The 214,348-nt window shown below is 48.1% G+C and carries 208 protein-coding genes, 6 tRNA genes and 2 riboswitches (1 of these 216 cut by a window edge); of the genes, 146 read left to right on the forward strand and 68 right to left on the reverse strand.

Annotated elements, in window-relative coordinates; genetic code table 11:
• Window positions 1–207, forward strand: partial view of an alginate O-acetyltransferase AlgX-related protein gene (locus tag ACO0K2_RS03390; RefSeq protein ID WP_423015731.1) — the final stretch only. Its footprint begins 939 nt before the window's first position; only the last 207 of its 1,146 coding nucleotides appear in the window; the start codon falls outside the window, past its left edge; the stop codon is at window positions 205–207.
• A gap of 107 nt (window positions 208–314) precedes the next feature.
• Here the strand turns inward: ACO0K2_RS03390 and rsgA are convergent, their stop codons facing one another.
• From rsgA to ACO0K2_RS03405, 3 genes are read right to left on the reverse strand one after another with little or no spacing between them, the layout of a single operon-like run.
• Complete coding sequence (rsgA, locus tag ACO0K2_RS03395; RefSeq protein ID WP_423015733.1) at window positions 315–1,229, reverse strand: ribosome small subunit-dependent GTPase A; 915 nt, start codon at window positions 1,227–1,229, stop codon at window positions 315–317.
• The gene (locus ACO0K2_RS03400) at window positions 1,229–1,579 is read right to left on the reverse strand and encodes a 4a-hydroxytetrahydrobiopterin dehydratase (RefSeq protein ID WP_423015735.1); all 351 of its coding nucleotides are present in this window, start codon (window positions 1,577–1,579) and stop codon (window positions 1,229–1,231) included. Before ACO0K2_RS03400 ends, rsgA begins: the two co-directional genes overlap by 1 nt.
• A gap of 23 nt (window positions 1,580–1,602) precedes the next feature.
• Complete coding sequence (locus ACO0K2_RS03405; RefSeq protein ID WP_423015737.1) at window positions 1,603–2,871, reverse strand: M48 family metallopeptidase; 1,269 nt, start codon at window positions 2,869–2,871, stop codon at window positions 1,603–1,605.
• Window positions 2,872–2,910: 39 nt separating this feature from the next.
• Between ACO0K2_RS03405 and orn the strand changes: the two genes are divergently transcribed.
• Window positions 2,911–3,498 (forward strand): oligoribonuclease, encoded by a 588-nt coding sequence (gene orn / locus ACO0K2_RS03410; protein WP_423015739.1) that lies wholly within the window; start codon window positions 2,911–2,913, stop codon window positions 3,496–3,498.
• Between the two features lie 112 nt (window positions 3,499–3,610).
• Here orn and ACO0K2_RS03415 read toward each other — a convergent pair whose 3' ends face one another.
• A complete protein-coding gene (locus tag ACO0K2_RS03415) occupies window positions 3,611–3,967 on the reverse strand; it encodes an FKBP-type peptidyl-prolyl cis-trans isomerase (RefSeq protein ID WP_162021193.1) in 357 nt (118 codons plus the stop codon).
• A gap of 249 nt (window positions 3,968–4,216) precedes the next feature.
• Here ACO0K2_RS03415 and ACO0K2_RS03420 point away from each other — a divergent pair, with 249 nt between their 5' ends.
• Genes ACO0K2_RS03420 through ACO0K2_RS03445 form a run of 6 tightly spaced genes read left to right on the forward strand, consistent with a single transcriptional unit; the run spans window position 4,217 to window position 10,035 of the window.
• Window positions 4,217–5,188, forward strand: a complete 972-nt coding sequence (locus ACO0K2_RS03420) for a cytochrome D1 domain-containing protein (protein WP_423015741.1) — start codon at window positions 4,217–4,219, stop codon at window positions 5,186–5,188.
• Window positions 5,151–6,011 (forward strand): polysaccharide deacetylase family protein, encoded by an 861-nt coding sequence (locus tag ACO0K2_RS03425; RefSeq protein ID WP_423015743.1) that lies wholly within the window; start codon window positions 5,151–5,153, stop codon window positions 6,009–6,011. The genes ACO0K2_RS03420 and ACO0K2_RS03425 overlap by 38 nt, the downstream gene beginning before the upstream one ends.
• Window positions 6,012–6,063: 52 nt before the next feature.
• On the forward strand, window positions 6,064–7,017 hold the full coding sequence (locus tag ACO0K2_RS03430; RefSeq protein ID WP_423015745.1) for a sterol desaturase family protein: 954 nt from the start codon (window positions 6,064–6,066) through the stop codon (window positions 7,015–7,017).
• Complete coding sequence (locus ACO0K2_RS03435) at window positions 7,014–7,826, forward strand: EI24 domain-containing protein (RefSeq protein ID WP_423015747.1); 813 nt, start codon at window positions 7,014–7,016, stop codon at window positions 7,824–7,826. Before ACO0K2_RS03430 ends, ACO0K2_RS03435 begins: the two co-directional genes overlap by 4 nt.
• A 42-nt stretch (window positions 7,827–7,868) precedes the next feature.
• Window positions 7,869–8,663: a competence/damage-inducible protein A gene (locus ACO0K2_RS03440; RefSeq protein WP_423015749.1), complete on the forward strand. Its 795-nt coding sequence runs from the start codon at window positions 7,869–7,871 to the stop codon at window positions 8,661–8,663.
• 25 nt (window positions 8,664–8,688) lie between these two features.
• The gene (locus ACO0K2_RS03445) at window positions 8,689–10,035 is read left to right on the forward strand and encodes a TAXI family TRAP transporter solute-binding subunit (RefSeq protein WP_423015751.1); all 1,347 of its coding nucleotides are present in this window, start codon (window positions 8,689–8,691) and stop codon (window positions 10,033–10,035) included.
• 64 nt (window positions 10,036–10,099) lie between these two features.
• Here the strand turns inward: ACO0K2_RS03445 and ACO0K2_RS03450 are convergent, their stop codons facing one another.
• Window positions 10,100–11,209 carry a threonine aldolase family protein gene (locus tag ACO0K2_RS03450; RefSeq protein ID WP_423015753.1) on the reverse strand — a complete coding sequence of 370 codons (1,110 nt, stop codon included), beginning with the start codon at window positions 11,207–11,209 and terminating at the stop codon, window positions 10,100–10,102.
• Between the two features lie 120 nt (window positions 11,210–11,329).
• Here ACO0K2_RS03450 and ACO0K2_RS03455 point away from each other — a divergent pair, with 120 nt between their 5' ends.
• The 5 genes from ACO0K2_RS03455 (at window position 11,330) to ACO0K2_RS03475 (ending at window position 16,610) form a co-directional block, all read left to right on the forward strand.
• Window positions 11,330–13,036, forward strand: coding sequence for a M14 family zinc carboxypeptidase (locus ACO0K2_RS03455; RefSeq protein ID WP_423015755.1), 1,707 nt, complete (start codon window positions 11,330–11,332; stop codon window positions 13,034–13,036).
• Window positions 13,037–13,132: 96 nt separating this feature from the next.
• Entirely contained in the window at window positions 13,133–13,351 is a 219-nt protein-coding gene (locus ACO0K2_RS03460; RefSeq protein WP_423015757.1) for a hypothetical protein, read from the forward strand.
• A gap of 4 nt (window positions 13,352–13,355) precedes the next feature.
• A complete protein-coding gene (locus ACO0K2_RS03465) occupies window positions 13,356–15,179 on the forward strand; it encodes a diguanylate cyclase (RefSeq protein ID WP_423015759.1) in 1,824 nt (607 codons plus the stop codon).
• A gap of 33 nt (window positions 15,180–15,212) precedes the next feature.
• On the forward strand, window positions 15,213–16,025 hold the full coding sequence (locus ACO0K2_RS03470) for an SAM-dependent methyltransferase (protein WP_423015761.1): 813 nt from the start codon (window positions 15,213–15,215) through the stop codon (window positions 16,023–16,025).
• Between the two features lie 180 nt (window positions 16,026–16,205).
• A complete protein-coding gene (locus ACO0K2_RS03475; RefSeq protein ID WP_423015763.1) occupies window positions 16,206–16,610 on the forward strand; it encodes a hypothetical protein in 405 nt (134 codons plus the stop codon).
• 184 nt (window positions 16,611–16,794) lie between these two features.
• Here the strand turns inward: ACO0K2_RS03475 and ACO0K2_RS03480 are convergent, their stop codons facing one another.
• From ACO0K2_RS03480 to hutC, 4 genes are all read right to left on the reverse strand, one after another.
• Entirely contained in the window at window positions 16,795–17,004 is a 210-nt protein-coding gene (locus tag ACO0K2_RS03480) for a DUF3820 family protein (RefSeq protein WP_186911909.1), read from the reverse strand.
• 17 nt (window positions 17,005–17,021) lie between these two features.
• A complete protein-coding gene (locus ACO0K2_RS03485; RefSeq protein ID WP_423015765.1) occupies window positions 17,022–17,726 on the reverse strand; it encodes a DUF2242 domain-containing protein in 705 nt (234 codons plus the stop codon).
• 74 nt (window positions 17,727–17,800) lie between these two features.
• Window positions 17,801–17,998 (reverse strand): hypothetical protein, encoded by a 198-nt coding sequence (locus ACO0K2_RS03490; RefSeq protein ID WP_422991286.1) that lies wholly within the window; start codon window positions 17,996–17,998, stop codon window positions 17,801–17,803.
• 204 nt (window positions 17,999–18,202) lie between these two features.
• Window positions 18,203–18,916, reverse strand: coding sequence for a histidine utilization repressor (gene hutC / locus ACO0K2_RS03495; RefSeq protein ID WP_423016157.1), 714 nt, complete (start codon window positions 18,914–18,916; stop codon window positions 18,203–18,205).
• Between the two features lie 210 nt (window positions 18,917–19,126).
• Between hutC and hutU the strand changes: the two genes are divergently transcribed.
• The 7 genes from hutU to ACO0K2_RS03530 all read left to right on the forward strand — a co-directional run bounded on the left by hutU (window position 19,127) and on the right by ACO0K2_RS03530 (window position 30,380).
• On the forward strand, window positions 19,127–20,830 hold the full coding sequence (gene hutU / locus ACO0K2_RS03500; protein WP_423015767.1) for a urocanate hydratase: 1,704 nt from the start codon (window positions 19,127–19,129) through the stop codon (window positions 20,828–20,830).
• 78 nt (window positions 20,831–20,908) lie between these two features.
• The gene (hutH, locus tag ACO0K2_RS03505; protein ID WP_423015769.1) at window positions 20,909–22,450 is read left to right on the forward strand and encodes a histidine ammonia-lyase; all 1,542 of its coding nucleotides are present in this window, start codon (window positions 20,909–20,911) and stop codon (window positions 22,448–22,450) included.
• A 30-nt stretch (window positions 22,451–22,480) separates the two neighbouring features.
• A complete protein-coding gene (locus ACO0K2_RS03510) occupies window positions 22,481–23,086 on the forward strand; it encodes a HutD family protein (protein WP_423015771.1) in 606 nt (201 codons plus the stop codon).
• A 5-nt stretch (window positions 23,087–23,091) separates the two neighbouring features.
• Window positions 23,092–24,303 carry an imidazolonepropionase gene (gene hutI, locus ACO0K2_RS03515; protein WP_423016159.1) on the forward strand — a complete coding sequence of 404 codons (1,212 nt, stop codon included), beginning with the start codon at window positions 23,092–23,094 and terminating at the stop codon, window positions 24,301–24,303.
• 150 nt (window positions 24,304–24,453) lie between these two features.
• Window positions 24,454–28,140: a DUF748 domain-containing protein gene (locus ACO0K2_RS03520; RefSeq protein WP_423015773.1), complete on the forward strand. Its 3,687-nt coding sequence runs from the start codon at window positions 24,454–24,456 to the stop codon at window positions 28,138–28,140.
• A gap of 194 nt (window positions 28,141–28,334) precedes the next feature.
• Window positions 28,335–28,727 (forward strand): response regulator, encoded by a 393-nt coding sequence (locus ACO0K2_RS03525; RefSeq protein WP_423015775.1) that lies wholly within the window; start codon window positions 28,335–28,337, stop codon window positions 28,725–28,727.
• Window positions 28,728–30,380 (forward strand): diguanylate cyclase, encoded by a 1,653-nt coding sequence (locus ACO0K2_RS03530; protein ID WP_423015777.1) that lies wholly within the window; start codon window positions 28,728–28,730, stop codon window positions 30,378–30,380.
• A gap of 124 nt (window positions 30,381–30,504) precedes the next feature.
• Here ACO0K2_RS03530 and parC read toward each other — a convergent pair whose 3' ends face one another.
• Complete coding sequence (parC, locus tag ACO0K2_RS03535; protein WP_423015779.1) at window positions 30,505–32,820, reverse strand: DNA topoisomerase IV subunit A; 2,316 nt, start codon at window positions 32,818–32,820, stop codon at window positions 30,505–30,507.
• A gap of 81 nt (window positions 32,821–32,901) precedes the next feature.
• Window positions 32,902–34,893 (reverse strand): DNA topoisomerase IV subunit B, encoded by a 1,992-nt coding sequence (locus ACO0K2_RS03540; RefSeq protein WP_423015781.1) that lies wholly within the window; start codon window positions 34,891–34,893, stop codon window positions 32,902–32,904.
• A 154-nt stretch (window positions 34,894–35,047) separates the two neighbouring features.
• Between ACO0K2_RS03540 and ACO0K2_RS03545 the strand changes: the two genes are divergently transcribed.
• Window positions 35,048–35,878, forward strand: a complete 831-nt coding sequence (locus tag ACO0K2_RS03545; RefSeq protein ID WP_423015783.1) for a response regulator — start codon at window positions 35,048–35,050, stop codon at window positions 35,876–35,878.
• Between the two features lie 104 nt (window positions 35,879–35,982).
• On the opposite strand, the gene ACO0K2_RS03550 is transcribed toward ACO0K2_RS03545, so the two are convergent.
• Both ACO0K2_RS03550 and ACO0K2_RS03555 read right to left on the reverse strand, forming a co-directional pair.
• Complete coding sequence (locus ACO0K2_RS03550; RefSeq protein WP_423015785.1) at window positions 35,983–37,152, reverse strand: vWA domain-containing protein; 1,170 nt, start codon at window positions 37,150–37,152, stop codon at window positions 35,983–35,985.
• Between the two features lie 94 nt (window positions 37,153–37,246).
• Window positions 37,247–37,840: a GNAT family N-acetyltransferase gene (locus ACO0K2_RS03555; RefSeq protein WP_423015787.1), complete on the reverse strand. Its 594-nt coding sequence runs from the start codon at window positions 37,838–37,840 to the stop codon at window positions 37,247–37,249.
• A 285-nt stretch (window positions 37,841–38,125) separates the two neighbouring features.
• On the opposite strand from ACO0K2_RS03555, the gene rpsT reads away from it, so the two are divergent.
• Window positions 38,126–38,389 (forward strand): 30S ribosomal protein S20, encoded by a 264-nt coding sequence (gene rpsT / locus ACO0K2_RS03560; RefSeq protein WP_186883248.1) that lies wholly within the window; start codon window positions 38,126–38,128, stop codon window positions 38,387–38,389.
• A gap of 297 nt (window positions 38,390–38,686) precedes the next feature.
• On the opposite strand, the gene ACO0K2_RS03565 is transcribed toward rpsT, so the two are convergent.
• From ACO0K2_RS03565 to ACO0K2_RS03575, 3 genes are all read right to left on the reverse strand, one after another.
• Entirely contained in the window at window positions 38,687–39,142 is a 456-nt protein-coding gene (locus tag ACO0K2_RS03565) for a DUF192 domain-containing protein (RefSeq protein WP_423015789.1), read from the reverse strand.
• A 95-nt stretch (window positions 39,143–39,237) separates the two neighbouring features.
• Window positions 39,238–39,426, reverse strand: coding sequence for a hypothetical protein (locus ACO0K2_RS03570; RefSeq protein WP_423015791.1), 189 nt, complete (start codon window positions 39,424–39,426; stop codon window positions 39,238–39,240).
• Between the two features lie 137 nt (window positions 39,427–39,563).
• Window positions 39,564–40,139, reverse strand: coding sequence for a pseudouridine synthase (locus tag ACO0K2_RS03575; protein WP_423015793.1), 576 nt, complete (start codon window positions 40,137–40,139; stop codon window positions 39,564–39,566).
• 263 nt (window positions 40,140–40,402) lie between these two features.
• On the opposite strand from ACO0K2_RS03575, the gene icd reads away from it, so the two are divergent.
• Window positions 40,403–41,656: an NADP-dependent isocitrate dehydrogenase gene (gene icd, locus ACO0K2_RS03580; protein WP_423015795.1), complete on the forward strand. Its 1,254-nt coding sequence runs from the start codon at window positions 40,403–40,405 to the stop codon at window positions 41,654–41,656.
• Between the two features lie 83 nt (window positions 41,657–41,739).
• Here icd and ACO0K2_RS03585 read toward each other — a convergent pair whose 3' ends face one another.
• The 3 genes from ACO0K2_RS03585 to ACO0K2_RS03595 form a co-directional block, all read right to left on the reverse strand.
• A complete protein-coding gene (locus ACO0K2_RS03585; protein WP_423015797.1) occupies window positions 41,740–42,384 on the reverse strand; it encodes a response regulator in 645 nt (214 codons plus the stop codon).
• Window positions 42,384–43,745 (reverse strand): cache domain-containing protein, encoded by a 1,362-nt coding sequence (locus ACO0K2_RS03590; RefSeq protein WP_423015799.1) that lies wholly within the window; start codon window positions 43,743–43,745, stop codon window positions 42,384–42,386. The genes ACO0K2_RS03585 and ACO0K2_RS03590 overlap by 1 nt, the downstream gene beginning before the upstream one ends.
• 129 nt (window positions 43,746–43,874) lie before the next feature.
• A complete protein-coding gene (locus ACO0K2_RS03595) occupies window positions 43,875–44,078 on the reverse strand; it encodes a cold-shock protein (RefSeq protein WP_110257373.1) in 204 nt (67 codons plus the stop codon).
• Window positions 44,079–44,465: 387 nt separating this feature from the next.
• Here ACO0K2_RS03595 and clpS point away from each other — a divergent pair, with 387 nt between their 5' ends.
• From clpS to ACO0K2_RS03610, 3 genes are all read left to right on the forward strand, one after another.
• Window positions 44,466–44,774: an ATP-dependent Clp protease adapter ClpS gene (clpS, locus tag ACO0K2_RS03600; RefSeq protein WP_186862136.1), complete on the forward strand. Its 309-nt coding sequence runs from the start codon at window positions 44,466–44,468 to the stop codon at window positions 44,772–44,774.
• Window positions 44,771–47,071, forward strand: coding sequence for an ATP-dependent Clp protease ATP-binding subunit ClpA (clpA, locus tag ACO0K2_RS03605; RefSeq protein WP_423015801.1), 2,301 nt, complete (start codon window positions 44,771–44,773; stop codon window positions 47,069–47,071). The genes clpS and clpA overlap by 4 nt, the downstream gene beginning before the upstream one ends.
• 75 nt (window positions 47,072–47,146) lie before the next feature.
• Entirely contained in the window at window positions 47,147–47,425 is a 279-nt protein-coding gene (locus ACO0K2_RS03610; RefSeq protein ID WP_423015803.1) for a hypothetical protein, read from the forward strand.
• A gap of 136 nt (window positions 47,426–47,561) precedes the next feature.
• On the opposite strand, the gene ACO0K2_RS03615 is transcribed toward ACO0K2_RS03610, so the two are convergent.
• The 8 genes from ACO0K2_RS03615 to ACO0K2_RS03650 form a co-directional block, all read right to left on the reverse strand.
• Window positions 47,562–49,211: a SulP family inorganic anion transporter gene (locus ACO0K2_RS03615; protein WP_423015805.1), complete on the reverse strand. Its 1,650-nt coding sequence runs from the start codon at window positions 49,209–49,211 to the stop codon at window positions 47,562–47,564.
• 188 nt (window positions 49,212–49,399) lie between these two features.
• Window positions 49,400–49,849 (reverse strand): dUTP diphosphatase, encoded by a 450-nt coding sequence (dut, locus tag ACO0K2_RS03620; protein WP_423015807.1) that lies wholly within the window; start codon window positions 49,847–49,849, stop codon window positions 49,400–49,402.
• Between the two features lie 56 nt (window positions 49,850–49,905).
• On the reverse strand, window positions 49,906–51,120 hold the full coding sequence (gene coaBC / locus ACO0K2_RS03625; RefSeq protein ID WP_423016161.1) for a bifunctional phosphopantothenoylcysteine decarboxylase/phosphopantothenate--cysteine ligase CoaBC: 1,215 nt from the start codon (window positions 51,118–51,120) through the stop codon (window positions 49,906–49,908).
• Between the two features lie 18 nt (window positions 51,121–51,138).
• Window positions 51,139–51,675 carry a signal peptidase II gene (lspA, locus tag ACO0K2_RS03630; protein ID WP_423015809.1) on the reverse strand — a complete coding sequence of 179 codons (537 nt, stop codon included), beginning with the start codon at window positions 51,673–51,675 and terminating at the stop codon, window positions 51,139–51,141.
• A gap of 162 nt (window positions 51,676–51,837) precedes the next feature.
• Entirely contained in the window at window positions 51,838–54,702 is a 2,865-nt protein-coding gene (gene ileS / locus ACO0K2_RS03635) for an isoleucine--tRNA ligase (RefSeq protein WP_423015811.1), read from the reverse strand.
• Window positions 54,703–54,753: 51 nt separating this feature from the next.
• Window positions 54,754–55,734: a bifunctional riboflavin kinase/FAD synthetase gene (locus ACO0K2_RS03640; RefSeq protein WP_423015813.1), complete on the reverse strand. Its 981-nt coding sequence runs from the start codon at window positions 55,732–55,734 to the stop codon at window positions 54,754–54,756.
• Window positions 55,735–55,985: 251 nt separating this feature from the next.
• Window positions 55,986–56,198 (reverse strand): hypothetical protein, encoded by a 213-nt coding sequence (locus ACO0K2_RS03645; RefSeq protein WP_423015815.1) that lies wholly within the window; start codon window positions 56,196–56,198, stop codon window positions 55,986–55,988.
• A 134-nt stretch (window positions 56,199–56,332) separates the two neighbouring features.
• Window positions 56,333–57,466: a methyltransferase gene (locus tag ACO0K2_RS03650; RefSeq protein WP_423015817.1), complete on the reverse strand. Its 1,134-nt coding sequence runs from the start codon at window positions 57,464–57,466 to the stop codon at window positions 56,333–56,335.
• A gap of 264 nt (window positions 57,467–57,730) precedes the next feature.
• Between ACO0K2_RS03650 and ACO0K2_RS03655 the strand changes: the two genes are divergently transcribed.
• Window positions 57,731–59,530, forward strand: a complete 1,800-nt coding sequence (locus tag ACO0K2_RS03655; protein WP_423015819.1) for a DUF885 domain-containing protein — start codon at window positions 57,731–57,733, stop codon at window positions 59,528–59,530.
• 109 nt (window positions 59,531–59,639) lie between these two features.
• Here ACO0K2_RS03655 and ACO0K2_RS03660 read toward each other — a convergent pair whose 3' ends face one another.
• The gene (locus tag ACO0K2_RS03660) at window positions 59,640–60,365 is read right to left on the reverse strand and encodes a 16S rRNA (uracil(1498)-N(3))-methyltransferase (protein ID WP_423015821.1); all 726 of its coding nucleotides are present in this window, start codon (window positions 60,363–60,365) and stop codon (window positions 59,640–59,642) included.
• A gap of 134 nt (window positions 60,366–60,499) precedes the next feature.
• Between ACO0K2_RS03660 and ACO0K2_RS03665 the strand changes: the two genes are divergently transcribed.
• The 5 genes from ACO0K2_RS03665 (at window position 60,500) to lepB (ending at window position 65,554) form a co-directional block, all read left to right on the forward strand.
• A complete protein-coding gene (locus ACO0K2_RS03665; protein ID WP_423015823.1) occupies window positions 60,500–60,664 on the forward strand; it encodes a hypothetical protein in 165 nt (54 codons plus the stop codon).
• A gap of 237 nt (window positions 60,665–60,901) precedes the next feature.
• Complete coding sequence (gene tkt, locus ACO0K2_RS03670; RefSeq protein WP_423016163.1) at window positions 60,902–62,938, forward strand: transketolase; 2,037 nt, start codon at window positions 60,902–60,904, stop codon at window positions 62,936–62,938.
• A 14-nt stretch (window positions 62,939–62,952) separates the two neighbouring features.
• Window positions 62,953–63,540: a GNAT family N-acetyltransferase gene (locus ACO0K2_RS03675; RefSeq protein WP_423015825.1), complete on the forward strand. Its 588-nt coding sequence runs from the start codon at window positions 62,953–62,955 to the stop codon at window positions 63,538–63,540.
• A gap of 146 nt (window positions 63,541–63,686) precedes the next feature.
• Window positions 63,687–64,700 (forward strand): type I glyceraldehyde-3-phosphate dehydrogenase, encoded by a 1,014-nt coding sequence (gene gap / locus ACO0K2_RS03680; RefSeq protein ID WP_212674224.1) that lies wholly within the window; start codon window positions 63,687–63,689, stop codon window positions 64,698–64,700.
• 173 nt (window positions 64,701–64,873) lie between these two features.
• A complete protein-coding gene (gene lepB, locus ACO0K2_RS03685; RefSeq protein WP_423015827.1) occupies window positions 64,874–65,554 on the forward strand; it encodes a signal peptidase I in 681 nt (226 codons plus the stop codon).
• Between the two features lie 110 nt (window positions 65,555–65,664).
• On the opposite strand, the gene ACO0K2_RS03690 is transcribed toward lepB, so the two are convergent.
• Window positions 65,665–66,441, reverse strand: a complete 777-nt coding sequence (locus tag ACO0K2_RS03690) for an IclR family transcriptional regulator (protein WP_423015829.1) — start codon at window positions 66,439–66,441, stop codon at window positions 65,665–65,667.
• Window positions 66,442–66,900: 459 nt separating this feature from the next.
• Here ACO0K2_RS03690 and ACO0K2_RS03695 point away from each other — a divergent pair, with 459 nt between their 5' ends.
• The 27 genes from ACO0K2_RS03695 to ACO0K2_RS03825 all read left to right on the forward strand — a co-directional run bounded on the left by ACO0K2_RS03695 (window position 66,901) and on the right by ACO0K2_RS03825 (window position 95,917).
• Window positions 66,901–67,299, forward strand: coding sequence for a diacylglycerol kinase (locus ACO0K2_RS03695; RefSeq protein WP_423015831.1), 399 nt, complete (start codon window positions 66,901–66,903; stop codon window positions 67,297–67,299).
• Between the two features lie 16 nt (window positions 67,300–67,315).
• Window positions 67,316–68,347: a nicotinate-nucleotide--dimethylbenzimidazole phosphoribosyltransferase gene (gene cobT, locus ACO0K2_RS03700; RefSeq protein ID WP_423015833.1), complete on the forward strand. Its 1,032-nt coding sequence runs from the start codon at window positions 67,316–67,318 to the stop codon at window positions 68,345–68,347.
• 9 nt (window positions 68,348–68,356) lie between these two features.
• Window positions 68,357–69,151, forward strand: a complete 795-nt coding sequence (locus ACO0K2_RS03705; protein ID WP_423015835.1) for an adenosylcobinamide-GDP ribazoletransferase — start codon at window positions 68,357–68,359, stop codon at window positions 69,149–69,151.
• A gap of 14 nt (window positions 69,152–69,165) precedes the next feature.
• Entirely contained in the window at window positions 69,166–69,699 is a 534-nt protein-coding gene (locus ACO0K2_RS03710; protein WP_423015837.1) for a histidine phosphatase family protein, read from the forward strand.
• A 162-nt stretch (window positions 69,700–69,861) separates the two neighbouring features.
• On the forward strand, window positions 69,862–70,215 hold the full coding sequence (locus tag ACO0K2_RS03715; protein ID WP_423015839.1) for a PilZ domain-containing protein: 354 nt from the start codon (window positions 69,862–69,864) through the stop codon (window positions 70,213–70,215).
• Between the two features lie 155 nt (window positions 70,216–70,370).
• Window positions 70,371–70,646, forward strand: a riboswitch (cobalamin riboswitch).
• Window positions 70,647–70,791: 145 nt separating this feature from the next.
• Complete coding sequence (locus tag ACO0K2_RS03720) at window positions 70,792–72,654, forward strand: TonB-dependent receptor domain-containing protein (protein ID WP_423015841.1); 1,863 nt, start codon at window positions 70,792–70,794, stop codon at window positions 72,652–72,654.
• 267 nt (window positions 72,655–72,921) lie between these two features.
• Complete coding sequence (locus tag ACO0K2_RS03725) at window positions 72,922–73,974, forward strand: FecCD family ABC transporter permease (RefSeq protein ID WP_423015843.1); 1,053 nt, start codon at window positions 72,922–72,924, stop codon at window positions 73,972–73,974.
• Window positions 73,974–74,735 (forward strand): ABC transporter ATP-binding protein, encoded by a 762-nt coding sequence (locus ACO0K2_RS03730; RefSeq protein WP_423015845.1) that lies wholly within the window; start codon window positions 73,974–73,976, stop codon window positions 74,733–74,735. Before ACO0K2_RS03725 ends, ACO0K2_RS03730 begins: the two co-directional genes overlap by 1 nt.
• A 92-nt stretch (window positions 74,736–74,827) precedes the next feature.
• Entirely contained in the window at window positions 74,828–75,487 is a 660-nt protein-coding gene (cobO, locus tag ACO0K2_RS03735; RefSeq protein ID WP_423015847.1) for a cob(I)yrinic acid a,c-diamide adenosyltransferase, read from the forward strand.
• A 20-nt stretch (window positions 75,488–75,507) separates the two neighbouring features.
• Window positions 75,508–76,812, forward strand: a complete 1,305-nt coding sequence (locus ACO0K2_RS03740) for a cobyrinate a,c-diamide synthase (RefSeq protein ID WP_423016165.1) — start codon at window positions 75,508–75,510, stop codon at window positions 76,810–76,812.
• The gene (gene cobU, locus ACO0K2_RS03745; RefSeq protein WP_423015849.1) at window positions 76,809–77,378 is read left to right on the forward strand and encodes a bifunctional adenosylcobinamide kinase/adenosylcobinamide-phosphate guanylyltransferase; all 570 of its coding nucleotides are present in this window, start codon (window positions 76,809–76,811) and stop codon (window positions 77,376–77,378) included. Before ACO0K2_RS03740 ends, cobU begins: the two co-directional genes overlap by 4 nt.
• Window positions 77,378–78,328 (forward strand): adenosylcobinamide-phosphate synthase CbiB, encoded by a 951-nt coding sequence (gene cbiB / locus ACO0K2_RS03750; protein WP_423016167.1) that lies wholly within the window; start codon window positions 77,378–77,380, stop codon window positions 78,326–78,328. The genes cobU and cbiB overlap by 1 nt, the downstream gene beginning before the upstream one ends.
• 1 nt (window position 78,329) lies before the next feature.
• Complete coding sequence (cobD, locus tag ACO0K2_RS03755) at window positions 78,330–79,355, forward strand: threonine-phosphate decarboxylase CobD (RefSeq protein WP_423016169.1); 1,026 nt, start codon at window positions 78,330–78,332, stop codon at window positions 79,353–79,355.
• Window positions 79,348–80,268, forward strand: a complete 921-nt coding sequence (locus ACO0K2_RS03760; protein WP_423015851.1) for a cobalamin-binding protein — start codon at window positions 79,348–79,350, stop codon at window positions 80,266–80,268. Before cobD ends, ACO0K2_RS03760 begins: the two co-directional genes overlap by 8 nt.
• A complete protein-coding gene (locus tag ACO0K2_RS03765) occupies window positions 80,265–80,921 on the forward strand; it encodes an ABC transporter substrate-binding protein (protein ID WP_423015853.1) in 657 nt (218 codons plus the stop codon). The genes ACO0K2_RS03760 and ACO0K2_RS03765 overlap by 4 nt, the downstream gene beginning before the upstream one ends.
• Before the next feature lie 414 nt (window positions 80,922–81,335).
• Window positions 81,336–84,572, forward strand: coding sequence for an efflux RND transporter permease subunit (locus ACO0K2_RS03770; protein ID WP_423015855.1), 3,237 nt, complete (start codon window positions 81,336–81,338; stop codon window positions 84,570–84,572).
• A 1-nt stretch (window position 84,573) separates the two neighbouring features.
• Complete coding sequence (locus tag ACO0K2_RS03775) at window positions 84,574–85,836, forward strand: efflux RND transporter periplasmic adaptor subunit (RefSeq protein WP_423015857.1); 1,263 nt, start codon at window positions 84,574–84,576, stop codon at window positions 85,834–85,836.
• A complete protein-coding gene (locus ACO0K2_RS03780) occupies window positions 85,833–87,281 on the forward strand; it encodes an efflux transporter outer membrane subunit (RefSeq protein WP_423015859.1) in 1,449 nt (482 codons plus the stop codon). The genes ACO0K2_RS03775 and ACO0K2_RS03780 overlap by 4 nt, the downstream gene beginning before the upstream one ends.
• Before the next feature lie 188 nt (window positions 87,282–87,469).
• On the forward strand, window positions 87,470–88,909 hold the full coding sequence (locus tag ACO0K2_RS03785) for a cobyric acid synthase (RefSeq protein ID WP_423015861.1): 1,440 nt from the start codon (window positions 87,470–87,472) through the stop codon (window positions 88,907–88,909).
• A 240-nt stretch (window positions 88,910–89,149) separates the two neighbouring features.
• Window positions 89,150–90,121 (forward strand): cell envelope integrity protein TolA, encoded by a 972-nt coding sequence (gene tolA, locus ACO0K2_RS03790; RefSeq protein WP_423015863.1) that lies wholly within the window; start codon window positions 89,150–89,152, stop codon window positions 90,119–90,121.
• Between the two features lie 6 nt (window positions 90,122–90,127).
• The gene (tolB, locus tag ACO0K2_RS03795; protein ID WP_423015865.1) at window positions 90,128–91,414 is read left to right on the forward strand and encodes a Tol-Pal system beta propeller repeat protein TolB; all 1,287 of its coding nucleotides are present in this window, start codon (window positions 90,128–90,130) and stop codon (window positions 91,412–91,414) included.
• Window positions 91,415–91,441: 27 nt separating this feature from the next.
• Window positions 91,442–91,981, forward strand: coding sequence for a peptidoglycan-associated lipoprotein Pal (gene pal / locus ACO0K2_RS03800; protein WP_423015867.1), 540 nt, complete (start codon window positions 91,442–91,444; stop codon window positions 91,979–91,981).
• A 176-nt stretch (window positions 91,982–92,157) separates the two neighbouring features.
• Window positions 92,158–92,919 (forward strand): tol-pal system protein YbgF, encoded by a 762-nt coding sequence (ybgF, locus tag ACO0K2_RS03805; RefSeq protein ID WP_423015868.1) that lies wholly within the window; start codon window positions 92,158–92,160, stop codon window positions 92,917–92,919.
• Window positions 92,920–92,990: 71 nt separating this feature from the next.
• Window positions 92,991–93,066, forward strand: a tRNA-Lys gene (locus ACO0K2_RS03810).
• Window positions 93,067–93,122: 56 nt separating this feature from the next.
• Window positions 93,123–93,198: transfer RNA gene (locus ACO0K2_RS03815), tRNA-Lys, on the forward strand.
• Window positions 93,199–93,443: 245 nt separating this feature from the next.
• Window positions 93,444–94,325: a class I SAM-dependent methyltransferase gene (locus ACO0K2_RS03820; protein WP_423015870.1), complete on the forward strand. Its 882-nt coding sequence runs from the start codon at window positions 93,444–93,446 to the stop codon at window positions 94,323–94,325.
• 134 nt (window positions 94,326–94,459) lie between these two features.
• Window positions 94,460–95,917: a Ppx/GppA family phosphatase gene (locus ACO0K2_RS03825; RefSeq protein ID WP_423015872.1), complete on the forward strand. Its 1,458-nt coding sequence runs from the start codon at window positions 94,460–94,462 to the stop codon at window positions 95,915–95,917.
• Between the two features lie 53 nt (window positions 95,918–95,970).
• On the opposite strand, the gene ACO0K2_RS03830 is transcribed toward ACO0K2_RS03825, so the two are convergent.
• From ACO0K2_RS03830 to ACO0K2_RS03885, 12 genes are all read right to left on the reverse strand, one after another.
• Complete coding sequence (locus ACO0K2_RS03830; protein WP_423015874.1) at window positions 95,971–98,154, reverse strand: TonB-dependent siderophore receptor; 2,184 nt, start codon at window positions 98,152–98,154, stop codon at window positions 95,971–95,973.
• Window positions 98,155–98,230: 76 nt separating this feature from the next.
• Window positions 98,231–98,327, reverse strand: a riboswitch (TPP riboswitch).
• Between the two features lie 246 nt (window positions 98,328–98,573).
• Entirely contained in the window at window positions 98,574–99,461 is an 888-nt protein-coding gene (gene rarD, locus ACO0K2_RS03835) for an EamA family transporter RarD (RefSeq protein WP_423016171.1), read from the reverse strand.
• Between the two features lie 147 nt (window positions 99,462–99,608).
• Window positions 99,609–100,487 carry a cobalamin-binding protein gene (locus tag ACO0K2_RS03840; protein ID WP_423015876.1) on the reverse strand — a complete coding sequence of 293 codons (879 nt, stop codon included), beginning with the start codon at window positions 100,485–100,487 and terminating at the stop codon, window positions 99,609–99,611.
• 3 nt (window positions 100,488–100,490) lie between these two features.
• Window positions 100,491–101,330 (reverse strand): pantoate--beta-alanine ligase, encoded by an 840-nt coding sequence (panC, locus tag ACO0K2_RS03845; RefSeq protein WP_423015878.1) that lies wholly within the window; start codon window positions 101,328–101,330, stop codon window positions 100,491–100,493.
• A 65-nt stretch (window positions 101,331–101,395) separates the two neighbouring features.
• Entirely contained in the window at window positions 101,396–102,250 is an 855-nt protein-coding gene (locus ACO0K2_RS03850; RefSeq protein WP_423015880.1) for a segregation and condensation protein A, read from the reverse strand.
• A gap of 21 nt (window positions 102,251–102,271) precedes the next feature.
• Complete coding sequence (locus ACO0K2_RS03855; RefSeq protein ID WP_423015882.1) at window positions 102,272–102,481, reverse strand: DUF3460 family protein; 210 nt, start codon at window positions 102,479–102,481, stop codon at window positions 102,272–102,274.
• 147 nt (window positions 102,482–102,628) lie between these two features.
• Window positions 102,629–103,210 (reverse strand): TIGR00730 family Rossman fold protein, encoded by a 582-nt coding sequence (locus ACO0K2_RS03860; protein WP_423015884.1) that lies wholly within the window; start codon window positions 103,208–103,210, stop codon window positions 102,629–102,631.
• Window positions 103,207–103,878 carry a TetR/AcrR family transcriptional regulator gene (locus ACO0K2_RS03865; RefSeq protein ID WP_423015886.1) on the reverse strand — a complete coding sequence of 224 codons (672 nt, stop codon included), beginning with the start codon at window positions 103,876–103,878 and terminating at the stop codon, window positions 103,207–103,209. The genes ACO0K2_RS03860 and ACO0K2_RS03865 overlap by 4 nt, the downstream gene beginning before the upstream one ends.
• 168 nt (window positions 103,879–104,046) lie before the next feature.
• Window positions 104,047–104,559, reverse strand: coding sequence for an RDD family protein (locus tag ACO0K2_RS03870; protein WP_423015888.1), 513 nt, complete (start codon window positions 104,557–104,559; stop codon window positions 104,047–104,049).
• Between the two features lie 4 nt (window positions 104,560–104,563).
• Window positions 104,564–105,301, reverse strand: a complete 738-nt coding sequence (locus ACO0K2_RS03875) for a DUF3106 domain-containing protein (protein WP_423015890.1) — start codon at window positions 105,299–105,301, stop codon at window positions 104,564–104,566.
• A gap of 2 nt (window positions 105,302–105,303) precedes the next feature.
• A complete protein-coding gene (locus tag ACO0K2_RS03880; RefSeq protein WP_423015892.1) occupies window positions 105,304–105,720 on the reverse strand; it encodes a DUF3619 family protein in 417 nt (138 codons plus the stop codon).
• Window positions 105,717–106,289: an RNA polymerase sigma factor gene (locus ACO0K2_RS03885; RefSeq protein WP_423015894.1), complete on the reverse strand. Its 573-nt coding sequence runs from the start codon at window positions 106,287–106,289 to the stop codon at window positions 105,717–105,719. The genes ACO0K2_RS03880 and ACO0K2_RS03885 overlap by 4 nt, the downstream gene beginning before the upstream one ends.
• 696 nt (window positions 106,290–106,985) lie before the next feature.
• Between ACO0K2_RS03885 and ACO0K2_RS03890 the strand changes: the two genes are divergently transcribed.
• From ACO0K2_RS03890 to ACO0K2_RS04025, 28 genes are all read left to right on the forward strand, one after another.
• Window positions 106,986–108,701, forward strand: a complete 1,716-nt coding sequence (locus tag ACO0K2_RS03890) for an acetolactate synthase 3 catalytic subunit (RefSeq protein WP_423015896.1) — start codon at window positions 106,986–106,988, stop codon at window positions 108,699–108,701.
• Complete coding sequence (gene ilvN / locus ACO0K2_RS03895) at window positions 108,701–109,192, forward strand: acetolactate synthase small subunit (protein ID WP_423015898.1); 492 nt, start codon at window positions 108,701–108,703, stop codon at window positions 109,190–109,192. The genes ACO0K2_RS03890 and ilvN overlap by 1 nt, the downstream gene beginning before the upstream one ends.
• 82 nt (window positions 109,193–109,274) lie before the next feature.
• A complete protein-coding gene (ilvC, locus tag ACO0K2_RS03900) occupies window positions 109,275–110,291 on the forward strand; it encodes a ketol-acid reductoisomerase (protein WP_423015900.1) in 1,017 nt (338 codons plus the stop codon).
• 276 nt (window positions 110,292–110,567) lie between these two features.
• Window positions 110,568–111,296, forward strand: a complete 729-nt coding sequence (locus ACO0K2_RS03905) for an SIMPL domain-containing protein (RefSeq protein WP_423015902.1) — start codon at window positions 110,568–110,570, stop codon at window positions 111,294–111,296.
• Between the two features lie 135 nt (window positions 111,297–111,431).
• On the forward strand, window positions 111,432–112,298 hold the full coding sequence (gene pssA, locus ACO0K2_RS03910; RefSeq protein WP_423015904.1) for a CDP-diacylglycerol--serine O-phosphatidyltransferase: 867 nt from the start codon (window positions 111,432–111,434) through the stop codon (window positions 112,296–112,298).
• A 365-nt stretch (window positions 112,299–112,663) separates the two neighbouring features.
• Complete coding sequence (locus ACO0K2_RS03915; protein WP_423015906.1) at window positions 112,664–114,202, forward strand: 2-isopropylmalate synthase; 1,539 nt, start codon at window positions 112,664–112,666, stop codon at window positions 114,200–114,202.
• A gap of 129 nt (window positions 114,203–114,331) precedes the next feature.
• On the forward strand, window positions 114,332–114,601 hold the full coding sequence (gene rpsO, locus ACO0K2_RS03920) for a 30S ribosomal protein S15 (protein ID WP_186885114.1): 270 nt from the start codon (window positions 114,332–114,334) through the stop codon (window positions 114,599–114,601).
• Between the two features lie 244 nt (window positions 114,602–114,845).
• Complete coding sequence (pnp, locus tag ACO0K2_RS03925; protein ID WP_423015908.1) at window positions 114,846–116,984, forward strand: polyribonucleotide nucleotidyltransferase; 2,139 nt, start codon at window positions 114,846–114,848, stop codon at window positions 116,982–116,984.
• A gap of 136 nt (window positions 116,985–117,120) precedes the next feature.
• Window positions 117,121–118,101, forward strand: a complete 981-nt coding sequence (locus tag ACO0K2_RS03930) for an NAD(P)H-quinone oxidoreductase (RefSeq protein ID WP_423015911.1) — start codon at window positions 117,121–117,123, stop codon at window positions 118,099–118,101.
• Window positions 118,102–118,233: 132 nt separating this feature from the next.
• Window positions 118,234–118,983, forward strand: coding sequence for a triose-phosphate isomerase (gene tpiA, locus ACO0K2_RS03935; RefSeq protein WP_423015913.1), 750 nt, complete (start codon window positions 118,234–118,236; stop codon window positions 118,981–118,983).
• 56 nt (window positions 118,984–119,039) lie between these two features.
• Window positions 119,040–119,399 (forward strand): preprotein translocase subunit SecG, encoded by a 360-nt coding sequence (gene secG, locus ACO0K2_RS03940; protein WP_423015915.1) that lies wholly within the window; start codon window positions 119,040–119,042, stop codon window positions 119,397–119,399.
• Between the two features lie 86 nt (window positions 119,400–119,485).
• Window positions 119,486–119,570, forward strand: a tRNA-Leu gene (locus tag ACO0K2_RS03945).
• A 113-nt stretch (window positions 119,571–119,683) separates the two neighbouring features.
• Window positions 119,684–120,043, forward strand: coding sequence for an NADH-quinone oxidoreductase subunit A (locus tag ACO0K2_RS03950; protein WP_423015917.1), 360 nt, complete (start codon window positions 119,684–119,686; stop codon window positions 120,041–120,043).
• Window positions 120,044–120,049: 6 nt separating this feature from the next.
• Window positions 120,050–120,526 carry a NuoB/complex I 20 kDa subunit family protein gene (locus ACO0K2_RS03955; protein WP_186911854.1) on the forward strand — a complete coding sequence of 159 codons (477 nt, stop codon included), beginning with the start codon at window positions 120,050–120,052 and terminating at the stop codon, window positions 120,524–120,526.
• 29 nt (window positions 120,527–120,555) lie between these two features.
• A complete protein-coding gene (locus ACO0K2_RS03960; protein WP_423015919.1) occupies window positions 120,556–121,152 on the forward strand; it encodes an NADH-quinone oxidoreductase subunit C in 597 nt (198 codons plus the stop codon).
• Window positions 121,152–122,405, forward strand: coding sequence for an NADH-quinone oxidoreductase subunit D (locus ACO0K2_RS03965; protein WP_423015921.1), 1,254 nt, complete (start codon window positions 121,152–121,154; stop codon window positions 122,403–122,405). The genes ACO0K2_RS03960 and ACO0K2_RS03965 overlap by 1 nt, the downstream gene beginning before the upstream one ends.
• A gap of 35 nt (window positions 122,406–122,440) precedes the next feature.
• Window positions 122,441–122,929: an NADH-quinone oxidoreductase subunit NuoE gene (gene nuoE, locus ACO0K2_RS03970; protein ID WP_423015923.1), complete on the forward strand. Its 489-nt coding sequence runs from the start codon at window positions 122,441–122,443 to the stop codon at window positions 122,927–122,929.
• Complete coding sequence (gene nuoF, locus ACO0K2_RS03975) at window positions 122,929–124,224, forward strand: NADH-quinone oxidoreductase subunit NuoF (RefSeq protein ID WP_423015925.1); 1,296 nt, start codon at window positions 122,929–122,931, stop codon at window positions 124,222–124,224. Before nuoE ends, nuoF begins: the two co-directional genes overlap by 1 nt.
• 32 nt (window positions 124,225–124,256) lie before the next feature.
• Window positions 124,257–126,560, forward strand: coding sequence for an NADH-quinone oxidoreductase subunit NuoG (nuoG, locus tag ACO0K2_RS03980; protein ID WP_423015927.1), 2,304 nt, complete (start codon window positions 124,257–124,259; stop codon window positions 126,558–126,560).
• Window positions 126,560–127,624 carry an NADH-quinone oxidoreductase subunit NuoH gene (gene nuoH, locus ACO0K2_RS03985; RefSeq protein WP_423015929.1) on the forward strand — a complete coding sequence of 355 codons (1,065 nt, stop codon included), beginning with the start codon at window positions 126,560–126,562 and terminating at the stop codon, window positions 127,622–127,624. The genes nuoG and nuoH overlap by 1 nt, the downstream gene beginning before the upstream one ends.
• A gap of 13 nt (window positions 127,625–127,637) precedes the next feature.
• Entirely contained in the window at window positions 127,638–128,126 is a 489-nt protein-coding gene (nuoI, locus tag ACO0K2_RS03990) for an NADH-quinone oxidoreductase subunit NuoI (protein WP_423015931.1), read from the forward strand.
• 16 nt (window positions 128,127–128,142) lie between these two features.
• A complete protein-coding gene (locus tag ACO0K2_RS03995; RefSeq protein ID WP_423015933.1) occupies window positions 128,143–128,775 on the forward strand; it encodes an NADH-quinone oxidoreductase subunit J in 633 nt (210 codons plus the stop codon).
• Between the two features lies 1 nt (window position 128,776).
• Window positions 128,777–129,085: an NADH-quinone oxidoreductase subunit NuoK gene (gene nuoK, locus ACO0K2_RS04000; protein WP_423015935.1), complete on the forward strand. Its 309-nt coding sequence runs from the start codon at window positions 128,777–128,779 to the stop codon at window positions 129,083–129,085.
• Between the two features lie 81 nt (window positions 129,086–129,166).
• Entirely contained in the window at window positions 129,167–131,230 is a 2,064-nt protein-coding gene (gene nuoL / locus ACO0K2_RS04005; RefSeq protein WP_423015937.1) for an NADH-quinone oxidoreductase subunit L, read from the forward strand.
• Between the two features lie 26 nt (window positions 131,231–131,256).
• Window positions 131,257–132,750, forward strand: a complete 1,494-nt coding sequence (locus tag ACO0K2_RS04010) for an NADH-quinone oxidoreductase subunit M (protein ID WP_423015939.1) — start codon at window positions 131,257–131,259, stop codon at window positions 132,748–132,750.
• Between the two features lie 78 nt (window positions 132,751–132,828).
• Window positions 132,829–134,313: an NADH-quinone oxidoreductase subunit NuoN gene (gene nuoN / locus ACO0K2_RS04015; RefSeq protein ID WP_423016173.1), complete on the forward strand. Its 1,485-nt coding sequence runs from the start codon at window positions 132,829–132,831 to the stop codon at window positions 134,311–134,313.
• 11 nt (window positions 134,314–134,324) lie between these two features.
• Window positions 134,325–134,636: a DUF2818 family protein gene (locus ACO0K2_RS04020; RefSeq protein WP_423015941.1), complete on the forward strand. Its 312-nt coding sequence runs from the start codon at window positions 134,325–134,327 to the stop codon at window positions 134,634–134,636.
• A complete protein-coding gene (locus tag ACO0K2_RS04025; RefSeq protein WP_423015943.1) occupies window positions 134,629–135,207 on the forward strand; it encodes an NUDIX domain-containing protein in 579 nt (192 codons plus the stop codon). The genes ACO0K2_RS04020 and ACO0K2_RS04025 overlap by 8 nt, the downstream gene beginning before the upstream one ends.
• A gap of 142 nt (window positions 135,208–135,349) precedes the next feature.
• On the opposite strand, the gene ACO0K2_RS04030 is transcribed toward ACO0K2_RS04025, so the two are convergent.
• Window positions 135,350–136,978, reverse strand: a complete 1,629-nt coding sequence (locus ACO0K2_RS04030; protein WP_423016175.1) for an electron transfer flavoprotein-ubiquinone oxidoreductase — start codon at window positions 136,976–136,978, stop codon at window positions 135,350–135,352.
• A 343-nt stretch (window positions 136,979–137,321) separates the two neighbouring features.
• On the opposite strand from ACO0K2_RS04030, the gene ACO0K2_RS04035 reads away from it, so the two are divergent.
• Together ACO0K2_RS04035 and ACO0K2_RS04040 are read left to right on the forward strand one after the other, a co-directional pair.
• Window positions 137,322–138,098: an SDR family oxidoreductase gene (locus ACO0K2_RS04035; RefSeq protein ID WP_423015944.1), complete on the forward strand. Its 777-nt coding sequence runs from the start codon at window positions 137,322–137,324 to the stop codon at window positions 138,096–138,098.
• Window positions 138,098–138,538, forward strand: a complete 441-nt coding sequence (locus ACO0K2_RS04040) for an acyl-CoA thioesterase (RefSeq protein ID WP_423015946.1) — start codon at window positions 138,098–138,100, stop codon at window positions 138,536–138,538. Before ACO0K2_RS04035 ends, ACO0K2_RS04040 begins: the two co-directional genes overlap by 1 nt.
• A gap of 21 nt (window positions 138,539–138,559) precedes the next feature.
• Here the strand turns inward: ACO0K2_RS04040 and ACO0K2_RS04045 are convergent, their stop codons facing one another.
• Window positions 138,560–139,120: a LuxR C-terminal-related transcriptional regulator gene (locus ACO0K2_RS04045; protein ID WP_423015948.1), complete on the reverse strand. Its 561-nt coding sequence runs from the start codon at window positions 139,118–139,120 to the stop codon at window positions 138,560–138,562.
• 255 nt (window positions 139,121–139,375) lie between these two features.
• Here ACO0K2_RS04045 and ACO0K2_RS04050 point away from each other — a divergent pair, with 255 nt between their 5' ends.
• From ACO0K2_RS04050 to ACO0K2_RS04115, 14 genes are all read left to right on the forward strand, one after another.
• The gene (locus tag ACO0K2_RS04050; protein ID WP_423015950.1) at window positions 139,376–140,077 is read left to right on the forward strand and encodes a CoA transferase subunit A; all 702 of its coding nucleotides are present in this window, start codon (window positions 139,376–139,378) and stop codon (window positions 140,075–140,077) included.
• 16 nt (window positions 140,078–140,093) lie between these two features.
• Window positions 140,094–140,735, forward strand: a complete 642-nt coding sequence (locus ACO0K2_RS04055) for a CoA transferase subunit B (protein ID WP_423015952.1) — start codon at window positions 140,094–140,096, stop codon at window positions 140,733–140,735.
• A 249-nt stretch (window positions 140,736–140,984) separates the two neighbouring features.
• Window positions 140,985–141,854 (forward strand): alpha/beta fold hydrolase, encoded by an 870-nt coding sequence (locus tag ACO0K2_RS04060; RefSeq protein ID WP_423015954.1) that lies wholly within the window; start codon window positions 140,985–140,987, stop codon window positions 141,852–141,854.
• A 138-nt stretch (window positions 141,855–141,992) separates the two neighbouring features.
• On the forward strand, window positions 141,993–142,343 hold the full coding sequence (locus tag ACO0K2_RS04065) for a RidA family protein (RefSeq protein ID WP_423015956.1): 351 nt from the start codon (window positions 141,993–141,995) through the stop codon (window positions 142,341–142,343).
• Between the two features lie 8 nt (window positions 142,344–142,351).
• The gene (locus ACO0K2_RS04070; RefSeq protein ID WP_423015958.1) at window positions 142,352–144,586 is read left to right on the forward strand and encodes a RelA/SpoT family protein; all 2,235 of its coding nucleotides are present in this window, start codon (window positions 142,352–142,354) and stop codon (window positions 144,584–144,586) included.
• A gap of 117 nt (window positions 144,587–144,703) precedes the next feature.
• A tRNA-Val gene (locus ACO0K2_RS04075) sits at window positions 144,704–144,780 on the forward strand.
• Window positions 144,781–144,988: 208 nt separating this feature from the next.
• A complete protein-coding gene (thrS, locus tag ACO0K2_RS04080; RefSeq protein ID WP_423015960.1) occupies window positions 144,989–146,899 on the forward strand; it encodes a threonine--tRNA ligase in 1,911 nt (636 codons plus the stop codon).
• Between the two features lie 74 nt (window positions 146,900–146,973).
• Window positions 146,974–147,495, forward strand: coding sequence for a translation initiation factor IF-3 (gene infC / locus ACO0K2_RS04085; protein WP_186911918.1), 522 nt, complete (start codon window positions 146,974–146,976; stop codon window positions 147,493–147,495).
• 168 nt (window positions 147,496–147,663) lie between these two features.
• The gene (gene rpmI / locus ACO0K2_RS04090; RefSeq protein ID WP_110253942.1) at window positions 147,664–147,861 is read left to right on the forward strand and encodes a 50S ribosomal protein L35; all 198 of its coding nucleotides are present in this window, start codon (window positions 147,664–147,666) and stop codon (window positions 147,859–147,861) included.
• Window positions 147,862–147,888: 27 nt separating this feature from the next.
• The gene (gene rplT, locus ACO0K2_RS04095; RefSeq protein WP_186885142.1) at window positions 147,889–148,248 is read left to right on the forward strand and encodes a 50S ribosomal protein L20; all 360 of its coding nucleotides are present in this window, start codon (window positions 147,889–147,891) and stop codon (window positions 148,246–148,248) included.
• 225 nt (window positions 148,249–148,473) lie between these two features.
• The gene (gene pheS / locus ACO0K2_RS04100) at window positions 148,474–149,490 is read left to right on the forward strand and encodes a phenylalanine--tRNA ligase subunit alpha (RefSeq protein WP_423015963.1); all 1,017 of its coding nucleotides are present in this window, start codon (window positions 148,474–148,476) and stop codon (window positions 149,488–149,490) included.
• Window positions 149,491–149,539: 49 nt separating this feature from the next.
• Window positions 149,540–151,966 (forward strand): phenylalanine--tRNA ligase subunit beta, encoded by a 2,427-nt coding sequence (gene pheT / locus ACO0K2_RS04105; RefSeq protein WP_423015965.1) that lies wholly within the window; start codon window positions 149,540–149,542, stop codon window positions 151,964–151,966.
• Window positions 151,967–152,010: 44 nt separating this feature from the next.
• Window positions 152,011–152,424: an integration host factor subunit alpha gene (locus ACO0K2_RS04110; protein WP_423015967.1), complete on the forward strand. Its 414-nt coding sequence runs from the start codon at window positions 152,011–152,013 to the stop codon at window positions 152,422–152,424.
• Between the two features lie 6 nt (window positions 152,425–152,430).
• Window positions 152,431–152,805, forward strand: coding sequence for a MerR family transcriptional regulator (locus ACO0K2_RS04115; protein WP_423015969.1), 375 nt, complete (start codon window positions 152,431–152,433; stop codon window positions 152,803–152,805).
• A gap of 55 nt (window positions 152,806–152,860) precedes the next feature.
• Here ACO0K2_RS04115 and ACO0K2_RS04120 read toward each other — a convergent pair whose 3' ends face one another.
• The 4 genes from ACO0K2_RS04120 to ACO0K2_RS04135 all read right to left on the reverse strand — a co-directional run bounded on the left by ACO0K2_RS04120 (window position 152,861) and on the right by ACO0K2_RS04135 (window position 156,852).
• Window positions 152,861–154,864, reverse strand: a complete 2,004-nt coding sequence (locus ACO0K2_RS04120) for a methyl-accepting chemotaxis protein (protein WP_423015971.1) — start codon at window positions 154,862–154,864, stop codon at window positions 152,861–152,863.
• A gap of 488 nt (window positions 154,865–155,352) precedes the next feature.
• A tRNA-Asn gene (locus tag ACO0K2_RS04125) sits at window positions 155,353–155,428 on the reverse strand.
• Between the two features lie 73 nt (window positions 155,429–155,501).
• Window positions 155,502–155,577, reverse strand: a tRNA-Asn gene (locus ACO0K2_RS04130).
• Between the two features lie 60 nt (window positions 155,578–155,637).
• The gene (locus tag ACO0K2_RS04135) at window positions 155,638–156,852 is read right to left on the reverse strand and encodes an aromatic amino acid transaminase (RefSeq protein WP_423015973.1); all 1,215 of its coding nucleotides are present in this window, start codon (window positions 156,850–156,852) and stop codon (window positions 155,638–155,640) included.
• 236 nt (window positions 156,853–157,088) lie between these two features.
• On the opposite strand from ACO0K2_RS04135, the gene uvrB reads away from it, so the two are divergent.
• Window positions 157,089–159,194 (forward strand): excinuclease ABC subunit UvrB, encoded by a 2,106-nt coding sequence (gene uvrB / locus ACO0K2_RS04140; RefSeq protein WP_423016177.1) that lies wholly within the window; start codon window positions 157,089–157,091, stop codon window positions 159,192–159,194.
• Window positions 159,195–159,308: 114 nt separating this feature from the next.
• On the opposite strand, the gene ACO0K2_RS04145 is transcribed toward uvrB, so the two are convergent.
• Window positions 159,309–160,640, reverse strand: coding sequence for a diguanylate cyclase (locus ACO0K2_RS04145; protein ID WP_423015975.1), 1,332 nt, complete (start codon window positions 160,638–160,640; stop codon window positions 159,309–159,311).
• 394 nt (window positions 160,641–161,034) lie between these two features.
• Here ACO0K2_RS04145 and ACO0K2_RS04150 point away from each other — a divergent pair, with 394 nt between their 5' ends.
• The 4 genes from ACO0K2_RS04150 to ACO0K2_RS04165 all read left to right on the forward strand — a co-directional run bounded on the left by ACO0K2_RS04150 (window position 161,035) and on the right by ACO0K2_RS04165 (window position 163,445).
• Entirely contained in the window at window positions 161,035–161,604 is a 570-nt protein-coding gene (locus tag ACO0K2_RS04150; RefSeq protein ID WP_423015977.1) for a DJ-1/PfpI family protein, read from the forward strand.
• A gap of 223 nt (window positions 161,605–161,827) precedes the next feature.
• Complete coding sequence (locus ACO0K2_RS04155) at window positions 161,828–162,172, forward strand: ribbon-helix-helix domain-containing protein (RefSeq protein ID WP_423015979.1); 345 nt, start codon at window positions 161,828–161,830, stop codon at window positions 162,170–162,172.
• Window positions 162,173–162,269: 97 nt separating this feature from the next.
• Entirely contained in the window at window positions 162,270–162,815 is a 546-nt protein-coding gene (locus tag ACO0K2_RS04160; protein WP_423015981.1) for a cysteine hydrolase family protein, read from the forward strand.
• 183 nt (window positions 162,816–162,998) lie between these two features.
• The gene (locus tag ACO0K2_RS04165) at window positions 162,999–163,445 is read left to right on the forward strand and encodes a hypothetical protein (protein ID WP_423015983.1); all 447 of its coding nucleotides are present in this window, start codon (window positions 162,999–163,001) and stop codon (window positions 163,443–163,445) included.
• 95 nt (window positions 163,446–163,540) lie between these two features.
• Here the strand turns inward: ACO0K2_RS04165 and cphA (ACO0K2_RS04170) are convergent, their stop codons facing one another.
• A complete protein-coding gene (cphA, locus tag ACO0K2_RS04170) occupies window positions 163,541–166,111 on the reverse strand; it encodes a cyanophycin synthetase (protein ID WP_423015985.1) in 2,571 nt (856 codons plus the stop codon).
• Window positions 166,112–166,312: 201 nt separating this feature from the next.
• Window positions 166,313–168,496: a cyanophycin synthetase gene (cphA, locus tag ACO0K2_RS04175; RefSeq protein ID WP_423015987.1), complete on the reverse strand. Its 2,184-nt coding sequence runs from the start codon at window positions 168,494–168,496 to the stop codon at window positions 166,313–166,315.
• Between the two features lie 376 nt (window positions 168,497–168,872).
• On the opposite strand from cphA (ACO0K2_RS04175), the gene ACO0K2_RS04180 reads away from it, so the two are divergent.
• Together ACO0K2_RS04180 and ACO0K2_RS04185 are read left to right on the forward strand one after the other, a co-directional pair.
• Complete coding sequence (locus ACO0K2_RS04180; RefSeq protein WP_423015989.1) at window positions 168,873–171,134, forward strand: ABC transporter transmembrane domain-containing protein; 2,262 nt, start codon at window positions 168,873–168,875, stop codon at window positions 171,132–171,134.
• The gene (locus tag ACO0K2_RS04185) at window positions 171,131–171,601 is read left to right on the forward strand and encodes a DUF1854 domain-containing protein (protein WP_423015991.1); all 471 of its coding nucleotides are present in this window, start codon (window positions 171,131–171,133) and stop codon (window positions 171,599–171,601) included. The genes ACO0K2_RS04180 and ACO0K2_RS04185 overlap by 4 nt, the downstream gene beginning before the upstream one ends.
• Before the next feature lie 112 nt (window positions 171,602–171,713).
• Here ACO0K2_RS04185 and ACO0K2_RS04190 read toward each other — a convergent pair whose 3' ends face one another.
• On the reverse strand, window positions 171,714–172,238 hold the full coding sequence (locus tag ACO0K2_RS04190) for a GNAT family N-acetyltransferase (protein ID WP_423015993.1): 525 nt from the start codon (window positions 172,236–172,238) through the stop codon (window positions 171,714–171,716).
• A gap of 252 nt (window positions 172,239–172,490) precedes the next feature.
• Between ACO0K2_RS04190 and ACO0K2_RS04195 the strand changes: the two genes are divergently transcribed.
• On the forward strand, window positions 172,491–174,371 hold the full coding sequence (locus ACO0K2_RS04195; RefSeq protein ID WP_423015995.1) for a methyl-accepting chemotaxis protein: 1,881 nt from the start codon (window positions 172,491–172,493) through the stop codon (window positions 174,369–174,371).
• A 19-nt stretch (window positions 174,372–174,390) separates the two neighbouring features.
• Here the strand turns inward: ACO0K2_RS04195 and xth are convergent, their stop codons facing one another.
• The 12 genes from xth to ACO0K2_RS04255 form a co-directional block, all read right to left on the reverse strand.
• Window positions 174,391–175,155: an exodeoxyribonuclease III gene (gene xth / locus ACO0K2_RS04200; protein WP_423015997.1), complete on the reverse strand. Its 765-nt coding sequence runs from the start codon at window positions 175,153–175,155 to the stop codon at window positions 174,391–174,393.
• 193 nt (window positions 175,156–175,348) lie between these two features.
• The gene (locus ACO0K2_RS04205; protein ID WP_423015999.1) at window positions 175,349–176,467 is read right to left on the reverse strand and encodes an RNA-directed DNA polymerase; all 1,119 of its coding nucleotides are present in this window, start codon (window positions 176,465–176,467) and stop codon (window positions 175,349–175,351) included.
• Window positions 176,468–176,732: 265 nt separating this feature from the next.
• Window positions 176,733–177,128: a four helix bundle protein gene (locus tag ACO0K2_RS04210; protein ID WP_423016001.1), complete on the reverse strand. Its 396-nt coding sequence runs from the start codon at window positions 177,126–177,128 to the stop codon at window positions 176,733–176,735.
• 52 nt (window positions 177,129–177,180) lie between these two features.
• Complete coding sequence (locus tag ACO0K2_RS04215; protein WP_423016003.1) at window positions 177,181–177,558, reverse strand: DUF1566 domain-containing protein; 378 nt, start codon at window positions 177,556–177,558, stop codon at window positions 177,181–177,183.
• A gap of 57 nt (window positions 177,559–177,615) precedes the next feature.
• On the reverse strand, window positions 177,616–178,041 hold the full coding sequence (locus tag ACO0K2_RS04220; protein WP_423016005.1) for a DUF1566 domain-containing protein: 426 nt from the start codon (window positions 178,039–178,041) through the stop codon (window positions 177,616–177,618).
• 34 nt (window positions 178,042–178,075) lie between these two features.
• Window positions 178,076–178,255 (reverse strand): helix-turn-helix transcriptional regulator, encoded by a 180-nt coding sequence (locus tag ACO0K2_RS04225; protein ID WP_423016007.1) that lies wholly within the window; start codon window positions 178,253–178,255, stop codon window positions 178,076–178,078.
• Window positions 178,252–179,967 (reverse strand): ParB/RepB/Spo0J family partition protein, encoded by a 1,716-nt coding sequence (locus ACO0K2_RS04230; RefSeq protein WP_423016009.1) that lies wholly within the window; start codon window positions 179,965–179,967, stop codon window positions 178,252–178,254. Before ACO0K2_RS04230 ends, ACO0K2_RS04225 begins: the two co-directional genes overlap by 4 nt.
• A 29-nt stretch (window positions 179,968–179,996) precedes the next feature.
• Window positions 179,997–180,275 carry a hypothetical protein gene (locus ACO0K2_RS04235; RefSeq protein ID WP_423016011.1) on the reverse strand — a complete coding sequence of 93 codons (279 nt, stop codon included), beginning with the start codon at window positions 180,273–180,275 and terminating at the stop codon, window positions 179,997–179,999.
• An 8-nt stretch (window positions 180,276–180,283) separates the two neighbouring features.
• Window positions 180,284–180,469 (reverse strand): hypothetical protein, encoded by a 186-nt coding sequence (locus ACO0K2_RS04240; RefSeq protein ID WP_423016013.1) that lies wholly within the window; start codon window positions 180,467–180,469, stop codon window positions 180,284–180,286.
• Between the two features lies 1 nt (window position 180,470).
• Window positions 180,471–180,656 carry a hypothetical protein gene (locus tag ACO0K2_RS04245; protein WP_423016015.1) on the reverse strand — a complete coding sequence of 62 codons (186 nt, stop codon included), beginning with the start codon at window positions 180,654–180,656 and terminating at the stop codon, window positions 180,471–180,473.
• A complete protein-coding gene (locus tag ACO0K2_RS04250) occupies window positions 180,649–180,801 on the reverse strand; it encodes a hypothetical protein (protein ID WP_423016017.1) in 153 nt (50 codons plus the stop codon). The genes ACO0K2_RS04245 and ACO0K2_RS04250 overlap by 8 nt, the downstream gene beginning before the upstream one ends.
• The gene (locus tag ACO0K2_RS04255; protein ID WP_423016019.1) at window positions 180,798–181,226 is read right to left on the reverse strand and encodes a hypothetical protein; all 429 of its coding nucleotides are present in this window, start codon (window positions 181,224–181,226) and stop codon (window positions 180,798–180,800) included. Before ACO0K2_RS04255 ends, ACO0K2_RS04250 begins: the two co-directional genes overlap by 4 nt.
• 40 nt (window positions 181,227–181,266) lie before the next feature.
• Between ACO0K2_RS04255 and ACO0K2_RS04260 the strand changes: the two genes are divergently transcribed.
• Together ACO0K2_RS04260 and ACO0K2_RS04265 are read left to right on the forward strand one after the other, a co-directional pair.
• Window positions 181,267–181,524, forward strand: coding sequence for a hypothetical protein (locus ACO0K2_RS04260; RefSeq protein ID WP_423016020.1), 258 nt, complete (start codon window positions 181,267–181,269; stop codon window positions 181,522–181,524).
• 366 nt (window positions 181,525–181,890) lie between these two features.
• Window positions 181,891–182,307 (forward strand): hypothetical protein, encoded by a 417-nt coding sequence (locus tag ACO0K2_RS04265; protein ID WP_423016022.1) that lies wholly within the window; start codon window positions 181,891–181,893, stop codon window positions 182,305–182,307.
• A 131-nt stretch (window positions 182,308–182,438) separates the two neighbouring features.
• Here ACO0K2_RS04265 and ACO0K2_RS04270 read toward each other — a convergent pair whose 3' ends face one another.
• The 4 genes from ACO0K2_RS04270 to ACO0K2_RS04285 all read right to left on the reverse strand — a co-directional run bounded on the left by ACO0K2_RS04270 (window position 182,439) and on the right by ACO0K2_RS04285 (window position 185,580).
• The gene (locus ACO0K2_RS04270; RefSeq protein WP_423016024.1) at window positions 182,439–183,392 is read right to left on the reverse strand and encodes a LysR family transcriptional regulator; all 954 of its coding nucleotides are present in this window, start codon (window positions 183,390–183,392) and stop codon (window positions 182,439–182,441) included.
• A 346-nt stretch (window positions 183,393–183,738) separates the two neighbouring features.
• Entirely contained in the window at window positions 183,739–184,077 is a 339-nt protein-coding gene (locus ACO0K2_RS04275; protein ID WP_423016026.1) for a helix-turn-helix domain-containing protein, read from the reverse strand.
• 101 nt (window positions 184,078–184,178) lie between these two features.
• On the reverse strand, window positions 184,179–184,706 hold the full coding sequence (locus ACO0K2_RS04280; RefSeq protein ID WP_423016028.1) for a helix-turn-helix domain-containing protein: 528 nt from the start codon (window positions 184,704–184,706) through the stop codon (window positions 184,179–184,181).
• A 538-nt stretch (window positions 184,707–185,244) separates the two neighbouring features.
• On the reverse strand, window positions 185,245–185,580 hold the full coding sequence (locus ACO0K2_RS04285) for a hypothetical protein (RefSeq protein ID WP_423016030.1): 336 nt from the start codon (window positions 185,578–185,580) through the stop codon (window positions 185,245–185,247).
• A gap of 86 nt (window positions 185,581–185,666) precedes the next feature.
• Between ACO0K2_RS04285 and ACO0K2_RS04290 the strand changes: the two genes are divergently transcribed.
• The 24 genes from ACO0K2_RS04290 (at window position 185,667) to ACO0K2_RS04405 (ending at window position 206,882) form a co-directional block, all read left to right on the forward strand.
• Window positions 185,667–186,143: a YmfL family putative regulatory protein gene (locus ACO0K2_RS04290; protein ID WP_423016032.1), complete on the forward strand. Its 477-nt coding sequence runs from the start codon at window positions 185,667–185,669 to the stop codon at window positions 186,141–186,143.
• Complete coding sequence (locus tag ACO0K2_RS04295) at window positions 186,136–186,576, forward strand: hypothetical protein (RefSeq protein WP_423016034.1); 441 nt, start codon at window positions 186,136–186,138, stop codon at window positions 186,574–186,576. Before ACO0K2_RS04290 ends, ACO0K2_RS04295 begins: the two co-directional genes overlap by 8 nt.
• Window positions 186,573–189,437, forward strand: a complete 2,865-nt coding sequence (locus ACO0K2_RS04300; protein WP_423016036.1) for a DUF5906 domain-containing protein — start codon at window positions 186,573–186,575, stop codon at window positions 189,435–189,437. Before ACO0K2_RS04295 ends, ACO0K2_RS04300 begins: the two co-directional genes overlap by 4 nt.
• Before the next feature lie 273 nt (window positions 189,438–189,710).
• Window positions 189,711–190,073, forward strand: a complete 363-nt coding sequence (locus ACO0K2_RS04305; RefSeq protein ID WP_423016038.1) for a hypothetical protein — start codon at window positions 189,711–189,713, stop codon at window positions 190,071–190,073.
• On the forward strand, window positions 190,066–190,650 hold the full coding sequence (locus tag ACO0K2_RS04310) for a hypothetical protein (RefSeq protein ID WP_423016040.1): 585 nt from the start codon (window positions 190,066–190,068) through the stop codon (window positions 190,648–190,650). The genes ACO0K2_RS04305 and ACO0K2_RS04310 overlap by 8 nt, the downstream gene beginning before the upstream one ends.
• A 128-nt stretch (window positions 190,651–190,778) precedes the next feature.
• Window positions 190,779–191,117 (forward strand): hypothetical protein, encoded by a 339-nt coding sequence (locus ACO0K2_RS04315; protein ID WP_423016042.1) that lies wholly within the window; start codon window positions 190,779–190,781, stop codon window positions 191,115–191,117.
• A 212-nt stretch (window positions 191,118–191,329) separates the two neighbouring features.
• Window positions 191,330–192,001, forward strand: a complete 672-nt coding sequence (locus ACO0K2_RS04320) for a hypothetical protein (RefSeq protein WP_423016044.1) — start codon at window positions 191,330–191,332, stop codon at window positions 191,999–192,001.
• Window positions 192,002–192,116: 115 nt separating this feature from the next.
• Window positions 192,117–192,635: a terminase small subunit gene (locus ACO0K2_RS04325; RefSeq protein ID WP_423016046.1), complete on the forward strand. Its 519-nt coding sequence runs from the start codon at window positions 192,117–192,119 to the stop codon at window positions 192,633–192,635.
• Window positions 192,583–194,580, forward strand: coding sequence for a phage terminase large subunit family protein (locus tag ACO0K2_RS04330; RefSeq protein WP_423016048.1), 1,998 nt, complete (start codon window positions 192,583–192,585; stop codon window positions 194,578–194,580). Before ACO0K2_RS04325 ends, ACO0K2_RS04330 begins: the two co-directional genes overlap by 53 nt.
• Window positions 194,581–194,621: 41 nt before the next feature.
• On the forward strand, window positions 194,622–194,849 hold the full coding sequence (gpW, locus tag ACO0K2_RS04335) for a gpW family head-tail joining protein (protein WP_423016179.1): 228 nt from the start codon (window positions 194,622–194,624) through the stop codon (window positions 194,847–194,849).
• The gene (locus ACO0K2_RS04340) at window positions 194,849–196,474 is read left to right on the forward strand and encodes a phage portal protein (RefSeq protein ID WP_423016050.1); all 1,626 of its coding nucleotides are present in this window, start codon (window positions 194,849–194,851) and stop codon (window positions 196,472–196,474) included. Before gpW ends, ACO0K2_RS04340 begins: the two co-directional genes overlap by 1 nt.
• Window positions 196,474–197,337 carry a S49 family peptidase gene (locus tag ACO0K2_RS04345; protein WP_423016052.1) on the forward strand — a complete coding sequence of 288 codons (864 nt, stop codon included), beginning with the start codon at window positions 196,474–196,476 and terminating at the stop codon, window positions 197,335–197,337. Before ACO0K2_RS04340 ends, ACO0K2_RS04345 begins: the two co-directional genes overlap by 1 nt.
• Window positions 197,338–197,352: 15 nt before the next feature.
• Entirely contained in the window at window positions 197,353–197,979 is a 627-nt protein-coding gene (locus tag ACO0K2_RS04350; RefSeq protein ID WP_423016054.1) for a hypothetical protein, read from the forward strand.
• A gap of 52 nt (window positions 197,980–198,031) precedes the next feature.
• The gene (locus ACO0K2_RS04355; protein ID WP_423016056.1) at window positions 198,032–198,445 is read left to right on the forward strand and encodes a head decoration protein; all 414 of its coding nucleotides are present in this window, start codon (window positions 198,032–198,034) and stop codon (window positions 198,443–198,445) included.
• An 84-nt stretch (window positions 198,446–198,529) separates the two neighbouring features.
• On the forward strand, window positions 198,530–199,579 hold the full coding sequence (locus ACO0K2_RS04360; RefSeq protein WP_423016058.1) for a major capsid protein: 1,050 nt from the start codon (window positions 198,530–198,532) through the stop codon (window positions 199,577–199,579).
• 1 nt (window position 199,580) lies between these two features.
• Entirely contained in the window at window positions 199,581–199,907 is a 327-nt protein-coding gene (locus tag ACO0K2_RS04365; protein ID WP_423016060.1) for a hypothetical protein, read from the forward strand.
• Between the two features lie 2 nt (window positions 199,908–199,909).
• Window positions 199,910–200,236 (forward strand): head-tail joining protein, encoded by a 327-nt coding sequence (locus ACO0K2_RS04370; RefSeq protein WP_423016062.1) that lies wholly within the window; start codon window positions 199,910–199,912, stop codon window positions 200,234–200,236.
• Window positions 200,233–200,736, forward strand: coding sequence for a hypothetical protein (locus tag ACO0K2_RS04375; protein ID WP_423016064.1), 504 nt, complete (start codon window positions 200,233–200,235; stop codon window positions 200,734–200,736). The genes ACO0K2_RS04370 and ACO0K2_RS04375 overlap by 4 nt, the downstream gene beginning before the upstream one ends.
• A gap of 31 nt (window positions 200,737–200,767) precedes the next feature.
• The gene (locus ACO0K2_RS04380; protein ID WP_423016066.1) at window positions 200,768–200,944 is read left to right on the forward strand and encodes a DUF2635 domain-containing protein; all 177 of its coding nucleotides are present in this window, start codon (window positions 200,768–200,770) and stop codon (window positions 200,942–200,944) included.
• The gene (locus ACO0K2_RS04385; RefSeq protein WP_423016068.1) at window positions 200,944–202,425 is read left to right on the forward strand and encodes a phage tail sheath subtilisin-like domain-containing protein; all 1,482 of its coding nucleotides are present in this window, start codon (window positions 200,944–200,946) and stop codon (window positions 202,423–202,425) included. Before ACO0K2_RS04380 ends, ACO0K2_RS04385 begins: the two co-directional genes overlap by 1 nt.
• Before the next feature lie 70 nt (window positions 202,426–202,495).
• Window positions 202,496–202,864, forward strand: coding sequence for a phage tail tube protein (locus ACO0K2_RS04390; RefSeq protein ID WP_423016071.1), 369 nt, complete (start codon window positions 202,496–202,498; stop codon window positions 202,862–202,864).
• Between the two features lie 2 nt (window positions 202,865–202,866).
• Window positions 202,867–203,187 (forward strand): phage tail assembly protein, encoded by a 321-nt coding sequence (locus ACO0K2_RS04395; protein WP_423016073.1) that lies wholly within the window; start codon window positions 202,867–202,869, stop codon window positions 203,185–203,187.
• A 108-nt stretch (window positions 203,188–203,295) separates the two neighbouring features.
• A complete protein-coding gene (locus ACO0K2_RS04400) occupies window positions 203,296–205,377 on the forward strand; it encodes a hypothetical protein (protein WP_423016075.1) in 2,082 nt (693 codons plus the stop codon).
• Complete coding sequence (locus tag ACO0K2_RS04405) at window positions 205,374–206,882, forward strand: DNA circularization protein (protein ID WP_423016077.1); 1,509 nt, start codon at window positions 205,374–205,376, stop codon at window positions 206,880–206,882. The genes ACO0K2_RS04400 and ACO0K2_RS04405 overlap by 4 nt, the downstream gene beginning before the upstream one ends.
• Here the strand turns inward: ACO0K2_RS04405 and ACO0K2_RS04410 are convergent.
• Complete coding sequence (locus tag ACO0K2_RS04410; protein ID WP_423016079.1) at window positions 206,879–207,142, reverse strand: hypothetical protein; 264 nt, start codon at window positions 207,140–207,142, stop codon at window positions 206,879–206,881. The two genes, ACO0K2_RS04405 and ACO0K2_RS04410, sit on opposite strands and share 4 nt — an antisense overlap.
• A 21-nt stretch (window positions 207,143–207,163) precedes the next feature.
• On the opposite strand from ACO0K2_RS04410, the gene ACO0K2_RS04415 reads away from it, so the two are divergent.
• From ACO0K2_RS04415 to ACO0K2_RS04455, 9 genes are all read left to right on the forward strand, one after another.
• On the forward strand, window positions 207,164–208,234 hold the full coding sequence (locus tag ACO0K2_RS04415) for a phage baseplate assembly protein (protein ID WP_423016081.1): 1,071 nt from the start codon (window positions 207,164–207,166) through the stop codon (window positions 208,232–208,234).
• Window positions 208,231–208,848 carry a phage baseplate assembly protein V gene (locus ACO0K2_RS04420; RefSeq protein WP_423016083.1) on the forward strand — a complete coding sequence of 206 codons (618 nt, stop codon included), beginning with the start codon at window positions 208,231–208,233 and terminating at the stop codon, window positions 208,846–208,848. The genes ACO0K2_RS04415 and ACO0K2_RS04420 overlap by 4 nt, the downstream gene beginning before the upstream one ends.
• Window positions 208,845–209,288, forward strand: coding sequence for a phage GP46 family protein (locus tag ACO0K2_RS04425; protein ID WP_423016085.1), 444 nt, complete (start codon window positions 208,845–208,847; stop codon window positions 209,286–209,288). Before ACO0K2_RS04420 ends, ACO0K2_RS04425 begins: the two co-directional genes overlap by 4 nt.
• A gap of 44 nt (window positions 209,289–209,332) precedes the next feature.
• Window positions 209,333–210,397: a baseplate J/gp47 family protein gene (locus tag ACO0K2_RS04430; protein ID WP_423016087.1), complete on the forward strand. Its 1,065-nt coding sequence runs from the start codon at window positions 209,333–209,335 to the stop codon at window positions 210,395–210,397.
• 3 nt (window positions 210,398–210,400) lie between these two features.
• Entirely contained in the window at window positions 210,401–211,105 is a 705-nt protein-coding gene (locus ACO0K2_RS04435; protein ID WP_423016089.1) for a YmfQ family protein, read from the forward strand.
• Between the two features lie 9 nt (window positions 211,106–211,114).
• Complete coding sequence (locus tag ACO0K2_RS04440) at window positions 211,115–212,050, forward strand: gp53-like domain-containing protein (protein ID WP_423016091.1); 936 nt, start codon at window positions 211,115–211,117, stop codon at window positions 212,048–212,050.
• Between the two features lie 10 nt (window positions 212,051–212,060).
• Complete coding sequence (locus tag ACO0K2_RS04445) at window positions 212,061–212,417, forward strand: hypothetical protein (RefSeq protein WP_423016093.1); 357 nt, start codon at window positions 212,061–212,063, stop codon at window positions 212,415–212,417.
• A gap of 74 nt (window positions 212,418–212,491) precedes the next feature.
• Window positions 212,492–213,055, forward strand: a complete 564-nt coding sequence (locus ACO0K2_RS04450; protein WP_423016095.1) for a hypothetical protein — start codon at window positions 212,492–212,494, stop codon at window positions 213,053–213,055.
• The coding region (locus ACO0K2_RS04455; protein WP_423016097.1) for a hypothetical protein at window positions 213,052–214,348 on the forward strand (1,297 nt) is incomplete at its 3' end. The genes ACO0K2_RS04450 and ACO0K2_RS04455, both read left to right, overlap by 4 nt.

Raw genomic sequence — 214,348 nt, forward strand, 5'->3', positions numbered from 1 at the left:
AGTCAGCATTTGGGGATGCCAGTGGCGAACCTAGCGAAGGATGGCGGAGATTTTGATGGCGCGGCGATGACTTACCTGCAAAGCAAGGCCTTCCAGCAAGAGCCACCGAAGGTCTTGATTTGGGAAGTACCGGAACGGATGTTGCAAAAACCGTTTAAAGATACCGAACGCAAGTGGTTGGATCTCTTAAAAAAAGGGCAGCTGTAAAACGTTCCGTACTATAAAACAAGTACCGATAGGGCTTATGTCTTATCGGTACTGCCATTGATGTCTGGCGTGATGTCTGGCGTTGATGTGCAGCTTGCCTATCGTACTCAATGCGGTTTATAGCCAATCGTTTGATTGGATTCGTGCACCAGTTGTTCAAACATCTCGTGGCGCATTGTTGAAATCTCTCCTCGCTTGACCGCTTCTAAAATCGCGCACTGCGGTTCAGCATGGTGATGGCAATTGTAAAATTTGCAATGGCCGAGGTGGGGTAAAAACTCCGGAAATGCCCGCTCTAGCATCCCTTCCGACAAATGATGAAGGCCAAACTCCTGGAAACCTGGCGAGTCAATCACGTACGATTCGTCGTCCATGTGGTACAGCCGCGTGAACGTCGTCGTATGTTTGCCAGTATCGAGTGCGGCTGAAATTTCGCGGGTGGCGATCTCTGCGTCAGGGATCAGTAAATTGATCAGCGACGATTTTCCCATCCCTGATTGCCCGATCAAAATGGTACTTTGACCACGCATGAGGGCAGTCAATAGCTGGCGTGTGCCTTCTGGGTCGCCTTTAGCAGACACTTCATGGACCGGATAACCAAGTTTGGCATACAAACCGACCCGTTCACGTGCTTTGGGAAGGGACTCCGTAACGTCCACTTTGTTAAGAATGAGGTGGGGCTTAATGCCAGAGGATTCCGCAGCGACCAATGCGCGTGAAACCAAGTCATCGGTAAAGCTGGGTTCAGTTGCCACGACAATCAACAGCTGGGTCAGGTTCGCTGCCAACATTTTTGATTTGTACTGGTCCGAGCGATACAACAGTGTTTTTCTGTCAGTGATGGCCTCGATGACACCTTGATTTTTTGAGGTCAGCGCAAATTCAACGATGTCACCAACTGAGACATCACTTTTCTTACCTCGCGTCACACAATGCAATTTTTGTTGGACACCATCGATGTCCGCTTGGATCAAATAGTGACGGCCATGCGCGGCAATAACCAGACCTTGAAGGTGTGCCATTACGAAAAACTTTGCTCAAAAATAGCGTCCACCTTCGCAGCGCAAATAAAGTCATTGACGGAGATGCCGCCTTTGCCGTTGTTGACGGTGTGGGTATCAAATTTGACCACGCAACGATTGTAGGTCACCACCAGCTCTGGATGATGGTCCTCTGCATGAATGACGTAGGCGATCGCATTAATGAACGCCAGTGTTTCGTAGTAATTTTTGAATTGAAATGTTTTTACAATACGCGGGCCATCTTGCTCCCAACCTGGAGTGGCAGCTAAATAAGCAGGCAAGTTTGCCTCAGCCAGTCCTGTTTCTGTCGGTTGCGATTTGATGGCGAGTAAGTCGGTTGTTTTGATCATCGTAATATCCTTGGTTATTCTCATTATCGCGTCAGTGACGCCGCTTGCAATTGACTAATGCGCACAGTCGCTGGCGGATGTGAATCGTAAAATGCCGAATGGAGTGGATCCGGGGTCAGTGTTGATGCATTGTCTTCATACAGTTTAACGAGCGCAGCAATGAGATCCTGCGCATTGGTGTGCTGAGCGGCAAACGCATCGGCTTCAAATTCGTGTTTGCGTGAGCTAATCGATGTCAGTGGTGAAAAGAGAAACGTGAAGACCGGCAGGCTGAGCATGAACAAAATCAGTGCCATCGCATCATTTTTTGCTAGCAACATCGGATCAACACCTAGCCCAGTATAAAACCAGACTTGCTCTTTCAAATAACCCAACAAGCCCAAAAATGCCAACGAGACGGCAAAAATGACGACCATACGTTTGACAATGTGTTTGAGTTTGAAATGCCCCAGTTCATGTGCCAATACCGCTTCAATTTCTTCCGGGGCAAGGCGGGCAATCAGCGTATCAAAGAAAACAATCCGTTTCGCCGCGCCAAAGCCAGAGAAATAGGCGTTGCCGTGTGCGCTGCGTTTGGAGCCATCCATCACAAACAACCCTTTCGATGCAAACCCAACGCGTTGCATCAGTGCTTCGATGCGGCTACGCAAACTATCATCTTCGAGCGGTGTGAATTTATTGAATAGCGGCGCAATCACACTAGGATAGATCAGCATCATCAATAACTGAAATCCTGTCCAGACAAACCAAGCATATAACCACCATAAGTTACCGGATTTATCCATCAAGCTTAAGACGACCCATACGAGCGGTAAGCCAATCACAGCACCTAAGGCTGTGCTTTTGATCATGTCGCCAAAGAACAGTGCTGGCGTCATTTTATTGAAGCCGAAGCGTTGTTCCAGCACAAATTGGGAGTAATAAGAGAACGGTAAATCCAAGATGCCACTGACCACCGCAAAGGCGGCCAATAAACCGATCTGATAGACCATGCCTGGTCCTGTGAGCTTCAGTACCACCACCGATAACAGTTGCAACCCACCAAATAAGGTGAATAACATCAGCACAACAGCGTTAAAAAGGAGCGAAACGAGACCAAATTTGGTTTTTGCGATCGTGTAATCTGCCGCTTTCTGGTGTGCATCGAGTGGTATTTTCGCCGCAAATTCTGCAGGAACCGTTGCGCGATGCTGCAGAATATGGCGAATATGGCGTGAGCCTAACCAGAACTGCACGACGAGTGTCGTCAGCAGAAAGCCAACGAAGAAAACCGAAAACGTAACTGAATTCATGGGAAAATAAGGGATTCGTAAAAAAGCTAAGGAAGAATTATGTCACAAGCTACCGACATTCAAGCAAACACAAGTGCACCAGCCCGTCCAAATGAGATGAATTTGATCTGGGTAGACATGGAAATGACGGGTCTGGAGCCCGATACGGACAAAATTATCGAGGTGGCTGTTGTCGTTACCGACTCACAACTCAATGTGCTTGCCGAAGGTCCGGTGTTCGTTATTCATCAATCCGACGAAACTTTGGATAAGATGGATGCATGGAATAAGGGAACGCATGGCCGTTCTGGGCTGATTGATAAGGTGAAAGCATCGACCGTCACCGAAGCAGAAGCAGAGGCAGCGTTAATCGAATTTTTGAAGCAATATGTACCAGCGGGCAAATCGCCGATGTGCGGCAACACGATTGGGCAGGACCGTCGTTTCATGGTGCGGGGCATGCCGAAACTGGAAGCTTATTTCCATTATCGCAACTTAGACGTGTCGACGCTCAAGGAATTATGCCGTCGTTGGAAGCCAGAGTTGCTGGCTGGTTTCAAAAAGCAGCAAAAACACACAGCCCTAGCGGATATTGTGGAATCGATTGAAGAGTTGAAGTACTACCGCCAGCATTTTATCAAGGAATAATTGAAAGCCCGCTGGAGGCGACCTCGATGGCGTGCCGTGGGCTGATTTCCTGATCAACAAAAAAGCGCCATCAAAGGCGCTTTTTTTATGTCTTTAAAGCCTGTCGACTTGATTACACGCCCAACAATTCCACTTCAAAAATCAGTGTTGCGTTTGGTGGGATCACGCCGCCCGCGCCGCGTGGGCCGTAGCCCAAGCTGGAAGGGATAGTCAGAATACGTGTGCCGCCAATTTTCATGCCTTGAACGCCTTCATCCCAGCCTTTGATGACATGGCCTGCGCCTAATGGGAAAGAGAATGGATCATTGCGGTCTTTGCTGGAATCGAATTTTTTGCCAGCGCTACCGTCCGGATTTTGCAACCAGCCTGTGTAATGAACAACAACGTGGTTGCCAGCTTGCGCTTCTGCGCCTTCGCCAACAACTTTATCTTCGTATTGCAAACCGCTTACGGTGGTGATCGTGCTCATGGGAAACCTTTCATCTTGAAAAAAAAGTGGGGCAATTGTAGAACAAATTGTTCGTGATCGCTTTTATTTGCACGGGTATTTTGTATTGAGGCGTACCCCTGGATGATAAATTTCCTTATGGAAATACTAGAATTGTCCAATTACCATGAAATCCACAATAAAAAGCGGAAAACCACCCGCCAGAGCGAACACCTGCCGTCCATGCACGGTAAAATGCTCGCTTATTTCATTCTTTAGCGGTCTTTGTTCATGCGTCGTCGTCTTTTCGGATCTTTGCTGGTTGCTCTTTTTACGCCATTTTTTGTTTCAACAGCCCAAGCGAACGTGGTTGTCGTTCTGAATTCTCGGGATGCGACCGTGACGCTGTTAGATCAGCAGACCTACAAGGAAGTCAGTACCTTCCCGGTCGGTAAAGAGCCGCATCACTTGATGGCAACGCCCGACAATAAATCGCTCATCGTTGCGAACGCGGTTGGTGATGAACTGGTGTTTCTTGATCCAGTTACAGGACAGATCCAGCGTCGTTTAAAGGATGTTGCAGATCCCTATCAGATCGGGTTTTCGCCAGATCAAAAATGGTTTGTGTCCAATTCCTTACGGCTTGATCGCGTGGATATCTATCACTACGATGGCAAAGATCTCAAATTAGCCAGCCGTGTGCCGTTAGCCAAGTTGCCGAGTCACATGGCGTTTGACAAGGCCAGCACAACGGCGTTCATCACGCAGCAGGGTAGTGATCAAGTGTCGGCCATTGATTTGGCAACGCAAAAGGTCAAATGGACACTGCCCGTCGGCAAATTACCTGCGGGGATCACGATGACACCCGACGATAAGTATCTCTTAGTCGGCATCATGGGCAGTAACTACGTTGAAGTGATTGACTGGCGTGCCCAAAAGACAGTCAAAAAAATTACGGCGGGTGTTGGTACCCATAATTTCAGAGCGCTTGGCGATAAACGCCATATTTTCGTCTCCAATCGTACTTCCAACGAAATCACGATCGTTGATCAGCAGACCTTAGAAAATGTCGGCAGTATTCCTGTGCCGGGCGGTCCTGATTGTATGGAGGTGAGTGCTGACGGTAAAACACTCTGGACGACCTTGCGCTGGATTAAAAAGGTCGCTGTCATTGATATCGCTTCCCGAAAAGTCATTAAGTTGATTCCAGTTGGACGCTCACCCCATGGAGTATTCTTTGCCAATCGTGCGCCAGATATGTAAATGGACGTTGCTGGCCTTGTCGCCAGCATGGTTGCCCGCTGCGTTGGCAGCGCCAACCAATCATGAAACAAATCATTGTGCGGCGACGGTCTATCTCACCTTTGATACCGGAAGTCAGTCACAAGCGATGCTCGTCGCGCAGACTTTGCGTGCACACCAGATCAAAGCCAGTTTTTTCCTCGCAAACGAAAAAACGATCCAAGGGGATTATTCACTTGACCCCAGTTGGGGCCCCTATTGGAAACAATTAGCCGCCGAGGGGCATGCATTCGGTACACACACCTTTGATCATGTCTATGTTGTCAGAGACTTACCTGATGGACGGATACTGGTCAAACCGCAGTTCGGCGCACATGCTGGGCAAGAGTTAGCGTGGACGCCCCAACAATATTGTGCGGAATTGCATCGGGTTGATGAACGTTTTTCTCAATTAACTGGTCAAAAGCTCGATCCCTTATGGCGCGCACCGGGCGGAAAGCTGACGCCACAGTTGCTTAAGGCCGGTGAGTCATGTGGCTACCGCCATGTGGGGTGGTCGCCAGCGGGATTTTCTGGTGATGAATTGTCCAGCGAAAAATTCAGCAATCCAGTTTTGTTAAAACGTGCATTAGACCATTTGCGTGACGGCGATATTTTTATGGCACATTTGGGGATTTGGTCCCGTAAGCAGGCGTGGATGCCAGAGAATCTGGAGCCGTTGATTACTGGATTGGAACGTAAAGGATTTTGTTTTGCCACATTGCGCGAACATCCTGCTTTCAAGACGTCAGTCCCACTGCAAACCTCCACGTCGGCACGAGGGGTGCCAGTGAATTCAAAATAACTCATCGTAATGGATGAACACGACATCGTAAGGTATGAACTTTTCAGACGTAATGACAACGCTTCAGGCGTGGATTTTTGAGACCATAGTGCAGCCCGCGATGTTTTCGTTGGGCTTAGGTGAGTTTGTTGAAGATGCTTTTGAAGGCGTCGAATGGTTTATTTTTGGTGCGTTGCAGTTATTGTTGGTCTTTATCATTTTGCGCCCGATGGAATCGTGGATTCCAGTCCAGAAGATTGAAAATCGCTATGCACGGTGGAACGATTTTATTTATACGGCACTCCACCGGTTGGGCGCCTTTTCGATGCTCATTTTTTTCGTCTTGGACCCGTTACTCGATAAATTAACGGCGCTACTGCATTTTGAGGGGATGAATCCTTTTAATCTCGAGACCATGTGGTCTGGATTTTTAACGCATCCGGTGCTGTTATTCTTGACCTATGTCGTGGTGCTGGACTTTTTTGATTATTGGTATCATCGTGCGCAGCATCAGTTTAACTGGTGGTGGGGATTGCATAGTTTGCATCACAGCCAGCGCGATATGAATTTATGGACGGATAATCGTAACCATTTACTCGATGACTTCTTGCGCGATGTGTATATGGGTGTCATCGCGATCTTAATCGGTGTTGAACCCGGGCAGTACGTGCTTTTGGTGATGGGCACCCAAGCGCTGCAAAGTCTTCAGCATGCCAACATCCGTGTTCATTTTGGAAAAATCGGTGAATATGTGATCGTCTCCCCCCGATTTCATCGTATCCATCACGCGATCGGTATCGGCCATGAGACCCAAGGTAAGGGGACTCTCGGTGGGCATAATTTTGCCGTGTTGTTTCCCATTTGGGATGTCTTGTTTGGAACAGCGCATTTTAGTCAGGCGTTTGTGGCGACGGGGATCCGTGATCAATTGCCGGCCCCCGAAGGATTTGCACGAGAATACGGCGCTGGATTCTGGTCTCAGCAATGGCTGGGACTCAAACGCATGTGTGGAAAGGATCACAAATGAGTATTGCCCAAATTGGTTTGTCCTGGGGGAGGGCTGTTGCGTCCCAGTTGCACATCCGAATGTTGATGCTCACCTTTTTGCCTTTTTTTGTCGCTTTACTGATCTGGTGTGTCGTCATGTGGTTTGGTATGCAGGCGCTCATCGATTTTGTACAACAATGGTTCAACGCCCACAACACCTTCCAGAGTGCCGGAGAAATATTGGCGATGCTAGGGTTGTTTGCTTTTAAAGCGATGGTTGCGCCGCTGGTCGCCATGTGGTTATTGCTACCGTTGATGATTTTTACAGCGTTACTCTGTATCGGCTTATTTGCGATGCCAACCATCAATAAGCACGTCGGTTCTCGGCATTATCCTGACCTTGAGCAGCGACGTGGTGGCTCGGTAATAGGTAGCGTGTGGTTTTCGATGACCTCGTTTTTGCTGTTTGCGGCGGTGTGGTTACTCACCTTGCCATTGACCTTATTTCCGGTGATCAGTCTGGTCTTGCAGCCTTTGCTGTGGGGGTGGCTGACATATCGCGTGATTGTCTATGACGCATTGGCAGCCCACGCCGATGCGGAAGAGCGCAAAGCATTATTGCGTCAACACCGCTGGCAGTTATTGTTTATCGGTACCGTTGCAGGATTAGTTGGCGCGGCCCCAGGCTTGTTGTGGCTCGGGGGTGTCGTGTCTGTTTTATTTTTACCGTTGATGGCCGGTGTCGCTATTTGGATTTATGTGCTGGTGTTTGTATTCACTGGGCTTTGGTTTCAACATTACTGCCTCGCCGCCTTAGAACAACATCGTCAGCAAGCAGAGCCAACGTAGTCGGCGTAAGATCTGCAGAATACTTCACACAAAGGACGCATTATGGGAATTGGCATCATTATCATTGGCGATGAAATTCTGTCAGGAAAGCGCGAGGATAAGCATCTATCCAAGTTCATTCAAATTCTGGCGGCGAGAGGATTGCAGTTGGATTGGGCGGAATATGTTGGTGATCAACGTGATCGGATTATCTCAACCCTACAACGCAGTTTTGCTTCGGGAGATATCGTATTCTCGACGGGCGGCATCGGTGCAACGCCCGATGACCATACGCGCCAGTGCGCTGCCCAGGCGCTTGATCGTGAGATCACGCTACATCCAGGTGCCAAAAAGCTGATTCAAGAACGCATCACTGACATGGCCGCAGAAGCGGGGAAAGTGGTCGATCTGGAAGCACCAGATAATCTGCAGCGACTCAAAATGGGGGAATTTCCGGTCGGAGCAGAGTTGATCCCCAACCCGTTTAACAAGATTCCTGGTTTCTCAATCCAAGAACACTATTTCGTGCCTGGCTTTCCCGTGATGGCATGGCCAATGATGGAATGGGTGCTCGATACTTACTATGCCCATTTGTTTCACCAGCAAGCACGTGCAGAAAAAGCGGTCATCGTGTACGAAGCCATTGAGTCCGTGTTGACGCCGTTGATGGAGCAGTTGGAAGCCGATTTTCCGCAGATTAAAGTCTTTAGTTTGCCCAGCGTGGGGACCGCAACACAACGTCGCCACATTGAATTAGGTGTCAAAGGTGATCCGCAACAGGTAGAATCGGCGTTCGAAAAAATGTGCGCAGGATTAGCTGCGTTACATGCGGAGTATGTATTGATTTCACCGACATAAATTGCACCTAAGTGCACGAGGCTCAATGAAAAAAATTAAGTTCACGTTATTTTCCATACGCGATTTGTTGGTTGCATTTGGCCCGATGCTGCTGGTGCTGTCTGTCATTGCTGGTGCTGCCTACTATTTAGTGGACCCAGCACCGGATCGAGTGATTGAGCTCTCCGCTGGTCCTAACGATAGTTCTTACCAGCGGTTTGCTCAACTTTATGCGGCAGAGTTGGCGAAAAATAAGGTGACCTTACGCATCAATGCCTCGCAAGGCTCCCAGCAAAATCTCCAAAAAATTAGTGATCCAGACTCTGAAATCCAGGTGGGTTTTGTTCGTAGTGGTTCGACGGATGCCCAAACTGCCGAGGAGAAAGGCTTGGTGTCACTGGGTAGCTTATTTTATGAGCCTATCTGGATTTTTTATCGCAGTAAAAAAGAGTTCGATACCATCAGTCAGTTTAAAGGCAAGCGCGTCAATCTCGGTGCAGAAGGCAATGGGATGCACCAGATGTTCTCCCAAATTTTGAGCGTCAACGCGATGCAGGAGAGTGATCTACAGATCATGCGCCTCAATGACACCGATGCAACGAAGACATTTCTCGACGGTAAAATTGATGCGCTGGTATTTAGCTCTGCGAGCGATTCACCATTAGTGCAGCAACTGCTCCAAAGACAAGACGTACGCTTATTTGATTTTGTCCAAGCGGAGGCCTACACCCGCCGATTCACGTTCTTATCGAGTGTCGTTTTACCTCGCGGTATCGTGGATATTGGGCGAGATATTCCCTCGCGTGATTATCATCTGATCGCACCGACCGCAACGTTGGTGGCACACGAAAGTTTGCATCCCGCCTTGATGGGCCTATTGTTGCAGGCGGCACATAAAATTCATTCAAAAGCAGATTGGTTTAGCGATCAGGGAGAATTTCCCTCTGATAAATACACTGAAATTCCGGTCGCATCTGAAGCCGAAAAGTTTTATAAAAATGGCCCACCGATGCTGCAACGGTATATGAGTTTTTGGATGGCGAACTTTTTTGACCGGATGTGGGTCGTGTTGATTACCGCAGGCGCATTGCTCTTGCCACTGTCCAAAGTCATCCCGCCGCTCTATGTCTGGCGGATCCGGTCGCGTATTTATCGCTGGTATGGTCAGTTGCGCATCGTGGAGCAGTGGATTGACGAAACGGACGCCAATTCGCCTGTTCAGCGTCTCGAGAAACAGTTGCAGCATCTCGATGAGATCGAGGACAAAGTCAATAATACGAGTCTGCCATTGGCTTACATGGAAGAGTTATATCATTTGCGTAGCCATATCCATTTCGTGCGGGATCGGTTGCAAGAACGCATGAAGAACGCGGAAGTCGCTCAATCGCTGTAATGGTGGCGCAGATTGTGGTGACGAGGTTGGACGTCACCACCGAAAGAGGCAAGATAGAAAGGCGTTAACCTGGGGTGGATGCGCTTTCTAATGCATTTGCGAACAGATCCAAGGCTTGACGCAAGCGCTCATCACTCATCGTTAAAAGCTGATCTCCGACGTACCATTCAAACATACTGCTATCCGGTAACGCGCTCGCGACGGCATTGTTAAAGAGCCAAATCCCATGCTGTTGTGCAATCGTATTACGAATCGCGATGGCTTTTTCTGGTGCGACAGGTAGATGCAGGTGGAGCATGTTGGCTTGCGGCTGTGCAGGGTTGGTGCGGAACTGTGGGTAGTGATGCAGGATATCGTACAGCTGTTGCGTCCGCTGAAAATAAGCGGGCATCGCTGCCAGACGCTCGTCAAATTGCATCGCAACTGAGGCGACATACGGTGTCCGGCGGAACACATTACCACCTAGCCGATGAATCCACACTTTGGCTTTAGCGAGAAAAGCGGGCTTTCCGAGCAGCATGGCCCCTGCCATGCCTGCCATCCCTTTATAAAAAGAGACGTAGACTGTATCAAAGCCGTGCGCGATTTCCTTCAGGGTTTTGCCATAAAAGGCGGCGGCTTCCCACAGTCGGGCACCATCCATGTGCAAATGAATCTGATGCGCATGGCAATGTGCTTTGATGGCTTCTAATTCATCCCACGTCGGCAATTGGCCACCAATTTCGCGCATAGGCAACTCAATTTGTAGGGCGGCAAGTGGCTCTACTTGTGACGTGAGATCCTTGAGGGCCCAAGGCCGATGAGGTTGTCCCAAGGTGATTGATTGGAAGTGCTGTAGGGTTTGAAAGTTACTACGTTCGTGGATCAGGATGTGTGAACTCGCATGCAAGCCCACGAGTGGACTCCGACGTTCCTGAGTGGCAAGTCGTAAGGCGGTTGCTTGCGTCATTGTCCCGGTAATGCAAAATAAGCCTGCCTCCATTCCTAGCAATGACGCAATTTTTTGCTCGAATTCTTGTACCACCGGACCGTCGCCATAAGTGTCAAAGTCGACCTGATGCTGCTCGCACCATTGCGCCATCCGTGTGAACGTATCGGCGGGTGAGAGCGCACGATGACCTGTTAGTAGCGTATGGCAGGCACTTTTTAATTTTGATAATTCCGCGTCGGTCAAGATTTTCTCCTGAAATTAAAGTCCACATAAAATTTTAAGTGGCAGTATGCCATGAGTCTCAATTCCGTTTGGAATGTAGGCTAGAATCAGGTTTTTCCTGCTATCAGACACTGCCAGATCATGACTACATTGCCGACGTTTGCCCCAAACTTTACCACGCCCTACGAAAGCGGTAACCGCAATCAGACCACGTCATGGAGCGACTGTATTCGCTTCTATCAAGAACTGGCGCAAGCGTATCCTGACGTGCTGCATTTTGTTGAAATCGGGCGATCCGATGCAGGTCGTCCTTTGCATGCGGGTATCGTGACGGCAGACGGTGAATTTGATCGTGAGCGTTTAAAGGCACAGGGTCGTCCTGTTTTTTTTAATAACAATGGTATTCATCCCGGCGAGCCAGAGGGCGTTGATGGCTGCATGGCGCTGGTGAGAGATTTTTGTCTTCAACCTGAACGCAGGGCTGCGTTAGGAAAGACAGTATTTTTGTTTATCCCTCTGTATAACGTGGATGGTAGCCTCAACCGCCAGAACACATCACGGGTTAATCAAGAGGGTCCTGAGAGTTTTGGGTTCCGGGGAAATAGTTTGCATCTGGATCTAAATCGCGACTTTATTAAGTGCGATAGTCTCAATGCGCAAGCGTTTAACCAGTTCTTTAGCGCCTGGAGCCCGGATGTGATGGTCGATACCCATACCTCGAATGGTGCGGATTATCATTACACAATGACGCTGATTCAGACGCAGACCGATAAGTTGGGCTATGGATTAGGTCCTTTTCTCAAAGACCAGATGCTGCCGGCCATTTATGCTGAGATGGCAGAACGTGGATGGCCTACCTGTCCTTATGTCAATCCCATCAAAGATATCCCAGATCATGGGATTGAAGACTTTTTGGAGACCCCGCGTTTTTCGACCGGATATGCCGCGTTACATCACACAATTGGGTTTATGCCAGAAACACACATGCTCAAACCCTTTGCCGATCGTTATGAATCGATGCGCGCACTGGTCGAGACGGTGTTGAATTTTACGGTGGCCAACGCGACGTCAATTCAGCGACTGCGTGCGGAAGCCCGTGAGGCGGCGAGTGTCAATAAAGAAGTGGCGGTTCATTGGACTGCGGATCATAGCCAGCCATCGCAATTTCTCTTTAAGGGATACGAAGCGGTTTATCATCCGAGTACGATTGGTCAATACGTTCGATTGTCTTATAACCGCGAGCAGCCATGGGAAAAAACCATCCCGTACTTCAATCATTTCATCGCAGATATTTCTGTAAAGCAACCAAAAGCCTACGTAGTGCCTCAGTCGTGGCGCGCTGTGCTTGAGCGCCTTCTATGGAACGGTGTGCGGATGCAACAGATAAGTGAAGATCAGGTGATGGATGTCGATGTGTACCGGATCACCGGGGTGACTTCGCGCCCTCATGCGTATGAGGGACATCTGTTTCACGATGATCTAACGCTTCAAAGCCATCGAGAGCAGGTCAAAGTAGAAGCAGGTGACTACCTGATTCCGCTCGATCAACCTCAGGCGCGCTACATCGTTGAGACGCTAGAGCCACAAGGCCATGACAGTTTCTTCCGTTGGGGGTTCTTTAACAGCTGTCTGGAGAAAAAGGAAGCGTACTCCGATTATGTCTTCGAAGACACTGCCGCTGAAATCTTGCGTGATGAGCCTGCCGTTCGCGTCGCTTTTGATGCTTGGAAGCAAGAAAATCCTGCGTTATTGCATGATCAAACGGCCGTGTTAGATTTTATTTTTGCGCGTTGCCAACGCTTTATTGAGCCTGAATGGAACCGTTATCCGGTGTTACGCATTAATTAATTTTTTACAAGCTTGCATCTTGTTACAATTTTCGTGAAAACATAATAGAATCTACGCCTGCTGCAATCCTATCAACCTTTTTTAGACAGGTCGTGTATGGCAAAGTTATTGGATTACCTGAATCACCTTGATCAAAATGCAGATGCGCGTGAAGCTCATGCGAAAAATTCGTCTCACGCGATGACACAGTTCGGGTTATCGCATGAAGAGCAGGCAACGTTTAACTCCGGTGATAAAGCAAAAGTAGCGCACGCTGTTGGTCTGAAGCCAGCAGAATTGCCAACTATTGAAGTGACGCATTTCACAACGGAGTAATTTTTTGGCACTTGCCGAATTTTTTCAGCGTGTAACAAAACAGGGAGCAAGGGTTTGGATCGTCTTTGCTCTCTTTTTTGCGCCTTCCATCTTGGTATCAGAGGTTCTCGCTGCACCCGCACCACTGCCCGCCGCCATTCCAGCGTCTGAGGCGCAACAACATACCCAAACGATCGCCCAATTGCTTGAAGCAACGGCGGCGGCGTTAAGAAAATCCCCTCAAGAGAGCAATCAACTGCTTTCTGCGTTAGAACGCCAAAAAGACAAATTTACCAAACAAGAAGAGACCAAGTTTTTTCTCTTGAAGTCCTCATCGCTGGGCTTACAAGGACGTAACCTTGACCGGATCACCCTGGTGAATTCGTATTTGAATAAGGTGACAGATCCCGACATTCGGTCGATGTTCCTGTATCAGCTGTCAACCGCTTATACCGAGCTTAATCAATATGAAAATGCGTTGAAAGTGATGAACGAGGGGATTTCGCTCCTTGCTAAGCTATCCGATGTCAATGCAAAAATTTCGACGCTGCAGTCAGCGGTATCCATGCTGATTTCGCTGCATGCCTACGATGAAGCGTACGCCTATACCGAACGTATGCTTGAGCTAAAAGGTGTGAACGATGATCTGTCCGTGCAGTGTTATGGGCTGGCGAATCAAGTGGAGATCCATTTTTTGAGAGGTGAGCACGCCTTAGCAAAACAGAAGATTGCCCCTGCGTTAAACGTCTGTGACAGCAATGGTCGTTCCTTTATCTCCTACATCATTAAATCCCTGTACGCCATCGATTTAGTCGGGCAGGGCGAGTACGAGAAAGGGGTAACGTCGATTATTCCTTTGCTGGGAAATGATACGAACGCGACAAAAGTGTCTGAAACGACGGTCCAGCTTCAAGAAGCGCTGGGACGCGGCTATCTGCACTTGGGAAAACTTGCTGAAGCAGAAAAGGTGACTGCGCAGGCATTGCAGAACGCAACCAATGCCAAATATGACAAAGCGCTTGAGATGTCGAATGAAACAATGTCGAAAATCAAGCAGGCACAGGGGCAGTTCTCTACTGCACTTGAATTTGCCAATGCGGCGATGGGGCTCAAAGATAAACTGCTCGATGATCAGCTGCAAAAAAATATCGCCTATCAACGGGCGCAGTTTGATATGCAAGACAAAGCAAATCAACTGACTCTGCTCGAACAGAAAAATAAACTGCTTTCTTTTGAGCGTCAGTTAGAAAAAAAGAATAACGAAGTGTTGTTATTGCTTGTGGGCCTCGCAGCGATCTTGTTGCTCGCCTCAGGCGTCTGGCTGTGGCGCGTCATTCAGCAAAAAAATCTGTTTAAACGTCACGCACAAACAGACGGGCTGACACAGATCAGTAACCGTAGTCATTTTATGACAGTCAGTACAACGACGGTTGCCGAACGCACAGCGCCTGTCAGCATGATTTTGTTTGATATGGATTTCTTTAAACGGATTAATGATAACTTCGGTCATCCTACTGGTGACTGGGTGTTGCGTAACGTATGCCTCGCTGTCAAAGAGGTATTGCGGGCAGGCGATACATTTGGTCGACTCGGTGGGGAGGAATTTGCGATCTGTATGCCGTCGGCAGACACGCAGGTAGCGGTGCAACTTGCAGAACGTTGTCGCTTAGCGATCGCGGCAATTGACACAGAGCCGAGTGGATTTCGTTTCCCATTGACGGCCAGTTTTGGTATCGCGACGATCGATACCAATGGCATTGCCAGCTTTGAAGCATTGATGGAATGCGCGGACAAGGCGCTGTATAAGTCTAAATCTGAGGGACGAAATTGTGTCTCAGTGTTTGAATAACCCCCGTTCGACTCACCTCACTCTCACCTTCCTATGACCACTCAACAAGCGGGACAACTCGTGTGTGTCGGTACCGGCATGCGCATGGCCGGTCAATTGACCCCGATTTCTAAAAGCTATATCGAAACGTTTGATGTGGTCATTGCGGCGGTGCCGAATATATTCACCCGTCAATGGTTGCAAGAGATTGCGAAAGACTTCATCTGCCTCAATGGTCATTATGAAGAAACGAAAATCGAAGGGAAAACGCGGCGTGATACCTATCGCCGCATGGCCGATACCATCCTGACAGAAGTGCGCGCTGGCAAGCGCGTGTGCGCTGCGTTTTATGGGCATCCGGGCATTTTTGCATGTATCTCGCATATGGCGATTGCCGATGCCCGGAAAGAAGGGTTTTCTGCTCATATGGAGCCCGGTATTTCTGCGTTGGATTGTCTGGTCGCGGACCTGGGTATGGACCCTGGCACGCGTGGGATGCAATCGATGGAAGCCACACAGTTCATGATCTACCAGCGAACGATTGATCCCTCAGCGATGTTCATTGTTTGGCAGATCGGCATTGCAGGTGATCTGACGATGAAGCGTTTTGACACGGAGCCCGCCCATTTGCAAATCATCACTGATAAGCTGGCAAAAACCTATTCCTTAGACCATGAAGTGATTTTATATGAGGCGGCAACGCACCCCTTGGAGCAGATCAGGGCGGATCGTATCAAATTACGTGATTTGCCAAGGACGCCGTTAAAGCAATACACGACATTGGTGATTCCAGCAGAAAAAGAACTTCAATTAGATCAAGCAGTGATCGATCAACTGAATGCACTTCACGCATCGCGCGCTGCGTAGCTTGCAGTAGCGTGTCACCCTTGTACCATGAAAGCATCAGAAAATTTCCGTACGGAAATTGCTATGATTTATTTCTTTTTAATTGTAAATCTGTGCTTTCTATTTACATCGGTCTTCATTAAAATAAATGTCTAAGAGCAAGACAATTTTGTCGCCTTGCCGATCTTTTGAGGAGATACCATGAATAAATTGTTGAAAAGTGCAGTTGTGAGTCTGGCTTTGGTAGGTGGTATTTCTGCTGCTTATGCTGAAGGTGTTGATACGTCGGTTGACGGTATTTTCAGTGCGTTGACAAGCACAACGAATTTGCAAGCGACAGTCGATAGCTTGGTCGCTAGTGGTGCAAATCCACAATCGATCATCTCTGTTGCTGCTGCCGCAGGCATCCCACTTGACTCTGTGAAAGAGCTGCAAGTTTGTGTCAATTCTGCGGCGTCTGACGCTGCCGTATTAAGCGCTTCCTGCCTGCGTCAACGTAGTGTTGTGACAGCGTATGCCGCAGGTGTGAATGATCCAATGAAATTTTTACCTGCATCCGCTGCAGGCAAAAAGAACACAAACAAAGCAGCGACTGAACTCAAGTAATCAGTATTGAGCTAAGCGAGCGATGTTCAGAACATCAGAACTTCAGAACATCAGAACATCAGAACATCAGAACATCAGAACATCAGAACATCAGAAGTTCGAAGGTTCGAAAGTTCAAATTTCTGAATGAAACGTCCGAAAAAAACAGCGAACGCATTGTCGTTCGCTGTTTTTTTTGAGGCATTTATTTTCTTAGCGGGATGAGTAGATCGCGTAGGTTGTTATGGTCGATTTCATACATCAATTCCAGAAGCCGTCCAATTTCACCCTTAGGGAATCCTTCCCGCGCAAACCAACCCAAATAGTGTCCCGGCAAATCGCCGATCAATCTATCTTTGTATTTTCCGTAAGGCATTTTTAACGTCAGCAATCGCTGTAAATCGTCTGCCTGCATCGCTTTTTCAAACATCGTTAATCGTTTTTATTGTCATCTGATTTTTTGGGATCTTTGGGTGACGTGACGCCGTCCTCACTGTCGGTACTCGTGCTCTTATCAGAGATGCTGGCACTCACTGCATCTTTCGTCACACGCGGTGCTTTACTCCCTTTATCGGCCACTTCTTTTTTGTCGGCGTCAGGTTCATTCGGATAAGTCGTCGCATCCAGGTAGCGTTCTACCAGATCGAAAAACTGATTATAAAATTGCCCTGTAGCGATGGTTTCACTTGCGACTTTGACTAACGAATCGTCCGTTGTTCCGAATGGTAATGAGACGGAGCCGATCGCACTGACGCCGATACTGGCAGATGTGTTGCTCTTCTTCAGTGAATAGCGATCCCGAATCGCGTTGGCAAAGACAGTGCTACTGTTACTTCCTTTGCTATCAGGCACACACACCACATTAAATTCGATTTCGGCATGGGTGTCTGCGTCGTGCTGATATTTACGGCGACCTTTGATATTGGTTGGCTTCGATTCTCCAATGACGTAGCCCTGACTGAGTAGCGCACGTCGTGCTGCTTCGCAGGCGGCTTGCTCGTTTCCTGGGTAGCTGCGAGTAAATACGCCGGTTTCACCAAATTCTTCATGTTGGAGTGCTGTGGTTTTGTTGGTCGAGCAGGCACTCAGACCAGACAAACAAAGAGCAAGGGGAATCAATAAAAGACGACGGTACATGGTTTCATCTAAACTAAGTAATAAAAAAGGCGCGGGTTGGCGTCTTCACTTCTTTTGTGGATACTGAAGCAACGTTAAGCCAAGGCTTCTTTGGCCGCCTCTTCTGGTGTTAATCCATCAAAGAACAAATCGGTGAACCACTCAATTTGCTCTTCAATGTGGTCTTGGGCTTGCGCGACGGTGGCGCCACCAGCAACCAAAAAACCTTCTACTTCGATACACCAAGCGATCAGTGCTTCTGTTTCTGGATCGATATCATTTTTCTTTGCCATGGTGTGCTTTCTGGTGGATTGTTGCTATTTATGCAGATCAACAGCGATGGACATCAACGTTCTTCTTGTCGCTCGCTGTCTCTCGGGGTGTTCTTGTGTCTTCTAAGGTGCGTATTCTAACGTGTTGTCACGCGCTTCATGTTTCCAGTTGTTGGCCGATTGTTATCGTATTTCATCGTTAAAGAGCAGGACATCGTCATTGGTTTAAAAACTTCCCGCAAACTGATACCGTGTTCCTGGGTGCCACATCGTTACAATCGTCGCAATTTTCCCTTGCGAGCGCGTTTTCCGATGCAGAACGAGGCACGCCTCCTTCATTGAAATTCTCAGCATCTCTGCCACTTGCTTGGTGGGCATTAAGGCTTCAATACTGTAATCCACCCCTTGGAGCGGCGCGACAGCCACCAAATACTCATTGGGCGTCATGCTACTGAAATCTTGCACTAAATAATCAGGCGTCACGCTGGAATTGACCCAGCGGTCTTCCACCTGGATCGCCATGTCGTTTTCAAAATGCACAATAACCGAATGAAATAAGCGATGTCCTGCTTTGACATGAAATTCTTGCGCAAGTTGCTCGGAAGCGGGAATTTCTTTTAAAACGTGCAATTCACTGCGGTGTACATGACCTCGCAGCCGAATTTCAGCAGCGATACTTTTAATCTCAACCAGCGTGGCTTGGTATTTTTGCTGGGCAACATACGTCCCCGAACCTTGGATTCGGTTGAGAATTTGTTCGCTCGTCAGTTCCCGGACTGCGCGGTTGACGGTCATCCTCGACACACCAAATTGCTCTGCTAGCATGGCTTCCGAGGGAATGGCATCGCCTTCTTTCCAAGTTCCTGCCTGGATTTCCTTGAGCAGATAGTCTTTAATGGTCTGGAAGGCGGGGGATAGTGATTGAGCTTTTGGCACGATGATCCTATTGAGTAAGCGAGATATTGTCTCATTAAAATTCCGCTTGCAAAAGTTGTATATACAACTTAGAATTTCCGCAGGCAAAACGTTTTGAAGTCTGGTTGGTATAAAGACGACACGTCAACGTGGGCGTTTTGCATGGAATATCGCTAAGTCGGATGAGCGATGACAGCAATGTGAACGATGATGCCAATCCTAGGAGAGAGATAAATGACAACGACGCTTCAACACGATCCCCGCTGGGATGCCAGCCGCGTAATTCATGCGCCAACAGGTGCAGAAAAAGTATGTAAAACCTGGGTTGCAGAGGCTGCCTACCGGATGATTCAGAATAATCTGGACCCTGCAGTGGCTGAAAATCCAAAACATCTCGTGGTCTATGGCGGTATTGGACGCGCTGCTCGCAACTGGGCATGTTTTGACCAAATTTTGGCGTCACTCAAAGAATTAAACGAAGATGAAACCTTATTGATTCAATCTGGTAAGCCTGTTGGCGTGTTCAAGACGCATGAAGACGCACCACGTGTGCTGATTGCTAACTCCAATCTGGTGCCCAAGTGGGCTAACTGGGAACATTTTAACGAACTCGACCGACAAGGCTTGTTCATGTACGGTCAGATGACGGCGGGCAGCTGGATTTACATCGGTACACAGGGAATTGTTCAGGGGACTTACGAAACGTTCGCCGAAGCGGGACGTCAGCACTTTAACGGTGACTGGAGTGGTCGCTGGATTTTGACAGCCGGTCTCGGCGGTATGGGCGGTGCGCAACCGCTCGCAGCGAGTTTTGCAGGCGCGGTATCGCTCAATATTGAATGTCAACAAAGCAGTATCGATTTCCGCTTACGCACTCGTTATGTCGACAAACAAGCAAAAGACCTCGACGATGCGTTGGCATTAATTAAACACCATTGTGACCGTAAAGAAGCAGTATCGATTGCCTTGTTGGGCAACGCTGCTGAAATCTTGCCTGAGCTGGTCAAGCGCGCGAAAGCGGGCGGCATGAAACCAGATATGGTGACGGATCAAACGTCTGCACACGACCTGATTAATGGCTATTTACCGATAGGCTGGACGGTCGCTCAATGGAAGGCGGCACAACAGGATGCGAGTCAGCACGCCAAACTGACAGCGGACGCGCAGCAAGCGTGTGCGGTGCATGTTCAGGCACTCTTGGATTTCCATGCGATGGGTATTCCGACGGTCGATTACGGCAACAACATCCGCCAAGTTGCCTTCGATGCTGGCGTGAAGAACGCCTTTGATTTCCCAGGCTTTGTGCCGGCGTATATTCGTCCGCTATTTTGTGACGGTAAAGGTCCTTTCCGCTGGGTTGCATTGTCAGGTGATCCGGAAGATATCCGTAAAACGGATGCCAAAATCAAAGAACTCTTTCCTCATAATAAAGGCGTCCATAAATGGCTGGATATGGCTGGTGAGCGGATCGCGTTTCAAGGATTGCCAGCACGGATCTGCTGGTTAGGGTTGGGCGAGCGCCATATTGCTGGCCTGGCATTCAATGAAATGGTCAAAAACGGCGAACTCAAAGCACCGATCGTGATTGGTCGTGACCACTTGGATACCGGCTCTGTTGCGAGTCCAAACCGCGAAACAGAAGGCATGAAAGATGGCACCGATGCGGTCTCAGACTGGCCTTTGTTGAATGCGCTATTGAACACAGCGGGAGGGGCGAGTTGGGTGTCCTTGCATCACGGTGGTGGTGTTGGTATGGGGTACTCGCAGCACTCGGGTATGGTCATCGTTGCCGATGGCTCTGAGGCGGCCGCCAAGCGTTTGGCGCGTGTGCTAGTGAATGACTGCGGTTCGGGCGTGATGCGTCACGCGGATGCGGGTTACGAGCAAGCCATTGCATGCGCACATCGCGAAGGTCTACATTTACCCATGATTAAATAAATCCTCAGAGCAATGATAGGGTGTTTGGTTGAATCAACATCCTGTCGCACTGATGAAGAAATAATTGAGAGAACAAGCATGACAACACATTTTGAAATTCATCCGGGCGCGTTTAGTTTGTCGGATCTACGGGCCATCTGGACAGCGCCGCAACCATTGGCATTGACACCTTCCGCGTACGATGGGATTAACGCGTCGGCGGCAACCATTCATCAGATCGTTGCGAAGGGTGATGCGGCATACGGAATCAATACCGGTTTTGGTAAGCTTGCAAAGACCCGCATTCCTGACGAACAACTCGAGCTGTTGCAGCGCAATCTGATCTTGTCACACTCTGTCGGATCCGGTGAGTTGATCGCTGATGAAGTGGTTCGCCTCATTCTTGCGATGAAAATTGCTAGTTTGGCGAGAGGTGTTTCCGGTATCCGAGCTTCAGTCATCGACAGCATGATTGCAATGTACAACGCAGGGATCATGCCGACGATTCCGGTTAAAGGTTCCGTTGGTGCATCGGGTGATTTAGCGCCGTTGTCGCATATGACGCTGGCGTTGTTGGGTGAAGGTGATGTTCGTGTGAATGGTCAACTTGTTCCAGCAAAAGAAGCCTTAGCGAAGGCTGGTATTACGCCAGTGGTATTGGCTGCGAAAGAGGGATTGGCACTCATTAATGGCACACAAGTATCGACCGCGTTAGCGCTGAATGGCTTGTTCTTGGCAGAACGTTTATTGGAAGCGGCAACCATTACGGGTGCGCTCTCCGTTGATGCTGCCAAAGGGAGTGATGCGCCGTTTGATCCTCGTATTCATACCAGTCGTGGTCAGCCAGGCCAAATCGCCACGGCGGCGATTTATCGCGATCTGCTCAAAGGGAGCGAAATTCGCTTGTCACATTTGGTCAATGATGAACGTGTACAAGATCCCTATTGCCTGCGTTGCCAACCCCAGGTCATGGGGGCGTGTCTCGATATCATCAATAATGCTGCCCGCACATTGCTGATTGAGGCGAATGCAGTCACAGATAATCCATTGGTTTTTGTTGAAACGGGCGAAGTCATTTCTGGTGGTAACTTCCATGCGGAACCTGTCGCTTTCGCTGCCGATACCTTGGCATTGGCGATTGCAGAAATCGGCTCTATTTCAGAGCGTCGTATTGCTTTGTTGATTGACGCATCGATCTCTGGTCTGCCTCCTTTCTTGGTTCCATCATCAGGGCTCAATTCGGGATTTATGATCGCCCATGTGACGGCAGCAGCCTTGGCATCGGAAAATAAATCGCATGCCCATCCATCGAGTGTTGATACGATTCCGACGTCTGCCAACCAAGAAGACCATGTCAGTATGGCGACGTTTGGTGCGCGCCGTTTGCACGAGATGGCACACAATACCGCCACCATCGTCGGTATTGAGTTGCTTGCCGCGGCACAAGGCGTTGATTTCCACGCACCACTCAAAACCTCTGAGATGTTGACACAAGTGCACAAGGTCTTGCGTGAGAAGGTGGCGTTTTACGATAAAGACCGTTTCTTTGCGCCGGATATTGAGGCAGCCAAAGACCTCGTTGTTTCCGGCCAATTAAGTGCGCAGTGCCAACATCTGTATCAGCACTTATATTTGGCTTAATTATTGAATGTGCTATTTGATTGAGTGACTATGCGTAAATGGACCCGACAGGATTACCGTACCATGCCATGGAAAAATGGCGGTGGTAGTACAACCGAGCTCGCTATTTTTCCAGAGGATGCAAAGCTGGATCATTTTATCTGGCGACTGAGTACGGCATCGGTCAATACGGCGGGGCCGTTTTCGCATTTCTCTCAAATTGATCGCACTTTGGCCATTCTCTCTGGCGCAGGACTGGTCTTGCATACCGATGAGAGTACGCATGCTCCAACAGAGAGTGTGACCTTAGAACGGACAACAGCGCCGCATCGTTTTCCTGGCGAGATGCCTATTCACGCGACGCTCATTGATGATCCTGTGGTTGATCTCAATATGATGACGCGACGGGACGTATGCCAACATCATATGCAACGCTTGGGGGAGGGGAGTCATTTCGTTTCTGCCGCCGATGCACAGCAGGTACTTTTATATTGTGCCAATGGGGAAGCGGTATTGCGTTCGGGAGAGGTTATCACGCAAGGCGATTTGGTTTTGTTTGAAGAGGATCATGAGCGAACAGGCGTCACGTTGGAATTTTCTGCTCATACGGATGCAGAGGTATATCTGATCACTATTCACTTTTTAGCGGAAAGATAATGCCGATGTCACACGTCGATACTATTTGGAAAAATATTCACCTTGCGACGATGTCTGTAGGGTATGGTGAAATACGCGATGCCGCCCTGGTTGTTCATGCGGGTAAGATTGTGTGGCTTGGTGAGGCTGCTTCACTACCAGAGTCAATCACCGCCGACGAAGTGAGGGACGGGCAGGGATGTTGGGTGACGCCGGGTCTCATTGATTGTCATACGCATCTGGTATATGCAGGGAATCGTAGTAATGAGTTCGAAGCCCGCTTAAACGGTGTTGCCTACGAAGAGATTGCGCGCAACGGCGGTGGTATTTTGGCGACCGTGAATGCGACAAGAGCGGCGAGTGAAGAGGCGTTGATGCAGGCATGTCTGCCGCGGCTACGGCATTTACTCGCAGAGGGCGTAACAACCTTGGAAATCAAGTCTGGCTATGGCCTTGATCTGGAGACAGAAGCACGTATTTTACGTGTGGCACGTCGTATCGGTCGCGAGTATCCAGTGCGTGTCAAAACCACTTTTTTGGGAGCGCATGCATTGCCCCCAGAGTTCGCTGGGCGTCCAGACGACTACATTGCGCAGGTGTGTGATGTCATGCTGCCAGCGCTCGTTGCCGAGGGCTTGGTGGATGCGGTTGACGTCTTTTGTGAAAAAATTGGATTTAGTCCCGCACAGACAGAGCGGGTTTTTCAGGCGGCACACCGGTGTGGATTACCCGTTAAACTACATGCGGAGCAGTTGTCGGATCAAGGCGGCGCTGCGTTAACTGCCCGATACCATGGCTTGTCCGCAGATCATCTGGAGTATTTGACTGAAGAGGGTATCGCCGCCATGGCTGAGGCCGGTACGGTCGCTGTTTTGTTGCCTGGCGCGTTTTACTTTTTGCGAGAAACAACCTACCCACCCTTGGCCGGTCTTCGGGCAGCGGGTGTACCCATTGCCTTAGCAACGGACTGCAATCCAGGGACGTCGCCATTGACGTCTTTACTCCTCACCATGAATATGGCGTCAACGCTCTTCAGAATGACGCCTCTCGAAGCCTTGCAGGGCACGACCTGTCATGCGGCCCGTGCCTTAGGACTTCTGGATGAAGTGGGAACGCTGGAGGTGGGGAAGGTCGCTGACTTTGTTTTGTGGCAGATCGATCGACCTGCCGATCTCTCTTATCTGATTGGTGGCAACCCCCTGTATATGAAAGTTGTCTCTGGGAAATGCCTAACCTAACGTGGCGGGCGGTCGATGATATCTTGACGGTCATTTTTGATTTGTAATTCACATTTGTTAACTCAGCTTCGCCAAGGTTTGTCGTTTTTATCAATTTTGCGGTCGTATAATGTTGGTAAAAATGAATATCAATAAGCTCTGAGGTTTACCGTGACAGTCACTACCCCCACATCGCCTACCAGCCCCGTCACTTCTTTTTGGCAGCGTTGGCATCTGACTCGTTATATCAGCGCGTTCATTGCGCTCATCGTCGTGCTGGCTCTTGTCAGTTGGGCATTCCTGCCAGGCTATGTCAAAGACGTGGCAACGAAGCAAGTACAGCAACAAATTGGTCGTAAGCTAGAAATTGATCGAATCAGTTTCTCTCCGTTCAAGCTAGCGCTAACGCTCAACGGAATTCGCCTGTACGAGGCAGATCAGCGATCTTTGGCACTGGATGCAAAGGAACTGCTTGTTAGCGTGTCTTTGAGTTCCTTATTCCATCAAGCCTTGGTGTTGGATGAGTTGCAGCTCACGGCGGCGGATTTACACATCACACGTTTAAGTGCAGACGGTAAGGGCGTCTACAACTTTAGCGATATGTTGGACAAGATCGATGCGATGCCCAAGAGCGATACGCCTTTTCGGTTTGCGATGGCGAATATTCAGTTAAAAGACAGCGTGATCGAAATCGAAGATCAAGTCAAAGCCGCCCGTTTTAAGGTGACTGATTTGCAAATTGGTATTCCTTTTATTTCTAACTTTCCAAAGACCTTGGATAGCTTCGTTTCCCCCCAATTATCTGGGCGACTGAATGGTGCAGGGTTTGCTCTCAATGCGCGGGCTAAGCCATTTGCAAAAAGTCTCGATACGACCTTGGCGCTGGATGTTGAACAACTGAATCTGGCACAGTATGTGGAATACCTTCCAGCATCGCTCCCAGTGCAAATTGCCCGAGCGACACTGACGACGAAACTGGATTTGCAATTTAAACGTGAACCACAAGCACAGGTGTTGTTGAGTGGGGAGATTCATCTTAAGGATGTTGATCTGAAGGATCAGCATGCCGCTGATCTATTGTCATTCTCAGAGGCAGATGCCCAGATTAAACAACTGAATCTGTTAACTGCGGCGGCAGAGCTGACCCAAGTACGGGTACGTCAACCGCAAGTGTGGATCGACTTTTCAAAAAAGAATGGGCTGAACTGGGCGAACCTTAGTCCTTCAGTACCACAAAAAAACAGCAAGAAGGGGACAAGCACCCAAGAGAAGGGGGCAACAACAGCCACTGCGCCGGTCGCTGCGAAGACGTCTCCGCTGATCACGATTGCAGCCTTTCAGATTCAGGAGGGGGCAATTCATATCGCCGATGAAGTCCATGCACAGCCAAAGCAGCAACTTGAATTGCAGCACCTTGATCTACAGGTCAAAGGTATCAGCACTGCCAATGATGCGCCGCCTGCGGCAGTGGCACTGAGCCTTGCTACAAGTGATGAAGAAACAATCCATTTCGATGGTGATCTGCAAGCGCTGAGTGGTCATGTCAAAGGGAGTGTTGCACTGAATAATCTTGATTTGTCCCATTACCAGAACTTTGTCGCTCCCTTTTTGCACGCGAAAATCGATGGTAAGCTCAATGCAAGTACCCATTTGCAAGCAAGTCCAGGACAACTGCAGTTCAGCGAGTTGGCGCTTGATCTTCACCATGCATTTGTTCAAGGGAAGTCAGACGAAGGGCGTATTGACCTCGCTTCGCTCGTCATCGATAAAGCCGAAGTCGATACAGACAGTCGCATCGTCACCCTGCCATCGGTAACATTGCAAGGATTAGTGGCAGATATCAGAAGAGATCAGCAAGGCATCGTGACGCCTCAGCACTGGTTGGCGAGTGGTACACCAGCAGCAAGTAATCAAACGGTCTCAACAAAGGCCTCTGCCGCGCCAAGTTGGAAAATTCAACTTGGACAAGTCGATCTCAACGACAGCGAAGTCGCATTTGCTGATCTCTCGGTCACCCCTAGCGTGAAGTTGAAGGCCAATGGGATCACGATGGGCTTGTCCCATTTCAGCAGCGACCTGTCCCAACCGTTCAAAGCGAACTTGGTGTCACACATTAATCGTCAAGGGCAAATCAACCTGACTGCCCAAGCGACGCCGCAATTAAAACAGATCACGATGGCACTGGATGCGCGATATTTACCCGTCGCATCGTTCTATCCGTATGTCTCGCAGTTGTTGAACGTGGAGATTACGAAAGGAACCGCTTCTGCCAAAGGGAAGTTCGATATTCGCGATGCGTTGCAAGACCAGCGTCAGATTGCGTACAACGGCAATGTGAGTTTCAATGATTTTAAAATATACGAAAATGGAAGTGATGATGATTTTCTGGAGTGGAAAACCATCGGTCTCGACGGTATCGATACAAAAATAGGGGGTGTACAGGACGCATTGAGTATCAAGAAACTCACATTAGATCGTTTCTTTGCACGACTCGTCTTGTCTGATAAAGCACAACTCAATCTCCAGCATATTTTGGTCAACAAGGCCGCGGGCGGGTCTTCTACGCCAAACGCGGTACCGCAGACGCCGCAGGATAAAACGACTGAAAATGCAACATTGACAGCACACGTCGCAGTTGCCTCGGTCCCAACTTCGGTCAAAAAACCGAAGTTGATTCGTATCGGGCAGACGGAATTGCGTAGCGGGAATATTAACTTTACCGATAACTTCATCAAACCGAATTATCACGCCAATTTAACCAACGTCAGCGGAACCATCGGTCTTCTTGCACCCGACAGCGCGCAGCCAGCCAATGTCGAGTTACACGGTAATGTCGATAACGACGCCCCCTTGCTGATCGCGGGTGCGATGAATCCACTTGCTTCACCCCTCTTTTTGGATATCACGGGAAGTACCAACGGTCTAGAACTCACGCGATTGACGCCGTATGCCGCGAAATATGCGGGGTATCCGATTGAGAAAGGGAAGCTTTCTATGCAGGTGAGTTATCACATCGAAAATCAGCAATTGAAAGCGGATAATTCCATCACGCTTGATCAGTTGACCTTCGGTGAGCATGTCGACGGACCTAATGTCACGAAATTACCAGTGATGCTCGCCGTTGCCTTGTTGCGCGATAATCAGGGCCGTATTGCCATCAATCTGCCGATTTCTGGATCTCTGAGTGATCCTCAGTTCTCTGTTGGTGGGATTATCTTCAAAGTCTTTGTGAATCTGATTACCAAAGCGGTAACGTCACCTTTTGCCTTGCTGGGTTCTATGTTTGGTGGCGGTGAACAATTAGCCTATGTGGAATTCAATCCAGGATTAGCTGTGCTGCCGCCGGGTGCCACAGAAAAACTCGATACGCTCGCTAAAGCACTCAACAATCGTTCTAGCCTGAAACTCGACATCGTTGGTCGTGTTGATCCTGTTACTGATAGTGATGGCGTGCGTCAGTCTCTTTTAGCATCGAAGTTACGTGATGCTAAATGGCGTGAGCTACATCAAAAAGATCGCAGTATCAAAATGGAGGATGTCACAGTAACATCAGAAGAGCGCGCAAAATATGTTCAAGTGGTGTATCAGTCCGAAAAATTCGATAAACCGCGCAATCTGATTGGTCTGACGAAGACGCTGCCGGCTGATCAAGCGGAAGCCTTGATTTTGAAGAATTTGCCGGTTTCATCGGATGATCTTCGTGTCCTTGCACAAAAGCGTGAAGATGTCGTGAGAGACTATCTTGAAACGAACGGAAAAGTGGACCGCGATCGCTTGTTTTTGATTGCGCCGAAACTCGATGGAAGTGATATTAAAGATCAAGGTAAGCCCAATCGCGTTGACTTTTCGTTGAAATAAAGGCGCCGACAAAGAGCGGCAAGGTGGCGAAGCGCGCGGTAGTTTTTACCTAAAGAAAGTTCATGATTAAACAGGCAAGAGTTGTTGCTGTGCTTCGTTCGTTTTTGTTACTAGCATGTAATTGATGTTGTTTTGGGATGCGTCTTGATTTATCCTGAGGACATCAATGAGACTTTACTGTTTGGGGAGAGGCAATGGCATCAGCAAATTTGGCCAATATTTTATACGTTGAGGACGATCCAGATATTCAGACGGTGGCACAGATTGCTTTAGAAATTGTCGGTGGGTTTGCATTAAAAACATGTAGTTCTGGCACTCAGGCGTTGGCTGAAATCCAAGGTGGTTTTGTGCCTGATTTATTGCTGCTAGATGTCATGATGCCCAATATGGATGGTCCGACGACGTTGGCTGAATTGCGAAAGCTCCCAACAACCGCAGCAACGCCGGTCATGTTTATGACAGCAAAAGTACAATCCTCTGAACTGGAATATTACAAATCGTTGGGTGCGATTGGTGTGATCGCTAAACCATTTGATCCTATGGAGTTATCAACCCAAGTGTTGAAACTTTGGCAGGAAAGGCCGTAGATGACTGAAAAAAATGACACGTTGCAAGAAAAACTGCGCGCGCTCGAAGCTGTTTTTTTACAAAAATTGCCGTCTAAATTCGATGAAATCATTGAGGCATTAGAAGCCTTTCAAAGTCATCCGACCAACAAAGATGCACTGAGTGTGCTACATCGACATTTGCATACGATGGCAGGATCTGCAGGTACGTTTGGCTTCGTCGAGCTTGGTGAGCAAGCACGTGTATTTGAATCGAAACTCAAACCTTGGTTGGTTTCTGATTGTCCACCAGATCACGAGTTAAAAGCATTTGCCGACGAATTGCGCGACTATTTTGTGTCGACGCGTGGTCGTCTGGCAAAAATGTCAATGCATGAAGCGCAAGAGCCTGAAGATGATCTTGAATTTGAAGAGGCGGATCATCCTTCTAGTTTGATTTATCTCGTCGATGAAGATAATGAGCAGCAACAGGCGATCACAACGCAGCTCGAGCATTTTGGCTATGAAGTCAAACGGATTCCACAATTAAAAGATCTCGCAGTCGCTGTAGCGATGCGCAGGCCAGACGTGATCGTCATTGAGCTTAGTTTTCCTGAGGGGAAAATTGCGGGTGTTGATGAAATCAAAAAAATCGAACAACTACAACGTTTACGTATCCCAACGATTTTTGTGTCGAAATCCAGTAGCTTTGAATCGCGTTTATTAGCGGTTCGCGCCAAAGGCGATGGTTATTTTACGAAGCCAGTCGATGTGGTTGCTGTTACTGAGCGTATTGATAATATCCTCCACCGTGGCGAATACAAGGGATATCGTATCCTGATTGTTGACGACGATACCGTCACGTCCAAGTTCTACGGTGCAATCTTGCGCGATGCAGGCATGAATGTCCGTTTGCTGAGCGATCCCTCACAAGTGCTGTCGGTAATGACAGATTTTCGTCCCGAATTATTGCTACTCGATGTGTATATGCCGATCTGCAGTGGCGTTGAATTGTCGCACTTAATACGCCAGGATAATTCTTACGTTGATGTGCCGATTGTCTTTTTGTCTAGTGAGGCTGACCTTACCAAACAACTCGATGCCGTCCGTGCCGGGGCAGATGATTTCATTACCAAACCAGTGGCACCTGAGTATTTGATTTCTTCTATCTCGACGAGGGCGGAGCGTTATCGTTCACTACGAGCATTGATCATGCGGGATGGTTTGACCGGTTTATTCAACCATACAGCAATCAAAGAACAGTTAGCGTCTGAAATTTTACAGGCTGGACGTAATGGAGCGCATTTGGCGCTGGCGATGATTGATTTGGATAACTTTAAACAAATCAACGATAGTTATGGTCATGCGACAGGCGATCAGGTGCTGCGAACGCTTGCTCGGTTATTGCGTCAACGGCTACGTCGTAGCGATATCGTTGGTCGTTATGGTGGCGAAGAATTTGCGATTATTTTCCCAGATACGACGGCAACGACGGCTCGTCGCGTGCTTGATCAGGTGCGCATCGCCTTCGCTAAAATTCGTCAGCATTCGGATGACGTCGAGTTTTCTGTCACGTTCTCTGGTGGTGTTGCGGATCTTGAGGCGACAACGGATGCGGATGAATTATTTGAAGTCGCTGATGCGGCGATGTATGTGTCTAAGCAAAGCGGTCGTAATAGAATTACCTTGGCATGACGTCCTGACACGGATCTCAATAAAAAAACCCGTTCGTTTATAGAACGGGTTTTTTATTTTTGCGTTTGATTTTCAATGAATGCACTGATCGGTAACTTGATCAGTGATTCCATTGATTCTTGCATTAACTTATTTTTTGCAAGCTGCTTGGTTTTAATTTCGATTCCAGCGGCTTCCCTTTACGCGCACGCTTGTTGATGTGAATACTCAGACCGGACGCACTCAGATTGACTTCCTGCGCTTTTCCACCGCGACCGATGCCTGAGACCTTGACACCTTTTTGGCTGATCGCTTGGGCAGCAAGCAGTTTTTCTTTGTCTTCCAGCTCCATCAAGATCACACCACGTCCACCACTGGAGAGTTGTTTGATCTCGTTGAGGCCGAACACCAGCAAGCGTCCTTTTTCCGATAAACAAGCAACGGCACTGGCATCGTCGCTAATCACGGCGGGTGCCAGCGGCAAGTCTGTTTCCTCCAGCGTCATAAACGCTTTGCCTGCTTTCATACGACCGACCATGTCGCTTACTTTGGCACTGAATCCATAACCCGCTGTCGAGGCGAGTAGGAGACCAGTGTCGTTTGGACCAGCAAAGTAATGCAATATTTTGCTACCACTCGCAAGGTCAATCAGCGTGGTAATCGGTACCCCATCGCCACGTGCCCCTGGCAATGCAGAGACGGCGACAGAGTAGACGCGACCATTGGAGCCAAATACGAGTAAATGATCAACTGTACGGCATTCAAACGTGCCATAGAGGCTATCACCCGCTTTGAAGGTGAATTGCCCAGCTTCATGGCCATGACCGGTCCGTGCGCGAACCCAGCCTTTTTCAGAAATCACCACCGTGACAGGTTCATCGATCACCTTTTGCTCGACCGATGCACGCGCCGCCTCTTCAATGACGGTCCGACGTGCGTCGCCGTATTGTTTGGCATCGGTCTCGATCTCCTTGATCAGCATTTTCTTCATGGATGCCGGATTATCCAGCAGGTCATGCAGTGTGGCTTTTTCTTTACGCAGTTCAGCCAGTTCTTGCTGGATTTTGATGGTTTCCAGACGAGCTAATTGACGCAAGCGAATTTCCAGAATGTCCTCTGCCTGACGATCAGACAGACGGAATGCTTGAATCAGTGCTGGTTTTGGCTCATCAGATTCGCGGATGATGCGAATCACTTCATCGATGTTGAGTAGAACTGCTTCACGTCCTTCGAGGATGTGGATACGATCATCCACTTTTTTCAGACGGAACTGTGTACGACGTGTCACGGTCGCAAAGCGGAAGGCAATCCACTCGCTCAGAATCTCTAACAAGCCTTTCTGACGTGGGCGACCATCGCCACCAATCATCACCAGATTAATGGAAGCGGACGTTTCTAGCGACGTATGCGCCAGCAACATCTGCATAAATTCCGTCTGGTCTTGGTTTTTCGACTTAGGCTCTAATACCAAGCGTACTGGCGCATCTTTGCCAGACTCGTCACGAACGGTGTCGAGCACCGATAAAATGACTTGTTTGAGTGAGATCTGCTCTGGAGAGAGGGTTTTCTTACCCGCTTTAATCTTTGGATTCGTGAGTTCTTCGATTTCTTCCAGTACCTTCTGTGACGACGTACCTGGAGGGAGCTCGGTGACAACGGCTTGCCACTGTCCGCGTGCCATTTCTTCAATTTTCCAGCGTGCACGCACTTTCATGCTGCCGCGTCCTGAAGCGTACATCTCGGCGATCGCTGATGCGGGCGTGATGATTTGACCGCCCCCCGGGAAATCTGGTCCGGGAATCATTTCCATTAATTCAGCGTGTTTTAATGCCGGATTACGGATCAGTGCAACGGCCGCTTTCGCTACTTCGGTCAGATTGTGTGATGGAATCTCGGTCGCTAAACCCACAGCAATACCAGATGCGCCATTGAGTAACACAAATGGCAGTCGACTTGGCAGGAGCTTAGGCTCTTCGGTCGTGCCATCGTAGTTTGGTTGAAAATCAACCGTGCCCTGATCGATTTCATCCATCAATAACCGGGAGATCGGTGTTAAACGGGCTTCGGTGTACCGCATCGCTGCAGCACCGTCGCCATCGCGTGAACCGAAGTTACCCTGACCATCGATCAGTGGGTAACGTAAAGAGAAGTCCTGTGCCATCCGCACCAAGGCGTCATAAACGGACTGGTCACCGTGTGGATGGAGCTTACCGAGCACATCACCCACGACGGCCGCCGATTTACGGGGTTTCGCCGTCGAATTCAGGCCCAGTTCATTCATCGCGTACAGAATGCGCCGCTGAACTGGCTTTTGACCATCACAGACATCCGGTAACGCCCGTCCTTTGACGACCGAAATCGCATAGTCAAGATAGGCTCGTTCCGCAAAGGTAGCCAGTGTTAGTGCTTCTCCATCACTTGGCGGTGGTACTTGTTCAAATAAATTCGCTTGTTCGCTCATAGTGTTTAATGTTGTAAAACTGATAGTCAGTGGTCATTCATCTCATCCACCGTGGCAGATCGAGATGGAGGAATCTGTTAATTAGATGTCCGCTTCCACTGCATTGCCGTGTTCTTCGATCCATGAGCGGCGTGCAGCAGCTTCGCCTTTACCCATGAGCATATTGAATCTTCCTTCGGAAAATTCTTGGTCAAACTCTCCCAGTGAGACAGGCAATAAGCGACGTGTATCTGGATTCATGGTGGTTTCCCATAATTGTCCGGCGTTCATCTCACCGAGACCTTTAAAGCGGGAAATGGACCACGCACCGTCTTTCACGCCATCTTTGCGCAGCTTGTCTTCAATTGCCGTCAATTCACCTGCATCCAACGCATAGATTTTTTGTGCTGGTTTTTTGCCGCGTGCAGGCGCGTCCACACGGAACAGTGGTGGTCGTGCCACGCAGATGTGACCGCGCGCAATAAGCTGTGGGAAATGCTTGAAAAATAAGGTGAGTAACAAGACCTGAATGTGTGAGCCATCGACGTCCGCATCAGACAGAATGCAAATTTTTCCGTAGCGCAGATTGCTTAAATCTGGATTGTCGTTGGGGCCATGCGGGTCCACACCGATCGCGACAGCAATATCGTGGATCTCATTGTTGGCAAACAGGCGGTCACGCTCCGATTCCCATGAATTGAGAACTTTTCCTCGTAACGGCAAGATTGCTTGGAATTCTTTATCGCGCCCCATTTTCGCAGAACCACCTGCAGAGTCACCTTCGACCAAGAACAATTCATTGCGGGTGATATCGTTGGATTCGCAATCGGTTAGTTTGCCAGGCAAGACGGCAACACCGGAGGATTTCTTTTTCTCTACCTTTTGCGCCGAACGCAAACGTGATTGTGCTTGTTTGATGACGAGTTCGGCGAGCTTTTTGCCATGTTCAACATGGGAGTTCAGCCATAGCTCAAGTGGTGGTTTCGTGAACGACGACACCAAGCGAACCGCATCGCGTGAATTGAGGCGCTCTTTAATCTGTCCCTGAAATTGTGGGTCCAGTACCTTGGCGGAAAGTACGAACGACACGCGCGCAAAGACGTCTTCAGGTAAGAGCTTGACACCCTTGGGGAGCAGGGAATGCATTTCGACAAAGCTCTTTACTGCCCCGAACAAGCCCTCCCGCAGGCCAGACTCATGAGTACCGCCGGCGGGTGTTGGAATCAGATTGACATAGGATTCGCGGACGACGTTGCCATCTTCGGTCCACGCAACCACCCAAGATGCACCTTCGCCTTCAGCAAAGCCTTCGCTGTCGGAGGTGGCAAATTGTTCGCCTTCAAACAACGGAATGAGTGGTTCGCCGTGCGACGATTGCGCAAGCGCTTCCGTCAAGTAACCGCGCAACCCTTGATCGTATTGCCAGGTTTGGCTCTCACCCGTTTTTGCATTGGTGAGGGTGACTTTGACGCCGGGCAGTAAAACTGCTTTTGAACGCAATAAGCGTTGGAGTTCGGCAAAGGGGATGTTGGCAGAATCAAAGTATTTCGCGTCTGGCCAAATGCTGACCCGTGTGCCGTTCTTTTTGTCGCCGCGTCCTAGAGGCTGACTGCGGAGTGGTTCGATCACGTCGCCGTCGGCGAAAGTGAGCTGATGCAAGCCGGCTTCACGCCAGACAGTGATTTCAAGGCGTTTGGACAATGCATTGGTGACAGAGACGCCAACGCCGTGCAAACCACCCGAGAACGCGTATGCACCGCCAGACCCCTTATCAAACTTACCGCCAGCATGGAGGCGGGTAAAGACGATCTCAACGGTGGGTACGCCTTCTTCTGGATGCAAACCAACTGGAATGCCACGACCATCATCTTCAACGGTCACGCTGTTGTCGGTGTTAATGGTGACAAGAATATTCTTACAGTGACCGCCCAACGCCTCATCAGAAGCGTTATCAATCACTTCCTGAATGATATGTAATGGGTTCTCGGTTCTTGTGTACATGCCAGGTCGTTGTTTGACCGGCTCCAGGCCTTTTAAGACGCGGATGGACGATTCGCTATAGTCCGACGGGGAAGTGTTTTTTTTAGTGGCCATGCAAATAGAAAATTGTTGTTTTGGTTAAAATGTAATGATATTTTGCAATGTTTTTGTCAATAGGACACAATTTCAATGTATGAGTACATGATTTCAATGTATTCTTTCGTACGTTTGACAGCTATTGTAGCTGCAATGAGTTGATGGATAAACGATGTCACAAAAAACTCCAACGATCGCAATCCGACTGCTTGGATTTTCCGCCAAAGAGGAAGAAACTTTTTTCGCAGTGCTCGCTGTCGCGCGCGAGAAGGGTTACAGCTATACGTGTCTCATGCCGGGTTCTGTGCAAGACCCCGATATGTACATTGTTAACGCTGATCAATTGTCTGCGTTGGCGACTTTATCAGATTTAAATCCTGGTGAAGCACAACCTGTGTTGTTAATTGGTAAAACAGATGTGCCGTTACCTTACCAGACAATGTCAAAACCAATCCGTTGGCGCAAAATCTTCGACGTGCTCGATGATCTTGTCGGTAAACGTGAGCTCTTACTGACCACTTTAAGCGCCCACGCACCGCTGACGGTCCATGAGCGCCGTCGTGAAAAACGGTTGGACTTCGACCTAACTGACCCGATGGTCTATGACCGTATGCGCCGGCAACCGGTCGCTAAGGGCGGTATTTTAGTCGTCGACAAGGACACACACTTCCGGGAATATGTGGCGGCGGTCATGGACCCCTACGGTATTAGCGTCACCCTCGCTTCTGATGAGCGAAGTGCATTGTTGCTTGATAGAAACAATCAGCACGCATTAACGCTGATTAATACTTCAACGCCCAACGTCGATCCTTACCGCTTATGTGATGGGTTAAAAAAGCAGAATGATGGTTTTAAGACCTCAGTCATTTTGCTGATCGATAAATCCTTCGTGTATCAAACCACGCTTGCTGAACGAGTGAAGTGCTCTGGATTTCTCGTCAAGCCGCTGTCACGACGTGTATTGATTCGGACGCTCAAAAAATATCTACAACTCAGTAACTAAGCGCCTGAGCAGCTAACGATGCAGCATGGCCGGCACGATATTGAGCAGTCCGGCTCGCTGACCACCTCTCTCTGTTCTGTGCTGGAGGTCAGCAGGGGAGAGGGCTATTTGCTCAACAAGCGCATCCCACGCTCTAGTCCTTCGATAGTGACCGGAAACATGCGATTACTCATGATTTGCCGGACAACAGAAATGGATTGACGATACTGCCACAAGCCCTCTGGTTCGGGATTGAGCCAAATGTATTTGGGGAAAGTGCTTGCAAAGCGTTGCAGCCACACTGCGCCCGCTTCCTCGTTGTTGTACTCGACAGACCCACCTGGTTGTAAAATTTCGTAGGGGCTCATCGTGGCATCGCCGACAAAGATCAGCTTGGTATCGGCAGGGTATTTTCGCAAAATGTCCCATGTCGGAAATTTTTCCGCATGGCGTCGGCGATTGTTTTTCCACAAGTAGTCATAGACACAGTTGTGGAAATAAAAGAATTCCATATTTTTAAATTCTGTTTTCGCCGCCGAAAATAACTCTTCGGTTTGGGCGATATGGTCATCCATGGTGCCGCCGACATCGAGCAACATCAGTACCTTGATGTTGTTCTTCCGCTCGGGTTGCATCTTGATATCGAGGTAGCCCGCGTTATTGGCTGTCGCTTTGATGGTCGCATCCAATGCCAATTCTTCTTCTGCCCCTTGACGAGCAAATTTGCGCAGACGACGTAACGCAACTTTGATGTTACGTGTGCCTAGTTCACGTTCTGCATCATAATCTTTGAATGATCGTTCTTCCCATACCTTGACGGCACTGCGGTTGCCACCTTTGCCGCCAATACGGATGCCCTCGGGATTGGAGCCACCATTGCCAAAGGGAGAGGTGCCACCGGTGCCTATCCATTTGCTGCCGCCCTCGTGGCGTTCCTTTTGCTCTTTCAGGAGTTCCTTGAGACGATCCATCAATTTGTCGTAGCCAAATTTTTCGATCGCGGCCTTTTGTTCATCGGTCAGTTCCCGCTCAAGTCGCTTCGTGAGCCAATCCAGTGGTATTTCGGGATGCTTTTCAAAAATGGTGTCGATGCCTTTGAAGTAAAGGCCAAACGCCTTGTCGAACTTATCGTAGTGCGCTTCATCTTTCACCATAATGGTGCGGGAGAGGAAGTAAAAATCGTCGAGCGACATGGTGATCAAGCCTTTTTCTAAGGCCTCAAGAAGCATGAGAAATTCTTTGATGGACACCGGAATTTTGGCGTCTTTTAAGGTGAAGAAAAAATCGATCAGCATGTCATTCAGTCTCCAAAAAACATCGTACGAGAACTTATCGGGTACCCGTAGACTGTTTCTTCGTCGGTGTTTGTTGTGTTATTCAGGATAGTGGCTATGAAGCGTACTTTTTTTGCATGTATTGCAAATTCTTTTTTACGCCTTGCCATTCATGTTCAAGAATACTATACACCACCGTGTCACGGATGCGACCATCGGGCATGATGATGTGATTACGTAAAAGTCCGTCACGTTTTGCGCCCAGCCTCTCGATGGCGGCTTGCGATCGATGGTTGAAGTGGTCAGTGCGGAATTCGACGGCAATGCAGCCAAACACCTCAAAGGCGTGTGTGAGGAGTAGCAACTTGCATTCGGTATTGATGCCAGTGCGCTGTACTGACTTCGAATACCATGTGTGGCCGATTTCAAGGCGCTTGTTTTGTGGCTCCATTTTAAAGTAGCGGGTCGATCCGACAATGTGGCCAGTTTGATTCTCGCGGATCACGAACACGACTGCCGTTTGCTGTTGTTGCATATCGAGTGCGGTTTTGATCCATTGTTCTGTGGATTCAGGACTCGGCACGGAGGTAAAGAAAAGTTTCCATAATTCACCATCAGCCGCAGCGCGCTGAATATCTGGTAGGTGTGCACGGGTTAGTGGTTCGAGTGTTACATAGTGACCGACAAGGGTGAGGGGGGAGCAATCCATAATAACGTCCTTTTTACATGGTGAAACGAAAATAGAAACAAACGGGTGCGATCGTTCTTTTGGTACAACTTTCTCACAGATTGACGGTATTGCGCAGTAACAGATATGAAAAAATAGATGAAAACAGGATGGTTACGCGCTATAATCTTCTATTCACTTAAAACCACAGTAATGCTTGCTAACGAAAATAAAAGCCGTTATACTGCAAAGCTGTATAGAATTTTGCGGCGTGGCATTTAATCAAATGTTTTGACCTCGTCGCTTTGACCACGTTTAGGAAATCTCATGGCAAATACCGCACAAGCACGCAAACGTGCTCGTCAAGCAGTTAAACAAAACGCACACAACTCTAGCCAACGCTCGACTCTGCGCACAGCAATCAAAGCTGTTCGTAAAGCAATCGAAGCTGGTGATAAAGCTGCTGCTGCAACAATTTTTCAAGCATCTGTATCGACAATCGATCGTATCGCTGACAAAAAAATCATTCACAAAAACAAAGCAGCTCGTCATAAGAGCCGTTTGGCATCCGCTTTGAAAGCGTTGGCTTAATCGCCTCGTTTTTGCTTGCTAGCGACAATCGCTAGCGTAGTGGATACACCGTTGTGAAAAAAGACCGCAATTTATTGCGGTTTTTTGCTTTGTATTTTTGACTTTCACTGACCGTTCGTCGCTGTCTTGATGCGATTTGACTCAATGCGACTTGTGTTAATGCGACTTGTTTTAATACAACAAGTATTGGATCCGATTTTTTTGGGGTGTGTAAAGACAAATGATGTTGAATGGGCGTATTGCAACATACTAAGAGGGACCCTATTGCAAGGATCCCCTTTTGCGCGCTATGAAGGCTTACTTCAGCGGGAGACCTTCTACTTTCATGCCTGGTTTAATGTTCTTTTGCTTAAACCAGCCTAAATTCATTTCCAGCGCATAATTGACTGTTCTTTTTGCACAATGGGAATCGAGCGTTTCCGGCTGCATGTCTTCGATATTCACAATCCTGCCATCCAAGTCAATAAAAGCAACGGACAATGGGATCAATGTGTTCTTCATCCACATACACACGCCCGCAGGCGCACCAAAGTCAAATACCATCCCTTCATTGTTGCCCATTTTTGTTCTTAACATCAGACCTTGCTCGCGCTCAGCAGGTGTTGCTGCGACTTCTGCCTGAATCACGTAGATGCCGACAGACAGCTGTTTGACGGGCATTTTCCCTACCATTTGTGCGTTGGAAGTCGAAGTGATCAACGCCAAAGCGGCGGTTCCCAATAGTTGCTTTGCGATTGTGGAGAGTGAGGTCATGGCCAAGGATGGAATGTAATGAGAAAGGCGCTATCGTACAGCAAAAAAAAAAGGCAGGAAAAGCTCCCGCCTTTATTTTTTAGCTGATGAGGCTATTATTTTGATGCTGCTGCGGCTTCTGCTGCTTCTTTTTTAGCTTTCTTGTGTTTTTTCGCTTTTTTAGCTGGTGCTGCTGCGTCAGCTGCTGGCGCGGATGCTGCTGGTGCTGCTGGCGCTGCAGGCGCTTGTGCAAATACGGCGGAAGCGAACAAACCTGCGATTAAAGCTGCGATTAATTTTTTCATGGTAGACCCTTAAGAAAGTAATTGTTCAGAAGTACTGTCAGCGTGACTGTTGATCGAGGCGATTGCATCGAATCAATCTTAAAAACGTAGCTGACGATGATTGGTTGACAGCGAACGACATATTTTTTCTAAAAGCACTATTTTTTTTTGCTCGCTAAACCGCTTGCTTTGATATCGACTTCTTGCCACTCGCCAGGTAACAGCGGGTGGCTCTCCAATGAAAAACCACCGATGCTGGAGCGTATTAAGCGTAATGTGGGTAGACCTACTGCGGCGGTCATCCTTCTGACCTGACGATTTTTGCCTTCAGAGAGCATGATGCAGAGCCAACTAGTGGGAATGTTCTCGCGTTGGCGTATCGGAGGATGGCGGTCCCAAATCCAGCCCGGGGGATGAATATGCTTCACCATGCAGGGTTGTGTAACAAAATCGCCTAGATCCAACGGTGCGGCCAGTTTTTTGAGTGCATCAGGGGTTGGTGTCCCTTCGACCTGAACTAAGTAGGTTTTTGTTTGCTTGTGATCGGGGTGGCTGATGCGATTTTGCAGCTTTCCATCGTCCGTGAGCAAAATTAATCCCTCACTATCTGCGTCAAGACGCCCAGCCGGGTATATATTAGGAATGTCGAGATAATCCGCCAACGTTTCCCTTGTAGGATGGGCGGAGAATTGACACATGACGTTAAAAGGCTTGTTGAGTAAAATCAGTTTCATCGCCATATGGTAACCGCAATTTGGTAAACTGATGGCATCTCGTAAAATTCTAGTGCATAATACGAAATGACGGTCTTGTGTCTTATATAAGAGTTAATTGCGAAGCTGGCCGCCAAGCCCTCTTCGCTGAATTAAATGTGAAGTGTAAAGGCGGGGATGGTGTCCGGTGACTCGGATTTCAACCCAGCCCAAGGCATGGTTTGCACGCAAGGCATATTTGAGAATAGCGCAATTCGCTTATTCATCCAACTACGGAGAAAACGATGTATCAACATATTCAAGTTCCTGCTGAAGGTAAAAAGATTACCGTCAATGCTGATTTTTCGCTGAATGTTCCTGACAATCCAATCATCCCATTTATCGAGGGTGATGGAACTGGCGTGGATATCAGCCCTGTCATGATCAAGGTAGTGGATGCTGCGGTTGCAAAAGCATATGCTGGCAAGCGTAAAATCAGCTGGATGGAAATCTATGCAGGTGAAAAATCTACAAAAGTTTACGGCCCAGACGTTTGGTTGCCAGAAGAAACACTGAAAGTATTGAAAGAATACGTTGTTTCGATCAAAGGTCCTCTGACAACACCAGTAGGTGGCGGTATCCGTTCCCTGAACGTTGCTTTGCGTCAAGAACTCGATTTGTACGTTTGCTTGCGACCAGTCCGTTATTTCAAAGGCGTGCCATCCCCAGTGCGTGAACCAGAAAAAACTGACATGGTGATCTTCCGTGAAAACTCTGAAGATATCTATGCTGGTATCGAGTTTGCAGAAGGTTCCGATCAAGTGAAAAAACTGATCAAGTTCCTGCAAGACGAAATGGGCGTGAAAAAAATCCGCTTCCCAGAATCTTCTGGTATCGGCGTAAAACCAGTATCCCGCGAAGGTACAGAGCGTTTAGTACGTAAAGCGATCCAGTACGCCATCGACAATGACAAGCCATCTGTGACGATCGTTCACAAAGGCAACATCATGAAGTACACCGAAGGTGGCTTCCGTGACTGGGCATACGCATTGGCACAAAAAGAATTTGGCGCAGAATTGATCGACGGCGGCCCATGGTGCAAATTCAAGAATCCTAAAACTGGTAAAGACATTATCGTTAAGGATTCGATCGCTGATGCGTTCTTGCAACAGATCTTGCTGCGTCCAGCTGAATACAGCGTTATCGCTACACTGAACCTGAATGGCGACTACATCTCCGACGCGCTCGCAGCGCAAGTTGGTGGTATCGGTATCGCTCCAGGTGCAAACTTGTCTGACTCCATCGCGATGTTCGAAGCAACGCACGGTACAGCACCGAAGTATGCAGGTAAAGACTACGTGAACCCAGGTTCCTTGATCTTGTCAGCAGAAATGATGTTGCGTCACATGGGCTGGGTTGAAGCCGCTGATTTGTTGATCACATCAACAGAAAAAGCAATTACAGCGAAGAAAGTGACTTACGATTTCGCTCGCTTGATGGAAGGTGCTACGCAAGTATCTTGCTCCGGTTTCGGCGAAGTAATGATCCAAAACATGTAATTGACTTGTTTGAAGTGCGTCAAGCACTTCAACAGTGTTAAAAAAACCGGCGTAAGCCGGTTTTTTACTTTGCCCTCAAGGTTTTATAGTTTGAGTGCTTCTGCGTCGGTGACGCTTCTGATGGCATAACGAATGAGGTCTGCTTGACCTTCAATATTGAGTTTTCGTTTGATGTTTAACCGATGTGTTTCCACCGTTCTGACGCTCAAACCGAGCTCCTGTGCAATGGACTTATTGGATTTCCCTGTCGCAATGCTTTCTAAAATCCGTTTTTCACGTTGAGTGAGTATCTCGCCCGTATTGTTGTCTTTGCTGGTGGCGGTCAATCCTGAGCTGAAATACGTGCCGCCGCCTCGGACGGTCTCGATCGCATTAATGATGTCCTCTGCGGGCGCATCCTTGAGGACGTAGCCGCGGGCCCCTGCCTGAACAGATTGTGCGACGTATTCTGCTTTTTCATGCATTGAGAGCATGATGATGGCGATATCGGGATAATCCTGTGTAAAACGGCTTGTCAGACTGATTCCATTTGAGTGACCGAGATTGATGTCCATCAGAATCAGGTCGACTGGTTGCTCAGCGGCGACCTTGAGTGCATCCGCGCTCGTGCCGACTTCGCCACAAATAAAAAAATGTGGCACAGTCTCCAACCTAGCACGCAGACCATCTCTGACCAACGGGTGATCGTCAACGAGCAAAATATGAATTGTTTGATCTGCAATCATCATTATTCTCCGTGCGGTATTTTTGCTGTGATCCGCGTTCCATCCGAACCAGACTGAATGTCAAAGTGTCCTTGGACGCTTGCCAGTCGTTCGCGCATATTGCTAAGGCCTATGCCTCTTTTGGGGTGATTGACGATATCTTGCAAATTAAAACCTTTACCATTGTCACTGATCAACAAAATAACATAGTCGTTATCAGATAGTAATTCAATTTCTACATGACTGACACCATGTGCGTGCTTATGGATGTTAGTTAGTGCTTCCTGAGCAACACGATACAACACCGTGTTGCTGATGGCATTGAGGTTAAATCGATTATCTCTTGGACTGAAAATCACATCAATGCCTGTGGCCTGATGGAACTCTTCACTCAGATGTTCAAAAGCAACAACTAACCCCAAATCGTCCAGCATTGCGGGACGCAGGTCATGAGAAATACGTCTGACTTCTGTGAGTGCCTCGTTGAGCTGTTTGGTCGCTCGCTGAAAGGCAATGAGGGCTTTATCCTCTGAGATGGCTGGCGATTGCAATTTAGCAACGCCTGATTCTACTTGCAGCTTTGTCGACACGAGAAGCTGACTTAGTCCGTCATGGAGGTCGCGCGAGAGCCGTGCCCTTTCATCCTCCTGCGAACTCACGACACTTCTAGCAAGCGTTTTGAGTTTGGCGTCGGCAAGGCGTGATTCGCTGATGTTTAATACGAGCCCAGAGAGTGCAATGAACAGAGCGCAGAACAGCGTGAAACCCGCAATCCAGAACATGGTGCTGTGAATATTCTTCACAAACTGTGTATCGACTTTCTCTAGCGCAGAATCAACGTCATCGAGATAAATTCCCGTCCCCAATACCCAGTCCCAGCCGGGAAGGGCAATCACGTAGCCTAGTTTGGCGACCATTTGGTGTGTGGAGGGTTTTTCCCACAGGTAGCGCACCGCGCCACCACCGTTTTTCGCGGTCTCAATCAATTTTTGGATCGTGAGGTTGCCCTCGGGGTCACTCAGCGTCCAGAGGTCTTTACCGACCAACTCGGGCTGGCGAGGATGCATGAGATTTTTACCATGCATATCGTAGATGTAGAAATAGCCATCATCACCGAAATCCAGTGTGGCAAGGATTTTTTTCGCTTCTTCTTGGTTTTTAGGATTGATGGCGCCGTTTTGATAAAGGTGATCAATGGCAGAGCGACCAAGAGAGACGTAATGTTTGAGTTCTGTTTCTTTGCTATTAAGGTAGGCTTGCTCAATCCCGCTGTGCTGTTGTCGCGCTAGATTGGTCGCTTGAGAAAACACAGCAATAGCGATCCCTGCAAACGATAGAAGGAGGGGGATGATCGTCAGCAGAATAAACTTATAGCGAAGCTTCATTCAGAATGCCTTTGGATGATGTGTTTCAACGCAGATGACAATCGCATGGAAGCACCGAGTGGCGATGAGCCTAACCTCAATAAAAAAACCCCGCCATAGCGGGGTTTTGGAAAACAGCTGAAACCCGTATTATGGGTTTTGGATGTTAGAAGCTTGCTTGCCTTTAGGGCCTTGCGTGACTTCGAACGATACTTTTTGACCTTCTTTCAGAGTCTTGAAGCCGTTCATTTGGATTGCGGAAAAGTGGGCGAACAAATCCTCACCACCGTCATCCGGGGTGATAAAGCCAAAGCCTTTGGAATCATTGAACCACTTGACGGTACCTGTTGCCATAATGCATCTTTCAATTAGAAACTAATCACACGAGCCGTAAAAGCAAGAAACCTGGCACCATGCCAGCCTTCCCTCAACTTGCCCCCTTCTTATTGACGATCGAACACGATTTAAGTCAATAATAGTCATTCTTGGCGGAAAAAAAACTAAAGTCAAGAAACTTTTTATAGGGGCTGTTGTATTGTTGTATTTTTAATTAAATTTTGCAAATTCAACTCAAAACACAACACTCAAAATAGACTTTACACATAAAACTTGATCTACGTGAATTGATCACCATCTGTGAAAAGTCAGGAAAGAGGGTAACATTTGCACAGCGATGAAATAAGCCCATTTTATTCGCTTAATAGTTGCCTCTGGATTGAATCAACGTACTAGAATAGACGTATGGGAAATAAGCATGAAAACGGTACGATATTGGAGCGTCAGGCACAAAAGCTGAAGCCACCATCCATGTACCAGGTAATATTACTGAACGATGACTATACTCCCATGGAGTTTGTCGTTGCGATTGTCCAGGAATACTTTAATAAAGACCGTGAGACTGCCATGCAGATCATGCTTAAAGTTCACCGGGACGGCAAAGGCATCTGTGGCGTATATTCAAAAGATATTGCACTGACTAAAGTTGAACTCGTTTTGACACACGCTCGTAAGGCAGGACATCCCCTGCAATGTGTGATGGAGGAAGTATGATTGCGCAAGAATTGGAAGTCAGTTTGCATATGGCCTTTGTTGAGGCTAGACAAGCTCGTTATGAATTTATCACTGTCGAACATTTGCTGCTTGCGCTGCTCGATAATCCGTCAGCGGCAGAGGTGATGCGGGCATGCGCGGTCAATATTGAGGATTTACGAAAAACCCTCGGCAATTTTATTACCGACAATACCCCAACCGTGTCTGGCACAAACGAGGTTGATACGCAGCCAACATTAGGCTTTCAGCGTGTGATTCAGCGTGCAATTATGCATGTTCAATCTTCGTCCAATGGAAAGAAAGAAGTGACAGGCGCGAATGTGCTGGTTGCTATTTTTGGCGAAAAAGATTCGCATGCGGTCTATTACCTGCATCAGCAAGGTGTAACGCGGCTGGATGTCGTGAATTTTATCTCCCATGGTGTGCGCAAAGACAACCTCAATGAACCTCAGAAATCTCCTGAAGGTGGCTCGGAGCCTCATGCAGATGCACAATCAAAAGAAAATCCGTTAGATCAATTTACACAGAATCTGAACAAACAAGCGGCCGAGGGCAAGATTGATCCATTGATCGGTCGTGACAGCGAAGTGGAACGCGTAATCCAGATCCTGTGCCGTCGCCGTAAGAACAATCCATTGTTAGTGGGCGAAGCCGGTGTTGGAAAAACAGCGATTGCCGAAGGGCTTGCTTTGCGGATTACCGAAGGCGATGTACCTGAAATTTTGCAAACTGCGGTCGTTTACTCGCTTGATATGGGCGCGTTGTTGGCTGGGACAAAATACCGCGGCGATTTCGAATTGCGCTTGAAAGGTGTTTTGAAGCAGTTAAAAGACACACCCAACGGCATCTTGTTTATCGACGAAATCCACACGATTATTGGTGCTGGCTCTGCATCGGGTGGGACGCTGGATGCGTCCAATCTGCTCAAGCCTGCATTGTCCAGTGGCCAGTTAAAGTGCATCGGTGCGACGACTTACGCGGAATACCGTGGTGTCTTCGAAAAAGATCACGCGCTGTCGCGTCGTTTCCAAAAAATTGACGTCAATGAGCCAACGGTTGAACAAACAGTGCAAATTTTACGTGGTTTGAAATCGAAGTTTGAAGAACACCATAACGTCAAATATTCTGCGTCTGCATTGACGACAGCGGCTGAGTTGTCTGCACGCTTCATTAATGATCGTCATCTGCCGGATAAAGCGATCGATGTGATCGATGAAGCTGGTGCTGCGCAGCGTATTTTGCCAAAGTCCAAGCAGAAGAAAACAATTGGTAAAGCGGATATTGAAGAGATCATTTCTAAAATCGCTCGTATTCCACCACAAACAGTGAATCAGGATGATCGCAGTAAATTGCAGACGATCGATCGTGACTTGAAAAATGTGGTCTTTGGTCAGGAGCCTGCGATTGATGCCTTGGCATCAGCGATTAAGATGGCGCGTGCTGGTCTCGGTAAAACAGACAAGCCGATTGGTTCTTTCCTGTTTTCAGGTCCGACGGGGGTTGGTAAAACCGAAGTCGCTAAACAATTGGCCTTTACCCTTGGTATCGAGCTGATTCGTTTTGATATGTCTGAGTACATGGAACGTCATGCGGTGAGCCGTTTGATTGGTGCACCACCGGGCTATGTCGGTTTTGATCAAGGTGGTTTGCTCACAGAGGCGATTACGAAAAAACCGCATGCTGTGTTGCTGTTAGACGAAATTGAAAAAGCACATCCTGATGTGTTCAATATTTTGCTGCAAGTCATGGATCACGGCACATTGACTGATAACAATGGTCGTAAGGCAGACTTCCGAAATGTGATCATCATCATGACGACGAACGCTGGTGCAGAAAGCTTGCAAAAACGTTCTATCGGCTTTAACGACAGCAAAGAAGCCGGCGATGAAATGGCTGATATCAAGCGGATGTTCACGCCTGAATTCCGTAATCGTCTCGATGCGATTATTAGCTTCCGCGCACTCGATGAAGAAATTATTCTTCGTGTGGTTGATAAATTCTTGATGCAACTGGAAGAACAGTTGCACGAGAAAAAAGTGGAAGCAACATTCACTGATTCGTTGCGTAAATTCCTTGCGAGAAAAGGTTTTGATCCGCTGATGGGTGCACGCCCAATGGCGCGTTTGATTCAGGACATGATTCGTAAAGCATTAGCGGATGAACTGTTGTTCGGACGTCTCGTTTCCGGTGGTAGGGTCATTGTTGATCTGGACGATAAAGATCTCATTAAGCTAGAATTCTCTGAAGGTGATGAGGCGCCGCCAGGATCATCGCAGGAAATTGTTGAGGTTGAATAACCGACTTTGATCAGGACGCAATATTGTTCCCTACGGAATGTCTCTGAAGAAAAGTCATTCCAGTCGGGAGGTAGTATGGTAGGAATGGTATTGCCGTTATATGTCCTTGAGTACACGGTGAAGACGATAGACTCCATACTCTCCCCAGCAGCGCTGGAAGGTAAGGAAGTTGAAGTGGATGTGTATGATCGACGCGATGTATCAAAAAAGCATACGGGCGTCGGACGTCGAATTCAAGGTGAGGACGATTCGTTTCTCGTGCGGGTCAGTGTCGATGCTGGAACGCACGAAGATGAATGGAACTATACGATTTTGAGAGAATCTGCTGGACGTAGTCGTAAAGCGAAAAAGTAAATGCTTTGCCACTGATCATAAATCATATAAACCATATAAACCATGTAAATCAAAGCCCGACTCGTGAGAGCCGGGCTTTTTGTTTTGTACCGTTTGCGTCATGCACGTCTTGGTGCCGACGTGGCGGGCAAAAAAGTCATTCATCCAGTTGTTTCGCATGATGTTTTTTCGCACGATGACTCGCCATGGCGACGGTATCATCGACGCTGATACCGCATTCATACGTCGGCATGAGTCCGAGTGCCACGCCTTTGTTGAGAATGTCTTGGATATGGTCTTTTAGCCGCGCAAACAAGAGCTGTTTGTGCTGACCCGCGACGAAGTTGGATAAATCAGCGAGCGCCTGCAGACTTGAACTATCCAGATCATACGATTCTTCTAAGCTAATCACGAAGCTATGAACACTCTGATCCGCTGCCATGATGCCGTTTCGAATTTCAGTCGTGATTCTTTCGGCGTTGGCGAAAAACATCGGCGATTCTGGACGGAAGACGATGACACCTGGAATCGACTTTGCTTCAGGATGTTTTTGCATACTCACAAAATCATGACTGTGTCCTAATCTTCCCAGTACAGAAACGCTCGCTGTAGCAATGCGACGTAGCATTAAGGCGATACTGATCGCGATGGCCGATAATAAGCCATCTAAGACGCCCAGCGTGATCACGCCCGTCACTGCCACTAGCACCACGATGACGTCACTGCGCCACACCATATAGGGCTTAAATGCATAGAGGCTCAATGAGTGAGAAACAGCATGAATCACAATCGCCGCCAGCACTGGCTCTGGGATGAGTTCGATAAACGGCAGCAAGTACCACACCATCACTAGCACAGTTAATGCTGCACACCATCCTGCCACTTTGGATTGTGCGCCAGCCGCTTCATTCGCCGACGTTGCCGAGTAACCAGCGCCGACCGGCATGCCATGAAATAAACCGGACACGATATTACTGATCCCAAAAGCAAACAGGTCACGGTTGGCATTGGTCTGATCTCCATGTTTGAGCGCATAAGTACGAATAGAGCTATACGATTCCGCATAGAGGATCATCACCATCGCGAGCGCCAACTCACCGAGGCGCGTCCATTCCGCATGCGCCAGTACCGGCAATCCTGGTGTGGGTACTTCTAGCTCCATGTGGCCGACCAAATGCACACCGTATTGCTCAAGGTGAAGATATTTTCCTGCCAGAATCCCGATGGCAATGGTGATGAGACCGCCCGGAATTTTAGGAAAACGTGCGAGGCTAAAGAGAAGCACTAAGGCGCCCGCTCCAACGAGGATGCCATCCGTATTCCATTGGTTCCATTGCGAAAAAATATCGGTCACGTAATAGGCAAAGTTAGTTTGCTTCGACGATACATCGACAATTTTGGCAAATTGTTTGACGGTAATTGTCAACGCTAACGCAAAGGCAAAACCACGTAAGACTGGCTTTGCAACGAATTCAGAAACGCTGCCGATTTTTGCGAGACTCGCCAAGACAAAAAAGAGACCGCTGAGAATGATCAGGCCAAACGCAAGCGCCATGCGATGTTGTGGATCCCCGTTAGCCATCGATGCGGTCGCCGCTGCCATCACGGCTGCGGAGGACGACGTAGCTGACACAATGGCGTACCGGCTGCCTCCGAGTAACCCATAGCACATCAAACCCGCAAACAATGCCAGCACACCGGCCTGGGGCGGCAAATTGCCGATGCTCGAATAGGCAACTGCTTCTGGCAACAGTAAGCCTGCGATGGATAGACCAGCAACCAGATCCTGCAGACTGAATACGGGCATGGTGAAACGAAATCTCGACCATCTGAGCATCATGCGAAATCTACCTCTCTCAGGTATGAATGGGTGGTGACAACGGAGTGCTTTTCAAAGCGAAGAAGGGAAGTGTACTCCCCAACCATATCGATTGGGGAGACGAACGCGCACGTCAAGGAGAGAAAACGACTGTTCTGCGGCGGTGATGCGACTGATTAGTGCTTGCCAGTGCTACCAAAGCCGCCTTCACCGCGTTGACTTTCACCGAATTCTTCGACGATGTTAAAGCCCACCTGCAGGACTGGAACGATAATGAGTTGCGCCAAACGTTCCATCGGATTGAGGACGAAATCGCTTTGACCACGGTTCCAAGTCGATACCATGAGTTGGCCTTGGTAATCGGAATCGATCAAGCCGACCAGATTACCCAGAACGATACCGTGTTTGTGTCCCATACCGCTGCGTGGCAGGATCATTGCCGCATAAGCAGGATCACCAATATGAATCGCGAGACCTGTTGGAATCAGGACGGTTTCACCGGGTTTAATCGTGATTGCTTCATCGATGCAGGCGCGCAGATCGAGTCCTGCGCTGCCTGGGGTGCCGTAGGCTGGCAGTTGGTCTTGCATGCGTGGGTCAAGAATTTTGAGATCGATTTGTTTCATGGTGTCGAGAAAAATAAGATAAAAATAGTGATGCGAATACCCTGCGTTAAGCAGTGTTAGCGCATCGTGTTATTCGCAAGTCGGATCGCGATTTCGTCGATCAGTTTGCTTGCCAGTGTTTGCTTATCCGCGCGCTCGATGGCTTTGTGACCTTGCGCGTCAAACAGAATGAGTTCGTTGTCATCCTGCCCGAAAGTGTGATGACCAATATTGCCGACTAATAGTGGGATATTTTTTTTGATCCGTTTGGCTGCGCCATATTGCAATAATTGTTCTGATTCAGCCGCAAAACCAACGCAATACGGCGCATCGGGGCGCGCTGCCACGAGTGCCAAAATGTCGGGATTTTGTACAAACGCAAGTTGTGGTGTATCCGTCTCGGACGTTTTTTTAATCTTTTGGTCACTGGCATTAGCGACCTTCCAGTCAGCCACCGCTGCGACGGCGACAAAGACATCCTGCATATGGATATTTAAGCATGCCATGACTGCGTCATGCATCTGTTGTGCCGTTTGTACATTGATGCGTTTCACACCGTATGGCGGGGGCAGTGCCGTGGGACCCGAGACCAATGTGACTTCCGCACCGGCTTCCCAAGCGGCACGCGCGATCGCATAGCCCATTTTTCCGGAGGATAAATTGGTGATACCGCGAACGGGGTCGATTGGTTCAAAGGTGGGACCAGCAGTGATGAGTACGTGCTTTCCAACGAGCGTTTTTTTCTGGAAAGATGCAATGATTTCAGTGAGTAATTGGTCTGGTTCAAGCATTCTACCCATGCCGGTTTCACCGCAGGCTTGGTCGCCAGCAGCGGGACCCATGACGTTGATGCCATCGGCTTTGATCTGCGCCAGATTGCGCTGTGTGGCGGGGTTTTGCCACATCTCGACGTTCATGGCGGGGGCAATGAGTAGTGGCACGTGGGCAGGACGCGCGATGCATAATGTCGAGAGAAGATCGTTACATGCACCATGTGCCAACTTGAACATGAAATCGGTGCTGCAAGGCGCAATGACGATTGCGTCGGCGTCGCGCGTCAAATCAATGTGCGGCATATTGTTGTGGATTCGCGCATCCCACTGATCCGTAAACACGACATTACCCGATAGTGCTTGCATTGTGACAGGGGTGATGAATTGGGTCGCTGCCTGCGTCATCACCACTTGCACGGAAGCACCTTCTTTGCCCAATGCACGGGTGAGCTCAGCAACCTTATAGCAGGCGACGCCACCAGTAAGGCCTAGGACAATTTTTTTTCCAGAGAGACGCAGACTCATGATCTAGACCCCTTATTTTTTGACGCGACGCAATTCATCGAGAATGAATAAGCCTGCACCCAAGCAAATAGCACTATCAGCCAGGTTAAATGCTGGGAAATGGTAGATATCTTGATAATGAAAATCGAGGAAATCCACCACATAGCCATACATCAAGCGGTCAATCACGTTACCTAATGCGCCACCCATGATTAACGATAACGCCCAGCAAAATAACTTTTGGCTCGCATGTCGACGCAATAAGTACGTGATGTATGCTGCCGCGATCAAACCCAGTGCCGTAAAGACGTAGCGCTGCCAGCCTGATTCCGCCGCCAGAAAACTGAATGCAGCGCCTTTATTGTAGACCAGGACCAGATTAAAAAATGAAGTGATACTCATTGATTCTGCATAGCTGAACAACTTCGTCATCGTGATTTTGCTGACCTGATCAAGCAGAATGACAATCGCTGCCAGACCTAGCCATGGAATCAGGGAGGAGCCGGAAGAGCCTGAGGAACCAGTATTGCGGGAGCCTGCAGAAAATTGAGAACGTTTTTTAGTCGCCATGAGTTTTCATCTAAAAGAGGTAGATACGAAAGAGTAGTGCGGTAGGGTAAGACATCGCTTGTCACATACCTGCTTCTTCTTACAAGAGAAAAGACCGGATGGTGGCCGGTCTTTTCTGTTTTTAACGATGCTTAGTTATCGAAGAAGATGGATACCGATCGATTATGCAAAGCGGCGTGTTTCCCCGGTGCCAAACAAATTACTATGACAGCGACCGCATAATCCAGGATGGTCTGCATGGCTGCCAACATCTGCACGATAATGCCAGCAACGATCGCATTTTTCATATTTGGAAGGTGTGACCGTGACGACCTCTGCGGCTTCGTCGGCAACTTGTTCGACACTCGCCGCTGACGTAATCAGTGCAAATTTCAGATCGTCGGCAAAGCTGCTCAATACGTCAAATTTCTCGCCGCTCGCTTTGATAACAACTTCCGCTTGCAATGACGAACCAATGCCACCTGCGACACGGACTTCTTCTAGTTGCTTGGTCACATCATTACGAATAGCGCGCAGTGTTGCAAACTTCTTCAACAATGCTGCGGCGTCCGCGATCTCAGGCAACGCATAGTAGGTTTGCGTGAAAATCGTCTCGTCGCTCGCTTTATACGCGTCGGCGCTGGCAAAGAATTGCCATGCTTCTTCTGCCGTGAACGATAACATCGGTGCCATCAAACGCAGTAAAGATTGTGTGATGTGCCAGATCGCTGTTTGCGCAGAACGACGAGCTGCTGATGCCGTGCCGCTTGTGTACAAACGATCTTTGAGAATATCCAAATAGAAGCCGCCGAGATCTTCCGAGCAATATGATTGCAGTTTGCTGACCACAGGATGGAATTCAAACTGTTGGTAGTGAGCGAGTACTTCTTCCTGCAGCACGGCCATGTTCGCGATAGCGTAGCGATCGATTTCCAACATGTCGGCAATGGCCACAGCATCTTTATTGATATCAAAATCGGATGTGTTGGCCAACAAGAAGCGCAGGGTATTGCGGATACGACGATATGCTTCTGTCACGCGTTTTAAAATTTCATCGGAGATCGATAATTCGCCAGAGTAGTCTGTCGAAGCGACCCATAAACGCAGAATGTCCGCGCCTAATGTATCGGAAATCTTTTGTGGTGCAACCACGTTTCCTTTAGATTTGGACATTTTTTTGCCCTCGCCATCGACCACGAAGCCATGCGTCAGCAAGGCTTTGTAAGGTGCGTGACCATCGAGCATCGATGCAGTCAACAAGGAAGAGTGGAACCAGCCGCGATGCTGATCAGAACCTTCGAGATAGAGATCAGCAGGATACGCAGATTGTTCTTTATGAGAGCCGCGCAGTACTGTCTTGTGTGTCACACCCGAATCGAACCAGACGTCTAAGGTGTCGCGGTTTTTAACGTACATCGACGCTTCATCGCCCAACAAATCCGCAGGTTCGATTTTGTGCCACGCTTCGATGCCTTCGGCTTCGATACGCTGCGCAACAATCTCAAGTAATTCAGGTGTCCGTGGATGCAATTGTCCTGTTTCTTTGTGCAGGAAAAATGCCATCGGTACGCCCCATTGACGTTGACGTGACAGTGTCCAGTCAGGACGATTGGCGATCATGCCATGCAGACGCGCCTTACCCCAGCTTGGGAAGAATGCTGTTTCATCAATCGCCTTGAGTGCTGTCTCACGCAGACTGGTCGCGCCATCGTTTGGTGTGTTATCCATGCTAGCAAACCATTGGGAGGTCGCACGATAGATAATCGGTGTTTTATGACGCCAGCAATGCATGTAGCTGTGGTCAAACATCTTCAACGAGAACAAAGCACCTGCTTCGCGGAGCTTTTCGCAGATGGGCTTGGAGGCTTCCCAGATGGTCATCCCAGCAAAGAAAGGCAGTGTGGATGCAAACTTACCGTCACCCATCACTGGTGCGAGGATGTCGTCATCTTTCATGCCATGTGCTTTGCATGACTGGAAATCTTCGATACCGTAGGCGGGGGCCGAGTGAACAACGCCCGTACCGCTATCGAGCGTGACATAGTCACCCAAATAGACCGGCGAATAACGATCGTATCCCGCATCGAGTGTTGCCAGCGGATGTTTAAATTTGATTTCAGATAAAGCAGCACCGAGACAGGTAGCAATGATCTTGCCTTCGAGTTCGTACTTCCCGAGGCTCGTTTCAACCAGATCTTTAGCGATGATCAACAACAGCGGAGCACCTTCGCGGCTGGTTTCGACCAGCGCGTAGGTGATTTCTGGGTGCATGTTCAAGGCTTGATTTGAAGGAATGGTCCACGGTGTCGTGGTCCAGATCACGCAAAAGCCTTTGTCGTGCGGTAGCTTGTCTAATTGGAAGGCTTGTGCCAGTTTGTCGTGTTCAGCGAATGGAAAGCCGACGTCGATGGACGGATCACGTTTGTTCTCGTATTCCACTTCCGCTTCAGCCAAGGCAGAACCGCAATCAAAACACCAGTTAACTGGTTTGAGACCGCGATACACGTAGCCTTTTTCGAGCAATTGACCGAGCGCACGCAGCTCATCCGCTTCGTTGCTGAAGTTCATCGTTTTGTAGGGATTGTCCCACTCGCCCAATACACCCAGACGGATAAAGTCTGCTTTTTGACGCCCGATTTGCTCTTCGGCGTAGACACGTGCTTTGGCCTGTACTTCATTGACGGGCAGATTTTTGCCAAACAGCTTTTCGATTTGAATTTCAATCGGCATACCGTGGCAATCCCAGCCTGGCACATACGGCGCATCAAAGCCAGCCATACCACGGGCTTTGATGATCATGTCCTTGAGGATTTTATTGACGGCGTGACCGATATGAATGTCGCCATTCGCATATGGTGGGCCATCATGCAGAATGAATTTTTGACGACCAGCACTGGCTTTGCGAATGCGTTGATAGATGTTTTTTTCTTGCCATTCTTTGACCCATTTTGGTTCGCGTTTGGCCAGATCGCCACGCATTGGGAATGGAGTTTCGGTCATGTTGACCGGATATTTGCTCGCAGCTTTGGCTGTTTTATTTTCAGACATGATGAATTTTCTTTTTAAAATAGAAGGGAGAGGAAACGGCGGCGCGTTTCTTCAAATTCGGTCGGTCGCGTTGCTAGCTGGAATACGAGAGGTCGCCGCAAAATAAGCGCGAGCTTGGTCCGCATCGTTATTGATTGCCGCAGTCAATGTCTCAAGATCGCTATATTTTTCTTCGTCGCGTAATTTTTTCAAGAACTCAATCTGAACGACTTTCCCGTATGCATTGCCTTGGTAGTCGAATACATGGGTTTCTAGTAACACCCGGCCGCTATCATCCACAGTGGGGCGTACGCCAAGACTGGCCACGGCAGGCAGCGGTTGTTCCGATAAACCATGGACTTGCACGATGAAAATACCAACGACGGCAGGTCGGTGGTGGGCAATACGCAGGTTGAGTGTTGGGAAACCAATCGTGCGCCCCAGCTTTTGACCGTGGATCACATGGCCCGAAATACGGTACGGATGGCCGAGCAGATCTTTTGCTTCGTTGAAGTCGCCCGCGGCCAATGCTGCACGGACGGCAGAAGAGGAAATTCTGACGCCTTTATTTTGCACGGCTGGCAGCGTCACGACTTCAAATCCAAATTGTATGCCCGCTTCTTCAAGCATCGCGATATTGCCGGCACGTTTCGCACCGAAGCAAAAATCATCACCGACCATTAACCATTTGACATGCAAGCCGTCGACCAAGACTTGTTGAATAAAGTCTTGCGGCGAAAGGGAGGCAAAATGGGCATTGAAATGCTCGACAATCACTCTGTCGACGCCAGCGCGTTTCAAAGAGGATAAATTGTCACGCAAATTGGCTATCCGGGTGGGTGCGAGAGCAAGGTTGCCAGCAAGTTTTGCAAAAAATGCACGTGGATGAGGCTCAAAGGTCATCACCGCTGATTCCAGGTTCAGGCGGTTTGCCGCGGCACGTAAATGCGCGAGCAGAGTCTGGTGTCCAAGATGTACACCGTCAAAGTTGCCTATCGCCAGCGCACAGGGTGCACGGGAGGCTTCATTGGGAAGTCCGCGAAATACCTTCATTGTTTCCAGAAAACTGCTGCAAAGCAGTAGATTATAAATGACTTCGCAGTGAATAGCCCTGATTCCCCTTGAAAAACCCGATTCTCGTGGTGAAACTGATGGCAAGGCAGAGGGTTTCGTGAGCGGATTGGCGCGCTGATGCGGGGTAGAGGGGGCAAGGAGGGCGAGGAGGGCTTTCCTCGCCGTATGTGATGTTTGTTAAAAAAACAATGCCACCCGGTTCGCCGGATGTTTGATTTGAAGCGACTTCATTAGTGGTGATGTGACCACGTCACGCTATCTGAACTGAGGTAGGACTCGACAGCATCTTTGTTGCCTGTGGCGTGTTTCATTACCTCGCCACAGCTACAAATGCCTTGATACGGCTGTATATGAGAGCAGGCGGATACCTTTTGTAAAAAAACCTGGACAGCTTTACTGCATTTTTTGCACTTAAAAGTGAGGATACGGGCTGGTTTGTTCATGGTGAATTGATTCGCGATCTAAAAACGGACTGCATCGACGTGATGAGCAATGCAGATGTCACTTGTTATTTTTTTCTATCTTCTTGCCGAGGCAACAAGGGGAAAGCGCCAATGATCACATTGGCTACCACTGCTTATTTTAATTTCAAACGCCACAGTGAGGTAACCTCTTTGACGCGGGCGGCATGTAACGGGTCTGTCGCATCGGTGGATTTGGGGTGCTGCGGTTTGATGTCGAGTTTTCCAATGACGGTCAATCCACCGGCATCAATCCATTGGAAAAATTCTTCGTTGCTCCGTAATCCCAAGTGTTGCGCAAAGTCAGACATAATCAGCCACGCTTCACCATTGGGCTCAAGATGCGCTGAGACACCCGCTAAAAAGCGCTTTAACATCTGGCTATCAGGATCGTAGACGGCGTATTCGATCGGTGAATTAGGACGAGCAGGAATCCACGGCGGGTTGCAGACAACGAGCGGCGCGCGACCCTCTGGAAAGAGATCCGCCTCTTTTAATGTGACGCGGTCTGCAAAGCCTAACGTGCGTAGGTTTTCGTCTGCACAGGCAAGTGCCCGTTGATCTTGGTCGGTGGCAATAATTTTTTTGACACCCCGTTTGGCCAAGACCGCAGACAAGACCCCAGTACCGACGCCAATATCAAAGGCGAGATCTGTCGACGGCAGCGGTGCTTTGGCGACCAAATCAATATATTCGCCGCGCACTGGTGAGAAGACACCGTAATAGGGATGAATTTTGGCGTCCAAAGCTTTGATGGCGACGCCATTTTTACGCCATTCATGCGCACCAATGAGTCCTAATAATTCACGTAACGAGGCAACGAAGGCGTCGCTAGGTGGACCATAGACTTCGGTGCAGGCGAGTCGGACATCGGGCGCACGACGCAAAGAAATGCTGTAGTCCGCTTCAAAGGGAATCAACACCATGGCCAGTACTCGTGCCCGTTGGGATTGTGCTTGTCTGTGCAAATGAAACGCTTCGGTTGCATTGGCGGGCGTTTTGACCTTTTTGGTTGGTTTTTTATCGATGCGCCGCGCCAGTGATTGGAGCAATTGCTTACCGTTATGAAAATCACCGCGCCATAGTAACGCCGTTCCTTCGCAAGCGAGTTTATACGCGGTATCGGTGTTCATTCTATCGTCTGCAATTTGCACGCGCTTTGGTGGCGGAGCACCATTTTCAGCATGCCAACGGCATGAGCGGGGTTCATCGTTTTCGATCCAGTGCAATTGCGGAGAAGGGGAAATCATTGTTTTCTTTTGGAAGTCGCCCGACAGGTGGGCGAAAAGGGGATTGAAGAATGTGCAGTCAGCAGTGTAGCAAAGAAATGACTGTTATTTGATCGAAAAAACCAAGTTTTCGGGAAAACATTCCCTCGCTTTCCAAATAATAAATTGTTTATAAGGTATGGGATTTTGCAGTGAATCTGCTTATGTTAGGCTAGCCGTCTGAATAGATTGATCCTTTGATCTGGGGCTTTTTCACTTACTGTATCTCTTCTCCATTGGAGTACCATGCAAAAACATTTTTACCGCGCGGCGATTGCGACGCTGATTTCTACCTCGGTGCTGACACCGATGGCTCATGCCAACGAGGCTGTGACAAGCGGTAACGCTGGTCAGTCAACGCAACTTGCTGCCCATGCTTTTTCCCAGACTAAGCAAGCATTTATGCGCGCTCTTTGGAAGCAGGATCCAGATACCGCAATGGCAGCAGGGAAGTATACTGACGCGGCAACATTAACCTTACCCGATCAGGCGACGCGTCAGCGCTATCTGCAATTTATTGACCAATGGCTCAACAAATTGTCGACGGTCAAAGCAGAGACCTTGCCAGTGAACGATCAGACTGATTTAGCGTTGATACGTAACTACCTCGAAGGTACACGGTGGTATCTGACCGAATTCCGTGAGTATGAATGGAATCCAACGCAACATAATATTGCTGGCGGTTTTGATGCCATTCTTAATACCGATTTCGCACCTAAATCAGAGCGCGTTCGCATCGCCATTCGTCGACTTCAAGCGGTTCCCGCGTATTACGCCGCAGCACAAGCAAGTATTCATTCTCCGACGATCGAACATACCCAACTCGCGATTCGCCAAAGTGCAGGGGCGTTGACAGTTCTTTCTGAGCTAGAAGAAGCCGCAGCAAAAGAAAAGCTGACAACGCAACAGAAACAAGCATTGCAAACTGGCTTGAAAAATGCCCGTGACGCCGTCAATGGCTATGTTGCTTTTTTGACTGAAACAGCCAAACATCTCACTCCTGAAACTGCGCGCTCTTTCCGCATTGGCAAAGCTCTGTACGAAGGAAAATTTAAAGCGGATATTCAGTCGTCTTTCACCGCTGAACAAACCTATCAACGAGCACTCGCCGCAAAAGACGAAGCGCATCGCAATATGGAAAAGTTAGCGGATCAACTGTGGACAAAGACCATGGGAGATCAGCCGAAGCCAGCCGATCGCGCTCAAAAAATTGCGATGGTGATCGCAAAATTATCTGAGCAGCACATCAAAGGTGATGACTTATTTCCAGCAATTCGTGCGCAATTGCCTGTGTTAGAAAAATGGATCAAAGATCATCATCTGTTGGAGCTGGACTCTAAAAAGCCTCTCATTGTCCGCGAAACGCCAGAATACGAGCGCGGTGTCACCATTGCGTCTATCGAAGCGCCGGGGATTTTCCGTCCCCATGATAATACCTACTTCAACGTGACACCGTTTGACGGTCAATCAGCGGAAAAAATTGAGAGCACACTGCGCGAATACAATCACTGGGTATTACAAATTTTATGTATCCACGAAGCTATTCCAGGTCATTACACGCAGCTACAACATGCGAATCAATCGCCTTCTGTGATCAAAACACTGTTTGGAAATGGCGCCATGATCGAAGGCTGGGCCGTGTATAGCGAGCGGATGATGTTGGAGTCTGGTTATGGCGAGAATTCACCAGAAATGTGGCTCATGTATTACAAATGGAATTTGCGCACCGTCTGCAATACCATCCTTGATTACAGTGTCCATGTATTGGGAATGACAGAAGCTGAGGCAAAAGATCTCCTGATTAACCAGGCGTTCCAGACGCAAGCAGAGGCAGATGGAAAATGGAACCGCGTTCAGTATTCCGCTGTCCAATTAGCGAGCTACTTTAGTGGTTTTAGTGAAATTTTGGATTTGCGTGAGCAATTGAAAAAACAGCAGGGAAGCCAATTCGATCTGAAGCAATTTCACGAGCAATTCCTTAGCTATGGCAGTGCACCTGTTGGCATGATCAAAAATATGATGCTCAATGGGGCTGGAAAGCATTAATCGTCTCAGACGAAGCGGTGGCGAACCTTGTCTAAGGTAGCAATGCAAAAGAGGATCAATCTTGACGGATGATCCTCTTTTTTGTTCCAGCGATGAAGTAAAAAAGGGACTACATGCCTCCCCATGCTGCATTGAGGATAGACACGGCGGCTAAACCAGCCGTTTCTGTACGCAAGATTCGTGGTCCCATCGATAAGGATAAGACGCCATGACGACTCGCTAGTTGTTCTTCCTCGTCGCTCAGTCCCCCTTCGGGTCCAATCAATAATGCGACCGCTTGTGGCGGGTGATGTTTCGCCCATTCAGCGAGTGATTGATCGGCGCGGGGCGAGAGCATGATGCGTTGATGCATGTCTTGCTGTGCTAGCCATTTACTCAAATCCAATGGCGCAGAAAGATGGGCAAGTCGATTTCGCCCGCATTGTTCCGCAGCCGCGCTGATGATGCCGCGCCAGTGTTCAAGCTTTTTCTCTGCCCGTTCGGCCGATAAGCGTACCACGCAACGTTGGGAAGCTAATGGCTGAATGGCGCCAACGCCAAGCTCAATTGCTTTTTCAATGATCCAATCCATTTTGCTGCCCTCAGGCAACGCTTGCGCAAGACTGAGTGAGTACGGGAGCTCGACTTCTTCTGGAAGGAAAAGCTTTAATTCAGCGCTGGCGCGTTTTTTTTCGATTTCAGTGATGCTGGCGACAAAGCTGCCACCTTCACCATTGAAGAGGTGGATGATGTCACCAATTTGTAAGCGCAGCACAAAGACGTGATGGGCGACCTCGGTGGGCAACTGCACGGTGGCGCCGAGGGTCAAAGCTTGATTGCAAAAGAAACGAGGCATAGTGTGGTGGTAATTGAGGTAATGGGCCTGGGTGGAGTTGACCTTGAAGTCGCTGTCCCCACGATCTATCCTGACCGTTCTGCAGGCGATGTTGGATTATATCGTTCACATGACCAGTCGGGTCATGTTCGGCCATGATGTTTGATGTAAATGTCGTTGTGGTGGGTATGGTGGGTGCGGTGGCTGCCCTCGTTGTCGTTGTCGATAGAACGTTACCTGATGGTTGCCAGATTCTCGGTATTGTCATGACGGCATCGATGGTCAGGCGTGTTGGGGTGTATGTGAAAGCCGCTACGTAATCCGCTGTGAAAGCGGGTTTTATTGCCGATTTTTAGCACTTTTTTGCGAAAAAACGCTTGAAGGTGTATTGTTAGCTTTTTAACTTAATTGTTTTTGTTGAAATTTTTTGCCGTACCTTATGCCGATTGAACGTGCTTTGCACCATTCTGGATAGGGATATCTGTATTAAGTGACCTTGTGCTCTGGTAAAATATTGGGCTTTGCAAGGCCTGAAACACTTTTTGCCTTCGGCCTTACTGACCAGTCTTCTCAAACTATCTTCTACCGCCATGATTTCAACTATACAACCAGCAACTCTTTCTAAAATGGCAAATGCGATCCGCGCTTTGTCGATGGACGCGGTACAAAAAGCCAATTCCGGTCATCCGGGCGCGCCAATGGGCATGGCTGATATCGCTGTTGCTTTGTGGAAAGGCCACTATCGCCACAATCCATCGAACCCTACATGGATTAACCGCGATCGTTTTGTATTGTCGAATGGTCATGGCTCTATGTTGCACTACTCTTTGTTGCATCTGACAGGCTACGATCTGTCGATGGACGAGATCCGTCATTTCCGCCAATTGCACTCAAAAACTGCAGGTCACCCTGAAGTGCACGTCACACCGGGCGTGGAAACAACAACCGGTCCATTGGGTCAAGGTATCACCAATGCGGTAGGTATGGCGCTGGCTGAAAAATTATTGGCTGCAGAATTCAATGAAGCAGGCCTGAATGTTGTTGATCACCACACCTATGTATTCATGGGTGACGGTTGCCTGATGGAAGGCATCTCTCACGAAGCATGTTCATTGGCTGGTACATTGCAACTCAATAAACTGATCGCGTTCTGGGATGACAATGGCATCTCCATCGACGGTCATGTGGAAGGCTGGTTCACTGACGATACACCAAAACGTTTTGAAGCTTACGGCTGGAACGTGATCCGTGCCGTTGACGGTCATGACCCTGTTGCTGTTGACGCTGCTATTGCTGCAGCAAAGACATCGACAAAACCAACACTGATCTGCTGCAAAACTGTGATTGGTAAAGGTTCGCCAAACATGGAAGGTACGCACAATGTGCACGGTGCAGCACTCGGCGATAAAGAAGTTGCTGCAGTTCGCGCACACATTGGTTGGGAATATGCGCCGTTTGAAGTACCAGCGGATGTCTATGCTGCGTGGGATGCAAAAGCCACAGGCGCAGAGGCAGAAGCGGCATGGAACACACAATTTGCAGCTTACGCTGCGCAATTCCCGCAAAAAGCGGCTGAATTGACACGCCGTATGAAAGGTGATTTGCCAGCGAATTTTGATGAAGTCGTTGCTAACGCAATCGCTACTTGTGTCGAGAAAAAAGAAAACATCGCAACCCGTAAAGCGAGCCAAAACGCGATTCAAGCGTTTGCACCTTCCTTGCCAGAGTTCTTGGGCGGATCTGCTGATCTGACGGGGTCTAACCTGACCAACTGGAAAGAGTGCGTTGCTGTTCGCGGTAATCAAGCGGGTAACCACATCAACTACGGCGTTCGTGAATTTGGTATGAGTGCGATCATGAATGGTATCGCCTTGCACGGCGGTTATATTCCATTTGGCGCGACGTTCCTGACCTTCTCCGACTACAGCCGCAATGCCATTCGTATGGCTGCGCTGATGAAAATTCGCACGTTGTTCGTCTTCACGCATGACTCCATTGGTCTGGGCGAAGATGGTCCAACACATCAATCTGTCGAGCACATTTCCAGCATGCGTTTGATTCCGAATCTCGACAACTGGCGTCCATGCGATACCGTTGAGTCCGCTGCTGCTTGGGCGCACGCTGTCAAACGCAACGATGGCCCTTCGACATTGATTTTCTCGCGCCAAAATCTGCCTTACCAAGAGCGCAGCGCACAGCAAATCGCTGACATCCAGCGCGGTGGTTATGTATTGCAAGACGCTGCTGATGCGAAAGCCGTATTGATCGCAACAGGCTCCGAAATTGAATTGGCAGTGAAATCTGCTGCAGCCTTGGCTGAGCAGGGCATCGCTGTACGCGTAGTGTCCATGCCATCGACAGATGTGTTCGATCGCCAAGATGTCGCTTACAAAGCAGCAGTATTAGGCAAAGGCTTGCCACGTATTGCGATTGAAGCTGGTGTGACCGACTTCTGGTACAAATATGTGGGCTTAGAAGGTGCGGTGGTTGGTATTGATACCTTCGGTGAATCCGCGCCAGCAGGTGTCTTGTTTAAGTACTTTGGATTTACTGTCGACAACGTTGTTGCCAAAGTCAAAGCAACACTGGCTTAAGCAAGATGACGGAAATGATGAGCAGTATCAAAGAAGTCAGTCTGCGTCGTGCTACTGTAGCAGACGCAGAAGCGATCGCGGCTGTACGGGTAGAGAGTTGGCAAACTACCTACCGTGGCATGATTCCGGACACCTATCTGGATGAGATGCGGATTGAAGACAGTTTTTTACACTGGAAGCACATCCTAGAAGCACTTCCGTCGGCAGGTGACCGAGTGTGTGTGTATGTGGCTGAGAGTGAAGGTCATATCATTGGCTTTGCGTCGGGGATGTTATTGCCTGCAGAGAAATTGGGGATGCAGGCAGAATTAACAGCGATTTATTTGCGTCCCGCATGGCAACGTTCTGGTATTGGCCGCCGGATGCTACAAAAGGTCGCTCGCACCTTGCAAGCACAAGGGGCGCAAAGTTTGTTGGCTTGGGTGATTTCCGGTAATGCGATTGCGCGTAACTTCTATGAAGATCTCGGCGGTGTTTTGCTCCATGAGCAAGCATTCACCTGGGATGATATTGACCTTAATGAAGTTGGCTACGGGTGGCGTGACTTATCGGTGCTCATGGCTTCGGTCAATGCTATGCCGACGTCGTCAGCGGTGCATTAAGCTGTAGCGCAGCATTACCGCCACAGGGCTGTGCACCTGTGGACAAGGTTGACACCACGGGCGCAATGGTTTGTCGTTTTGGCGCAGGTGGGTACAGGTTATTTTGTTGTTTATTTATTGTTGTAAAGTCCTTTGGAGATAAAAACATGACGATTCGCGTCGCAATCAACGGCTATGGCCGTATCGGCCGCAACATCCTTCGCGCTCACTATGAAGGTGGCAAATTCAAAAATGAAATCCAGATCGTTGCTATCAATGATCTCGGCAATGCTGAATCCAATGCTCACCTGACACGCTACGACACAGCGCACGGCAAGTTCCCTGGCACAGTCAGTGTTGAAGGCGACACAATGATCGTCAATGGCGACAAGATCAAAGTGTTTGCAGAGCGTAATCCAGCAAACATTCCTTGGGGTGAGTTGAATGTTGACGTTGTTCTGGAATGCACAGGCTTCTTCACAACCAAAGAAAAAGCATCTGCTCACTTGGCTGGTGGCGCTAAAAAAGTCATCATCTCTGCACCAGGTGGTAAAGATGTGGACGCCACCGTTGTGTACGGCGTCAATCACGGTGTTCTGAAAGCAACAGATACAGTGATCTCTAACGCTTCTTGCACAACAAACTGCTTGGCACCATTGGCAAAACCATTGAACGATGCCATCGGTATCGAAAGCGGTTTGATGACAACGATCCATGCTTACACGAATGACCAAGTACTGACTGACGTCATGCATGAAGATCTGCGTCGCGCACGCTCTGCAACAATGAGCATGATCCCAACGAAAACTGGCGCAGCAGCAGCGGTAGGCCTGGTATTGCCAGAGCTGAACGGCAAGCTGGATGGCTACGCAATGCGCGTTCCAACCATCAACGTGTCTGTCGTTGATTTGACGTTCATCGCTAAACGCGACACAACAGTAGAAGAAATCAACAAGGTACTGAAAGAAGCATCTGAAGGTGCGTTGAAAGGTATCTTGGATTACAACAAAGCGCCGTTGGTATCCGTTGATTTCAACCACAACCCTGCATCGTCCACCTACGACGAAACATTGACGAAAGTGAATGGTCGTCTGGTTAAAGTTTCCAGCTGGTACGACAATGAGTGGGGCTTCTCCAACCGCATGTTGGACACCACAGTGGCATTGATGAGCGCAAAATAATCGCCTTCTCTTCTTAAGCCGAGATACCCGGAACTTTCCGGGTATTTTTTTGTCCAAAAAAAGCAGCATCAAATAACAAAGTGTCATTCTGCACATGAATCTCATGAATTACGTGAATTACGTGAATTACATTGTCTAGATGTAACAATCTGAGGAAAGAAGGAGTAAATACGATGAATCTTAAAAAGATAGTGTCAGACAACAGAGGTTTTTTAGTATTCATGGTGGGCATGGTGTTGGTGCGGAGTGCGCTTGCTGACTACTATTCCGTTCCCTCAAGCTCGATGTACCCAACGCTCCTTGAAGGTGATCGTGTGATTTGTGATCGTATTGCTTATGATCTCAAAGTCCCTTTCACTGATGTGATTGTCAAACATATCGATGATCCAAAACGAGGCGATGTCGTGACCTTCACGTCACCCGAAGATGGTATTCGCTTGGTAAAACGCCTCGTCGCGCTGCCTGGTGATGAGGTTGAGATGCGAGACGAGCATCTCTACATCAACGGGGAGGCTGCAAACTACGAGCCTGTCTCCGTGGCGAGTGCCGATCATTTGACGCCACAACGTGAATTTGCGGGAGAGCAACGCGTGTATAAAGAGCGCCTCGGCAGCTTAGATCACAACATCATCGTAATGCCAGATCGGTTTGCAATGCGGTCTTTTGGTCCAGTCAAAGTTCCAGAAGGGCAATATATGATGCTTGGCGATAATCGCGATAACAGCAAAGACTCACGCTATATCGGACTCGTGAAACGCGAGCTGATCACGGGACAAGTCAAGCGTCTGGCATTTTCTTTGAACGTTGATCACTATTACATGCCGCGCTTGGAGCGCTTCGGATCCAAAGTCTAAGGTCGTTGATGGTTTTGTGATGGCAGATGCTCGATGGCTGATGACTGATTGCAGATTCAGCCATCGCCTTTGTGCTTGTGATCTGATGAGATTCGATGACAAGCTTTCGCTTAAGGTGGTGTGTAGCCCAAGGCGATCGAGATTTGCAGAGCGGTGTCGGTCAGGTTGCTCAGCCAGTCCTCTTGCAGACGATCTGCTGGCGCCGAGATCGATAAACCGGCAATCATTTTGCCGCTATCGTCATGAATACCGGCGGCCATACAGCGAACGCCAAGTTCCAGTTCTTCATTATCCCTCGCGTAGCCTTTTGCTCGCACCTCAGCGAGTTCTTTTTCCAGTTTAGCGAGATCCGTAATTGAGTTTTTATTGTGACCAGCAAGGCCAGTACGGGTCGCGTAAGCACGGATTGCTTTCGGCTCGTCAAGCGATAAAAACAATTTTCCGGTTGAAGTCAGATGTAAGGGAGCCCGACCTCCAATGGCGCGCACCACTTGCATACCTGAACGTTCCGAAAATGCTCGGTCAATATAGACGATCTCATCGCCCTGACGCACCGACAGGTTGATCGTCTGGCTCGTGTGCCGGTGTAATGTCCGCATAAAATCAAGCGCAGCCTCACGGACGTTCAGTCGACTTTTGACGATATTACCGAGCTCAAGTAAGCGCATGCCTAATTGATAGTAGCCTGTCTCAGCGCGATCAACAAACCGCGTGGTGACCAGATCGTTCAAAATTCTGTGTGCAGTCGATGGATGCAGGCCAGTCACAATCGCCAGTTCTTTGAGGCTGACAGGATCTTGATAGCGCGAGAGCGCATCAAGCAGAGAAACCATGCGTTCTATGACCTGAATAGAAGTTTTATCTGAAGCGGGAGCGTCGATTTTCATAAGATCTGTGATGCAATGCAATACGATGTTTATACCATAATGTGAAAAGTCCGTCATTGATTCGGATCGAAAATCGTCATAAAGACGTCATCTTTCATGAGAAATGATGCAATTTTGCGAATAAATTTGACGTTATCTGACATGGATGCTTCTGAGTGCGATGCGGTGCAATATCCTTAAATGGACAGTTTTCATGTTTTTATTTTAATTTACGCATTAATTTTTTGTGATCGCACCGACATGTCATCAAACTACAGCTATTTTCAATGAGAATAGGGGAAAGCTGAGCCGTATTGTCATGTAAAATTCCGCGGCAACATGCATTCGGTCGCTGAACATCTGTCCAGAGCGCGATGCTCAGGAGAGAAAATGAGCGCAATAATGCGATGGCGCAAGCAGAGACGGTGTGTTTGCCGGGTTCTGATTGTGTGGCCGTCGCTCCATGTTTAAGGATGAACTATGCCCGCTAAAGAACAAGCAGTCAGTGAATTTAAAAGTAAAAGTGGTTTCAAACGGATTTTTTCCGCTTTCTTTTACTCGATCGATGGATTTAAATCTGCGTGGAAGAATGAACATGCGTTCCGCCAGGAACTGGTGCTCGTCGTCATTGGCATTGTGGCTGCATTGGTATTGCCCGTATCTGCCTTCGAGAAATTGATGATGATTGCCGTTCTATTGCTCATCCTCGTGGTGGAATTGCTCAATTCAGCCATCGAGGCTGTCGTTGACCGCGTGTCTCTGGAGCGCCATTCGCTATCAAAAAATGCCAAAGATTTCGGCAGTGCCGCGGTGTTATTGACATTAATTATTGCAGTAGCGACTTGGTCCGTTATTTTATTCAATCGTTTTTATTACTAATATCTAAAATCTGAAGATGGCCCACATAGCGACAACAACAAATGCGGAACTCAATGACGCATTGACTGCAGCGATCAACAATAAAACAAAACCGCTTGGTAGCCTTGGTCGGTTAGAGCAGTTAGCTGCACAGATTGGACTGATTCAACAAACCGTCTCGCCTGTATTGGAAGCGCCTGCCATTATCGTCTTTGCGGGTGATCACGGCGTCGTTGCGGAGGGCGTGTCCGCCTACCCGCAGGATGTCACTTGGCAAATGGTTGAAAATTTCCTGGCGGGTGGTGCAGCGATTAACGTTTTTGCGCGTCAAAACGGTATTGCACTTCATATTGTGGATGCAGGTGTCAATCATGACTTTGGTCAACGCGAAGGCTTGCATTCACGCAAGGTATCCCCAGGCACCCGTAACTTTGCCAAAGAACCTGCGATGACGATGGCGCAGTGTGAAGCGGCGTTAGAGGCGGGGCGAGATCTCGTTGCTAGCTTGAAAGGCAACGTGCTTGGCTTTGGTGAGATGGGGATCGGGAATACGACTTCGGCGGCGGCATTAATGCACAAGCTTGCCCAAGTGCCGGTTGCGGATTGTGTCGGCGCAGGAACAGGCCTGACAACTGACGGTATTCTCCATAAGCAGCGTGTGATTGAGGCAGCCGTTGCTTTGCATGCGGAAGTGAACGCGCCGATGGACGTGTTGGCGTGTTTTGGTGGTTTCGAAATTGCGATGATGGTTGGTGCCATGTTAGCGGCAGCGGAGCGTCGTATGGTGTTGCTGATCGATGGCTTTATTGTCACGAGCGCCTTGTTGGTTGCTGCAAGAATGGCACCAGCGATTCTTGACTATTGTGTGTTCTCACACCAGTCGGATGAAAGCGGTCACGCGCGGATGCTCAAAGCGCTGGATGTTCAGCCCGTGTTGCAACTCGATTTGCGCCTGGGTGAAGGGACAGGGGCGGCGCTGGTCTATCCTATGCTTCAAGCAGCCGTGAACTTCTTGAATCAAATGGCGACATTCGGCTCGGCGCAGGTCAGTGAAAAAAGCGCGGAGTGAGTTGACCGGATGATTCTGCATTTACGCCACTACTGCTTGCATCAACTGCGTTTGTTTTTTATCGCATTGCAGTTTTTTACCCGTATCCCGATTCCGTATTGGGTCGGGTTTGACGTGGCATGGCTACAGCAATCGTCGCGGTATTTTCCTGCGGTTGGTTGGGTCGTTGGTGGCGTCGTCAGTGGCGTGTATGTGATCGCTTCACATTGGTGGCCGGCAGCAGTGGCTGTCGTGTTATCGATGGTGGCGGGTATCTGGCTTACGGGTGCTTTTCATGAAGATGGTTTTGCCGATGTCTGCGATGGATTCGGCGGAGGGATGACGCCAGAACGCGTTCTCGAGATCATGAAAGACTCTCGCATCGGTGCCTATGGCACGATCGGTATCTGTTTGCTTTTGCTGCTTAAGTTCGTGCTGTTGGTGAGCTTGCCGCTTGTGTTGGTGATGCCTGCGCTGTTGATTGCACATCCACTGTCGCGTTTATTATCGTGTAGTTTGATTTGGCTACTCGATTATGCAAAGCTCGAAGGAAAAGCAAAACCGCTTGCGCAGCATATGAGTTCCAATGAGTTTGGCATTGCTTGCCTGAGTGTGCTGTTGCCCTTGGTAGGCATACTGTGGTGGCATCCGATCATGATGGATCGCTTAATACCGGCATTGGTGTTGATGCCAATGGCCGCGTTTTGGTTTGCTCGTTTGTTCGTCCGTCGCATTGGTGGTTATACCGGCGATTGTCTCGGTGCCGTTCAGCAACTGACCGAAGTCGTTTTCTATCTGGGACTGCTCGCCCACGCTCCCGCCTAACAATGCATCTTTATTTGATTCGCCACACAGCACCGACGATTCCGCCTGGTATTTGCTACGGGCAGACTGATGTGCCAACGCGCGATGAAGACATGCAGCAATGCGCTGCACGCTTGCTTCAACATCTGCCTGCGTTGTTGCCGGTCTATTCCAGTCCTTTGTCTCGCTGTCTTGGGCTGGCGCAGTATTTACATCCTTCCCCGATTGTTGATCAACGGCTCGCTGAGTTGGATTTTGGTACCTGGGAAATGCAAGCGTGGGATGCGATTCCACGCGAGCAGATTGACGCGTGGGCTGCTGATGTCGTGCATTACCCTCCTGGTGGAAATGAAACGTTATTCAAGATGGTGGAGCGAGTCATGGCATTGATTGCTGACCTGCAGGCGCAATCGACGGATCAGGCGATACTTGTTTGTCATGCAGGCGTGATCAAAATTCTGTCGGCTTGGCGATCTGGCGACACCTTGATCAGCCTTGCAGAACGTGTGGCGCAAATGGAACAGCGGTTTGAATTTGGCTCTTGCACGGAGACAAAGATAGTCGAGTGATGCTACTATTTTTCGGTGGGACGTTGTTTAAAAAACAGGTATTGCGAGGTGGTTCATCTCATTGAGTTGATCTGATGCTTGATTTCACTGAGCGCTTGTGTTTTTTCGACGTGGCATTTTTCGTAAAAAAACCGTAATGCGAACCTTCATGGTCTAAAGCATATGATAGAACTAAGAAAAGCCCCCCGAATCAACGTCACTTGGCGCGCAGGCGTTCGACTCAAAGACGGCCGTATTCTTCTCTGCAAGGCAGTCAATATCTCTAAAACAGGGCTCTTGCTCGAGTGTACCCAGACCTTGGTGCCTGGCGTTGCCTATCCTTTGGTGATTGAGATCCCATCGCTGGTCAATCGTGCCGAACTCATCAGAGTGAGTTGTCAGTGCGAAGTAAAACATGCCGTGCTAAGTGGTGATTTTTATCGCGTTGGTGTGGCGTTAACAGGTCTTCCAAGCAGCGATGGTGAATTAATCAGCGCATGGGTTTCTATGACAAGTCAACAAATGACGCATGCATAAGAAGCTTGCATTGGGTGTGTCCCTTGCCCGTATTTCGTCTTTTTCGCTCAATTCCGCCTCACAACGTGCCATGGAATGATGGGCGTATAGGGTTCCTCACAGGTATCTGAGGCATTCGTCGCAGAGACTTGGCTTGCCCAGAGCGCCATCCATCTATAGAATGAAGGGGTTTTGGTGCTCGCAAACATGTTCATGTTTGCGGTTAAACGGGAAACATGATGTATTTTCAGTAACAAGACGTAAGCGGGTTTACCCCAGCTTGTGAATTGCTATTGGGAAATAACAGGAATGTGCTGCCCCCGCAACGGTGTACAAATCGCCCAGCTTTACGCTGAGCCAGCTATCTTGCAATACCACTGTGCTTGTCTGCATGGGAAGGTCAGATAGTGATATTTGTCAGCCCGGATACCGGCCAGAATACGTGAAGTAATACGAACGGGGCGTTTCGTTGAGCGCTGACATCTGTCGGTGATGTCGTGATAGAGACGACACCCAACCCAACCACCCATTTCGTCATTATTTTGTTCGATGCTGCCTGCGGGGACGTTGGCGGCATGACCTTTTTTTCTCATTAGCATGAATCTTGTTTTAAAACCTATCGCTATGGCATTGGCCGTGGCCGCCGCTTTCCCAGCAATTTCTTCAGCACAATCTAAGTCCGACAGTGCTACGCAAAACGTCATCGTGACGGCTGGACGTCAGGTTCAGGCCGCAAAAGATGTTCTGGCGGACAACGTCGTGATTACTTCGGAACAAATTGCGCAAGCAGGTTCCGAATCCTTAGTAGACCTCTTACAGCAGCAACGTGGTATTGAGATTTCCACAAATGGCGGTGCTGGCGCGACTGCTTCCGTTTTTATGCGTGGCGGTAGCAATGCACAAAACGTTGTTCTGATTGATGGCGTCCGTTTCGGTTCGTCAACGCTCGGCGGTGCGAGCTGGGAAACAATCCCACTGTCACAAATTGATCATATTGAAATCGTATATGGCCCATTGTCGAGTTTGTATGGTGCCGATGCTGTTGGCGGTGTCATTCAGATCTTTACCAAAAAAGGTAATGGCCCAGCAGCACTGACGGCATCTGTCGGTGCGGGTAGCTATGGATTGCGCAAAATGCAAGCGGGTGTCTCTGGCTCTTCGGGGGTGTCAGGCAATGATTTCAGTTATGCACTCAATGTAGGACATGAAAATAACAGCGGTTTTTCTGCGACGAACCCGAATGCGGGTCCTTACACCTATAACGCAGACAAAGACGGTTATAAGCTTGATAGCGCGAGTGGCCGTTTTAACTGGCAATTTGCGCCGGGCTACGAAGCGGGTGCGACATTCACTCAAAGCCGCTTGAACGCTCAGTATGATTCAGGTCCTTCGTATGATGACCATAGTGTCGAAGAGTTACAAACAATCGCGGTCTACGCCAAAGCCCAAGTCAATGACATCTGGACGGCGAAGTTACAGGTCGCTCAATCTGGCGACCTCGGTTTTTCTGACAGTGCCTATGGACAGAGTCAGATCGATACCCACCAAAATCTGATTAGTCTTCAAAACGATATTCGCTTCGGTAAAGACGTTTTGCAATTGATTGCCGAAAACCGTCAAGAAAAAGTGACTGGTTCCAATGCCGATATCAACAAAAAAAGACGAACAAATTCGCTCGCTGCCTCGTATGTATGGAAGGAAGATGTCCATTTGGTGAGCCTCAGTATCCGCAACGATGACAGCTCGGTGTATGGTTCGAACACCACCGGCAGCGTTGCCTATGGTTATCGTCTGACACCAGATTGGCGTGTGAACGCGAGTTTTGGTACAAGCTTCCGTGCGCCGACATTTAATGATCTGTATTACCCAGGATATGGCATCGCAACCAACCAGCCAGAAAAAGCGAAAAATGCTGAGGCGGGTGTGTACTATGAACACGATACGACCCAGTTCAGCGCGGTTGTGTATCACAACAAAGCGACGAATTTATTGGTCTATGAGTCAACATGCCCAGTACTGCAGTCAACGCATCCATACGGATGTGCTTACAATGTTGATCGCGCAACGATGTCTGGGATTACCTTGGGTGGCAATACGCGATTGAATGACCTCGTATTACGTGGTTCGATTGATTTCCAAAATCCTGAGGACGATACCACCGGTAAACGTCTGGCGCGCCGCGCAAAACGTCATGCTAGTTTTGGCGCAGAATACAGCATCGCACAAGCCAAGTTGGGTGTTGAAACCTTGTTTTCTGGTGACCGCTTTGATGATATCGCCAACAAGAAATCCTTGGGCGGTTATGGTCTGATGAATTTGTATGGCACTTACGCGCTCACAAAAGACCTGTCGTTATTGGCGCGTTGGAATAACGTATTCAATAAAGAGTATGCCTTTGCCTACGGTTACAACACACCGCGTTCTAATGTGTATGTTGGTTTGAACTACGGTTTTAAATAAGTCAGTTGTTATTGGAATCTGCGTCGTGACACGCTTTAGTCGGTAAGCCCTAACAGGTTTAAGAAGAAAAGCGAAGCGGCGTAGATTCTTCAATAAGATCTAGTGTCGATGTGGCGCAGTCGTTGTGGCGATGGATGACAGATAACGCATGTTTGGTTATGTGAAAGCGCTATTGTTATCAATCGATGTGTGGTTGAAGTAATGGGTAAGAACTGTCGCAGGCGTTCATGCGCGTTCTCCCTTTTTTTGGGTTTGGGCATAACACCAATGTCTTTTTTTTCTCATCGTCAGCACCCCGATCGCCGAGCGATACCGGTACTACAAAGTGCTGCCGTTATTTTGCCTGCGTTAGGACTGTTTGCGCTCGCGAGCTTGATCACGGCTTGTCTGTGTGGCTCTGTCAGCCTGACGCTTAGTGAACTGTGGCATGCAGTATTTGAATTAGTGCATGGCGAACCGTCATCGTTGGCGGCGAGTTTATTGGAACTCCGTCTCGGCCGTGCTTTCACTGGATTTATTACCGGTGCCACATTGGCATTGTCTGGTGTGATGATGCAGGCCTTGTTACGTAATCCTCTTGCTGATCCGTATGTGCTTGGCATTTCCGGTGGCGCCTCTGTGGGCGCATTGGTGATGATTTTATTTTACGGCGCTTTTTGGATGGTTGATATGGCTGCCTTTGCGGGTGCCATTCTCGTCGCCCTGTTGCTATTCGCGCTGGCTTACCGCGATTTACGGGGCAGCGGGAGTAGTGATGGTAGTGCGCCAATTTTATTACTCACAGGGGTGATCGTCGCCTCTGGTTGCGGTGCTTTAGTCACATTGATGTTATCCGTGGCACCTGATAGCCGCCTACGCAGTATGGTGTTTTGGATGATTGGTGATTTATCTAACACCCAGAGTCGTTATATGCCATGGATCATCGGTGTTGCTGTCTTTTTGTTTGCAATGCGTCATGCACGCGGCATGAACATCGCCGCCATGCATGCAGACAATGCCACTACACTGGGGGTGAACATTGGACGCTTACGCCAGAGCTTATTTTTTTGCTCTGCGCTCTTGACTGCCAGTGCAGTCAGTACCGCAGGAAGTATTGGGTTTGTTGGCCTCATCATGCCGCATGCCTGTCGCTTTGCCTTGGGGCCCGATCATCGGTTACTCATTCCAGCCGCGACTTTGGCGGGTGGTGGATTTTTGGTTTTCGCTGATACCATCGCTCGTACCGTCGTTGCGCCACAGCAGTTACCCGTTGGCGTCATCACAGCGATCATTGGTGTGCCCATGTTTTTGTTTCAGTTGCATCAATTGCGGAGACGCTGATGGATATTCGCGATCTTTATCTGCAGGTCGGTCAGCGACATCTAATCCAGCAGCTCAATCTGACGATGAGTGCAGGCGAGTGCTGGTGCATTATTGGTCGTAATGGTGCTGGTAAAAGCACTTTACTCAAAACGTTAGCGGGTTTGCGCGCGCCGGACTTGGGGCAAATTTTTTTAAAAGACAAACCGCTATCGGATTGGCCGCTATTAGCCTTGGCACGCGAACGTGCATTTTTACCGCAACACAGAACCGATGCATTTGCATACCGCGCGATCGATACAGTGATTAGTGCACGCCACCCTTACCAAGGGACGCAATATTGGGAGTCGGCTTCAGACTTACATATCGCCATGCAATCGTTGCAGGAATTGGATGTTGCAGATCTGGCTGAGCGGGATGTGCGCAGTTTGTCTGGGGGCGAACGCCAGCGTGTGGCGATTGCTGCATTGTTGGCGCAGGATGCGCAGTGCATGTTACTGGACGAACCTGCCAATGCACTTGACCTCGCACATCAGGTGAGTGTCATGCAACTATTTTCCAGATTATGTCGTGAGCAGAAAAAAACAGTGGTCATGGTCAGTCATGATCTCAATCTGGCCTATCGGATTGCGACCCATGCGTTGTTGATGATGGGAGACGGTCAATGGATGGCGGGTCCCATTGAGGATATTTTTAATGCAGAGTCATTGAGTCATTGTCTTGGACATCCCATCGAACGTTTTACGCATCATGGCCAAACGCTTTTTTTACCCCGCGATTAGACCGATATCGTGGTGTTGATGAGATGGCTTCAAACATCACATGACGAAGAATCCATCGCCCCGTAACACAGTATCTATTCATCAGGATGATTATGAGCAATACGCAACCCTCGAACCAAGCCCACTCCGCAGATCAGGCACCAGACGGCGAAGATCAACTCAACGCCCGTCACCAGAGACGGATGCAACGCAAAAAAGCCTTGATGGATGAAAAAATTGAACAAGCTCAACGAGAAACCGGTGTATTGCTCGTGCATACGGGCAACGGCAAAGGTAAAAGTTCGAGTGCCTTTGGTATGGTAATGCGGGCATTAGGCCACGGAATGAAAGTCGGTGTTGTACAGTTTATTAAAGGGGCGATGTCAACGGGCGAAGAAATCTTTTTGCGCCGTTTCCCCGAAGAGGTGCAATTTTATGCGATGGGTGAGGGATATACCTGGGAGACTCAGAATCGCGAACGTGACATCGAAAAAGCAACGATCGCGTGGGAACAAGGTAAAAAGTTTCTCAGTGATCCAACTATCGGTTTGGTCGTTTTTGATGAGCTCAATATCGCGCTGAAATACCACTACCTTGATATCGAGACTGTCATCGCTGATATTGATGCTCGTCCAGAGATGCAACACGTGGTTGTCACAGGGCGTGGCGCCTTGCCAGAGCTAATTGCGATCGCTGATACCGTGACCGAAATGCAAGTGGTGAAACATGCTTTCAAGGATGGTATCGTCGCACAGGCAGGAGTGGAGTGGTGAGTGCTTCTGCGCAAGTGGTCATGGTCTCGGCCATTGCCTCCGGTCAAGGCAAGACGACAACGACTGCCGCTTTGGCACGAAAACTTGTCAGGCTTGGAAAGACAGTACGCATCTTTAAGACGGGGCCAGATTTTATTGACCCTATGATCCTTGAGCGGGCATGTGGATTTCCGGTGTACTCATTGGATCTTTGGATGGTCGGTCAGGCAGACTCTCAAGCGATGTTAGCCGATGCAGCACTTTCTGCAGACGTCATTCTGATTGAAGGAGTGATGGGGCTGTATGATGGCAATCCTTCTTCTGCTGACTTGGCACGTACTTTTGGCGTTTCTGTGGTCGCAGTACTCGATGCCTCAGCGATGGCGCAAACAGTGGGTGCCATCGCATTGGGGTTGCGCGATTTTGGCCCTGTGAATCTGGTCGGCGTTATCGCTAATCGCGTGGCATCGGAGGGACATGCGCACATGGTCGCCGAAGCCATGCGTGATATCCCCTTACTTGGTAGTCTGATGCGGCAAGAGCAGGTGCTGCCAGAGCGTCATTTAGGACTCGTGTTACCCGATGAAGTCAGCCACATTGATGCACTTCTTGACCGGATGGCAGACCAGTTATCATTGGACATCGAGGCGTGGAATGCATTGCCTTTAACGACCTTTTCAACTCCGGTAGAGTCCAGTGTAAATCGAAAAGCAGTGGGTACACCGTTGCAGGGCAAAACGATTGCTATAGCCCGCGATGCGGCGTTCGCGTTTCTTTATCCTGCCAATTTACAGGTTTTAGCCGAGTTAGGCGCTGCGCTTGTTTTCTTTTCGCCGCTGGCAAATGAAACAATCCCACCCCAGGCGGATGCCTTGTATCTACCAGGAGGTTATCCAGAGCTTCATGCTGAAGCGTTGACTCAGGCAGATCAATGGTTGGCTGCCGTACGTGATGCACACGCTGCGGGAATGCCCATGTGGGCGGAGTGCGGCGGCATGATGGCACTGACAGAGGGGCTCACTGATCAGTCCGGGCGCCACTGGCCAATGGCAGGATTATTACGAGGCCAAGTGGTGATGCAACAACGCCTGGCGGCGCTGGGTGGTCAGGCGTGGTCCAGCACCGAGCATGCAACTGATCATGCCTTTTCTTTGCGTGGGCATACCTTTCACTACTCTCGATTTGAAACGACATTGATACCGATTGCACATACCCACAAGCAACGGGATGGTGCCCAAGGTGAAGCTGTGTATCAACATGGCAATCTCAAGGCGAGTTATTTTCATGCATATTTTCCATCGGACCCAGCGATGACGGCATCGCTGTTTTTAACGGAGGCACGATGAGGCGCACATTGGTCTTCGGCGGTGCACGCTCAGGGAAAAGTCGTTTTGCAGAGGGCTTATCGACGGCAGCGAGTCGTGATGGAAAACAAGTGATCTACATCGCGACCGCGCAGCCTGCATCCGATCCCGAGATGCAGGCAAGAATCACTCACCATCAACAACAGCGCCCCGCACATTGGATTACCGTCGAAGCACCACTGCATCTTGGTGCCGCGTTGGCAAAGTATAGTAAGGCAGATACGGTCGTAATGATCGATTGTCTGACTGTTTGGCTTTCTAATTGCTTATTTGCTGGCGCGACAGATTTTCCGGAAATTGGAACGATTGAACCACCAGCCATTTTTATTGAAGAGCGACGGGCACTACTTTCTGCACTTGAAAACGCAGTGGGGGATATCGTTCTTGTGTCTAACGAAGTGGGCATGGGTATTGTTCCGATGGGTGCCGTATCGCGGTGGTTTGTCGATGAGGCTGGACGATTAAATCAGTCCGTGGCTGCCCTATGCGAGCAGGTTGTCTGGGTTGCTGCTGGGCTGCCGTTGTATCTGAAAGGCCAGACATGTTGATGTTATCCGCCATGGGTCTCGCATGTTGCGTCGTGTTGGGACTCATTGTTGATCTTTTGATTGGCGAAGTACGTCGTTGGCATCCCTTGGTCGGGTTTGGACATTGGGCGAATCGCATCGAGCAGAGGCTCAATCATCCAGAAGCCAGCCGCTGGAGCGGGGCGATCGCTTGGTGCGTGACAGTGTTGCCCCTTGTGGCGCTGACGCAGATGATCTTGCTTATTGCTGCGCGCACCAGCCTTTGGATTGCGCCTTTGTTGCACGTCGTCTTACTGTATTTTTGTGTTGGGCTGCGTAGCTTGCGTGATCACAATAGACCGATTGAATCAGCGTTAGAGCAGGGGGATCTTACTACCGCTCGTCGCCTTACTTCGTACATTGTTAGTCGTGATACTGCAGAAGCGGATGAGGGATATCTCGCCAAAGCCAGTGTGGAATCAGTGTTGGAAAATGGCTGTGATGCCGTCTTTGGAACCTTGTTCTGGTTTGTCATTTTAGGTGGTGCTGGTGCTGTCTTGTATCGGGCATCGAATACGCTAGACGCGATGTGGGGATATAAGAATCCGCGCTTTCTTCGCTTTGGCTGTGTCGCTGCACGGATAGACGATGTGTTGAACTGGATTCCAGCCCGGCTAACCGCATGCAGTTATGCCGCTCTGGGCGAGACACGTCGTTCACTACGATGCTGGCACAAACAAGCGCCTTCATGGCCAAGTCCCAATGCAGGACCTGTGATGGCAGCAGGCGCTGGCGCACTCGGTCTGGCGTTGGGCGGGAGCGCACGCTACGACGGTGTTGATGAGATGCGTCCGCCTTTAGGAGAAGGACGCGCTCCAACCGCACAGGATATCGGACTTGCTTGGCAATTGGTATTGCATGTCAGTGTGATGTGGACTGGGGTGATCGTATTGGTTGCGATGTTAATGAAGTGGAATGGGTATGCAACATAATTTGCTGGAGCATGGCGGCAATTTACGCGATGCAGTACATAGTTTTAAACGACCGCTTTCAGAGTGGTTAGATTTGTCGACAGGGATCAATCCTCGCTTTTATCCTGCGCCTATCGTGGCCGATCACGCATGGCACCGTTTGCCAGAGCACTCTGATGATTTACTCGCCGCGGCAAAGTCGTTCTATGGTGCGCCCGAGATGTTGGCTGTTGCAGGTACTCAAGCCGCTATTCAATCGCTACCGCTGTTGCGCTTGACGGCTGCAGGTCAATCTCGGGTCGTTGTGTCTGCGCCTTCCTATGCCGAGCATGCGCATCAGTGGCGTCGTTGGGAACATCAAGTAACGGAGTGTCTTTATTCTGGGTTGGACGCTGCGATTGATGAAGCGGATGTTGTGGTGTTGTGCAATCCTAATAATCCGACCGGAGAAGTGATCGCGCCAGAAACGCTGTTGAGATGGGCTAACCGTCTTGAGGCGCGTGGTGGATGGTTAATCGTTGATGAGGCATTTGGTGATACGAATCCGAATTTAAGTGTTGCTGCTCACACCCACCAATCTGGTCTGATTGTATTGCGGTCGGTGGGGAAATTTTTTGGCTTGGCGGGGATACGTTTAGGTTTTGTTGCTGCTCATCCGACGCTCTTACAGCGATTAGCAGCCCACCTCGGCCCCTGGGCCATCAGCGGACCAGCGCAGCAGGTAGCTATCGCTGCCTTGCGTGACCATGCTTGGCAAACCGATACGCGCCATTACTTGGAATTGCAAGGGCAGCGATTACGTGGTTTGCTCATTGATGCTGGTATGAGTTCGTCTGGGACGGATTTATTTCAGTGGGCGAGCCATCGCGACTTATCTGGACGCACTGAGTTACTGTGGCATTTTATGGCAGAGCGAGGTATCTGGTTGAGGTGGTTTGCGCAAGCACCGTTTCGACCGCACGGTGTACGGTTTGGGTTGCCTGGGGATGAGATTGGGTGGCAAAGGTTAAGTCATGCGTTAATGGAATGGACTCAACAATATGTATAAATGTCGGAATTGGTTGGTCGTGAGCGCGCTATTAGCAGCGGTTGCCTGGTCGGCTCCTGCCTCTGCAGCAGTGACAGTCACAGACGACGCGGGTAATAAGGTCACGATGGAGCATCCTGCACAGCGCGTCATTAGCTTGTCGCCACATGTGACGGAACTCCTGTTTGCCGCTGGTGGTGGGAGCAAAATTGTTGGTACCGTGAAGTACAGCGATTACCCTGAAGCAGCCAAAGCGATCCCCCGCATTGGCGACCTTCGTCAAATTGACGTAGAACGCATGATTGCTTTAAAACCTGATCTGTTGGTTGTTTGGACGCATGGTGCGTTCAATCAGCAACTTGATACGTTAAAGAAGGCGGGTATCCCCTTTTTCTTTAGTGAACCGCAAAAACTATCGCAGGTCCCTGAGACGCTATTGAAACTCGGTCAACTCATGGGGACCGAAACGGTGGCACAACCCGCCGCGGCGGGATTCCAACAGCAGTTACAGCAATTGACTGCACAAAACCAATACAAGCCCAAGGTGCGTAGCTTTTATCAAGTGTGGGGGCGACCCTTGTACACCCTAAACGATAAGCATATCGTGAGCGATGCGATACGTCTTTGCGGTGGTGAAAATATCTTTGGTGCCTTAAGCACGCCAGCACCCGTTGTCACGACAGAAGCCGTATTGCATGAAAATCCAGAATTGATCATTGGCACCACCTCGATGGGTGACGGTAAGAACGATATTGATCAATGGAAAAATTTTTCGACCTTACTGGCAAATAAAAATCATAATTTGTTAGCGATAGATGGCGATTTAATCAACCGACCCGGTCCTCGTGCCATCGAGGGCGCGAAGGCAATTTGTGCTGTGTTGGATGAGGCGCGCCAACACCGCACCCAGACGAATTTGAAGGCGCAGAAATGAATTTGTATCAACGTGTAGCATGTTTATCGACCGAAGCAGTCGAAGTGATGTATGCGCTTGGCGCAGAAGATCTGGTCGTTGGTATTTCTGGTTACACGGTGCGTCCGGCCCGTGCGCGTGAGGAGAAGCCGAAAATCAGTGCTTTTTCTTCCGGTAAAGCGGACCGTGTTTTGGCCGTCAAGCCGGACCTCGTCCTAGCGTATTCCAATATGCAGGCAGAACTGTGCCGAGAGCTCATTAGTGCCGGCGTGGAAGTACATGCGTTTAACCAAAGGTCAATTGCGGGCATTTTTCGTATGATCAACACTGTCGGGGTACTCATCGACAAACAGGCGCAGGCAGAGTCACTCATTTGTCAATTGCAGCAACAGATCGACGCCGTAAAAACGGATATTGCTCCTGAAAAGCGGCGACCTCGGGTCTATTTTGAAGAGTGGAATGATCCGCTCATGTCTGGCATTGGCTGGGTCTCGGAGTTGATTACAATCGCGGGCGGTGATGATATCTTCGCTGATCTCGCGGTTCACTTTAGTGCAAAGGACCGCATTATTGCCGACCCGACAGAGGTGATTGCCAGAGCCCCAGATATTATGATTGGCTCCTGGTGCGGAAAGAAGTTTCGTCCTGAAAGTGTGACCGCACGTGACCAATAGTCGAGTATTCCTGCTGTGAGAGATGGCTGGCTGGTTGAGATCAAATCGCCCGATATCTTATCGCCCGGACCTGCGGCGATTGAGCACGGATTGCGACAGTTGCGGACAGTGATTGCTGACTGGCAGCGTGTCCATGGCTAGGTTCGCTGAACGCGGTCTCGATATGTTTGTTTAACAATAGCGATACAATTCAATTTCTTATTTTCCGCTACAATCCGGATGCATTAGTAAAAGCGACGAGCACAGGAGCAACACCTTGCTTGCACGTTGAGACTGATCGACCTTGCAGTTGTCATGCGTCTTTTGTTAGTAATTCATCACTAAGCTATCGGTCTGGGTGACTATTGCCGCTGATGAAATGAGTAACCACGGATGTATGGCGCTGTCCAATTTCCGTTTCCAGGTTATTAAAACATGTGGATTGTTCAGATTGCGCTCCGGCGTCCTTACACGTTTATCGTGATGGCGCTGCTTATTTTGTTGTCTACGCCTTTGGTGCTCACCAAAATGGCAACCGATATTTTGCCGGACATCAACATTCCGGTCGTCAGTATCATCTGGAACTACGGTGGACTGTCTGCCCAAGAAATGGGCCAACGGATTACCGCCACCAATGAGCGCAGCCTTACCACTACCGTTAACGACATTGAGCACGTCGAATCTCAGTCTCTGGCTGGGATTTCTATTATCAAAATTTTCTTTCAACCGAACGTTAATATCCAGATGGCGATTGCGCAAGTTGTCGCCATCGAGCAGGCGCAGCTGCGTCAATTGCCAACCGGTATTACACCACCGTTAATCATTAAATATTCGGCATCCAGTATTCCTGTCATTCAGCTGGGCTTGTCGAGTCCCACGATGACAGAGCAGGCGCTGGGGGATACAGCGATCAACTTTTTGCGCCCGCAGTTAATCACTGTACCGGGTGCGGCGATTCCGTATCCATACGGCGGTAAAATGCGTGTGGTGTCAGTAGATTTGGATAATAAAGCCTTACTCGCAAAAGGCCTGACCCCCACTGATATCGTCAATGCCGTTAACGCACAAAACTTAGCCTTGCCCTCTGGAACAGCAAAACTCGGTGCGACGGAGTTTAACGTGGCGATGAACGGTTCGCCCGATACGATTGCTGGTTTGAACAACATCCCTGTCGTCGCAAAGAACGGTAGTACTACGTATTTATCTGAAGTGGCCCGAGTCCGTGATGGTTTCTCACCACAGACCAACATCGTCCGTCAGGATGGACAACGCGGCGCATTGCTCTCTGTCTTAAAAAACGGAGGATCATCAACGCTGGATATCGTCAACACGCTCAAAGGCATGTTACCTGCGGTAGCACAAGGCTTGCCAAAAGACTTAAAAATATCAACCTTGTTCGATCAGTCAGTGTTTGTTAAAGCGGCGATTAGTGGCGTGATTCACGAGGCGTTGATTGCTGCGTGCCTCACTGCCGCGATGATTTTGCTGTTCCTCGGTAACTGGCGTAGTACGCTCATTATTGCCGTTTCTATTCCGTTATCTATTCTCTCTTCCATCCTCGCGCTGTACGCGTTGGGGGAAACGATCAACATTATGACGCTCGGCGGTTTAGCCTTAGCGGTGGGTATTCTTGTTGATGACGCGACAGTGACGATTGAGAATATTGAACGTCATTTGCATCAAGGTGTCGATCTTCATAAAGCGATTCTTGATGGTGCGGGAGAAATTGCGATTCCTGCATTGGTATCAACGCTCTGTATCTGTATTGTGTTTGTACCGATGTTTTTCTTGGCCGGTGTCGCGAAGTTCTTGTTTGTGCCACTCGCCGAAGCCGTTGTCTTTGCTATGTTAGCTTCGTATGTATTGTCGCGTACCTTGGTGCCAACCATGGTTATGTTGATGATGGATCACGCCCATACCGATCCACATGCGAAGCCGAGCTTATTGCAGCGCGTGTATCGCCGGTTCGACGCGGGGTTTGAAAAGTTTCGTGGTGGCTACATCATTATCTTATCGACCTTACTGACGCATCGTAAGGCGTTCGGCGGTGCATTCCTTGCGTTTTGTGTGTTGTCTTGCGGGCTCGTCTTTACCTTGGGGCGCGATTTTTTTCCGAGTGTTGATTCCGGACAGATTCGACTGCATATGCGTGCCCCCATCGGGACACGTTTAGAAGAAACAGCAAGAACAGCCGATGAGGTCGAAAAATTTATTCGCACGATGATTCCAGCAAAAGAACTGGATACAGTGCTCGACAATATTGGATTGCCGTACAGTGGTATCAATCTCTCGTATAGCAATGCAGGCACCATTGGTGCATCGGATGCGGAAATTCTCATGTCTTTATCGGAAGATCATCATCCCACTGCAGTCTATGTTGAACAGTTACGGCGTGAATTACCAAAGCGTTTTCCGGGTGTGGAGTTTTTCTTTCAGCCTGCGGATATCGTGACGCAGATTCTCAATTTTGGTTTGCCAGCAGCACTGGATATTCAAATTGCAGGCCCTGATCTGCATACCAATTATCAACTCGCAAGTAAGTTGATGAAGCAAGTCAAAGCGGTACCAGGGGCGGTGGATGTGCACATTCATCAGAAAAACAATTTGCCAACCCTGGAGTTGAACATGGATCGTAGTCAGATCAAACAACTCGGATTAAATCCTGTCGATGTGGCGCAGAATCTTCTCGTATCCCTGTCAGGTAGTTTTCAAACCGCACCGGCATTTTGGCTCAATCCGGCCAATGGCGTGGTCTATAACATTGCGGTGCAGACTCCGCAATACCAAATTAGCGACCTCGACACCTTATTGCGGACACCTGTCAAGGCGGGCAATGCTTCTTCGTCATCAGATAACAGCGTTCCTACGCAAATGTTGAGTAATTTGGTGGAGGTGAAGCCTGCAGAGCAATACGCCGTTGTTTCACATTACAACATTAAACCGGTCATAGATTTGTACGTCAGTGTAGAGGGACGTGATTTGGCAGGTGTGGCTGGTGAAACTGAAAAGCTAGTGAATCAATTACGCGGCGAGTTACCACGGGGTGCAACGATTACGATACGGGGGCAAGTCGAAACGATGAAGTCTTCTTTTGTCGGTCTCGGTGTTGGTCTGGCGATGGCGATCGTATTGGTTTATCTGCTCATAGTGGTGAACTTCCAGTCGTGGGTCGATCCATTCATCATCATTACCGCGCTGCCTGCCGCATTAGCTGGGATCGTATGGATGCTCTTCCTCACCGGTACAACGTTGAGCGTTCCTGCCCTGACGGGTGCCATTATGACGATGGGTGTTGCTACTGCTAACAGTATTCTCATGGTGTCATTTGCGCGTCAGTGTCTCAATGATGGATTGCCGCCATTGTCCGCAGCATTGGAAGCGGGAGCGACAAGGATTCGTCCGGTATTGATGACCGCGTTAGCGATGATTATCGGCATGATTCCGATGGCGATTGGTTTTGGCGAAGGTGCTGAACAAAATGCGCCATTAGGGAGAGCCGTGATTGGTGGTTTGCTATTTGCGACCGTATCCACGTTATTTTTTGTTCCGATCGTGTTTGCCGGAATCCATCGTTATCTGAATCATCGTCAAGAAAAAAATCATCGGCGCGTCGGGCAAGCGAATCATGCTGCAGATGCCAGCTCACCAGTTGCAGAAGAGGGGAAGTCTTAACATGTCTGATAAATCTGAAAAACGTCACGCCGATCTGGGTATTCATGGATCACATTCCCATCACCAAGATGGCGTCCATCCACATGCGGCGCATCCTCACCGGGAACCCATTCTTCACCGTGCCCGCCTGATGAGTGTTGGCGTGTTATTGTGCTTGGTGGCAGGTGGTATCGCAACGTTTGCTTTGCGAGCAAGCCATGCTAACGCCCTTGCAGAGGCTACTGCAGAGCATAGCAAATTGTATGTGAACACAGTCACACCACAACCTGCGACCGGCAAAGGGGCGTTGACACTGCCAGGAACACTACAAGGCATGATTGAAGCGCCCATCTTTGCGCGCAGTAGTGGTTATGTTTTACGCTGGAATAAAGATATTGGTGCGAAAGTCAACAAAGGCGATGTATTGGCGGAGATTGATACGCCTGAAATTGATCAGCAACTGGCACAAGCACTCGCTGCCCGAGATCAGGCAGCATCGAGTCTTGACCTAGCGAAAACATCGGCTGAGCGTTGGGAATCGTTACGTAAAAAAGATGCGGTGACCCAACAAGAGCTGAACGAAAGAACGAGTGCTTACGCGCAAGCAAAAGCGAATTTGGCTGCCGCAGAGGCGAATGTGGTTCGCTTGCAAAAGCAGGTGGAATTTAAACGTGTCGTTGCTCCGTTTTCTGGCGTTGTTACCCGTCGTAATGTCGAGGTCGGTGATTTGATTGATGCTGGCAATGGCGGTGCTGCAAAGTCCTTGTTTTCTGTGGCGCAGGTCGATACCTTGCGGGTCTATGTTTACGTACCCCAAGCCTATGCACAACGCATCAAGACGGGCGATACGGTCACGATTTCACAGAAAGAACTGCCGGGTCAATTATTTCATGGGACGATTGTTCGTTCAGCGGGTGCCATTGATACCGCCACGCGGACTTTGCAAGTCGAAATTAATCTCCCGAACAAAGAAAATACGCTGTTAGCTGGGGCCTATGTCGAAGTGGCATTGCCTGTCGGCGGCGCAAGCACCATTCTGACAGTGCCATCCAACGTCATTTTGTTCCGTCCCGAGGGGACACGCGTCGCTGTTGTTGATGCGAGCGGTATCGTGCATCTGCAGACGGTGACGATCGGTCATGACTTGGGAAATAAATTAGAAATTGTGAGTGGCATCTCCGCCAACGATAAGTTGATACTCAATCCAGCTGACTCGCTTGCAGATAAAGACGCGGTCATTGTTACGCCGTCGAAACCAGACGAAGAGAAGAAGGCGGCGGCATGAAACTCGCAAAGCACAGCTTAGCCATTGGCGCTCTGGCACTGCTGGAGGCGTGTGCCGTTGGCCCTGAGTACAAAACACCGGACGTGGTCATCCCCAAACAATGGCACGTGGAAGCACCTTTTATGGTGGCACAACCCCGTGACACAGAGCTCAAGGGGCCATGGTGGGAGATGTTTCAAGATGCCGAGCTCAATCAACTTGCATCGCGCCTGCTTGCCAACAATCAAAGCTTGCAAGTAGCCATTGCTCGCTATGAGCAGGCCAAGGCGCAAGCGAGCGTTGCCAACGCGAGTTTGTTTCCGCAAATTGGTGCGCAAGTCGGTAGTTCACGGTTTAAAATTTCTGCGGATCGCCCGCAAGCATCCTATACAGCGACAAATCAATCGACCGTGCAAAATAGTCCGCAATTAGGTTTTGCTGTAAGTTACGAGGCCGATCTTTTTGGGCGTGTCCGTAAAACAGTAGAAAGTGCGCGTGCCGCAGAACAAGCTGCGACTGCTGATTTGGAAAACGTACGATTGGTGTTGACGGCTGAATTGGTCGCGGATTATTTCAATTTACGTGAAATTGATGCGGAAATGGCGGTCGTGCGTCAAGCGATTGACTTGCAAGGCAAGGCGCTGAAATTTGTGTCCGATCGCCATGATCTCGGTGCGGCATCAGGGCTCGATGTTGCCCAACAAGAAGCCGTATTGGACGCAAACCGGACACAAATCGAATTGCTACAAAAACAGCGCATGCAGTTCGAACATGCTTTGGCAACAATGACAGGAGAAGCCGCGCCGACTTTTTCTTTGGCTGAAAAAACGACAGTTTTCCAACCTCCCGAGGTGCCAGTAGGTTTGCCTTCTGATGTGCTACAGCATCGTCCCGATATTGCCTCGTCTGAGCGTGCAGTTGCGGTGGCCAACGCCAATATTGGCGTTGCTAGAGCGGCTTACTTCCCATCACTGATGTTGCAAGCGAACGGTGGTTGGAATAGCAATCAGTTTGGCAATTTAATCAGTGCACCAAGTCTGCTATGGTCGATTGGTGCGTCTGCTGCAGAGACCTTATTTGATGGTGGTAAGACCGATGCTAACGTGCGTTTTGCACAAGCGGCGTATAACGCGACGGTGGCCAATTATCGCCAGAGTGTCTTGGTCGCGATGCAAGAGTTGGAAGATGGCATGCAGGGCGCTGTCCTGCTGTCACGTGCGAGACATCAGGCGCAGGCGAGTGTTAACAGTGCCCAGCGCGTTCTCACACTGGCGACCGATCGCTACACCGGGGGACTGGCGACGTATCTTGATGTGATCTCCGCCCAACAGACATTACTTGCCGATCAACGACAATTGGTACAAATCCAAGGGCAGCAAATGCTCAACGCGGTCTATCTCGTCAAGGCAACGGGTGGTGGTTGGCGGGGTGCCAATGGCGCGTCACCGATCGCCAGCAAGGGGTAGCGCATCACCAAGCACAGGGTGATGGGGGATGTCACCCTGTTGATTGTCCGATACTGATCCAATGATTGAGTTCATGGCGCAAGTGACGATCAGCACCCTTGTTCAGTTGGAGAACAGTGCGACAGGGGGTGTGTTGCCTGCCGCCTCAGCGTATACTCTGCGCTTCCTTTTTAACAATGTCGACATCCATGAATATTTCTACCTTGATGGTCCAAGGCACAACGTCCGATGCGGGTAAAAGCACTGTCGTCGCTGCACTTTGCCGTCTTTTGCACCGCCAAGGTGTCCGTGTCGTGCCGTTTAAGCCGCAAAATATGGCGCTCAACAGCGCAGTCACGATCGATGGCGGCGAGATTGGTCGTGCGCAAGCATTGCAGGCGCTCGCAGCAGGATTGCCGCCTCATACGGATATGAATCCGGTCTTGCTCAAACCATCGTCTGATACGGGAGCACAGGTCATTATTCATGGAAAGGTCCGTGCCGATATGCAAGCGCGTGACTATCATCAGTACAAAACAGTAGCAATGGATGCTGTTCTGGCCTCATATGGACGCCTTCAGCGTGACTACGAGGCCATTATCGTTGAGGGGGCTGGGAGTCCAGCAGAAGTGAATCTGCGGGATAGAGATATCGCCAATATGGGATTTGCTGAGGCGGTGGATTGTCCTGTGATTTTGGTGGCAGACATTGATCGCGGCGGCGTTTTTGCCCATTTTTTGGGAACACTTGCGTGTTTATCAGCATCAGAGCAAAACCGTATCGTTGGTTTTGTGATCAATCGGTTTCGTGGTGATGTGAGTTTGTTGACGCCGGGTTTGACGTGGTTGGAAGAAAAAACAGGTAAGCCCGTGCTTGCCGTCCTGCCTTACCTGCACGGCCTGCATCTAGACGCAGAAGATGCAATTCAATCCAGCCAGACGAATCATGGGAAGTTCAAGGTCATTGTACCGGTCATTCCGCGCATTTCTAATCACACCGACTTTGATGCATTACGCGCGCATCCCGATGTGGATTTGCAATTTATTGGTTTAGGAGAGCGTATACCTGGTGCTGATTTAATTATCTTGCCGGGAAGTAAAAACACCCGAGCGGATTTGACTTTTTTAGTCGAGCAAGGATGGCAATCGGCGATTGAAAAACATCTACGTTACGGTGGCAAGGTCATTGGGATCTGTGGAGGCTATCAGATGCTGGGGCAAGTGGTGAGTGATCCCCATGGCGTCGAAGGGGAGCCCGGCGATACCGCAGGTTTAGGATTGCTCGATATCACGACCGAGCTCACGGCGGAAAAACGGTTAGAGCAAGTCACCGGCACTTGCCTTTTTGGGCAATCACAAGCGTCGGTGAGTGGATATGAAATACACATGGGCATTACCTATGCGAGTAATGAAACCCTGCCGGTATTTCATATCCATGGTGCAGATGAAGGCGCGCGTTCTCCGGATGATCTTATTTTGGGGACGTATCTGCATGGATTATTTGATCACCCCGACGCCTGCCATGCGCTGCTGACATGGGCAGGCTTAGAAAGTGATCTTAAGCCCGATTTGGGCGTGTTGCGTGAGCGAAGCATTGATCGTCTTGCCGATGCCTGTGTGCCATTATTGGCTGCTCTGCAAAATCTTTGATCTGAATCTATCGCCTGTTGACCACGCAGATGATAGGGCGTTGATTGACAATGAGTGTACAAAGATAAAGTATGCCCACCGAGCAGCGCAGAGATTGACGTTAACGGCAAATCGCGTTTTTATTGTTGCCACGTCGTGATAGCCTGTAAAGTCGGTCATGACAAGCTTATAATTCAGGCATCACGATAATTTTTTTGCGTTTTAGGGAACCAAGTCCGACTTGGCGAATCACATTTGGCTATGAATCAAGCTTCTATTTCAGGACGTCCACCTTACCAGCAATACCAATCGGGTCAGGGGCGCGCGATTGCGCTCGCTGTGCTTGTCCATTTGTTACTGTTGGGGTTTCTGTGGATCGGTATTAAATGGCAGAACAAAGAGGCAACAGCCGTTGAAGCGGAAGTATGGGACATGACCATGCGCGACGCCGCGCCGTTGCCCGTTCCCGTTGAGCCTACGCCAGCACCAGAGCCTGAGCAATCACTCACGCCACCGACGCCCATCGTGAAAGAGGAAGCGCCAAAAGAAGACCCCGAGATTGCGATTGAGCAAGAAAAGCAACGCAAACGTCTTGAAAAGCAAAAAGAATTACAGCGGCAGGAAGAAATTGCAGAACAGCTACGAAAAGAAGCGTTGCGAAAAGAGCAAGAGGCGCTTCAAGCCAAAAAAGAGAAAGAAAAAGAGCGGGAGTTAGAGAAAAAACGTGTCGCTGAGCAAGAGTTGCAGGCCAAAAAAGACAAAGAATTGGAAAAACTCAAGCAGGAAAAACTGGAAAAGCAAAAATTAGCAGACCAGAAAGCGCAACAAGCCAAAGAAAAAGCAGCCAGCGATAAGTTATTTAAAGAAAACATGCAGCGTTTGTCTGCGCAAGCCGGTGCGACGGGGAGTGGCGGTTCCGGAGCGGCTGCACGTTCGACAGGGAATAACCGTGGCGATCCGAGTTATGGTGCCAAAATTGCAGCGAAAATTCGCTCAAATACCGTCTACAATGTCCCCGATATGGTAGCTGGTAACCCCGAGGTGGTGTATCAGATTGACCTGCTACCAGATGGCTACCTGCGTGGACCTGCTCGTAAATTGAAATCATCGGGGATCCAAGCGTTTGATGATGCGGTCGCCAAAGGAATCGATAAGGCACAGCCTTTCCCGCGCGATAGTTCTGGTGCTGCGGCTACAAGCTTAGATCTGCATTACAAAATGAAAGAAGAGTAATTGGCAATGATGTCTATATTCAAAAAAATAGCAGTAAGTGCGGTCGTTGCGGCCGGAATGAGCCTCGGTGCAAGTGGATCAGCCTATGCGCAATTGCGCGTTGAGGTGTCTGGGGTCGGTTCAACACAGATCCCCGTTGCGATCGCCTCATTTGCGAACGAAGGCCTCACCCCGCAGCAAATTACGAGCATCATCAAAGACGATTTGACACGAAGCGGGTATTTCAAAATGATTGATACCGGTGTGGTGTTGACGGAGACCTCGCCTGTTAATTTTGATGACTGGAAGCAACGTGGTGCCGAAGCACTCGTCGTTGGGAGTGTGCAGAGCCTTGCAGACGGTCGATTCGACGTTCGTTATAAACTACTCGATACGATTAAATCCTCGACGTTGTCGGGATTTGCCGTTGCCACCCCGCCTGCCAATACACGCTTAACTGCACACAAAATCGCGGATGATATTTACGAAAAACTGATCGGCGTGCGGGGTGCGTTTTCGACACGCATCGCTTATGTGACGAAGGCCGGTTCCGAATACCGTCTTGAAGTTGCCGATGCAGATGGCGAGGGAGTGCGCGTCGCGTTACGCTCGAACGAACCGATTATCTCGCCTGCATGGTCTGCCGATGGGACAAAAGTGGCTTACGTGTCCTTCGAAGCAAAAAAACCAGTAATCTGGGTGCAAAACCTCGTCACGGGTGAGCGTAAAGTTATTGCCAACTACAAAGGCAGCAATTCAGCGCCAGCGTGGTCGCCAGACGGCAGCCGTTTGGCCATCGCACTCTCGCGTGATGGGTTGACTCAAATTTATACGGTTGGCGCCGATGGCACTGGCTTGAAGAAATTGACAAGCAGCACCAGCATTGATACCGAGCCGCAGTTTTCAGCGGATGGTGAATCGATCTATTTTCTAAGTGATCGTAGTGGCGGTCCGCAAATTTATCGTATCGGCGCAAACGGTGGCGAACCAAAGCGTGTGACATTTAACGGTAGTTACAACATTACACCTCGTATATCCCCAGATGGAAAAACGTTGGCATATATTTCTCGGCGTGAAGGTAAGTTTCAGTTGTACGCTTTAGACTTGGTCACTGGTCAAGAGCAACGTTTATCTGATACTACCAAAGACGAATCCCCAAGTTTTTCGCCGAATGGTCGTTACATCATGTACGCAACTGAGTCTGGCCGTCGGGCAACGCTGGCGGTGGTCTCAATTGATTGCAAAGTTAAACAGAGATTGACGGTGCAAGCCGGAGATATTCGGGAGCCCACGTGGGGTCCCTTTATGAAATAATTTTTACTCACTTTATCAGGAGAGAATATGCGCTTCACTTCCCAAACAAAAACGATCGCTTTGGTCATTTCCAGTGTTGTACTGATGTCCGCTTGCGCATCTAAAGTACCACTCGAAGAAAAAGCAAAAGTTGAAGATAAGCCAGTACAAACGGCAGCAACACCACCAGCGGATACTAATGCCGTTAAAACAGTGGTAACTGGCTCGGTTGACCCATTAAACGATCCACAAGGTGTATTGGCAAAACGTAGTGTTTACTTTGACTTCGACAGCTACGTTGTGAAAGATGACTACAAATCTGTTGTCGAAAATCACTCCAAATACCTCGGCACAAACAAAGGCCGTAAGATTTTGATTCAAGGTAATACCGATGAGCGTGGTGGTAGTGAATACAACCTGGCGCTGGGCCAGAAACGTGCTGAAGCCGTACGTAAATCGATGAGCTTATTGGGTGTGCCTGAGTCTCAAATGGAAGCGGTTTCGTTGGGTAAAGAGAAGCCAAAAGCAGCTGGCCACGACGAAGCTTCTTGGGCTGAAAACCGCCGCGCTGATATCGTTTACCAATAATCACCAGCATTGACTGGTGATGCACTAGCGGAACGCCTGAGCGTCGGTCACTTGATAGGGTGACCGGCGCGTTTTTATTTTGGATGGTCGCTATTTGTATGAACACGGTGCTTTGTTGCTGGTATGCTGTTGAAGGCTCTTCGTTTTTTTACCCCGTTTTTAGATTAATAATAGCTATGAAACTATCCTCCTTTCGCACCTCGATTCTTGTTGCTGCTTTATTCACTGCGTTAGCCCCCGGTGTGGCTTCCGCTGGTATTTTTGATGACGATGAGGCACGCAAAGCGATTTTAGATTTGCGCGCAAAACTCGATGCAGTGAATGTCCGTCTCGATAAAACCGATGATCTGAAAGCGAACAAGAGTACAGCGCTGGATCTGGCCAACGAAAATGAACAATTACGTGCCGAGATTGCCAAGTTGCGCGGACAAATAGAAGTGTTATCGAATGACATCGCCAATACGCAACGACGTCAGCAGGATTTTTACGTCGATTTGGATAATCGCTTACGTAAAATGGAACCAAAACGGATGACCGTGGACGGCAAAGATGCGGTAGTCGAAGTCAGCGAACAGCGTGCCTTTGATAACGCCATGGCGTTATTTAAAGAGGGTGATTACAAAAATTCCGCACCCGCATTTTCTAGTTTTATCGCAGCCTATCCGCAATCAGCCTACCTTGGTTCGGCACAGTACTGGCTTGGTAACTCGTTCTATGCGCAACGTGATTGTAAAAGTACCATTGCAGCAATGCAGCAGCTAGTGAGAGCCTACCCAGACCACCCAAAGGCACCGGACGCCATGTTAAACATTGCAGGCTGCTACACAGAGCTGAAGGACAAAGTCGCTGCCAAGAAAACGCTTGAGACGCTGATTTCTCAATATCCGGGTACCGATGCTGCTCAAGCAGCAAAGAGCCGCCTAGGCTCAGGTAAGTAAGTACCGCAAGGATTTAATCCAAAGACGGGGATTGACAGAGGGGCTGAAACGCCATATAATTTCGGTCTTTCGGGTCGTTAGCTCAGCTGGTAGAGCAGCGGACTTTTAATCCGTTGGTCGCAGGTTCGAATCCCGCACGGCCTACCACGAATACAAAAGAAGCTTACTTTGCGAATAAGCTTTTAGATTTTTTAGCAGGTTTTGGGTCGTTAGCTCAGCTGGTAGAGCAGCGGACTTTTAATCCGTTGGTCGCAGGTTCGAATCCCGCACGGCCTACCAAAACAAAATGCAAAAAGCCAATCCACACGGGTTGGCTTTTTGCTTTTATACATGCTGATTCGTCATCAGTCGCCTCGTCTCAACTTGTCGGTCATAGTGAACGTTCCACTGATTAACTGCTGCTGCGAGTAAAATAGCAGTGTTGGCACGCAACGTCGAGCACGCCATTGTTCATTGGTATCGATCCTGATGCCGCTTGTTTTTATGATCTGTTTTACCATCCTATAATAATTAGGCATCGCAAAATGAAGAAAAATTCCGTGAAAAAACAATCATCAGATCCCTCCGTCGCGTCAGAGAAACACGAAATACGCCCGGGGCAATCGATCGAGTTGCTCAAGGAATTGCACATTCTCACGCGTGATGGAAAATTAAATCAGGATAGCCGTCGTAAGCTCAAGCAGGTTTATCACCTTTACCAATTTATTGAGCCCTTATTACTCAAGTTGCAAGAATCTCACGCGGATATTAGCCTCGTGGATCATGGTGCCGGTAAGTCGTATCTTGGATTTATTTTGTATGATTTGTTTTTTAAATCCGCGCAGGCACAAACGCATGCACGCATTTACGGCATTGAAACGCGCGATGAACTCGTACAACGGTCGACCGAGCTGGCACAGCGTCTTGATTTTCCTGGGATGTCATTTCTCAATCTCTCGGTTGCTGAATCGACGCATTCGGATCTTTTGCCACCGCAAATCGATATCGTTACCGCCCTGCACGCATGCGATACAGCCACTGATGATGCGATACAGTTTGCGTTAAAAAAGAAAGCGCGATTCATGGTGCTCGTACCTTGCTGTCAAGCTGAGGTCGCCTCGGAATTACGGAAAAACAAAGGCGAAGCTGTTCGAAATAATCCTCTCTCTGAAATGTGGCGTCATCCTATTCATACACGTGAGTTTGGTAGTCAGATCACCAATGTCTTACGTTGCTTGCAATTGGAAGCGCATGGATATCAGGTCAGGGTAACGGAACTGGTTGGTTGGGAGCATTCCATGAAGAATGAACTGATCATTGCAGAATATAAAGGAACACCCGCAAAACGCCCCGCAGAACGTTTAGCAGAAATGTTGAATACGACAGGATTAGACGGATTGCGTGAGCGATTTTTTCTGCCGCAATAAAACCAAATGCGCGCATCAAGAAGCGCTCGTGCCAGACGAGATGATCGTCATGGCAATGTCATAAAAAATGATTAGTATCATTTCTCAGTAACGCTACAATATTGACTGGTATTACCTTTTGAAGGAAAGCAAACATGCTGGCCGCCGTGGATTTGGGTTCTAATAGTTTTCGTATGCATATTGCACGCCATGAAGGCGATGCGATTCGCGTTGTTAAAAGTGCGCGTGAGCCGATTAGGTTGGCTGCAGGACTCGATGAACAAGGTAATCTCACACCCGAAGCGATGCAGAGCGCGATTGACTGTTTGAGCCGTTTTCGCGAGATTTTGAACGCCTATCCAGTTGATAATTTACGTGTTGTCGCAACGAACACAATCCGGATTGCAAGAAACGCAGCAGTACTACTTCCCTTGGCAGAAGCAGCAATTGGTCATCCTATTGATGTGATTTCAGGTGAAGAAGAGGGGCGTCTCATTTATATGGGCGTTTCTAATTCTGTGGCGATTCCGGGTGAACGTCGGCTTGTGATGGATATTGGCGGTGGATCGACGGAAGTCATTCTGGGTCGCGGTCACGAAATCGTGAACGTCGAATCATTTAGTATCGGCACTGTTAAAACGAGTGCTAATTTTTTCCCGGATGGGCGTTTGACCGAAGCTGCGTTTGAGGCGGCTATTCTGTCAGCACGGTCCATGTTTGAAGATGCCGCACCTATCTATCAGCCACAGCATTGGCGTAAAGCCTACGGTTCCTCGGGTACCATGCGCGCCATTGCAGATGCCATCCTTAAAGGTGGCCTGGGTGATGGCAAGATCACCCTGTTAAGTCTGAATGCACTCAAACAATACTGTATCCAATGCGGCAAAATCAGCGACCTAGAGCTGAGTGGTATCAAGCCTGAGCGCGTTGCGATGGTTGTTGGTGGGTTGGCGATCTTAATTGGTTTGATGTCTGAATTTCAGATCGAAGTACTGATCCCCGTTGAAGCCGGTTTGCGTATGGGTGTCATGTGGGATTTGTACCTGCGTGCAACGAAACGCGATCGCCGCGAAGTCTCCGTACAAAAAATCGCGACGATGTTTAACACCGATATGGCACGTGCTAACAGAGTCGTCGATATGGTGAAATCGTTGTATCAGCAATTAAAGCCAGCCTCAGACAATTACTTACGCTTATTGCTTTGGAGCGCGCGTCTGCACGAAGTGGGGATGGCGATTTCGCATACGGGTTATCACAAGCACGGTTCTTACATGATCGAGAACGCGGATATGGCTGGCTTCACGACCCGCGAACAACGCATCATGAGCAAGCTCATCCTGAGTCAGAAGGGCAATTTGCGCAAATTGGGTGAGGCGTTGACTGATCCTGATTTCGCCAAAGCGGTGTTGGCTTTGCGTTTGTCCGTCATGCTGATGCATTCTCGCGCTGAGATCGATTATGAAGATATCCGTTTAAAAATGAAGCGGAGCGTTGAATTAGAAATGCGTCGAGACTGGGTCACATTGCATCCAACAGTCGCTTATTGGTTGCAGAAAGAAATCGAATCCTGGCGTGAGATTGGCGTTGATTTCTTAGTGCGAACGAACGTGTAAGCGATCATGTGGAGACAATGCCTGCGCCTCGTCTCCACACGTCAACAGCGAAGTTAGAAATCAAATTGCGCTGATAATTTATAGAGCCGCGGCGCACCCGGGAACAAGTATCCACCAAGTTGTTGCGTTGCATCTCGCCAATAGAATTTATTCAATACGTTATCGACGTTGAAGCGCAAGGTTGTGGTTGTGTTGCCGATCCGCGTAACGTAGCGAGCACCTGCATTGTAGACCTGGTACCCAGGAATCATAACGGCGTTATCAGGCGTATAGGCTTTATTGCCGGAGTATTGCCAACTAGCGTTGACATCCAATCCCTTGATCTCTGCAACCGCATAATCCACGTAGATCGTGGATTTTAACCGTGGCACGTCGAGGACGCGTTTCCCCTCCTGTGAAGCATCGCCTGTATCCTGTTGAATGGCATCCAGCGCAGTGATACTCGTGCCTAGCGTCAGTTGCGGTGTGATTCTGCCTTGTGCAGTCAATTCCAGACCGGTATGGCGGGCATGGCCGTTTTGTATGTAATTATTGAAATTGCTGTCTTGATTCGTATCGATGTAAGCGAGTGGTTTTTCAATACGGAACAGCGCCGCAGTCAGGGTGAGGTCTTTATTGACGTCTGTTTTGATACCGACTTCTACTTGTTTGGATCGTGCGGGATCGAGTATCTGATTCGCATTATTCGTCCCAAATGGCGCAACGGTACCATGCTCAACCCCTTGCGCAAACGAAGCGTATAGCGATGTATTCTGTGCAGGTTTATAGACAACGGCGATATTCGGTACCCAGTAATCATGCTGGTATCCAGTAAAGCCGAGTTGCGTACGTTCCACATGAAGGCGGCGAAGGCCAGTATGCAGCGTCCATGCCTCGTTGAAATGAATCGCATCTTGCACGAACGCAGACCATTCCTTATCCGTCCGCTGTAACATCACTGGTCCAGTTGTGTTTGTCGATTGACCAACAACGACAGGATTGAAGATGTTGTTCGTCCCAACAAAATCATACACATAGGCGCCAAAATAATCTTTGCGCTGTGAGTCAGCCAAACCGAGAGCCAACTGATGGTGTATCGTGCCTGTGCTGAACTGACCATTTAACAAGGCTTGCCCACCCCGAGACGATTTTGATTCGCCAACGCTTTGGTAGTCATAAACATCATAGTCGCCATTCGCACAATAGCCGGAAGAGAGATTGCCTGTGCTACAGCCGAAGGGGAACGCTGTGTAGTCGTTGCGTTTGAACTCGTGTTTGTTAACCGCGACACTGGCTGTCCAAGCGGAATTGAGTTTATATTCGTAGCGGATTCCAATATCGCTGTCTTTGGTGTCGACAGGCTTTGACCAAGGCTGGTTATTGAGCATCGTATCAGCACTGATCCGTTGCGGCAGATCGGTACCGTTTGTGAGCTGAAAACCGGGAGCAGAAATCTGCGCGCGGTGCTGGTAGTCGAAGTCAAATTGCAACAGGGCTTGCGATGAAAGGTGCCAGTCAAATGCACCTGAAACAAATTGACGATGACCATTCGCGCCGACGATATACGATCGCAAGCGCTCTTCCGCCGCGTTGATACGATAACCAAATTGTTTATCTGACGACATGCCGCCCAAATCCAGCGCTCCATACAAGGTACCGCGTTCGGAAATGCTGGTAGTGATACTTCGCAGATCGCTGTCAGTAGGGCGCTTAGTCACATAATTGATGATGCCACCGGGTGTGGCAAAGCCAGACTCAAATCCAGAAACACCCTTCAGTATTTCGATGGTTTCTTTGTTTTCTAGCGGAATCACACCATCATCAGGGATGGCAAACCCATCTTTACGATAGCTGTATTCATTGTCCAATGGGAAGCCACGAATCGAGAATTGTTCAGCGTAACCCACGGCATTGTAGGCATCGTTCACACTGGCGTCATATTTCACCACATCGGTTGTTAGCCGAATTTGTAGATCCTCCAGTTGTTTCGTACCCCACGCATTCACTGAAAAAGGAGTGTCGAGGAGTTTTTCGTCAATAAAGCCCGTCACTTTAGAATGATCTGGCTTTGCGGGTGTTTTGCTACCCGAGACGACGACCTCTTGTAATGTTGATGTGTCGGTCGCGGCGATCGCTTCAGGTTCCGCGGCGGCGTAAGCGCTTGGCAGGCACAGTGCTTGGGCAATGGCGAGGGCGATCATCGTTGGACGGAATGCCGGATGAGACAAAAAAGAAGGGCGTGCGAAGGATGGTGTCATGATGTGCTCGTTAAACTTGTTATGCGCATACTGGATGGCAGCAAAGAAGCAAACAAAGCATGGACGAGCAGAAAACAGCGTGGACTTTGCGCTTCCCTTCGCTGGCATTATCCAGATCAGGTTCAAGGGACTCTCTCACCCGGAAATACATTCCAGGACCCCTAGCGAAGGCGCTACTGTAACATGAAAGTGAAGGGATGGCTGTCGACGCCCACTGTTGCGTCGTCATTGTGTGGTTTTTTACCAGAGAGAACGTCCTTCTCTGGTTAATTCGATAATGTATTTATTGGGTTAAATAGTAATAATGAAAAGCCCGGAATGGTCAATTCGAACGCAATGAGAAGGCAATGAGAAGGCAATGAGAAGGTAATAAGACTTCAACAATGGCTGCATCAAGCAGCCATTGTTTTTAAATGATGTTATGAGACCGTAGTTCTCTTCTGTTTAACATTCATCCACACACTTTCAGCCGAGTAGATCACCAATGCAACCCAAATTGCTGCGAAGCCAATTAGTCGATGGGTATCAAGGGTTTCGTTAAATAACCAGACGCCAAGCATGAGTTGGACGAACGGTGCGATGTACTGCAACAATCCTAGCGTTGTCATAGGAATGCGGCGCGCACCAGCGGCAAACATGAGTAAAGGAATGGCGGTGATAGGACCGCTCAGTGCCAGTAAGACTTTGAGTGATAGATCGCCGGTGATTAATGCATTTTGCCCATGCATGGTCAGCCATGTCAGATATCCAAACGCAAACGGGAAGAAAATCGCGGTTTCTAAAGAGAGACCTTCTAACGCACCGAGCGTTGCTGTTTTTCGAAGTAAGCCATAGGTACCGAAGGTAATCGCTAATGACAAGCCGATCCATGGTAAATGCCCTGTCTGGATCGTCATCCAAGCGACGCCTATCGCAGCTAAAGCGATCGCTACCCACTGTCCCTGCCGTAAGCGTTCTTTGAGTAAGACTGAGCCAATCAATACATTGACCAAGGGGGTCATAAAATATCCTAGGCTGGCATCAATGACTTTGCCATCATTCACAGCCCAGATATAGATAAACCAATTCGCCGACAGCAATAACGCACTGAGCGTGAAGTTACCAATGAGTTTAGGCTGACGGCGGACGATGGTGAGCCAGTCCCATTGTTTGCGTACGCTTAAGACGATGACCAAGAATAGCAATGACCACAACATACGGCTTAATAAAATTTCCAACGAAGGAACCGCATGCAGCGCTTTGAAATATAAAGGAAACAAGCCCCAGATTGTGTAGGCAGAACCTGCCAGAAAAATACCTTTACGCATTACTGCAATCCAAATAAGAAGACCGACATGGCGGCCAGACTCGACATTATCGCTGTATTCATGAATGCGTGCAGTGATTTGCGGTGCTATCAGCTCGGAACAGGTCGGAGCCTGCCAGAACATGTTCGATTGCGTCGGAGCGGGGGATTATTTTGCTCGGGCGAGAGCAATTTTTTTGCAGAGCGCTTCAGTGCCGTCGAGGATGCGAGGACCTGCGCGGTTGAGTATGTCTGCAGGGACTGCATAGAGGTGATTCTTCTTCACTGCGTTGAGCGTCTTAAATTGTCGCCAGTCGTTTAGGCTGTCGGTATTATCTCCCCCAGTCATGATGACGTCCGGGTTACTGGCTAGTAGCGCTTCCGTGGTAATGGTGGGACTTAACTCTTTGAGGCGACCAAAAACATTGGTGCCACCGCATAGCCGGATTGATGCTGAGATCATGTGCTCATCGTTGAGTGTCATGAGCGGCTTGTTCCAGACTTGATAGAAAACGGTGATCGGCGTGACGTTGTCAGGTTGGCGGTAGGTTTTACGTAATTCTTCTAAACGTTGACGGAAAGCCGCTGCTGCCGCATTGCCAACGTTGCTCGTTCCCGCTAACAATGCAAGGCGCTCAATCGAGTTGGCTACCGTTTCATAATTGCGTGGCTCACTCTCAAAAACCGTTAAGTGTTGACCGCGTAATTTATTGGCGAGTGCTTTGCCATTGCCTGTTCCCCAAATGACGACCAGGTCTGGTTTCAATGCGAGGAGCCGTTCGGTATCTAATGCAAAAACACTTCCAACGGAGGCGATGTTTTTTGCTGCATCAGGGTAATTGCTGAAATCACTGACAGCGACAATTGCTTTTTCGGCACCCGCTGCAAATAAGAGCTCTGTGGCATGCGGCGCGAGGCTAACAATGCGTTGTGCTGGTTGGTTTAATGTAATCGTATGTTGCGCGTCGTCCTTCACGCTGATTGCACCGAAGGCCGGCAGCACTCCTGCTGTCAGCAACGAAATCAGCGTGATGTACTTACTCGGCATCGATTAAATTTCCAGATTATCGATCAGTCGAGTGTTGCCTAATTTGGCTGCCGCAAGAACAACCAGTGGCGCACCCTGTGCAAGATCGCCTGCCGATGGCGGTTGAAGATCGGCACGTTTACGGATCGAAACGTAATCTGGTTTCCATTGACGTCCAGCCAGTTTTGCCATCGCCTGACGTTCCAGTTCAAACATATCTAAATGGCCGCTACGTACTTCATTCGCGACTTCATTGAGCGCTGCGTACAAGGCTGGCGCTTCAGCACGCTCTGCTTCAGAGAGGTACATGTTGCGAGAGGAGAGCGCCAGTCCATCGTCCGCACGATACGTGTCGGCTGCGATAATTTCTGTTGGCAGTGCGAACTGTTTGCTCATATTGCGAACGATCATCAATTGCTGATAGTCCTTTTTACCGAAAACGGCAACGCGCGGTTGGACGCACGAAAACAGTTTCAGTACAACGGTGGTGACGCCAGTAAAAAATCCTGGGCGGAACTCACCTTCAAGGATATTACCGAGATCATCTGGTGGGCGAACGCGGAATTCTTGCGGTTCAGGATATAAATCTTTTTCTGTTGGTGCGAACAGAATATAGACGCCTTCTTTCTCTAATTTTTCGACGTCTGCCTGAAACGTGCGTGGATATTTATCGAAATCTTCATTTGGACCGAATTGCAGGCGGTTGACAAAAATGGATGCAACAATTGGGTCGCCATGTTTCTTCGCCAAACGCATCAGCGATAAATGACCTTCATGTAAGTTACCCATGGTTGGCACAAATGCTGTACGCAATTGACCACTGAGGTGGTCGCGCAATTCTTCGATGGATGAAATGATTTTCATAATAAATGAGTCAAGAAATTCAGTGGTTGTTCGTTTGATTGCTCGCGTTGTTCGCCACGCAACGATCAGCTTGGTGAGTAGGCGAGGCGTACATAAATCGGGGCAAATGCCTCAGCTTGCGTAATTTCAATTAGCGTTTCTTTTGCGAGTTCGAGAAGTGCCACAAAATTGACTACTAAGACCGGAGCGCCGCGCGAAGGGTCAAATAGATCAGAGAATTCAACAAATTTCGCTGATTGCAATTTACGCAGAATACCCGACATATGCTCGCGCACAGAGAGTTCTTCGCGGCTGATTTTATGATGGGCAACCAGCGTTGCTCTTTTCAGGATATCTGCCCACGCAGCTTGAATGTCTGCCAGCTCTACCTGAGGCCAATGCAGAATCGTATTTTGCTCGACAAAAACTTGGGCGTGTAAGAAATCACGCCCCAATTGCGGCACCGCATTCAGATCGTAAGCAGCGAGTTTCATTTGCTCATATTCGAGCAATCGACGAACAAGCTCGGCACGCGGATCTTCAGCTTCTTCGCCCTCAGCCGTTTTCGTTGACGGCAAGAGCATACGTGATTTAATTTCAATCAGCATGGCTGCCATGAGTAGATACTCAGCGGCGAGTTCCAAGTTGTGATTGCGGATCTGATCGACATATTTTAGATACTGCAATGTCACTTGTGCCATTGGAATATCCAGAATATTGAAATTCTGCTTACGGATCAGATACAGCAAGAGATCGAGCGGGCCTTCAAACGCCTCTAAAAACACTTCCAGCGCATCAGGTGGAATATAGAGGTCGTTGGGTAATTTAAAGAGCGGTTCTCCGTATAGCTTAGCAAAGGCTAAGCCATCGACCACGTCGGGGGTCGTGTCTGTACCGCCGACCGGTGGAAGGTCAGTGGGAGGGAGTGGGCTCGTACTCACAGGCAAGGCAAACTAGCAGGCTTATGCCTTGTTTTGATAGACATACGGTTGTTGAGGAACGATCGACTCCAAGGTGTCTTTTTGTGTGCGCAGATCCACTGGGGCTTTGTCCCACAATAATGCACGACCTTCGCGTTGTCCTTGTTCTAATTTAGGATTCGCGCTTTTTAAACTTTGGATAAAGTGCGTGGCTTCGGATTCATACAAAGAGAATTGCTTAGAGAATTTCATAATTTTTGAAATAAACATGTAAAAGATCGAATAAAGCCGCATTTTACTCTTAATTTTGCGTCCATCTTCATTTCTGCGTGGCGGTCGCGCAAGATGTTGGAATAAAAATGAAAAACATCTTCATCGAAGACGTGAAAACAAGACAGATTACAGATCTTTGTCGTCTACCCATTTACGGGTCGTTACCGGCAAGTAGGTTTTCAATTGTTGCAAGAGGTCATTTGGTTCTGGAGATGAGAGCAGAATGTCAAGATGGCTCGCACGCAAAAAACCTTGTTGCCGTGTATGGTCGAGAAAGTGTAGTAGCCCATCATAAAACCCACTGACATTAAGCAAGCCGATTGGTTTTTGGTGAAACCCCAGTTGCGCCCATGTCATGACTTCAAACAATTCTTCGAGTGTGCCAATTCCACCTGGCATCGCGATAAAACCATCGGACAGCTCTGCCATGAGGGCTTTACGCTGATGCATGTTGTCCACAATATGCAGCTGAGTCAACCCTGTATGACCCACTTCTTTATCCATCAAAGCCTGAGGAATGACGCCTGTCACTTTACCGCCAAGCGCTAAGACTTCGTCAGCAATGACACCCATGAGCCCGACATTGCCACCGCCATACACCAACGCGATGTCTTGATTGATAAGCGTTACGGCAAGCTGTTTGGCAGCGATCGTATAAGCAGGTGAGTGTCCAGGTGAGGCGCCACAATAGACGCAGAGGGATTTCATGCTGGATTCATTTTTTGCAAATAATCTTGTGATAACTTTTCAAACACCTGTTTGGTTTCGCCGCGAAGGTAGGGACTGATCAAGGAGATCACTTGATAGCAGCCGCGGGCGAGGGACTCCGACATGGTTTGTAATTCTGTATATTTCCGTGGATTTCGCACGTACTCATAAGATAACCAATAAGTGGCAACAACGACCATGTTTGTTGATAAAGCATCAATATCCAGGTCGGTACCTTCAAATTCGCCATCGGCGCGGAGCCCTAAGCAAAGCTCAGTTGCCACTTTGATTTTATGAGACAGGATTTGCTTGAAATTCAGTTCTAGCTTGCGATTCCGTGACAGCAAGTCGTTGAGATCGCGATAGAAAAAGCGATAGCGCCATACCAGCTCAAATGTCAGGTGGAGATAGGTCCAAATATCTTGAATATTGGCTTTTCGACCTTGCGGAAAGGCAAGTTTTTTGTTGATCTCCGCTTCGAACTGCGTGAAGATCGAATTAACGATATCGTCTTTATTGCGAAAATGATAATAAAGGTTGCCTGGGGAAATGTTCATTTCCTCAGCAATCACAGTCGTCGTGATATTGGGTTCGCCAAACTCATTAAACAAACGCAGCGACAGTTCAAGAATACGTTCTCGGGTGCGGCGCGGAGCTTTGTGTTGCATGTCATTCAATCTCTATAGATGATAGGACTGACTCAAAATCGGTCTGGCGATGACATTGCCTTGTATCGAAAGACGCGTATTTATATCGCCATGACTGGGTAGAAAATTTTGTGTAGCCCTGAATTATTTCATAAGAATAACATCGTTCAGGCGAACATCAAAACGCACTCAGACCTCTAAGCGACTTTTCCCTTCTCCAGGGACGTGGATCACGCAGGTTTTTGCAAGTTTGTCGTGCAAGAACTGACCGTTTTTGTCGAGGCGGGAGGTGAGTGCCCAAGCGAACATGCCAATGGCCAATACGACCATCATCGACCATTCTTTGAGCTCAAATTCATAGCTTAACGCCATCGCAGGCACAAACCACATCCACGCCAGCACATAGCGTACGATCGCTTTAATCACCGGTAATCGCGTTCCATCTTGGTCAGTGACCCGTAGGCGCCACGTTTGCATTGCCAATGTCTGACCGCTTCGGCTCCAACAAAACACAAAATAAGCACCGATGACAAAAAAGAGCCATGTCTGACGACCATGTCTGAGCATCAGTGCACTTTTACTTTGTGTGGTGACGTCAAAGAGAAATCCAAAAACGAAAACGATCCCGAATAACAGCATCGCCTCATAGACCATGCAAATCAAACGACGTCGCAAAGGGGGAGCTGTTAAGTCTGTATTCACTGATTTATTTTGTTACGGCTTGATTGATGGCGGCATTGCTTGTGGATACGGGTGTGTCAGCAGGCGGCGGCACAACGGACGTTGCCGCAGCAGAGCCAGAGACTGGCGCCGCGACGGCTGCCGGCGTTGCTGGGGTTGCAGGCACATTCGTTATTGCATTGTTCTTTGGGCTGCTGGTACTCGTCTTATTGCTTGTCACTGTTTTTGGACCAACTTTTATCGGCGCGATGACTTGCGGATTCTTGATCGATTCTGGGACAAGGTTAGTCAGATTTTTTTTGTTCTGATGTTGTTCGGCGAGGCGTTTCTTTTCTTCCTCGGTTAATTGTTGGTACTGTTGCCACTGTGCGGACTTGTTTTCAGGCTTCAATTGCGTCGCGTGGGCGTAATTTTCTCTTGCTGCACGTCGTTGATCAGGTGTTAATTTCACCCATTCGCGCATTCTTTCCTGTAGACGCTGCTGTTCTGCTGGCTTCATCGTGGCGTAGCGGTTCGCGATTTCAATCCATTTTTTCTTGCCATTTTCAGACAGTTGCTCCCATTCAGGAGTCAAAGGCGCCAAAGCCTGCTGTTGGGCAGGGCTGAGCTCCGACCAGCGTGGCTTTGTCAGATTGGCCGCAGCATTCGCTGCGGCACTCGAGGCAGTTGCAGGTGATGGGTGAGTACCATTGGCACTGGCGAACGGTACCGATAAAACGATCAAAGCGAAGAGGAGGGACAGACGAACGTTGCAAAGCGTCACGCTTATTCCTCCGCTTTGTTCAAATAAGCGGTAAAGCCAGTATCAACGTAAGCTGCTGGTGGCAACTCGTCGACTAATACGGCTGTATCGATATCGGCCAATTCGGTGATGCGCTGTTCTTTTTCATGCTGGTAAATACCGGCAAGGCCAGCGACTAATGCCAGCAATGGAATAATGATACCGAGTCGACCCAGCCAATTGGATGGCCCAGAGAACGAGAAACCATTTGTACCCGCCAACACGCCACTGAAAACATGCACTTTTGCGCCAGCATCTGGTTTTTTTCTCGCGAGCGCCGCTTTTCTGGCTTGCGCCAAGCGATCTAACGTCGGCGCAGGCAACCCTTCGGCCGATTCGTTTAATGCCCGCCGAACTTTGTAAGCAAAGTCGAGATCTTGCAATTCTTTTGAGTAGTTCATAGCTGTATTCCTTTTGCCTTAAGCGACGTGGCCAGTGCGTGAGTTGCTCTGGAGCAATGTGTTTTGACACTTCCCTCCGAACAACCCATCGCCTCGGCGGTTTCTGCCACATCCATGTCTTCCCAATAACGCATGAGGAACGCTTCCCGTTGACGTGCTGGGAGTTTTTTTATTTCTTCGTCAATGATATTCAATACTTCTTCGCGTTCAAGCTTGTCTGCGGTTGATTCTGCTGCTTCAGTCCCTTCTTCAGCCGCATAACTCTCTAAGAGATCGAAATTGTCATCATCTTGGTTGTTATTCGGGGTAATACTCGAAAACAGACTCACCCACGTGTTTCTTACTTTTTCTCTACGGAAAAAATCAAGAATAGTATTTTGTAAAATCCTCTGAAATAACATAGGCAGCTCATTCGCTGGCTTATCACCATATTTCTCAGAAATCTTAATCATTGCTTCTTGGACAATATCCAGAGCGGATTCTTCGTTCCTTACCGTGTACAGCGCGTGCTTGAATGCACGGCGCTCAACACTTTCGAGGAAACTTGCTAATTCTTTATCAGTAGCCATTGTTGGCAATATTCATAGGGTTGCTCTGCAATTCTGGATTTGGCATGCCATGTTGTTTGCTGTTGCTTATAGGTAATTTAATGGCAAACAAACACGCCTAATTTTAAAACTCTGGCTGGCTTGAACAAAAAACAAGGTGGTTGATGGTCTGCACAATGGAATGAGTTATGTTTGATGCCGACGTTACTTTTTGCTCATACAAGCCTGAATTCAGTTCTGAAAACGTTTGAGGCTAAAAACCGTGCACATGTTTTTAAAATTGCGCACATGCTAGCAAAAATAGCACATTGTGTCTTATTTTTTGTATTCGTTAAAAGATTTCAAGGAGAGAAAAGCATTTTTATTAAGAAATTCACTTGACCAAAATGCTGCAACGCATTACCGTATGAGTCCGCTCCAAAATCTCGGAGCACCAACTGCTTGTTTGGATTAACCCACAATGTTTTTGCCAGCAAGTGCGCTTTAAATGAAGCTGTTTGTTCTGACCCATGCCACAAGCGTGAGAAGTCTGTCGTTGCAAAGCCTTACCACTGATTGAACGAGTGCCTCAAGCACGTCCTGGAACCATCTCCAACGGAAATGTAAAGGGAAGTGTGACTGCACAAAAAGGGATTTCAGCTTTCCGGGTTTGCATGTCGATTTCGCCAGGAAAGAGCATCCGATCAATTTCCTATGGACCTTGAAAGGACAACTATAATGAGTTCAGAATTTACAGGCGCAGAGATACTGGTCAAGTGTCTTGCCGAAGAGGGTGTTGAGCACGTGTTCGGATATCCGGGCGGTGCCGTACTCTATATCTACGATGCTATTTTCAATCAAGATAAGTTTCAGCATATTCTCGTGCGCCACGAACAGGCCGCGATCCATGCTGCAGATGCTTATTCTCGTTCCTCCAATAAAGTCGGCGTTGCTCTTGTTACCTCCGGTCCTGGTGTGACCAATGCGGTAACTGGGTTGGCAACGGCGTATATGGATTCCATTCCTATGGTGGTGATCTCTGGGCAGGTTCCTAGTGCCGTTATTGGCCAGGATGCTTTCCAAGAGTGTGACACCGTAGGTATTACCCGTCCTTGTGTCAAACACAACTTTCTCGTGAAAGATGTGCGTGATTTAGCTGAGACGGTTAAGAAAGCGTTTTTTATTGCGACTACCGGTCGTCCTGGGCCTGTGCTGGTTGATATTCCCAAAGATATCAGCATGCATAAAACGACCTACCACTATCCTAAAGAAGTGGAAATGCGGTCGTACAAACCCGTCGACAAAGGTCACGCAGGTCAGATTCGCAAAGCAGTTCAGTTGTTGCTGCAAGCAGAACGTCCAATGATCTACACTGGCGGCGGCGTGATTCTTGCGCACGCAGCACCAGAGTTGAACAAACTGGTCGATGAGTTGGGCTTTCCGTGCACTAATACCTTAATGGGGTTGGGTGCCTATCGTGCTAGCGACAAAAAGTTCGTTGGTATGCCAGGGATGCACGGCACGTATGAAGCCAACATGGCCATGCAGCATTGCGATGTATTGATCGCGATTGGTGCGCGTTTTGATGACCGAGTGATCGGGAATCCAAAACATTTTGCTTCGCATCCACGCAAAATCATTCATATTGATATCGATCCTTCATCGATCTCCAAGCGCGTTAAAGTTGACATTCCTATCGTTGGCAATGTGAAAGATGTTCTCGTTGAGATGCTGTCACAACTGAGCGCTGTCGAAACGCGTCCAGATCCAAAAGCGCTTTCGGCGTGGTGGAAGCAGATCGAAGAATGGCGTAGTCGCGACTGCCTCAAATATCCTACTTCTAATGAAGTGATTAAGCCACAGTCAGTGGTCCAAAAGGTCTGGGAAGTGACGAAAGGCGATGCCTTCATTACTTCGGACGTGGGTCAGCATCAAATGTGGGCGGCGCAATACTACGGATTCGACAAACCACGTCGCTGGATTAATTCAGGCGGCTTGGGCACCATGGGTGTTGGTTTGCCGTATGCTATGGGTGTTCAGATGGCAAATCCTGATGCAACCGTTGCTTGTATTACAGGTGAAGCGTCGATTCAGATGTGTATTCAGGAGCTTGCTACCTGTAAGCAGTATCACCTCACACCAAAAATCATTTTGCTCAATAACCGCTTCCTCGGTATGGTAAGGCAGTGGCAGCAGATTGATTATGGTTCTCGTTACTCTGAGTCATACATGGATTCTTTACCAGACTTTACGAAGCTGGTAGAAGCCTATGGCCACGTTGGCATGAAGATTGAAAATCCTGCTGACGTTGATGGCGCGGTACGTGAAGCGTTTGCAATGAAAGACCGGCTCGTATTTATGAACTTCATTACCGACCAAACAGAAAATGTTTGGCCAATGGTGAAAGCAGGCAAAGGTCTGACTGAAATGCTTCTTGGTTCGGAGGATCTGTGATGAGACATATTATTTCCATACTCCTTGAGAATGAAGCTGGCGCTTTGTCCCGCGTTGTTGGTTTGTTTTCTGCTCGTGGTTACAACATCGAAACACTGACTGTCGCACCGACAGAGGATGCTACTTTGTCGCGTATGACGATCGTCACCAGTGGGTCGGATGATGTCATCGAACAGATTACAAAACATCTAAATCGTTTGATCGAAGTTGTGAAAGTCGTTGATTTGACAGAAGGTGCACACATTGAACGTGAGCTCATGCTGATCAAAGTGCGTGCGGTGGGCAAAGAGCGCGAAGAGATGAAGCGTACGGCGGATATTTTCCGTGGACGTATCATCGATGTCACCGAAAAAACCTACACGATCGAACTTACCGGCAATAAAGGGAAACTCGATGCCTTTATCGATTCCATTGATCGTACGTCGATTCTAGAAACGGTTCGTACGGGTGGTTCTGGTATTGGACGTGGTGAGCGCATTCTGAAGGTCTAGTAGCAACCGGCGGGCGCGCCAACAATGAAACGCATCGTCAGATTTTAAATTGAATAAATTAATAAATTAAACAGGATACAAAATGAAAGTTTTCTACGATAAAGATTGTGATCTCTCCTTAATCAAAGGTAAAAACGTTGCCATCATCGGTTATGGTTCGCAAGGTCACGCCCATGCGCAAAACTTGAACGATTCCGGTTGCAATGTCACTGTCGCATTGCGTAAAGGTGGTGCTTCTTGGAGTAAAGCGGAAGGCGCGGGTCTGAAAGTAGCAGAAGTTAACGACGCAGTAAAAGCGGCTGACGTTATTATGATTTTGCTGCCAGATGAAAACATCGCTCAGGTATATGCAGAAAACGTTGCCCCATACGCGAAACAAGGCGCCGTCTTGGCATTTGCACATGGCTTCAATGTTCACTATGGTCAAGTTGTTCCTCGCGCAGATTTAGACGTGATTATGGTTGCGCCAAAAGCCCCAGGTCACACAGTGCGTGGTACTTACACACAAGGTGGCGGCGTTCCTCACCTGATCGCTGTTTATCAAGACAAATCTGGTTCTGCACGTGATATCGCGTTGTCTTACGCGATGGCAAACGGCGGTGGCCGTGCTGGTATCATCGAAACAAACTTCCGCGAAGAAACTGAAACAGATTTGTTCGGCGAACAAGCTGTTCTGTGCGGTGGCGCGGTTGAGTTGATCAAAGCTGGCTTCGAAACACTTGTTGAAGCAGGTTACGCGCCAGAGATGGCTTACTTTGAATGTCTGCATGAATTGAAATTGATCGTTGATTTGATCTATGAAGGCGGTATCGCTAACATGAACTACTCGATCTCTAACAATGCTGAATACGGCGAATACGTGACAGGTCCAAAAGTAGTAACGGCTGCAACAAAAGACGCAATGCGCCAATGCCTGAAAGATATTCAGACTGGTGAATACGCGAAGAGCTTCATTTTGGAAAACAAAGCGGGCGCGCCAACCTTGATTTCTCGCCGTCGCCTGACAGCCGAGCACCAAATCGAAGAAGTCGGTGCAAAACTGCGCGCAATGATGCCTTGGATTGCAAAAAACAAATTAGTTGATCAATCTAAAAACTAATATTGCATTGCTTTTGAGTAATTAAAAGCTTAGCCTCAGAAAAATCGCCCACCTTGATGGGCGATTTTTTTTTGCTCGCAATCGGTAATCGGCAATATCGCGATGGAAGAGAGTGGTCGATCGTAATTGTGATTAAATGTCAACTTTTTTCAATGAATGAAACTTAGCGTCGTGCCTGTGGTCAGATCAGTATATTTTTTTACAACGATGAACATGTCAATGGATCGTCGCTCGAACATATCCGTCGATGACATTGACTGAACAAGGAAAGCTATCATGAAAAAAATGCTCGGAGTAACAACTGCTTTATTGTTTTCCCTTCCTGTCTTTGCTCAAAGTATCTCTGGCACAGTGATTACGCTTGCAGGTAACGCTGAAATTAAGGCGGATAACGATCAGGCGATCGTCACTTTCTTTATTGAAGAGCAGGATAAAGATAAAGCCGCAGCCGCATCCCGCGTCAATCAAAAAATGAAGTCAGGTACGGAGTTAATAAAAAAAGAAGACCCACAGGCGTTGCTGAGTACCCGTGGTTATTACACTTACCCCGTTTATAACGATGATGTGAAAGTGGCGGCACAGCCTGCAAAACGACAACTTATTGGCTGGCGTTCGGGGCAATATCTGGAAGTAAAGACGCAAAATTTAAAGCAGTTGCCTACGACAACGGCGGCTGCCCAATCGCTTTTGGCGCTCAATGGTATCAATTTCGGTTTGTCTGATGGGGCGGTGGCAAAACTTGAGTCTGAACGGGTTGCGGCCGGTTATAAGGATTTCATTGAAAAGTTGACGATGATTACGCATGCGATGGGGAAAAAGCCTGACGATGTCGTCATTGAATCACTCGATTTTGACAATGCCGGTACGACGGTTCGTCCGTTAGCGATGGCTGCGCCAATGTTGAGTCGGGCACGAGTAGAGGCAAGTCCAGTCGAGGTGCCTAGCTTTGAGCCGGGTGTCAGCACTTTATCGATTCACATTGCTGGCAAACTCAGGCTGAAATAAGCGCTGATGGGCATCGCGTGCCAGATGTCAGTTTTCGATCAAGGCAAAGAGGGTTATACTTAGCGGCTCCATTGTAAGTTTTGCCCGACGTGCTCGGGCAATTTTTATCGAATCAGATTACTGAATTAGAAACGCATGCCATCTTTAAAATCACGCAAACCCAAAGGTAGTTTTAAGCTTTTTCCAAAAGGCGTACGTAAAACACAGCAAAGAACTGACGCTGACGGCAATAGTGTGCCTGGGGTCGCTAAGCAGCGTGGACGCGGCGTTTATCTGCTACCAAACGCATTTACAACGGCAGCCTTGTTTTGCGGATTTTATGCCATTGTCATGGCGATGGACCAACAGTTCCTTAAGGCCGCGGTCGCGATTTTTGGTGCTATGGTCCTAGACAGCCTCGATGGGCGGGTAGCGAGGATGACCAATACGCAAAGTGAATTTGGGGCACAGTACGATAGTTTGTCCGATATGATTTCTTTCGGTGCCGCGCCAGCATTGGTTGCCTATGAGTGGACATTGCGTGGAATGGGGAAATTGGGCTGGTTGGGCGCTTTCGTTTATTGTGCTGGCGCTGCTTTGCGTCTGGCGCGTTTCAATACGAACATTGCTGTTGTCGACAAGCGTTATTTCCAAGGCTTGCCGAGCCCAGCAGCGGCAGCCTTAATCGCGAGTTTCGTGCTGCTGATGGATGACTTGCAGATTCAACCCGTCAACTTACATTGGTACACGTGGGGTATCACTTTGTTTGCAGGTCTGACAATGGTGACAAACGTCCCGTTTTACAGTTTTAAAGACCTTAATCTGAAGCGTAGCTTTCCATTCATTGCACCCTTGTTGATTTTGTTGGTGTATGTGATTGTTGTGAGTGACCCGCCGAAAGTGTTATTTGGTTTGTTTGTCTTGTATGGCTTATCTGGTTATACGGTGCTGCTATGGCGCTGGAGAAATGGTCGTCCAGTGAGTATCATTCAGACCAGTCATGAACACGATGATGAAAAATAAAATTTCGTTTTTTTAAACTAAAGCCACAATGATCAAAAACATTGTGGCTTTTTTATGTTTTAGCCTAATTTAATTGGGTTTGTCCTGCTATAAATTCTTGCACTTTTCTTTGTTCGCGCTTATAGTCTTAGGCATGAACTCTTACGTTACCTCACATCCAGCATTCCACATCAGCGCCAACGCTGGTGAGCTACTGGTATCTGCAATTCTACTAGTGCGGTAACGCGCTAAATCCCCTATACCCCCAATTTGAGTAGTCTCCTTACCCATGTGTGTTTTGCAAGGGTGGGCCAGAGAATATTCAGAAATAAACAGCATTTTGTATTTTGACATTTTCAGATTTTGACCATCTTCAGGAGAGCACCATGGCAGATAAACTCATCATATTTGATACAACCTTGCGCGACGGCGAACAGTCTCCCGGCGCATCCATGACCAAGGATGAAAAAATCCGGATCGCCAAACAGCTCGAACGTTTGAAAGTCGATGTCATCGAGGCAGGCTTTGCGGCCGCTTCTCCAGGTGATTTTGAGTCGATCAAAGCGATTTCTGCGACCATTAAAGATTCGATTATTTGCTCATTGTCACGCGCGAATGATCGTGATATTTCTCGTGCCGCAGAGGCATTGCAAGCCGCACAGCGCAAGCGTATTCACACCTTCATTGCGACGTCGCCGTTGCATATGGAGAAGAAATTGCGTATGTCCCCGGATCAAGTATTGGAGCAGGCCATTCAGGCGGTTCGCTATGCCCGTAACTTTACGGACGACGTGGAGTTCAGCCCTGAAGATGGTAGTCGCTCTGAAATGGATTTCTTGTGCCGTGTAATTGAGGCTGTGATCAAAGAAGGTGCGACGACGATCAATTTTGCAGATACCGTTGGCTACGGCGTACCAGAGTTATACGGCAATATGCTCAAAAGCTTACGCGAACGTATTCCGAACTCTGATAAAGCAATTTGGTCAGTCCATTGCCACAACGATTTAGGAATGGCCGTTGCGAATTCTTTGGCTGGTGTGATGATTGGTGGCGCGCGTCAGGTCGAATGTACGATTAATGGTCTTGGTGAGCGCGCAGGCAATACTGCCTTGGAAGAAATCGTCATGGCGGTTCGCACTCGGAAAGACTACTTCAATCTTGATTTGGGTATCGATACGACGCAAATCGTTCCTGCATCTAAATTGGTTTCTCAGATTACTGGTTTCGCTGTGCAGCCGAACAAAGCGGTGGTGGGGGCGAATGCGTTTGCGCACGCTTCTGGTATCCACCAAGACGGTATTTTGAAGGCGCGTGATACGTATGAAATTATGCGTGCGGAGGATGTCGGCTGGAGCGCAAACAAGATCGTTCTCGGTAAGTTATCTGGTCGCAACGCCTTTAAACAACGTCTCGATGAATTAGGTATTACGTTGGAATCTGAAGCGGACGTCAATGCGGCATTTGCTCGCTTCAAAGAGTTGGCTGATCGTAAATCAGAAATCTTTGACGAGGATATCTTGGCGCTGGTATCCGATGAAGAACAAGCGAATGATAACGAAGCGTTCCACTTTGTTTCGCTGGCGCAGCACTCTGAAACAGGTGAGTTGCCAAAGGCGAAAGTCGTGTTCTCAAATCAAGGCAAAGAAATAAGTTGCGAAGGGACGGGTAACGGTCCGGTAGATGCGATCGTGAATGCGATTGAGTCGAAGGTGGCAAGTGGTGCGGAGTTGTTGCTGTTTTCCGTGAATGCGATCACGACAGGAACGCAGTCTCAGGGTGAGGTGACCATGCGATTGTCCAAGTCTGGTCGAATCGTGAATGGCGTTGGTGCTGATCCAGATATCGTGGTTGCTTCTGCGAAAGCATACCTGTCTGCACTCAACAAATTAGAATCCAAATCCGAGAAGCTCAATCCGCAGGTTTGATTGTTGTCGCGCTTTTGTGTTATAGTTGTAGGTCCCGTCATTCCGGCGGGGTTTATTTCACGATATCGACGGTTTGGAAGTGCTAGTCACTGCAGTGCCGACTCTTGTTATCGCATGTAAAGGAAAATTATGTCTATTGAAAAAAGTGCAAAAGCCGCTATCGTAGCGGACAACGCCCGTGGTCAAAATGATACAGGCTCTCCAGAAGTTCAAGTTGCTTTGTTGACAGCGCGTATCAACGATCTGAACGGTCACTTCAAAGCACACGGTAAAGATCACCATTCCCGTCGTGGTTTGATTATGATGGTTAACCGTCGTAAAAGCCTGTTGTCTTACCTGAAAGGTAAAGACCTGAATCGCTACCGCGCTCTGATCGAAAAACTCGGCTTGCGTAAGTAATTCTTGCTGTATCTGGCAAACAATTTATAGTAAAAAGCCTGCGTCAGTTGACTGTCGCAGGCTTTTTGCTTATCTGAAGTATGAAATTGACTGGTATATTGACGTCATTTTCTCAGTCTTCCGGTTTTGATTGGCTTTCAATGTGTATGTTGAAAGTTGATCGAAAAGCAATCTTTGCAGATTGCTCGTGGTGAGGTGAACGACAGCGCCTGAAAATCTGTCGGCATAATAGAAAGGACACATTGTGTTTAATAAAGTAACTAAAACCTTCCAATACGGTCAGCATCAAGTCACCTTGGAAACAGGTGAAATCGCTCGCCAGGCATCTGGCGCAGTTGTTGTATCGATCGAAGATACAGTAGTATTGGCAACTGTTGTTGCTAAAAAAGATGCAAAGCCAGGTCAAGATTTCTTCCCATTGACCGTGGACTACATGGAAAAAACCTACGCTGCTGGCCGCATTCCTGGCGGTTTCTTTAAGCGTGAAGGCCGTCCTTCAGAAAAAGAAACACTGACATCGCGTTTGATCGATCGTCCAATTCGTCCATTGTTCCCAGAGGGATATTTGAACGAAGTGCAAGTCATTGTGCATGTTTTATCTGTTAATCCAGAAATCGATCCAGATATCGCCGCAATGATCGGCGCATCTGCTGCGATTTCCGTTGCGGGCATTCCTTTCAGTGGTCCAGTGGGTGCGGCACGCGTTGGCTATATCGATGGTCAATACGTACTCAATCCAACAGCAACACAATTGAAATCCTCAAAATTGGATCTGGTTGTTGCAGGTACTGAAACAGCGGTGTTGATGGTTGAGTCCGAAGCGCAACAACTTTCTGAAGAAGTAATGCTCGGCGCGGTCGTCTACGGCCACGAGCAAATGAAAGCGGTGATTGATGCGATTCATGAATTGGTTCGTGATGGCGGCAAGCCTGAAGTTGAATGGGCACCTGCACCAAAGAATGAGCCACTGATCGCAGCTGTTACTGCTGTTGCTGAGCCATTATTGCGTGCTGCGTATCAAACGAAAGAGAAGCAAGCGCGTACAGAGCAACTGAAAGCCGCAACGGCGAGTGTTTCTGCAGCGTTGGCTGAACAAGCTGCGGCTGCAGGTGTTGCTGCGCCTGATTCTGCTGAAGTGGGTAACATTCTGTTTGATCTGGAAGCGAAAATTGTTCGTTCCCAGATTTTGGAAGGCGAGCCACGTATCGATGGTCGCGATACACGCACTGTGCGTCCAATCACGATCCGTACTGGCGTTCTGCCACGTACACACGGCACAGCCTTGTTCACACGTGGTGAAACACAGGCTTTGGTGATCGCAACGTTGGGTACAGCACGTGATGAGCAGAAAATTGATGCGTTGATGGGTGAATACTCTGATCGCTTCATGCTCCATTACAACATGCCTCCATTTGCGACTGGCGAAACAGGTCGTGTTGGTACGCCAAAACGTCGTGAAATTGGTCACGGTCGTTTGGCAAAACGCGCATTGCAAGCAGCACTGCCAGATCCAGAAGATTTCAGCTACTCTGTTCGTTTGGTCTCTGAAATCACAGAGTCCAACGGTTCTTCTTCCATGGCATCCGTTTGTGGTGGCTGCCTCGCATTGATGGATGCTGGCGTGCCAATGAAAGCACACGTTGCAGGTATCGCAATGGGCTTGATCAAGGATGGCAACAAATTTGCTGTGTTGACAGATATCTTGGGCGACGAAGATCACTTAGGTGATATGGACTTTAAAGTTGCTGGTACTGCAGAAGGCATTACTGCATTGCAAATGGACATCAAGATTCAGGGTATTACGAAAGAAATTATGCAAGTCGCTTTAGCTCAGGCTAAAGAGGGCCGCGTCCATATTCTGGGTAAGATGCAGGAAGCAGTTCCTGTCGGTAAAACTGAATTGTCCGACTTCGCGCCGCGTCTGATCACGATCAAGATTAATCCTGAAAAAATTCGCGACGTCATCGGTAAAGGTGGTGCAGTCATTCGCGCCTTGACTGAAGAGACAGGTACGCAAATCGACATCAGCGATGAAGGTGTTGTGACGATTGCCTCGGTGGATGCAGCTGCAGGTCAAGAAGCAAAACGTCGCATCGAAGAGTTGACAGCAGAAGTGGAAGTTGGCAAGGTCTATGAAGGTACTGTGCTGAAGTTGCTCGACTTCGGTGCGATCGTACAGATCATGCCAGGCAAAGATGGTTTGCTGCATATTAGCCAGATCGCGAATGAGCGCGTCAATGCAGTTGCTGATTACTTGAAAGAGGGTCAGCAAGTGCGTGTTAAGGTCCTTGAAACAGATGATCGTGGCCGCTTTAAATTGTCGATGAAAGCTGCAGTGGCCGAAGGTGAGGCGCCAGCGCAACAGCAACAACAGCAGCAGTAATTTGCGTGCAAGCGTAAGAGTGAATCCATCGTTTTGGTAGCTCTGCGCTTTGATGCTGATTTAAAACGTCCGTGTGAAAACACGGACGTTTTTTTTATGGAATACAATGTTCTTTTTCTTTACTGGCGGAGTGGTTATGCGTGCAATTGAAATCAGTAAATACGGCGGTCCTGACGTATTGCAATTAACTGAGCGTCCAATTCCTGAGGCGGGGAAGGGCGAGCTGTTGATTCGTGTTCACGCTGCAGGAATTAATCGGCCAGATGTGCTTCAGCGCATGGGTTTTTACCCTGTTCCTCATGGCGCCTCTGATTTGCCAGGTTTGGAAGTTGCAGGAGAGATTGTCTCCGGCGATCTGGCTGGTACAAATTTTCAGGTGGGTGATAAGGTGTGTGCGTTGGTTCAGGGTGGCGGGTACGCAGAGTACTGTGTTGCGCCAGTGCTGCAATGTCTGCCTATTCCACATGGTTTAACTATGATTGAGGCAGCCTCATTGCCGGAGACTTTTTTCACTGTGTGGAGTAATGTCTTTGACCGTGCGCGGTTGACTGCGGGTGAATCATTGCTTGTGCAGGGTGGAACATCTGGGATCGGTGTGACGGCCATTCAAATTGCTAGTGCCTTAGGGCATCGCGTATTTGCGACCGCTGGCACGGAGGAGAAGTGTCGTGCAACCGAAGGGTTGGGGGCTGAGAGGGGTATTAATTACAAGACCGAACAATTCTCCGCCGTCGTCAAAGAGTTGACAGGTGGTCGTGGGGTTGACGTGATTTTGGATATGGTTGCTGGCGGCTATATCCCGCAGGAAGTGGATTGTTTAGCTGATGATGGTCGAATTGCGATCATTGCTTTGTTGGGTGGCGCGAAGACAGATCTTGATTTGGCGCAAGTATTGCGTCGGCGTCTCACGATTACTGGCTCAACCTTGCGTCCTCGAAGTGTTGCATTCAAGGCAGCGATTGCTCGGCAGTTATTTGAGAAAGTGTGGCCATTACTTGAGTCTCAGCGAATTCGCCCCGTTATTTATCAGGTCTTTCCACTGGCGGAGGCTGCCGCAGCGCATGCGACAATGGAGCAAGGTGCGCATATCGGCAAAATCGTGTTGCAATTGCAATAATTTTGAGAGGTGTTCTGGCTTCTTCCGCTTTAACGATGATATTGTGGTATTACCACTTCATCCACGGGTGTTGGTTTGACCGTGGATGTGTCGTCAAGATACAATAGACGGTTATTTAACTGAAGACTTACTATGCGACGTACTCTGATAGCTGGCAATTGGAAAATGAATGGTAGTTTTGCTGCCAATCATACTCTGCTGACCGAGATTATTGCTGGCCTGCCAGCTGACAATGCGGTCGAAACTTTGGTATGTGCTCCGGCGCCCTATCTGGCGCAATGCGCAGAGATACTTGGAAAAAGTACTGTAGCTTGGGGTGCGCAAGATGTGTCGGCGCATGCGAAAGGCGCGTTTACTGGCGAAGTCTCTGCATCAATGTTGGCCGATAGTGGTTGTAAGTATGTAATCGTTGGTCACTCTGAGCGCCGTGCATATCACGCGGAAAGTAGTGAGTTGGTTGCGCAAAAAGCGTTGAAGGCATTATCGGAAAATATCATTCCGGTCGTGTGTGTCGGTGAAACGCTTGAGCAGCGAGAGAGCGGTGAGACAAGCGCGATCGTGGCGGCGCAGTTGCAGGCAGTGATGGATGTGCTGACTGCTGAGCAAATGGGGTCGATTGTTGTTGCTTACGAACCTGTGTGGGCAATTGGTACAGGTAAAACTGCAACGCCGCAAATGGCACAGGACGTGCATGCGTTTTTGCGAAGTCAGCTCGCGATCAAGAGTGCTGAGGCGGCCAATGCGGTACGAATTTTGTATGGCGGAAGTATGAAACCGGAAAACGCTAAAGAGCTTCTCGCGATGGAAGATATTGATGGCGGTTTGATTGGTGGTGCTGCGTTAAAAGCTGCGGATTTCTTGGCGATTATTTCGGCTTGTTAATGTGTTGATGTAGTGTTGATGTGGTTAAGTGGGTTAATCTTTTTTAGGTGTTTTGAATGCAAACTTTTTTTACTCTGGTTGTAATCGTTCAGGTGTTGTCCGCATTGGCAATTATTGGTCTTGTGCTTTTGCAGCACGGTAAGGGTGCTGATATGGGCGCATCCTTTGGATCTGGTGCATCCGGTAGTTTATTTGGTGCCACTGGTTCTTCCAATTTTTTATCGCGTTCAACAGGTATTGCGGCTGCATTGTTTTTTGCAGCAACACTTGCTTTAGGTGTGAATGCGGGAAATCGTAAAGCAACAACAGGAGTGATGGATAATGTGTCTGTTGTGAAGACTGTGCCTGCTGCAAATGCCGCTGCAACAGCTGCTTCTTCCGCTTCTGCGCCTGCAACAAACCAGATTCCAAAATAAATTACATGATCCCAGCAAAAAAACCTTGAATTTCCTCGATTGTGCGTTGAACAATGAGGTCAATCATAGTAGAATGCTGGGCTTAGGCCGACGTGGTGAAATTGGTAGACACGCTATCTTGAGGGGGTAGTGGCGAAAGCTGTACGAGTTCGAGTCTCGTCGTCGGCACCAAAGCAATAAGTCAGTTTTTCTTTTCTGATTTTGTCGAGGAAGCAATCATTTTTTGATGATGGTTTCAAAGTGTGGTTTGCTTCAATGTGGCGTTCAATTACAGGTAGCCTAACGTGAGCCTCGAAAATTATTTCCCAGTTCTTCTCTTTATTCTGGTCGGCATTGGTGTTGGAGTGGTGCCGCAACTGTTAGGACGTATCCTTGCTCCTTACAAGCCAGATTCTCAAAAAACATCAGCATATGAGTGTGGTTTCGAAGCGTTTGAAGATGCTCGTATGAAATTTGATGTACGCTACTACCTTATCGCAATTCTCTTTATTCTCTTTGATCTTGAAACTGCTTTCTTTTTCCCGTGGGCTGTGTCCTTGCGTGATTTGGGTTTGACAGGCTTTTTGATCATGGTGGGTTTTGTGCTCGAATTCGGTGTTGGTTTTTGGTACATCTGGAAAAAAGGCGCTCTGGATTGGGAGTGATGGATTATGGCTATTGAAGGTGTATTAAACGAAGGTTTTGTCACAACGACGGCTGATAAGCTGATTAACTGGACGCGTACCGGTTCGATGTGGCCAATGACGTTTGGTTTGGCTTGCTGTGCTGTTGAAATGATGCATGCAGGCGCATCCCGTTATGACTTGGATCGTTTTGGTGTTGTGTTCCGTCCATCGCCACGTCAATCGGACGTGATGATTGTGGCAGGCACGCTGTGCAATAAAATGGCGCCGGCGTTGCGTAAAGTTTACGATCAGATGGCTGAGCCGCGTTGGGTTATTTCCATGGGGTCGTGCGCTAATGGTGGTGGTTACTATCACTATTCGTATTCTGTTGTTCGTGGTTGTGATCGTATTGTTCCGGTTGATATCTATGTTCCAGGGTGCCCGCCAACAGCGGAAGCGCTGATCTATGGTGTGATTCAGCTTCAGAACAAGATTAAACGTACTAATACCATCGCACGCTAATTGCGCGAATGCTAAGGCAGCCGTTAACTATGACAACTAAATTAGAAAATCTTGAGGCGGCGATTAAGGCCGTATTAGGTGATCGCCTCGTCGATTTGAAAAATGCCCTTGGAGAGCTCACGATTGTGGTCTCTCCTGTTCACTATCTTGAGGTGATGCGTGAATTGCGCGATCATCCGGATACTCGTTTTGAAGAATTGATTGATCTGTGTGGTGTTGATTATTCCGCCTACGGTGATGGTACTTGGGAGGGGGCTCGTTTTGCGGTCGTCTCTCATTTGCTTTCTGTAAAAAATAATGTTCGGTTGCGCGTGCGTGTTTTTGCTGCGGACGATGAAATGCCGGTAGTTCCATCTTTGGTGGATGTGTGGAATGGTGCGAACTGGTACGAGCGTGAAGCCTTTGATTTGTTTGGTATTCTGTTTGATGGTCACAATGACCTGCGTCGTATTTTGACTGACTATGGTTTTATCGGTCATCCATTCAGAAAAGACTTCCCTGTCTCTGGTTATGTTGAAATGCGCTACGACGCAGAGCAAAAGCGTGTGGTTTATCAGCCAGTTACGATTGAGCCACGCGAAAATACACCACGTATTATCCGTGAAGAAAATTACGGGATCAAATAATGGCCGAAATTAAGAATTACACCCTCAACTTTGGTCCTCAACATCCGGCGGCGCATGGTGTTTTGCGTCTGGTTTTGGAGTTGGATGGTGAGGTTATTCAGCGTGCGGATCCGCACATTGGTCTGTTGCACCGTGCAACAGAAAAATTGGCTGAACAAAAAACATTCCTGCAGTCCGTGCCTTATATGGATCGTCTTGACTATGTGTCGATGATGTCCAATGAGCATGCGTATGTGATGGCTATTGAGAAAATGCTCGGCCTCGAAGTGCCGATGCGTGCTCAGTATATTCGCGTAATGTTTGACGAAATTACTCGCATCCTCAATCACTTAATGTGGATCGGTGCTCATGCGCTTGACGTTGGTGCGATGGCAGTTTTCTTGTACGCATTCCGTGAGCGTGAAGATTTGATGGATTGCTACGAGGCAGTTTCTGGTGCACGTTTGCATGCTGCCTACTACCGTCCGGGTGGTGTTTATCGCGATCTTCCTGAAAAGATGCCTCAGTTCACGACATCTGCATTGAAAAATGCGAAAGTAATGCGTGAAATGAACGAGAACCGTCAAGGTTCCTTGTTGGATTTTATCGAAGACTTCACAAATCGTTTCCCTGGTTATGTTGACGAGTACGAAACGCTGTTGACTGATAATCGTATTTGGAAGCAGCGCTTGGTTGGGATCGGTGTTGTGAGCCCTGAACGCGCTTTGGCGAAAGGTTTCACTGGTCCGATGTTGCGTGGCTCAGGTATCGAATGGGATCTTCGTAAAAAGCAACCATACGAAATCTACGATTTGCTCGACTTTGATATTCCCGTTGGTGTTAATGGCGATTGTTATGACCGTTATTTGGTTCGCGTTGAAGAAATGCGCCAGTCCAATCGTATTATCAAACAGTGTGTTGAGTGGCTGAGAAATAATCCTGGTCCTGTGATTTCTGATAATCACAAAGTGGCACCGCCGCATCGTGTGAATATGAAGTCAAACATGGAAGAGTTGATCCATCACTTCAAACTGTTCACTGAAGGTTTCCATGTTCCTGCGGGTGAGGCGTACTCTGCTGTTGAGCATCCAAAAGGTGAATTTGGTATTTACTTGATGTCCGATGGTGCAAATAAACCTTATCGTCTCAAGATCCGTGCGCCAGGTTATGCGCATTTGCAGGGTCTGGATGAAATGGCAAAGGGTCACATGATTGCTGATGCTGTAACCATCATCGGTACTCAGGATATTGTGTTTGGTGAGATTGATAGATAAAAGACGCTTTTCAGCGTCGATTCGAGGCATTAGCTATGGTGTTATCAGAGCAGGCATTTAAAAAAATTGATCGCGAACTTGCAAAGTTCCCGGCTGACCAACGGCAATCTGCTGTTATGGCAGCGTTGGCTATTGCTCAGGATGAAACCGGTTGGATATCTCCAGAAGTCATGCAGACTTTGGCAGATTACATCGGTATGCCCGCGGTTGCAGTTCAGGAGGTTGCGACCTTCTACAACATGTACAACACGAAACCTGTTGGGAAATTCAAAATTTCTGTTTGTACCAACTTACCATGTGCTTTGTCTGGTGGAGAGCGCGCTGCGCATCACCTCAAGCAAAAGCTCGGTATTGATTACAAAGAAACGACAGCGGATGGTCAATTTACGTTGATCGAAGGTGAATGTATGGGCGCTTGCGGTGATGCGCCTGTGATGTTGGTGAATAACAAGCGCATGTGCAGCCTGATGTCGAACGATAAGATCGATACATTGGTGAACGAACTGAAAGAGGCGGGTAAATAATGACGAGTCTGCATAATCGCCATATTAAGCCTTTGATTCTGGCTGGTCTGGACGGGAAAAATTGGCACTTACAAGACTACGTTGCCCGCGGTGGTTACGAGTCTCTGAAGCGTATTTTGTCTGAAAAAATTCCACCGGAGCAGGTTATTGCCGAATTGAAGGCATCTTCCCTGCGTGGTCGCGGCGGTGCTGGTTTCCCAACTGGCCTGAAATGGAGCTTCATGCCACGTCAGTTCCCAGGTCAAAAATACTTGGTCTGCAACACGGATGAAGGCGAGCCGGGTACATTTAAAGATCGCGACATTATTCGCTATAACCCTCATGCATTAATCGAGGGTATGGCTATTGGTGCCTATGCAATGGGCATCACTGTTGGTTATAACTACATCCACGGCGAGATTTTTGCTGACTACGATCGCTTTGAAGAAGCGATTGAAGAAGCCCGTGCTGCAGGTATGTTAGGTGATAACATCGCTGGCTCTGATTTCTCATTTCAGCTGCATGCATTCCATGGTTATGGTGCTTACATCTGTGGTGAAGAAACCGCACTGTTAGAGTCCTTGGAAGGTAAAAAAGGACAGCCACGATTTAAGCCGCCATTCCCAGCGAGCTTTGGCTTGTACGGTAAGCCAACAACGATCAACAATACTGAGACATTCGCGGCAGTGCCGTTTGTGCTTGCAATGGGCGGTGAGAAATACGCTGCACTTGGTAAGCCTAATAACGGCGGTACGAAAATTTTCTCGATGTCTGGTGACGTAGCAAAGCCAGGTAACTATGAGGTTCCGCTTGGCACACCATTCGCAACGCTGTTGGAGTTGGCTGGTGGCATGCGCGACGGTAAGAAAATCAAAGCGGTTATCCCAGGTGGTTCATCTATGCCAGTGTTGACTGGTGACGTGATGATGGCAACAGATATGGATTACGATTCGATCGCTAAAGCGGGCTCCATGTTGGGTTCCGGTGCTGTGATCGTGATGGATGAAACCCGTTGCATGGTGAAATCCTTATTGCGCTTGTCCTACTTCTACTTTGAAGAGTCCTGCGGTCAGTGCACGCCATGCCGAGAAGGTACTGGTTGGTTGTACCGTATGGTTCACCGTATTGAACACGGTCAGGGGCGTCCTGAAGATCTCGATATGCTGAACTCCATTGCAGACAATATCCAAGGCAAAACGATTTGTGCGTTGGGTGATGCGGCTGCGATGCCAGTGCGTGCATTTATCAAGAATTTCCGCGAAGAATTTGAATATCACATCGAGCATAAGCATTGCTTGGTTCCTACTTACCTGTAAGCCAGATTCGGTTAGCACACTTAGAGTAAACCATGGTTGAAATCGAAATAGACGGCAAAAAAGTCGAAGTCCTAGAGGGTAGTATGGTGATGGACGCCGCCAATAAACTTGGCACGTACATCCCCCATTTTTGCTACCACAAAAAATTATCCATTGCGGCTAACTGCCGTATGTGCTTGGTCGAGGTTGAAAAAGCGCCGAAACCACTGCCAGCCTGCGCGACACCAGTCACGCCAGGTATGATCGTGCGTTCCTCAAGCGATAAAGCGGTGAAGGCACAAAAAGCCGTAATGGAATTCCTGCTGATTAACCATCCGCTTGATTGCCCGATTTGCGATCAGGGTGGTGAGTGTCAATTGCAGGATCTGGCTGTCGGTTACGGTGGCACAACATCCCGCTATGAAGAAGAAAAACGTGTTGTTTTTCACAAGGATGTAGGACCGTTAGTTTCCATGGAAGAAATGAGCCGTTGCATTCATTGCACACGCTGCGTTCGTTTCGGTCAGGAAATCGCTGGCGTAATGGAACTCGGCATGCTCAACCGTGGTGAGCACTCTGAAATCACGTCGTTTGTTGGACAAACAGTTGATTCCGAATTGTCCGGTAACATGATTGATCTGTGCCCAGTTGGCGCACTGACATCAAAACCATTCCGTTACTCTGCACGTACATGGGAATTGTCCCGTCGTAAGTCTGTTAGTGCACACGACGCTCTTGGTTCCAATCTGATTGTTCAGGTCAAAAACGGCAAAGTGATGCGCGTTGTTCCGATGGAAAACGAAGACATCAATGAATGCTGGATTTCCGATAAAGATCGTTTCTCTTATGAAGCGTTAAACAGCGCTGAGCGTTTGACGAAACCAATGATCAAGCAGGGTGGTCAGTGGCAAGAAACTGATTGGCAAACAGCATTGGAATACGTTGCTCATGGTTTGCGTAATGTGCGTCATGAACACGGGGCAGACGCGATTGCGGCTGTTGCTGCACCGCATTCCACTTTAGAAGAATTGTCTTTGTTGCAGCGCGTTGTGCGCGGTTTAGGTTCTGATCATGTCGATTTCCGTTTGCGTCAGGCTGATTTCAGTCTGAATGGTCAAATCAAGCCATGGCTCGGTACATCGATCAGTGAATTCGGTAAGCTTAAAAACGTCTTCATCGTTGGTTCTTTCTTGCGTAAAGACCACCCAGTTTTAGCGTCGCGTTTGCGTCAGTCTGTCAAGTTGGGCACAAAGCTAAGTGTTCTCAATGCGAGTGATGATGAGCAACTGATTAAGTTGACGAACAAAGCGATTTTGGCCCCATCTGCGTGGGTTTCTTTCTTGGCTGAAGTGGCCGTTGCTGTCGCTGCTAAAAAACAAATTACTGTACCAACAGGTTTGGAATCAGTTGTCGCGACAGAGACAGCATCCAAGATTGCTGACAGCCTGATCGCTGGTCAAGCTGGTGTATTCATGGGTAATACAGCGTCCTATCATCCAGAAGCGTCAAAATTGCACGCTTTGGTAGAGTGGATTGCAAAAAATACAGAGGCGACTTTTGGTTACCTCACTGAAGCCGCTAACACGGTTGGTGGTTACATTGCCAATGCGTTGCCAACGCAGTCTGCGAAACCAGTTTTCTCTGAAGCGAAGAAAGCATACGTAGTGTTGCACGCGGAGCCAACGTTGGATTCCGCACATCCAGTGCAAGCCAAGGCTGCATTGGCGCAAGCTGATATGGTTGTCGTGATGTCGCCATTCAAACATGGTACTGACTACGCGGATGTGTTATTGCCAGTCTCTCCATTCACTGAGACTTCCGGTACATTTGTGAGTTGCGAAGGCCGCGTACAAAGTTTCCACGGTGTCGTGAAGCCGCTCGGTGATACCCGTCCAGCATGGAAAGTATTGCGTGTATTGGGTAATTTGCTCGGTCTTGAGAACTTTGATTTCGAAACAGCTGAAGCAATTCGTGATGATGTTTTAGCGAAGGCAGATGTCGCAGCAGTATTGAACAACGTTGCGAATATTGCACCAACAACCGTGGCAGCAGCGTCAGGCTTTGAGCGTGTGACCAATGTTTCGATCTACAGTACAGATGGTATCGTTCGCCGCGCAGAGTCTTTGCAAAAAACAGCAGATGCGCAAGCAACATTGGCATGGATTAGCCCAGCATTGGCACAGCAATTAAGCGTCAACAGCGGTGACATGGTCAAGTTCACAAAAGGTGGCTCGATATTGTTGAGCGTTGGTATTGATCAATCACTTCCAAGCAATGTGGTGAAGGTTGCTGCAGGTCACGAAACGACCAGCAATCTTGACGGCATGTTCGGACCGATTACTGTGGAGCGTGCGTAATGAGTTTGCTGCTCACTATTGAAAGTTTAGGGCAAGGTTTCTTTGGCTATTTCTGGCCGCTGATCTGGACCTTAGTGAAAATCGTCTGTATTACATTGCCGGTGATGGGATGTGTGGCGTATCTCACTTTGTGGGAACGTAAGATGATTGGTTGGATGCACATTCGTCTGGGTCCAAATCGCGTTGGTCCTGCTGGTTTATTACAGCCGATCGCTGACGCGGTTAAATTGCTGTTGAAAGAAATTATCGTTCCAGCGAAAGCAAACAAGGTATTGTTTATTCTGGCCCCGATCATGACGATCATGCCAGCGTTGGCAGCATGGTCTGTGATTCCATTTGGTCCTGAGACAGTACTAGCTAACGTGAATGCTGGTTTGTTATTAGTCATGGCGATCACGTCGATGGAAGTCTACGGCATCATTATCGCAGGTTGGGCATCCAACTCGAAGTATGCGTTCTTAGGTGCGATGCGTGCCTCTGCTCAGATGGTCTCGTATGAAATTGCAATGGGGTTTGCCCTCGTCATCGTTTTGATGGTGTCCGGCAGTTTAAATCTCACTGACATCGTCAACGGTCAAACAAAAGGTTACTTTGCGCACATGGGATTGAATTTCCTGTCGTGGAACTGGTTGCCATTGTTGCCAATTTTTGTGGTCTACGTGATTTCTGGTATCGCTGAAACGAATCGCCATCCTTTCGACGTGGTTGAAGGTGAGTCTGAGATTGTTGCTGGTCACATGGTCGAATACTCGGGTATGTCGTTCGCGATGTTCTTCTTGGCTGAGTATGCCAACATGATCTTGATCTCCGCGATGGCCTCGTTGATGTTCTTGGGTGGATGGTCTTCCCCAGTTAGCTTCTTGGATTTCATCCCAGGTTGGATCTGGCTCGGTATCAAAACTTTTATCGTTGTTTCCATGTTTATCTGGGCACGTGCATCTTTCCCACGCTACCGTTACGATCAAATCATGCGTCTGGGTTGGAAAGTGTTTATCCCACTGACTTTAGTGTATTTGGTATTTGTCGCTGCGTGGATGCAAACGCCGTGGAATATTTGGAAGTAAGAGGCTGAAGAAAATGGAAGCAATTAAAGATTTTTTTGGCAGCCTGATGCTGCGCGAACTGATTAAGGGATTGGCCTTGACCGGTCGCTATATGTTCGCCCGCAAAATTACTGTCCAATTTCCGGAAGAAAAAACACCGCAATCACCACGTTTCCGTGGGTTACATGCTTTACGTCGTTACCCTAATGGTGAAGAGCGTTGTATCGCTTGTAAGCTGTGTGAAGCGGTTTGTCCTGCGATGGCGATCACGATCGAGTCTGATCAGCGCGAAGACGGCTCGCGTCGTACAACGCGGTACGATATCGATCTGACAAAATGCATTTTCTGCGGTTTCTGCGAAGAATCCTGCCCTGTTGACTCGATCGTCGAGACACATGTGCTGGAATATCACGGCGAAAAACGCGGCGATTTGTATTTTACAAAAGAGATGTTGTTGGCCGTAGGCGATCGCTACGAAACTCAAATTGCCGCAGCACGTTCTGCTGACGCAGCTTACAGATAATTGGAACGGTTTCGATATGGAATTTTCAACCGCATTATTTTATGTTTTTGCAGCGATCTTGGTGCTAGCCGCCACGCAGGTGATTACTGCTCGTAACCCTGTGCATGCCGCATTGTTTTTAGTGCTGGCATTTTTTACAGCCGCCGGTATCTGGATGCTTTTAAAAGCCGAGTTTCTCGCGATTGTTCTCGTCTTAGTGTATGTCGGCGCGGTCATGGTGCTCTTCCTATTTGTGGTCATGATGCTCGACATTGACCTCGATAAATTGCGAGCTGGCTTTTGGAGTCAATTTCCTTTGGCTGCAACAGTCGGTGTTGTTGTTGTACTCGAGATGTCTGCTGTGTTGTGGCGCGGTTTCTTACGCATTGACACACAACACCATGCGAACGGCGACAATATTGGTGATACAAAAAATCTGGGTCTAGTGATTTTTAATCATTATCAGTTAGCATTCGAAGTAGCGGCGGCGATTCTCTTGTTAGCGATCGTTGCAGCTGTGGCGTTGACACTGCGTCGTCGTAAAGACAGCAAATATGTCGATCCAGCCCAAGCGGTGAAAGTACAAAGTAAAGACCGCGTACGTATCGTGAAGATGAAAGCTGAATCGGATCGTGCAACCTTAGCAGCTACTGAAAAGCAGGGGAATTAATATGGCGCTGACACTCACGCACTTTCTGATTTTAGGTGCAATCTTATTCGCGATTTCGATTGTCGGTATTTTCTTGAATCGAAAAAATATCATCGTATTGCTGATGGCAATTGAGTTGATGTTGTTGGCAGTGAATATGAACTTCATCGCGTTCTCGCATTACCTGGGTGATGCGGCAGGACAAATTTTCGTGTTTTTCATTTTGACGGTTGCTGCTGCTGAGTCGGCAATCGGTTTAGCGATTCTTGTTGTCATGTTTCGTAGTCTTGACACGATTAACGTTGAAGATTTGGACGCACTCAAGGGATAATGTGGATGGATTGCCCCAAGTTGGGGCGATCCCTCATTCGCTGGCGATTTAAAAAAGTAACAAGCTAACAAAAGGGTCATCATGGCGGGGCAACTTAACCCACAACTATTATTGGCTGTACCTCTGGCACCACTGGCAGGATCTGCCATTGCGGGTTTGCTGGGCACCAAGTTCTTCGGTAATGTCGTGGGACGTAAAGTCTCACACACAGCAACAATACTTGGTGTATTGGTGGCTTTCATCATTTCTTGCATGACATTGAATGCATTAATTGATGGGGCACCAATTTATAATGCGACGTTGTATCAGTGGATGCAGGTGGCAGGGTTGAAACTGGAAGTCGGCTTCTTAGTCGATAACCTGACAGCAATGATGATGTGCGTGGTCACCTTTGTATCGCTGATGGTCCATATCTACACAATCGGGTATATGGATGAAGATGAAGGTTATAACCGTTTCTTCTCTTATATTTCGTTGTTCACATTCTCAATGTTGATGCTTGTCATGAGCAACAACTTCCTGCAATTGTTTTTCGGTTGGGAAGCAGTGGGTCTCGTGTCGTATTTGCTGATCGGTTTCTGGTACACCAAACCAACAGCAATCTACGCCAATATGAAGGCTTTCTTGGTCAACCGTGTCGGTGACTTTGGCTTTATTCTCGGCATTGGCTTGATCCTCGCCTACGCGGGTTCGATGAACTACGCCGAAGTATTTGCGAAGAAAGAAGAGTTGGCGAAATTATTGTTGCCAGGCACACACTGGATGTTGATCACTGTTGCTTGTATTTGCTTGTTCATCGGTGCAATGGGTAAATCTGCGCAGTTCCCGCTCCACGTATGGTTGCCAGACTCGATGGAAGGTCCAACACCAATTTCTGCGTTGATTCACGCGGCGACGATGGTGACGGCCGGTATTTTCATGGTGTCCCGTATGTCACCATTATTTGAATTGTCAGATACTGCGTTGTCATTCATTTTGGTGATCGGCTCCATTACCGCCTTGTTTATGGGTTTCTTGGGTATTATTCAAAACGACATTAAGCGTGTCGTTGCGTACTCGACATTGTCTCAGTTGGGTTACATGACTGTCGCGCTGGGTGCTTCTGCATACTCTGTGGCCGTCTTCCATTTGATGACCCATGCATTCTTTAAGGCATTGTTATTCTTGGCTGCGGGTTCTGTGATTATTGGTATGCATCATGATCAGGATATCCGCAATATGGGCGGTCTGCGTAAGTACATGCCAATCACTTGGATTACCTCCTTAATCGGTTCTTTGGCATTGATTGGTACACCGTTCTTCTCGGGTTTCTATTCGAAAGACAGTATTATCGAAGCAGTACAAGCATCTCACTTGCCAGGTGCAGGGTTTGCTCAGTTTGCAACCTTAGCTGGTGTGTTTGTGACAGCGTTCTACTCTTTCCGGATGTATTTCCTCGTGTTCCACGGTAAAGAAAACTTTGGTCATGCACACGGACATGATGCGCATGGACTCGACGCACACGACGCTCATGATGCACATGACGATCATGATGAACATCATGGACTTGCTCCTGGTCAAAAGCCACATGAGTCTCCATTCGTTGTGTGGTTCCCATTGGTCATGCTTGCTATTCCATCTGTGATCATCGGTTTCATCGCGATCGAGCCAATGTTGTTTGGTGCATTCTTTGAAAAAGTCATTACTGTGAATGAAGCGCACAAGGCAATGGAGGAACTGAAAGATGAGTTCCAAGGTCCTGTCGCAATGGCCCGTCACGCATTCACATCCTTGCCATTCTGGTTGGCATTGGCAGGTGTTGTTACGTCTTACTTCTTCTACATGGTAAAGCCAGCGATTCCGACAGCGATAAAAAAGAATTCCAGTGCTATCTACAACGTGCTTGATAACAAGTACTACATGGATAAGTTCAACGAGATCGTATTTGCTGGCGGCGCTCGCTTGTTGGGTGGCGGTCTGTGGAACATCGGTGACAAAGGTTTGATTGATGGGTTGGTAGTCAATGGCAGCGCGAAATTGGTTGGATGGTTCTCGCGAGGCATTCGTTTGTTCCAGAGTGGTTATATCTATCACTATGCTTTTGTAATGATTTTGGGTGTTCTGGGGTTCCTTGTGTACTTCATGCCATTCCCTTTTGCTAAATAAGTGACCTCGGCTATAAAAATATAATCATGATGCAGTCAACTTCCTCCTTACTCAGCCTAGCGATTTGGTGTCCGATCGCGTTTGGCCTCTTTGTATTAGCTTTCGGACGGGATGAAAATCCTGGTCTGGTACGTGGTGTATCTCTCATCGGTTCATTGGCAAGTTTCTTTGTCACGATTCCTTTGATTACCCATTTCGACAACAACGCCCATGGGATGCAGTTCGTTGAAAAGTTTTCCTGGATAGAGAAATTCAACGTTTTCTATTCACTCGGCATTGACGGCATCTCTCTCTGGCTGGTTCCGCTGACTGCTTTCATCACGGTGATCGTCGTGATCGCTGCGTGGCAAGTCATCGAGAAACAAGTCGCTCAGTACATGGGCGCGTTTTTGATCCTGTCAGGTTTAATGATCGGTGTGTTCTCTGCGCTCGACGGAATGCTGTTCTATGTGTTCTTCGAAGCAACGTTGATCCCGATGTACATCATTGTTGGTATTTGGGGTGGTCCTAACCGCGTGTATGCAGCGTTTAAGTTCTTCCTTTACACCTTGCTGGGTTCTTTGCTGACATTGGTTGCGATTATTTATCTGTACATCAAAGCAGGTCACTCGTTCGACATCCTTTCTTGGCACCAACTGCCATTAAGCATGACGGAGCAAGTTTTGGTTTTCTGTGCGTTCTTAATGGCGTTTGCAGTCAAGGTACCAATGTGGCCAGTCCATACTTGGTTGCCAGATGCGCACGTTGAAGCGCCTACCGGTGGTTCTGTGGTGTTGGCCGCTATCATGTTGAAGCTGGGTGCATACGGTTTCCTGCGGTTCTCATTGCCAATCGCGCCGGATGCGAGCCATTACATGGCCGGCTTTATGATCACTTTGTCTTTGATCGCGGTGATTTATATCGGTCTGGTTGCATTAGTTCAAGCAGACATGAAAAAGCTGGTGGCGTACTCTTCGATTGCACATATGGGTTTCGTGACACTGGGCTTCTTTATGTTTAACGCCATGTCAATGCAAGGTGCGATCGTTCAGATGATTTCTCACGGATTTATTTCCGGTGCGATGTTCTTGTGTATCGGTGTCTTGTATGATCGAGTGCACTCCCGTCAGATCGTTGATTACGGTGGTGTTGTGAACAAAATGCCTAAATTTGCTGCCCTGTTTGTGTTGTTCTCGATGGCGAACTGCGGTCTGCCAGCGACATCTGGTTTCGTTGGTGAGTTTATGGTTATTCTCGGTGCTGTACAGTTTAACTTCTGGATCGGCATGTTGGCTGCGACGGCGTTGATTTTCGGTGCAGCTTATTCGTTGTGGATGGTGAAGCGTGTTGTCTTCGGTAAAATCACGAACGACCATGTCGCTCATTTAAGCGATATTAATAAGCGCGAGTTTTTTATGCTGGGTGTATTGGCGATTGCAGTCATTGCGATGGGGCTCTATCCAGCGCCATTCACTGATGCAATGCAAGTCTCAGTAAGTGATCTTTTGAAGCATGTGGCTGTTTCTAAGTTGCCACTCTAACTAAGGATATAGACAAGCAAGCCCGTTACCCGATGTGCACTGTGTAGATTGGGTAATAGCAGATCAATGCTAGTAGAACTGAATAATATGAACTTCACACCACTTTATCCTGAAATATTTTTGCTCTTGGCAACCTGCGTCATTTTGCTGGTTGATATGTTTTTGGCAGACAACAAACGGAATGTGACCTTTGTCATGAGCATTCTGGCACTGTTCGTCTGCGGAGCATTGACGATTGCAACGGCCAATAACGACGGGTCAACGTATGTTAGCAATAACATGTTTGTCTCCGATCCGATGTCGATGCTCTTAAAAATGTTCTCGTATGTCGCTGTAGGGATGACGTTAATCTATTCTCGCCAGTACATCACAGATAGAGGCATGAGCAACGGTAAGCTTGGTGGTGAGTTTTACGTTCTTGCGCTCTTCGCTTTGCTGGGTCAAATGATTATGATTTCTGGCAACAATTTCCTGATCATTTATCTCGGTTTGGAATTGATGTCCTTGTCGTTGTATGCGCTGGTGGCGTTACGTCGCGATCACGTTGTTTCAACAGAAGCTGCGATGAAGTATTTCATTCTTGGCGCGTTGGCATCAGGTTTCATGCTGTACGGTATTTCTATGTTATACGGGGCGACAGGTTCTTTGGAATTGTCTGAAGTAGCACGCGTTGCTGCTGACCCAGCGGGTAATAAAACGATTTTGGTGTTTGGTATTGTATTCCTCGTAGCTGGCCTGGCATTCAAACTCGGTGTTGTTCCGTTCCACATGTGGGTACCTGACGTGTATCAAGGTTCTCCAACCGCTGTGACATTGTTATTGGGTGGGGCACCGAAATTAGCGGCTTTTGCGATTACTTTCCGTCTCTTAGTTGAAGGTTTGTTCTCTCAAGCAGTAGATTGGCAGCAAATGCTGGTGGTCTTGGCTGTCATGTCGATGGCGGTGGGTAATCTGACAGCGATCGCCCAGACGAACTTGAAGCGCATGCTTGCATACTCCACGATTTCTCAGATGGGATTCATGCTGCTTGGTTTATTGTCCGGTGTGGTCAACGGTGACACGAGTATGGCTGCAGACGCTTACAGCGCGTCGATGTTTTACAGTATCACTTATGTGCTGACAACTCTTGGTACTTTCGGTGTCATCATGTTGTTGTCCCGCTCGGGCTTTGAAGCAGACAACTTGGACGATTTGAAAGGCTTAAACAAGCGTTCACCTTGGTTTGCATTTGTGATGCTCTTGTTGATGTTCTCGTTGGCAGGTATCCCGCCAATGATGGGCTTCTACGCGAAGTTCTCTGTATTGCAGTCCGTGGTTGCAAGCCACAAATTATGGTTGGCATTGGTTGCAGTGTTGTTCTCTTTGATCGGTACTTTCTATTACCTGCGTGTCGTGAAGTTGATGTACTTTGATGAGCCATCAGACAATGCATTGATCAATCCAAGCTTTGATGTTCGCATTATCCTGAGTCTCAATGGCGCTGCCGTTTTGGTGTTGGGATTGATCCCTGATACGTTGATGTCAACTTGTTTGAACGCCATCGTTAAGACGTTAGCATCCTAAGGTAGAATCTTTTGAGTAGCTCCGCATCTGTGTGGTTAGTGGTCGTGTTGGCGGTTGTTGCTGCCAACCTTCCATTTCTTAATGAACGCTGTTTCGCTTTTATCACGGTACAGCGTTTTTCTTTGCTTAAACCGTTTTGGGTAAGACTGATTGAGTTAGTTGTCCTTTATGTGTTGGTGGGGCAACTCGGTTTTGCGTTGGAACGGGCAGAAGGTAATGCCTTCCCGCAAGGATGGGAATTTTATGCAATCAGTGGCTGTCTCTTTGTTGTATTGAGCTTTCCTGGTTTTGTGTTTCGTTACCTGAGAAGAGATCATGCCTAAACAAGAGTCTGCTGTTGATGAGGTCGATCGTCATTTAAGAGAGTCTAGGTTGGACGGCGGACTCGCGTACGACGGTGACTTTTTGCAAATCCAGAAAGACCGTGTTTCATTGCCAGACGGGAAAATAACGACCCGGGAGTATATTCGTCATCCCGGTGCTGTTGTTGTTATTCCTCTGTTCGATGACGGCAAGGTGCTGATGGAGCGGCAGTTTCGGTATCCGTTAGATCGTGTGTTTATTGAATTTCCAGCTGGGAAAATCGATTCTGGTGAAGACATTCTCGCCTGTGCAAAACGTGAGCTGAGGGAAGAGACGGGCTATACAGCAACGACGTGGCGGCATGTTTGTACGATTCACAATGCTATCGCCTATGCGGACGAGCATCTGGAAATTTATCTTGCTCAAGGGCTTACGGCTGGTGATTCAGAATTGGATGAGGGCGAATTTCTCGAAACCTTTGTGGCGACACAAGAAGAGTTATTGACTTGGGTGCGGGAAGGGAAGATCACTGACGTCAAAACGGTGATCGGGACATTCTGGTTGGAAAAAATCCAGAAAGAGTTGTGGTAACGACGCTCGACACGAAATAGGTTTATACGAGTAACTAGACTTGACGAGTCAAAGAGCGCGATGAATATCAGAACTCGATGAGTAAAAAGCCTCATATGAATAAAAAAAAGCCGCTGGGTAGTTGAACCCAGCGGCTTTTTTATTACATATTTGGATAGTTCGGACCGCCGCCACCTTCTGGTGTGACCCAGACAATATTCTGCGTAGGATCTTTGATGTCGCATGTTTTGCAATGAACACAGTTCTGAGAGTTGATTTGCAAACGATCTTTGCCATCATCGGTCTTCATGTATTCGTAGACACCTGCTGGGCAATAACGTGCCTCAGGACCTGCATACTTCGCCAGATTAATGTCAACCGGGACATTCGCATTTTTCAAAGTCAAATGAATAGGCTGGTCTTCCGCATGATTTGTATTCGAAATGAAAACAGACGATAGGCGATCAAAGGTCAGCTTGCCATCGGGTTTCGGATAAACGATGGGCTGGAATTCCGACGCAGGGCGCAGACATTCGTGATCAGCATGCGTATGGCGAAGAGTCCAAGGCGCTTTACCACCAAAGACGACTTGATCGATACCGACCATTAATGTGCCCAAATACAAACCTTTGCTCATCCAAGGCTTAAAGTTACGTGCTTTGTGCAATTCTTCGTGCAACCACGATGCTTCAAATGCCTTGCTGTACGCCGTGACTTCGTCGTATTGACGATTTTCGCCCAGGGCTGCAAAGACGGCATCGGCGGCTAACATGCCAGTTTTGATCGCCGCGTGACTTCCTTTGATACGGCTTGCATTAAGGAAGCCAGCATCGCATCCGATCAATGCACCGCCTGGGAATGTCAGCTTCGGCAATGATTGCAAGCCGCCAGCGGTGATCGCACGTGCGCCATAAGCGATCCGTTTTCCACCTTCAAAGAACTGGCGAATTTCTGGATGCGTCTTGTAGCGTTGGAATTCTTCGTAAGGGGAGAGGTACGGGTTCTCATATCCAAGACCTACAACGTAACCAACGGCAACTTGATTGTTTTCCAGATGATATAAGAAGGAACCACCGTAAGTGGAGCTATCCAACGGCCATCCGGCAGAGTGAATTACCAAGCCTGGTTGATGCTTTGCTGGATCGATTTCCCACAGTTCCTTGATACCAATACCGTAAGTTTGTGGATCTTTACCTTTATTTAAATCGTATTTGGCGATTAACTGTTTACCTAAGTGACCGCGAGCGCCTTCTGCGAAGAGGGTGTACTTTGCATGCAATTCCATACCCAATTGAAACGCAGGACCCGGCTCGCCTTCACGATTAACCCCCATATTGCCAGTTGCAACACCTTTAACAGAGCCGTCGTCGTTGTAGAGAATTTCAGCCGCTGGAAAACCAGGGAAAATTTCAACGCCGAGGTTTTCTGCTTGCTGACCTAGCCAGCGTACGACGTTCGCGAGAGAGATGACGAAGTTGCCATGATTCTGGAAGCACTGTGGCAACATCCAATTGGGCGTCTTGTGTGCTTTCGTTTCTGTCAGAAATAAGAAACGGTCTTCCGTGACAGGCGTATTCAGCGGAGCACCGAGTTCTTTCCAATTTGGAATCAATTCTGTCAGTGCTTGAGGATCCATTACCGCACCAGAAAGAATGTGCGCACCTAATTCGCCCCCTTTTTCGAGAACGCAAACGGAGACGTCATTGCCTTTTTCTGCAGCTAATTGCTTCAATTTGATCGCGGCAGACAATCCGGCAGGTCCACCACCCACGATAACGACATCGTATTCCATGGTGTCGCGTGGACCATATTGTTCTAGTAGGGATTGGGTCATGGGGTAATCACTTTCTGGAAATATTTTCGAACGAACGTGCTAAATTATTTTCAGCATGTTATCTGCTGTAAAGTGAATCTGCAAGTTTCAGATTAGACGAAGATCACCAACCAGATGTCTGGTGAATTTTGAATTATGGCAGAGCGATGTTATCAACGCATCAATTTAGCGTAATTTACGTGTGAAATAGCAAGAAAATTGCATGTCGAGCGTAAATCCATACAACACAAACGTGATCTGTATGTCATCATAGCAACTCGAACAGAGTGCAACACGTTTACTATTTTTCGCGGAGATACTGATGGGTATAGAAGTCAACTTTGAAGGAAAAATTGCGCTGATTACCGGTGCATCCAGTGGTTTAGGTGCGAGATTCGCCAAAATCCTCGCCCAAGCCGGGGCTCAAGTCGTGTTGGCTTCCCGTCGCATCGACCGTCTCAAAGAGTTGCGTGCCGAAATCGAAGCAGAGGGAGGCGCCGCACATGTCGTTGCACTGGATGTGACCGATTACGCCAGTATCAAGTCAGCAATCGCTCACGCCGAGACTGAAGCGGGACCAATCGATATTCTGATCAATAACTCTGGTGTGTCGACGACTCAACGTTTGGTGGATGTAACGCCTGATGATTATGCGTATGTCATGGATACCAATCAACGTGGCGCCTTTTTTGTTGCACAAGAGGCTGCTAAACGGATGATTGCGCGTCATAAAGGTGACCCAAGAAAACAACACCGTATCATCAATATCGCTTCTGTCGCTGGCTTGCGCGTGTTGCCACAGATTGGTATCTACTGCATGAGTAAAGCCGCTGTTGTTCATATGACGAAGGCGATGGCCGTCGAATGGGGTAAATACGGCATCAACGTCAATGCTATTTGTCCTGGTTATATCTCCACTGAGATTAACGAAGAATATTTCGAAACCGAACAGGGACAGAAGCTCATCGACATGTTGCCAAGGAAACGGGTGGGCAATCCTGAAGATCTCGATGGGTTACTCTTATTGTTGGCCGCCGAGGAGTCACGTTTCCTTAATGGTGCGATCGTGACAGCCGATGATGGGATGAGTGTTCAATAATGACGGCTGGTGACAAGAAGCTCGTGTACACGGTCACCATTCCTATTCGGTGGGGTGACATGGATGCGCTGGGTCACGTGAACAATACGGTGTATTTCCAGTACATGGAGCAAGCACGTATTGAATGGCTCTCAATGATGGGGTGCTTGCCTGATGAAAATGGGCACGGTCCCGTGATCATTAATGCCCATTGCACGTTTAAAAAGCCGTTGAAATATCCAGGTCAAGTCGAGGTCTGTACGTACATCTCGACGCCGGGTCGCACGAGCTTTGAAACGATCCAAGAAATGCGCTCTGTCGGAGATGGCTATTCACTGTATGCCGAGGGTGGTGCGAAAGTCGTGTGGGTGGATCCCTCGACAGAGAAGTCAGTGCCGCTGCCTGATGCAATCAAGCAGAAGTTTGCCGAGATTAAAAGTACGCAGAGGCGGCGTCGCTGATCCGCGTGTGGTCAGTAGCCGTTAATGCATGAGTCCGAGAAGTTTGTGCACTAATTCGCTGGATGTCGATGCACAGAATTTACGCATTAATTTTGCTCTGTGCATTTCGACGGTTCTTGGGCTCAGGCCGATTTGACGTGCAATGAGCTTGCTGGTTTTTCCCTCGACCAGCATAGCCGAGATCTCACGCTCTCGTGGCGTGAGTTCTGCGCTGACAGGTCGCTTGGCACTGAGATCCTCAAATGTCCAGATTTCTGTTGTTGATGCATTCTTTTTCTCTAGAACACGCCCAGAGACGTGGCACCAGAACAATTCCTGACTTGCTCTTTTCATGATGCGCTCATCCGAGTAGCTTCCCTTGGCGTTCATGATTGGCGCGATTCTCGCACCAGTTCTCTCGAATTCATCTGGTGTCGGATAAAGGATCTGGAACGAAGCATCAACAAGTAAATTCTCACCTAACCCGAACATGTCAGTCATCGCCTCATTGCAAGCGAGAATGATGCGGTTTCTGGAGATGCACATACCGATCGGTGCTAAATGAAAAATACGTTCGAAATCGATAGTGTTTTTGGAATCCATGGGGCGTTGGGGTCTGTCGTATGGGTAGTGCTACATTTCGTAGTTTTACGGTATTGCGAAGTATAGCGTAGCATCATATGCTTGAAGGATTTTAAAGAATAGACATGGGGCACCAGGTACTGGTGTTGCGGGGTCGGTTTGGCATCTGTTGTGCGACGTGGATACATTGGACACGTTGATGTTCATGCCTGATTTGGCCGCTCTATGAAAATACAGTGTTATCCAACCATTTCGAGAAGACAGAAGGGGGAAGTAATGAATAAAGTTTATCCCGATGCAAAAGCCGCTTTAGCGGACATTGTTAAAGACGGACAGACCATCGCCGTTGGTGGTTTTGGCTTGTGCGGTATTCCAGAGGCGCTGATTGCAGCATTACGCGACACGGGGGCTAAAGAACTGACCGCGATCTCCAATAATGCCGGGGTAGATGGTTTTGGTTTGGGGCAATTATTGACGACGCGCCAGATTAAAAAAATGATTTCCTCTTATGTCGGGGAAAATAAAGAATTTGAGCGCCAGTACTTGGCCGGCGAATTGGAGCTGGAATTCACACCGCAAGGGACCTTAGCAGAGAAATTGCGTGCTGGTGGTGCTGGCATTCCTGCTTTTTTCACTAAAACGGGTGTGGGAACCATTGTCGCAGAGGGCAAAGAAATACGTGAATTTGATGGTCATCAGTATGTGATGGAGCGTTCTTTGGTTTCTGATGTCTCTCTCGTCAAAGCGTGGAAGGCGGACAAAGCGGGTAATCTGGTGTATCGCAAAACCGCGCGTAATTTCAATCCGAATGTCGCTATGGCGGGAAAAATCACCGTAGCCGAGGTGGAAGAATTAGTTGAGATTGGTGAGATTGATCCTGATGATGTGCATACACCAGGTATCTTTGTGCAACGTATCGTTGTCAACACCGCACCTGAGAAACGTATCGAACAACGTACAGTGCGCCCATCAAATTAAGATCAGGAGAGCAAACATGGCATGGAATCGTGATGAAATGGCTGCACGTGCAGCGTTGGAATTGCAAGATGGTTATTACGTCAATCTGGGTATCGGATTGCCGACCTTGGTTGCTAATCATGTGCCGCAAGGGATGGAGGTTTGGCTGCAATCTGAGAATGGTTTGCTCGGCATTGGACCATTTCCGACGGAAGATGAAGTGGACGCCGATTTAATTAATGCAGGCAAGCAAACGGTAACGACCTTGCCTGGCTCATCTATTTTTAGTTCCGCTGACTCTTTCGCCATGATTCGTGGCGGAAAAATTAATCTGGCGATATTGGGCGCCATGCAAGTTAGTCAAAAGGGTGATCTCGCAAACTGGATGATTCCCGGCAAAATGGTTAAAGGCATGGGTGGAGCGATGGATCTCGTGGCGGGTGTAGGTCGCGTTGTAGTGTTAATGGAGCATGTCGCTAAAGGTGATGCCCACAAGATTCTGAATCAGTGTAATTTGCCGTTGACAGGTGTTGGTGTTGTCAACAGAATCATCACCGATCTTGGTGTTATCGACGTAACGCCACAAGGTCTGAAGTTGGTTGAATTGGCTTCAGGTGTGACGGTTGATGAGATTGTTGCGAAAACAGAACCAGCTTTAGACATCTCAGCATTTTCTTGATTGTTGCAATAAAAGGGCATGGTTTGCTGTGTGTGCAAACGTGTCAAACATAAAAGCCGACAGCGATTGTCGGCTTTTTTTATGTTGATGCTGATGCTCAGGAGGTGGCGGGAATATCTCTTACGACAGATCTGTTGATATTGCTGAAGAAAACAAGGCAATATCCTCCGAAATCAATGATATTCAGATCAGTGTTCGTTACAATAGCCGCTTGCACAGCGAGAAACATTTAACTACCGAGGAGTTCTTATGCAAGCCAGACGACAATTCGTTCAGTGCCTATCGCCAACCGGACTGCATTGGATGTCCTATCAAGAATGGGGCGATAGATCGAATCCCGAGGTCTTGGTGTGCGTGCATGGGCTGGCTCGCGTCTCGGACGATTTTGATGCGTTGGCGAAAAATTTATCAGATCGTTATCGCGTCATCTGTCCTGATGTAGTCGGCCGAGGTGCTTCCGAGCGTTTACGCAATCCGATGCATTACCAGATTCCTCAGTATGTGAGTGATATGGTGACTTTGTTGGCACGTCTTGATGTCGAGCAAGTTGACTGGTTTGGCACCTCGATGGGAGGCCTGATTGGTATGGGTATTGCTTCCCTTGAGGGGAATCCGATCCGAAAATTGATTCTGAATGATGTTGGACCAGCACTTAACCCTGTCGCCTTGGCAAGAATTGGTGATTACGTTGGGCAAGGTGTTGCCTTTGATCGGTTTGATGAGGCGTTGGCCTACATTAAAGCGATATCGCAACCCTTTGGAGCGCACACTGATGTGCAATGGGAAAAACTCGCACGCGATGTGTTGCGCCAAAATGAAGCGGGTCAGTGGGTGAAACACTATGATTTGGGGCTAGGTTTGCCGTTTAAATCGGTAACGGCAGAACAGGCTGCCGCAGGCGAAGCGATGTTGTGGGCGGCTTATGATGCGATCAAAAGCAAAACCTTGGTGGTGCGCGGAGAATATTCCGATTTGTTATCGATGGAAACAGCGATAGAAATGACAAAGCGAGGACCATGTGCCAGTTTGGTTCAGATTCCGGGCGTGGGGCATGCACCGACCTTTGTCAGTGACGAGCAGATTGCGATTGCACGCAATTTTTTTCTGGGTCATGCATGAGGTAGTGGCATTGGCTGATTAAAAGCACGCTGAGACGGTGGGGCGACACGCCAATAAGAGCAAGAGAATTTGCAATAACAGCAGTCGATGAGCAGTTGTTGAGCAGTAGGTGTTAAAAGAACGTGAGAAGAGTAGAACATGGAAATTAAAAGATTGCACGTAGGCCAGCGTTTATCCGAAGTCGCTATTCACAACGGTGTTGTGTATTTAGCGGGGCAAATCCCGGAGATTCCAGGGAACGATATCAGCGGCCAGACTGCTGAAGTCTTAGGGCATATCGATCGCTTATTGCAAGAGGCGGGCAGCGATAAAACACGAATTCTGTCATGTCAGATTTATTTGAAGGATATCGCCCTGATAGGTGAGATGAATCGCGTATGGGATGAATGGGTCGCGCCGGGAAATTCACCGCCACGGGCAACTGTCGAGGCAAAATTAGCAAACCCAGATTGGTTAATTGAAGTTGTTGTGACCGCAGCACAAAAGTAAAGATTGATATGGTATCGAGCTCCACTTCGGCATCAGTATCACAATTGACTGATGGCCTCTCAGACGCTGATAAAGAACGCGTGATGACCGCGTTGGAGTTTGTCACGCCCCATTACACTGATCGACATGTGATCACAGGTCAAAATGCCCTCCAATTTGTGGTTGGGGTGGTGTCGACACTGGCGATGCTGAGAACCGATGTGGATTCAAGAATTGCCGCCTTGTTGTTTGAATTGCCGGAATTGTGTCCGGCAATTGCGCCGCAAATTGAAGTCCTGTTCGGGAAAGAAATTGCTGATCTCGTTACCGGAATTCGTCGTTTAATGAAGCTGCGAGAGGCGGCGCTTACCCAGCACGAGACGGGAAAAGGGAAGGACGCCGCAGAAAAAGCCGCCACGCAAATGGAGACCCTTCGCAAGATGGTACTTGCGATGGCGACGGATATGCGTGTGGTACTCGTGCGGCTTGCCTCGCGCGTGACCACGTTGCGTTATTTTGCTGAGATAAAACGTGAGGATGGGTCTTCCAAGCAATACGCGAGTGAGACCATGGATCTGTATGCGCCATTGGCAAATAGACTCGGTGTTTGGCAATTAAAGTGGGAATTAGAAGACTTGTCATTTCGTTTTCTGGAGCCGGAGCAATACAAGCGTATTGCCAAAATGCTTGAAGAAAAACGGGTCGAGCGTGAGAGCTTTGTCGTCAGTGCGATCGCGCGTTTGAATGCTGAGTTGAAAATCGCGGGCGTCAAAGCAGAGGTGAGTGGTCGTCCCAAGCACATCTACAGCATCTGGAAAAAGATGAAAGGCAAGTCGGTTCATTTTGATGAACTTTATGATGTGCGCGCTTTTCGCGTTATCGTAGATGATATAAAAGATTGCTACACCGTATTGGGTATCGTTCATAACGCTTGGGCGCCGCTGCCAAAAGAGTTCGATGATTATATTTCTCGACCAAAACCCAATGGTTATAAATCGCTCCATACGGTCGTTGTCGTAGAGGATGGTCGCCCCCTCGAAGTGCAGATTCGTACGCGAGAAATGCACCAATTTGCGGAATATGGTGTGGCGGCCCATTGGCGCTATAAGGAAAGTGGTGGTTCTAACTTTACTGCCCAAGAGTACGACGAGAAAATTGCCTGGCTTCGACAACTTTTGGCATGGAAGACGGATATTGCTGATGCAGTTGTTGAGCATGAGGAAGTGCAACGGGAATGGGTGGAGAAGCTCAAGGCGGCGAGTCTCGATGATCGAATTTACGTGTTGACACCGCAGGCGAGAGTGATCGAGTTGCCTTGTGGTGCGACGCCGGTTGATTTCGCTTATCAACTCCATACTGATGTGGGGCATCGCTGCCGTGGCGCGCGCGTCGATAGTGTGATGGTGCCATTGAACACGCGGTTGAAGAATGGTCAGACAGTCGAGATTATTACGCTCAAGGCAGGTTCGCCACAAACAGGGCCGTCGAGGGATTGGCTGAGTCCTGAATATTCGGTCAGTACTCGTACTCGAAGTAAGATCCGTGCTTGGTTCAACGCGATTGACCAGCAGGAAACGCTGACGCATGGACGTTCGCTGGTAGAGAAGACGTTGCAGCGCGAAGGTAAGACAGCAGTCAATCTGGAAGAGCTGGCGCGCAAGTTAGGGTTTGCTGCATTGGATGAGTTCTTTCTCTCTGTTGGCAAGGATGAATTCAGTCTGCGTCAGATTGAAACGGTCTTGCGTGATAGTGCGCCAGTGGAAGAACCCGATGAGTTTGTAGCGAATAAGAGTCGTGCCTCCAGTGTGACCCAAGGAGCCAAGTCGGGCGTCCTTGTTGTGGGAACGGATGGTTTGATGACGCAGTTAGCGCGTTGTTGTAAGCCTGCGCCGCCAGACACGATTGTTGGATTTGTGACGCGAGGAAAGGGTGTTTCTATCCATCGCTTAACGTGTAAAAATTTTGCTGAAATGCGAAATAAAGCCCCAGAGCGCGTTATTCAGACGACGTGGGGCGAGCAGGTAAAAGATACTGTGTATCCGGTCGATATCTTCGTCATGGCGCAAGATAGGCAGGGTTTGCTGCGGGATATTTCAGAAGTGTTTTCGCGTGAAAAAATAAATGTGATTGGTGTCAATACACAAAGTGCGAAATCACAAGCGAGAATGTCTTTTACGGTTGAAATTGGCGGAACAACGCAATTGCAGAAAGCGTTGACCATTATTCGAGAGGTAAGTGGGGTGCAGGAGGTTCGACGCCAATAGGCGGCCGTGGGTGACGTATGATGCATATCATTTTTTTCGCTTGATCCTCAAATGAGAAAAAAGTCGCCCGAGGGGCTAGTAATTTGTTGAATGGTTCTGCTATACTCTCGTTTCTTTAGACGCGTAGCTCAGCTGGTTAGAGCACTACCTTGACATGGTAGGGGTCGTTGGTTCGAGTCCAATCGTGTCTACCATAGAATTAGTAATACCTTAGATAAGAGCGAGAAAGGCATCCTGGTTATGACACCGCGAACTACCACGCAAATGGTTTGGGAGCGACTCTAGTCGAGGATCTTTTTCGTCGGTATTAAATGTGAAAAAGCACGGCTAGCCGTGCTTTTTTTTCGTCTGCGTTTTTTAAAATCCCTTTTTTAGCAAACTTCTTTCTCTTTGGAGAGTGATATGGTCTCAGTAAAACTTCCTGATGGTTCGCAACGACAATTCGATGCGCCGGTAACGGTTGCACAAGTTGCAGCTAGCATTGGTGCGGGTCTCGCTAAGGCGGCACTGGCTGGTCGCGTCGATGGTAAGTTGGTCGACACGTCCTTTCTCATTGAGAATGATGTTGAGCTGGCTATTGTGACTGATAAAGACGCCGATGGCCTGGATGTGATTCGTCACTCGACAGCACATTTACTTGCCTATGCTGTCAAGGAGTTGTTTCCAGATGCACAGGTCACTATTGGACCTGTGATCGAAAACGGCTTTTATTACGATTTCTCGTATAAGCGCCCATTCACACCTGATGACTTGGTGTTGATTGAAAAGAAAATGGCTGAGTTGGCGAAGAAAGACGAGCAGGTTACTCGTAAAGTATTGCCGCGCGATGAAGCTGTTGCCTACTTTAAGTCCATCGGTGAGGCATATAAGGCGGAAATCATTGAATCTATTCCTGCAGATCAGGATGTCTCTTTGTACACTGAGGGTAACTTTACTGACTTGTGCCGCGGCCCACACGTACCGTCGACAGGTAAATTGAGAGTATTTAAGTTGATGAAGCTCGCTGGTGCTTACTGGCGTGGCGACTCTAAGAATGAGATGCTGCAGCGTATTTATGGTACTGCCTTTGCTAAGAAGGAAGACCAAGAGCAATATTTGCACATGTTGGAAGAGGCCGAAAAACGCGATCACCGTAAGTTGGGTAAGGCGTTGGACTTCTTCCATTTTCAAGATGAGGCACCTGGTCTCGTATTTTGGCATGCTAAGGGCTGGACGATCTGGCAACAAATCGAACAATACATGCGTAAGGTTTACCAAGACTGCGGTTATCAAGAAGTTAAAGGTCCTCAGATTCTGGACAGTAGCCTGTGGAATAAAACAGGTCACTGGGATAACTACAAAGACAATATGTTTGTCACTGAGTCCGAAAATCGTGCGTATGCACTCAAGCCGATGAATTGCCCTGGTCATGTGCAGATTTTTAACTCTGGCATGAAGAGCTACCGTGATCTGCCTTTGCGTTTCGGTGAGTTTGGTCAGTGTCATCGCAATGAGCCTTCCGGTGCGCTGCATGGCATTATGCGCGTTCGCGGCTTTACACAAGATGACGGCCATATTTTCTGTACAGAAGAGCAGATCCAAGACGAGGTTATCGCTTTCCACCCGCAAGCGATGAAAGTCTATAAAGATTTCGGTTTTGATAATATTGCGATTAAATTGGCATTGCGCCCTGATAATCGTATTGGTACAGATGAAATCTGGGATAAGGCAGAGGAAACACTGCGTGCCGGTTTGCGTAGCTGTGGTGTCACAGAGTGGGAAGAATTGCCGGGTGAGGGAGCGTTTTACGGTCCGAAGATTGAATATCACCTGAAAGATAGCTTGGGTCGTCCTTGGCAAGTAGGTACCATGCAGGTCGACTTCTTTATGCCTGGTCGCTTGGGTGCGGAATATGTTGCCGATGACAACAGTCGTAAAGTTCCAGTGATGTTGCACCGTGCGATTGTTGGTTCTATGGAACGTTTTATTGGCATTCTTATCGAAAATCACGCGGGTGCGTTGCCGTTATGGTTGGCACCAGTGCAAGTTTCTGTGCTGAATATCTCTGAATCGCAGGCTGAATATACGAAAGCTGTTGCAGAAAACCTGAAAAAACAAGGGTTTAGAGTAAATACTGATTTGCGTAATGAGAAAATTACATATAAAATACGCGAGCATTCTATTCAAAAATTACCTTACATCTTAGTAATTGGCGATAAAGAACGGGATGCCAACACAGTGGCTGTGCGTACGCGTGGCAATCTGGATCTTGGGGTGATGCCTCTTGATGCCTTCATTTCCCGTCTGAAAGACGAGATATCAAACAAGGTTTAACAGATCAGTCAGCAATCTCCCTTTATTAAGGGAGGTGGCACGGTGAAGATTTTTATTTTTTAAAGGAAACTGCAATAGCTACCGAAAGAACACATCGTATCAACGGTGAAGTTACCGCGCCTGAAGTGCGCTTGTCTGGCGTTGATAACGAACCTCTGGGGATCGTTAAACTGGGTGAAGCCTTCCGCTTGGCCGAAGAGGCTAATGTGGATTTGGTGGAGATTGCACCAACCGCGCAACCACCAGTTTGTCGTTTGATGGATTACGGCAAGTTTAAGTACCAAGAGCAGAAGAAAGCTCACGAAGCCAAATTGAAGCAAAAAGTCATTTTGGTGAAGGAAGTGAAATTCCGCCCAGGTACGGATGATGGTGACTACAACATCAAACTGCGTAATTTGATCAAGTTTCTTGATGATGGCGATAAAACAAAGATCACGCTGCGTTTCCGCGGTCGTGAAATGGCGCACCAAGAGATCGGTATGCGCGTGCTTGAACGCCTGAAGCTGGATCTTGAACCATATGGTCAGGTAGAGCAGTTTCCAAAGATGGAAGGTCGTCAGATGGTCATGATTCTGGCGCCGAAAAAGAAGAAGTAAGCAGTAAAATAAAGAATTTTGCGATACGCGTTGGTGCGGGTTGCGAAAGATCTGCCATGTATTGAATGGCAGATCACCATAAGTGAGAAGTAGGCATCCAAGAGTAGCGATTGTTGCTGCCACCTACCATCATATAAAATGAGGCTGTCGTAACAGACAGATAGTGCTATGCCAAAAATGAAGACGAAAAGCAGCGCAAAAAAGCGCTTCCGCGTACGTCCAGGTGGTACCGTTAAACGCGGTCAAGCTTTCAAACGTCATATCTTGACTAAGAAAACTACCAAAAACAAACGTCAATTGCGCGGTTCTGTAGGTGTTCATGACACCAACATGGTGTCCGTAATGCGCATGATGCCAACAGCTTAACCTCATACTCATTATTAAGGAGTTATTATGCCTAGAGTAAAACGTGGGGTTACAGCTCGTGCCCGTCATAAGAAAGTATTAAACCTTGCAAAAGGTTACCGTGGTCGTCGTAGTAAAGTATTCCGTATTGCTAAGCAAGCAGTTATGCGCGCTGGCCAATACGCATACCGCGATCGCCGCAACAAGAAACGCGTATTCCGCGCATTGTGGATTACTCGTATCAACGCAGCAACACGTCAACACGGTATGACTTACAGCGTGTTCATGAACGGCTTGAAAAAAGCGTCCATCGAACTCGACCGTAAAGTACTGGCAGACATGGCTGTGATGGACAAACCAGCATTTGCTGCGATTGTTAATCAAGTTAAAGCCAACCTGGCTGCGTAATTAGTTATATGTAGTCGCTTGCGGTATGGTTAACATACCGCATCCATCAAGCGGGGCAGAGGTTGATTCCTATGCCCCGTTTTGTTTTCAGCGCATTGAAAACTTGATGCAAGACGACACCAGCACGCTATGCCTTCAGAGCGCTTTTTCTGACGACTTTGCTTGATTGCTTGGATAAATTTTGTATCAGTTTTATCATTATCAGTTTGTTAGCGGGAACAACGCATGAACCCTTTAGATCAAATCGTCAGCCAGGCATGTGCTGATTTTCTTGCGGCGCCAGATGCCGCTGCGCTGGAAAATGCGAAAGCCTTATATCTCGGCAAAAGTGGCCAGATTACAGAACAAATGAAAAGTCTGGGGAAACTCGCACCAGATGAACGTAAGACACAAGGTGCGGTAATCAACGCCGCCAAAGTGCAAATTGAAAACGCGCTGACAGAGCGCCGTGATGCATTGGCTAATGCCCAACTGCAAGCACGTTTAAACGCAGAAGCCATTGATGTGACCTTGCCAGGCCGTGGCCGTGGCGTAGGGGGTATTCACCCAGTAATGCGCACATGGCAGCGTGTTGAAGAAATTTTCCGCTCGATCGGCTTTGATGTTGCCGATGGTCCAGAGATTGAGACGGACTGGACAAATTTTACCGCGCTCAACAGCCCAGAAAATCATCCTGCACGTTCCATGCAAGATACGTTCTATATCGATGGTAAAGATAGCCAAGATAAGCAGTTATTGCTGCGTACACACACTAGCCCAATGCAAGTGCGTTATGCACGGATGAACAAGCCGCCAATCAAAGTTATTGCGCCAGGCCGTACCTATCGCGTGGATAGCGATGCCACTCATTCACCGATGTTTCATCAGGTCGAAGGTTTGTGGATTGCAGAAGACATCAGCTTTGCTGATTTGAAAGGCGTCTACTTAAACTTTGTTAAAGCCTTCTTTGAAACGGATGATTTGCAGGTACGTTTCCGTCCTTCGTATTTCCCATTTACTGAACCGTCGGCTGAGATTGATATTGCGTTCGGTAGTGGTCCATTGAAAGGACGTTGGCTCGAAGTGTCGGGCTCTGGCCAGGTTCATCCAAGTGTCATTCGTAATATGGGCCTCGATCCAGAAACCTATATCGGCTTTGCTTTTGGTTCAGGTCTGGAGCGCTTAACGATGTTGCGTTATGGCGTCAACGATTTGCGCTTGTTCTACGAAGGCGACTTGCGTTTCCTGAAGCAATTCAACTAAATTTTCTGGGCGCACTGCGCTCAGGTATCTCACATTAGACGGCTGAATTATGCAATTTTCTGAAAACTGGCTTCGTACCATGGTTGATCCGAAGATGACTTCGGATGAACTCTCTCATCTGTTGACCATGTCTGGTTTAGAGGTCGAAGAAGTTGAGCCTGTGGCTCCCCCTTTTAATAATGTGGTTGTCGCGGAAATTCGCGAGATCGCTAAGCATCCCGATGCGGATCGTTTAAATATATGTCAGGTCGATGTTGGTACTGGCACGCTGTTGAATATCGTCTGCGGTGCACCGAATGCACGCGTCGGTATCCGGATTCCCTGCGCAATGGCGGGTGCAGTGTTGCCTCCAGGTGCTGACGGTAAACCATTTGAAATTAAAGTCGGCAAACTACGTGGTGTTGAATCGCAAGGTATGCTGTGCTCTGCTCGTGAATTAAAATTATCGGATGATGCTGGCGGCTTAATGGAGCTGCCAAGTGACGCACCGATTGGGCAGAATTTCCGCGACTATTACCTGCTCAATGATCTGAAATTTACGATCAAATTGACTCCTAATAAAGCAGACTGCTTGTCCGTACTGGGTGTGGCACGTGAAGTGTCCGCATTGACGGGTACACCGTTGCATTTGCCAACGACCAAAGCGATTCCAGTGACGTTGAACGAAACTTTGCCAGTCAAGGTGTCTGCACCGGATTTATGCGGTCGTTTTTGCGGTCGTGTCATTCGTGGCGTTAACGCTAAAGCGGCAACACCAGAATGGATGAAGCAACGTCTGGAGCGTAGTGGTCAGCGCCCGATTTCTGCATTGGTTGATATTTCGAATTATGTGATGCTGGAGTTAGGTCGCCCATCACATGTATTTGATCTGGATAAAATCCATGGCGCGATGGACGTTCGATGGGGTAAAGCAGGCGAGACAGTCAAGCTTCTCAATGGGAATACCGTTGCTGTCGATGAGTGGATTGGCGTCATTGCTGACGAAAAAGAAATTGAATCATTAGCCGGCATCATGGGCGGTGATTCCACTTCCGTTACGTTGGAAACACAAAATATTTATCTTGAAGCGGCTTTCTGGTGGCCGAGTGCGATCCAAGGTCGTGCACGCCGTTTCAACTTCTCGACCGATGCCGCTCACCGTTTTGAGCGCGGCGTAGACTTTGAAAACATCGTTGAGCACATCGAGCGAATTACGGCATTGATCGTCGAGATCTGCGGTGGCCCAGAGCAGGTCAAAGTCGGTCCGGTCGACGATCAAATCGTCAACTTGCCAAAGCGCCCACCAGTTAAACTCCGTACAGCGCGCGCTCAAAAAGTGATCGGCGTTCCTTTGACTGATGCGAGTATCGCTGATATTTTCACTCGTTTGAATTTGCAATTTACGCATCAAGACGGTGAGTTCTTGGTCACGCCGCCTTCTTATCGCTTCGATATCGAAATCGAAGAAGATCTGATCGAAGAAGTGGCGCGTGTCTACGGCTTTGAAAACATTCCTGCGTTGCCGCCAGTTGCTGCAAGTGCAATGTTGATTGCGCCTGAAAACAAGCGTTCTTTGTTTGCAGTGCGTCGTCTCATTGCAGATCAGGATTACCAAGAAGTCGTGAACTATAGCTTTGTCGAAGAAGCTTGGGAAAAAGACTTTGCCGGCAACGATGCACCAATTAAATTGCTGAACCCTATCGCTAGTCAGATGGGTGTGATGCGTTCCAATTTGATCGGTAGTTTGATTGCTAACGCGCGTTATAACTTGAACCGTAAAATTAACCGCGTACGTATTTTTGAGATCGGCGCCGTATATTTGCGTGATCAACAAGTCGCTGATGGTCCGTTGGCTGTCGCCGGTTACCACCAACCCAAACATCTTTCTGCACTGGCGTATGGCCCAGTTGTCGAAGAGCAGTGGGGCGCACCGCAACGGAATGTTGACTTCTTTGACGTGAAGGCTGACTTGGAAGCGTTATTTGCGCCAAAAGTTTTACGTTTCGTCAAAAACGAACATGTTGCTTTGCATCCTGGTCGCAGTGCAAGTATTGAATGCGATGGCAAACACATTGGTTTCATTGGTGAATTGCATCCACGTTTGCAACAAAAATATGACCTACCACTAGCACCGGTTGTGTTTGAGGTAGAAGTCGATGCTGTGCAGGATGTGAATGTGCCTGTGTATCGCGAAATATCGAAGTTCCAAGCAGTAACACGTGATCTGGCGCTGGTCGTAAAACAAAGTGTTTCTGTGCAAGATTTGCTGGATGTCTTTAAGGCTGAGGCGCAGAACAATGAAGCTTGTAACATTATGCAAGCCGTTGTTTTGTTTGATGAATATCGTGGTAAGGGCTTGGAAGCAGACGAAAAAAGTCTTGCATTCCGCTTTAGCTTGCAAGATACTCAAACTACCCTCCAAGACGACAGAGTTGAAATGGCAATGACTGCTCTGACGTCCGCCGCTGGTCTGAAATTTTCAGCGAAGTTGCGATAACAGCATAACTGGCATTGCCGGATAATAATTAGATGAGTTTGATAATGAATGACGTAAATTCCGCTGAATTTCAATCAGTTTTAGACGCTGACTTGAACCGTGCGATGCTCGAAGCAAGAGCTCGTTCACAGGCGGAAAAAGAATTGCCTACCTTAACCAAAGCGGAGTTGGCTGAATTGCTCTTTGAGCATGTTGGTTTAAATAAACGCGAAGCAAAGGATATGGTAGAAACTTTTTTCGATGAAATTCGTGATGCGTTGGAGCGCGGGGAGTCCGTAAAATTGTCTGGTTTTGGCAATTTTCAGTTACGTGATAAGCCGCAACGTCCCGGACGCAATCCTAAAACAGGTGAAGAAATTCCTATCACTGCTCGTCGCGTTGTTACTTTCCATGCCAGTCAAAAATTGAAAGGCATGGTAGATGATGCCAGTGGTCAACCTCTTGCTCATGCTGCTTAAAATTAGATGACTGAAATTAAGATTGAATCCGTCACTTTGCCACCCATTCCCGCAAAACGGTATTTTACGATTGGCGAGGTCAGTGAATTATGTGGCGTAAAACCACATGTTTTGCGTTATTGGGAGCAAGAATTTTCTCAGTTGAAACCAGTTAAGCGTCGCGGTAACAGACGCTATTATCAGCATCACGAAGTGTTGTTGATACGCAGAATCCGCGAACTGTTATACGAACAGGGATTTACGATTAATGGTGCGCGTAACAAGCTGCTTGCAAGCTCGGGGCGCTCAGCGTTACATATTGATGAGCCAGAAGAAATTCCGGTTAATTTGCATCAGGTTCGAGACGAATTACGAGAGATCTTGGCATTGTTGACTGTCTAACGTGTGCTCAAAAAAATACCCGGTAAGTTGTTGCTTACCGGGTTTTTTATTTGTCTTAAGCGATGCGCCTTAGTTGGCTTTTGATGGCGCGTTGCGCTTTTGGCGGCATACGACTCTCTCGCGTCGCTACGTGTTGTTCTACAACGTGGTGGGAGTCTCCGGTTTTAAAGACGCTCACAGCGACGCTCAATTCAATTGCTTGGCTTTCTAGCTTATCAGTTGACTTTGTTGCTTGCTCTACCAAGCTTGCATTGTGTTGCGTGATTTCATCGATGCTACTGATGGCATCATTAACGTTGGAAATGCCCGCGCTTTGTTCTTGACTTGCATTACTAACGTGTTTGATCAAATCCGTTACCTGTTCAACATTTTCAGCAATTTCACGCATTGTTTTGCCAGCACTGTTGATCATGTTGCTACCGTTTTGAATTGCTTCTCCGGACGAAACGATCAGGCCTTTGATTTCTTTCGCGGCGTTCGCACTGCGTTGCGCCAGGTTTCTCACTTCACTTGCGACCACTGCAAAACCACGTCCTTCCTGACCTGCTCGAGCAGCTTCAACGGCCGCATTGAGGGCAAGAATGTTGGTTTGAAACGCAATACCATCCATCACGCCAATAATCTCCGAAATCTTACGTGATGTAGTTGTGACTGTTTGCATGGTCTCAATTGCCTTGTCCATGACCAGCAACCCCTGTTGCACTGAGTCTGCGGAAGAATTGATCAATGAACCAGCTTGAGACAAGTTGCTCGCATTTTCTTTGATGGTGCTCGTCAACTCTTCGACAGAACTCGCGGTCTGCTGTAAAGCGCCTGCTTGATGCTCAGTGCGGCTCGCGAGGTCGATGTTTTCTTCATGGATTTCTTTCGCGATACTGTTGACGTTTTCAGCGCCTGTGCGAATATTGTTGACCAAATTGCTGAGACCTTGGTTCATTCTGCTGACAGCGTTAATCAGGTCAGCGAGTTCATCTTTGCCATCGCTGGATGAGGTGTGCTGCAAGTCACCCGCCGCCGTTTTTTCGATTGCTGTTGTGAGAACGCCGATGTCGCGAGCGAGTGAAACATAGATGCCTAGCAAGAAGTAACAAGCCAGTAAGACCAATGCAATAATCGCGCTAAACATGCGCAGTATTTTTTGATTGATTTCGTGAACATGCGCCTCGAGGCGAGCGTTCACTTGCTTCATCATCGTGGTTTCTGACTCATTGAGCTTATCGAGGCTCTCTTGACCAGCGGCGACGAACGCCAAGCCTGAACTTTGATTGACGGATGCTAGCACTTCGTCTTGTGCGCGCTCAAGGAATTTCAGACCAACACCCAGGTTAGTTCTGAGCGGTTCTAGGATACTCTTGTACGACGGGTTTTCTTTTTCAATTGATTGCGTTTGCTCAGTGAGTTGCTTGATTTCCTGCCGGGCGAGCATCTGCGTCGAATTGAGTGTAACGTCTTCGCCTGCTTCAAATAGGCCACTGTCAATATAGGCCGCACCACGGGCTGCCATGATGGCTAATTTCTCAACAATCGATGGGATATTGTTGAGATAAATACCGGCGAGTTCATGTGTCGTGAAATCGCTGTCGAGGGCCAATTTACTTGTGTAAGCGATGTTGATGATTTTTTCATTCAGAACATCAATGATTTGGGTGTATTGAACGAAGCTCTCAGCTGCTTTCAGGCCGGCCTGCTTGGCGTTGGCACCTTGCCATAATTTCTTGAGTTCATCTGATGTGGATTTATTGCTGAGTTTGTCGATGTCCTTTTCCACGGCAGCTTTGGTCACGCCGATTTTGTCTGCAACTTGTTTATTTCCTGTCAGTTGCATGTGCATGAAGGCACGATATTTTCTCAGTTCAGTTTGTAATAATTTGAATTCATGGATTTGCTGTATCGCTACTTGTTTGTCTCTAGTAGCTGCTACTTCCGCTTGCATTTCGCTAAAAAGGAGAGCGACAACGACAAAAAGAGGGATTGCAAAGGCGGTCGCGACCAGCACGACTTTGTGACTGATGCGAAAACCTTGCATCAGACGAACAGCGGGCGAGATGAGATTGAGCACGATATGAGGAAGCCTAAAATAAAGCGATTGAAAAAGCTTGATTTAAAGCAAGATTAATCCTCAAATGTGACGCAGTTATGACGGTTGTGACTATTTGTAAGTATGTTGTCAGCGAGAAGGTGTTTCTTGAAAAAAAGCTTATCAATTTTGATTGATAAGCAATAAACGCGGTTACCGCGATCTCACTTTCGTCGATGATTCTTTTCATGCATGAAACATCACGCCGTGGGCCCTGACGGCATGATGGAAAATTTTCGTCTGCATCGACAAAGTGAGACTCAGCGATAACGCATCGGTGTACTACCTAGAATTGCTTGGAAATAAGAGAAGTGCTGACCACACTGAAACAGACTGGCAGCGGTGTCTGGAAGTGCCGTCTCAATTGCTTGAGCTGCACGAACCGGAATTACGTTGATAGTGATTTTCACCGCTATCAGGTATTTCTGGCGAAGAAAAAGGGCTTAACAATCATGTTAAGCCCTTTAATTTGGCTCCCCGACCTGGACTCGAACCAGGGACCTGCGGATTAACAGTCCGTCGCTCTACCGACTGAGCTATCAGGGAATAGAAGGTCATCTCTTCGTTAAACTTTTTTGTAGTGATTTTTTATTAAGTTCACTACGTACTTCGAATTCTGTGGCTCCCCGACCTGGACTCGAACCAGGGACCTGCGGATTAACAGTCCGTCGCTCTACCGACTGAGCTATCAGGGAACAGAGACAAAGATTATAAGCGTCGAACCATTACTTGTCAACGGCTCGACGCTGTTTCAATTACAAAACCTTCGCAATCGACGCGATCACTTGGTCGATATTTTTGTTGTTCAATGCAGCAACGCAAATACGGCCGGTGTCGACAGCGTAGATAGAATTGTTTTCGCGTAGCGCACCGACTTGTTCTTTCGTCAGACCAGAATAAGAGAACATGCCGCGTTGTTGCATCACAAAGCCGAAGTCATGTGCTGGCGCTTGGGCTTTTAATTTCTCGACGAACGCTTGGCGCATGTCACGAATACGTACGCGCATGGCGGCTAATTCTTCTTCCCACAACTGACGCAGTTCTGGTGTGGCGAGAACTGTCGCGACGACCTGACCACCATGTGATGGCGGGTTAGAGTAGTTGGTACGGATGACGCGCTTTAATTGCGACATAATCCGTGCTGCTTCTTCTGCGCTACCGGCAGCGATGCTTAATGCACCAACGCGTTCGCCGTATAAAGAGAAGGATTTGGAAAACGAGTTAGAGACAAACAACGCACCACCAGCCTCAGCAAAGCGACGAACCACTTTGCCGTCTGCTTCGATACCGTCGCCGAAGCCTTGGTAGGCCATGTCGAGGAATGGAACCAGGCCGCGGGTGGTCACTACGCTGATCACTTGTGTCCATTGGTCGTCAGTGAGGTCGGCACCCGTTGGATTATGGCAGCAGGCATGTAACAGCACGATGGAGCCAGCAGGCATCGTATTGAGTGCTTCTAACATGCCACTGAAATTCACGCCGCGTGTCGCTGGATCATAGTAAGGGTAGGCATTGACTTTAAAGCCAGCGGATTCAAACAATGCGCGGTGATTTTCCCAACTTGGGTCACTGATCCAGACTTCGGAGTTAGGCGAGAAACGTTGCAGGAAGTCTGCGCCCAATTTGAGCGCACCAGTACCGCCGATTGCTTGTGCAGTAATTGCACGTTTTTCAGTAACGACAGCGCTGTCAGCACCAAAAACCAATTCCTGTACTGCTTTATCGTAAGCAGCCAGTCCCTCGATAGGCAAATAAGTACGTGGTGCGTACTTTTCGATCAGAATAGCTTCCGCTTTTTTGACGCATTCGAGCAAAGGCACTTTTCCGTTGTCGTCGTAATAAACGCCAACACCCAGATTCACTTTGGCTGGGTTTTGATCCGCGTTAAACGCTTCAGTAATACCCAAAATCGGGTCGCGGGGAGCCATTTCGATGGCGGAGAACAGGGGGGAGGAGGCAAGAGCGGTCATCGTGATAATATGAGTAGTTGTCTGTCGTTGACAGAGAAGGTTGGTATGATTGAGTAATTAGCAAAGTAATAGCAGTGCAACACATAAAACTTACGCAAAAAATTTCAGGCCAGATCAGCCGGAGATGACGGTGTGGATAACACCAGTGGCATAACATTGCGCAGGGGTATGTCGCAAAAGGGCCTGTTTGGGTAAGTTCTATGACAGCCTCATATTTTAGCAAAGGTAAGAGCATCATGGCGGTAGCACCAGTGAATTCAGTCGCTTTATCTGAGACTTTAGACGAATCAAAGTTTATTTCTTTTCCAAACTCAGCGTTTCAGCTGTATCAAATGTTTGAACCAGCAGGTGATCAGCCTGCGGCGATCGCTAAATTGGTGGAAGGTATCGAGGATGGTCTGTTTTTCCAGACATTACTTGGGGTAACAGGTTCTGGTAAAACTTACACCATGGCAAACGTCATCGCTCGTACTGGGCGTCCTGCTATCATTTTTGCACCGAACAAGACGCTGGCAGCACAGCTGTACAGCGAATTCCGAGAATTTTTCCCACGAAATGCCGTGGAGTATTTCGTTTCTTACTACGATTACTATCAACCTGAGGCTTATGTTCCTCAGCGAGATTTGTTTATTGAGAAAGATTCGGCAATCAATGAGCACATTGAGCAGATGCGCTTGTCGTGTACTAAGTCGCTGATGGAGCGACGCGATGTCATTATCGTGGCGACAGTGTCTGCCATTTACGGTATTGGTAATCCGAGCGAATACCACAAGATGATTTTGACTTTGCGCACCAAAGACAAAGTAAGTCAGCGTGACGTGATCGCTCGCTTGATTCAGATGCAGTATTCACGGAACGAGGTCGATTTTGCCCGTGGTACGTTCCGAGTCCGCGGTGACACCATCGATATTTTTCCGGCCGAGCACGCTGAATTGGCAGTGCGGGTAGAAATGTTTGACGATGAGATTGAAAATTTACAATTGTTTGACCCATTGACAGGCAGGATCAAGCAAAAAATTGCGCGATTTACCGTCTACCCTGGTTCTCATTACGTTACGCCGAGAGAAACGGTCTTGCGTGCTATTGAAACCATTAAAGAAGAATTGCGCGAGCGTCTCGATTTCTTCCGACGCGAAAACAAGCTAATCGAAGAGCAACGTATTGAACAGCGTACTCGATTTGATCTTGAAATGATGGCGGAAATTGGTTTTACCAAAGGTATTGAGAATTACTCGCGGCATTTGAGTGGTGCGAAGCCAGGAGAGCCACCGCCGACCTTAATCGATTATCTTCCCCCAGATGCCTTGATGTTCCTTGATGAGTCGCATGTATTGACTGGGCAATTGAATGGTATGTACAACGGTGACCGAGCGCGTAAAACCAACTTGGTGGATTATGGCTTTCGCTTGCCCTCCGCATTAGATAATCGTCCATTAAAATTTGCAGAATTTGAGAGTAAATTGCGGCAGACCGTGTTTGTTTCTGCGACGCCGGGGGACTATGAACATCAGCATGCCGACCAAACAGTCGAGCAGGTGGTGCGTCCGACGGGCTTAGTGGATCCTGAGATTGAAGTACGTCCTGCATTGACGCAGGTGGATGATCTCATGGGAGAGATCAGCGATCGCATCAAAAAGAATGAACGTGTATTGGTCACGACACTGACGAAGCGCATGTCAGAACAACTGACTGAATTTTTAGGTGAGAATGGGATCAAGGTTCGTTACCTGCATAGCGATATTGATACCGTCGAACGAGTCGAGATTATCCGTGATTTGCGCCTTGGTACTTTTGACGTTCTTGTAGGGATTAACTTGCTGCGTGAGGGCTTGGATATTCCTGAGGTGTCCTTGGTGGCGATTCTTGATGCCGACAAAGAGGGCTTTCTGCGTTCTGAGCGCAGTTTGATTCAAACCATTGGACGTGCTGCCCGTAATTTGCACGGTAAAGCGATTTTATACGCCGATAAAGTGACTGATTCGATGAAGCGTGCAATCGGAGAAACTGAACGCCGACGGACGAAACAGCTTGCATTTAATCAGGCAAACAATATTACGCCGACGGGTATTCGTAAGCAGATTAAAGACATCATTGATGGCGTCTACAATGCGCAGGAAGCCAAAGAGGACTTGGCGATTGCGCAAGAACAGGCGAAATACGAAATGATGGGAGAGAAACAGATAAGTCGCGAAATCAAACGATTAGAAAAGCTCATGCTTGATCACGCGAAAAATCTGGAATTTGAGAAAGCAGCACAAGTCCGCGATCAGCTTGGCCATCTCAAGGATTTGCTATTTGGTGCGGGTGGTCACGACGTCATCGGTGTGATCGCTGGAAAGTAGGTGTCACGCGAGTAATTGGCAGATGGGAACGTATTGATCAATGCGTTCCCAGTATGCTGCCTGCGAATTGGTGCGGCTAATTGGTGGGGCATTACCCCGTCAATGTTTTACCTACTAAGCGACGCTGATTTGCTCAGGGGCTTTGATGCAAATTTGATTGCGTCCACCTTGTTTAGCTTGATAAAGCATGGCATCAGCTTGTAAGAAAAGATCGTTCTCTGTTTTAAAACTCGGAAAGTCTGCAACACCACCGCTAAAACTAAAATGTCTTATTTCATCAGCAGTCACTTCAAAGGCGATTTTGCCGAATGCCTCGCGCATCGCATCGAGCTTTTGTTTTCCTTGTTCGAGATCGCAATCCCAGAAAACGGCAACGAACTCTTCGCCGCCAAACCGGCTCAAGAGGTCATACTCGCCGAGTTGAGAGGATAAGACTAATGACAAGCGCTTAATGACGATATCACCGAAGTAGTGGCCCCAGGTATCGTTAATTGTCTTGAATTTATCGATATCGATAACGCCGTAAGCCAATGGCTTTTCCATTCGCGCGGCACGACGAATCATATCAAGGGCTTTGTTCTGTAAGCCGACCTTATTCAAGAGACCTGTTGCACGGTCTCGGCTAATCAAGTCTTTGCTAGCGCGGATTTTATTAATTCTGTTGAGCAGTTGGCGTGTCAGGACGTCGCTGTCTGTTGCATTTAAAATTTCATCGAAACCACTATCCAAGGCCTTACGCGCCAAGCGCGGTTCTGGCTTGTCTTGGAGCATGATAATTTCGCGGCCTGGATCAAACTCAATATTTTTCTTCAACACGCGAACAAGTGCTTCGGTATTGAGGTACTGGGTTTCATTGATTAACACGATATCGGGTTGTGTTTCTTTTACACGCAAATGCAAAGAGCGCGCATCGAAGCATTGGATCATGTCGACGCCGTGCTGGGTCAGCATATCGGTGTCTAGTGGCGCATTGTCACCGAGATAAATGATGGTGTTCGAGTCTCCGCGCTTGTGCCGTCCAAATAGATTAAACAGTTTATCGACCAGCATGTCGTTCGTGATTGGCTTCTCGGCATAAGCAAGGCAATTACTCTCGACAAGCTTTTGTTGCAATAAGAAACGCTCACCTTGGCGGACGGTTTGTAAATAGACGTAGTTTTGATTTGCTGGCAGTCGTTGTAGCAGGTCACTCAGGAACATCGTTTGTCGACGTTGTTGTGACATGTCATTTTGCATGTTGTAGAGCACATCAAGATCAATGACAAACAGATCATTACCCTCCGAACTCTCAACGGCGGTGACAAAGTCGCTCATTTGGTCAAAAAACAAAATATCAAAGTCATACTTGTGAGCACACAGTAAGAGCTCGTCTTTATTGTCTTTGATGAAAAAAGTCTGTGAAAGTAACAGTACCTTGTTCTTGAATAGTGACACCACTTCAGGCATTTTGTCTCCGTGTACTCTTTGCCACATTAACGGGACACAATAGCCCGTGTTGCTCAGATGAATTTTAAACGAATTTATTCTCTTACCGTTGCTCTTAAGCAGAAAAAATGATGAACAATAGCAAATTGCTGTTGGTTTTAGTGCAATAAGTGGAGAAGAGGCACAATCGCCGCGATTATTCTATTTTTAAAGATTTTTTGATAACACTTTGGCCGATGTAGTACCCCGTCATTACCGCCATGTGCCGGTTTCATCTGACAATGCATTGCTGCTTGTAGATGGTTGTTACATCGTTATTTCAACCACTCCATCAGCACGTTTCAACGCACTACGTGTCATTAGTGTTGAGATGGATGATGCGTGGTTAAACGATCAACAATGAACCGGAGATAACATGAAACAGAAAAAAATATTGATGTTAGTAGGTGACTTTGTCGAAGACTATGAAGTCATGGTCCCATTTCAAACTTTACTAGCGGTTGGACATCAGGTCCATGCTGTGTGCCCAGATAAGCGTGCGGGTGATTTTGTGATGACGGCTATCCATGATTTTGAAGGGCATCAAACCTATACAGAAAAACCAGGGCATCGGTTTGCGATTAACTTTGATTTTGCCAATGTCGATGAACAGTCCTATGACGCACTAGTGATTCCCGGAGGTCGCGCACCCGAATATTTGCGGCTTAATCCCCGTATTATCGCAATCACGAGGCACTTCGCAGAAACGAAGAAGCCGATCGCTGCCGTGTGTCATGGTGCACAAGTGTTAGCTGCCGCTAACGTGCTTGAGGGTGTGCGCTGTTCTGCCTATCCAGCGTGTCGATTTGAAGTGGAAGCGGCGGGAGGGATTTACGCTGATATCGCCGTTACGGATGCGGTGACTGACAACAATTTCGTCACCGCGCCAGCGTGGCCTGCGCATCCTGCATGGCTCGCGCAGTTCTTTGTATTGCTTCAATCTTAGGTCGTCAGGGCACCGACAGCGGGGCAGATCATCCAGCCTGTCTCGCTATTTCTTTTATTGGTGCATTTGAGATGGCTTTCGTCCTTCAATGACGATGTCAAAATAATCATCTCCATATCGGAATCTGTTTTTGAGTGTATGCAAATTGCTATGCAAAACGGTCACTCCCCGTATAATGGGTTGGAATCATTCCGACTAGATAACATTGATCGACGGAGACACGATGTGTGAGATTTTTGTAAAAGCAGATCCAAGCTTATATGAATCAAAAGCGCGTTCGCTAAGATTGCACGGCGTCGTCACTTCAATTCGCCTAGAAACCTTGTTTTGGAATACCCTGCAAGAGATCGCTCAGCGTGACGGGATGACGACCAATCAATTGGTCACGAAGTTATATGATGAGCTGAGCGTTCATCGCGGTCATATCGATAACTTCGCATCGTTTTTACGTGTTTGCTGCTTACGTTATACGTCCCTCATGCTGGAAGGGGCGATCCCCTCTGATCAACATGTATCGCTTGCGGGATTTTCCGTTTCACATTCCTCATCGCCCCCCTTACTTTCTTAGCGGACGCATGGCGCTTGATGCGCATAGGCCATGCGTCCGCTGTCTGCATTCATTGCGACAATCTGTTTTGCATTGTTTTATTGATAAATGGATGATCATGAAAACTGCTTTGCTTGTTATCGATGTGCAACGAGGTTTATTTGACGCGGAGCCACGTCCATATGATGCCGATGCTGTCGTTGCGCGCATCAATGCACTCAGTGAGCGAGCGCGATATGCGGGTGCTGCTGTTATTTTTGTGCAGCATGAAGAACTCGAGTCCGGTCTTGTCTTTGGCACGAAAGCCTGGCAGTTAGAGAAAAATCTCATGGTGGAAGAGGGGGATGTGATTTTGCGTAAGACAACACCCGATTCGTTCCAGCGAACAGAATTACTTGAATTATTGTTGGTGCGCGGAATTGAACAGCTTCTGGTTTGTGGCTATGCGAGCGAATTCTGTGTTGATACCACCACACGCCGTGCCGCAGCGCTCGGATTTCCGGTTATTCTCGTAGCTGACGCGCACACAACGCATGACAAGGCACACGCACCAGCGTCCACGATTGTTCAGCACCACAACGCGACGTTGTCCTCTATTCGTAGCTTTGGTCCTGTTATCCGCGCGGTTGTCAGTGAGCAGATTGTGTTTGATGTAACCGTATAAAGTCTGAACCGTGAGGGTTGTTTCATGGAAACAATATGCTGGTCTTTATGGTTTGTAGGCAGTTGTAGGTAGTGATAGGTTGTCGGTGTTTTTATTAAAAGTCGTTTGTAGTTGGTATAGAAAGGTGGTTGTTTCATGAGGTTCGCAATGAAGTAAATTTTTAAATATAAGATGGAGACAAGGATGGATCGACTAAAAGGACACGCTGCAAGCGTGCGCAATACCGTGAGTATCAGTGGTGGCAATGAAACAGAAGTGAGTACCATGCATATCGCTATTTTTCAGGTGGGCGATAAGCAAGTAACGCTGAAATCAAAAGAACCCGTGTTGATTAATGAAGGTAATGAAGTCGTTTTAGCTGGTACCGACAAGAGTGGCGTTTTTAATGCCCTGGCATACAAAAACTGCGTGACGGGCGCCGAAGGAAATGCAGGGTGGTTCGGACGCATGCTGTTTGGCTTATTTTTCCCGATTGTCAGCGTGGTTGTCTGGCGAACTTTTCCTGGTGCTTCATTCAGCCTTTTCCCCAAATTAATTGCGAGCGTCTTTTTCTGTGGCGGCATTTACATGCTGGCCAGTGGCGCTAATGTCTTCCGTGCGATGAATATCCTAAAAGAACCCGCGGTCTAGCACGCTTTTTCGCACCTCAAACAATAAAAAATCCGCACATGAAGCAACGTCATGTGCGGATTTTTTCTTTCGCGGTTGCCCGCTTTTACGCTTGATTAATCGTTGGCGACACGTTTTGCAATGTGGGCCAATGCTTCTTCGACCTGATCAATCAGAATCAAACACAAGTCGCCTTCACCTAAGCGGTCCATAGCGAGATCAATCGCAATAAACTCACCATTGATTTCGTCGATACGTGTCGTTTTACTTGCGCCTTTTAAGCCTTCACGGAGCAGGGCAACCACTTCACCATCCGCGCGACCACGCTGGCATTGATCTTGGTACAGAATCACGTCATCGAAGGACTCGCCGAGAATCTCCGTTTGTTGACGAATATCTTGATCACGTCGATCGCCTGCACCGCTAATAACGACCGAGCGACGTTTGGCTGGCATGGTTTCAACGGCTTTGACCAACGCCAGAATAGCATCTGGGTTATGGCCGTAGTCAGCAATCAGCGTTGCGCCGCGATAATTGAACACATTAAATCGACCCGGCGCGTTATCGGCTTCATTCGCAAAAGTTTTCAGGCCTGCGCGGATGTGTTCCCAACTGATGCCTGCTGCCCATGCCGCTGCAACCGATGCCATGACATTTTCTACTTGGAAGCCAATGGTTCCTTGGCGGGTAATTGGAATATCTGCCAAAGGAATGGTCTCACGCAATTTACCTTCCGCAGCGACGAGATTACCGTTATCGACATACACCGCACGTTTTCCTTGGGCGCGATGTGCGGCAATCACTGCCAGCTGTTTATCTGCAGCAAAGAAAATAACCGGCGAAGGACAATTGGCAGCCATGTTAGCCACGATAGGGTCTGCTGCATTCAATACGGCATAACCATTGTCGGCGACGTTTTGGACGATGACGCGCTTGAGGACGGCAAGATCTTCAACCGTCGTGATGTAGTTGAGCCCTAAATGGTCACCGGAGCCAATATTGGTAATGACCGCCACTTGGCAGCGATCATAAGCGAGGCCTTCGCGTAATACGCCACCCCGTGCTGTTTCAAACACAGCGGCATCGACGTCAGGATGAGACAAAACGTTGCGTGCGCTGCGTGGTCCGCTGCAATCGCCACTATCGATTTGGCGTCCTTCAACATACACGCCGTCAGTGTTGGTCATGCCGGTGCGCAAGCCACTCGCTGTCATCAAATGAGCGATTAAGCGAACAGTCGTTGTTTTACCGTTTGTACCCGTGACTGCGATGATAGGAATACGACCATCGTCGCCTTCATCGAACATGGCATCGATAATGGCTTCACCAACTGCGCGTCCTTTGCCAAAGGATGGCGAGAGGTGCATACGCAAGCCTGGCGCGGCGTTGACTTCGACGATACCGCCTTTTTGCGCTTCGATTGGTTTTAAGACGCTATCGCACACCAAATCGACACCGCAGATATCCAGGCCGACCATCTGTGCAGCCGCAATTGCGCGAGCAGCCACCTCAGGATGGACGTCATCGGTCACGTCCGTTGCCGCACCGCCAGTTGATAAGTTAGCGTTATTACGTAAAACAACGCGTTGACCTTTCGGTGGAATCGAGTCGGCTTCGAAGCCTTGTTTTGCAAGGCTAGCGAGGGCGATGTCATCGAAGCGGATTTTGGTGAGAGAAGTGGAGTGACCACTACCACGACGTGGATCCTTGTTGACCTGTTCAACCAATTCACGCACCGTTTGTTTGCCATCACCAACCACCTGCGGTGGATCGCGACGTGCGGCGGCGACCAATTTGTTGCCGATCACCAGCAAGCGGAAGTCGTTACCTGGGAGGAATCGTTCTACCAGAATATCATCACGGAATTCCGCTGCTGCATGATAGCCAGCAATGAGTTGCTCTTTTGTCGTGACGTTGACGGTAACGCCTTTGCCTTGATTGCCATCTTTAGGTTTGATGACGACTGGAAGGCCAACTTCCAAGGCTGCTTCCCATGCATCTTCAGGGCTGTGAACAGCGCGCCCCATCGGCACTGGTACGCCAGCGGCGTGCAAGAGTTTTTTCGTTAATTCTTTATCTTGCGCAATCGCTTCTGCAATGGCGCTTGTGCCATCCATTTCAGCCGCTTGAATCTTACGTTGACGCGATCCCCAGCCCAAGGCCACCAAACTACCGTCGGTCAATCGGCGGTAGGGAATATTACGTGCAATCGCTGCGTTGACAATGGAGCCAGTGGATGGTCCAAGGCGTACGTCTTCGTCTAATTCGCGTAATTGATCCAATGCCGCGTTGAGATCGAAGGTTTCATTTTTCAATGCCGCAGCGATGAGGTTTTCTGCTAGTTCGAGGGCGAGGCGTCCGACGGATTCTTCGGTGTACTCTACGACGACTTGAAAAATCCCTGGTTCTAAAGTCTGCGTTGTACGGCTGAAAGTGACGGGACAGCCAGCCTGCGCCTGAAGTCCGAGCGCTGTGAGCTCAAACACGTGCGCCATAGGAATCGCATCATTATGTCCGGTTGGTTGCAGTATGCTCAGTTCTGGGAATAGAGCACGCAGGCGGTCTTCAAAACCGACCAGCTTCTCAATTGAACATTCAGCCTCGTTGCAAGCAACGATGGCTTCTACCGCCGTATGGTGGCTCCAGAGATTGGGGCCGCGCAGGGCACGTATGCGTGATACTTCCATAAAACTTCGTCCTGTTGAAAGGGGCATAAATCAGGTGGCGTCCCCTCAATTGCAGTGATGCCACCAGGAAATGGATATTAAATAAGGTGCTACTCAATCACTCTATTCATCTTCATCGCAGAACGCTTGCGTTATTTCTTAGTCGCTGCGGCTTTCTGTTCTAGCGAGATGTCCTGCGATGAACTTGTTTAGGTGTCGGGATTACACGTCGATACTTTTTTTCTGGTTGGAGTCAAACGTTCTCAAGCCAGCTTCAATTAGCTCTGAATCAATCTCTAATGCCCATGCAGCTGCGACAGCGGCCAAAATAGTCTCTGGTTGTGACGCTTTCGCAGGTTTGAGCGAGGAGAGTGGCAGAAGTGCAGTTTCGGTTTCGCCTTCCGCGAGCACAATTTGTTGTTCTCTCAGGAACACGACGCGTTCACCTTTTTCTCGATGACTGACCAGTGCTGGCGCTTGTGCGTCCAGTGCGTAGAAAATCACTTTTCCATCGCACAATTCAGCCAGTTCAACGACTGCCGGATCTGCACCATTGAGTACCGCGACGCCTTCCGGCAACACCACGTCAACCTGCGTGCGCATCACTTTGTACATCTGGTCTGCGTCATGAATATGGAAGTCAGCCAGATCTTCGTAGCCATCTAGGTCAGTAACAACACCAACCAGACATTTATCGTAAGCAAGACCATCTTTCAGAATAGCGCGTGCATTTGTCTCGAAAACGGCAGCCTGGACATTACGGTTGATCAGGAGGCGCTGTCCGCTATCCCACGTCGCGCAGTCTCCTTCGCTGACGAGACGTTTATTCAGGTACAGGCCCTGACTACTAGCGACGCCGGTTTCTTTGTTGCTGATGTGGAGAAGTCCACCGATCAGACGAGAGATTAATCCGGTGTTACGCGAACCTGCAACACCAACAATTTGAATGCGACCAGATTCTTCTGGCGCAAAAAGGTGTTCCACAATCGCCTTGCCGACTTCACGGCCTTCGCCGTTGGCTGGCTTAATATGGGCCAACAGACCTGGGCTTGCATTGACTTCGATAATCGCACCACGCTGTTGAGAGAGCGGTTTGGAAATATCCTCCGCCACCAAATCCACGCCAGCGATATCGAGACCAACGACACGTGCCGCCAGTGTTGCAGCTGCAGCGACTTCGGGGTGAACGAGATCAGTCACGTCCATGGCAACGTTACCGTTTGGCTGGATCAACACTCGTTGTCCATCCACGGGGACAGAGAACGCGTCCATGCCTTGACGCTTCAGTTCGAGCAGAATTTCCGCACCGTACTCAGGGTCCAGTGCATTGAGGGGGGAGTCTTCACCCGTGCCGCGGCGAGGATCAATGTTGATCTGATCGTCGACCAGTTGTTTGATATTAGAGATGCCGTTACCAACGACCCACAAGGATTCTCCCTTAGCGGCCGCGACGACTTTTTTGCCTACGACGAGAATGCGATGCTCGTCACCTGCAATAAAGCGCTCAACGATCACGCTCTTGCTATCACCTTTGCGTGCCGCGAGGTGGTAAGCGGCTTCGACATCAGCTTGCGTCATCAGATTGAGGGAAACGCCGCGCCCATGGTTGCCGTCATAAGGTTTGACAACGACCGGGAGTCCGATATCTTGGGCTTCTTCCCACGCTTCTTCTGCGCTCCGAACGATACAGCCTTCAGGGACGGGAACGCCGCAGGCTTTCAGCAGCGTTTTCGTTAAATCTTTATCTGACGCGATCCCTTCAGCAATCGCGCTGGTGCGGTCAGTTTCGGCTGTCCAAATGCGACGTTGGGCTGCGCCGTAGCCTAACTGAACCAGATTTCCATCGGTTAAGCGGATAGAAGGAATCTTGCGACTTGTTGCTGCATCGACAATATTTGCGGTACTCGGTCCCAGACAACGGTCATCAACGAGTTCTTTTAATTCTGCGATGTTAGATTCAAGATCGAATGGCTCATCGTTGATCGCGGCCATCAGAAGATTGCGTCCAACCGCCAAAGCTGCACGGCCCACTTGTTCTTCCCGTGTGCGGAATGCCATTTTATACACGCCGACTTCCTTGGTTGAACGGGTCTGTCCAAAGCCAGTGCGCATACCTGCCAAGTTTTGCAGTTCGAGGACGACGTGTTCCAAGATATGTCCGGCCCACGTGCCTTCTTTTAGGCGCTCCAGAAAGCCACCGCGTTCACCCACGCCGCAACGATGCTCCATTAAGCCTGGCAACCAAGCGGTCAATCGTTCATAAAGACCAGGTAATTGGTCTGACGGAGTTTCTTCAAGGGCACCGATGTCCAGCCATGTTTCAATCACTGGGCGATAGGTCCAGATATTCGGTCCGCGTAAATGATTTACACGGAGAATGCTGATGTCTTTCTTCTTTGTCGTCATGTAAGTAATTTCTTTTAGGCCAGGTCGTTGTTACCGGGACTTATCATTTTAGAGTTTTTCTTCTCTTGTTCGGAATTTTCATTGTTATTTTAAAAATAAAAATGACAATGGAGATGAATTCCGATCTGGCGCCATTCGTTTAATCCGTACAAACCGACTGCATGGGGCTGTTCAGCTGATATACTTGCGCTTTAGCGCAATGTCAGTTGCGCCCCTTGATCAGTTTCGTCTGATTAATTTCTTTCGATAGAATACCGTAAATTGCCCCCTCCGTGATACGCCTTGAGCCTATAACGAGAGGCAAGTTATCTCTTTTTTTCAAAAAAATGTCCTGATTTGATACGGGACAAGCTCTACCGCCGGAGTTCGCAGCACGATGACCACACCACAAATCAGTTCTGAATCAACCATTGCGTCCCTTCCAGTAAGGTGGCGAAATGCGCTGTCGCAGCAGTTCGCCGAAGGCGAAAACGTTTTAAGTGCCTTTGAGGTTGACCTCGATCACAAACTTCGTTTCGTTAAGGGGCTCATTGTTGTTACTGACAAGGGGATCCTGTCGCAAGCCGCCGGAGAGTCTGAGTGGAAAAGATGGTCATATAGGCAAGGTTTGCAGCTCAGTCACCATGATCATGCTGGCGTAGGTTATTTGCAGTTGACTGATGAGCAAGGCTTGTTGGCGAAGTGGCGCTTTACGCTTGGCCAGAATTTATTGGCCATTCGTTTAATGGATCAATTTAACAAGCAACTCCAAAGCCATATCTCTGGATTGCCGGTCGTTGAAGTTGAACAAAATATTTGCCCGAGTTGCAAAGCGGTCTTGGAGCCGGATGAAGAAGAGTGTCCAGTGTGCACCAAGGTTATTCATACTCCGCCGTCAACCTGGACACTATTCCGCTTGTGGCGTTTCGCTCATCCTTACCGCGTGCAGCTATTTTTGGGCTTTACGTTGATGTTGCTGGGCACAGCGGCACATATGATTCCGCGCTATTTAACGAAGCCGTTGACGGATGAAGTGCTGATTCCTTATCAAAATCACAAAGACGTCGATCCTAAGCTCGTCGTTATTTATATCGGTGGTTTGCTCGGTTCCGCATTGGTCGCGTGGTTATTGAGTTGGGGTAAAACCTACATTCTCGCGCTCGTTTCAGAGAGAATTGGTGCGGATTTACGTACTGCAACCTACGAACACTTGTTGAAGTTATCGCTGGAATATTTCGGCGGTAAACGCACCGGTGATTTGATGTCGCGTATTGGTAGTGAAAGTGATCGTATTTGCGTCTACTTGTCGCTGCATTTGCTTGATTTTGCGACGGACGTGTTGATGTTTTTGATGACCGCCGCTTTCTTGCTTGAAATCAACACCAAGTTGGCTTTCGTCACCATTTTGCCTTTACCGTTTATTGCATGGATGATCCATTTAGTACGCGATAAATTACGGACTGGTTTTGAAAAAATTGACCGCGTCTGGGGCGAAGTGACGAACGTGTTGTCGGATACGATCCCAGGTATTCGGGTCGTCAAAGCATTTGCACAAGAGGCACGGGAGGCGAGTCGTTTCCGTGAAGCCAATAAGCATAACTTGGCAGTGAACGATAAGTTGAACAAGGTTTGGTCGTTGTTTTCACCAACCGTGTCATTTTTGACAGACATCGGTATTTTGGTTGTGTGGGCGTTCGGTATCTGGCAGGTCGCTCATGATGAAATTACGGTCGGTGCGCTTGTTGCCGCAGTTTCTTTCATTGGTAGCTTTTATGGCCGTATTGATTCCATGAGTCGCATCGTTTCAGTGACACAAAAGTCAGCGTCAGCAGCGAAACGTATTTTCGATATTCTCGACCATGTTTCAAGCGTGCCTGATCCACAAACGCCAGTAAAGATTAACGAAGTAAAAGGTCAAATTGAGCTGCGTGAAGTGGGCTTCCGTTATGGCAACCGCGCTGTTAATCGTGGTATTTCGCTTGATATTAAACCTGGTGAAATGATTGGCTTAGTGGGGCATAGCGGCTCGGGCAAAAGTACGCTGGTCAACCTGATTTGCCGTTTCTACGACGTTTCTGAAGGCGCGATTCTGCTCGACGGTGTGGATATTCGCTCATTTGCGGTGTCTGATTATCGCCGTAACATTGGTCTTGTCTTGCAAGAGCCATTCTTGTTCTTCGGAACCATCGCTGAGAACATCGCCTATGGTCGTCCTGATGCTACCCGTGACGAGATCATTGCTGCAGCGCGGGCTGCCCATGCCCATGAATTTATCTTGCGTCTGCCGCAGGGCTACGATTCCATGGTGGGCGAACGCGGTCAAGGCTTGTCTGGCGGAGAACGCCAGCGTATTTCCATCGCGCGTGCTTTGTTGATCGACCCACGTATTTTGATTATGGATGAGGCGACATCGTCGGTGGATTCTCAAACAGAAAAAGAAATTCAAAAGGCGTTGGATAATCTGGTCAAAGGCCGCACCACGATTGCGATTGCGCACCGTTTGTCCACTTTGCATAAGGCAGATCGCTTGGTTGTTCTTGATCGCGGACAAATCGTTGAAGTAGGCGGACACGACGAATTAATGGAGAAGCAGGGCGCTTACTATCAGTTGTACCAAGCACAAGCACGTAATGCAGCCTTAGTTGAGGAACAAGAATGAGTACCACCAAGTTTGAATTGCAACGCAACTCGTTTGGTAAATTGGTGTTGACCAATGATGCAAACGAGATTTTTGAAGACGTGATGCCTGTCAGAGCGTTTCCTATTCAATCACCCTTGGAGGGGATCTCCATGGTCCTCACCGATGGTCGTGAAGTCGCTTGGATCGATCGCTTGACTGATTTGTCGGACGGCACCCGCCAACTCGTTCTGGAAGAGTTGGAAGGGCGAGAATTTATGCCTGAAATTCAGCGCATTAACAACGTGAGTAGCTTCGCACTCCCTTGCACTTGGTTTGTCAGCACTGACCGCGGGGAAACAGAATTTGTACTTCGAGGCGATGAAGATATCCGCCGTATCGGGGCAACTTCATTGCTTGTGACTGATAACCACGGCATACAGTTTTTGATCCGCGATATATTCGACATCGACCGACATAGCCGCAAGATTTTGGACCGCTTTTTATAATTGAAGTAGTGAAGTGATGGATACTGGTGCGTCGCCAGTATCCTGATTGCATTTGAGGTTAAATAGTACTCGTACTAACACCAGCACTAGCATAAGCAACGATGTTGCCGGACTATTCTCTCATCGCATAGCCGTACAAGTTACAGCGTTTTTCCTCTCCCGACAGCATCAACATTACCTCGTCCTCGAAATCAAACCCCAGTTTCTTCAATAGCTTGTTTGAACTGGCATTCTCAGGGGACGTAATCGCCGCTAATTTATCGATCCCAAGTTGTGCGTGGGCATAATGGACGATCGCGATGGCAGCTTCTTCAGCGTAGCCCTGTCCCCAATAGCGGGGCAGGAAAGCGTAGCCAATATCGACATTCGGTAGCACCTCACGTTTAACCAGTCCACAAAGGCCGATCTGTACGCCGCTTTCTTTTAAAGTGACAACGTAAAAACTAAAGCCGTGGGTTGACTGTGATTTCAGTGGTCCATCGTTAATCCATGTCCTTGCCCGCTCTAGATCGGTAATACCCCGATCCCCGATATGCTTAATCCAGCTCGGATCATTGAGTAGCTCAAAGATGAATTCTGCATCATGGATGTTAACTAAACGCAACGTTAGTCTTGGCGTATTGGCGATGATCATCATAGTCGTCTTTTTTATCGTAATTGCCTTGAGAGCCATAGTTGGCGCACGTTTGCAAAAAAACGTCTGCGCCCACTGGTACCGTCATTCATTATAAAAGAGGATGAAGCTGGAAAAAAAATTAAAGTTAAGTTCTATTCGAGCGTAAGATAAAACGTCAAGACTAAGGCTCATTGACGGTCGCTTTCATTCTTTGTGGACCTCGCTTATACGTGGCTCGCATCGATGTTTTTAGCACGATAAAAAGGAGATGTGATGAAATCACTAAAAGGACGCCTGATTTTTGTAATCGCATTGCTGGTGACGGTTTGTACGGTCTTTTTGACAATCGGCAGTTACCTGCGTATGCGCTCACAGATTGTCAATGATCTCGATAGCGAGATTCGAAGCGTCGCCACGAGCTACAACACGGTGCTCAGCAACTGGATCCAGATCAATACCTCCTTGGTTGATAGTTTGTCTCAGGCGGTAGGGAATGGCAATGATCTCGAAGCCAGCCTCGTCATGATCCGAAAAGGTGGTAATTTCCTTAGCGTCTACCTCGGTCAGCCAGATAAAACCTTTACCAATAACCCACCAAGTCCTCCTCCTGCGGGCTACGATCCGACGATCAGACCGTGGTACAAAGCGGCGATGGAAGCGAAAAAGCCCATCGTCACTTCGGCTTACATGGGCGTTAATCCGCCGGGCTTAATGATTTCGTTTGCAGCGCCTGTCAAAGGTGGCGAAGCAGGCGTCGTTGCAGCTGATGTTTTCTTAACAAAAATTGTTGAGCAAATTCTGAATGTCAAACTGCCCGGCGATGGGTATGCCTTCCTCTTGGATAAATCGGGTCAGGTATTAGCGCATGCAGATCAAGCTAAAGTGCTCAAGCCAGCCAAAGAAATCGCGCCAGAGTTGGCGTTAGATAATTTATCAACCCTCGCAAAAAATACCGACCCCGTTGAAACAGTCATCGATGGCAAGAAAAGCTTTTTGTTCTTGCAGCAAGTGACTGGGTCCGATATGTTTCTCGCACTGGTCGTAGATAAAAATAAAGCCTTGGCGTCTTTGGATCAGTTGCTGTTGATGTCAGCGATCGTGATGGTGGTCTTGCTGCTCGTGATTGTTCCTACCTCGACGTGGTTAGTCGGTCATATGCTCTCCGGCTTGCAACGTGTTCGCGATGCGATGTCAGACATTGCTGCTGGTGGTGGCGATTTGAGCCGTCAGATTGATGTTGATGGTGAGGATGAAGTGGCACAGACAGCGCAAGCGTTTAATCGCTTCCTCGAACAGTTACGCGTCATGGTCGCCGACGTTCGCAAGGCAACAGACTCCATCACACTTGGTGCCAGCGAGATTGCTACCGGCAATATGGATTTGTCGGGACGTACCGAACAACAGGCATCGTCGCTGGAGCAAACGTCAGCAAGCATGGAAGAGCTTACCGATGCCGTCAAAAACAATGCTGAAAACGCCCGTGAGGCCAACAAAATGGCCTTAAATGCTTCCGACGTAGCAACGCAAGGCGGTGAAGTGGTGAATAAAGTAGTGACGACAATGCAGGGAATTTCTGATAGCTCGCGCAAAATCGTCGACATCATCAGCGTCATCGAAGGCATCGCTTTTCAGACCAATATTCTGGCGCTGAATGCCGCCGTTGAAGCAGCGCGTGCAGGCGAGCAGGGACGTGGGTTTGCCGTGGTGGCGAGTGAAGTCCGTACGCTTGCCCAACGTAGCGCGGCCGCGGCACAAGAGATCAAGAGCCTGATCGAAGACTCCGTGATGAAAGTCAATGAAGGTTCAGAGTTAGTTGATAAGGCAGGTGCGGCAATGACACGTATTGTTGCTGCTGTAGATCAGGTCGCTTCCATCATTAACGAAATCACTTCTGCTTCTGCCGAACAAAGCGATGGCATCCAACAAGTGAATGTCGCGTTGGCGCACATGGACGAAGCGACACAACAAAATGCGGCGCTCGTTGAACAAGCTGCCGCCGCGGCAGGATCGTTAGAAGAACAGGCCAACTTCCTGAAAACGGCTATGTCTGCTTTCCGTATGGAGCAAACACACTCTGCGCCGCGCATCGCTCCTGCCAGCAAAGCGACAACGCATCGCGCATCATCCGCGCCAGGACTTACTTACGACGAATAAGCCTAGCAGTGTGTAAGAATTAGTCGAGGGTAGCAGTCACCGGCGCATGATCCGATGGCTGCTCCCACTTACGTGGCACCTTGTCGATCGCACATGCCGTGCAGCGTTTTGTCAGCGGTGCAGAAAGCAGAATATGGTCAATCCGCACACCTTTGTTTAATCGAAAACCAAGCGCACGATAATCCCACCAACTAAACGATTTTTCTGCTTGCTCAAATAAACGGAAGCTATCCGTCAATCCCAAATCCAATAAGGCTTGCAACGCCGCACGCTCTTCTGGCGACACCAAATTCATTCCCACCCAAGCAGCTGGATCATGAACATCTCTATCCTCCGGCGCGATATTGTAATCACCCAAAATAGCAAGTTCTGGATAATGTTGCAGCTCTTCTTGAACCCAGTTTTTTAATGACGCAAGCCATTGCAGTTTGTATTGAAACTTATCGGAATCCGGCGCTTGTCCATTCGGTACGTAAGCACAAATAATCCGCATACCGTTAATCGTCGCCGCAATAATTCGCTGCTGCTCATCTTCAAATTGCGGATTATTTTTCTGCACATCCGCAATCGGATGCTTCGACAAAATCGCGACGCCGTTGTACGTTTTTTGACCTGTAAACACAACGTGATATCCCGCCGCCTCAATCTCTGCTTGCGGAAATTTATCATCGGTCAATTTCGTTTCTTGAATACACAACACATCCACCGGATTAGTCTCCAGCCATTGAAGTACTTGCGGTAAACGTACTTTTAACGAGTTGACGTTCCAGGTAGTTATTTTCATAAAAAATATAAGTTATTGATTTAATTGATTATTTATTTGAAATTTGTATTTTTATTTATTCTAGCTACAAATCTGGCTACAAATATTGAAATGGGAGTTTCGTTTTAGGCGTTGTTGCATTCTTCTATTATACGGCTTGTACGCATTTAACTTATTTTTGATCAGAAAAGAAAAAAAGACGCCAAAGCGTCTTTTATTCTTGGTCATCTTTCTTGAGTTTTTTGTATGCCTTCTTTAAATCTTTGTTCACAGGGTAGCCAAGTTTAAGAACTCTTCTTGCTAATAGTGCTCGATGATGGTGACTGCTGTTTGATTGGCCTAGTAATCCAAAGTAGCTATTTGCGGTAGCGAGTAGATCCTTATCCGGAATTTTTTCAATACGCGACAAGGCCTCAGAGACTGTTCTTTTTCGTGTGACTGTGTACCATGGCTTAATGACGTGACCGACGAAGTCAACGCCGCGGGAAACCGGCTGGAGTATCGTCTTGCTTGTGTTCAGCTTTGCGCCTAGGGTCATTGGCAGCCAGGAGCTAATTTCTGTTAATGCTGCGTTTAGCCATTCAGCGGAATCATGCAGCAAGATGAAGTCATCGACATAGCGAATGTAATGCTTCGCGCCGACCTTATGTTTGATGTGCTGATCTAGCGCATTTAAGTAAACGTTCGCAAAGAACTGGCTGGATAGATTGCCAATGGGCAGGCCAAGGTGTGAGGGTTGTTCGGTCAGGCGTTTGTGCTGAGGGACTTTCGCAAGTAACTCTTTTTCTCCTCGTATTTCGACATTGAGGCGTGGGTCATGCCAAAGGATTGTATGTATCAACTCTGACCAGAATGGTTCAGTAACTCGCTTTTCTAGTTGTTTTTGCAGAACATTTTTATCGATGCTAACGAAGAAGTTAGCCAGATCGCACTTTAAATAGTAGGTTGGCTTTGACCAGTTTTGGGAAGCGCTGCGTATTTTGGCAGTGAGCCGGTTGGCTGCATAAAGCGTTCCTCGTCCTGGTATGCATGCGCAACTATCCGCAATAAAACCAGCGTAAAAGCGAGGTGCGATTTTATTGTAAAGAAGATGATGTACGATGCGGTCTCGAAAATCTGCGGCCCACACTTCCCTGGCTTTTGGGCGCGTCACAACGAAGCAAATTGACTTACCTGGTGCATAACTGCCGTCTACAAGCTCCTCATGAAGTTTGATGAGATTTCGTTCAAGATTTTGTTCAAAAGCGAGGGCGCTTGGGGTATTCCGTTTATTTTTTCGACAGTCAAAATAGGCTTTCGTTAGTTCATAAAAAGAAGGTTCAACATGGCTCATTGGAGTTTCCATTTGATCTGCGGACTGCGCGAGCGCGGTACTCGTTCGACTTGTGGTTGTTGTTCTGGTTGCCGTTGTTGAAATTCTGCATCCAGGCATAGTCGGTGTTGTGGGCGTTCTGCGTTTATTCATGCTATCTACGTCGTTTGATTGAAGGCGTTAGCCGATCAATAAAATAACTGCGTCAGACTTGCCTGCATTCGCGGGTAGTTTCTGTTTTACGCGTGGCGGTGGGAGTTAATGAATCCCCAGCGGCATGACCAGATTAAATTAAAGTGCGCTGACCTTGCTGCCTTGGCATCGAGGCAACTGGCACTGGAGCTACTGCGGACTTACGCCATCCATTGGCTTGTTTTCCGATTGCATCAGTGAGGGAGATCGCCGTCGCATATTGCCCTGTTGAGATAAATCGCATGTCCTTAGACAGGCGAAATAAAATTTCCACAGCGTGAATTTGTTCAAGCAACTCTGTCAGATGAGAAGTTTTGTTGTCTGCTGCATTTGCGCGAGCAATCAAAAGAACGCTCTGCACACACAATTTGCGAATTTCCCCACCAATAGACGCTTTGAAATCCTTCGGCATATTTTTGGTGATATTAGTCGCTAACTTCAAAAGCTCGTAAGCTTCTTTGTAAATCGGTAATTGATTATGGATAGCCATGTTGAAAAAAAATGAGAACGGGCTTGCGCCCGTCATTAGTCAAATTATTAAATTACTCAATGATTAATAATCTGCGGACTGCGCGAGCGCGGTACTCGACCGACTTGTGGTAGCCGTACTGGTGGCCGTCGTCGAAATGCTGCATCCAGGCATAGTCGGTGTCGTGGGCGTGCTGCGTATTTGACCAATACCATGCGCGGTCGAAATGCTCATTACTGTTCGCAAACAAGAGTGCTTGTTCGTTACGCGTTGGCAAATCGCCGCCTGCGGATTGAGCCCAGGCGATTGCGTCTGACCAATTTAGTTTTTTCTCTGGTTTTGCTGGCAGCAATACCAGGTGATGATCGGGTTCGCCATCTTTGCCTAGAATCAAACCAACGTATATTTCACCGTCTTTCAGGTTCTCTGCTAAAAATTGTGCTTTGCTCATTGTTGTTCTCCAAAAAATCGAAACGGGCTGACGCCCGTCGTTTATCAAATTATTGAATTATTTAATGATTAATAATCTGCGGACTGCGCGAGCGCGGTACTCGTACGACTTGAGGTTGCTGTCCTGGCCGCCGTAGTAGAAAACCTGCATCCAGGCATAGTCGGTGTCGTGGGCGTCCTGCTCAGATGTCCAGTACCATTCGTCGGTATCAAAGCTATCTTGCGAGTTGATAAAAAGCAAACGTGCTTCGCGACGGTCGGGCAAAGACCAATCGTTAAAGTCGTTGATCTCTTTTTTTGCGGCTTCGATCGCTTTAGTCCAGTTAATATCGATCAATTCGAAATCAGATGGTGCGTGAATCAAGTGATAATCCGGTGCGCCGTTTTTGCCGCCGATGATGCCTGCATATATGCCGCCTTGCTCCGGCCAGAACGAGCCGATTGAAGGTGGGGTGAGGATAATTGGATTAAGAGTTTCAGCCATGATGATTTCCTTTGGTTAGGTTTGTGATACTTGGTTAGTTGCCGATTTTTAAATGGCGGTTGATGCTTTCTGAGGTGATGCCGCTTGCTCTGATACTGATTTTTACCAGTTCAAGTTTTTCTGCTTTTACAAGCCGATAAAGTGTTGCGCGTGAAATTCCCATTTGACGCATTGCATCGTTGATTCTGTAGATGATTGGTTGGGATTGGTTCATGCTGCACCTGCCGTTTCTACTTCAATTTCCGTCTTCTTCTTTTTCAAGGTCAAGAGTGGACGTTTGAACGGCGTGGTATCGACTGGCTTTTCAAAGTCTTTGCGTACCTGCTCTATATCAATACCGAGACTTTGCGCCGCCAATGAAAGATCTTTGTAGCCGGTGTCGTAATCAGGATCGTCTATAAGCCATTTGTTCGTTTCAATCTCATTGCCGATGACGGTATCGAGAATAAATGAAAGTGCCTTTTCTTTATTTTGGTCAAGGTATGCTGAGGCTTCATCTTCTGAATCTGGCATACCTTCATAATATTCAGCCAGCTCTACACATGGCATGGAATATTGGTTAATAAGGATTTTCGCCAAAGCGACTAGCAATAAGTTAGCCGGCGAGTTCAGTTCGAAAGTTGCTTTTTCACGGACGAGACGATATAAGTGATAGCGAAATTTATTTTCTTTTTCTGCGCGTAGTTCTAGCGCTCGATCTTGTTCCTGCTTCAATAAATACGCATCACTTGGAGGTTGACGATTTCCTTCATGCTCCAATGCAGCTTCTTCTTCCTCAGTGAATGCGTGACCAGTTTTTTCTAAAAGTGCCTGAACTGTTTCTCTTTTGAATAGCTCAATCACTTTTCCGTCTTGTAAGACTAAGACTCGAACAGGGGTTGGCATATCGCTTTGACTGATCATGTCGGCTGCACGTTTATTTCTTGCTGAATCTTTGATGCGATCAAATGACCAACCATTATTTTCTAGTGTCACCTCACCATTTTCGCGTGCGTATTCGCGTGCATATTTTGCGGCATCGTTACCTTCTATAACAGGGATTCCTTTTTTGTTCGCTGAGTCAATTTTCCGATAATTTAATGCCGCGCCTTTTTGGTTGAAGCAGTCAGGAACTGTACAGATATTTGCTGAGATATCGGTAAAAATTTCTGGTTGGTTGCCGGTGCGTTTTGGACATTTAATGCAGCTGCCAGCGCTGGCCAAAAGCTTGGCATCTTTAATATCGAACGTTGCTTTGGCGAGATCGAGCATGTAGCGACTTTGGAGAATATTTTTCGTCTCGCGGAATGATGGGATATCGCCGTTCCAGTTTGGCTTAGTAATCTCTGCCATTGCTTTAATTTGCAATTCCGGCACTGGAATGCGTGCGACAAGGAGAGCGGTAGATGCAGAGAATTTACGGTCGAGAAAATCCTTGTGCAGTGGCTCTGCTAATGCACAGAGTTTTAATCGTGCATAGATATAGCTGCGGGACTTCTTCAATTCTTCTGCAAGCTGGTCGGCGTTGTAACCGTGGCTGAGCATTAATGCCTGGTAGCCGAGTGCTTCTTCAAGTTCATGCGGATCTTCGCGTTGCAAGTTTTCAAGGATCTGAATTTTTGCAGCTTGCAGATCAGTCAGATTTCGAACCATAGCGGGGATCGTTTCGACGCCTGCGATGATTGATGCGCGGAATCTACGTTCGCCAGCAACGATCTCATAGATTTCTGGTTCATCTGCTGTAGGTGTAACAGGGCGAATAAGAATGGGTTGTGCAACACCCATATCTTTAATGCTTTCTGCCAGCTCAGACAGTTTTTCTTGATTGAAGTGCTTGCGATTCGTTTTTGATATACGAATGTCGCTGATTGCGATCTGTTCAAATCGCCCTTGGTCTATCATTGTTACGTCAGCGCGTGCTATTGCAGTGTTTTTGGTCTTGGCCATGATTGCCGTCCTTGTTTAAGTCAGTGTCGTTAATTGAAGCGACCAGGAAAGAAATTGTATTTTTCGGACGTCTTCAAAACATCCAGTGGCACGTTGTAAGTGTGTGCATCGAGCTCATTGTCAATCTCGATTAGTGCCGTTTCTCGACCATTGGTGAGATCACGACGAATGGCTGTAACGAAGCCGGTTTTTGGGCCATATTCGGTGTCGAACTCTACGTACATACCTGGGACGATTTTTTGCGTAGTTGAACCGATTTGCGGTTGCTTATTCACCGCTCGGGCAGCTGGCATAGTCATGTGAATCATTGTTTTCCTTAGTCTTTATCGTTGGATTGAATTTTTTTCGAGTCAAAGCCGCGGTGTTTCATCAAAGCTTTGGCTCGTGTTTCGATTAATTTTTTGTAGGTTGGATTGCGCATCGCATCGTCAAACGACTTATTCATCTTCAACCGGCTGTAGGCGATTTCGAGAGTGAGACGGTCAGGTTCGATGCTTTGCATATCAATCTCCGGAAAGTGCAGACGCCTGCACTCGGGTGACTGGTGGATTCAGTCCGCGTGCAGCGATGTATGCATGACCGCGTAAACCTGAAAAAGCGTCTTGAGCCGTTGCTCGGATCCGAACGGTTTGCTTTTCTTTGATTTCGGTTGGCTTTTTTGTGTGATCGAGAAAATTGAATTTAGCCATTGCAAACCTCCACGGGCTTAGCAGTCACAATGGCTACACCGAAGCTATCGACGGCAGAATCGATACAGTCACACGGATGAAAAGCGATCTGTGTATAGCTAAATGACCAGGTGGCAGTACGAACAGTAACGAGAAAAGTATTCATGCTGGGACTCCCACACGATCAGAGTGTCGGCGATGCATGTGTATCGGCTTTTTAAACTCAGCAGCATGGCCGATCGTTGTACTCAATGAAAACGTGACACCATTTTTTCGTAATGAAACGTAGTCCCATAAGCCGGACTGAATAGCCAGGCGTGCGACTTCAACATAACCAAGCCGCAACATGGTGTCGTGAAGACGTGTATCACTTTGTTGGTAGTGTGCAAAGCTAATATGTAGCGAATAATTAGTGATGCCGCCATACGTAAGTGGTGCGTCGAGGCGCAATTCGCCATACATTGCACGTTCAATTTCTTCGATTAACGGTTCGGCAGCTTTAATTATTGCTGCAGCTCGTTGGATCTCTTTCTCACGCAACTCAAAACTGCGACGATTTGCTTCGATGAGACGTTCGTGAAAGCTTTTCATATTGATTCCATGGCAAAATGGTTTTTTACAAGGAGAAATAATGAAAATCGAAATTTCTGGGGCAGTTTTGCGTTGGGCGGTACATCCGTCTGACACTGAAAGCATCAAATATTTAGATGGAGTTAATCGCGAATCGCAAGTCGTACCTCACGAAAACGACGTAATTACTCGTCCGTTTTTAGTTGATCCAACGACATGTCAGCCGATACCGGTACGCGTAATCCAGATCCAAAACAAGTTGGACAGCACACCTCAGGTAGTCGTCGTAATAGTTGCGCGTGCGGATGTGGTTCAATAGAAATAGGGTGGGTTTCGTCAGAGAGAAAAACTATTTCCTGGTCGTTTGAAATGGAAACTGCACCGATTGGTGTACTCGTATTTTTTTTAGGTTCGATTTGTAGAGGTGGCTTCATCTTTTTGCTCCGTCGGTTAAATAACGGGATAATAATATCCCAAAAATGGGATATCAACAAACCCATAAACGGGATTTAATGAATGTGGTTATATATTCCTTAGTAATTAAGGAGGTTAAATCTTTGCTTATTTTGAATAAGATGTAGTTGGTGCGGCTATGATAGGGGTCATGCGCATTTTGTTTATATTGATGTAAACAATAGATAGCGAGATAATTAATTTATTATTAATTAATTAGATTGGTCTGAGTATGAAAATAATTGCATTCCTCGCGCTAATTTTGTACCTGATCGTTAAAGGTAATGCCTGGTACACATGGGTATTTTATTTATTCGTGGCATTTTGTATCTACTTAGTAGTCGCCAGTTTTGAGTACAATAGAGAAGAAGAAGCGGAGGCGAAAGAGAAAAAAACAAGTAATGCATTTAAGGTAAATGCGAAATTAAAAATAAAATATAAAGATGGAAACGGTAGTAGCTCGGAAAGGAAAATTCATGCGTTTGCCTATGAGGATGGCAATCCAGGAGTAATTGCCGCGAGATGCATGCTTCGAAACGCAGACCGAAGCTTTCGAACAGACCGTATATTTGAAGCTGTCGATCTCGAGACTGGGGAAGTGATTAATTCAAAGAAGCTACCGAGCTTTTTTCGAAAAAAGAAAATATGAATTTAAAAGACCCGGTTGAAATCAAAAAATGATAGTCGATCAAACAGAGAAAAAACGGCGTCTTACAGCAACATTAAAACGATAATTTTAAAAAAATAATAGATCAACCCGCTTTGGCGGGTTTCTGTTATCTAAGAACTTCTCCCGCTTGTCGTTTTAAATCGACGGTGACGCTCACGTAATAGTCCGATAAACTGCGTTGCAAGCTGCGACGTGTTCGCGGGATCGGGCGTAACAAGGTAAAGGTCACGCGTCGCCCATTCTTCATTCAGCGCTACAATTTTAATTGACTGCGATAGCTGCGAGCTGTCACCAACGATTAAGTGTTCGCGCTCAAACCGTCGTGCTACGCTCTCAAAGATAATACCTACTGCCATGTCATTGTGGGCAATGATGTTTGCCTGCAGGTCAAAGTTGCTGACTATCATTGCGTAGTTCAGCACTAAGTCTTGTTTTTTAGCCATAGCCAGAAGCAAAGACGACATCTGTCTACCTTCATGAGTTCCTATCAGCTTGTATTTTGCGACCTCAGCGAGCGTAGCGCTAGTTTGGTGTGCTAATGGGTGCGAGATTGGCGCGAAAATACACAGTCGATCAAATCGATATTTGTGGAAAGTGATACCGTGAATCTTTGATTTTTCCGGCACAATTCCAACATCAGCATCATTTTCTTGAATTTTTTTTAAAATTTCAGTCATTGAGCCGCTATCGACAGTGATGAAAATATTGGGATTTCGGTCCCTTAAAATTTCCAATACTTGCGGAACGTCTGAAAACATGATAGATGAATTACCAACAATTCGGAGGTGGTTCTTACCTTTTTTCAGTAAATCAATATCTCTTTGAAAGTCGTCATGCTCTTTTAAAACGGTGCTTGCCATCGACAAAAATCTTCTTCCAGCAGCCGTTAGTCCGAATTTCCCGCGACGATAAATCACTGGAAGCCCAATGATTGTCTCGATTTTCTTTACTCTGCGCGACACGCTACTGTCCTCGACGCCAAGCTTTGTCGCGGCAGCGGACATGCTGACGCTAGCATCTAAAGCCTGAACTAGGTACAAGTCATCGATATCGAATTTGATCATTTCACACATTCTGGTTGAATGTACCAATATTGATATAAGGCAATAAATGTGGAAATGGAGAAATAATAAGTTTAACAATTGTTGTATTTTAAGTTGCGCAATCGTCATCTAGAGATGCAGTTTACGCAATGGCATTTCACAAAATTTAAAGTATATTGCTGATTCGTATAGACATTGCTGCAACTAATTGAATGAGGACGTTGTATGGGGATGCAAAGAGAAATTTCAGATGAGGATGCCTTGATGCTAAGCATATTTCATCGTTTAAGTGAGGAGGGTAGACGATATGCGTTGGGGATAGTTACGAACCTAGAGAACGTATTTCCAGACAGATCGAATGGAAAAGTTATTCAGTTTCCTGGTTTGGTGGGGGATCAAGTTGTAAAGCGGTTTCCGCTGCGCTGAAAATGACTTTTTTCCCGAGCTCGCTAACTGATCTATACATAGTAAGCAGTTCGGCTTCTCTGCCTGTAATGTATGCAAGGGCAACACTCACCTTTTCAGGCTCTTCACCAGCTACCAGCCATTCGACAGACACGTTGCATGCCCTCGCAAGTTTGAATAATGAAAGCGCATCTGGATGTTTTGCGCGTCCGCTTAAAATTCTATTGACAGTTGATTGCGATATGCCCGCTGCGCGAGCCAATTCACTTTGGTCGCGGTAGGCTGCGGCATTCATTGCCATGTCTAATCTGCTTGAAATATCCATTCGCGGATAATACTTTTGCGTACAGATATTGCATACGAGATATGCAGTTTAGCTTAAATTATGCCGATCAGCATAGATTATGCTGATTTTTTAAAGGTTGGTGTGGTAGATTCAGACGATGTGGATTTGATTGCATCAAGCGTTTGCTGCAAAACATTTCTCTTCACTGGGTCTTTGATCCCAGCAATAGCAATTTCGATATCTTGATCGCTATTGTCAATAATTCTCTTATTTAAAGAATATTGAGCCATAGCGTCTTCAACTGCATACCTCACTCTTACTTTTCCATGATCGTCAGTTTTTAGCATTAAGGAAACAACTGCTTCAATTTCTGGATGATATGTTGGTTTTTCAGTGATCGCGCCTTTAGTAATAAGGCTTGCCACAGAGACGTTAAAAGCCTCAGCTAGCGCTTCCAAGTTTGAAATTGATGTCGAAACTTGGTACTTGCTGATTCGCTCTACAGTCCCTTTCCCTATACCAGATCGTTTCGCAACCTTTGCATAAGTATTGAGGGTGCTGCTAGTTGCCATTAACTGGCTCAGATTTTCCGCGAGTATTTCGCCAATTAATTGCTTATTTTCCATATCGATACTATGAATCATAATAAATCCCAATTGTGGTATTGTTGAAATCCCATTTGTGGGATATTATTTATTCATGAATACTCAAAATGAATCTAGAACAGCTTTCGTTGTGCGCAACTTGCGAAGTGCGATGCCGAGCGCTTGGCGGCGTATCGCAGAAGAGTCAAATGTTCCATACAAGACAATTTATAAAATAGCTTATCGATCAACTAAAGATCCACGCGAAAGCACAATTGAAAAACTTTATAGCTATTTTGTAAGAGTAGAGGAGTAACACACATGACAACCTCTGCTCTTAATCACCTGCTGAGTAAAACGAGCAAATTCTTCGGTAGTAAAAGCTATACGAGCGTGGACATTGACTTTCGATCCTTTGCGATTGAACTAAGCATGAAATCCATCAGGATCGATGTATGTCTGGGCGAGGGGGAATGATTTATGCAAGAAATAAAACAAACCCAAGCGGCATGTCGACACCCAAAGACTTTCAACGAGCTATCTCACATCGAGCGCTATTTGTTAAATCAATTTCGCCAATCTAATTATCAATGTTCTTCTAATAGTGAAAATTGCCCAGAGGCACTTGTCCTTCTTGAGCGTTTGAAGTTTGGAATAGCTCTGCGCGAATCGCTCGAGCGACTAGGGATCTCTCTCCATCGAGACTTGCACTAGTAAATGTTTTCGATTCGATTTCTGTCATTGCTGAAAGCAAAACCGGTATCAGGCTCGAATCATGTTTTACCAGGGCACGGATGATGATGCCGAAAGCTTGTGCGATCGCGATGCGCTGGTTGTCGAGCATTCCGTTGATGTGCCGAGAATTTTTGATGAAGTTGTTGAGATATGAGTCGAGCTCAAACTTTTCATCCTGGGTAAGTTTTTTATTGTTCATAGGGTTGTCCTTCTTCGCGGTTAATTCAAATATTAACCGCTAAATATCGACAGAATTTCATAAATCACAAGATTGGGAGAAACGTTGTGATCACATTAAGACAGGCGTACTTAAAAACAATACGTGCGTTTCCAGGCGGCTGGGATGCGATGTCTTCGGCGCTAGGAATGACGCGTGATGCTTTAGAGAATCGTATATACGAACGTCGAGGTCAAGATTTAACCGTTCAAACTGCGCTGATGATGCAATCGTTTACAAATACCACAGCGATTGCTGAAGCTTTTGCAATGGAATCTGGCGGTGTTTTTGTGAAATTGCCACACGTTGGTGATATCAGTGAAGAAATAGCAACGGCCAAATTTCAGCTGCTCGTTGAAGAAGTTGGTGAGCTATCTAAAGAATTTCGAATGGCGATGGAAGATCATGTTCTGACAGGTAAAGAACAGATGCGTCTTAACGATGTGATCGACCGTATAAATCGTACGACGATGGAATTTCGCGCACTGTTGAAGCCGTTCTACTGCCAAGAAACGAAGGCAGCCCAGGAGGCAAAACATGGCTAAAAATTACGGACCTCGGCAAGGATCGGCGGCGCATATCGCGATTTGTCGGATTGTTGAATTAGGTGGCCAAGCGACGTTTTCACAGATCATGGCGCATCTGAAACCAGAACAGCAGCCGATCAAAGCATTTCGTTCGCAGGTTGTAATACCGCTTCAAGATCTTTGTTATGTGCACATCATTGGCGGGTTGTCTTTCAAAGCGACATCGATGGGAAAAGAGTATGCGGCGCATTATATTTCGCACTTACTTCCCGCACCTAAGCCATACGTCGGAACCGTCGCTCTCGGCCGCAACTATAAACCGACACGCGAGTTGAATCTTGCAAAACACCGTGCGGTAGCACCGTTTCGGCCAGGGTCTGACGATCATTTACGCATTCCATCCTTGATGGGATCTACTCGAAAATTACCTAGTGGTGAGGTCATTGAATGACGACGGCTAGTCAAGTAGTTGAACAGATGGCATCCGCAGGATTGCCCCCACTGCCAGCCGGTCATCCAATTTTAGACGGTAAGTACAAGCGTTTTGGTCCTCAAAAAAAAGCTTGGTATATCTTGCGTGAAATGACACTAAAGTCAGGTCGCAACGTCGTGACCGGTGCGTTTGGCTTCTTTCAAGGTGAAAACCGAAACACGATTCCTGTGAAAGTCGATGCAGAAGAAATGACTGAAGCTGATCGTGCAGAGTATGTCAGAAAGCAGCGTGAGTATGAGAAGAAAGAGCGTGCTGATCGCGAACGTGAGATCGATCTTGCTGCGAACCGCGCAAAGAATCAGTGGGCTGATGCTCGTGACGTTGAGACATCACATCCTCATGAATATTTAATTAAAAAGCGTGTACCGCCCTACGGAGTTCGTGAAAATGACCGTGGACAATTGCTGATTCCGATGTGGTCAGAAGGCGGAGCTGGGACGCGCTTGATGGGATGTCAAAAAATCGACGCGACGGGGCAGAAGCTTTACAACAAGGGTATGGACAAGATTGGTGTCGGGTTTTCTTACGGTCTTGATGCTAGCGATCTGTCGGTCATTGCGATTGGCGAAGGGTATGCGACGTGCGCTTCGGTACGTCTTGCGACTGGCTTGCCTTTTGTTGCAGCGTTTGATGCTGGCAATCTGATTCACGTTGCACGTCAATTGCGTAAAAACTATCCAAAATCGCATTTGCTTTTCTTGGCAGATGACGACTACTTGCTTCTTCCACGTTTCATCGAGCGCCTGCGCGAGGAATTTAACGTAGCTGGTTGTGCATCTATCGCGATAGACGGCGAGTCGCATGATGTTGTCGCTAACGACGGTGAGACTGTATCTGTCACAGCGTGGTGGCGTGCGGATGCAAACGGCATTAAATACATTGAAGCTGATATGCGGAAAGGACGAATTTCTCGTCACTACACTTATAAGAATGCTGGTGTATCGTTGTGTACAGCAGCAGCGAAAGAAGTCGGTAATGCGTCGGTCGTCACTCCATTGTTTGCGGATCGAAATGGTGAGAAGTGGACTGACTTTAATGACCTGCACGTCGAGCAATCTCTTGGCGCAGTATCTTCACAAATCAATGCTGCGATAGCAGCACTAAATTCTGATTCCCCCTTACCCCCTTCATCGCGAAGCACTGATTTTTCCAATGCCCCCCCGCGCCCCCTTGGAGAGGCAGAAAAAATCAGTGCTTCGCAAGCGAAGCAAGGAGAAGAGAAAATCATATGCAGCGAGGCTGGAGCGCCTCGTAGCAACGAGATTGCGAACGTTTTGAGTGAAAGTGAGCCAGATGTGGGTATGGCAGCATTTTCACTGGAACGAATACTCGCAACTCACGCATTAGTGTTGGGAAGCACCGACGTATGGGACGCTGTCAATCAATTACGCTTCAAAAAAGCGGCGTTTGTGGCGGCTGTTGGTAAGGAAACGTACACCCATTGGCTCTCAAGTCCTGAGCGTCTATCGATAACATTGAAAGACGATGACAAAAAGCCTGCGTCCGCTAAAGGGGGGAAGGGGGCAAACTCTAAATTCGACGGTGAATATTGGGATAAAGTCGAAAGACTAATCAACAACTTCACTCTGATTTACGGATCAGACGAAGTCTTTGATGGTGAGCGAAGGGAAATCATCAAGATCAACCCTTTGCGCCTGGCATTCACGAATGACGTCGTCAAAGCCTGGTTAAATTTCAAAGACAGAAAGATGGTGCCACGTGAAATGGTTGTTTTTGATCCGACGTATTCGGTTGATCCGAAAAAAAGCTTGAACCTTTTCGATGGCTTCGCAATGAAGCCTAAGCAAGGAAGCTGTGATTTGATTCTTGCTTTGCTTAGCTATCTTTGTGGTGATGATGAGGTTGCAGAGTGGATTTTGTGCTGGCTTGCGTATCCTTTGCAAAACCCCGGAGCAAAAATGGCCAGTGCGATCATCATGCACGGTGACGAAGGGTCAGGTAAAAACCTGTTCTTTGAGAAGTGCATTAAATCAATCTATGGCAAATATGCTGGCGTGATTGGCAATCAAGAGATCGAGTCTCAGTTCAATGAGTGGGCATCACAGAAACTCTTCATGGTCTGCGATGAGGTCGTTACGCGAGCTGAAATGCGTCAGATGAAAGGTCGTCTAAAGCAAATCACAGCGAATGAGACGATCTCGATCAATCCGAAAAATCTTAGTCAGCGTGAAGAGAGAAATCACATCAATTTCGCCTTTCTCTCCAATGAAACGCAACCTCTTGCCTTGGACAAGTCTGATCGTCGTTACCTGGTTGTATGGACTCCACCAAAGCAGTCGGCTGAATTCTATCGACAGGTTGCAGATCAAATGGAGAATGGAGGAAACGAGGCGTTTTATCATTTTCTTCTCAATCTCGACATTGGTGACTTCAATCCACACACAAAACCAATCATGACAGAAGCGAAGCGCGACTTGATCGAGCTCGGATTATCTCCCTCCGAGCGGTTCTTTCATGATTGGTCATCGCAGAATATTCCTATCCCTTTTGTTAGTTGCACGGCGCAGCAGCTGTATGACGCCTTCTTACGCTGGTGCACGCTTCACGGTGAGAGATTCCCGCCAAGCCAAAGCAAGTTCGGGCGCGATCTGAAGCGGGTAGCGGGAAGCCAGATGCAAACGTCACCAGTCAACGTCACGTTTGGGGCATCCAAGCGTCAACTCGTTTGTTATTGGGTCGGTGACCCACCTGAAGGTAAGAGCCGTGAAGCATGGATCAATGCTTCATCAGCTCTCTTTGAAAAAGATCTAGATGCATATCGACGAACGCGTATGGACACTAATGCATCGACAGATTGACAGTTATATGGATAGTTTGAATTTAGCTAGATCGTTTATTCATGCGGTTTTGTGGACAGTTTGGAGGTTATCAACAGTTACTTTTTTCCACTGATTCGTTTTCGTAATTTTTTTAGTAATTAGGTTTGCGTAATTTTTTGTACAAGTGTTTTTATAACTTTTAATTTGAACTATCTAAAGTATCCAAAGTGTCCACAAAGCCGCATAAATAAAGGGTTTATCTTGTTGACACTTTAATGACAGTTTAGATAGTTATTGATTGAGGGCAGCGATATGGATTTGAAGAAATTGATGCCAGTAACAGCAAGAAGAATTGATCGTCTTCGTAAGCAGATGGGTAACGATGCGGTGAATGTTCTTTTGAGAAAAGCGATGGCAGGTGAACCAGGTCATTTTTTCGCTATGGAGAATCATCGAACCTTTGGTGCTCTTGATACTTCATCTACATCGATCATTGGTTGGAACGAGGCTGGCCAATGTGTGCGAAGCGATCCGCAATGGATGATCGACGCGATAGGGTTTGCAAGCAGTATTGGAATTGAGATTGAAGTGAAGGATGACCAAGATCACGAGGAAGCAAGAGAACGTGCGAAGTTGTTACGTAAAATTTTGAGAGAGGCGAAATACAATGCGTAAAGATATGTCTGAAGTCCTAGAAAGCGAACTGGTGCGATCCGGCTTTGTTGAAGAGGGATGTGCGCCAGTCTCTAAGTCGGCAATCGATTTGGTTGACTTGGACTTTGAATCGAGACTCATAAACTGGGGACGCATCACGAATCCGGATGCAAAATATACGGGTGCTGGGGGTGCTGACACATTCTGGGCAAGAAAATATATTGAAAATCGGAATAATCGTGAAAGGCAACTTGCAATCGCGTGCGGCGTTATTGAAAGAGAAAACGTATTACAACAGATTGAGAACCAAGTATTTTCCGAGGCAGCACATGAAGATGCATTGGCTATTGAAAGAGTATGGTCGTGTATGGTTGACTATCAACAGAAAACCTCACTCAAAATGCGTTACGTAGATAGGGTTCCTGATGCAATTATTCGGCGCAAGCTTCATTTAAGAGGCATGAAGAATTTAAATCTGATTTTGTGGCGTGCAAAGTCAAATTTGAAACATGTGCTTGAATCTGGGAAAAAGCCAGTTATAATTCAATCTCAATTTCAAGAAATTGATCACAACTTAATTCGCCGGAAACGTGCCTGATTTTCTCACCTCAAAAGGGTGTAGAAACACGTCCGATGAAAATAAAGCCTCGAATCACTTCGGGGCTTTTTTCGTTTACGCTCAATTTTCCTCGAAACTTCTCGTGAGGCGCTTATGAAGTAATTCATTTGAAACTAATTTATCCTGACGTCAGACATCCGAAGAACGGACTTAGCGAGGATGTGGCAAGTGACGGCATAAGCCCGATGCATCGCGTAGGTTGGATTGGCAATCCATTAGTCGATAAATTAGCCTTGAATATACAAGATGATGGATACCAGGCCTACTCAGCTTTAAGGTCTCCGGACGCTGTAACCGGAATTAATGCGCATGATGATTGCTCCGCTATTTTGGCGGTAATCGACTTGCAAGTAGCAGTCATCAGCCGGATCACTCGTTGTGAGCCCGATCCAGAGAAGTTTGATTATTGGGTGCGCAAAGCAGTCACTGTTAAGTTTGAAGATTAATTAAAATCTTTACTTCTGCCGATTGATAAAAGACCATGATTGGGAACTGCCAAGGCGGGACAGTCAGCAGAAGTAATGAACATTTTGAAACGAACCCCATGAAAGCAGCCAAATTATGGCTAATGGCAGCTACGGATAATCCTTAGTAGTATTAGGATAGTTTCTCGCATCAGGATCAGTAGCAATATTATTTTGTAAAGAGAGTTGATGCTATGGCCTTTGCTGATATTTCAATTCGATCGAACATCAAAGAAATTCAAAAGAAGCTGAGTGCGTTCGCACAACAGCAAGTTCCATTCGCAACGTCCAATGCACTGACTGCGATCGCTAAGAATGTGCAAGCCGCAGAGAAGGCAGCGTTGCCTCGTGTATTTGATCGGCCAACACCATTTACGATTAATTCGATTCGTGTTCGCGCGGCCCGTAAAAACAATTTGGAAGCAATTGTCTACGTTAACGATATAGCGGCATCGTATCTAGCACCGTATGAATTTGGTGGTCTTCAGAAGTTAAACAGTAAAGCGTTACTTAATCCTAAAAACGTTCAAGAGAATCAATACGGCAACATACCGCGTCGATTAATTGCGCAACTAAAAAACCGAAGCGATATCTTTATTGGACCTGTTAAAACAAAAAAAGGGGAAGTGATCAACGGAGTTTGGCAACGACCGATTATCCGAGTCGATACTAAGTTTCGCGGAAGAACGGAAGTTGCAAAGGGTTCAAACACGACGGGACGATTGAAATTGCTGATACGTTTTGGGGATGCACAGCCAGTCAAAAAGCATCTTGGCTATCGTACACGCGCACAGAAGGTCGTCAACACTACCTTCAAAGCAGAGTTTGGTAAGGCGCTTGCTAAGGCGATGGCATCAGCACGGTAAGCGATCTAAAGAATGCCTGCGGGAAAAACGATGGGTCCTTCCCCGACCCCTCCTTGCCACGGGCATTGCGCGTCCCGATCTTTCTCTACTCAAAAATATTTTGTAAGGGGGTTGTATGGTGAATCTGTCTGAGTCACTAACCCAGTCAGAATTTGGTGCGCTGGTTGGTATCAGTCAGCAAGCTGTGAGTGATTTAGTCCAGCGAAAAATTTTAGCGGCTGGACATCCAGGCAATATCTGGTTGATTGACTACTGCGCCCACATTCGTGAGCAAGCAGCAGGTCGCGCGGCAGCCGGTGATCTTGATTTGGCATCTGAGCGTGCAGCTCTTGCAAAAGTACAACGTGAGCGAATCGAAATGCAAAACGCGATCACTCGACGTGAGCTCGCTCCTATTGCTACGTTGGAATTCGCTCTGGCAACAGTTGGACGAAAAGTTGCTGCTGTACTTGAAGCAATTCCGATTGAAATTAAACGTCGCACAAAAAATCTTGCGCGGGAGGATTTCGACATCTTGGTCGCTGAAATAACGAAGGCACGCAATATTGCTGCGACCGCCAACTTTGAGACGGATGAGACCGATGGATCTATTCTCGATTCAGAAAGCGATCCGGCGTGGGCTCAAGAGTCTTGAAGCGCCGGTGCCACAGCGCTTAAGCGAGTGGGCGGCAGAAAATTTTTACCTTAGCGCGGAATCATCCTACGTAGAGGGTGCTTGGAAAGCATACCCATTTCAAAACGCGATCATGGATGCTTTCGGCAATGATGACATTGAAGTCGTCGTCATGAAGAAGTCGGCACGTGTTGGCTATACAAAAATGCTAGTTGCCGCTATTGGCTACTTTGCGCACCACAAAAGACGCAACCAAGCGGTGTGGCAGCCGACTGACGATGATGCTGACGAATTCGTCAAGGTGGAGCTCGATACGATGCTCCGTGACGTCCCAGCAATGCAAGAAGTCTTTCCTACTGGGAAGGGGAACGATAAACGTAACACGTTGAGCGCCAAGGTCTTTCTCGGCTCGCGTTTATATATCAAAGGCGGTAAGGCCGCACGTAGTTATCGCCGGATTTCTGTTGATGTGGCCATTCTCGATGAGTTAGATGGTTTTGACATCGATATTGAAAAGGAAGGTAGCCCGGACAAGCTGGCGGGCAAGCGTACCGAAGGGGCAATTTTCCCGAAGCACATCATGGGATCGACCCCGAAACTGAAGGGTTTTAGCCGAATTGAAGCGCGTGAGCAGCAGTGCGATTTGCGCTTTCTATTTTGCATTCCTTGTCCGCTCTGCGACGAACGCCATCCGCTTCAATGGGGAGGCAAAGACAAGCGTTACGGAATGAAATGGATTGATCGGGATCCTGAGACAGTCGGTCACGCTTGCCCGCATTGCGGCGGTTTATACAACCAAGCTGATTATCTTAGCGTTTGGGAGAAAGGCAGATGGATTGCTGATGATGGCACGTGGATCGATGATGACGGCAAGTTTCGTGACACCAATGATCAAATCATCGTACCCCCGAGAGCTGTAGCATTTCATGTGTGGACAGCATACAGCCCACAGGCAACGTGGGTGCAAATCGTCCGTGATTATCTTGGTTCGGTAACCAAAGCGCGTGCCGGCGACACCAGCGAGTTAAAGACGTTCACGAATACGACCTTAGGTGAGACGTGGGAAGAAGAAGTCGAGAAAACTGAGGTCGATTCGCTTGAAAAGCGTGCTGAGAAATATCGGCTTCGTACAGTCCCCATGGGCGGCTTGATCTTGACTGCAGGCGTCGACGTGCAGTCAAACCGGTTCGAGATCGTCGTTTGGGCTACAGGACGAGGGGAAGAGGGATGGGTAGTTGATTGGCATGTTATTGATGCTAATCCTGCGGATGAGAGGGATTGGGAGGAGAAGCTTGATCCGTATCTGCAACAGCGATTCCAGCATGCTGGTGGTCAGTCATTAGGTATTGAAGCTGTTGCAATCGACACTGGTGGTCATTTTACACATCAGTCGTACAACTTCTGTCGAACTCGATCACGTCGTCGAATTTACGCGGTCAAGGGCGAAAGTCAACCAGGTAAGCCAGTCAAGGGTCGAAGCAGCCTGCAAGACGTCAACGTTAAAGGTAGTGTCTTGAAGCGTGGTGTTCGCCTTTGGATGGTGGGTACAGACACTGCTAAGGATCTGATCTACGGTCGTTTGCAAGTAGAAACCCCCGGCCCTGGCTTCATGCACTTTTCAGCAGCGCTGCCAAAAGAATTCTATGAGCAGTTGACTGCTGAAGTTCGTGTTCTGCAGAAAACAGCACACGGTGAACAGTACCGATGGGTTAAGCGGCAGCAGCGAAATGAAGTACTTGACTGCACCGTCTATTCGCTTTTTGCAGCGCACACGCTCGATCTGCATAAATACACCGATCGTATGTGGGCGAAACTTGAAAGCGCCGTCTGTCCCGCGGTAGCCGATATGTTTGCTCCACCTCCTGAAGTTATCGAAGAGCAACAGCTCGAAACAAAAGCCGATTTTGTCAAAGTCATCAAGGAAGAAAAGGCAACTCCGAAAAACCTTGGCAGACGACTCGCATAGGAAAAAATATGTACAACCGATCAACTAGCATTTTTGCAGGAATGCAGACGTCTGCACTTCAAACTGCATTAGCCAATGCACAGCAAGCCTATCTGGATTTGTCGACAGGCGCGAAGGGTGAGTCCTTTTCATACACACAAGGTGACGGGGCACGTGCGGTGACATATACACGTGCAAATATTGCCGACCTAGTTATGCTCATTAAGCAACTACAGGCTCAACTTGGCATCGTTAATCAACCGCGCAGGCCTATGAGGTTTAGATTCTGATGAAAAATCCTGTTTCTATTCTCGACGCTAACGGCTTGCCGATCGAGCGTCGGCCATCGATGTTGGTTGGTAATAGTAACGTCCCTTACGACGCAGCTGATCGATCTAGCGATCATATGGCCTCGTGGTCGCCTTATCTCGGATCGCCGGATGGTGATCTCAATATGTACCGCGACACGATTGTGTCGCGTGTACGTGACATGGTGCGTAATGATGGATGGGCATCTGGTGTTGTCACACGTACCCTAGACAATGCGATTGGTGCAAATTTCAGGCCCATCTTCAAGCCGGATTGGCAATCACTGGCAGCACATACCGGTATCAAAGCATTTGATCATGTTTGGGCAGAGGAATTCGGTCAAGCGCTTGAAGCGGGATATCGTACATGGTCCACAGATATCGGTCGTTATTGCGATACACAGCGGAATTTGACGATCGCTCAAATGATGTGGCTCGGGTTTCGACACAAAATTGTGGATGGTGATGCTCTTGCGATTGCGCACTGGCTCCCAGAACGTCTCGGACCCGGCAAAGCGCGATATGCGACTGCTATTCAGATGGTTGATCCTGATCGGTTATCCAATCCACAACTGCGATTTGATAGCAATACGCTGCGCGGCGGCGTAGAAGTCGATGAATATGATGCTGCGGTTGCATATCATATTCGGCGAGCGCATCAAGGCGATTACTTTAGCGCTGCTAAGTCGATGACTTGGGATCGTATTGAGCGTGAAACCAGCTGGGGTCGCCCAATAGTGATCCATGATTTTGATCATGAGCGTGCTGGTCAACATCGCGGCGGCGCCGGAATTTTGGCACCAGTGCTTCAGAGGTTAAAAATGCTCGTCAAATATGACGGTGCAGAATTAGACGCTTCGATCATTAACGCAATTTTTGCTGCTTATATCGAATCTCCGTTTGATCCTGAGCTTGTGCAGATGGCGATGGGGCAGGGAGATGAACTGGGAGCATATCAAACTGAGCGGACCAACTTTCACGACGAGCGTCGTATTAAGTTGGGCGGTGCACGCATGCCAATCTTGTTCCCAGGCGAGAAGATCAATGCAGTAACTGCCTCGCGCCCTAACGCCAATTTCAATAATTTTGAGAGTGCGGTGCTACGGAACGTTGCATCTGGCGCAGGCTTGTCGGCTCAGCAAGTGAGTAACGACTGGAGTGATGTCAACTACAGCTCTGCGCGCGGTGCGATGCTAGAAGCTTGGAAGACATTATCTCGTCGGAGAAATAACTTCGCTATTTGTTTTGGACAGCAAATTGTTTGCGTCTTTGCTGAAGAGGCGATGGAAATCGATGACTTGCCGTTGCCGGCTGGTGCTCCCGAATTTTCAGAATACCGCGCAGCATACGCAAGAACGAAATGGATGGGTCCAGGTCGGGGCGTTATTGATTCGGTTAAAGAGCGGCAAGGTTCCATTCTCGGCATGGATGCTGCACTCACAACACTGGAAGACGAAGCTGCGGAGTTGGGCGGTGTTGATTGGCGTGAAACGGTTGCACAACGTGCGATTGAAGTAGCTCGATTCAAAGAGCTAGGACTTCCATTGCCTGAGTGGGCCGCCGGCTTCGATGCGACTAAATCAATTGATGAACCGGAGGCTTCTTAATGAAATTTGAATTTTTAGCGCAACGGCTTTTCAATACCCCGTTAGCGATTCATCCAGGCAAAGCCGAAGTCATCATGGCTGCGTTATCAGATCGATTAGGTCTGTCTCAAATCTCACGGAACAGCGTGCGGATGATGGACGATGAGGATAAATACGGTTTTGCTGAACCCGGGAGTAACAATCGGGTTGGATATGACCTTGTTGGGGGTGTTGCAATTATTCCTGTGTGCGGAACTTTGGTTCAAAAGTTGGGTACGCTTCGGCCATTTTCCGGAATGTCTGGCTACGATGGTATCCGACAGAATTTTCTCACTGCAATTGCTGACCCCAATGTCAAGGCAATTATGCTTGATATCGATAGTCCTGGTGGTGAGGTAAGTGGATGTTTCGACTTAGTAGACACAATTTATAAATCGCGCGGCACAAAACCGATTTGGTCGGTTCTAAATGAATCAGCGTTTAGTGCGGCGTACGCGATTGCAAGTGCTGCAGATCGAATCTACGTTCCACGCACGGGTGGCGTGGGGAGTATTGGTGTGATTTGGATGCACATGGATTGGTCTAAAGCGCTAACCTCCGCTGGCTATAAAGTGACATTCATCACATTCGGTGAATGTAAGGCGGATGGGCATCCGGAGATTCCATTATCCGGTGAAGCACTAGAACGCTTTCAGAAAGACATCGACCAAATGGGTGAATTGTTCGTATCAACAGTCGCCCGCAACAGAAATATTTCGGCCAAAGTAGTCCGAAATACGCAAGCCGCCACGTATATGGGAGCCGCAGGTGTCAATCTGGGCTTGGCGGACGGTGTACTGGCTCCCGACGCAGCGTTTCGCGCCTTGCTGGCCGAAATTAATTAATCCATTGAGGGAACTATGAAAAACAATGCAAACCTGACACGTCGCTTGTCTAACGCCTTACCCTTTGCGCATTTACTCGGTTTAAGTGCTGCGAAAGCTCAGGATGATGATCAAGATGACGAGCGTAAGCAAGGCGCAGACGAATCTGATGAAGACTATGCAAAGCGTATGGAAGAGTTGGACAAAGAAGATAATGATGGCGATGACGAAGAAGACGAAGAGCCAGCAAAAAAATCGAAAAAGAGCAAAAAAGCATCTTCTGACGACGATGATCAAGAAGACGATGATGATTCTGAAAAAGCAGATGACGATGACTCTGCAAAAGCAGTCAAAGCTGCTCGAAATTCGGAACGTGCTCGCTGCGCTGCAATTTTCGCCTCTCCTGCTGCAGGAATTCGTCCTGATATGGCAGCACATTTGGCATTTACGACAAATATGTCTAGTGCCTCAGCAATCGCAATGTTAGAGGTTGCGGCAAAGGGTGGCAGTGCAACGGCTGATAAAAAATCGCTTGCAAATCGTATGGCAAGTGTACAGACGCCAAATCCTGGCGCGAATGCAGGTTCTCCTTCTGCAAATCCGTCGCAAGCCCTTGCACAGCAAATTTTGGCGGCAGGTAAAAAAGCGCGTGGCGAAAAATAATTACCCAGGTAGTTACTGAGTAGTTTTCTTGTTCTCAATAGAAAGGTCTATCATGACATTATCAGCAGTGAACATCGGTGACAACCTGCAGGTGCCAGGTGTATCCGCCGATATCTATAACCCAGATCAACTGATCGCGGGTAATCTCAAAATCGTCAGTGATACAGTGACTCTCGCTGCTGGCACATTGATCCGCGGCACCGTACTTGGTCAAGTAGCGGCTACAGGAAATTATGTCGTAAGTGTAAAAACTGCGAACGATGGTAGTCAGGTGCCGACAGCAATTCTTGCTGACGGTGCAGATGCGTCCTTAGGGCCAGTCAGTGCTGGCGTATATCTGACGGGCGAATTCAATAGCAATGCATTGACGTTTGACCCGTCCTGGACGTTGGCCGCGCTGAAAGCAGCTTTCCGTTCATCGACGATTTTCTTGAAAAACGCAGTGAGCGCAGCTGATCCAAGCTAACACGCTAAGCGTTTTACATCGATAACAAAATCCCGCTTTTTGCGGGATTTTTTTTACCCTTTTCTCTTTTTGGAGATAGTAAGAATGCCGAACAATACATTTATCTACGACACGAATGCGTTGATTCAAGTCGTACCAAACCTGAAGCGCTCACAGAAATTTTTGCTTGACCGCTTTTTCCCGAATATCGTAATGAGTGATACCGAATTTGTATCGATCGACGTCGATATCGGGAAACGCCGTATGTCTCCGTTCGTGTCTCCTCTGGTCGAAGGTAAGCTAGTTGAGCAACGTCGTTTTCAGACAAATCAGTTCAAGCCTGCGTATATCAAAGACAAGCGCGCTCCAGATCTACGTAAGCCTGTACGCCGGATGATCGGCGAAACGATTGGCGGATCGATGACAGGTGCAGAGCGTGAGATGGCAAATTTGGAAGCTGAGTTGACTGATCAACTCGATATTCTTGATCGACGTCTTGAATGGATGGCAGCATCTGCTTTGTCAACTGGAACAGTAACAATCCAGGGAGATGGTTATCCAACCGTTGTCGTCGACTTTGGCCGTGATCCGACTTTGACAGTCGCAAAAACTGGTACTAACAAATGGCTGCCAGCAAACGTGATCGCTGGTACAGCAACACCTGCTCAAGACTTGGAAGTATGGCAGACGCAGATCTTGAAAAAGTCAGGCGCTGTCGTTACTGATATTGTTTTCACCACAAGTGCATGGGCTGGCTTTATTAAAGATCCTGCTTTGACTGGTGCGATCATTTATCCAAAGTTGGGGGAATCTGGCAACAACATCAATAATGGTGCAACGATTGCCAGAGGGGCTGTTTATAAGGGGCGTTGGGGCCAATACGATCTGTGGCTCTATAACGATTGGTATGTTGACGACAACAACGTTGAGCAACCAATGTTAGTTGATGGAACCGTGATCATGTCTGGTGCTGATCTGCTCGGTACCCGTGCATTTGGTCAGATCATGGATCCTAAATTCAATTACCAAGCACTCCCGTATGCACCGAAAACGTGGGTAGAAGAAGATCCTCCGCAACGTCTGTTGATGTTGCAGTCTTCGCCGATCGTCATCCCATCTCGTGTCAATGCTTCTTTTGCGGCAACGGTGATCTGAGATGGTGACCAATGAAACCAAAGTCGTAAAAAACGGCAAAAAGGGAAGTGGTACTGTCGCTCGTTTTCGCTCAGTAGATATCGATGGTGTTGTCTATCTTCCTGGTGACACAGTCATATTGCCTGCCGACGAGATTGCTGATCTGCGAAGTAAAGGATTTTTGGTTGATCTGCTTGATGTTGAAGTGCAGGACACAAGTATCCCTAAGGTCAAAATTACTCGGGGCGCCGGCGCAAAGGCGCTAGAGGAAGCAGATCCGTCTCAAGATGATCAGGATAATGCTGAATCTTCTGCAGAGGACGTTGCTGTAAAGACTTCTGAGGAGTAACCATGGCAATCGACTGGGACAAGGTATTACTTGCTCCAGTCGTAGCTGTATTTGGTGAGCCGGTCATCTATTTACCGATGGGCGGTTCGTCTTACCAAATGAACATGGTCTACGACGAGGCAAATAAAGATATGACTCTGGCGGATGGCATGGGTGTTAATACGTCAAAGCCGATTGTCAGTGGGCGACTTTTGCTATTTCAAAATGCCCCAATGCAAGGAGATCAAGTAAAGATTGTTCGTACCGGAGAGACATTTGTTGTCAAAGACGTCGATACGGATGGCCATGGTAGCGTGAAGCTGGAACTTAACTTTGTGAGTGCGTCATGAGTATTTCTGCACGACGGCAATTACGGCAAGCATTATTAGATGCGATTGTTAATGCAAAAATCCAAATAAATGACACCGATGTTTCGATTCAAAGTCCGGGGGATTGGGTTTCTCAGACAAATACATTACCTGGTATTTTGTTGAGATCATCGAGAACGAGTAAAGAGCCAAACGGACGTGGGACACAGTGCTATACGTCAATCATTACGTTAGAGCTGGAATCCCGCGTCATGTCAAATTCCGGATCAGATGCGCAAGATGCGATCGAGCAGCTTGATTATTTGATCGAGCAAGCAATCTTGACCAGCAGCGCATTCATGCAATTGGTTCAGCAAGTCAATGTTGATACAGAGACTGAAATCACGGCTGAAGCTCGCAATCATTTCGCGGGTACAAAGTGGATGTTGCGTTGTGAAATTGTTGAGGAATTTGATTCGTTTGTCGATTCAACATTGCTTTATTCCCCAGTCGAATTTACGCCTCAGGTAACACTATCTTGAAGTTTTAAAAGGTATTTATTTAGGAGAATTTATGTTTGTGAAACCAAGCGAAGGTCTCAGTATCCGTGACCCGGATCTGCTTGACTTGTTGCCTGAGGATGGGCGTGAAGTCCCAGAGTCAGACTACTGGAATCGGCGTGTGCGTGATGTTGATGTGGTCATCGTTGATACTGCGAAAGCCACTAAGGTCAAAAAGGGAGATGAATAATGCCTATTCCATTTAAACAACTTCCTGCTAATATCCGCGTACCGTTGTTCTACGCAGAGACAGATAATTCGCAGGCAAACACTGGTCAGATTAATCAACGCACGTTGATTATCGGTCAAATGACGTCGGCAGGGACCGGTGTGCCAAATGTGCCAGTAATTTCACAAGGTGTAGCAGACGCGGCTTTGGTCGGTGGACCTGGTTCGATGTTGCACTTAGAAACAGCTGCATATCGGTTGGCAGACAACTTCGGTGAAGTTTGGTATTTACCATTAGCAGATGATCCGTCTTCTTTGGCGGCAAGTGGTACCATTGCGTTGACAAATCCAGCGACGACAAATGGCACATTGTATTTGTATGTTGCCGGTGTTCGCGTCACTCAGGTGGTCTTAACAACGCAAACGACTGCTCAAATTGCGACTGCGTTAGCGGCGACAATTAACGCAATGCCAAATCTTCCGGTAACTGCACAAGCGACGGCAAGCTCGGTAACGATCACGGCAATCAATAAGGGTCCTTGTGGTAACGACATTGATTTACGCTTTAACTACCTTGGAACGCGAGGTGGCGAAACGTTGCCTGTTGGTTTGACCTACACAATCACACCGATGGCTGGTGGTGCTACAGCGCCTGCTTTGACAACTGGCTTATCAAACTTACTGAGTCAGTCATTTGATTTTATTGTTTGTCCTTACAACGATACAAGCAGTTTGAATGCTCTCCAGGCGTTCTTGAATGATCAAACAGGCCGCTGGTCGTGGAGCAATCAAATTTACGGTCACGCATTCACTGCATTCCGTGGAACGGTCGGCGCGTTGACGACATTTGGTGTCGGTCGTAATGACGCTCATATGTCGGTTATAGGTTTCAACGATAGTCCAACGCCTGCCTGGATTTGGGCAGCGGCATTCGCGGCAACTGCAGCGGTGAGCTTGCGAAATGATCCTGCAACGCCATTACAAACCCTCGCAATTCCAGGTGTACTGGCTCCGCCAATTCAGAGCCGATTTGCGCTGACAGATCGCAATACGCTACTTTATGACGGTATATCGACGTTCACAGTTGCGGATGACGGTACAGTTGCGATCGAGAATGCAATTACAACGTATCAAAAAAATGCAGCTGGTAATCCAGACAATAGCTATCTTGAAATCGAGACGCTCTTCACGCTAGCGTATGTGCTTCGCGCATTGAAAACAGTCGTGACTTCGAAATATGCTCGCGTTAAGCTGGCTGCAAACGGTACACGCTTTGGCGCCGGAGCAAATGTGGTTACGCCGAATATGATTCGAGCAGATTTGATTGCGACGTATCGCAACTTGGAAGCGCAAGGTTTAGTTCAAAATGGTGAAGCGTTTAAGCAAAACTTAATCGTCCAACAAAACACACAAAATCCAAACAGAATCGACGTTCTGTGGCCAGGTACTTTGATCAATCAATTGCGGATTTTTGCTTTGCTTGCTCAGTTCCGTCTCCAGTAATCTCAGAATTTGTTATCAATCAAAGCTATCCAATTGAATTTGGGTGGCTTTTTTCTTTTTTGGAGCTGCAATGGCAGATACAACAAACAGACTGGCGGGTATTGCTTACTTATCAGTCGATGGTCAGACATTTATGCTAGCAGGTGATCTTGGATATAGCGTTTCCAAAGTCACTCGCGAAACCGTGATTGGGCAAGATCGCGTCCATGGTTACACGGAAAAGCCTCACGCAGGCTTTATCTCGGGAACAATCCGAGATGCAGGTGGCTTGTCTGTTGCAAGCTTTAATGCGATGTCAAACGTTACTGTGACTTGCGAACTTGCAAACGGTAAAACCGTTGTTGGACGCAATATGTGGACTACTGAGGCGCAAGAAGTGAAAACGGCCGAAGGGACTTTTGAAGTGAAGTGGGAAGGCTTTAGCGTTGAGGAAGTGTGAAAATGGAAGACTTTGAAGATCAAATCGAACATGAAGTTGAGGTCGTTTATGAAAAAACGATTAAGTTGATTAAGCCAGTAAAAATCGGTCAAGTTGTCTACGAAGAGCTAAAGCTTTGCGAACCCGAGATGCATCAAGTCGAAAAAGCATCTCGTGCGGCAACTGACGTAGCTGTCGTAATGTCACTGATTTCGCAAGTTGCAAAAGTGCCGTTAGCGGCTGTTGGGAAAATGTGCCAACGAGATTTCAAGGCGGCCGCAAATTTTTTGAGCAGTATCGGCGAAGAAGACCAGAAAACTGGCGAGATCTCGTCGCAGAAATAACACGGTTTTATGGTTGGGGACCACGTGATGCGTGGTCGCTAACTTACACCGAACTAGCGTGGTGGAACGAGCAAGCGATCCGAATGGCAAAGGCAGAAAGAGAGAATCATGGCTAACAATTTTCAAATCACGATATCAGCGATAGATCGTGCAACTGCTGTAGTCAGAAAAATCAATAAATCGATGGATCGCTTGACGAAACCTATTATTCGTATCCGTCAATCGTTAGGCGCATTAGGAAGAGAAATAGGTCTTGATAAGGTGGGACGCTCGATTGGAAATGTCGGGCGGTCTGCTTCTGTTGTGACTAGCAAATTGAGTTCTATGCTCGGTCCGTTGTCGATTATTGTCGGCGGGGGAACGGTCGCTGGGATTGCGTCGCTTGCTACAGAATGGGCACGATTTGGTTCCGAAGTGAGTAATTCATCCGCTTTGATTGGAATCAGTGTTGATAGTCTACAGTCCTTAAGAGGTGCGGCATCAGTTGTGGGGGTCGGTGCACAAGAGCTCACTGGGGGGCTGAAAAGCCTAGGCGATACGATGGAAGATGCTCTGTTTGGTCGCAATCAACAAGCGCTTGTGGTTTTGAACCGACTCGGCGTTGGAATTCATAAGACAAAAGACGGATCGATCGATGCAGCCCGCGGCTTCCGCGACCTGTCGGTCGCTATTAGTGGTATCAAAAATGCGCAAGTACAAGGCGTGATTGCCAGAACATTTGGCTTGGAGGCGACTTTACCGCTTCTCCGTAAAGGACCTAAAGCAATCGAAGAGTACGAACAAAAAGTCGCAGCCTTGGGCGGTGTCATGAATGGCCCAGCAATCGAAGCAGCGCAAAAATTTGGTGTCTCGTTGGACTATTTATCTATCGCAGCTCAGGCTACAAAAAACTCAATTGGTGAAAAACTGGTGCCGATTCTGCAACCACTGATCGAGCAATTTACATCTTGGACTGCAGCAAACAGAGACTTAATCGCAACGAAAGTCGCTCAATTTGTAGAAGGCCTCGCGCATTGGTTGAATGAGCTAGATTTTAAAAAAATTGGCGATGATCTTCGTGCGTTGGCTAAAAATGTTGATGACGTTGTCGAATCTATAGGCGGCTGGAAGAATGCGGCTATCGGCGTGGTAGTTTTGATGAACGGAAGCCTGATCGCGAGCGTAGTCAATCTTGGCTTGGCAATTGGCGGCTTGGCTACTACGGCGATTCCTGCAGCGATCAGAACGCTGGGATTATTAGGAACGGCGCTCTCAGCCATGCCAATCGGCTGGGTGATCGCAGGTATTGGGGCCATTGCGGTTGGGGTTTATGCGATATATAGAAATTGGGATGGCATCAGTGAATATTTTGGTAAGAAACTCGCTGGAGTAAAAGCGGCTTTTGACAAAAGCTGGACTGGTGGAATCCTTAAAGCCCTCTGGGAGTTTAGTCCAGTAAAAATAGTGGGCGATGAGATGAACGCACTCAGCAAATGGCTATTTGATTTTGATTTGTATGATGCGGGAGAAAAGCTAATTGGTAGCCTTGCTAGTGGCATGAAGTCAGTATTGTCGCTTTTCCCAAACTCCGCTTTACGTGCGATGGGCTTGGATTCATGGGTAAGTGGTCGTGGATCCGCTGTGCAGACGTCTGCACAATCGGGGGATGCGCGAGGGATTCGTAATAACAATCCCGGCAACTTGCGGTCATGGGGGAATATGCCAAAGGATAGTGGTGGTTATGCTGTCTTTCCAACGAAAGAAGCAGGGCTATCTGCAACGATACAAAATCTGCAGGCGCAGCAAAAACTTCATGGTCTTAATACGATCCGGGGAATCATTAGTCGGTGGGCTCCATCGAACGAAAATGATACGCAAGCATATATCTCTGATATGGTTAAAAGGACCGGATTCGGGGCTGATCAACAGCTAAACCTCAACGATTCGCGGACCGTTGCACCGTTGATATCTGGCATCGTTAAGCATGAAGGAAACGGATCAGGCTTTAGCGATGACATGATAAACAGAGCTGTCTCAGCGCAGCTGGGTGGTGGCGGGATGCCTGGCCAACAAGCGAGTCCTCAAAAAATGGAGGTTGCGTTGACTCTGCATGGATTGCCAAGTGGCGTGTCGGCTACTGCAAAAACTGCTAGCGGTACCGCGATGCCGGTGCGCGTTGCTTACACAATGCCAACGGGAATTACACCATGAGTAATTTAGACAATGCGTTAGGACGTGTTCAGTCGTTGAGTTCATCGATTGGGAACGGCGTTAATGTAGCCAATCGGATGATTGCGGATTTAGGTGGTGGACTCGGAGCTAAGGCACAATTTTGGAAGGATCAGTTGCGCCCTGGCTCGTTTCGGGGTATTGAGTTTGGTGTTTTTGAAGGACACCTGAAATTTGGGCGTCGCGGCGTTATTCATGAGTATCCCTTCCGAGATACAGTATGGGTGGAGGATCTAGGTCGATCTGCGAGGCGTGTTGCGTTTAATGCTTTCATTGTTGGGAATGATTGTATCGCGCGGCGCGACAAACTGATTGCGGCGTGTGAGGATGTGGGGGCAATCGAAGGCGGGGAGTTGATACATCCGACGCTTGGACGGATGACTGTCAGCTTAGCGGAGCCAGTCTCATGCGTAGAGCGATGGGATAAGGGTCGTTTCTTCGAGTTGAGTTTTTCATTTATCGAACAGGGAAAGCGGATTTTTCCGAATTCCACAATCTCCACTGTCGATTCGGTGAATCAAGCGGCGACCGATGCTAGCTCTGCAGCGTCTCAAGACTTCCTTTCTTCAGTTGTGGGCGCACTAAAGTCGGGCGTTGGTGCAATCAATCAAGCGGTGAATGCGGCACAGTCGTGGACGCGATCGGCACAAAGAATCGTGAACGACGCGACAAACCTATATAACTTTGTGCAGTCGTTACCTGGGCAATTTGGGCGTTTTTTTGGTCAAAATACTGTAACTTCCCCGAAGGGCGCGACAACGGTTGCTGGTTTGATTGCACTTGGTGCGGTGAATCGGCAAAACGTAGCGACAGCAGCAAACCACGTGAATGCTGCGGTTGCTGGTATGGCAGTTTTTGGTGGCGATAGGCATTATTCGACGAGCGTTACAGCAGCGGTGGCCAACTATTCTGCAGCTGTTTCGGCGTTCGCCTGGGCTGTCTCATCTGCAACGCCGAGCGCTAAAGATTCGCTGCGGCTGCTATCTGGCCTGGCGGATGTTGTTCCAAGTCTCCCACTAGGGCTTTCGGTTCCAGTTTATCCGGTTGCATCGGTCGGGCAATTGACTGCGCAGCAATCTGCTGCAGTAATGGCGGCGTCATCGTCAGATCTATTTCGACGTTCGGCGTTGATAGCAATGGCGCAAGCATCGACAAAGTATCAGCCGACGTCATTCGATGATGCGTCATCTTTGAAAAACTCGATCGCTCAATTATTAGATACAGAAATTTCGATTGCTGGTAATCAGGGGCAGGATACGACGTATGAGGCTTTTCGTGCTTTGCGATCAGCAGTGGTACAAGATTTGACGGTGCGTGGGGCAAATTTAGCGTCTCTGACGCAGGTTAATGTAAATCAACCTTTACCATCGTTGGTATTGGCTCAGCGACTATATCGCGATGCGAATAGATCGGATGAGCTGATTGCAAAGGCTGATCCGGTTCATCCGGCGTTTATGCCTGTAAGTTTCGATGCGTTAGCGAGTTAAGGCGTGACCCCAGTTGGCATTTTGTATTCTTGCTTGGGTGGCAAATACGGATTTGATGCGGCTTTACCGCTCGTCGTTTTTGGTGGAGTTGGTACCTTCGCACATAAAAAAGTAGTGGGGTGACCGTAGCCGATGTATTGCATGGCGACTTGCTCACCGAACTTCTGACACTGTTCGCGAGTGGCGAAGTATGCAGCGGTTGTATGGCCACCGAGGTATCCATCTTGAAACAAAAGGGTCAAAACAATGCTTTTGATCATATAAATCTCCCGAAAGTAGAAATGGTTGACGATCTTACACTAATTGTAGGCGGATTACGCCTGTCCGGATGGAATTCCGTTCGTGTGACGCTCGGTATTGAACGATGTCCTAATGATTTTGAATTGACGATGACCGAACGATTTTCGGGAGAGTTATCTGAAGTGATTGCGTCGGTTAATCCTGGAGATAGCTGTGATGTGTTCTTGGGTGCTGACCAGGTTATCAGTGGTTTTGTTGATCGTTTTAATCCAGTAATCACGAGCAATGCTCATTCAATTCAAGTCGCTGGCAGAGGTAGATGTTCCGATCTAGTCGATTGCGCGGCAGAGTGGCCAGGTGGACAGATTAGCGCATCGTCAGCGCTGGGCGTTGCGCAGAAGCTGTGTGAGCCATACAACTTGTCCGCGAGTTGCTTGAGTGATCCTGGACCAGCGATCCCGAGGTTAATTCTGAACCAAGGTGAGACGGCTTTCGAGATTATTGAGCGTGTCTGTCGATATGCTGCACTGCTCGCGTATGAAGGGGCAGATGGCAATTTGGTGCTCAACCGGGTTGGTACCGAAAAAGCGGCAAGCGGATTTAAAGAGGGTGTGAACGTTCAATCAGCATCGATCGCTTATACGTGCGACCAGCAGTTTTCAGAATATATGGTCGTTCGTATGGCGATGGATGTTCTTCATGATCTCGGTGACAGTGGAAATCTAGTCGAAACAGTGATGAATCCAAACATTAAACGTCACCGGCGAAGAATCATTGTTGCGGAGGGAGGTGATCCTGGCTCAGAGATCGCCAAGCAACGAGCTCAATGGGAATGTAGCCGGCGATTCGGTCGTGCTGCCCAATTGCGGTTGACTACAGATGGCTGGCGAGATGCCGATGGCGTCTTGTACACACCAAATACTCTCGTTGATTTGGAGTTGCCAACACTTAAAGCTCCGTCGAAAACATGGTTGATCAGCGAGGTGACGTATCGAAAAGATGAATACGGTACTCAGTGTGATTTGGTGATTATGGCGCCCGAGGCGTTCGTGCCAGAGCCAGTCCTCTTGCAGCAAGGACCTGCGGAATTGGGAAATTTGGGGAATCTATGAGTGGAACGGTAGCAGCGATTGAGCGCGTGTATCGTCGCATCATGCTAATGGTCGGCCGAGGTCGAATCAAGATCGGTAGAGATGACAAAAGCGTACAAACGCAGCAAGTCAGATTAAGTCAGTTTGAAACGTTCGATGATGTACCTCGTCTTGCGGAGTACGGATTTAATTCGATGCCCCCCGAGGATTCTGATGCGGTTCTCGTTTTTGTGGGCGGTAACCGGCTTGATGGGGTCATTATTGCGACCGGTAATCAACAATTCCGCATGCGGAGTCTGAAGCCTGGGGAAGTATCGATTTCTGACAACCTTGGTCAGTCTGTCTTTTTGTCAAAAAGCGGGATTGTCGTCAACGGTGCAGGTTTGCCAGTAACGATCACAAACACGCCAAAGGTTACCTGCGATACGCCGCTAGTTCATATGACCGGTGATGCTGACATTGTGGGAAATTTGACCGTTGGTAAAAACATCGTAGCACAGGGCGACATTTCTGATCACGCAGTGAAGAGTATGGCGGGGATGCGGCAGATCCATGATCAACATACGCATCCGATACAAAACGTCGCACAGGGACAAAATACGATCAATACTCAACAACCGAGTCAACAAGAATGAGCGACACAACAATTATTTGGAACCCTTCGCAAGGTTACGGTGACTGGTCGTTAGATGGGTCACAGCTGCAGGCCGGAGATGATCTACAAACAGCGGTCTATATCAGTTTGTTTACAGACAGAGTAGCAAACACTGACGACGTGATTCCTGATGGCTCAAATGATCCGCGTGGTTGGTGGGCTGACGCGGGAGAGGACGTACCTATTGGCTCTCGCCTTTGGTTATTGAGTCGATCGAAGCAAACAACGGAAACACTCAATAGGGCTAAGGATTACATTGTCGAAGCGGTTCAGTGGTTAATCGATGATGGTGTTGTAGGTCGCTTTGATATAACTGTTGAATGGACACGTGCAAGCATGTTAGGGGCCAATATCGTTGCGTATAGCAACGGATCAAAGTCATCGATGCAATTTTTCTGGACGTGGAATGGAGGAAATTAATGCCATATAGCAGGCCAACGCTGGATTCTCTAAAAGCAAGCGTTTTGAGTGATATACAGCAAGCATTAGGTGGAGCGGATCCGCTGCTTCGATTTTCAAATTTAAACATCACAGGAAAGGCGCAGGCAGGTCTTGTTCATCTGCTTTATGGCTATTTGGATTGGATTGCTAAGCAAGCGGTTCCGTTCACCTGTTCAGATGAGTTTCTGGAGGGATGGGCAGCGTTAAAAAATGTTTTTCGTGAGCCAGCTACTTCGGCATCAGGCACGATTATGTTCAATGCGACGTCTAACGCACTATTGCCAGCTGGTTCAGTCGTTGTCAGAGGAGACGGAGCGACGTGTGTCACTTTGACTGACGCCACACCGACCAATGGCACGATTGTCGTCGGCGCACAGATGACATCAGATCCTGCAGGTGTCGCCGGCGCGTTTGGCAATACGCCTGTTGGTGTGACGATGACTCTCAGTCAATCGATTGTTGGAATACAGTCGTCAGGTATTGTGACGCAAGCATTCACTGGCGGAAATGATATTGAGTCAGATGACTCACTTCGAAGCCGAATGCTGACTGAATACCAAAACCAGCCGCACGGAGGCGATCAAAACGATTATGTAACTTGGGCGCTTAACGTTCCTGGTGTTACCCGAGCATGGTGCAAGCCGAATGGTGCGGGTGCAGGAACGGTAGTTGTCTATGTGATGTTCGATGAGGTCGAGGCGGCTTATGGTGGATTTCCGCAGGGGACAAATGGCGTATCAGTTGGAGACCCGCGTGCACCTGCAGCCACAGGAGATCAGCTGATTGTCGCTAATGCGATATTGTCCCAGCAGCCCGTCACGGCATTAGTTTATGTCTGCGCACCATCCGCAAACCCAGTTTCGTTTTCGATTACGGGCGTCCCATTGTCAGCGCGATCAGCGGTGCGAAGTGCGATCGCGGACGTATTTGTGCGTGATAGTACACCTGGATGTACTGTCCCAGTAAGCCATATCAATGTCGCTATTGCTAGTGTGTATGGTGTGGACGATTTTATTGTTTCACCGAATCAGGACATCACATGCCCAGCTGGATCGTTGCCGACTGTTGGCACGATAACGTGGGGGTAAAGTATGGATATGGGATCAGACCAAATTGATAGTTTCGCGATTGCTGGAGAACTCTCTAAGCCCCAAGGAACTCCTCAAAAATCAATTGTAGGCACCATTATTAACGCAGTTCCTCCAGCGTATTCGGAGGCAGACTATTTAACGGCCCTGCAATCATTGTTGCCGACTGGTCGCGTGTGGCCACGTGATCCAAATTCTACTCAGGTATCGGTTTTGTCTGGCTTGGTGCCAAGTATCGCTCGTCATAACGTCGCTGCAAATAATCTGCTTATTGACGCATTCCCAGCGACTACTTATCAATTGTTGGCAGAATGGGAAGCGACACTTGGATTGCCCGACCCCTGTGCCGGCGAGTATCCAAACTTGCTGACTCGACGTAGTCAAGTCTTAGCAAGATTTTGCGGCGTAGGTGGTCAATCGATCTCTTACATCATCGCGTATGCATCGGCACTAGGGTTTCCCATAACAATTACACAATATGCCCCGGCGCGTATTGGGGCATGTCGAGTTGGACAGCCAGTGAACAGTCAGGACTGGGCGTTTGCTTGGACTGTAAATGCCGGAGTAACAAATGTTCAAAAGTCACATATTGGCTATTCGTATGCTGGGCAGCCTATTCAATCTTTTGGAAATGAGATTCTCGAATGTGCAATCAAAGAAATTGCTCCTGCACACACGATTGTCAATTTTTCTTACAAAACTTCATAGAGGACTTACATGTATCGTATCGATGATCCATCATCAGTAAATCAGCTTCCGGTTCCTGAGGCAGCTCTCACGGAGGGATTTTTCACGGAAGGTAATCCTGGCGCGGGCATTTCAGCGACACTGCTTCGCGCATCATGGTTCAACATGATTCAGGAAGAGCTAAGAAATATTGTTGTAGCGGGAGGACTTACGCCCAGCAAAACCGCATATAACCAGATCATGAATGCGTTGACGAAGTTTATTCAGGCAGGATCAATGTCTTATTCTGTTGATACTGGAGCCCAAAATGCATACGCGGTTACGTATGCCCCGGCAATCGCAGCGGTCACACCGGGATTGCTCATTTTTTTTAGAGCTGCAAATGCTAATACGGGCCCAAGCACTATCGCGATTAATGGCTTGCAACCAATTGCGCTTGTCGGGGCGGCACATCTCCCATTGGCTGGGAATGAGATCGTTGCGAATAGTGAATGCATGGCTATTTATAACGAATCAATTTCGTCGTTCGTTCTGCTTGAAGCGTCTGGTGGTGCTGTTCAAGTAGGAACTGCGAGTCAAGATTCGCATGCGGTTCAACTTAAGCAAATGACGTCTAGTCTTACTAATTTATCTAATACGCTAACTGCATCGATAAAATCGTGGGTCAATGGATTGTTTGCGGGGTCGTTTGGCACAAATAATTATATGAGCATCGACGGATTAATCATCCAATGGTGCCAAGCAGCGGGTCCAGCAGCATCTGGCGCAACCTCTAACGTGACCTTTCCAATAACGTTTCCTAATGCTTGTTTCAATATTCAATTAACGATTATTGGTGCGCTTGGGCTTACTGGCGACAATGGTCCAGTTACCATCTCTGCATTTACAAATTCTGGTTGCACTGTCTATAGCACCAATGACCCGAGTGCTATAAGCAGTGTCTATGTTTTAGCTTTTGGATATTAAAGAGGATCTCATGAAATTTTTCTCAAAGTCTACAAACGGCTTTTATGATTCAAGCATCCACGGCGACGCATTTCCAAGTGATGCGATTGAAATCACGGAAGAAGAGCATCAATCATTACTTGCTGGGCAGGCTGCGGGTAAATTGATTCAGAGTGATGATGCGGGCAATCCTATGGTTCAAGACCGAGCGCCTCTATCTGAGCAACAGATTATCGCTCGTGATAACGAAAAAATCATCGAGCAAATAAAAACGCTCGAAGTAAATGCCCAGAGAGCCGTACGTGAAGCGCTAATAAGTGGTGTAACTGATCGTTTGAAGCAAATCGACGACCAAATAGCTGATCTTCGAAAAGCCATTAAACAGTAGTTACACATGACTGTTTAAATCCACAAGTGAAAGCCGCCATATGGTGGCTTTTTTTTTTAGTTAGGAATTATGTAATGGCTTACATTCGAAAAGATAGGGTCAAAGAGACGACATATACGACTGGCACTGGTGCACTTACTCTAAATGGTGCCATGTTGGGAAGTCAACGATTCTCTGCTGTTTGCAATATTGGTGACACGTTTTCGTATGGATTACAAGGTGTTGATGCCAATGGAGTTTTAACCGGTGACTGGGAAACTGGGATTGGGACGTACTCCGCGCTGAATGTTATTACACGAACAAAGGTTCACGACTCTAGCAATAACGGGCGCCTCGTTAATCTATCAGCACCAGTGACACAGGTCTGGATAGGTATTACTGCTGAGGATTTTAACAGCTTGATTTCTGTTGCTTCGGGGGCTGTTCCTGCGTCCGTATCTGCAAACGCAGCATTGCAAGTAATAACGCAAATGCTGCAATCAACGATGAACGGCGCAAGCTGTACTGATCCTTCAACACGTCCAATTCCAACTTACGTCGGACAGCATTGCCTTGATCTATCTCTTGGTTACGTTGTTTACGCAAGACAATTAAATCCGCCTATTTGGCAAAATTCGGAAGGAGTTTATCCGCTATGAAAAAAATCATCGCGTTCGTAACAGTATTATTTTTAATCACAACTAACGTGAGTTTTGCACAATCATTTTCAAGTTCTGTTGTCCCGATGGGAAACATCAATGTACTAGGTACTGCAACATTAGCTACCCCATTGTCGGAGGCTTCGGGCGGTAGTGTTTACGTTAATGCTGACAAATATGCTTCGCAGGGTTTGCAAGCAGCTATCAATGCGACGCCGTGCGGTGGTACGCTTTTCGTCGGCAAGAATGGTTTCAACGCGAAAACATCGCAAGCAAATAGTCCAAACGAATTGGTTTTAATTCAGGCGTGCGTTAAAAATATTGAATGCAGCGGGTGGGATGCTCCGATCACCGTGACCAATGATTCTTCGTGGCCAGCCAATATTATTCGTGTAGCGGGTCCGAGTAATGGTCAGAAGATTCATAGTTGCTACATCAAAAATGCGAGCACACCAGGAACAACGAATACTTTAACGCTTGACGCTACATCGACGTCCGAGGGATCAAACGTCATTGATTATTTCAAGATCGAGCACAATAAGTTTGACAATTTTGGTGGATTGGGGATTAACGTTGTTTTTCCACTGCCATATCTAAATGGCGTGTTCGACGGAAATATTCAATACAACTTTATCAATGGTGGGATCTCTCTAAACCGTGCGGGTGATAACAATGTGCTTTCTCACAACCTGATTACAGGAGCGGGACCTGGCATCTACATGAACTCTGTTATCGGTGCGAATACCAATGTCATCGCGAACAACACTATTGTATCGTGTAACGGAAGCATCAAAATCGACTACGCGATGCATCCCGTCATTATCAACAATGAATTGGAGCCTCAGAGTGGATGTGCCTTAGAAAGCAATGGCGCACTGCTAGATTTGAACGGCAGTGCGGCAAATCCAATTACAAACGCAATTATTAAAAGCAATCAAGTGACGATGCAGCCTGGTACCGCGACATCGGGTATTCGCGTGAACTACGCAAAAAATTCCCAGCTCGATAATACCGTGATGACCGGCAATGCGACGATGACGCAGAACCTGATCACAGCGAATGCTTTAAATACCGTCCTTTCAATGACAGACGTTGGTGATGGCAGTGGTATTCAAACGCAAGTAAAAAATTTTAGTGCGACAACAGCAATCAAGAACACTGTACGCGGATCTGAGTATTTTCTGACTCCTGAAAATTTTTATAATTTGCAGCCAGGTGGGGCGACTGTCGTGACCATGATCAATGGTAACGGTCAGAACGGATCAACATATCCACTGTCGCTTTACAAAACTC

Origin of the sequence: Undibacterium sp. MH2W (assembly GCF_049340215.1) — a bacterium.
GTDB lineage: Bacteria > Pseudomonadota > Gammaproteobacteria > Burkholderiales > Burkholderiaceae_D > Undibacterium.

Coding starts and splice junctions, on each gene's coding strand:
- rsgA (WP_423015733.1), bottom strand. CDS start 1,229: ATGGCACACCTTCAAGGTCTGGTTATTGCCGCGCATGGCCGTCACTAT.
- ACO0K2_RS03400 (WP_423015735.1), bottom strand. CDS start 1,579: ATGATCAAAACAACCGACTTACTCGCCATCAAATCGCAACCGACAGAA.
- ACO0K2_RS03405 (WP_423015737.1), bottom strand. CDS start 2,871: ATGAATTCAGTTACGTTTTCGGTTTTCTTCGTTGGCTTTCTGCTGACG.
- orn (WP_423015739.1), top strand. CDS start 2,911: ATGTCACAAGCTACCGACATTCAAGCAAACACAAGTGCACCAGCCCGT.
- ACO0K2_RS03415 (WP_162021193.1), bottom strand. CDS start 3,967: ATGAGCACGATCACCACCGTAAGCGGTTTGCAATACGAAGATAAAGTT.
- ACO0K2_RS03420 (WP_423015741.1), top strand. CDS start 4,217: ATGCGTCGTCGTCTTTTCGGATCTTTGCTGGTTGCTCTTTTTACGCCA.
- ACO0K2_RS03425 (WP_423015743.1), top strand. CDS start 5,151: ATGGAGTATTCTTTGCCAATCGTGCGCCAGATATGTAAATGGACGTTG.
- ACO0K2_RS03430 (WP_423015745.1), top strand. CDS start 6,064: ATGACAACGCTTCAGGCGTGGATTTTTGAGACCATAGTGCAGCCCGCG.
- ACO0K2_RS03435 (WP_423015747.1), top strand. CDS start 7,014: ATGAGTATTGCCCAAATTGGTTTGTCCTGGGGGAGGGCTGTTGCGTCC.
- ACO0K2_RS03440 (WP_423015749.1), top strand. CDS start 7,869: ATGGGAATTGGCATCATTATCATTGGCGATGAAATTCTGTCAGGAAAG.
- ACO0K2_RS03445 (WP_423015751.1), top strand. CDS start 8,689: ATGAAAAAAATTAAGTTCACGTTATTTTCCATACGCGATTTGTTGGTT.
- ACO0K2_RS03455 (WP_423015755.1), top strand. CDS start 11,330: ATGACTACATTGCCGACGTTTGCCCCAAACTTTACCACGCCCTACGAA.
- ACO0K2_RS03460 (WP_423015757.1), top strand. CDS start 13,133: ATGGCAAAGTTATTGGATTACCTGAATCACCTTGATCAAAATGCAGAT.
- ACO0K2_RS03470 (WP_423015761.1), top strand. CDS start 15,213: ATGACCACTCAACAAGCGGGACAACTCGTGTGTGTCGGTACCGGCATG.
- ACO0K2_RS03475 (WP_423015763.1), top strand. CDS start 16,206: ATGAATAAATTGTTGAAAAGTGCAGTTGTGAGTCTGGCTTTGGTAGGT.
- ACO0K2_RS03480 (WP_186911909.1), bottom strand. CDS start 17,004: ATGCAGGCAGACGATTTACAGCGATTGCTGACGTTAAAAATGCCTTAC.
- ACO0K2_RS03485 (WP_423015765.1), bottom strand. CDS start 17,726: ATGTACCGTCGTCTTTTATTGATTCCCCTTGCTCTTTGTTTGTCTGGT.
- ACO0K2_RS03490 (WP_422991286.1), bottom strand. CDS start 17,998: ATGGCAAAGAAAAATGATATCGATCCAGAAACAGAAGCACTGATCGCT.
- hutU (WP_423015767.1), top strand. CDS start 19,127: ATGACAACGACGCTTCAACACGATCCCCGCTGGGATGCCAGCCGCGTA.
- hutH (WP_423015769.1), top strand. CDS start 20,909: ATGACAACACATTTTGAAATTCATCCGGGCGCGTTTAGTTTGTCGGAT.
- ACO0K2_RS03510 (WP_423015771.1), top strand. CDS start 22,481: ATGCGTAAATGGACCCGACAGGATTACCGTACCATGCCATGGAAAAAT.
- hutI (WP_423016159.1), top strand. CDS start 23,092: ATGTCACACGTCGATACTATTTGGAAAAATATTCACCTTGCGACGATG.
- ACO0K2_RS03525 (WP_423015775.1), top strand. CDS start 28,335: ATGGCATCAGCAAATTTGGCCAATATTTTATACGTTGAGGACGATCCA.
- ACO0K2_RS03530 (WP_423015777.1), top strand. CDS start 28,728: ATGACTGAAAAAAATGACACGTTGCAAGAAAAACTGCGCGCGCTCGAA.
- parC (WP_423015779.1), bottom strand. CDS start 32,820: ATGAGCGAACAAGCGAATTTATTTGAACAAGTACCACCGCCAAGTGAT.
- ACO0K2_RS03540 (WP_423015781.1), bottom strand. CDS start 34,893: ATGGCCACTAAAAAAAACACTTCCCCGTCGGACTATAGCGAATCGTCC.
- ACO0K2_RS03545 (WP_423015783.1), top strand. CDS start 35,048: ATGTCACAAAAAACTCCAACGATCGCAATCCGACTGCTTGGATTTTCC.
- ACO0K2_RS03550 (WP_423015785.1), bottom strand. CDS start 37,152: ATGCTGATCGATTTTTTCTTCACCTTAAAAGACGCCAAAATTCCGGTG.
- ACO0K2_RS03555 (WP_423015787.1), bottom strand. CDS start 37,840: ATGGATTGCTCCCCCCTCACCCTTGTCGGTCACTATGTAACACTCGAA.
- rpsT (WP_186883248.1), top strand. CDS start 38,126: ATGGCAAATACCGCACAAGCACGCAAACGTGCTCGTCAAGCAGTTAAA.
- ACO0K2_RS03565 (WP_423015789.1), bottom strand. CDS start 39,142: ATGACCTCACTCTCCACAATCGCAAAGCAACTATTGGGAACCGCCGCT.
- ACO0K2_RS03570 (WP_423015791.1), bottom strand. CDS start 39,426: ATGAAAAAATTAATCGCAGCTTTAATCGCAGGTTTGTTCGCTTCCGCC.
- ACO0K2_RS03575 (WP_423015793.1), bottom strand. CDS start 40,139: ATGAAACTGATTTTACTCAACAAGCCTTTTAACGTCATGTGTCAATTC.
- icd (WP_423015795.1), top strand. CDS start 40,403: ATGTATCAACATATTCAAGTTCCTGCTGAAGGTAAAAAGATTACCGTC.
- ACO0K2_RS03585 (WP_423015797.1), bottom strand. CDS start 42,384: ATGATGATTGCAGATCAAACAATTCATATTTTGCTCGTTGACGATCAC.
- ACO0K2_RS03590 (WP_423015799.1), bottom strand. CDS start 43,745: ATGAAGCTTCGCTATAAGTTTATTCTGCTGACGATCATCCCCCTCCTT.
- ACO0K2_RS03595 (WP_110257373.1), bottom strand. CDS start 44,078: ATGGCAACAGGTACCGTCAAGTGGTTCAATGATTCCAAAGGCTTTGGC.
- clpS (WP_186862136.1), top strand. CDS start 44,466: ATGGGAAATAAGCATGAAAACGGTACGATATTGGAGCGTCAGGCACAA.
- clpA (WP_423015801.1), top strand. CDS start 44,771: ATGATTGCGCAAGAATTGGAAGTCAGTTTGCATATGGCCTTTGTTGAG.
- ACO0K2_RS03610 (WP_423015803.1), top strand. CDS start 47,147: ATGGTAGGAATGGTATTGCCGTTATATGTCCTTGAGTACACGGTGAAG.
- ACO0K2_RS03615 (WP_423015805.1), bottom strand. CDS start 49,211: ATGCCCGTATTCAGTCTGCAGGATCTGGTTGCTGGTCTATCCATCGCA.
- dut (WP_423015807.1), bottom strand. CDS start 49,849: ATGAAACAAATCGATCTCAAAATTCTTGACCCACGCATGCAAGACCAA.
- lspA (WP_423015809.1), bottom strand. CDS start 51,675: ATGGCGACTAAAAAACGTTCTCAATTTTCTGCAGGCTCCCGCAATACT.
- ileS (WP_423015811.1), bottom strand. CDS start 54,702: ATGTCTGAAAATAAAACAGCCAAAGCTGCGAGCAAATATCCGGTCAAC.
- ACO0K2_RS03640 (WP_423015813.1), bottom strand. CDS start 55,734: ATGAAGGTATTTCGCGGACTTCCCAATGAAGCCTCCCGTGCACCCTGT.
- ACO0K2_RS03645 (WP_423015815.1), bottom strand. CDS start 56,198: ATGAACAAACCAGCCCGTATCCTCACTTTTAAGTGCAAAAAATGCAGT.
- ACO0K2_RS03650 (WP_423015817.1), bottom strand. CDS start 57,466: ATGATTTCCCCTTCTCCGCAATTGCACTGGATCGAAAACGATGAACCC.
- ACO0K2_RS03655 (WP_423015819.1), top strand. CDS start 57,731: ATGCAAAAACATTTTTACCGCGCGGCGATTGCGACGCTGATTTCTACC.
- ACO0K2_RS03660 (WP_423015821.1), bottom strand. CDS start 60,365: ATGCCTCGTTTCTTTTGCAATCAAGCTTTGACCCTCGGCGCCACCGTG.
- ACO0K2_RS03665 (WP_423015823.1), top strand. CDS start 60,500: ATGATGTTTGATGTAAATGTCGTTGTGGTGGGTATGGTGGGTGCGGTG.
- ACO0K2_RS03675 (WP_423015825.1), top strand. CDS start 62,953: ATGATGAGCAGTATCAAAGAAGTCAGTCTGCGTCGTGCTACTGTAGCA.
- gap (WP_212674224.1), top strand. CDS start 63,687: ATGACGATTCGCGTCGCAATCAACGGCTATGGCCGTATCGGCCGCAAC.
- lepB (WP_423015827.1), top strand. CDS start 64,874: ATGAATCTTAAAAAGATAGTGTCAGACAACAGAGGTTTTTTAGTATTC.
- ACO0K2_RS03690 (WP_423015829.1), bottom strand. CDS start 66,441: ATGAAAATCGACGCTCCCGCTTCAGATAAAACTTCTATTCAGGTCATA.
- ACO0K2_RS03695 (WP_423015831.1), top strand. CDS start 66,901: ATGCCCGCTAAAGAACAAGCAGTCAGTGAATTTAAAAGTAAAAGTGGT.
- cobT (WP_423015833.1), top strand. CDS start 67,316: ATGGCCCACATAGCGACAACAACAAATGCGGAACTCAATGACGCATTG.
- ACO0K2_RS03705 (WP_423015835.1), top strand. CDS start 68,357: ATGATTCTGCATTTACGCCACTACTGCTTGCATCAACTGCGTTTGTTT.
- ACO0K2_RS03715 (WP_423015839.1), top strand. CDS start 69,862: ATGATAGAACTAAGAAAAGCCCCCCGAATCAACGTCACTTGGCGCGCA.
- ACO0K2_RS03720 (WP_423015841.1), top strand. CDS start 70,792: ATGAATCTTGTTTTAAAACCTATCGCTATGGCATTGGCCGTGGCCGCC.
- ACO0K2_RS03725 (WP_423015843.1), top strand. CDS start 72,922: ATGTCTTTTTTTTCTCATCGTCAGCACCCCGATCGCCGAGCGATACCG.
- ACO0K2_RS03730 (WP_423015845.1), top strand. CDS start 73,974: ATGGATATTCGCGATCTTTATCTGCAGGTCGGTCAGCGACATCTAATC.
- cobO (WP_423015847.1), top strand. CDS start 74,828: ATGAGCAATACGCAACCCTCGAACCAAGCCCACTCCGCAGATCAGGCA.
- ACO0K2_RS03740 (WP_423016165.1), top strand. CDS start 75,508: ATGGTCTCGGCCATTGCCTCCGGTCAAGGCAAGACGACAACGACTGCC.
- cobU (WP_423015849.1), top strand. CDS start 76,809: ATGAGGCGCACATTGGTCTTCGGCGGTGCACGCTCAGGGAAAAGTCGT.
- cbiB (WP_423016167.1), top strand. CDS start 77,378: ATGTTATCCGCCATGGGTCTCGCATGTTGCGTCGTGTTGGGACTCATT.
- ACO0K2_RS03760 (WP_423015851.1), top strand. CDS start 79,348: ATGTATAAATGTCGGAATTGGTTGGTCGTGAGCGCGCTATTAGCAGCG.
- ACO0K2_RS03765 (WP_423015853.1), top strand. CDS start 80,265: ATGAATTTGTATCAACGTGTAGCATGTTTATCGACCGAAGCAGTCGAA.
- ACO0K2_RS03770 (WP_423015855.1), top strand. CDS start 81,336: ATGTGGATTGTTCAGATTGCGCTCCGGCGTCCTTACACGTTTATCGTG.
- ACO0K2_RS03775 (WP_423015857.1), top strand. CDS start 84,574: ATGTCTGATAAATCTGAAAAACGTCACGCCGATCTGGGTATTCATGGA.
- ACO0K2_RS03780 (WP_423015859.1), top strand. CDS start 85,833: ATGAAACTCGCAAAGCACAGCTTAGCCATTGGCGCTCTGGCACTGCTG.
- ACO0K2_RS03785 (WP_423015861.1), top strand. CDS start 87,470: ATGAATATTTCTACCTTGATGGTCCAAGGCACAACGTCCGATGCGGGT.
- tolA (WP_423015863.1), top strand. CDS start 89,150: ATGAATCAAGCTTCTATTTCAGGACGTCCACCTTACCAGCAATACCAA.
- tolB (WP_423015865.1), top strand. CDS start 90,128: ATGATGTCTATATTCAAAAAAATAGCAGTAAGTGCGGTCGTTGCGGCC.
- pal (WP_423015867.1), top strand. CDS start 91,442: ATGCGCTTCACTTCCCAAACAAAAACGATCGCTTTGGTCATTTCCAGT.
- ybgF (WP_423015868.1), top strand. CDS start 92,158: ATGAAACTATCCTCCTTTCGCACCTCGATTCTTGTTGCTGCTTTATTC.
- ACO0K2_RS03820 (WP_423015870.1), top strand. CDS start 93,444: ATGAAGAAAAATTCCGTGAAAAAACAATCATCAGATCCCTCCGTCGCG.
- ACO0K2_RS03825 (WP_423015872.1), top strand. CDS start 94,460: ATGCTGGCCGCCGTGGATTTGGGTTCTAATAGTTTTCGTATGCATATT.
- ACO0K2_RS03830 (WP_423015874.1), bottom strand. CDS start 98,154: ATGACACCATCCTTCGCACGCCCTTCTTTTTTGTCTCATCCGGCATTC.
- rarD (WP_423016171.1), bottom strand. CDS start 99,461: ATGCGTAAAGGTATTTTTCTGGCAGGTTCTGCCTACACAATCTGGGGC.
- ACO0K2_RS03840 (WP_423015876.1), bottom strand. CDS start 100,487: ATGCCGAGTAAGTACATCACGCTGATTTCGTTGCTGACAGCAGGAGTG.
- panC (WP_423015878.1), bottom strand. CDS start 101,330: ATGAAAATCATTTCATCCATCGAAGAATTGCGCGACCACCTCAGTGGT.
- ACO0K2_RS03855 (WP_423015882.1), bottom strand. CDS start 102,481: ATGAAATTCTCTAAGCAATTCTCTTTGTATGAATCCGAAGCCACGCAC.
- ACO0K2_RS03860 (WP_423015884.1), bottom strand. CDS start 103,210: ATGAAATCCCTCTGCGTCTATTGTGGCGCCTCACCTGGACACTCACCT.
- ACO0K2_RS03865 (WP_423015886.1), bottom strand. CDS start 103,878: ATGCAACACAAAGCTCCGCGCCGCACCCGAGAACGTATTCTTGAACTG.
- ACO0K2_RS03880 (WP_423015892.1), bottom strand. CDS start 105,720: ATGAACTACTCAAAAGAATTGCAAGATCTCGACTTTGCTTACAAAGTT.
- ACO0K2_RS03885 (WP_423015894.1), bottom strand. CDS start 106,289: ATGGCTACTGATAAAGAATTAGCAAGTTTCCTCGAAAGTGTTGAGCGC.
- ACO0K2_RS03890 (WP_423015896.1), top strand. CDS start 106,986: ATGAGTTCAGAATTTACAGGCGCAGAGATACTGGTCAAGTGTCTTGCC.
- ilvN (WP_423015898.1), top strand. CDS start 108,701: ATGAGACATATTATTTCCATACTCCTTGAGAATGAAGCTGGCGCTTTG.
- ilvC (WP_423015900.1), top strand. CDS start 109,275: ATGAAAGTTTTCTACGATAAAGATTGTGATCTCTCCTTAATCAAAGGT.
- ACO0K2_RS03905 (WP_423015902.1), top strand. CDS start 110,568: ATGAAAAAAATGCTCGGAGTAACAACTGCTTTATTGTTTTCCCTTCCT.
- pssA (WP_423015904.1), top strand. CDS start 111,432: ATGCCATCTTTAAAATCACGCAAACCCAAAGGTAGTTTTAAGCTTTTT.
- ACO0K2_RS03915 (WP_423015906.1), top strand. CDS start 112,664: ATGGCAGATAAACTCATCATATTTGATACAACCTTGCGCGACGGCGAA.
- rpsO (WP_186885114.1), top strand. CDS start 114,332: ATGTCTATTGAAAAAAGTGCAAAAGCCGCTATCGTAGCGGACAACGCC.
- ACO0K2_RS03930 (WP_423015911.1), top strand. CDS start 117,121: ATGCGTGCAATTGAAATCAGTAAATACGGCGGTCCTGACGTATTGCAA.
- tpiA (WP_423015913.1), top strand. CDS start 118,234: ATGCGACGTACTCTGATAGCTGGCAATTGGAAAATGAATGGTAGTTTT.
- secG (WP_423015915.1), top strand. CDS start 119,040: ATGCAAACTTTTTTTACTCTGGTTGTAATCGTTCAGGTGTTGTCCGCA.
- ACO0K2_RS03955 (WP_186911854.1), top strand. CDS start 120,050: ATGGCTATTGAAGGTGTATTAAACGAAGGTTTTGTCACAACGACGGCT.
- ACO0K2_RS03960 (WP_423015919.1), top strand. CDS start 120,556: ATGACAACTAAATTAGAAAATCTTGAGGCGGCGATTAAGGCCGTATTA.
- ACO0K2_RS03965 (WP_423015921.1), top strand. CDS start 121,152: ATGGCCGAAATTAAGAATTACACCCTCAACTTTGGTCCTCAACATCCG.
- nuoE (WP_423015923.1), top strand. CDS start 122,441: ATGGTGTTATCAGAGCAGGCATTTAAAAAAATTGATCGCGAACTTGCA.
- nuoF (WP_423015925.1), top strand. CDS start 122,929: ATGACGAGTCTGCATAATCGCCATATTAAGCCTTTGATTCTGGCTGGT.
- nuoG (WP_423015927.1), top strand. CDS start 124,257: ATGGTTGAAATCGAAATAGACGGCAAAAAAGTCGAAGTCCTAGAGGGT.
- nuoH (WP_423015929.1), top strand. CDS start 126,560: ATGAGTTTGCTGCTCACTATTGAAAGTTTAGGGCAAGGTTTCTTTGGC.
- nuoI (WP_423015931.1), top strand. CDS start 127,638: ATGGAAGCAATTAAAGATTTTTTTGGCAGCCTGATGCTGCGCGAACTG.
- ACO0K2_RS03995 (WP_423015933.1), top strand. CDS start 128,143: ATGGAATTTTCAACCGCATTATTTTATGTTTTTGCAGCGATCTTGGTG.
- nuoK (WP_423015935.1), top strand. CDS start 128,777: ATGGCGCTGACACTCACGCACTTTCTGATTTTAGGTGCAATCTTATTC.
- nuoL (WP_423015937.1), top strand. CDS start 129,167: ATGGCGGGGCAACTTAACCCACAACTATTATTGGCTGTACCTCTGGCA.
- ACO0K2_RS04010 (WP_423015939.1), top strand. CDS start 131,257: ATGATGCAGTCAACTTCCTCCTTACTCAGCCTAGCGATTTGGTGTCCG.
- ACO0K2_RS04025 (WP_423015943.1), top strand. CDS start 134,629: ATGCCTAAACAAGAGTCTGCTGTTGATGAGGTCGATCGTCATTTAAGA.
- ACO0K2_RS04030 (WP_423016175.1), bottom strand. CDS start 136,978: ATGGAATACGATGTCGTTATCGTGGGTGGTGGACCTGCCGGATTGTCT.
- ACO0K2_RS04035 (WP_423015944.1), top strand. CDS start 137,322: ATGGGTATAGAAGTCAACTTTGAAGGAAAAATTGCGCTGATTACCGGT.
- ACO0K2_RS04040 (WP_423015946.1), top strand. CDS start 138,098: ATGACGGCTGGTGACAAGAAGCTCGTGTACACGGTCACCATTCCTATT.
- ACO0K2_RS04045 (WP_423015948.1), bottom strand. CDS start 139,120: ATGGATTCCAAAAACACTATCGATTTCGAACGTATTTTTCATTTAGCA.
- ACO0K2_RS04050 (WP_423015950.1), top strand. CDS start 139,376: ATGAATAAAGTTTATCCCGATGCAAAAGCCGCTTTAGCGGACATTGTT.
- ACO0K2_RS04055 (WP_423015952.1), top strand. CDS start 140,094: ATGGCATGGAATCGTGATGAAATGGCTGCACGTGCAGCGTTGGAATTG.
- ACO0K2_RS04060 (WP_423015954.1), top strand. CDS start 140,985: ATGCAAGCCAGACGACAATTCGTTCAGTGCCTATCGCCAACCGGACTG.
- ACO0K2_RS04065 (WP_423015956.1), top strand. CDS start 141,993: ATGGAAATTAAAAGATTGCACGTAGGCCAGCGTTTATCCGAAGTCGCT.
- ACO0K2_RS04070 (WP_423015958.1), top strand. CDS start 142,352: ATGGTATCGAGCTCCACTTCGGCATCAGTATCACAATTGACTGATGGC.
- thrS (WP_423015960.1), top strand. CDS start 144,989: ATGGTCTCAGTAAAACTTCCTGATGGTTCGCAACGACAATTCGATGCG.
- rpmI (WP_110253942.1), top strand. CDS start 147,664: ATGCCAAAAATGAAGACGAAAAGCAGCGCAAAAAAGCGCTTCCGCGTA.
- rplT (WP_186885142.1), top strand. CDS start 147,889: ATGCCTAGAGTAAAACGTGGGGTTACAGCTCGTGCCCGTCATAAGAAA.
- pheS (WP_423015963.1), top strand. CDS start 148,474: ATGAACCCTTTAGATCAAATCGTCAGCCAGGCATGTGCTGATTTTCTT.
- pheT (WP_423015965.1), top strand. CDS start 149,540: ATGCAATTTTCTGAAAACTGGCTTCGTACCATGGTTGATCCGAAGATG.
- ACO0K2_RS04110 (WP_423015967.1), top strand. CDS start 152,011: ATGAATGACGTAAATTCCGCTGAATTTCAATCAGTTTTAGACGCTGAC.
- ACO0K2_RS04115 (WP_423015969.1), top strand. CDS start 152,431: ATGACTGAAATTAAGATTGAATCCGTCACTTTGCCACCCATTCCCGCA.
- ACO0K2_RS04135 (WP_423015973.1), bottom strand. CDS start 156,852: ATGACCGCTCTTGCCTCCTCCCCCCTGTTCTCCGCCATCGAAATGGCT.
- uvrB (WP_423016177.1), top strand. CDS start 157,089: ATGGCGGTAGCACCAGTGAATTCAGTCGCTTTATCTGAGACTTTAGAC.
- ACO0K2_RS04145 (WP_423015975.1), bottom strand. CDS start 160,640: ATGCCTGAAGTGGTGTCACTATTCAAGAACAAGGTACTGTTACTTTCA.
- ACO0K2_RS04150 (WP_423015977.1), top strand. CDS start 161,035: ATGAAACAGAAAAAAATATTGATGTTAGTAGGTGACTTTGTCGAAGAC.
- ACO0K2_RS04155 (WP_423015979.1), top strand. CDS start 161,828: ATGTGTGAGATTTTTGTAAAAGCAGATCCAAGCTTATATGAATCAAAA.
- ACO0K2_RS04160 (WP_423015981.1), top strand. CDS start 162,270: ATGAAAACTGCTTTGCTTGTTATCGATGTGCAACGAGGTTTATTTGAC.
- ACO0K2_RS04165 (WP_423015983.1), top strand. CDS start 162,999: ATGGATCGACTAAAAGGACACGCTGCAAGCGTGCGCAATACCGTGAGT.
- cphA (WP_423015985.1), bottom strand. CDS start 166,111: ATGGAAGTATCACGCATACGTGCCCTGCGCGGCCCCAATCTCTGGAGC.
- cphA (WP_423015987.1), bottom strand. CDS start 168,496: ATGACGACAAAGAAGAAAGACATCAGCATTCTCCGTGTAAATCATTTA.
- ACO0K2_RS04180 (WP_423015989.1), top strand. CDS start 168,873: ATGACCACACCACAAATCAGTTCTGAATCAACCATTGCGTCCCTTCCA.
- ACO0K2_RS04185 (WP_423015991.1), top strand. CDS start 171,131: ATGAGTACCACCAAGTTTGAATTGCAACGCAACTCGTTTGGTAAATTG.
- ACO0K2_RS04190 (WP_423015993.1), bottom strand. CDS start 172,238: ATGATGATCATCGCCAATACGCCAAGACTAACGTTGCGTTTAGTTAAC.
- ACO0K2_RS04195 (WP_423015995.1), top strand. CDS start 172,491: ATGAAATCACTAAAAGGACGCCTGATTTTTGTAATCGCATTGCTGGTG.
- xth (WP_423015997.1), bottom strand. CDS start 175,155: ATGAAAATAACTACCTGGAACGTCAACTCGTTAAAAGTACGTTTACCG.
- ACO0K2_RS04205 (WP_423015999.1), bottom strand. CDS start 176,467: ATGAGCCATGTTGAACCTTCTTTTTATGAACTAACGAAAGCCTATTTT.
- ACO0K2_RS04210 (WP_423016001.1), bottom strand. CDS start 177,128: ATGGCTATCCATAATCAATTACCGATTTACAAAGAAGCTTACGAGCTT.
- ACO0K2_RS04215 (WP_423016003.1), bottom strand. CDS start 177,558: ATGAGCAAAGCACAATTTTTAGCAGAGAACCTGAAAGACGGTGAAATA.
- ACO0K2_RS04220 (WP_423016005.1), bottom strand. CDS start 178,041: ATGGCTGAAACTCTTAATCCAATTATCCTCACCCCACCTTCAATCGGC.
- ACO0K2_RS04225 (WP_423016007.1), bottom strand. CDS start 178,255: ATGAACCAATCCCAACCAATCATCTACAGAATCAACGATGCAATGCGT.
- ACO0K2_RS04230 (WP_423016009.1), bottom strand. CDS start 179,967: ATGGCCAAGACCAAAAACACTGCAATAGCACGCGCTGACGTAACAATG.
- ACO0K2_RS04235 (WP_423016011.1), bottom strand. CDS start 180,275: ATGATTCACATGACTATGCCAGCTGCCCGAGCGGTGAATAAGCAACCG.
- ACO0K2_RS04240 (WP_423016013.1), bottom strand. CDS start 180,469: ATGCAAAGCATCGAACCTGACCGTCTCACTCTCGAAATCGCCTACAGC.
- ACO0K2_RS04245 (WP_423016015.1), bottom strand. CDS start 180,656: ATGGCTAAATTCAATTTTCTCGATCACACAAAAAAGCCAACCGAAATC.
- ACO0K2_RS04250 (WP_423016017.1), bottom strand. CDS start 180,801: ATGAATACTTTTCTCGTTACTGTTCGTACTGCCACCTGGTCATTTAGC.
- ACO0K2_RS04255 (WP_423016019.1), bottom strand. CDS start 181,226: ATGAAAAGCTTTCACGAACGTCTCATCGAAGCAAATCGTCGCAGTTTT.
- ACO0K2_RS04260 (WP_423016020.1), top strand. CDS start 181,267: ATGAAAATCGAAATTTCTGGGGCAGTTTTGCGTTGGGCGGTACATCCG.
- ACO0K2_RS04265 (WP_423016022.1), top strand. CDS start 181,891: ATGAAAATAATTGCATTCCTCGCGCTAATTTTGTACCTGATCGTTAAA.
- ACO0K2_RS04270 (WP_423016024.1), bottom strand. CDS start 183,392: ATGATCAAATTCGATATCGATGACTTGTACCTAGTTCAGGCTTTAGAT.
- ACO0K2_RS04275 (WP_423016026.1), bottom strand. CDS start 184,077: ATGGCAATGAATGCCGCAGCCTACCGCGACCAAAGTGAATTGGCTCGC.
- ACO0K2_RS04280 (WP_423016028.1), bottom strand. CDS start 184,706: ATGATTCATAGTATCGATATGGAAAATAAGCAATTAATTGGCGAAATA.
- ACO0K2_RS04285 (WP_423016030.1), bottom strand. CDS start 185,580: ATGAACAATAAAAAACTTACCCAGGATGAAAAGTTTGAGCTCGACTCA.
- ACO0K2_RS04295 (WP_423016034.1), top strand. CDS start 186,136: ATGGCTAAAAATTACGGACCTCGGCAAGGATCGGCGGCGCATATCGCG.
- ACO0K2_RS04300 (WP_423016036.1), top strand. CDS start 186,573: ATGACGACGGCTAGTCAAGTAGTTGAACAGATGGCATCCGCAGGATTG.
- ACO0K2_RS04305 (WP_423016038.1), top strand. CDS start 189,711: ATGGATTTGAAGAAATTGATGCCAGTAACAGCAAGAAGAATTGATCGT.
- ACO0K2_RS04310 (WP_423016040.1), top strand. CDS start 190,066: ATGCGTAAAGATATGTCTGAAGTCCTAGAAAGCGAACTGGTGCGATCC.
- ACO0K2_RS04320 (WP_423016044.1), top strand. CDS start 191,330: ATGGCCTTTGCTGATATTTCAATTCGATCGAACATCAAAGAAATTCAA.
- ACO0K2_RS04325 (WP_423016046.1), top strand. CDS start 192,117: ATGGTGAATCTGTCTGAGTCACTAACCCAGTCAGAATTTGGTGCGCTG.
- ACO0K2_RS04330 (WP_423016048.1), top strand. CDS start 192,583: ATGGATCTATTCTCGATTCAGAAAGCGATCCGGCGTGGGCTCAAGAGT.
- gpW (WP_423016179.1), top strand. CDS start 194,622: ATGCAGACGTCTGCACTTCAAACTGCATTAGCCAATGCACAGCAAGCC.
- ACO0K2_RS04340 (WP_423016050.1), top strand. CDS start 194,849: ATGAAAAATCCTGTTTCTATTCTCGACGCTAACGGCTTGCCGATCGAG.
- ACO0K2_RS04345 (WP_423016052.1), top strand. CDS start 196,474: ATGAAATTTGAATTTTTAGCGCAACGGCTTTTCAATACCCCGTTAGCG.
- ACO0K2_RS04350 (WP_423016054.1), top strand. CDS start 197,353: ATGAAAAACAATGCAAACCTGACACGTCGCTTGTCTAACGCCTTACCC.
- ACO0K2_RS04355 (WP_423016056.1), top strand. CDS start 198,032: ATGACATTATCAGCAGTGAACATCGGTGACAACCTGCAGGTGCCAGGT.
- ACO0K2_RS04360 (WP_423016058.1), top strand. CDS start 198,530: ATGCCGAACAATACATTTATCTACGACACGAATGCGTTGATTCAAGTC.
- ACO0K2_RS04365 (WP_423016060.1), top strand. CDS start 199,581: ATGGTGACCAATGAAACCAAAGTCGTAAAAAACGGCAAAAAGGGAAGT.
- ACO0K2_RS04370 (WP_423016062.1), top strand. CDS start 199,910: ATGGCAATCGACTGGGACAAGGTATTACTTGCTCCAGTCGTAGCTGTA.
- ACO0K2_RS04375 (WP_423016064.1), top strand. CDS start 200,233: ATGAGTATTTCTGCACGACGGCAATTACGGCAAGCATTATTAGATGCG.
- ACO0K2_RS04380 (WP_423016066.1), top strand. CDS start 200,768: ATGTTTGTGAAACCAAGCGAAGGTCTCAGTATCCGTGACCCGGATCTG.
- ACO0K2_RS04385 (WP_423016068.1), top strand. CDS start 200,944: ATGCCTATTCCATTTAAACAACTTCCTGCTAATATCCGCGTACCGTTG.
- ACO0K2_RS04390 (WP_423016071.1), top strand. CDS start 202,496: ATGGCAGATACAACAAACAGACTGGCGGGTATTGCTTACTTATCAGTC.
- ACO0K2_RS04395 (WP_423016073.1), top strand. CDS start 202,867: ATGGAAGACTTTGAAGATCAAATCGAACATGAAGTTGAGGTCGTTTAT.
- ACO0K2_RS04400 (WP_423016075.1), top strand. CDS start 203,296: ATGGCTAACAATTTTCAAATCACGATATCAGCGATAGATCGTGCAACT.
- ACO0K2_RS04405 (WP_423016077.1), top strand. CDS start 205,374: ATGAGTAATTTAGACAATGCGTTAGGACGTGTTCAGTCGTTGAGTTCA.
- ACO0K2_RS04410 (WP_423016079.1), bottom strand. CDS start 207,142: ATGATCAAAAGCATTGTTTTGACCCTTTTGTTTCAAGATGGATACCTC.
- ACO0K2_RS04415 (WP_423016081.1), top strand. CDS start 207,164: ATGGTTGACGATCTTACACTAATTGTAGGCGGATTACGCCTGTCCGGA.
- ACO0K2_RS04420 (WP_423016083.1), top strand. CDS start 208,231: ATGAGTGGAACGGTAGCAGCGATTGAGCGCGTGTATCGTCGCATCATG.
- ACO0K2_RS04425 (WP_423016085.1), top strand. CDS start 208,845: ATGAGCGACACAACAATTATTTGGAACCCTTCGCAAGGTTACGGTGAC.
- ACO0K2_RS04435 (WP_423016089.1), top strand. CDS start 210,401: ATGGATATGGGATCAGACCAAATTGATAGTTTCGCGATTGCTGGAGAA.
- ACO0K2_RS04440 (WP_423016091.1), top strand. CDS start 211,115: ATGTATCGTATCGATGATCCATCATCAGTAAATCAGCTTCCGGTTCCT.
- ACO0K2_RS04445 (WP_423016093.1), top strand. CDS start 212,061: ATGAAATTTTTCTCAAAGTCTACAAACGGCTTTTATGATTCAAGCATC.
- ACO0K2_RS04450 (WP_423016095.1), top strand. CDS start 212,492: ATGGCTTACATTCGAAAAGATAGGGTCAAAGAGACGACATATACGACT.